The sequence below is a fragment of the Nocardioides sp. Root122 genome (genome assembly GCF_001425025.1).
Classification (GTDB): domain Bacteria; phylum Actinomycetota; class Actinomycetes; order Propionibacteriales; family Nocardioidaceae; genus Nocardioides.
The window spans coordinates 1-223780 of the sequence record NZ_LMDE01000009.1 but is presented as its reverse complement, the minus strand read 5'-3'; the positions used below and the strand labels follow the sequence as shown (position 1 = coordinate 223780).

Sequence of the window (223780 nt, the reverse complement as noted above, 5' to 3'; positions counted from 1 at the left end):
GGTCCCAGATCGGGGCCAGGCGGGGGTGGTTGTCGCGCCACTGCGAGACCGCCAGGGAGTCGACGTCCTCCTGCGGGATCACCGACCCGGGGATGGCGGCGAGGGCGAGCAGCAGCAGGAGCACGAGCGCCGTACGCATCGAGGTCAGCTGTCGCCACGACCAGCGCGCGAGCTCGCGGGCGTTGAGGTCCGGGGGCAGGGCGGTGGCCTGGCGGTCGTCGGACGGACGTCGGTCGAGCTGGGTCACGGCGTCTGCTCACTCACCGAGGACCACGTCCACCAGCGACAGGAGCGTCTGCGTGGTCGGGATCCGACCCTGGACGGAGGCGGCCACACGACCCTGCGAGTCGAGGACCACCGTGCTCGGGATGGAGCGCGGGTTGAGGGTGCCGGCGAAGGACAGCAGGGCGGACCCGTCGGGTGAGTAGATCGACGGGTAGGCCACGTCGAAGTTGCGGGTGAAAGCGAGCCCCTTCTCCGCGGAGGAGTCACGGATGTTGAGCCCGAGAAAGCTCACCTTGTCGCCGAGCTCGGCGGCGGCCTCGTTGAGGTCGGGCTGCTCGACCCGGCACGGGGGGCACTCCGACCACCAGACGTTGATCACGACCGGCTTGCCGCGGAGGTCGGCGAGGTCGACCGGCTTGCCGTCGAGGTCCTCGCCGGAGAGCTCGAGGGGCGCGTCGCGGTCGGCGGCAGCCACCTCGACGGGGACGCCCTCGCCGGAGATGTAGCCCTTGTCGCCGGTGCCGGACAGGCTCGAGCAGCCCGTCAGGGCGAGGCAGGCCAGGACGAGTGGGATGACGGCGGAGCGGAGGAGCTTCAGGGCCGGTCCTCCTGGCGGGCGCCGCCGGCCGAGAACGGGGCGGAGCGGTCGGCGACCGGGATCAGGTCGCCGGCGGGCTCGGAGTAGCGCACCTGGACCATCCGGTCGTCGTCGAAGACCACGCTGGTCAGCGAGCACAGCGTGCACTGACGGTTCTTGGGGTGGTGGAGGTAGCTGCGCTTCTCCAGGAACAGGCGGGTCGTCCAGATCGGCAGCTGGTGGGAGACCACGACGGCCTCGTGACCGCGTGCGGCGTCGCGGGCGTCGTGGACCGCTGCGACCATCCGCCCGGCGATCTCGTCGTAGGGCTCGCCCCAGGACGGCTTGAGCGGGTTGTACATGTGGCGCAGCAGGCTCGGCCGCTTGAGGAACGTCATGGCGCCGTCGCCGAAGTCCACGCCCTGGAACTTGTTGCTCGACTCGATCACGCGCGGGTCGATGACGGGCGTCAGGCCACGTACGGCGGCCAGCGGCGCGCCCGTCTCCTTCGCGCGCTCCAGCGGCGACGTACGGATGTGGGTGATGTCGCGTTCGCCGATCGTCTCCGCGATCCGCTGCGCCATCTGGTTGCCCAGGTCGGAGAGGTGGAAGCCGTCGAGGCGCCCGTAGAGCACGCCTCGGGGGTTGTGCACCTCACCGTGTCGGAGCAGGTGGACGATCGTCTGGACACCCATGCTCAGTGACCTCCTGCCGCGGCGGCCGCGCGTGCGGCTCCCGGTAGCGCGTCGAGGACGGTGGACACCGCCCGGTCGTCGTGGGCCGCGGACACGAACCACGCTTCGTACGCCGACGGGGGCAGGTAGACGCCCTGCGCCAGCATCGAGTGGAAGAAAGCCGCGTAGGCGGCCGTGTCCTGGGTGCTCGCCTCGGCGAAGTCGCGCACCGGGGCGTCGCGGAAGAACACCGAGAACATGGTGCCGGCGGTCTGGACGGCGTGCGGCACGCCGGCCGCGGCGAGGGCCTCGGCGGCTGCCGTGCGGATGGTCTGCGCGGTGGCGTCGAGGTGGGCGTAGACCTCCGGCGTGGCGAGACGGAGCGTGGCCAGGCCCGCCGTCGTCGCCACGGGGTTGCCGGAGAGCGTGCCGGCCTGGTAGACGCGGCCCTCGGGCGCGAGGTGCGCCATCAGGTCGGCGCGGCCGCCGAAGGCCGCAGCCGGGAAGCCGCCGCCCATCACCTTGCCGAAGGTCATCAGGTCGGGCGTCCAGCCCTCGACCAGGCCGTCTAGGCCCCAGCCGCCCTGCTCGGTCGCCCGGAAGCCGGTCATCACCTCGTCGCTGATGAACAGCGCGCCGTGGGCGCGGCAGGTCTCGGCGAGGAAGGCGTTGAAGCCCGGCTCCGGCGGGACGATGCCCATGTTGCCCGGCGTGGCCTCGGTGATCAGGCAGGCGATCTGCGGGCCGTGGGCCTCGAAGGCGGCCAGCACCGCGGCGCGGTCGTTGTAGGGCAGGACGAGCGTCTCCCCCGCCGAGCTGGCGGGCACGCCGCTCGTGCCGGGCACGGCCAGTGTGGCGACACCGGAGCCCGCCTCGGCGAGGAGCGCGTCGACGTGGCCGTGGTAGCAGCCGCTGAACTTCACGACGAGGTCGCGACCGGTCGCACCACGCGCCAGCCGGATCGCCGACATGGTGGCCTCGGTGCCGGAGGAGACGAAGCGGACGCGCTCCACGGGAGTGCGCCGGACGATCTCCTCGGCGAGCTCCACCTCGGGCTCGGTGGGCGTGCCGTAGGACGTGCCGCGCGACACGGCGTCGACCACTGCGGCCTGCACGTCGGGGTGGGCGTGACCCAGGAGCATCGGCCCCCACGAGCAGATCAGGTCGACGTAGTCGTTGCCGTCCACGTCGGTCAGCCACGCCCCGGAGGCGGAGGTGATGAAGCGGGGGGTGCCGCCGACCGCGTTGAACGCCCGGACCGGGGAGTTCACGCCGCCCGGGGTGACGGCGCGCGCACGCTCGAAGAGCGCCTCGCTGGCCGCAGTCGTGGAGGTGGTCGTCGCGGGGGTCACCGAGTCATTGTCACGTAGGGGTGCAAGGCAACCCCAACCGGCGGCCGATCGTGGTCCGGGATGTGCTCCGGACCACACGTGACCGGGGCGTAACTTGTGACCGGTGCCACTCGTTGGGTGTTTCGTCTGTGCCCGGAGGGGGCATCATGGCAGCAGATGACCAAGGGGAGATGCACGATGTCGAGTTCAGGCCGGCTTCACCGGGCGACCGCGATCATTCCGCTCGCCCTGCTCTCGGCTGCGTGGACCGCGAGCCTCGCCGGCGTGGGCGCCGGCACCGCGAGCGCCGACCCGGACGGCTCCGGCACGCTCCCCGACGGCACCGTCCTGCCGACCGCCGCGATCGAGGCCCCGGCCAGCGTCGGTGACGCCGTCACCCGCGCCGCCGCCCTGACGCCCGGCGCCGCGAGCAGCATCCCCCAGGCCGCGCTCGCCGCCTACCAGCGCGCGGAGGCGGTCATCAACCAGGCCGACAAGAGCTGCAACCTCCCGTGGGAGCTGGTCGCCGCCATCGGACGCGTCGAGTCCGACCACGGTCGCTACGGCGGCAACTCGCTCGACGGCAAGGGCGTCGCGCGCCCCGGCATCTACGGCGTCGCCCTGAACGGCAAGAACAACACCCAGGACATCAGCGACACCGACGCCGGGCAGTACGACAACGACACCCGCCACGACCGGGCGGTCGGCCCGATGCAGTTCATCCCCTCGACCTGGTCGGTCGTGGGCGTCGACGGCGACGGCGACGGCACCCGCAACCCGCAGGACATCGACGACGCGGCGCTCGCGACGGCGGTCTACCTCTGCTCGGGCGAGGACGACCTCTCCGCCGAGAAGGGCCAGCGCGCCTCGGTCTACCGCTACAACCACTCCAACGCCTACGTCGACCTGGTGCTGGAGATCATGCAGGCCTACATGGACGGCGACTACAGCGCCGTGCCGACCTCCACGACCACCTCCGGGGTGATCACGCCCCAGGTCACCGGCAACGGCACCGGCGGCAAGGGCCAGCACGGCACGAAGGGCGGCAAGGGCGGCAAGCACGAGCCCACCGCCACCTCGAAGCCGAGCCCGACGACCAAGCCCACGCCGACCCAGACCCCGACGCCGACCCAGACCCCGACGCCGACCCAGACCCCGACGCCCACGCAGTCGCCGACCCCGACGAAGGACCCGACGACGCTCCCGACCGTGCTGCCGACGACCACGAGCACCACGCTCCCGCCGCTGCCGGTCCCGACGACCGTTCCCCCGGTGCTCACGACGACCGAGGCGATCGCGCAGTGCGTCGCCCAGGGCGTGGTCGACAACCCGCTCACCGCGGTGAACGAGCTCACGGAGTGCGCCAACCGCCTCCTCAGCCCCTGACCCGACGCGTGCTCCGTCGCACCGCCCTCGCGGCTGGCCGGGACCAGGATTGAATTGACCTCAAGTCAAGCCCGGATCGCCCCCAGTACCCCAGCCCCCGCTCTCGGCGCCCGACGTCTTCAGGGGCGCCGAGCACGCGCGAGCGCAGCGAGCGCCATCAAGGACGGAGGAGGCGGGCGGCTTCGGAGGCCCAGTAGGTGAGGACCACGTCGGCGCCGGCGCGGCGGATCGAGGTGAGGGTCTCCAGGATGGCGGCCTCCCGGTCGATCCAGCCGTTGGCGGCGGCCGCCTCGACCATGGAGTACTCGCCGGAGATGTTGTAGGCGGCGACCGGGACGTCGACGGCGTCGCGCACGCGGCGTACGACGTCGAGGTAGGCGAGCGCGGGCTTCACCATCACGATGTCAGCGCCCTGCTCCACGTCGAGCAGCACCTCGCGCACGCCCTCGATCGCGTTGGCCGGGTCCTGCTGGTAGGTCCGGCGGTCGCCGACCAGCGAGGAGTCGACGGCCTCGCGGAAGGGGCCGAAGAAGGCGGAGGCGTACTTCGCCGAGTAGGCCATGATCGAGACGTGGCTGTGGCCGGCCGCGTCGAGCGCCTGGCGTACGACCGCGACCTGGCCGTCCATCATCCCGCTGGGCCCCACCATGTCCACGCCGGCAGCGGCCTGCGCGAGCGCCATGTCGGCGTAGGCGGCGAGCGTCTGGTCGTTGTCGACCTCGCCGTCAGGGGTCAGCAGGCCGCAGTGGCCGTGGTCGGTGAACTCGTCGAGGCAGAGGTCGGACATGACCGTCAGCTGGTCACCGACCTCGGCGACCGCGTCGGTGATCGCGAGGTTGAGCACGCCGGCCGGGTCGATGCCGCCCGAACCGGTGGCGTCCTTGTGCTCGGGGATGCCGAACAGCATGACGCCACCCAGGCCCAGCTCGGCTGCCTCGTTGACCGCGGCCTTGAGGGAGTCGCGCGAGTGCTGGACGACGCCCGGCATCGAGGAGATCGGTCGCGGCTCGTCGAGCCCCTCCCGCACGAAGACCGGCAGCACCAGCGAGCTCGGCACGACCGCGGTCTCGGCGACCATGCGCCGCAACGCGGGCGTACGGCGCAGCCGCCGGGGCCGCAGGACCGGGACCTGCACCTGCTTCTCGTCCGTCACGCATCCATCCTCTCCGGGCGCCGATGGGCGCCTGACGACTACTTGGCGCGGGCCTTCCGGCGACCGGACGCGGTGCGCTCGCTCGGCCGGGTGACCGGCTCGCCGGCCTCCAGCATCGAGAGGCGACGCGTGGCACCGAAGTCGGCGAGGGCGTCGACCAGGACCTCCACGTCGGGCGTGGGCGCGAGGACGTCGACCCGCAGGCCGTGCTCCTCGGCGGTCTTGGCCGTCTGCGGACCGATCACCGCGATGATCGTCGAGGGGTGCGGCTTGCCGGCGATGCCGACGAGGTTACGCACGGTCGACGACGAGGTGAAGACGACGGCGTCGAACTTGCCGGTCTTGATCGCGTCGCGCACCGGCGCCGGCGGCGGGGTGGCGCGCACGGTGCGGTAGGCGGTGACGTCGTCGCACTCCCAGCCCAGGTCGACCAGGCCGGCGACCAGGTTCTCGGTGGCGATGTCGGCCCGCGGCAGGAAGACCCGGTTGATCGGGTCGAGCACCTCGTCGTAGGGCGGCCACTCGGCGAGCAGGCCGGCCGCGGACTGCTCGCCCGAGGGGACGAGGTCGGCACGCAGGCCCCAGGCCGAGATCGCCTCGGCGGTCTTGTCGCCGACAGCGGCGATCTTGAGGCCCGAGAAGGCGCGGGCGTCGAGGCCGTACTCCTCGAACTTCTCGCGGACGGCCTTCACCGCGTTGACCGAGGTGAAGGCGATCCACTCGTAGCGGCCCTCGACCAGGCCGCGGACGGCCTTGTCCATCTGGAGCGGGTTGCGCGGCGGCTCGACCGAGATGGTCGGCACCTCCTCGGGCACCGCGCCGTACTCGCGCAGGCGACGCGAGAGCGAGCCGGCCTGCTCCTTGGTGCGGGGCACCAGGGCGCGCCAGCCGAAGAGCGGCTTGGTCTCGAACCACGACAGGGTCTGGCGCAGGTCGACGACGTCGCCGATGACCGTGATCGCCGGCGGGGCGATCCGGGCCGCGCGGACGTCGGCGGCGACGGTCGCGAGGGTCGAGATGAGCGTCTGCTGCTCGGTCGTGGTGCCGACGCGGGTCATCGCGACGGGCGTCTCGGGCGAGCGGCCGGCCTCGATGAGGGCGGCGGCCGTCTCACCGATGGTGCCGACGCCCGACAGCAGCACGAGCGTGCGGTCGTCGGCGTAGACGCTCCAGTCGATCTTGTCGCCGCACGTGACGACGGCCATCTCCTTGTGGCGCTTGGTGGTGAGCGGGATGCCGGCGTAGGCCGGGACCGCGCTGACCGAGGACACGCCGGGGACGACCTCGAAGCCGACGCCCGCCTTGACGCACGCCTGCGCCTCCTCGGGGCCGGAAGCGTAGAGGAACGGGTCGCCGGTCATCAGGCGGACCACGCGCTGCTTCTTGCCGTGGCGTACGACGACCTTGGCGCGGGCGGCGTGCGTCAGCGGCTGGCCGTCCTCGCCGAAGCCGCCGTCCACGATCTCCGGGCCGTCCCACTCGCCGTCCGGGCCCTCGGCCAGGCCGAGGACCGAGCGGACCAGGTCGACGTGCTCGGGGGCCTCGGTCACGATGACCTCGGCGCTCCGGAGGAGCTCCACGGCGCGCACCGTCAGCAGGCCCGGGTCACCGGGCCCACTGCCGACGAACGACACCCACCCCGGGGTCGCCCCCTTGTCCTGGCTGCTGGCCTGCGGGGTCTGTACTCGCGTCATGCGTGCTGATTCCTCACTGGTGGTCCCTGTTCACGTGCTGCCGTCATCAGGTCTGCTGCTCCCTCGTCGAGCATCTCGCTCGCAAGGCGTGTTCCGAGTCCGGCGGCGTCGTCGACCGAGCCGGTCGCGCTCATCCGCACGGACAGTCCGCCGTCGGTGGAGAGGGCCACGGCTCGCAGCCACAGCTCCTCACCGTCCTCGCCCTCGACGACCTCGGCCAGCGCACCCAGCGGGGCCGAGCAGCCGGCCTCGAGGGTGGCGAGCACGGCGCGCTCGGCCGTGACCGCGGCGCGGGTGGCGGCGTCGTCCAGCTGAGCCAGGGCGGCGACCAGCTCGGCGTCGCCGCTGCGGCACTCGACCGCCAGCGCACCCTGGCCCGGGGCCGGGAGCATCTGGAGCGGGTCGAGGACCTCGGTCGCCTCGCCGAGGCGACCCAGCCGGGACAGTCCGGCGCGGGCCAGCACGATCGCGTCGACCTCGCCCTCGCGGACCTTGCGGATCCGGGTGTCGACGTTGCCGCGGATGCCCTGGAGCTCCAGGCCGAGGCCGAGCGCGGCGAGCTGGCTGACGCGGCGCGGCGAGCCGGTGCCGAGCCTGCTGCCGACCGGCAGCTCGCCGAGGGTGAGCCCGTCACGGGCCACCACGACGTCGCGCGGGTCCTCGCGGAGGGGGATCGCGGCGAGCGCGATGCCCTCGGCGGGCGTGGTGGGCAGGTCCTTGAGCGAGTGCACCGCGACGTCGACGCGGCCCTCGAGCAGGGCGTCGCGCAGGGCGCTGACGAAGACGCCGGTGCCGCCGAGCGTGGCCAGCGGGGCCGAGCTGCGGTCGCCCTCGGTCGAGACCTCGACGAGCTCGACGTCGCGGCCGAGCCGCTCGCGGATCATGTCGGCGACGTGGCCGGACTGGGTGGTGGCCAGCGCGGAGGCGCGGGTGCCGAGGCGCAGGGGCTCGTTCATGACTGTCCCTCCGCCCGGGTCATGGCGTCGACGGCATCGGGGTCGAGGCGGAACAGCTCGGCCAGCGCGGCGGTGTAGGACACCGCCGGCTCGGCGTCGGCGAGCTCCTTGACCCGGACGGTCGGCTCGTGGAGCAGCTTGTCGGCGACCCGCCGCACGGTCTGGAGCACCTCGGCGCGGGTGGCCTCGTCGAGACCCGGCAGCCGGGTGGCCAGACGCTCCATCTCGGCGTCGACCACGGCGGTGGCCATCGAGCGCAGTGCGACCACGGTGGGCGTGACGCTCGCCTGGCGTCGTACGGCGAGGAAGGCGGCGATCTCCTGGCCCACGATGGTGCGTACGTCATCGACGCCGGCAGTCGCCTCGAGGCCGCGCAGCTCCTCCGCGAGACCGGCGAGGCTGATCAGCTCCACGCCGGGCAGCTGGCCGACGGCGGGCTCCACGTCGTGGGGCAGGGCGAGGTCGATGACGGTCAGCGGACGGTCGCTGCCGCCGCGCACGGTCACCACGTCGGCGAGCCGGACCAGCGGCTCGAGGGCGCCGGTGCACGAGACCACGATGTCGGCCTCGGCGAGCTCGGTGGGCAGCGCGTCGAGCGGCACGGAGGCGGCGCCGTACTCGGCGGCGAGGCGGTCGGCGTTGCCCGTGGTGCGGTTGAGCACCGCGATCCGGTCCGCACCCCCACGGGAGAGGTGGGCGACGGCGAGCGAGGCCATGGCGCCGGCTCCGATGACGACGGTGCGTGCGCCGGCGACCGGGACCACGCTCCGCTCGAGCGCGGCGCTGACCAGGGACGGCGCCGCGCGGTCGATGTCGGTCTCGGCGTGGGCCCGCTTGCCGACGCGCAGCGCCTGCTGGAAGAGGGTGTTGAGCGCCGGCCCGACGGTGCCGTGCTCCTGTCCGACGCGCAGCGCGTCACGGGTCTGGCCGAGGATCTGGCCCTCGCCGACGACCATCGAGTCGAGCCCGGCCGCGACCTGGAACAGGTGGGAGACCGCACCCTCGTCGTAGTGGACGTAGAGGTGTGGCAGCAGCGCCTCGGTGGACTTCTCGGCGCGGGCCACGAGCAGCCCGGAGAGGTCCTCGACGCTGCCGTGGAAGCGGTCGACCTCGGCGTAGACCTCGAGGCGGTTGCAGGTGACGATGGCGGTGGCCTCGCTGACGTGCTCGCCGGCCAGTACGTCGGTGATCAGCTTGACGGTGCCGTCGGCGTCGAGGGCGAGCTTCTCGAGGAGCTCCACCGGCGCCGACTTGTGGGAGATCCCGACGACGAGAACGCTCATGACACGACCTCCGATCCGGGGGCGACCGCCTTGCGCTGCTCGTGGTAGGCGAGGATCTGCAGCTCGATGGACAGGTCCACCTTGCGTACGTCGACGCCGTCCGGCACGGACAGAACGGTCGGGGCGAAGTTCAGGATGCTGGTGACACCGGAGGCGACCATGCGGTCGGCGACGTCCTGGGCGGCGACCGCCGGGGTGGCGATCACGCCGATGGAGACGTCGTGCTCGGCGACGATCGACTCGAGGTCGTCGAAGGAGCGGACCTCGAGACCGGCGACGACCTCGGTGTGGCGGCGCGGGTCGGCGTCGAGCAGGGCGACGACGCGGAAGCCGCGGCTGCGGAAGCCGGAGTAGTTCGCCAGCGCGTGGCCGAGGTTTCCGATGCCCACGATGACCACGGGCCAGTCCTGGGTGACGCCGATCTCGCGGGCGATCTGGTAGCGGAGGTACTCCACGTCGTAGCCGACGCCGCGGGTGCCGTAGCTGCCGAGGTGGGAGAGGTCCTTGCGGAGCTTGGCGCTGTTGACGCCCGCCGCGGCCGCGAGCTCCTCGCTCGAGCACGTGGTCGTGCCGTCGTCCGCGAGGCCGGTCAGGGCACGCAGGTACACGGGAAGCCGCGCGACAGTCGCCTCGGGAATGTCCCGGGCAGAGTCGGGTGTCCGTGCGGTCACAGCTTGCTTCTCTCCAGCCAGGTGACGGGGATCGCCTGACCCGGTCACTGTAGGAGTTTGTGAACGGGAGAACAAAACGTCGACGAGCGGGCTAGCACATGTGAGAAGTCACACCCGCGCCGGGGTCGTCGCCGACTTGCGCAGAGACCGTCCGAGGGCGTAACCGGTGCCCGCGCGGAGCCCTCATCGCAGCACCTCCCGCAGCATCCGGTCCGAGACGAGGAGGGCGTCGCGGTCGGTGGTGGACGAGCTCGCGAGCAGCTCCTCGGCACCGCTGCGCGCCACCAGCTCCTCGATGCGGCGGCGCACCGTGGCCGGGTCGCCTGCGACGGTCCGGTCGAGCGTCTCCTCGACCCGGCGGCGCACCTGGCTCGGCCACGACGCGTCGCGGATCGCGGCGATGCTCTCCAGCGGCGGGAACTCGCCCGTCCGGCGCGAGCGCGCCATCGCCCACGCCTCGGGCAGCGCGAGCTCGCGCGCGGTGCGGTCGTCGTCGGCGACGAGCACGTCGAGGGAGACCGTGACCCGTGGCTCGCTGCCGCGGTGCGGGCGGAACTCGCGGCGGTACGTCGCCAGCGCCGCCGGCAGGTCGGCGGCGTCGAGGACCGGGCCCCCGACCACGACGGGCAGCCCGAGGCGGGCGGCCACCTGGAGCCCGCGACCGGTGGCGAGGAGGTGCATCGGCACCGGGCGGCCGGTGGCCGGGCGGGCCGTCACCTCGGCGGTGCCCTCGAGGTGGCCGCGCAGCTCGAGCAGGTCGTCCTCGAAGGTGTCGCCGTCCTCGTGGTCGCGCCGCAGCGCGCGCCGCACCGGCGGGGTGAACCCGAGCGAGCGGCCCAGGCCGAGGTCGACCCGTCCCGGGTGCAGGGCGTCGAGGACGAGGAACTGCTCCGCCACCACCAGCGGCTGGTGCAGCGGGAGCATCACGCCGCCCGACCCGATCCGGATGGTGTCGGTACGGGCGCCGATGGCCGCGAGCAGCACGGCCGGGGAGCCGGAGGCGATCCCGGGGACGGCGTGGTGCTCGGCGACCCAGAACCGGTCGAAGCCGGCCTGCTCCGCGTGCACCGCCCGCGCCACCGTCGCCGCGAGCGCCTCGGCGTCGGGCACGCCGTCGCGGGTGCGGGACCGGTCGAGGAGGGAGACCTTCACCTGTCCCTCAACGCCGTGGCGGCCGTCGGGCTTCCCCGTGCCCGGGGCGGGGAGGCGTCAGGCCAGCGCGGCGCGCAGCCGCGCCTCGTCGACGCGCCAGAAGTCGTGCTGGCGGCCGTCGACGAAGGTCACTGGGACCTCCTCGCCGAAGCGGTCCTCCAGGTCGCCGTCGGACTCGATGTCGACCTCGTCGAAGGACTCCCCCAGGTCGGCGCACACCCGCGCGACCACCTCGCGGGCGTCGTCGCAGAGGTGGCACCCGGGTCGGGTGTAGAAGGTGACGCGGGCGCTCATCGGGTCACTCCCTCGGGTGTTCATTCCAGGATCCCGAGGGCGCGACGCCGCTCGATCCCGCGCAGCCGGCCCTTCTGCACCTTGCCGGTGACGGTGAGGGGCAGCTCGTCGACCACCTCGATACGGCTCGGCTGCTTGAAGCGTGCGAGCCGTACGAGGGTGTGGGCCCGCACCGCCTCCTCGAGGTGGGTGCGCGCGGCGCCGGCAGGGACGACGTAGGCCACGACGGCCTCGCCGGTGTCCGGGTCGGGCACGCCGATCACCGCGGCATCGGCGACCCCGTCGACCTCGCGGATCACGTCCTCGACCTCGGTCGGGTAGACGTTGAACCCGCTGACGATGACGAGCTCCTTGACCCGGTCGACGAGGAACAGGTCGCCCGAGGCGTCGAGCAGCCCGACGTCTCCCGTGGCGTACCAGCCCTCGGCGTCGGGACCGTCGGCCCCGTCGGGCCAGTAGCCGCTGAAGAGGTTGGCGCCGCGGATCTGGATCTCGCCGGGGTCCTCCCCCTCGACCTGGTGCCAGGTCTCGTCGACGAGCCGGATCTCGATGCCGGGCAGCGCGGCACCGACCGAGCCGGGGTGGTCGTCGCGGCTGCACAGCGTGCTGGTCACCACCGGTGAGGCCTCGGTGAGCCCGTAGCCCTGGTGCACCGGGATGCCCGTGATCGACGTGAACTGCTCGATGACCTCGGGCTCGAGGGGCGCCGAACCCGACAGCACCAGCCGGACGGGACCGAGCCGCTCGCGGAGGTGCTCGTCGGGGAGCCAGTGGGTGAAGACGGGCGGGGCGATCGGCACCACGCTGCACGCCTCGTCGTCGATCAGGTCGAGCACCGCCTGCGCCTCGAACTGCTCGACGAGCAGCAGCCGCGCTCGGTGGCGCAGCACACCGCCGAGCACCGCGTTCAGGCCGTAGACGTGGAAGAGGGGCAGCACCCCGAGCACCACGTCGTCGCCGTGCATCATCGGCGGCTCGACGGCGGCCACCTGCTCGATGTTGGCCAGCAGTGCGCGGTGGCTGAGCATCGCGCCCCGCGGGCGACCGGAGGTGCCGCTGGTGTAGAGGATGGCGGCCAGCTTCTCCGGGTCGGGCAGCGGAGGCACCGGGCGTACGACGTCGGCGCGCAGCGCCTCGAACGCGAGCTCGTCGGGGCCGGGCGCGGCGCCGGTCACCACGACGATCGGGACCGCGGGGGGCTCGGGCAGCTCAGCGAGCTCGGCCAGCGCGGCACGCACGACGGAGAGCGCGGTGTCGTCGACGACGACGAGCCGGGTGCCGGAGTCCGCGATCATCCGGGCGACCTCACCGGGCGTGGAGCGCGGGTTCACCGGGACGGCCACGACCTGCGCGCGGAGCACGCCGAGGTAGGCAGTCACGAACTCGATGCGGTTGCCCACCACGATCATCACGCGCTGTCCGGCGCGGATCCCCTGCGCGCCCAGGCCGGTCGCGATGCGGGCGACCTCGTCCTCGAGCGCGGCCCAGGTGAGGGTGCGGCCGCCGCTCTCGACGAGCGCCTGCCGCTCGGGCACGTCAGCGGCGGCCTCGGCCACGAAGGCGGAGATGTCGGTGCGCTGCATGCCGGGATCCTTCCACAGCCCATCCCACCGATCCCGCCGATAGGGTGAGCTGGTGACCCCGTCTGAGCGATCGCGCCGGCTCGACCTGAAGCTGCGCTCGGTGCTCGCGGGAGAGGCCGCGGCTGCCTCGGCCGAGGTCGAGAACGCCCTCTCCACACCCAGCGACCCGGCCGCGGCGGCGTTCTTCGACGTCGACAACACCGTGATGCAGGGCGCGAGCATCTTCCACCTCGCCAAGGGACTGCACCGGCGCCAGTTCTTCACCACGCGCGAGATCGCGTCGGCCGCCTGGAAGCAGGCCTACTTCCGCATCGTCGGCGTCGAGGACCCCGAGCACGTGGCCCAGGCCCGCAGCTCCGCGCTCTCGTTCATCGCCGGGCACACGACCACCGAGCTCGAGGAGCTCGGGGAGGAGATCTTCGACGAGGCGATGGCCCACCGGATCTGGCCTGGCACCCGGGCGCTCGCCCAGCTCCACCTCGACGAGGGCCAGCGCGTCTGGCTGGTGACCGCCGCGCCCATCGAGATCGCGAGCATCATCGCCCGCCGCCTCGGTCTCACCGGCGCCATGGGCACGGTCGCCGAGCACGTCGACGGCGTCTACACCGGGCAGCTGGTCGGCGACCTGCTGCACGGGCCGGCCAAGGCCGAGGCGATCCGCGCCCTCGCCGAGCGCGAGGGGCTCGACCTCGCCCGGTGCTCGGCGTACTCCGACTCCAGCAACGACCTGCCGATGCTCTCGATGGTCGGCGACCCGTGCGCGATCAACCCCGACGCCCGCCTGCGTGCCCACGCCCGGGCCAACGGCTGGCGGATCCACGACTACCGCACCGGGCGCAAGGCGGCCCGGGCCGGGCTGATGGCCGCCGCGGTCGCCGGCGCGGTCTCCGGGGCGGTCGCTGCCGGGGTCAGCGTGAAGGCACACCGCCCACCCTCCTGACCGACGCGGGCTGTAACTCGTAGTTACTCGCGGGTTCACAGAGTGCGGGATCGCGCCTATCGTGGAGACTGCAGGTATCTGGGAGGGGCCACCGCATGCCGCGACAGGAGCTCGGGCGCACGCTCGAGGAGGGACTCGAGGCGCTTCGGCGCGCGGTCCTCGATGCCCTGTCGCCCCAGGGTGTGCTGCTCATGGCGGAGGCCGTCACGGCCGGTGGCGGCGCACCCGGCACCTTCGGCTCCGGCCCGGTCGGCGACGAGGACCTCGCGGCCTCCTCCGAGGGCGACGAGGCCGAGCGCGAGCGGTTGATCGCGCTGGTCGAGCTGGCGCGCAGCGGCGACAAGGAGGCGTTCGGCCTCCTCTACGACCACTACCAGGCCTCGGTCTACCGCTTCCTCTACTACCGCACCCGGTCGCAGCCGCTGGCCGAGGACCTCACCTCGGAGACCTTCTTCCGCGCGCTGCGGAGCATGAACAACTTCCGGTGGCAGGGCAAGGACTTCGGTGCCTGGCTGATGACCATCGCGCGCAACCTCACCACCGACCACTTCAAGGCCGGACGCACGCGCCTCGAGATGTCCACCGAGGACATGACGCCGCACGACGACGCGACCGAGGGCCCCGAGAACGCCGTCATCGCCGGCCTCACCAACGAGGTGCTGCTCAAGGCGCTCACCGAGCTGCCGACCGAGCAGCGCGAGTGCCTCATCATGCGCTTCCTCCAAGGACTCTCAATCGCCGAGACGGCCCTGGCGCTCGACCGCAGCGACGGCGCCGTGAAGCAGCTCCAGCTGCGGGGCGTGCGCAACCTGGCCAAGCTGCTGCCGGAAGGGTTGAGGGAGTCATGACCCCACCCGTAACCCGCGCCCGCATCTGCTCGTTCGCCTGTGTGGGAGGACCCACCAGCTGTGAGACAGGACGAGCGCGATGACACCCGCCTTCTCGGCACGCCGGCGTGCCGACGAGTTCGAGGCACTCCTCTCCCGAGGCCCCGACGCACCGCTCGACGAGCGTGATGCGGCACGGTTCGCTGCCCTCCTCGAGGTCGTCGCCGACCTCCGCGCGCTGCCCGAGGTGGCGCCCCGCGCGGAGTTCGTGAGCTCGCTGCGCGAGAGCCTGATGGCCGAGGCCGACACCGTGCTGGTGCGCCAGCCGACGACGCCGTCCCGGCTCGCGATGCCGGCCGCCTCCCGCAGGCGCGACCGTCGGGTGGCGGTGCTCCTCGGCGGGGCGGCGATGATCGGCGCCACCGCCACGATGGCCGTCGCCGCGCAGACCGCGCTGCCGGGCGAGTCGCTCTACGGCGTCAAGCGCGGGATCGAGTCCGCCGAGGTCCGCCTCGCCGGCGACGACGCGGCGCGCGGCCGCACCCTGCTCGCCCAGGCCGACACGCGGCTGGCCGAGCTCGAGAGGATCGCGGCGGGCGAGGCCCCCGAGACGCTCGTGCCCGACACGCTCGACACCTTCACCCGCCAGTCCGGCGACGGCGTCCGCAGCCTCCTGTCGTCGTACGACGTCACGGGCTCCACCGCCGACGTCCAGGTCGCGCGCGACTTCGCCGCGACCAGCATCGACCGGCTCGAGTCCCTCCAGGGGCGGCTCCCCGAGAGTGCTCGCGACGAGCTCCTCGCGGCGGGCCGGACGCTCACCGACCTCGACATCGAGGCGAGCAACGCGTGCCCGACCTGTGACGGCGGGATCACCACGACGCCCGAGTTCCTGCTGACCAGCGCGCCGGAGGACCTGCTGGCCGGGCTCGACCCCGACGAGCTCACCCTCGAGACCGCGGCCGCGCCGGTGTCGGGCCAGGACCTCACCGGCATCACCGTGCCCGAGGTGCTGCAGACGCCGACGACCGTGCAGCCGACCGGAGCGGTCCCCACCAAGACCCCCGACGTCCTGCCCGACCCGACCGAGACGACCAAGCCCACCCTGCCGGGCAAGGTCAAGGACACGGTCGACACGACCGTCGACACCGTCACCGACACCACCACCGACGTGGTGACCCAGCTCGACGGCGTCACCGGCGGCGCGCTCGGCGGGCTCACAAGCACCGTCGACGACGCCACGGGCGGCCTCATCAGCGAGGTGACCGGGACCGTCGACGGGCTGACCGGCAACACGGTCACCGATGCGACCGGCGGGCTCCTGCCCTAGTTGACCGCTCGCTCAGCCGAAGACGCCGTCGCGATCGCGGAGCAGGGCGAACAACGTGTGCTGGATGGTCTCGCGCACCTGGTCGGTCACGTTGAACACCAGCATCGGGTCGTCGGCCTCGGCCGGGTCGTAGGAGTCGGTGCGGATCGGCTCGCCGAACTCCAGGATCCACTTGGACGGCAGCGGCACCATGCCGAGCGGTCCCAGCCACGGGAAGAACGGCGTGATCGGGATGTAGGGCACGCCCAGCAGCCGCGCGAGCGAGGGCATGTTGCCGACGAGCGGGTAGATCTCCTCCGCACCCACCACCGAGAGCGGGATGATCGGCACCCCGGTGCGCAGCGCTGCGGACACGAAGCCACCGCGACCGAACCGCTGGAGCTTGTAGCGCTCGCTGAAGGGCTTGCCGATCCCCTTGAAGCCCTCGGGCCAGACCCCGACGAGGTCGCCACCCGACAGCATCCGCTCCGCGTCCTCGATGCACGCGAGGGTCGCGCCGCCCTTGCGGGCCAGGGAGCTGACCACGGGGAGCTTGAAGACGAGGTCGGCACCGAGCGGGCGCAGGAACCGGTGGGCGTGGTCGTGCACGGTGAGCATGGTCATCAGGCCGTCGAGCGGCACGGTGCCCGAGTGGTTGGACACCACGAGGGCGCCGCCCTCCGCCGGGATGTTGTCGAGGCCGCGCACCTCGATCCGGAACCACTTCTCGGCGATCGGGCGCAGCGCGGCCATGAAGAAGCGCTCGGTCAGCTCGCGGTCGAAGCCGTAGTCGTCGACCTCGTAGTCGCCCTCGATCCGGCGGCGCACGAACGCCATCAGCTCGGCCAGGCGGCGCTCCCAGTCGTCACCGAACACCTCGCGGGCAGCGCCCTGGGCGGCGGAGAGCCAGTCGCCGACGGGGATGCCGGGGCCGCGGTCGGAGGTCCGGGTCGCCTCGCGCGGCGCCTCGGCCTCCTCGACCGGGAGCGCCGCCTGCTCGGGCGTGACCTCGGCGACGGGCGTCGCCCGGGGCGGGGCAGCCTTCGCGCCCGCCTTCTTCGCGGCGGGAGCCTTGGCGGGCTTCGCGGAGGAGCCGGCGGGAGACTTGCGGGCGGCCGGCGCCAGGTTGCGCGCGGCGGAGGAGGGGCGAGTCCTGCCGGTGCCGCGGCCGGGACGCCCACCGGTGCCGATCGGGATCACCACGGCGTCCTCGTGGGCGTTCTCCCGGGCGTCCTCAGGCACGACCCGCTCCTTCCAGCTCGCCGGGCACGAGCTCGCGGCAGAAGTCGGCGAAGGCCTCGGCCGTGGTGAACCTCGGCTCGAACTCGAGCTGGCTGCGCATCCGGGTCGTGTCCACGCCTCGACCGTAGGTGAGGAAGCCCAGCTGCTCGGGTGAGAAGTCCGAGACGCGGGCCTGCCGCATGGCGGCACCGAGGCGGCTCACCGCGAAGCGGGGCATGGCCACCGACGGCTTCCCGAGGCGGCGTACGGCCTGGCTCAGGGTCAGCACCCCGTCGCCGGCGACGTTGAAGGTGCCGGGCGTCCCGCTGGTCACGGCATGCCGCAGGACCCGCAGCAGGTCGTCCTCGTGGAGGAACTGCAGGCGCGGGTCGAAGCCCAGCACGCGCGGGACCACCGGCAGCCGGAAGTAGTTGGTCAGCGGGCTCGACACGAGCGGGCCGATGACGTTGGCCGCGCGGATCATGGTGACCCGGACGTCGGGGCGGCGGCGGGCGAAGCCGCGGACGTAGCCCTCGATCTCGTAGACGTCCTTGGCGTAGCCGGAGGAGGGCAGGCGCTTGGGCCCCATGTCCTCGCTGAACATCGCGGGGTCACGCGGGCTCGAGCCGTAGACGGTCGTGGTCGACTTCACGACCAGGCGCTCGACGGTCGACGACTTCTGGCACGCAGCGAGCAGCTGCATGGAGCCGATGACGTTGAGCTCCTTCATCGTCCCGCGACCGCCGGCCGAGCCGGGCGTGGCGATCACGCTCATGTGGACGACGGTGTCGACGTCCTCCTTGGCGAGGACCTTGGCGATGACGGGGTTGCGGATGTCAGCGCGGACGAACGAGACGTCCCCGATGTCCCCCCGTGGGGGGACGACATCCACCCCGATCACTCGCTCGATGGACGGGTCGCCGGCCGCGGCGCGCGCGAAGCGTCGCCCTATGTCCCGGGAGATCCCGGTGACCAGCACGACCCGACCCATGGGCGAGGGGTGTTACTTGCCGAGCTTGCGGCGCTGGACGCGCGTCTTCTTGAGCAGCTTGCGGTGCTTCTTCTTGGCCATGCGCTTGCGCCGCTTCTTGATGACAGAACCCACGGTGAGACCTTTCCTTTCGGCCGACGCTCGTCGGCCGGACCCCGCACACCCTACTTGGCAGTGGTGTGCAGCGCGGAATCGCGTCCGGGTGGGCCCCGGCGGGCTCAGCCTGCGTTGTAGAAGCTCTTGCGGAGGTACTCGTTCACGTCGTCCTCGGTGACGCGGAAGGAGCGGCCGACGCGGACGGCGGGCAGCTCACCACCGTGCACGAGCCGGTAGACCGTCATCTTGGAGACGCGCATCTTGGCCGCGACCTCGGCGATGGTGAGGAAATGGGCCTCGGACATGTCGCCAGGGGTGTTCTCAGCCATGGTGTGTGCACCGATCCTTCTCGCGGCGACGGCGCCGGCTTCCGCGCCGGCGTCACAGGCGTGCCGCTTCGACTGACATTAGGGCTCGCGTGACGCGTGGGGAAGAGGAATGCCAGAGAAACTTGTGGGACTCGCGGCGTGTCGGTTTGATTCTTTACCGTCCCGGCCCTTTGCCCGGGCGCACGACGAGCAGGGTCAGGGCAGCGGGTCGAGGCCGTGGAGCGGGAAGACCTCCATGCGCGTCGCGTGGATCGCGCGGTCCAGCCAGGTCTCCGGGTCGTAGCCGCCCGACCAGTCGCGGTAGGCCGGCGTGCGACCGTCGGTCATCCGGTGCGGGGCGGTGGCGCCGAGCACCTCCTCGACGTACGCCCGCCATCCCGGGGGCGTCGGAGTGGTCGGGTCGAGCGGTCGCCCGGAGGCGATCGCGAGCAGGTGCGTCCACGCCCGCGGCACCACGTCGACCACCGAGTAGCCGCCGCCGCCCGTGACCACCCAGCGTCCGTCGGCGACCTCGTGGGCGAGGTCGTGGAGCGCGAGGTAGGCGGCGCGCTGGCCGTCGACGCTGAGCATCATGTGGGCGAGCGGGTCGTTCATGTGGGAGTCGCAGCCGTGCTGGGTGACCAGCACCTGCGGACCGAACTCCCGCAGCAGCGGAGGTACGACGGCATGGAAGGCGCGCAGCCAGCCGGCGTCGGCGGTGCCGGGCGGGAGCGCCACGTTGACCGCGCTGCCCTCGGCCGCGGGGCCGCCGGTGTCGGTCGGGAACCCCGTGCCGGGGAAGAGCATCTGCCCCGTCTCGTGCAGGGAGATGGTCAGGACCCGCGGGTCGTCGTAGAAGATCTTCTCGACGCCGTCCCCGTGGTGGACGTCGATGTCGACGTAGGCCACGCGCTCCACCCCGTCGGCGAGCAGCTGCTTGATGCCGACGGCGACGTCGTTGTAGATGCAGAAGCCGCTGGCCCGGTCGGGCATCGCGTGGTGGAGGCCGCCGGCGATGTTCACCGAGTGCAGCGACTCCCCACTCCACACCTGGCGGAACGCCTCGAGGCTGGCGCCCACGACGTGAGCGCTGGCGAGGTGCATGTCCTGGAACACCGGGTCGTCCTCGGTGCCGAGCCCGCGCGAGGCGTCCTCGAACCCGGGGGTCGCGCCCGCTCGGGTGACGGCATCGATCAGCCCCTGGTCGTGGACGGTCGCGATCTGCTCGTCGGTCGCGACGGGGGCGTCGACGCGCTTGATGCCGTCGAGCACACCGAGCTCCTCCGCCAGCCGCATCGTCAGGTCGACCCGGATCGGCGACATCGGGTGCGTGGGGCCGAAGTTGTACTCCGTCAGCGTCTGGTCGAAGACGACCGACGTGGGACCCGCGCACTCCATGTGGCGGACGTTACTCCCGCCCGCAGCCCTGTCCGCCCAGCGGACCGTCTTGAACATGTTCAATTCCTGTGCCACTGTGCACCGGACACAGTCGAGAGGAGCCGCTCGTGGACGTCCCCCGCTGGCGACCGCAGGTCCTGTGGGTGCCGATGGGCGGCCTGCTGGGGGCTGCGGCAGGGGCGGCGACGGGCGCGGTGCTGCTGCTCGTGGTGGCGCTGGTCGCCGACGACGTCACGCTCGCCCGGGCTGACGGATCGGTCGCGGCGCTCGGCGCCGTCGTACCGATCGCGATGCTGGGCGGGTTCTTCGGCGCGATCGCTGGTCTGGCGGTGGGCCTGGTCGTGGGTCTCGAGATGACCTTCCTCGTGGGATCGCACCTGTCCCGCGAGGTCGCCAGGCACCGGGCGTACCGGCTCGGCTTGGTTCTCCCGCCGCTCACCATGGCCGCGCCCGTGGTGGTCACCGCCCTGGCGGAGGGGGCGGACCGTTCCCTGTCGGGCACGAACGTGCTGTGGTGGGTGGTCGCACTCGGCGGCGCCTCCCTGTTCGGCGGTCCGATGGCCCGGTGGCTCGCGGGCTTCCAGCCGTCTCGTCCGCCGGCCTCCCAGGGTGGTGTGCGTGCCTGACGAGCGAACGGCCGGACGGACGACCAAGGCCGAGCAGACCCGCGCCGGCATCGTCGACGCCGCGATGACGCTGTTCCGCGCCGGCGGGTACGACGCCACCACCATGCGGGCGATCGCCACCGAGGCAGGCGTGTCGCTGGGCAGCGCGTACTACTACTTCTCCGGCAAGGAGGAGCTCGTGCAGGCGTTCTACGACCAGATCCAGGTCGAGCATGCGGCCGCGGCGGAGCAGTCGCTCGAGCAGCCCTCGTTCGCCGACCGCCTCCGAGGGGTGATGGAGTCGTTCATCGAGGTGGCCGAGCCGTTCCACGACTTCGGCGTGCAGTTCTTCCGCAACGCAGCCGATCCCCGGTCGCCCCTGTCGCCGTTCTCCGCCGAGTCCGCGCCAGCACGCGAGGCCAGCACCTCGCTGTTCCGCCGTGCCGTCGAGGGCTCGGACCTCAAGGTCGCGCCGGCACTGCGGGACGAGCTCCCCGAGCTGCTCTGGTTGCTGCACATGGGCGTCGTGCTCTTCTGGGTGCACGACGACAGCCCCGGTCAGCGACGTACGCGCACCCTGGTCGCCGGCATCGTCCCGGTGGTCGACCGATCCGTCCGCCTGACCCGGCTGCCGCTCGTGCGTGGCGTGGTCGACGACGCGCTGGCAGTCGTGCGCCAGCTGCGCGGCACCTGAGGCGACGCACTGCCGGGGCCTACTCCCCCTCGGCGCGGGCCACCACGACCGTGTTGCCGAGGTAGCGCACGCCGTCCCAGTCGCTGCACGTCACCAGGACCAGCGTGGCGTCGCCCGTCTGGTCGAAGAGCCGGCTTGCGCTCGCCGCGAGTCGGGTCCTCGTCACCTCACGGACCTGCCACACCCTGAAGTCGAGCACGCGGCGACGGGTGAGGACCTCGACGGCGTCGCCGACCTCGAGCCGGGCCAGGTCGTCGAAGACCCCGGCCCCGTCGTGGACCGTGTGCCCGGTCAGCAGCGCTGCCCCTCGCCGGCTGCCCGGCCGCACTCCCCCGCTCCACCACCCGACCACTCGCGCGTCGGCCGGCGGCACCAGCGCGCCGTCCGCGGCGAGCGCGACGCCGACCACGGGCGCGCGCAGCCCCAGGGCAGGCACGCGCAGCGCCACGGGCGTACCGGGCGCCGCGTCGTGCCCGGTCCGGGAGGGATCGCGGGGCGGCGCAGGGGTGGCGGGCTGTCCGGTGACCACGCCCGCCGACGTGTCGGCAGCCGGTGGCGCGGGGACCTCGCCGGAGCGAGCCCCGAGCAGCATCGCCGTCACGACGACGAGTGCCACCGCGCCGCCGACCAGTGCGGTACGGCGGGCGAGTGGCACGAGGCGACGAGGTCGCACGGCACGCTCCTTCACCGAGGTCACGACGTCGGGGCGTGACCCGCCGAGCCGGGTGACGCCCCGGGCGTCTCAGCCGCGTCGGGACCTGGTCAGCACTCCGCCAGCCGCAGCCAGCATCACCAGGCCGACCGCAGCGAGGACCACGCCCCACTGCTGGGCCGGGGAGGCCCCGGTGCCGGTGTCCGCCGAGAGACCCGCGTCGACGACGGTCGGCACCTGCGCGGGAGGAGCCGGCGGCTGGGACGCCTCGACCCCGAGCACCTCGGTGTCATCGGCCTGCGCGCTCGGTTCCGGCGCGACCTCCTCGGACGGCTCCTGGCTCGGCTCCGGCGAGGCGGTCGCCGTGGTCGGGAGCACCTCGGGTGGCTCCGTGACGGGCGGCTSGGTCGTGGGCGGCGTCGTCGGCGGCTCCGTCGTCGGCGGCTCGGTCGTGGGCGGCGTCGTCGGCGGCTCRGTCGTGGGCGGCTCCGTCGGGCAGACCACGGCCGGGTGGTCGAAGGCGAACATGAACTCCTCGTGGGTCACCGCATCGTGGTGGACCACGACGGCCGGGACGTGCTCGAGGTAGAACCACGACGCCGAGTGATCCGAGTTGGCGGTGTAGTGAAGGCTCTCGTCCAACCACGTGGCCGGGTTGCCCCCACCGTTCTCGTGCGGTTCGCTGCGGGTGTTCGCCACCCAGTTCTCATGCGGCGGCACCACGGTCGGCGGATCGTCGTGGGCGCGCCGCCCGCCCCTCCACGAGTAGTGCTGGACGTAGGCCCCCTGCACCACCTCGTCGTACGCCTCCTGGTCCACCACGGTGCGCTGGTCGACCTGGCGCCAGCCGTCTCCGGGAGAGACGAGGATCCAGTCGGTCGTCTCGGTCCACGGGTCGGAGGGCACGCAGGGCGTGTCCCCGGTCGTGTTCACCGAGGTTGCGCTGCCGGCGGTGAGGAACAGCATGCCGCCACTGAGGACGGCGACGATTCCAGCGAGCGCGAGGACCAGTGCTGCCCTGGCCATTCCCGAGAGTGGTGAGCTTCTTCGAGGTGCCGCGGACATGACCACCACCCCACTTAGATCCGCGGGAATCAACCGGTTGGTCACTTCCATTGTCACTCGCAGTTACGCCGAACACCAGCGAACGTGACCGATCAGACGAGACCCGGTCGTCGGCCGGAAACCCCCGTGCAGAGCGGGTTTCGACGACGACGGCCGGGCGCCCCCGCGCCCGGCCGTCCTCGATCAGAGGGTCGTCCTCAGCTGAGCGTGCCGGTCCGGGCAAGCTGCGTCATCTGCTCGACGGAGAGGGTCGGCGAGGCGAGGCCGGTCAGCGTCCCGCTCCATCGCTCCGGCGACGCGACGAACATGCTGACGTCGCCGGTCGCCGGATCCTGGCCGACCCACACCTTCGCGGACGCGCCGCTCTCGAGCTCGACCGGCTGGGCCCAGCCGGGCAGCTGGCCGGGGTCGTAGACGCGGAGGAACTGGTCGTCGATGGACGCCTCGTCCGCGCCCCGCTCGTAGGTGAACGTCATCCCGGCGAGCGTGAACGTCTCGGTCACCGTGCCCTCGGCGGACGAGGTCGGGGACGGCGCGGCGGTGGTGGCGCCGGGTGCGGCGTCGGGCGCCGGCGACGACGGAGCGTCGCCGGTCGAGCCCATCACGAGCACCGCTGCAGCCACGGCGCCTGCGGCCGGCAGGGCCACCCAGCCCGGCGCCACCCACGCGGGACGGGTGCGCACCCGCGGGGCCGCGCCGTCGTACGTCGTGTCCCGGGTCGCGTGCTCGAAGGCTGCACCCAGCTGTCGGGTCAGGTCGTCATCGGTCAGCACTGGTCTTCTCCCTCTCACTGGTCAACGCGGCCCGGAGGCGGTCCAGGGCGCGTGCGGTCTGTGACTTGACGGTGCCCGTCGAGCAGCCGAGCGCGGCCGCCGTGTCGGCGACGCTGAGGTCGTCGAAGTAGCGCAGCACCAGCACGGCCCGCTGGCCGGCCGGCAGCTGCCGGGTGGCGGCCAGGAGGAGGTCGCGGTCGGCGAGCCCGTCGGTCACGGGCACGGCGACGTCGATCTCCAGCGGAGCCTCGGCGAACCGTCGGCGCAGCAGGCGCCACCGGTCCTTGGCGAGGTTGACCACCACACGGCGGGCGTACGCATCGGGGTCCCGTCGTGCGGTGGACCACCGTCGCGCCGTTCGCAGCAGGGCCGTCTGCACCATGTCCTCCGCGTGCCCGCGGTCCCCGCAGAGCAGCAGCGCGGTGCGGAGCAACCGGTCGGAGGACCTGCGGACGAACGCCTCGAAGGCGGCCTGGTCGTCCCGGTCGATCATCGGGTGTCGTCTCGTCACACCCACCACAACTCCACCCCCGTCGGGGAGGTTGTCAGGTGCCGTCAGGAACCTTCGGCCAGCTCGCGGGAGCGGTTGCGTGCGGCCTCCATGGCGGCGAGGAACGCCGCCCGGACCCGGTGGATCTCCAGCTCGCGCAGGGCCGAGGCGGTGGTGCCGCTCGGCGAGGTGACCTGCTCGCGCAGGACGACGGGGTGGGTGCCGGTCTCGCGCAGCATCGCCGCGGAGCCGACGAGCGTCTGCACCACGAGGTCGGTCGCGGTCGCGCGGGGCAGGCCGAGGTGCACGCCCGCCTCGATCATCGACTCCACGACGAAGAAGATGTAGGCCGGTCCGGACCCGGAGATCGCGGTGACCGCGTCCATCTGCTTCTCGGGGATCCGCAGCACCTTGCCGGTGGAGGCCATCAGCGACTCGACCTCGGCGAGGTGCGCGTCGTCGCAGTGGGAGCCGGGAGAGATCGCGGCCATGCCCTCGTCCACGAGGGCGGGGGTGTTGGGCATCACCCGGACGACGGCGACGCCCTCGGGCACGCGGGACTCGATGAAGGCCGTGGTGATGCCGGCGGCCAGGGAGACGACCAGCTGGCCGGCCCGCAGCTCCGGGGAGATCTCGGCGAGGACGTCATCCATGTCCTGCGGCTTGACCACGAGGGCGACGGTGTCGGCCTTCGCCGCGGCCTCGCGGTTGGAGACGACCGCGACGCCGTAGCGCTCCTCGAGCTCCCGGGCCCGGTCGGCTCGCTTCTCGCCGACCATCAGCTGGTCGACGCGGCGCCCGGCACGCACCAGCCCGGACAGGAGGGTCTCGCCCATCACGCCGGCGCCGATGATCGCAGTGCTCATGGAAGCAATCTACTGCCGCCGGTCGAGCCTATTTCTTGCTGACCAGCGATCGGAGGAAGAAGGCGAGGTTCTGGGGCTTCTCGGCCAGGCGGCGCATCAGGTAGCCGTACCACTCGGTGCCGTAGGGGATGTAGACGCGCACCGTCTCGCCGGCGGCCGCGAGACGCTTCTGCTCCTCGGGGCGGATGCCGTAGAGCATCTGGAACTCGTAGGTCCCCGGCTGGCGACCGAAGCGGCTCGCGAGCGAGGAGGCGATCTGGACCATCCGCGGGTCGTGGGTGGCGATCATCGGGTAGCCCTGGCCGCCGAGCAGCACCTTGAGGCAGCGGACATAGGACTTGTCGATCTCGACCTTCTCCTGGAAGGCGACGTCCGCGGGCTCCATGTAGGCGCCCTTGCACAGGCGCACGCGCGAGCCTTCGTAGGCCAGCGCGCGGCAGTCGGCCTCGGTGCGGTGCAGCATCGCCTGCAGGACGGCTCCGGTCTCGGGGAAGTCCTTGCGGAGCTCGCGCAGGATCGACAGCGTCGAGTCGGTGGTGGTGTGGTCCTCCATGTCGAGGGTGACCGTCGTGCCGGCGTTGCGGGCGGCGCGGCAGATGTCGCGGGCGTTCTCGAGCGCGACCTTGTGCCCGTTGTCGGGGAGGAACTGCCCGATCGCGCTGAGCTTGACCGAGACCTCGGCGTGCGGGGCCAGGCCCTTCGCGGTGAGGTCGGCCAGGACGTCCTTGTAGGCCGCCACGGTCGCCTCGGCCTGGGCGGCGTCGGTGGTGTCCTCGCCGAGGTAGTCGAGCGTGACCCGCAGGCCGTCCTGCACCAGCGTGGAGGTGGCGGAGACCGCGTCGGCCGTGCCCTCACCGGGGACGTAGCTGGTCACGATCCCGCTGGAGACGGGCATCGTCGAGACGAGCTTCTTGACCCCCTGACTGCGGGCGAGGAGCAGGATCGGCTGGCGGAGCAACGACATGGTGCGAAGGCTACGCCGATCCCGACTCGAACCTTCACACCTCCTCCACCCCTCCCGACCGCGTCAGGGCGTCCGGCGCCTGAGCGTCGCCGCCCCCAGCCCGAGCGACGCCAGCGCGAAGCAGGCGACGATCGCGACCGAGCGCCAGATCGCGCCGGTGTCCGCGGCGCCGACGAGCTCCTGCATCGCGTCGACGGCGTACGACATCGGCAGCACGTTGCTGACGGCCTCGAGCACCCCGGGCATCGCCTCGCGCGGCACGAACAGGCCGCACAGGAGGATCTGGGGCAGCACGAACGCCGGCATGAACTGCACCGCCTGGAACTCGGTGGTGGCGAAGGCGCTGACGAGGAGGCCGAGCGCGGTGCCGAGGACGGCGTCCGCCACGGCGACGACGCCGAGCAGCCACACCGACCCGTGCACCTCGAGCCCGAGGAGCCCGACGCTGACCGCCACCGCGAGGGCGGACTGCACGGCGGCCAGCAGGCCGAAGGCCAGGGCGTAGCCCAGGAGGAAGTCCAGCTTGCCCATCGGCATCGTGAGCAGGCGCTCGAGGGTGCCCGAGGAGCGCTCGCGCAGCGTGGTCACGCTGGTCACCAGGAACATGACGATGAAGGGGAACATCGCCAGCAGCCCGGGCCCGAAGCGGTCGAAGAGGTCGCCGGGCAGGTCCTCGAACATCCACCAGAGCAGGCTGATCAGGACGCAGGGCACGACCAGGAGCATCGCGAGGGTGCGGTGGTCACGGCGCACCTGCCTGAGCACCCGGCCCGCGACGGCGAGGGTGATCCGGCCGCTCATCTCGGGGTCCCTGCGGCGTGGTCCGGGGGAGCGCAGCGGAGAACGTCGTGGGGGGAGCTCATGCGGCCGGCTCCGTGTCCTCGACGAGGTGCAGGAACGCCGCCTCGATGTCGGTGGTCCCGGTGCGCTCGCGGATCTCGTCGGGCGATCCGTCGGCGATGATCCGGCCCTCCCGCATCAGCAGGAGGCGGTGGCAGCGCTCGGCCTCGTCCATGACGTGGCTCGAGACGAGGACCGCTGCCCCGGCGTCGGCGATCCGGTGGAACAGCTCCCACAGGTCGCGGCGCAGGACGGGGTCGAGGCCGACCGTCGGCTCGTCGAGCACGAGCAGGTCGGGCTTGCCGAGCAGCGCGACCGCCAGGCCGGCCCGGCTGCGCTGGCCGCCGGAGAGCCGCCCGACGACCTGGTCGCGGTGGTCGTCCAGCGCGACCGCGGCGACGGCCTCGTCGACGGAGGCGCGGTCGACCCCGAGCACGCGCGCGAAGAACGCCAAGTTCTCCGCGACGGTCAGGTCGTCGTAGACGCTCGCCGCCTGCGTGACGTAGCCGATCCGGTCGCGCAGGGACGCGCTGCCGGCCGGCTCGCCGAGCACCTCCACCGTGCCGGACCGCACCCGTTGCGCACCGACGAGGCTGCGCATGAGCGTGGTCTTGCCGCAGCCACTGGGGCCGAGCAGGCCGGTGACCCCGGCCGAGACGTCGAGGGAGATGCCCGGCAGCACCTCGCGCTCACCTCGTACGACAACGAGGTCGCGCACCGCGATGACCTTTTTCATCATGTGTTGAATTATGCGCGCGGGTGATCCCGTCGTCAACCCGCTCCCGGGCCTCAGTCGCCCAACGGCGCGAGCAGCGCCTCCTGGCCCTCGAAGGCGAACAGCAGCAGGTCGGCCATCCGGAAGCGGCCGTCCTTCTCACCGAGGTCCGGGCGGAAGCCGGGACTGCGCACGATCGAGTGCGTGCTCCCCTCCATCGCGCGGTGGAAGGTCTCGACGACCAGCCGGGCACCGACACCGGTGAGGGTGCCGCCGTTGAGCTCGGCCTCGCGCAGGACGTAGAACCACAGCGGCGTGTCCTTGAGGAACGCCTCGCGCTGGGCGTCGGTGAGCCCGTCGAGGGTGGCCGACGATGCCCCCGTCCCGTCGCGCAGCTGCGCCTTGGTCAGCGTGGCCACCGCGACGCCCTTCGAGCGGAGCAGCGCGGCCATCTGCTGCCCGCTCGCCAGCCGCAGCATCCGGGCCCGCACCAGGTTGCGGAAGGCGAGGTTGGCGCGGATCGTGCCGGCGTCGGCGTTCCTGCCCCCGAACGAGCCGATCGGCAGACGGGCGAGCGGGTCGACGAGCCGGGTGTCGATGCGCCGCGCGAGGTTGAACGCCCCCCTCGGCGGCTTGAGCTCGTCGTGGCCGATCTGGGAGAAGCGGTACATCCGCCGCCAGTCCGCGATCCAGTTCGACGGCAGCGTCGGGTTCCCGCCGAGGTCGCCGCTCGTGCGCGAGAAGGTGAAGAGGAAGTCCAGGGTGCCCGACCCGTCGGGGAAGCGGGCGTTCCAGTCGTAGCCCTCGCGGATCATCGAGTGCCCCAGCCGGAAGGCGGCGACGGAGAACTCGATCGGCATCGTCGGCATGCTCAGCGGGTCGGCGCCCGGCTCGACCACCGCGCGTCCGTTGGTGAACACATCGGTGACCACGTCGCCGTCGCAGATCTTCGGCAGGTAGTCGGTGCGCAGCATCCACTGGTAGTGCAGGACGACCTTGCGGCGTGCCTTCTCGAAGCGGTCCGCAGCCGGCGTCGACGGTCCGAGCCCCGCGACGACGCGGTTGTGGAAGCGGATCATCGCCGCGTGCGTCTGCGCGACGACGAGGTTCTCGTCGTTGCGGAAGTCCGGGATGTCGGCCTTGCGCGGCTCCGTGGCCGAGCCGGTGTCCACGCGCGGCAGGTCGAAGCCGGCGCGGGCCTTGTCGCCGCCGAACCGCGTGGTCCTGCCGACCCTGAGACGCGTGCGGTCCGACTCGTAGAAGCCCGCCGAGACCGGGTCGAGCGGGCCGGAGCCGTACATGCTGTCGAGGTCGAGCGTCGGCGAGCGACCCTGGAGCAGCGCCGCCGGCGAGATGCCGTCGCCGAGGGCGACCGTGGTGGCGTCGAAGGTCAGGTCGTGGTCGACGAACTGGCCGAGGTAGGTGAAGCCGGCCGGGATGGTGCCGTCGACCTCCGAGCCCCCGGTCATCGCCAGCGCTACCTTGCGCAGCGTCGCCTCGGGCAGGCGTACGCCGCGCGGTCCCACGCGCGAGAAGCGGAACGTGGGCGCGGCCTCGAGCGCGGGACCGCTGGCGGCCGTGGTGTTGGCGCGGGCGGTGACGGGCGGGACGGCTGCGGCGTCGTCGGGGCCGACCATCCCCTCGCCCTCGATGAAGAAGCTCTCGCGCCCGTGGCGGGGCGTACGGCCTTCTGCGGTGGGTGACATGCCGACCAGACTGCTGCGCTGGTGGTCCGCGGCGCATCCGTAGGACTGCGGATGCGGGCACCGGGCTAGACGGGTCGGGCCGGTCCGGCGCCCAGGTCGCCGGTCAGGTAGTGCTGGATCACCGGGCCCATGCGCACGACCAGGTCGTCGGCCGGCATGAGTGCCATCGGCGGCAGGGCCAGGACGTAGCGCGCGACGATCAGCCCGACCACCTGGCTGACCACCAGCGGGATCCGGACCTCCGGCTGGTCGGCGACGAGCTGGGCCAGGACCGGCCCGACGACGACCGGGATGAAGCCCTCCTTGAGCAGCTGGCCACCGTCGTCGTCGAGCACGGAGCGCACCACCGCGAGCAGCCGCACCTGGATGTCCGGGTCGTCCCACGCGGACAGGAACGTGCGCAACAACCGCTCCCCCGCACCGTCCGGGCCCTGCCGCACCACCGGTGCCAGCAGCTCCCGCGGGTCGACCGGCATCTCCAGTGCCGCCAGGAACAGGTTGTCCTTGGTGCCGAAGTAGTGGTGGACGAGCGCGGGGTCGACGCCGGCGGTCGACGCCACGGCACGGATCGTGGTGGCCCGGAAGCCCTTCTCGGCGAAGGACGCACGCGCGGCGTCGAGCACCTGGGCGCGCGTGTCCGGGGCTCCCGGGCGCCGGCCGCGGGACGTGCGCGTGCTCACCGACGGGTCATTTCGTGGTCACCCCGAGGTGGGACCGCGCGAACGCCAGCGACTCGACCAGGTCGGCCTCGCGCTCGGCGCGGGTGGCAGCGCGCCGGGTGTTGATCTCCAGCACCACGTGACCGGAGAAGCCGGTGCCCGCGAGGTGCTGCAGGAACTCCTCGGCGCGCATCACGCCGCGCCCCGGGACGAGGTGCTCGTCCTTGGCCGACCCGGTCCCATCGGTGAGGTGGATGTGCCGGAGGCTCTCCCCCATCCGCTCGGCCATCTCGATGACGTCGCTTCGCGCGATCGCCGCGTGGGACAGGTCGATCGTGGTGTTGGCGTAGTCGGAGTCGCTCGGGTCCCAGCCGGGGAGGTACATCTCCATGCCGCGCCGCGAGGAGGCGCGCCACGGATACATGTTCTCCACCGCGAAGGCGATGCCGGTGCGCGCCTCGAGGGAGGCGATCCCCTCCACGAAGCCGGCGGCGTAGTCCTTCTGCCACCGGAAGGGCGGGTGCACCACGACCACGTCGGCGCCGACGGCCTCGGCCATCTCGGCCGACCGCTCGAGCTTGCCCCACGGGTCCGTCCCCCACACCCGCTGCGTGAACAGCAGGCACGGAGCGTGGACCGCGCAGATGGGGACCTGGTGGTGGTCGCTGAGCTTCTTGACCGCGTCGACCTGCTGGCTGAGCGCGTCGATGCCCACCATCACCTCGACGGCGTCGTAGCCCAGCGAGGCCGCCCAGCCGAAGGCGTGCGCCGTCGACTCGGGGTACACCGAGGCGGTGGAGAGGCCGATCAGCGGGCCGTCGTGGGGGGCCATGGGATCAGTGCGCCCTCGTCACGACCGAGATCTGATCGAGCCGCTCGAGGATGACGCCCTCACGCAGCGCCCACGGGCACACCTCGAGCTCGGTGAGGTCGAAGATGTCCATGCACGCCTCGGCGACGAGGGCTCCGGGCACGATCTGGTGCGTCCGGCTCGCCGAGACCCCCGGCAGGTCGGCCAGCTCGTCGGGCGACATGTCCATCAGCTTCGGGATCCACCCCGAGAGCGTCTCCAGCTCGAGCACGCGCGGCACCAGCGGCCCGTCACCGCTGGGCGCGGCGCCGCAGATGCGCGCCAGCGAGCGGAACGTCTTCGACGTCGCGGCGGCCTTGTCCGGCACCCCGGGGCGCAGCAGGTGCCCGGCGTCGCGGGCGATCTCGGCGCGGACCTGCTTGCGCAGCTCGCGGACGTCGTCGTCGCTCGGACGTCCGCCCGCGAACCACGACCGCGCCATCCGCGCCGCACCCAGCGGCAGGGACCACGCCACGTCGGGGTTCTCGTCGGTGCCGCCGGCGATCTCGAGCGACCCGCCGCCGATGTCGAAGACCGCCAGCCGCCCGGCCGACCACCCGAACCAGCGGCGTACGGCGAGGAAGGTCAGGCGCGCCTCGTCCTCACCCGACAGCACCTCGAGCGTCACGCCGCTGTGCTTCTCCACGTGGGCCAGGACGTCGTCGGAGTTGACCGCGTCGCGCACCGCGGAGGTCGCGAAGCCGAGCATCTCCTCGCAGCCCTTGTCCTCGGCGGCCTCCATGGCGGATGCACAGAAGTCGGTGAGGGCCTTGATGCCCTTCTTGGTGACCGCGCCGTCGTCGTCGAGGTGCTCGGCCAGGCGCAGCGGCTGCTTGTGCGAGGAGGCCGGCAGCGGGGCCGCGCCGCCGTGCGCATCCACCACCAGCAGGTGGCCGGTGTTGGAGCCGATGTCGAGGACGCCCAGGCGCATGCCTGCCACGCTACTAGGCTCTGCCCGTGCCCGAAGTCGACCTCGTCTTTCCCCGCGCGTTCGTCGAGTTCGCCGACCCGGCCGACGAGACCCAGGTGTTCAAGTGCGACCTGACGTGGCTCACGTCGTCCTACACGTGCATCTTCGGGCAGGGCTGCCAGGGCATCTATGCCGACGCACCTGACGTCGGGTGCTGCACGCTGGGCGCCCACTTCGCCGACAAGGACGACGAGAAGCGGGTCGCCGGCTTCGTCGCCCAGCTCACCCCGGACGACTGGCAGTTCCACCCGCGGCGGGCGGTGCGCAGGGCCGACTGGATCGAGACCGACGACGAGGGCGAGCGCAAAACCCTCGCGATCGAGCACGACGGCCAGCAGGCGTGCGTCTTCCACAACCGCACCGACTTCGCGAGCGGCGCCGGCTGCGCGTTGCACGGCCTGGCGCTCCGGCAGGGCCGCAACCCGCTCGAGACCAAGCCCGACGTGTGCTGGCAGCTGCCGATCCGCCGCCAGTTCCGCACCGTCGAGGTGCAGGACGGGACGTCGTACACCGAGGTGTCGATCGGTGAGTACGACCGGCGCGGCTGGGGTCCCGGCGGGCACGACCTCGACTGGTACTGCTCCGGGAACACCGAGGCGCACGTCGCCGCGGAGCCCGTCTACGTCACCCACGAGGCCGAGCTCGTCGAGCTGATGGGGCCCCTGGGCTACGCCGAGCTGGTGCGCCACAGCGAGGCGCACGTGCGGTCCCGGTCGGCCCTCGCGCTGCACCCGGCCGACCCTCGCTGACCGCGCGGCACAGATTCTCGACGTCAAGAGAACCCGACCCCGGTGTGACCAATCACGGGTACCCGGCTCACAATCTGTGCATGCGCCTGGACCACGTCAGCTTCGCCGCCGGACCTGATGGACTTGCCAGCACAGCCCAGCGCCTCGGGGGGCTGCTCGGCACCGACTTCCTCGATGGTGGAGTCCACCCTCGATTCGGCACCCGCAACATGATCCTTCCGCTGGCCGACGGCACCTACATGGAGATCGTCGAGGTGCTCGACCACCCGGCCAGCGACAAGGCTCCCTTCGGCCAGGCCGTCCGCGCGCGTTCCGCGCTCGGCGGCGGCTGGCTCGGCTGGGTCGTCTCCGTCGACGACATCGCTCCGATCGAGAGCCGGCTGGGCCGTGAGGCCGTCAAGGGCAACCGCCACCGCCCCGACGGCACCGAGCTGGTCTGGCAGCAGATCGGCGTCAACGGCCTGCTCTCCGACCCGCAGCTGCCGTTCTTCATCCAGTGGCAGTCGCCCTCGGCGATGCACCCCAGCAACGGCGCGTCGGGCGACTTCTCCCTGCACTGCCTGGAGATCGCCGGCGACCCGCAGCGGGTCAGCGAGTGGCTCGGCGAGACGGTCGAGGCACCGCTCGAGGACGTCAAGGTCGAGTGGGTCGCCCCCAACGGCACCCCCGGCATCGTGGCCGTCCAGATCCAGACGCCCAACGGGCTCGTGCGTCTCTGAGGGTCCGGCCTTGAGGGTTCGCCCTTCCCCGAACATCTGGAACACCCCCGAGCTCTACGAGCTCGAGAACCGCGCCGCCGACCCGCACGGCCGGATCGTCACGGCGATGCGCGAGCTCGGCGACTGGTCGGGCCGCACCCTGCTCGACGTCGGTTGCGGCAGCGGGTTCCACCTCCCGGTGTGGGCCTCGACCGCGCAGCGGGTGGTCGGCGTCGAGCCGCACCCTCCGCTGGCGGCGCTCGCGCGACGGCGTACGCGGTCCCTGCCGCAGGTCACCGTGCTCGAGGGCACGGCCCAGTCGCTGCCGGTGCCGGACGCCTCGGTCGACGTGGTGCACGCCCGGTGGGCGTACTTCTTCGGGCCGGGGTCCGAGCCGGGGCTGCGCGAGCTCGACCGTGTCGTACGCCGTGGGGGCACGGCGTTCGTGATCGACAACGACCCGACGCGCTCGACGTTCGGACGCTGGTTCCGGCGTGGCTTCCCCGAGGTCGACCCGGTCGCGGTCGAGCGGTTCTGGTCGCGCCAGGGCTGGCGGCGCCGCCCGATCGACATGGGGTGGGCCTTCGCCTCGCGCGAGGACCTCGAGGCGGTGGTGCGCATCGAGCTCCCGCCCAAGGCGGCGGAGGAGGCGCTCGCGTCGCACACCGGCACCGAGGTCGACTACGCCGTCAACCTCTGGTGGCGCGACTACTAGCTCGACTCGCGGATCGCGAGGGTCGGCGTGAGGAGGACACCGCGCGTCTCGACCGGCTGGTGCGACAGCAGCGCGCGCAGGGTCTTGATGATCTCGACGGCCACGTCCTCCAGCGGCTGGCGCACGGACGTCAGCCCGACCGGGTAGACCTGTGCCACCTGGGAGTCGTCGAAGCCGACGACGGCGATGTCCTTGCCCGGCGCCAGCTGCCGGATCCACAGCGTGTGCAGCACCCCCATGGCCAGCGTGTCGGAGGCACAGACGAACGCCGTGGGCTCCGACTCGTCGAGGAGCACCGCAGCCGCCTCCGCACCGCTGTGCACGACGTCCTCCACCCGGGAGGCGAGCCCGGTCGTGGCGAGACCGTTGGCGTGCATGGTCTGCAGCCAGCCGGAGCGCCGGTCCTCGCCGATCGGGGAGTCCTTGCGCCAGCCGATCCAGGCGATCCGGGTGTGGCCGCGGTCGATCAGGTGCTGCGTGGCCAGGCGGGTGCCGGCGGCGCCGTCGACGTCGACCCACACGTGGCGGGCCTCGTCGTCGTCCCACGGCCGGCCGAACGCGACGAAGGGCGCCCGCTGCTGGCTCAGCCAGGCGGCCTGCGGGTTGCCGAGGTAGGTGTCGGTGACGACGAAGGCGTCCACGGCGGTGGAGCGGAGCAGGTTGTCGTAGCCGCCGACCGGGTCCTCGTCGTCGCCGGGGAAGAGCAGGACGTGGTAGCCGACCTCCTCGCTGGCCTCGACCAGCGAGTGCACGAAGCGGTCCATCGCCGCGTTGGCGGTGCCCTCCTGGGCCGGCGCGAAACGCAGCCCGATGAGGGAGGAGGTGCGGGTGCGCAGGTTGCGGGCGGCACGGTTGGGCGAGTAGCCGAGCTCGGCGATGGTCTGCCGGACCCGCTCGAGGGTGTCGGGCCGGAGCAGGTCGGGGTTGTTGACGGCGTTGGAGACCGTCTGGCGCGAGACGCCCGCGCGCTCGGCGACGTCGGCCAGCGTCGGCGGCGTCACCGGCAGCTGGCTGCCGAGCCTCTCGCTGCGGCCCATGCCGCACCCCCTTGATCGATCCAAGGCCGTCAGCATAAGCCGACCCCTGCGTGCCGGACGGACGAAGGGTGACCGGATCATGTGACGACCTCCGGCCGACGGCTCCTCCTCGATGGTCCCCGCGGCTGCGTCACCCAGCCACGTCGGTCGGTGCGCCGAAGCGTCCCGCCCGGATGGACCCGCGTCGTGGAGCCGTCCCGCCTCCCCTCGGCGTACCGTCCACAGGATCCGGGCATGATCCACAGCGCGAGCGCGGACCTGTGGACACATGGTCCAGACCGGACGGTTGGGCGCTGCTGGGAGGATCCGGGCATGAGGCACACCTCCCCCGCCGTACGCCTGGCCGGGGCGGTCGCCGTCCTCGGGACGGTCGGGTGCTCGGCGGAGCCGCTGGAGGCGGACCGCACGGCCCCCGCGAGCGCGTCCCCCAGCTCCAGCGCCTCTCCGCACCCCACGAAGGACTCCGTGCCCGAACCCTCCGGCGAACCGACCGCCGACCCGACCGCCGACCCGGCGCTCGACGCCGCGCTGATCGAGGCCGCGTGGGCCGGCGACGTCGACCGCGCCCGCCGGCTGGTCCGTCGCGGCGCCGACGTCAACGCCCAGGACGGCACCCGGCAGAGCGCCTTCCTCATCGCCACCAGCGAGGGCCCGGTCGAGCTGCTGGACCTCACCCTGCGCCACGGTGCGGACGTGGGCGCGCACGACGGCTTCGACGGCACCGGGCTGATCCGCGCGGCCGAGCGCGGCCTCGCCGACGTGGTCGGCCGGCTCGTGCAGACCCGCATCGAGCTCGACCACGTCAACGACCTCGGCTGGACCGCCCTGCACGAGGCGGTCGTGCTCGGAGACGGCGCCGGCACGGCGCGGGCCACGGTCCGGGTGCTGCTCGCGGCCGGGGTCGACACGACCATCCGTTCCGGTCGCGACGGGCTCACCGCGGAGCAGCACGCGCGGGAGATGGGGTACGCCGACCTCGCTCGGCTCCTGGCCGGGGCCGGCCGCCCGGTGGGCGACCCGGACGCGGCTCTCCAGCAGGCCGCCAGGCGCGGCGACGCCGACGCCGCGGCACTGGCGATCCGGGCCGGGGCGCGCCTCGAGGCACGCGACGCCCGCCGGCGTACGCCGCTGCTGCTGGCAGTGACCGAGGACCGCCTCGCGGTGGCGCAGCTGCTGGTCCGGCTCGGCGCGGACCCCGATGCGGTGGACGACCAGCAGGACACGCCGTGGTTGGTCACCGGCGTGACCGGATCGGTGCCGATGGCCCGGCTGCTGGTCACGGCGCGGCCCGACCTCACGCTGCGCAACCGGTTCGGGGGCATCTCGATCATCCCTGCCTCCGAGCGCGGCCACGTCGACTACGTCCGGTGGGTGGTCGCCCACACCGACATCGACGTCGACCACGTCAACGACCTGGGCTGGACCGCACTGCTGGAAGCGGTCGTCCTCGGTCGCGGGACCGAGCCCTGGCAGCGCATCGTGCGGATCCTGCTCGACGCGGGCGCCGACCCGGCCATCCCGGACGGCGACGGCGTGACCGCGCTCGAGCACGCCCGGTCCCGTGGTTTCGAGGAGATCGCGGCGCTGTTCTCCCGGTGACGCCTCCCGGGGGTTGTCGGTGCCCTCGCCTAGCGTGACGACCATGTCGACCAAGGCGAAGACCCGCTCCTCCTACCGCTGCTCGGAGTGCGGGTGGGAGACCGCCAAGTGGGTGGGTCGCTGCGGCGAGTGCCAGGCGTGGGGATCCGTCGCCGAGGCAGGCGCCCCGACGCTGCGGGCCGCCGCCGGCCCCGTCTCCACGCCGGCGGTGCCGATCGGGCAGGTCTCGATCACCGAGTCGGTGGCGCGGTCCAGCGGTGTCCCGGAGCTCGACCGCGTCCTCGGCGGTGGCCTGGTGCCCGGCGCGGCGATCCTGCTCGCCGGCGAGCCCGGCGTCGGCAAGAGCACGCTGCTGCTCGAGGTGGCCGCGCAGACCGCGCGCACCCGGCAGCGCACCCTCTACGTCACCGGCGAGGAGTCGGCGGCGCAGGTGAGGCTGCGTGCCGACCGCACCGGCGGTGTCCACGACGAGCTCTTCCTCGCCGCCGAGACCGACCTCGGTGCCGTGCTGACGCACATCGAGGAGGTGCGGCCCACGCTCCTGGTGGTCGACTCCGTGCAGACCATCGGTGCCTCGGGCATCGACGGCGTGCCCGGCGGGGTCACCCAGGTCAAGGAGGTCGCTGCCGCCCTGATCCGGGTCGCCAAGACCCGCAACATCACCACGGTGCTCGTCGGTCACGTGACCAAGGACGGCTCCATCGCCGGCCCCAGGGTGCTCGAGCACCTCGTCGACGTGGTCCTCCACTTCGAGGGCGACCGCAACTCCCGCTTCCGGATGCTCCGCGCGATGAAGAACCGCTACGGGCCCGTCGACGAGGTCGGCTGCTTCGATCTCTCCTCCGAGGGCATCCAGGCCGTCACCGACCCGACCGGGCTGTTCGTCGAGCACCACACGCAGGACGTCTCCGGCACCTGCGTCGCGGTGACCATGGAGGGGCGTCGCCCGCTCCTCGCCGAGGTGCAGGCGCTGCTGACGCCGTCGCCGCTCGAGCGCCCACGTCGTACGGTCTCCGGCGTCGAGTCCTCGCGCGTCGACATGGTCCTGGCGGTGCTCCAGCGCCACGCCCGCCTGCGCATCGCCGGCAGCGACACCTTCGTCGCGACGGTCGGCGGGGCCAAGCTCCACGACCCGGCCGCCGACCTGGCCATCGCCGTCGCCGTGGCGAGCTCCCACCTCGGCGTGCCGCCCCCGCGCGGCGCCGTCGCGATCGGCGAGATCGGGCTCGCCGGAGAGCTGCGCCGGGTGCGCGACCTGCCCCAGCGGATCGCCGAGGCCGCTCGCCTCGGCTTCAAGGTCGCGGTGGTCCCGCGCGGCCGCGCGCTCGCCAGCGAGCGCGGCATCCCGAGCCGCCGCACGGTCGACGGACTGCGGGTGATCGAGGTCGACGACGTGTTCGGCGCCCTGCTCACGCTCGAACTGACCCCGCCACTCTGACCGGGGCCCCTACACTTCACCCGGAGGGTGCACGGGGGTGCGCCGCTGTGAAGGTGGAGGACCGGTGGCAGAGCGCATCGACGACCAGCTGCGGCTGCGCGCGACCTTGGCGTCGATCGCACCCGGCACACCCCTGCGCGACGGCCTCGAGCGGATCCTCCGCGGCCGCACCGGCGCGCTGATCGTGCTGGGGCAGGACAAGGTCGTCGAGTCGATCGCGACCGGCGGGTTCACCCTCGACGTGCCCTTCACCGCCACCGGCCTGCGCGAGCTGGCCAAGATGGACGGCGCGATCATCCTCGACAAGGACATCACCCGCGTGCACCGCGCGGCCGTGCACCTGATGCCCGACCACACGATCCCCTCCGAGGAGACCGGCACCCGCCACCGCACCGCGGAGCGCGTCGCCAAGCAGACCGGCCACCCGGTCATCTCGGTCTCGCAGTCGATGCAGATCATCGCCGCCTACGTCGGCGACATCCGCCACGTGCTGGAGGACTCCGGCAAGATCCTCTCCCGCGCCAACCAGGCGCTCGCCACGCTCGAGCGCTACAAGCTCCGCCTCGACGAGGTCTCGGCCACGCTGTCCGCGCTGGAGATCGAGGACCTGGTCACGGTCCGCGACGTCGCGGTCGTCGCCCAGCGTCTCGAGATGGTGATCCGCATCGCTCGCGAGATCGAGGACTACGTCCTCGAGCTCGGCACCGACGGCCGGCTGCTGTCGCTCCAGCTCGAGGAGCTCGTCACCGGCGTCGACGCCGAGCGCGAGCTGGTCGTGCGCGACTACCTCCCCGGCGGCCGGCGCCGGCCGACCAACCCCCAGACCCAGCTCGCGGAGCTGGAGGCGCTCTCCCCCACCGAGCTCGTCGACCCCGCGTCCGTCGCCCGCGCCATCGGCCTGGGCGGGGCCGAGCACCTCGACGCGGCCGTCGCCCCGCGCGGCTACCGCCTCCTGGCCAAGGTGCCCCGCCTCCCCGCCTCGGTCGTCGACCGCCTCGTCGAGCACTTCGGCGGCCTCCAGCAGCTGCTCTCCGCCGGCATCGACGACCTGCAGGCCGTCGAGGGCGTCGGCGAGCTGCGCGCCCGCAGCGTGCGCGAGGGCCTCTCCCGCCTCGCCGAGTCCAGCATCACCGAGCGCTACATCTGAGACGAGCAGCGCAGACCGAGGGACGAGGTCCGCGCGTGGGCTCGGCCAGATCGAGCGAGCCCCACGACCGAGGAACGAGGTCGTGACGGGCGCGTCGAGATCTCACGTGGGAGGCAAAGCCCCTCGGAGACCACATCCCCGGCCCAGCGTCGTACCCCGCCCACAAGGGCCACAACCGCCACACGTGTCCGACTTCTCGCCCCCCGATTGCTCAGGCAAGGGCCACAACCGCCGCACGTGCGCGTACGCCCTCCACCAGGGGCCCCGATTGCTCAGGCAAGGGCCACAACCGCCGCACGTGCGCGTACGCCCTCCACCAGGGGCCAAGACCGCCACACGTGTCCGACTTCTCGCCCCGGGTCTCTCCGCCAGAGGCAAGGACCGCCGCACGTGCGCGGAGGCCGTCAGCCCGAGACCAGGACGGCGACTCCGGAGACGAGGTTGAGCAGCACGAACCCGCCAGCGACGACGAGGGCGACGACGACGGGGTAGCGCCCGCGCGGGTCGCCCAGCGCCATCGCCCGGCGTCCGAAGTGCCAGGAGAGGACCGCCGGCACCACGAAGACCACGAGCGCGGGCACGGTTGCGACCACCATCACCCACCACGGCGCCTGGTCCGCACCGCCCGGCGGGTAGCCGAGAGCGGCGGCGAGCCCCTCGCCGACCGCGAAGGCGAGGCCGAACGCGGGCAGGAAGGCCAGCAGCGACCACCACGCGCGCCGCACGTCGGCGGCTGCGCCACCGTGGCGTACGTCGGTGACAGTCATGTCGATCACCCCAGCGCCACGACGAGCACGACAAAGGCGAGCGCGCCGACCAGGGCGACGACCACCCCGATCTCGGCGCGGCCCTCGTGCGCCCCACCGCGCGACCAGTTCCAGCCGATCGGGACGCCGAGGAGCCCGACCGGGAGCCAGACCAGCCCGACGACACGAGCCCAGTCGGGCGGGTCGACGCCGCCCTGGACGCTCAGCGCGTAGGCGTACGCGACGGCGAGCGTGAACAGGGTGCCCAGCACCAGCGTGACGGTCCCGGCGACGGCGGCACCGGGAAGGACGCCCCGCCTCTCGAGGGTCCTCATGACACACCTCCTGTGACGCCTCCAGCATCCTGCGCACCAGCGGCACCCGACAGGGCCGAAGGACCCGAACGCGAGGCTCAGCCCTGGGAGTTGCCCGTGCCGTCCTCGCCGGGCGTGTGCGAGGTGTCGCCGCCGGCGCCCTTCTTGCCACCCTTGCCGGCCTTGCCGCCCTGCTCAGGCTCGGCGGTCTCGGTGACGACGGCCGGCGTCGGTGCCACCAGCTCGAACTGGACGTCGGTGCCGTCGCCGCCCAGGGCGGCCGCCTCGACGTGGTAGAAGCCCAGGCGCGCCCAGTCCGTACGACCCGAGCAGGTCTCGTCGGAGCGCTTGGCGTCCTTCCAGGTCACCACGACCGGGGTGTCGACGGCCTGGCGGACGACGACGTCCTGCACCGGGATCGCCGTCGGGCACTGCTGCGAGCTCCAGATGAAGTCGCTGCCGCTGGTGATCGTCACGGTCATGGTCTCCGGAGAGGCCTGCCACGTGCACGCCTCGGCGGCGATGGTGCGGAGGTTGATCGTGATCGGTACGTCGGCGCCGCCCGCCGCAGAGGTGATGGCCGGCGTCGCGACGATGTCGGAGTCGGCGCAGGGCCCCGTGGGCTCGGCCAGGACGGGCTCGGGGGGAACCGTCTCCTGGTTCTTCCTGCCCCTCTTGCCCTTGCCCTTCTTGCCGGTGGCGCCGGGATCGACCGTCGGTCCGGCGATCGGCGCCTGGGAGGTCGCGATCGTGGCGCCCGCCTGGGTGGCGGCGCCGTCGCTGGCGTCCTTGGCGTCGGACGAACCGCCCAGCACGCGCGCCAGCACGAGGACCAGCAACAGCGGGACACCGAGGACGATGATGCGCCGGGTCCAGTAGACCCGGGCCGGCAGCGGCCCCCGCGGTCGCACTGTCGTCGCCATGGGCTCAGGGTAGGGAGCGAGCGGCCCGTCTCGGCGGAGGCGCACCGGCTCACCTACGATCACCCGCGATGGACGCCCCCTCCCCCGACGCGCTGCACGTCGCCGTGCTCGACTGGTACGACGACCACGCGCGCGAGCTGCCCTGGCGTGGCGTCGACGCGACGCCGTGGTCGGTGATGGTCAGCGAGTTCATGCTCCAGCAGACGCCCGTCGCGCGGGTGCTGCCGATGCACGCGGCCTGGCTGGACCGCTGGCCGACGCCGGCCGACCTCGCCGCCGACCCCACGGGCGAGGCGGTCCGCATGTGGGGGCGGCTCGGCTACCCGCGGCGCGCCCTTCGGCTGCACGCCGCGGCGACGGCGATCGTCGAGCGCCACGACCGCGAGGTCCCGTCGTCGTACGACGACCTCCTGGCGCTGCCCGGCGTCGGCGACTACACGGCGGCGGCCATCGCCAGCTTCGCCTTCGGCCGCAGGCACGTCGTGCTCGACACCAACGTGCGGCGCGTCCTGGCCCGGGCGGTGGCGGGCGACGAGCTCCCCGCGGTGGGGGTGACCCGGGCCGAACGCGACCTGGCCACCAGCCTCCTGCCCGACGCCCCGACCACGGCGGCGACGTGGGCGGTGGCGACGATGGAGCTCGGGGCCCTGGTCTGCACGGCGCGCCAGCCGTCCTGCGACCGCTGCCCCATCGCCGAGCTCTGCCGGTGGCGCCGCGCCGGCTTCCCGGCGTACGACGGCCCGCCCCGCCGCGGACAGGCGTGGGCCGGCACCGACCGGCAGTGCCGCGGCCGCATCATGGCGCTCGCCCGGGACCACGACGTGGTGACCGGGGCGCAGGTCGAGGCGGCATGGCCCGGGCGCGAGCAGCTGGAGCGCTGCCTCGCGGGCCTGGTCGCCGACGGCCTCCTGACGCAGATCACCCCGGGGCGCTGGGCGCTCCCGGGGTGATCGGGTGACCGGCGGGCCGGTCGGGGACGGTCAGGCCGAGTCGCGCGGGACGTCGACCGGGCCCTCGGAGTCGTCCGGGCCCTCGAGGTTGCCCTCGTCGTCACGCTGCGGCTCGAGCGCGAGGTCGGCGGTCTCGAACGGCGGAAGGTCGGGGACCGCGGAGTTCTTCTGGCCCCTGAAGGTGAACTTCGCCTCCGGCCCCTCGCCCTCGATGTCCACCAGCACGATCTGGCCGGGGCCGACCTCACCGAAGAGCATCTTCTCGGCGAGCACGTCCTCGATCTCGCGCTGGATCGTGCGGCGCAGCGGTCGGGCACCGAGCACCGGGTCGAAGCCGCGCTCGGCCAGCAGCGCCTTGGCGGGCTGGGTGAGCTCGAGCGACATGTCGCGGTCCTTCATGCGCAGCTCGACGGCGGCGACCATGTTGTCGACCATCGCGACGATCTGCTCCTGCGACAGCGGCGGGAACACGACGATCTCGTCGACACGGTTGAGGAACTCGGGACGGAAGTGCTGCTTGAGCTCCTCCGACACCTTGCTCTTCATCCGCTCGTAGGAGCCCGCGGCATCGCCGGTCTGGCCGAAGCCGAGGTTGACGCTCTTGGAGATGTCGCGCGTGCCGAGGTTCGTGGTCATGATGATCACGGTGTTCTTGAAGTCGACCACCCGACCCTGCGAATCGGTCAGGCGACCCTCCTCGAGGATCTGCAGCAGGCTGTTGAAGATGTCGGGGTGGGCCTTCTCGACCTCGTCGAAGAGCACCACCGAGAACGGCTTGCGCCGCACCTTCTCGGTGAGCTGGCCACCCTCTTCGTAGCCGACGTATCCGGGCGGCGAGCCGAACAGGCGCGACACGGTGTGCTTCTCGGAGAACTCGCTCATGTCGAGCTGGATCAGCGCGTCCTCGTCACCGAAGAGGAACTCGGCGAGCGTCTTGGACAGCCACGTCTTGCCGACACCGGACGGGCCGGCGAAGATGAACGAGCCACCGGGGCGCTTCGGGTCCTTGAGGCCCGCACGCGTACGACGGATCGCCCGGCTGAGCGCCTTGACGGCCTCCTCCTGGCCGATGACCCGCTTGTGCAGCTCGTCCTCCATCTTGAGCAGACGGGTGGACTCCTCCTCGGACAGCTTCACGATCGGGATGCCGGTCGCGACGGCCAGCACCTCGGCGATGAGCTCCTCGTCGACCTCGGCGATCTCGTCGAGGTCGCCGGCGCGCCACTGCTTCTCGCGCTCGGCACGGCGGGCGGTGAGCTGCTTCTCCTCGTCGCGCAGGCGGGCCGCGGCCTCGAAGTCCTGCCCGTCGATCGCGGCCTCCTTGCGCTGCCGCACGTCGGCGATCTTGTCGTCGTACTCGCGCAGGTCCGGCGGCGCGGTCATCCGGCGGATGCGCAGTCGCGAACCGGCCTCGTCGATGAGGTCGATGGCCTTGTCCGGCAGGAACCGGTCGGAGATGTAGCGGTCGGCCAGCGTCGCCGCGGAGACCAGGGCCTCGTCGGTGATGGTGACGCGGTGGTGGGCCTCGTAGCGGTCGCGAAGGCCCTTCAGCATCTCGATGGTGTGCGCGATCGAGGGCTCCTGCACCTGGATCGGCTGGAAGCGGCGCTCGAGCGCGGCGTCCTTCTCGAGGTACTTGCGGTACTCGTCGAGCGTGGTGGCACCGATGGTCTGCAGCTCGCCGCGGGCCAGCATCGGCTTGAGGATGCTGGCGGCGTCGATCGCGCCCTCGGCCGCACCGGCGCCGACGAGCGTGTGGATCTCGTCGATGAACAGCACGATGTCGCCGCGGGTGCGGATCTCCTTGAGCACCTTCTTCAGGCGCTCCTCGAAGTCACCGCGGTAGCGCGAGCCGGCGACCAGGGCGCCGAGGTCGAGCGTGTAGATCTGCTTGTCCTTCAGCGTCTCGGGCACGTTGCCCTTGACGATGTCCTGCGCCAGGCCGGCCACGATGGTGGTCTTGCCGACGCCGGGCTCACCGATGAGGACCGGGTTGTTCTTCGTGCGGCGCGACAGGATCTGCATCACGCGCTCGATCTCCTGCTCGCGACCGATCACCGGGTCGAGCTTGCCCTCGCGGGCGGCCTGCGTGAGGTTCTGCCCGAACTGGTCGAGGACCAGCGAGCTCGACGGCGCCTCGCCACCGGACCCGGAGGTCTGGGCGCCGGCCGTGGCCGACTCCTTGCCCTGGAAGCCGCTGAGCAGCTGGATGACCTGCTGGCGGACCCGGTTGAGGTCGGCGCCGAGCTTCTGCAGGACCTGGGCCGCGACGCCCTCGCCCTCGCGGATCAGGCCGAGCAGGATGTGCTCGGTGCCGATGTAGGAGTGGCCGAGCTGGAGCGCCTCGCGCAGGGAGAGCTCGAGCACCTTCTTGGCGCGCGGCGTGAACGGGATGTGGCCGGACGGGGCCTGCTGGCCCTGGCCGATGATCTCCTCCACCTGGGCGCGCACGGCCTCCAGGGAGATGTCGAGGGACTCCAGCGCCTTGGCGGCGACGCCTTCACCCTCATGGATGAGGCCGAGCAGGATGTGCTCGGTCCCGATGTAGTTGTGGGAGAGCATGCGGGCCTCTTCCTGGGCCAGCACGACAACTCGCCGGGCTCGGTCGGTGAACCGCTCGAACATGTGCGCTCCTCTAGGTCTGCGTGGTCCGCGGGGCCGACGCGGGCGCCGGGGTGCGAACACTGGGCTCAACGCCCGACCTCAGCCTACGTGTTCCCGCCGCACACACGAGAGCGTCCGCTCACAGCGAACGACTCCGTGCCAGGACAGTGGTGCAGGGACCGTGCGTCAGGAGCGGCCGTTGCGGAGCACGACCGAGGTCTTGGAGTCCATCCGGTAGAAGAGGAACGGTCGTCCCAGGCCCACCCGGACCTCGTCGATGCGCGCCTTGCGGGTGAACGTGAACGATCGGGGCTCGGAGTCGTTGAAGTCGTAGACGCCCCACGCGAAGGGGCGTGGCTCCTCCTGGGCGACCGGCGTCACGACGCCGTCCCACCGCCGCGCAGGGAGGGTGAGGGGGCCCTGGCCCTTGCGGAGCACCACCCGGAGCGCGTCGATGTAGCCCGTCTCGTGGGCCAGCGTCGTACGCCGTCCCGGTCGGGCGTCGTGGACACGCAGCTTCATCAGCTGGAGCTGCGCCTCGTCGCGGCGCGCCTGCGGGTCGTTGCCTGCGAAGAGCACGCAGTCCTGGCTGTAGGACAGGGTGTAGCGGCCGTCCTTCGGCAGGGTCCAGAACCGCGACATGCGCTGGGTGACCTCGCCGGACGGGCCGGTGAGCGTCAGGTACTCGCATGCCGTCATCGGCGTCGGCCACAGGCGGGCCTGGAGGCCGACCTGGTCGCCCTTCTCGCCCCGGAAGACGAGGTCGATCGGCTCGTCCCAGCTCGCCTGGGTGACCGGCCCGTCGCCGTAGGCCACCTCGACGGTGCGGATGGGCAGGGCTGCGGCCTCCGCCGGCAGGGTGGCGAGGCCGGCACCGGCCAGGGCTGCGAGCGTGGTGAGTGCGCCGATGAGTCGGCGAGAGTGCTTCATGTCCGTTGTTCCCCCGTTGATGTGTGTGGTGTGGTCCGGCGCCCGAGGCGCCGGACCACGCGTGCGTCAGTGAGCGGCGTCGTAGGCCTGCTGCACGTCCGCGGAGATGCGGCCGCGCTCGGAGACCTCCATGCCCTGGGCCTTGGCCCACTCGCGGACGTCCTTGGTGTTGGAGCTGCTGTTCGAGGACGAGCCCGCCGAGGACTTGCGTCCCCGCCGCGTCCCGCCGGTCACCTTGCGGGCGTGGCCGACGTAGCCGCTCATCGCCTCGCGCAGCGCCGAGGCGTTGGCGTCGTTGAGGTCGATCTCGTAGGTCGTCCCGTCGAGACCGAAGGAGACGGTCTCCGTCGCCTCGGTTCCGTCGAGGTCGTCCACGAGAACGATGTTGACCTTCTGTGCCATTTCGTCACTCATTTCAATTCAGGGGTGATGAACACCGGTGATCATCGTGGAAGAAGTCCGTCGAGACAATTCCGGCCCGTTTGTGAAATGGCGTCAGGTATTTCATGACAACCGAATTGTGCGCACCACCTTCTTCGTATTACCTGAGGAGTCGCGCAGCGTCACGACGAGCTTTGCGACGGCCTTTGTCCGCGAATTCCCGGTCGCCCGCGCCACGGCCCGGCGGGCCCTCTGCGGGATCGCCAGCCGCAGCACCGCGGTGCGGCCGGCGTACGTCGTCACGCGCGCGGTCGAGAGCGCGACCGGCGTGCGGGCACCGGGCAGCCGGACGCGGCCGCGGGCGGTGGACCCGACCCACTCCCCCGCACCTGCACGCACCCGGACCGACCAGGTCCCGGGGCCGACGTGCTGCGCCCTCGGCGCGCGGACGCGTGGGCGAGCGACCGCCGTGTCGACCTGCGTCGCCCACAGCTCGCGCCCGGAGACGCCGTCGTCGAGACCCATGAACAGCATCCCGTCCGCGTCCGTGAGACCGGTCGGGACGGACCCGGCCCGGCCCCGGCGGGTGTCGTCGACCGGGTGGGTGCCGCGCGTCGTGCCGTCGGAGACCCACAGCTCGGGGCCACGACCCTCGTCGGCGACGAACCAGAGCCGTCCCCCACTCGCGGTGAGCTCGGCGGGGCGGCTCCGGAGGAGCCGCGTCGGCAGGTCGGTCAGCCGACGGGTTCCCGAGCGCGTGCCGTTGCTCCGCCACAGCTCGGGGCCGTGCTCCTCGTCGACGTGGGTGAAGAAGAGCGTCCGGTCGACCATGGTGAGGTCCTGCGCGTGGTCCGACGGGTAGTCGCCCGCCTCGGTGGGCAGGTCGGCCAGGCGCTGCGACCCGGCAGGCGTGCCGTCGGAGAGCCACAGCTCGTTGCGGCGGCTCGCGGCGTCGTAGCTCGAGAGGTAGATCCTGTCCCCGTCCGCCCGGAGCTCGTGGACGTAGGCGGACTCGTCGCCGAAGACGAGCTCGGCGCTCGTCCCACCGGTGGCGATGCGGAAGACGTCGCGGCCCTCGGAGCCGCCGCCCAGCACGAAGTAGACGTGGCCGCCGGCCGGGGTCAGCACGGCGGGATAGGTGTCGAAGAACGTGCGGAGCTTCGTGAGCGGCGCAGTCCCGGCCGCAGTGCCGTCCGAGCGCCACACCTCCGAGACGATGTCGGTGCCGTCGCTGCCGGTGAACCAGAGCGACGACCCGACCGCGGTGAGGTTGTCCAGCGGCTTCGCGTCGGCACCCGGCGGGCGGTTCGTCAGCCGGGCGGTCCCGGCCGCCGTGCCGTCGGAGCGCCACAGCTCCTGGCCGCTCGCGCCGTCGTCGCCGAGGAACCAGACGAGGTTGCCAGCCACCGTCAGCTGCGTGAGCGGGACGTCGGTCGTGCCGAGGTCCATGACCAGCTGGGTCCCCGCCTCGGTGCCGTCCGAGCGCCACAGCTGGTCCCCGGCGGTGAAGAACAGCGTGGAGCCGACCACCGCGAGCTCCGAGGCCGCGGTGACGGCCGCGGCGGCCGACACGATCGTCGTACCGGCAGCGGTGCCGCTCGAGCGCCAGACGCGAGGACCGTGCGCGCCGTCGTCGGCGACGAAGTAGACGCCGCCCGCGAAGGGCGTGATCCGGCTCGGGTCGCTTCCCGCCGGCCCCGGGCGGACGTCGGCGACCCGCGCGAGTGGTACGTCGTCGCCGGCGGCGGGTGCCGCGGTGCTCGGCGGAGCGGTCAGCGCCGCTACCAGCCCCGCGGCGAGGGAGGCCGCCACGAGCGGCCGCGTCGAGTGCTGGATGACCATGTGTCCCCCTCGGACGGCGGGCCCCCGCGGCCCGGCTCGACCCTGAGACTCACGCAGAGGGCGTTTGGTTGCGCTCGAACACGAGCCGCAGTCCCTGGAGGGTCAACCAGGGCGAGTGCACCGTGAAGCAGCCGCAGTCGTCGACGAGCAGCGGCGCCAGGTGGCCGGTGGCGATGACGGTGACGTCCTCGGCCGGCACGCCGAGCTCGGCGATCATCCGCGCGACCAGCCCCTCGACCTGTGCCGCGACGCCGAAGACCATGCCGCTCTGCAGCGCCTCGACGGTGTTCTTGGCGATCACCGAGCGCGGGCGGGCGAGCTCGACCTTGCGCAGCTGGGCGCCCCGGCGACCGAGTGCCTCGAGCGAGATCTCGATGCCGGGCGAGATGGCGCCGCCGACGTACTGGCCCTTGGCGTTGACCACGTCGAACGTCGTCGCGGTGCCGAAGTCGACCACGATCGCGGGCCCGCCGTGCAGCGTCGCGGCCGCGAGCGAGTTCACGATCCGGTCGGAGCCGACCTCGCGCGGGTTGTCCATCAGCACCGGGATGCCCGTCTTCACTCCGGGCTCGACCACGATCGCGGTGACGTCGCCGAAGTGGCTCTCGAGCATCTCGCGCCACTCGTGCAGCACGGCCGGCACCGTCGCGCACACGGCGACGCCGTCGACGTCGGCGACCAGCTCGCCGAGGAGCCCGCGGATCAGCACCGACCACTCGTCGGCGGTGCGGCGCTCGTCGGTGTTGACCCGCCAGTGCGCGGTGACCTCGGCCCCGTCGAGCAGCCCGATGAAGGTGTGGCTGTTGCCGATGTCGGCGGCGAGAAGAGTCATCTGAACACCTTCATCGGAGTCCGGGGTCCCCGCGGCGTTGTTCGGGGGAGCGAAGCGGAGGAGAAGAACGTCGTGGGGCGGTCAAGTCCATGCCGAGGTCGAAGACCGTGACGGAGTGGGTGAGCGCCCCGACCGAGACGAAGTCGACTCCCGTGGCGCCGATGCGCGCGGCGCGCTCGAGGGTGATCCCGCCGCTGGCCTCGAGCGGCACCCGGCCGGCCGTACGCCGCACCGCCTCCGCCATCAGCTCGTCGGTCATGTTGTCCAACAGCACCCGCTCCGGCGGCTCGGGCAGCGCGAGCAGCTCCTCGAGCTGGTCGAGCGTCGTCACCTCGACCTCGACGGGCAGCCCGGGGTGCCGGGCGCGGATGGCCTCGAGCGCCGGCAGCACGCCACCGGCGGCGACCACGTGGTTGTCCTTCACCATCGCCATGTCCTGGAGGCTGGTGCGGTGGTTCACCCCCCCGCCGCAGCGGACGGCGTACTTCTGGAGCTCGCGCAGCCCGGGCAGCGTCTTGCGGGTGTCGAGCACGCGAGTGGGCGAGCCCGCGAGCGCGTCGACCCAGCGGGAGGTGGCGGTCGCGATGCCGGAGAGGTGCGAGGCGAGGTTCAGGGCGGTGCGCTCGGCGACCAGCATCCGCTGGGTCAGCCCGGTGATCCGCATGACGACGTCGCCCCGCCCGACGCGGGTGCCGTCGGCGACCCGGTCGGTGACCGTAGCGTCGGCGCCGAGCATGAAGAAGGTGACGGCCGCGACGCCGAGCCCGGCGACCACCCCGGGCTCGCGGGCGGCGAACACGGCCTCGCCGTGCGCGTCCGGCGCGATCGTCGCGCTGCTGGTCGGGTCGTCCATCGCCACGTCGGGCAGGTCCTCGCGCACCGCTCGCGCGATCAGATCCCACACGTGGTCGAGGTCGAGGCCGGCGGCGACCAGCTCCTCGCGGAGCTCGAGGGGTACGTCCTCGAGGCTCGTCATGCCGTCACCGCCGGAGTCGTCGAGGGGTCGGTCGAGGGCGCCGGGGTCCACTCGACCCGGATCGTGCCGTCGTCGAGCCAGGAGTCGATGTGACCGGCCCTGGTGTCGTCGCGGTCGGGGAAGTCCTCGCGCCAGTGGGACCCGCGGGTCTCGGTGCGCAGGGCCGCGGCCGCGGCCAGCGCGGTGCTGATCGCCAGCAGGTTGGTGGTCTCCCATGCCGCCGGCTCGACCTCGGGGTCGCCGGGGTCGAGGGTGCCGAGGAGGTCGAGCGCCTCGGCCAGACCGGTGGCGTTCCGCAGCACGCCGACCCGGGAGGTCATCGCCTCCTGCACGGGGCGGCGGCGCTCGCCGTCGACGAGTCCCTCGGGACGCGAGTCGACCGTGGGCTCCGCCCACGCCCGGAGCTCGCCGGGCAGCACCTCGGCGATCCTGCGGGAGAACACCAGGCCCTCCAGCAGCGAGTTCGAGGCGAGGCGGTTGGCGCCGTGCACGCCGGAGCAGGCGACCTCGCCGGTGGCGTAGAGGCCCGGGACGCTCGTGCGTCCCCAGAGGTCGGTGGCCACCCCGCCCGAGGCGTAGTGCTGGGCCGGGGCGACGGGGATGAGCTCGGTGACCGGGTCGACGCCGTGCTCGCGGCAGACCCGCAGGATGGTCGGGAACCGCTTCTCCCAGAACGCCGGACCGAGGTGGCGGGCGTCGAGCCACATGTGCGGCTTGCCGGTCTCGATCATCCGACGGGTGATCGCCTTGGCGACCACGTCGCGCGGCGCCAGGTCGGCGAGCGGGTGCTCGCCCTGCATGAAGTGGCGGCCCTCGTCGTCGACGAGGAACGCCCCCTCGCCGCGGACCGCCTCGGAGATCAGCGGTTGCTGGCCCTGGGAGTCGGGCCCGAGCCACATCACGGTCGGGTGGAACTGGACGAACTCCATGTCGCGCAGGCGCGCACCCGCGCGGAGCGCCACCGCCATGCCGTCGCCGGTGGAGACGCTGGGGTTGGTCGACTGGCTGAAGACCTGGCCCAGCCCGCCGGACGCCAACACCACCGCACGGCAATGGACCGCGCCCACGCCGTCGTGCTGGCCCTCGCCGAGCACGTGGAGCGTCAGCCCGGCGACAGCACCGTCGGCGGCCAGCAGCAGGTCGACGGCGAGCGCGTGCTGGATCACCTCGATCTCCGGCGCCCGCTCGACGGCGGCGATCAGGGCACGCTGGATCTCGGCACCGGTCGCGTCGCCACCGGCGTGCGCGATCCGGTCGCGGTGGTGGCCACCCTCGCGGGTCAGCGACAGCTCGCCGTCCGGGTGGTGGTCGAACTGGGTGCCCAGCGCGATCAGCTCGCGGACCGCGTCGGGGCCCTCTGTCACCAGCGCGCGTACGGCGTCGACGTCGCAGGCGCCGGCGCCCGCGACGAGCGTGTCGTGCTCGTGCTGCTCGGGGGTGTCACCGGGTCCGAGGGCCGCGGCGATCCCGCCCTGCGCCCACTGGGTCGAGCCGGCGGCCAGCACGTCCTTGGTGACGACGGTCAGGTGGAGCGTCGGGTCGGCGGCGTGGATCCGCAGCGCCGCGGTGAGCCCGGCGATGCCGGAGCCCACCACGACGACGTCGGCCCGGGTGGTCCACCCGGGTGCCGGCGCTCGGAGTCGTCCCGGGACCGGCCGGTGAGCAGTCATCCGCGCAGGTTAGCGATCGACGAGGTCGCCGCGCGTCAGCGCCTTGTCGCCGAACGTCTCGGCGGGGTCGTAGCCGGTGGCCATGATCTTGTTGTCGGTGTCGACGAACACCACGTGCGGCTGGTGCTCCTTGGCCTCCGCGGTGTCCATCTGGCCGTAGCCGATCAGGATGACGGTGTCGCCGGGGTGGACCAGGCGGGCGGCCGCGCCGTTGATGCCGATCACGCCCGAGCCGCGCTCGCCGGCGATCGTGTAGGTCTCGAGGCGGGCGCCGTTGGTCACGTCGACGATGTGCACCAGCTCGCCGGCGAGCAGGTCGGCGGCGTCGAGGAGGTCCTCGTCGACGGTCACCGACCCGACGTAGTGCAGGTCGGCCTGGGTCACGGTCGCCCGGTGGATCTTGGACTTCATCATGGTGCGCAACATCAGCTGTTTCCTTCCGAGGTGGTCGAGGCCGCAGGTGCGGTCCCCGCCGTCATCAAGTCTGGGGTGATCCGGTCGAAGACGATCGGCATGTTGTCAATGAGCCGCGTGCTGCCGACGCGCGCGGCCACGAGGATCCGGCCCTCGCCCACCTCGGGGGCCTCGCCGAGGTCGGTCGAGGTGAGGGCGAGGTAGTCGAGCTCGACGCCCGGCTCGTCCTTGAGCACCGCCATCGCCGCCCAGCGGGCAGCAGGGACGCCGTACGCCGCCCGGTCCTGCGCGGCCCGCAGGGCGCGGCTCAGCGCCACTGCCGCCCGGCGCTGCGCGGTGTCGAGGTAGCGGTTGCGGCTGGACAGGGCGAGACCGTCGGCCTCACGCACGGTCTCCGCGCCGACCACCTCGATGCCCAGGCAGAGGTCGCGCACCATCCGCCGGATCAGGGTGAGCTGCTGGTAGTCCTTCTGCCCGAAGACGGCGACGTCCGGGCGGACCAGGCCGAAGAGCTTGGCGACGACGGTGAGGACGCCGTCGAAGTGCCCGGGCCGCGACTCGCCGTCGAGGATGGTGGCGAGCGCGCCGGGGGCGACCGTGACGCCCTCGTGGACGGACTCGTGGCTGAACCCGCCGGGGTACATCTCCTCCACGCTCGGCGCGAAGACCACGTCGACGCCCTCGGCGGCGCAGACCTCGAGGTCGGCGTCGAGGGTGCGCGGATAGCGGTCGAGGTCCTCTCCCGCGCCGAACTGCATCGGGTTGACGAAGATGCTGACCACGACCGGGCCGTCCGTGGCCGCTCGGGCCACGCGCATCAGGCTGGCGTGGCCGTCGTGGAGCGCGCCCATGGTGGGCACGAAGGCGATCGGGGCGCCGCCGCGCCGGGCGTCGGCGAGCAGGACGGCCAGTTCCTCGCGGGTGCTCGCGAGGACGGGGCTCGAGGTCATCGGGGCTGCCGGTGGAGGGGGACGGACGCCTCCGCGGCGTCGAGGACCTGCAGCATCTTGGTGGCCCGGATCGGCAGCACGCGACCGTCGGTGACCGCGCGGTCGAGCGTGGCGCGCGCCATGGCGACGTAGGACGGGAGGGTCTGCGGCGCGGTGGCGACCAGGTCGGTCACGTGGGCCCGCACGGTCTCGACGTCGCCGCGGACGATGGGGCCGGTCAGCGCCGCGTCGCCGTGCTCGAGGGCGTTGTCGAGCGCAGCCGTCAGCAGCGGGCGCAGGGTCGCCGCCGGGTCGTCCGCCCCGGCGGCGGACAGGATCTCCATCGCCTCGGTGATCAGGGTGACCAGGTGGTTGGCGCCGTGCGCAAGGCCGGCGTGGTACATCGTGCGGCGGTCCTCGGGGACCCACATCGGGCGGCCGCCGAGGTCGGCGACGAGGGCCTCGGTGAGCGCGCGGTCGCCGTCCTCCGCGGTGATGCCGAAGACGCACCCGGTCAGGCGCGGCAGGTCGACCTCGGTGCCGGTGAAGGTCATCGCGGGGTGCATCGCGATCGTGCGGGCACCGACAGCGCGGGCCGGCTCGAGGACGGCCAGCCCGTGGCGGCCGCTGGTGTGCACCACGACCTGGCCCTCGTGGATGGCACCACTGTTGCTGAGCACCGTGACGACGTTGGACAGCATGTCGTCGGGGACCGTCAGGAGGAGCAGCTCGCTGGCGCGCGCCACGTCGGTCGGCTTCGCGACCAGGACCCCCGGCAGGAGGGCCTCGATGCGACCGCGGGAGGCGTCGGACTCACCGGCGGTGGCGACGATCTCGTGGCCTGCCCGGCGGAGCGCGGCGGCGAGGACGGCGCCGACGCGGCCGGCTCCGATCACGCCCACGCGGAAGGTGGGGTCGTACGTCATGTGGTTGACCTCTTCGTTTCAGTCCCTCGCGGGTACCGATCTACTGCGATCAACATCGAGCCTACGCCTGCGGATTCCGCGGTGGGAACGGATGGGTCACGTGACGAGGACCACCGAATTCGCTACCCGTCGGTAACCGATCGGCGTTCGTGCGCTCAAGCGCGCAGGTGCAGCTTGGCGTGGTCGGGGTCGTCGACGACGAAGGGCCGCGGCGCGCGCGGCAGCCAGGTGTGCGTGACGTGGTCGACCACGTGGACGCCCTCGGGCGACTCGATCTCGACGACGCCCTCGGGCACCTCGCCGTCGTGCAGCGCGTTCCAGACGAGCCACTCGCGCCGCTTGCGCCGGTTGCGGATGGACGTCGCGAAGGACTCCGGGTTGGTCCAGTGGGCGAACTCGTCGCCGTCGAGCCACTTGAGCTCGACGCACAGCCCCTGGGGCAGCGCGAACATCTCGATCCGCTCGGGAGTCGTGCGGATCTCCCACTCCGGGGCCTTCGTGTAGACGTAGTCGGGGCTCATCGGGAAGCCCCACTCCTCGATGTTGCGCAGCCCGAGGTCGAGGTAGGCCTTGCGGTCCGACTCGATGTAGAGCCCGTGGCGCGGGAACCGGATCACGGCCTCGGCCATCCCGACCTGCCACGACAGGTCGGCCATCGACACCTCGCCCTCGGTGGTGAGGACCATGTCGCCGTCCCACTTCCAGGAGTAGCGGGTGCGGACGTGGGAGAAGCACCAGTTGTAGAAGTAGGCCAGGGAGTGCACGGACCGCTCGTTGACGGCCAGGTGCTCGGCACCGGCACGCGCCACCTCGAAGGGGTACTCCTTCAGCGTGAACCGGTCGGACAGGCCGTGCTCGGCAGCGACGCCCAGCGCCTCCTCGCCCGTGCCGTCGTCCGAGCCGTTGTCGACCAGCAGCACGTGGTCGCACGCCCGCAGCAGCGGCGGCAGCACGAAGCGCAGGCCGGGCGCCTCGTTCTTCACACGCAGCACGGCGGTGGCACCGCGGCGCAGCCCGCCGGGCTGGTTCCAGGGCCAGACGATGTCGAAGTCCTCGTGGCCCTCGAGGTTGGTCAGCCCGTGACCGGCGCCGATGGGGACTGTCACTGCTCGTCCCCTGCCCCCGGTCCACGACTGCGACCGAGCGCCTTGCGCACCCCGCGGCGCACGGACGGCGGGATCGCGGCGCGTACGTCGTGCGGCACCCGGTCGGCCAGCGAGCGCTGCTCGGTGGCGGCCTCGGCGCGGGCCCGGCGACGGGCCTGGTGGCGCGCGTGCTCCGCGGTGGAGCGACTGATCGCCTCGGCCTCCTCGTAGAGGTCGACGTACTCCTGGCGGAGCTGGTCGAATGTCGCGTGGGCCTGCGTGGTGTCGCCGCCCTCGTCGGCGAGGTTGTTGAGCTCCTCCCACGTCTGGGCGGTGAGGTCATGCAGGCGCCGGGGCAGCCCGAGGTCGTCGAGGGTCGCGGTGACGCGGCGCAGGTTCGGGTCGATGAAGCGGTGGACCTCGCGGATCTGGTCGCTGCGCGTGTGGATGATCGTCTGGAGGTCGAGCGCGTGGCCGAGCGCGGTCGTGGTCTTGACCCAGTCGGTCAGCAGGTCCTCGTAGCGGACGAACACGCGGCCGCCGTCGCCCTCCGCCGGGCGGGTGGCGCGCTCGGTGTGGAGCAGCATGTTGACCCAGCTGGCGGCCAGGTGCGAGGAGCCGAGCTTGTTGGCGTAGTACTTCTGCTTGGAGCCGACGACCTCGGCAGGCGGGCGCAGCATCGTCGCGAAGACGGGGGTGGCGCCGGTGCGGATCGCGGCGACGCGCCACAGGCCGATGAACCAGCTCAACCGCGGGTCCTTGATCACCAGCTCGGGGTGCTCGGCGAAGTGCGGCTCGAGCCACTCGCTGACCCGGATCCGGGCGGGCTCGCGGCTGCAGATGCGACCGGTGTCGAACCACGCGGTCGGCCGCGCGTCGCTGACCTGCACGAGGGCCTCGGCCAGCCACTCGTCGTGGACGTCGACGACCCACTGCGGCTCGCTGAAGCCGCGCGGGTTGGAGTCGTCCGGCGGCACCTCGGGGAGCGGGACGTGCATGCCGAGCCTGGAGACGATGCCGGCGAGCGTGCTGGTGCCGCTGCGCCCGGCGCCGGCGACGAAGAGGACCTTCCGCGGGACGCCGTCGGGGTTCATCTCGTCGATCGCTCTGGGCTGCTCGGTCACGGCGGGCAGCCTACCGGCGCTGGCGCACGTGCCCGAATGTCCTAGGGTCCGGCGACATGAGGCTCTTCTCGCGGGCTCCCCTCCTCGGCGTGGTGATCCCGGCGTGGGGCGTGGAGGACTACCTCGACGACTGCGTCCGATCGCTGCTCGCCCAGACGCACACCCGGTGGGAGGCGGTCATCGTCGACGACGGCTCGACCGACCGCACCGGCGCGATCGCCGACGAGTGGGCGCGGCGCGACACCCGGATCCAGGTGGTGCACTCGGTGAACGGCGGCCTGGGCGCCGCCCGCAACCTCGGCGTACGACACGTGCGCGGGGACTTCCTCGCCTTCGTCGACTCCGACGACGTCCTTCCCCCGACGGCGTACGCCGACCTGCTCGGGGCGCTGCGCGAGTCGGGCTCGGACTTCGCCACGGGCTCGATCGTGCGCTGGGAGGCGGGCGAGCTCGTCGAGCCGCCGTGGATGCGCCGGCTGCACCGGCCTCTTCGCGGCGCCCGGGTCGAGGACCGGCCCGAGGTCCTCGGCGACGTGTTCGCGTGGAACAAGGTGTGGCGGCGCTCCTTCTGGGACGCCGCGGGCCTGGCCTGGCCGGAGGGCATCCGCTACGAGGACCAGCCCACGACCACCCGCGCCTTCCTCGACGGCCGCTTCGACGTCCTCGACGAGGTGGTCTACCACTGGCGGATCCGCGAGGGCTCGATCACCCAGACCCGGGCGGCGTCCGTGCAGGACCTCGCCGACCGGTGGGAGACGAAGCGGATGTCACTGGCCTCGGTGCGCGCGCACGGCGATGCCGAAGTCGAGCGGGTCTTCGTCGACCGCGTGCTCGCAGGCGACCTGTGGCGCTACTTCCTGCTCGTCCCGGGGTGCACGCCGGAGTGGTGGCGGCTGCTGCGCTCGGGCGTCCTCGAGCTCTGGGGCACGCGCCTCGTGGACAGCGGGCTGCCACCGGTGCACCGGCTCGCCGGCTGGCTGGTGGCGGAGGACAGGCGGGCCGACGTCACCGCGCTGATGGAGTGGTGCGCCGGCCTCGACGGCCCGGCGCCCCGCGCCCAGGACATCGCGACCGGCACCTGGCGCCTGGCGATCCCCCCGTCGGTGCTCGACGAGACGACCGTCGCCCCAGAGGCGTTGATCCTCGGGGACCACGAGGTCTGACCGACCTCTCTCGGTGGTTGAGGTGCGAGCGCAGCGAGCCTCGAAACCACACCCGTCAACGAGTGGTTTCGAGGCTCGTCGCTGGCGCTCCTCGCACCTCAACCAGCGAGTGCTGAGGCCGTGGCTCAGCCCAGCAGGCCCTCGGACTCGAGGAACTCCTTGGCGACGTCCTCGGGCTTGGCCCGGTCGACGGCCATCTTGCCGTTCATCTCGGTGAGGTTCTCCGTGGTGAGGGCGGCCATGAGCGGGTTGAGGACGTCGGCGACGTCCTCGTGCTCGGCGAGGAAGTCGGCAGAGACCGCCGGGACGAGGTTCTGGGCGGGCTGGATGGCCTTGTCGTCCTCGAGCACCACGAGACCCTGGGACTCCAGGGTGCCGTCGGTGGTCGAGGTCTCGCCCAGCTGGGACTCACCGCTGATCACGGACTGGTAGGTCTGGTCGGAGGCGTAGCCCAGCTCGAGCACCTTGGTCACGTCGATGCCGTAGTCGTCGGAGAGACCGCCCTCGCAGTCGAGGCGACCCTCGCAGTCGGGCGCCGCGGCGAGCACGACGCTCGTGCCCTCGAGGTCGGAGAGCTTCGTGACGCCCTCGGAGTCGGAGTAGTCCTGGGTGACGAAGAAGGCGTTGGTGTCGGTGGCCGGCGAGATGTCGAGCAGCTCGATCCCGGCGTCCTCCAGCAGGCTGGCACCGTCGTCGGCGAGCTGCTGGCCGTCGCCGGCCTCGAAGGGCTCGGCCTTGTCGCCGTTGGCCTGGGTGTTGAGGAAGTTGACGATGCCGCCGACGTATTCGGGGACGATGTCGACGTCGCCGGGGAAGGTGGGCATGTAGGCGTCGCGCGAGTCGACCAGCTTGGTGTCCACCGTGTAGCCGGCGTCCTCCAGCAGCTGCTCGTACATCGAGGCGACGAGGGTGGCCTCGGGGAAGTTCTGGCCGGCGATGGTCACCGAGCCCTTGTCACCGCCACCGGAGGCGCTGGAGTCGTCGGAGGCGTTGTCGCTGGCGAGGTCGTCACCGGCGCAACCGGTGAGGGCGAGGGCGCTGGCGGCGAGAACCACCGCGAGCGAACGGACGATGTGCATGGTGTTCCTTCTGTGTCCCGCAGCGGCTGCTGCGCGTGTCCGGATGTGCGGCGTCAGCCGAGGGATTCGGCGGGCGGTTCCACCGTAGCGCCGGACACCGACAACGCATCAGTGTGACCACCCGCAGGTGTGCCCCGCCGCGTGGTGTCCACCGCGCGCTGCACCATCGCGGCGAACAGCTCGAGGACCAGCGCGACCGCTGCCACCACCAGTGCGCCCGCGATCCCCTTGCCGTAGTTGGACCTGAAGAACCCGTCGGTGATGATCTGGCCCAGCCCGGGGCCGGCGACCAGCGCCGCGATCGTCGCGGTCGCCCACACCTGCACCAGCGCGAGCCGCAGACCGGAGACGACGAGCGGCAGCCCGAGCGGCAGCTCGACCCGCCAGAACTGCTGGACACCCGTCATCCCCATGCCCCGGGCCGCCTCCCGCACCTCCGGCGCCACCTCGCGCATGGCGACGTAGGAGTTGGTGATGATCGGTGGCAGCGCGAAGAGGGTGAGCGCGATCAGCGTCGCGAGCCCGGCGCGGCCGTAGGGGCCCAGCTCGTCGGTGCCGGGCCACGGCGCGACGACGAGCAGCGCGAGGAGTGCGAAGGTCGGGATGGCGCGACCGACGTTGGAGATGTTGATGGCGAGGAAGCCGCCCCTGCCGAGGTGGCCGAGCCACAGCGCGACCGGGAGTCCGACGGCCATCGCCATCAGCAGGGCGGTCACGGTCAGCAGCAGCTGCTGGCCCAGCAGCGCGGCGATGCCGTCGCCGCCCGTCCAGTTCGAGGCCTCCGTGAGGTAGGCCCACATGTCCCCGAAGACCGTCATGCTCGTGCCCCCCTCGTCCAGGGGGTGAGGAAGCGTTGCAGCAGCACGAGCACGACGTCGAGGAGCACGGCGAGCACGACGCACAGCACCGAGGCGGTGAAGAGCTCGGCGCGGAAGTTGGTGAGCACGCCGTCCTTGATCAGGTTGCCGAGGCCGCCGTAGGCGACCAGCGAGCCGACCGTCGTCAGGGCGACGGTCGACACCGTCGCCACGCGCAGCCCTGCCATGATGACCGGCAGCGCCAGCGGGAGCTCGGCCTTGAGGAGCAGCTGGCCGCGGCCGTAGCCGAGGCCGGTGGCCGACTCGCGCACCTCCTCGGGCACCGAGCGCAGGCCCTCGAGGATGCTGCGCACGAGGATCGTCAGGGCGTAGAGCGCGAGCCCGATGATCACCGTCGTCGCGGTCAGGCCGGTGAAGGGCACCAGCAGCGGGAAGAGGGCGAGCGACGGCACGGTGTAGATGCCGGTGGTGATCGCCAGGATCGCCGACTCCAGCCTGGGCAGGCGTCGGGCGAGCAGGGCGAGGGGGAAGGCGATCAGCAGGCCGAGCACCACGGAGACCACGGTGATCTGGAGGTGCTCGAGCGTCGCGTCCACGATCTCCTGCTGGCGGTCGGAGACGTAGTCCATGCAGACCCAGTCGTTGACCAGGCGGCTGTAGCAGCTCGGGTCGTCCGCGGCTCCCAGTAAGGTCACCGCATGGACGCTACACGGAGCGGGGACTCGGGCGACGAGGCGATGATCCGGCTCGAGGGCGTGGGCAAGACCTACCCCGACGGCACCGTGGCCGTCCACGAGCTCGACCTCGACGTCGCCCGTGGCGAGATGGTCTGCCTGGTCGGGCCGTCGGGTTGTGGCAAGTCCACCACGCTCAAGATGATCAACCGGTTGATCGAGCCCACGACCGGGCGGATCTGGCTCGACGGGCAGGACGTCACCGACGCCGACCCGGTCGAGCTCCGGCGCGGCATCGGCTACGTCATCCAGCAGATCGGGCTCTTCCCGCACCAGCGCATCGAGCAGAACGTGATGACCGTCCCGCTGCTCTACGGCGAGTCGAAGGCCACCGCGCGCGAGCGCGCCCACGAGCTGCTCCACACCGTCGGCCTCGAGCCCGAGCAGTACGCCAGGAAGTACCCCCACGAGCTCTCCGGCGGGCAGCGCCAGCGCGTCGGGGTGGCCCGGGCGCTGGCGGCCAACCCGCCCGTCCTGCTGATGGACGAGCCCTTCGGCGCGGTCGACCCGATCGTGCGCGGTCGCCTCCAGGACGAGTTCCGCCGGCTCCAGGACGAGCTCGGCAAGACCGTGGTGCTGGTGACCCACGACATCGACGAGGCGATCCGGATGGGCGACCGCGTCGCGGTCTTCGCCGCCGGCGGCCGCCTCGCCCAGTACGCCACCCCCGGCGAGCTGCTCGCCCACCCGGCCGACGAGCAGGTCGCCGACTTCGTCGGGGCGGGCGGCCTGCGCACCCTGACCGTGACCCGGCTGCGCGAGGAGCACCTCGAGCCCCTCGACGGCGTCGCCACCGGCGACCTGGGCGCGGCGATCGACCTCGACTCCTCGCTGGAGGAGGCCCTCGCCGCCATGCTGCGCGACGACAAGCCGATGATCGGCGTGCGGCGCGGCGCGCAGTTCGTCGGCGTGCTCACGCCCGCCGGTGTGCACCGCGCGCTCCGTCAGTCGCTGCGCTGATGTAGTCCCCTACGTTCTGCACCTCCGTGGTGCTGCCTCGCGGGGTAGTCCCCTACGTTGTGGACGCCACGGACGCTCACGACGTGTGCAGAACGTAGGGGACTACCTCGCGCCGGCCGTTCGAAACGTAGGGGACTACCGGCTCAGTGGACGTCGACGTCCTTGTGCCAGGACTCGGTGACGTACTTGGTGCCCCAGCCCATCGAGACGTAGAGGCCGTCGGCACCCGTGGGTGAGTCGGCGTCGACCTCGAGGCCGACGCGGTCCCGACCGCGGGCGGCAGCGTCGGCGACGATCGTGCGGAGCAGCCCGGTGGCGACCCCGCGGCCGCGGGCCGACTCCAGGACGCCGAGGTAGGAGACGTACGACCCATCGGGGCCGTTGGGCGACTCGCTGACCGTGCCGACGAGGGCACCGGCGGGCTCTGGCTCCCCTTCTCCCTCACCGTCGACGATCTCGGCGATCCACCAGTGGTCCCACCGGTGGCCGGGGTCCTCGCGGAGCCGGTGGATGAACTCCTGGAAGGTCTCCTCGGTCGAGTTGAAGTGGTCGGTGAACGCGCCCTCGAGCACGTCGTGGACGGCCCGCAGGTCGGCCTCGTCGGGCATGCCGTCACCGGAGCGCTCGACCAGCCGGAACACCACACCCTTGCGCTCCCAGCGCTCCGGGTCAGGCACCAGCTCGGCCTCCTCGGCCTGCACCGAGCGACTCATCTGCCACCAGGTCCGGACCCGCTCGAAGCCCGCATCGGCGAGCCACCCGTGCTGGCGCTCGTCCTCGGCGAAGGAGCCGGTGTCGATCTGCTGCACGGCGAGACCGCGGGCGGCGCCCACGGCACGGGCCTGCGCCTCGGCCCACTCGAAGAGCACGCCGCTGCAGCGGTCGGCGAGCCGCTCGTCGATGGTGCGGTCGACGATGTGCACGAAGAGCATCCGGCCCTCGGCACGGTCGTGCACGCTCCCCCACGCCTGGATCCGGCCGTCGGGATCGCGGACGACGAGGTTCTCGCGCATCGCCAGCCCGCGCTCGGAGACCTCGACGAGCACCTCGTCCTCACCCGAGCCGGCCCAGCCACGACCGGCGCGCTCGTGCGCGCGCAGCAGCTCGGTGAGCCGCTCGACCGTCGCGGCATCGGCGCCGTCGGGGGTGCCCACCGCCCAGCCCTCGGGAAGTCCCGGGTCGTCGGGCAGCGCATCGGTGGGGTCGCTCTCGAACCTGTTGTCCTCGGGGATCACGGGCCCTCATTCTTCCCCACACGCGCGACACCCGCCCGGACGGCTGTCCGGACGGGTGACGTACGTCGCTCTCGAGCGGCGCGGGACGTGCTCAGGCGCTCCTGTGCGCGCTGCGGGCTGCGGCCACCCGCAGGGAGTCGAGCTCAGCGCGCAGCACGTCGATCTCGGCCTCGAGCTCGGCGACCTGGACGATCGCCTCGGCAGCGCGGCCCTCGGCGTCGTCACGGCCACGCTCGGCGGCATCGGCGCGGCGCGCCTCCTGACCGCGCTTGAGGGTCTGCTGGGCGGCGTTCTTCTGGGCGCTGGAGAGGGCGCGCTCGAGGACGTCGATGGCGTGCTCGCGCTCCTCGATCTTGCGGCGCATGTCGGCGGCGAAGGCCGCCGACTCGGCTGTGCGCTGCTCGGTGAGGACGCGGTACTCCTGCGCCTGGACCGCGCGGTCGCGAGCCGCCTCGCGGCGCGTCTGCATCAGCTCGGAGTGGGTGATCCGGGTGGCAGCGGCACCGGCGAGCACGGCGAGGACCGCAGCGACAGCGGTCAGGCCGGCCGACGAGGCGGCCAGGGCGCCGATCACGACCGCAGCGGCGGCGGCGAGGAGCGCGACGGCGACGACCAGGCGCGTGCTGCGCTGGCGCCGGCGGGCGGGCGTCCGGGACGCCTGTGACTGCTGGGGCTGCTGGGAAGGCATGGGGTCAGACTAGGGCCGGGGGTCGCCGCCGTCCGTGCGACACGCACGCTCCAGGGCGAGCGAGGCCAGCGTCACCACGGCCGCCCCGGCGGCGGCCACCAGCGAGCGGAGGATCCAGCGGTCGGCGTACGCGCTCGCGTCGCCCAGCCAGCTGATCGCGTAGCCGAGGTAGCCGGCGGCCACGAGAGCACCGCAGAGGGCGCAGGCACGCGCGAGCACGAGCCGGTTGACGGCCTGGTGCACCTCGAGCCGCTCGCCGCGCACCTGGACGGTCTGCCACGTCTGCCAGGCGAGGAACACCATGATCGCGGCCACCAGCACCATCGCCAGCGCCTGTGCCCAGGAGACCAGCGGCGGACTGCCGGTGAGCCGGGACATCAGGGGGTGGAGGCCCCATCCGCCGACCAGGCCGAGCACGACGCAGGTCGTCAGGGCGCCAGCCGAGGTGGGGCGCAGGGTCCCGCGCGGCTCGGGAGGCTCGTCCGGGTCGGTCCCGCTCACCGCGCGGTGGTCGCTCGGGTGGTCACTGGAGTGGTCATTCGGCCTCGAGGGCGAGGTCCTCGCGCTTGCGGACACCCGAGGCGTCGGTCTCCCCCAGCAGGTCGGCGATCGGGCCGCGCTCGGGGAAGACGGCGTCGGGCTCGAGGTCGTGCCAGGGCTTCAGCACGAACGCACGCTGGTGGGCGCGTGGGTGCGGCAGCCGGAGGAAGTCCTCGTTGGAACGGCGGTCACCGACCACGATCAGGTCGACGTCGAGGGTGCGGGGCGCGTTGCGGATGTCGCTGCGCTCGCGCTCGAACGCGTCCTCGATCGCCAGCGCGCGCTCCATCAGGCGTGCCGCCGGGAGCGTGGTGTCGGCGAGGACGACGGCGTTGAGGAACGGTCCGGCCTCCTCGGGCGAGTCGACCGGGTCGGTCTCGTAGACCGGGGAGACCCCGGTGACGAAGAAGTCGGGGGTGTCGCGCAGCGCGTCGACGGCACCCTGCAACGACGCGAGCCGCTCGCCGAGGTTCGAGCCCAGCGCGACCACCACCCGGCGGATCGGGTGCATCTCCCCGGTGAGGGAGTCGGTGTCCACGATGTTGGGGTTCGGGGTCTCAGTCATCAGCGTTGCCTCGCGTTCTGGTGATCGTCAGCGCGACGTCCGAGTACGTCGCGTCGATGGGCGCATCAGGTTTGTGCAGCGTGACCCGGGCCCATTCAACACGACGGTCCAACAGGCACACATCGGCGATGCGTTGAGCGACGGTTTCTATCAGGTCGACCGGATCGCGCTCGACGGCGGCCTTCACGTCGGTGGTCAGCGAGCCGTAGTTGACGGTGTCGGCGAGGTCGTCGGACGCGGCCGCGCCACGGGTGTCGATCCCCAGCACGAGGTCGACCACGAAGGTCTGGCCCTCGCGCTTCTCGAAGTCGAAGACGCCGTGGTGCGCCCAGCACTCGATGCCCGTCACGGCGAGCTCGTCGGTCACGGGTGGCGTGCTCATGACAGTCCCTTCATCGCAGCGGCGACGGCCAGCGCGTCACGGGTGGCGCGTACGTCGTGCACGCGCAGGACGTCGACGCCGCGGTCGGCCAGCAGCGCGACGAGGGCGGCGTGGGCGTGCTCGCGCTCGCCGACCGGCCGCGGGACCCCGTCGCGGCGCAGCAGCGTGCCGAGGAACGACTTCCGGCTCGCGCCCACCAGCAGCGGGCGGCCCAGGCCGGCGATGACGTCGAGCCGCCCGAGGAGCTCCCAGTTGTGCTGCGGCTCCTTGGCGAAGCCCAGCCCGGGGTCGAGGACGACCCGCTCCACCGGGACACCCGCGGCCACGGCGGCGTCGAGGCGCTCGCCCAGCTCGCGGCGCACGGTCTCGACCACGCCGTCCGGGGAGTAGTCGGTGAAGTCGCGCATCCGGTCGGCGTGCGCCCGCCAGTGCATCGCGACGTAGTCGGCGTCGGCGGCGGCGACCACGTCGAGGATCCGTGGGTCGGCCAGGCCGCCGGAGACGTCGTTGACGATCCGCGCGCCGGCGGTCAGCGCAGCCTCGGCCACCTCGGCGCGCATCGTGTCGACGGACACGAGGGCACCCCCGGCGGCGAGCTCGCGGATCACCGGGACGACCCGGCCGAGCTCCTCGGCGACCAGCGGACGGGTGGCGCCGGGGCGGGTGGACTCGCCGCCGATGTCGAGGATGTCGGCACCTTCGGCGAGCAGCCGGCGGCCGTGCTCGACCGCGGTCTCGGTGGTGTCGTAGCGGCCACCGTCGGAGAAGCTGTCAGGGGTGACGTTGACGATCCCCATCACCCGGGGCAGACGAGCGGAGGCCGCCCCGGTCACCTGGTGCCTGAGTGGATGAGCGCCATCGCCTCGGCGCGGGTGGCCTGGTTGGTGAGCATCGACCCCCGCACCGCCGAGGTGATGGTGCGCGCGCCCGCCTTGCGCACCCCGCGCATCGTCATGCAGAGGTGCTCGGCCTCGATCACCACGATCACGCCGCGGGCGCCGAGGATCTCCATGAGGGAGTCGGCGACCTGGGTGGTGAGCCGCTCCTGCACCTGGGGCCGCTTGGCGTAGACGTCGACCAGGCGGGCGAGCTTGGACAGCCCCGTGATCTTGCCGGTCTCGGCCGGGATGTAGCCGACGTGGGCCACGCCGGTGAACGGCACGAGGTGGTGCTCGCACATCGACCACAGCTCGATGTCGCGGACCAGGACGAGCTCGTCGTGGCCGAGGTCGAAGGTGGTGGTCAGCACGTCCTCGGCCCGCATGCGCAGGCCCTGGGTGAGCTCGGCGTAGGCCCGCGCGACCCGGGCCGGCGTCTCGCGCAGGCCCTCGCGGTCGGGGTCCTCCCCGATCGCGGCGAGGAGCTCGCGCACCGCGGCCGCGGCCCGCTCGTGGTCGAACTCGGGCACGTCCTCGGGCGCCACCTCCGGCACCGTGATCGGGTCGGTCACGGCGCGCCCGGGCTCGGCGGGGTCGGCGTGTCCGGGTGGGGCTGGGGACCGCCGTGCACGTCTCCCCCGGCTCCGGGCGGCGTCAGGATCGCACCGCCCTCGGTCTCCGCCTGCTGGGCGGCCGCATCGGCGTTCACCCGGTCGCGGATCTCCTGCGGGATGTCGACCGGCGGGATGGACGACGGCACCCGCTCGGGTGAGCCCGTCCACGCCGGTCGGGCGGGGTTCATCGTGAGTGCCTCGAAGATCGCGGCGATCTCCGCCTTGTCGAGCGTCTCCTTGTCGAGCAGCTCCAGCACGAGGGCGTCGAGGACGTGGCGGTTGGTCTCCAGGATCTCGAAGGCCTCCTGGTGAGCCTGGCCGAGCAGCGCCTTGATCTCCTCGTCGACCGCGGCCGCCGTCTCCTCGGAGTAGTTGCGCGTGTGGCCCATGTCGCGGCCCAGGAACGGCTCGGAGTTGCTGTCACCGAGCTTGACCGCGCCGAGGCGCTCGGTCATGCCGTACTGGGTCACCATGGCTCGGGCCAGGCCCGTCGCCTTCTCGATGTCGTTGCCGGCACCGGAGGTGACGTCGTGGAAGATCAGCGCCTCCGCCGCCATCCCGCCCAGCATGTAGGCCAGGTTGTCGAGCATCTCGCTCCGGGTCTGGGAGTACTTGTCGCGGTCGGGCAGCACCATCGTGTAGCCCAGTGCGCGGCCCCGCGGCAGGATCGTCACCTTGTGCACGGGGTCGGTGCCCGGAAGCGCCGCGGCGACGAGGGCATGGCCGCCCTCGTGGTAGGCGGTGATGAGCTTCTCGCGCTCGCTCATCAGGCGCGTACGACGCTGCGGACCGGCGATGACGCGGTCGATCGCCTCGTCGAGGGCGTCGTCGGTGATGAGCTTCTTGTTGTTGCGCGCGGTGAGCAGCGCGGCCTCGTTGAGCACGTTGGCCAGGTCGGCACCGGTGAAGCCGGGCGTGCGCCGGGCGATGCTCAGCAGGTCGATGTCCTGCGCGATCGGCTTGCCGCGCGAGTGCACCTTGAGGATCTGGTGACGACCGTTGAGGTCCGGGGCGTCGACGCCGATCTGGCGGTCGAAGCGGCCCGGTCGCAGCAGCGCCGGGTCGAGGACGTCGGGCCGGTTGGTCGCGGCGATGAGGATGACGCCGCCGCGGACGTCGAAGCCGTCCATCTCGACCAGCAGCTGGTTGAGGGTCTGCTCGCGCTCGTCGTGGCCGCCGCCCATGCCGGCGCCGCGGTGGCGGCCGACGGCGTCGATCTCGTCGATGAACACGATGGCCGGTGGGTTCTCCTTGGCCTGCTCGAAGAGGTCGCGCACACGGCTGGCGCCGACGCCGACGAACATCTCGACGAAGTCGGAGCCGGAGATGGAGTAGAACGGCACGCCGGCCTCGCCCGCGACGGCGCGCGCGAGCAGGGTCTTGCCGGTGCCGGGCGGGCCGTAGAGCAGGACGCCCTTGGGGATCTTGGCGCCGACGGCCTGGAACTTGGCCGGGTCGGTGAGGAACTCCTTGATCTCGCCGAGCTCCTCGATCGCCTCCTCGCAGCCGGCGACGTCGCTGAACGTCGTCTTCGGCATGTCCTTGGTGATCAGCTTGGCCTTGGACTTGGCGAACTGCATGACGCCGCGGCCCCCACCACCCTGGGCCTGGTTCATCAAGAAGATGAACAGCAAGATGATCAGCGCGAACGGCAGGAGGGTGGCGAGCAGCGAGCCCAGGAAGCTCGGCTGGGGGAAGTCGGAGTCGGACCACGTGGTCTTGCCTGCCGCGATCTGCTCGTCGACCGCCGCGAGCAGGGTCTCCTGCTGGCCGTCGATGTAGTGGGTGACGACCTTGTCACCGGCGTCGCGGGTGCCCTCGTCGAGGGTCGCGCGGATCTCGTGGTCGACCCCGTTGAACTCGATCTCGTCGACCTGGCCGGCCGCGATGTACTTGGAGAGGGTCGAGGTCCGGACCTCGTCGTAGCCGTCGTTGGGCACGAGGAACTGGATGGCCAGCATCACCGCGAGGGCGGACAGGGCGATCCAGAGCCAGGGACCCTTGAATATGCGCTTCACAGGCAACTTTCACCGGTTCGGAGGTGGGATCGCGACGGTACACGTCGCTCGGGCGCCCATTGTTTCAGGCGGGGTGAAGCGTGGCGAGGCGTCCGCCCGCTCAGGCCTCGCCCGATCAGGAGTAGACGTGGGGCGCGAGGGTGCCGATGTCGCGCAGGTTGCGGTACTTCTCGCGGTAGTCCAGGCCGTAGCCGACGACGAACTCGTTGGGGATGTCCCAACCGACGTACTTCGGCTCGACGGGCATCGAGAGCGCCTCGGGCTTGCGCAGCAACGTGGCGATCTCGACGCTCGCCGGGCTGCGGCTGGAGAGGTTGTTGACCAGCCAGCTCAGGGTCAGGCCGGTGTCGATGATCTCGTCGACGATGAGGACGTCGCGACCGCTGATGTCGGTGTCGAGGTCCTTGAGGATGCGGACCACGCCGCTGGACTTGGTGCCCGAGCCGTAGGAGCTGACGGCCATCCAGTCCATCTCCAGGTGGCGCGGCATCGACCGGGACAGGTCGGCCATCACCATGACCGCGCCGCGCAGGACGCCCACCACGAGGAGGTCACGCCCCTCGTAGTCGGCCGTGATCTCGGCCGCCATCTCGGCCAGCCGCTGCTGGATCTGCTCCTCCGTGAAGAGGACGTTGACGAGGTCGTGCTCCACGTGGGACGAGTCCATGGCTGCAGCCTAGGGCGCGGCGCCGGCGGTGGTCAGCCCGAGGTCGTCGCGGTGTGCCGCGACTCCTCGCGCCGGGCGAGCCTGCCGTGCACCGGCGAGCCGGGAGGCACGTCGTCGGGCGCCACCGGGAGGGGCAGGCGCACCACGAAGGCGCTGCCCGTGCCCACGGCGCTGGTCACCTCGAGCGTCCCGCCCATCAGCGCGGCCAGCTGCCGGCTGATCGCCAGCCCGAGGCCGGCGCCGCCGTAGCGCCGGGTGGTCGAGCCGTCGACCTGGGTGAACGACTCGAACACGGTCTCGAGGTCCTCCTCGGCGATGCCGATCCCCGTGTCGGTGACGGTGAGCTCGATCCCGTCCTCGGTGAGCACGCAGTCCTTCCGCGCCCGCCGTACGTCCAGCCGCACACCACCGTCGTGGGTGAACTTCACCGCGTTGTCCAGCAGGTTGCCCAGGACCTGGACCAGGCGGTCCGGGTCGCCCACGACACGACGCGGCACCTCGTCCGCGAGGACCGCCTCGAAGGCCACGCCGACGGCCGCGGCCCGTGGACGGCAGCGCTCGGCGACCTCCTCCACGACGGCGTCCAGGTCGAAGGGCACGCGGGCGACCTCGAGCTGTCCCGCCTCGATGCGCGAGAAGTCGAGGACGTCGTCGACCAGCGACCGCAGCGACTGGCCCGACCGGCGCATCCGGGTGACCATCTCCTGCTGGAGCTCGTCGAGCGGGGTGTCCGCGAGGATCTCGCCGGCGCCGAGCACCATCGTCAGCGGCGTACGGATCTCGTGGCTCATCGTGGCGAGGAACATCGACTTGGCCCGGGAAGCAGCCAGCGCATCGTCGCGTGCGGTCTCGAGCTCGCTGAGGGCCCGCTCCTCCGAGCGCATCAGCCGTGCCATCCGCACGAAGGCGAGCAGGGTGAGGGCGACTGCGCCCAGCATGAGCTGCAGAGGGCGGTCCGGTCCTCCTCGCAGGTCCGAGACGAGCTCCAGGGTGGGCGGCACGAGCAGCGGCACGATCGCGATGGCGAGCTGGAACGCCGGGCGACGCCGACCGGCCGGAGCCGGGACCGGTGCGCGAAGGCGCCACACGCTCCGCGCCATCAGCACGGGGGCGATCATCCACGCCGCGTCCATCAGGATGCCGTCGGCACCGGCGACCGGTTGCAGGTAGGCCATGTCCGCTGCCATCCACAGCACGCCGCCCACGGCGAACCCGGGCTCCAGGCACCTCCGCGCGGTCTTGTTGACCAGCACGCGGACCACCAGGGCGAGCAGCACGGCGTCCGCCACGGGGTAGGCCGCCCAGATGGTTCGCACGAGGACCGGGAGCGAGTCGTCCGTGACGATGGTCTCGATCGCGCGGCCCCACAGCACCAGCACGCTGACCACGACGATCGTGACCGCGTCGACGGTGAAGTCGACGTCGTGGAGACCCGGTCCGCTGCGGCGCAGCACGATGACCAAGGCAGCGCAGAGCAGCACGTAGGACGCGAACCACGGCAGGTCGGCGACGGACACGTCCGTGGACATCCCGGCGGCATCGAGGACCACCCAGATGGTGTCACCCAGCGCGGTGAGCGAGATGCCGGCAGCGATCAGGCGGCCGACGAGCTTCAGCCCATCGGGAGCGCGTGCCGCGCCCACCCACGCCGCGATGCCGGCGGCGACCATCGTGCCGGTGTAGAGCAGGTTGTCCAGGAGGAAGTCGTCGACGACGGCGTAGAGCACCACAGCCACGGTCACGAGCAATGCCGCAGCGAGGTCGACTGCTCGCCGCTGCGCCATGCGCGCGACTTTACTTTCGATCGCCGCCGTCGGCAGGCGTTTCGGTCAGGTCCCGCTGAGCAGGGTCGCGACGACCCCGCGGAGGTCCTTGAGCGTGAAGGGCTTGGACATGAAGTCGGTCGCGCCGGCGGCGAACGCGCTGTCTCTCGTCGCGGAGTCGGCGTAGGCGGTGAGGATCAGGATGGGGAGACCCTCGAGCTCGGGCACCTGCCGCAGTCGGGCGCAGAGCTCGCCACCGTCCATCTGCGGCATGCTCCAGTCGAGCACGGCGAGGTCGAACGAGGTGTCCGGCACCAGGTCGAGCGCCGCCAGGGGGCTGCCGACCGCCACCACGTCGAGCTCGGACCTGCGCAGGACGAGCTCGATGAGGTCACGCATGTCCTGGTCGTCGTCGACCACGAGCACCTTCGCCACGTGCACCCCCTGTTCCGAGGACGCGACCTTATCGCCCTGCGGGCGCCTCGATGGCCAGAATGCCGTTGCGGCGTGCGGCGCGACGTGGTCCGGGCAGGTCGATCCAGCGCTGGCCGCGCCAGTCGACCAGCAGCCGGTCGACCTCGAGCACGTGCGCACGGGTGAGCTCGGCGGCCGGCACTCCGGCTTCGAGGGCGGCCCGGTGGAGGGCGCGGTGGCGCAGGGAGGGCGGTTGGGCGCGCAGCACGTCGACGTCGAGGCCTCCGTGGCACCGGGCGTCGGCGAGCACCCGGTCGGCGAGCTCCTCGAGCAGCGCGGTGTCGTCGCGCAGCTGCTCAGCGGTGCGGGCCAGGGTGGCCGCGACCCCCGGCCCCAGCTCGTCCTCCAGCACTGGGAGCACGCGCTCGCGCACCCGGACCCTGGTGTAACCGGGGTCGTGGTTGTGCGGGTCGTCCCACGCCTCGAGGCCCTCGACCTGGCAGGCCGTCACGGTGTCGTCGCGGCGTACGCCGAGCAGCGGGCGCGCGAACACCCCGAAGGCGGGCCGCATCCCCTGCAGCGACCGGCCGCCCGAGCCGCGGGCCAGGCCGAGGAGGACGGTCTCGGCCTGGTCGTCGAGTGTGTGGCCGAGCAGCACCCTCGCGACGCCGAGGTGCGCGGCGACCTCCTCCAGGACGGCGTACCTCGCCTCCCTCGCGGCCGCTTCCGGACCGAGGCCCGAGGCCGCGTCGACGGCGACCCGCGCGGTGAGGGTCTCGTCGACGCCGAGCGCCGCGAGCTGCGCCACCACGCGGTCCGCCTGGCCGGCCGAACCGGGCTGCAGCCCGTGGTCGACGGTCACGCCGACGACGCGCATTCCGAGCTTGTGCCCCTCGAAGACCGACGCCGAGGCGAGGGCGAGCGAGTCGGCGCCTCCGCTGCACGCGACCGCCACCACGTCACCCGGGGCGAGCTCCGAGAGGAACCCACGGACGGGCAGCCGGACGGCGGCGACCGAGGGGTGGAGCGTCACAGCACCCGGGCGACCCAGGCGTCGGGGTCCTCGATCTCCGCCTTGGACGGCAGCGAGTCCGGCCCGGTCCAGACGGCGTTGAACTCGTCCATGCCGACCTTGTCGACCACGTGCCGGACGAAGACGGCTCCGTCGCGGTACTGCGCCATCTTGGCGTCGAGCCCGAGCAGGCGGCGCAGCAGCTTGTCCAGCGTGCCGACGCCCTGGCGGCGCTGGTTGAACTTCTTGCGGATCTGCGCCACGGACGGGATGACCGTGGGCCCCACGCCGTCCATGACGACGTCGGCGTGGCCCTCGAGGAGCGACATCACACCGGTCACCCGGTCGAGGATCTCCTTCTGCGCAGGCGAGGACACCAGGTCGAGCACGCTGCCGCCGCCGCTGCGGATCGACTCGGCGCCGCGGCGCAGCCCCTCCAGCAGCGCGGTGGGCTCGATCGTGTCGGCCAGCGAACCCATCTGCGCCAGCAGGTGCTCGCCGAGCCACGGGTTGGCCGTGAACTGCACGCGGTGCGTCTCCTCGTGCAGGCACACCCACAGCCGGAAGTCGTGCGGGTCGACGTCGATCTCGCGCTCGACGTGGACGATGTTGGGCGCCACCAGCAGCAACCGGCCGTGCGGTGCGTGGAAGGGGTCGAACTGGCCGAGGACCTTGGAGCCGAGGAACCCGAGCATCAGCCCGACCTCGGCGCCGGTGACCCGCGAGCCGACGGCTGCGGAGAGCCCGCTCGGCGGCCCCTTCTTCTCGGTGAGCTTGTCGACGATGGGCGTGAGCAGCTTGGCGAAGCCGTCGGCGTTGGCCTGGATCCACCCGGCCCGGTCAACGACCAGCACCGGCGCGGTGCCGGCGGTCGTGCGCAGCCCGGTGAACTCGCTCACCAGCGGCGTGGACCTCTCGGCCCCCTCGCGCAGCTCGACCACGGCCGCGGCCGCCTCCTCGGGCGTGACGTCCGGCCCCGGCCCGGACACCCGGGATCCCAGGGTGACGGCGAGGTCCCAGTCGACGAGGCTCATGGGCTCGACAGTAGCCGGGTTGTCCTCAGGCGGCGGGTTGCGAACAGGTGCAGGCCGCGAGGGCGGCCGCGGCGCGGTCGAGGGCGTCCTGGGCGTCGTACCGGTCGGCGTCCGCGACCTTGTCGGCGGCGAAGACGAACGCCAGGGGCGTGCCGTCGCGGCCGACGGCGATCCCGGCGAGGGCGTGCACGCCCGTGAGGGTGCCGGTCTTGGCGCGCACCAGGCCGCGCGCGACGGCAGGCCCTTCGTCGAAGCGGTAGGTCAGCGAGCCGGTGAACCCGGCGACGGGCATGCCGGTGACCAGGCTGCGCAGGTCGGTGTCAGGCCCGGAGGCGCCTTGGAGCAGCGCGAGCAGGGTGGCGGTGCTGACCCGGTTGCGCCGCGAGAGCCCCGAGCCGTCGTGGAGCCGGTCGCCGCCGGTGTCGATGCCGAGGTCCTGCAACGTGCTGGTCACGCCGGCCGCTCCGGCCTCGAAGGAGCCGGTGCCGGAGGTGGCCAGGCCGACGTGGTGGCCGACGACCTCGGCGCCCTCGTTGTCGCTGACGTCGAGGATGCGTTCGGCGACCTCGGACAGGGGCGCGCTCTCGACGGATGCGAGCTCCTCCGCCTCGGGGTTTACGACGACCCGCTCGGGCGCCCCGGCGACCTTCACGCCGGCGGCGGTGAGGGCGGTCGCGAAGGCCTGGGCGGCGGCGAGCGAGGGGTCGTCCGAGCGCTCCTGGCCGTCAGGCGCGATGCCGCTGTCGACCATCAGCGCGGTGATGGGGCTGACGATGTCGTCGGGGACGTAGTCGCGCCGCCAGGCCGGGTTGTCGGTCGGGCCGCTGAACAGGCTGTCGTCGAAGCGGACCCTGACCCGGCCCGTGCCCCCGAGCGCCTCGGCGACCTCGACGGCGAGGGTGGCGACGTCGGCACGGGCGGGGTAGGTCGACCCGCGCTCGGCGACCGTCAGCGGCTTGCTCGCCAGCAACGGGTCTCCCCCGCCGACCAGCACGACCTCACGGGGTCCCTCGCCGCGCACGACGCGGGTGGTGAAGGTGTGGTCCGGGCCGAGGGCGGCCAGGGCGGCGCCCAGGGTGAGCAGCTTGGTGGTGGAGGCGGGCAGGTAGGTGCCGTCGCCGGAGGTCCAGACCTCCGAGCCGGGGGTCAGCGTCGAGACGGCGCCGACGACGTGGCGTCCGAGGTCGGGGTCGGCGAGCTCCTTCGTGACGGCCTTCGCCACACGGTCGGGCGCGAGCACGCCTGCGGCACTGGCCGCCTGCACCTCCGGGGTGGGCGTGCTCCAGGCGGGGAGCTCGAGCCCGGCCGGGGGCAGCACCTGCTCGGGCTCGGTGACGGGGTCGGCGGCCAGCCCGGGGAGGTAGCGCGGACCCCACTCGAACCGGTAGGCGCCGACACAGGCGCCCAGGAGGGCGAGGACCAGCAGCACGGGCACCCACGCGCCCAGGAAGTGGCGTACCTCACGTCCTCGACGTTTCGACCCTCTCGCTTCGCGCATCGGGGCCATTGTGCGCGACACTGCCCCCAGGACTTCGCGCCGGGCTCTCGGTCGGGCACAGCGGAGCGTGACCTGGAGACGGCCCGCAGGCGTGCCGGAGAGTGGAGGAAGACGTGCTGACGTTCGACGTGCTGGTGGAGATCCCCAAGGGCGAGCGCAACAAGTACGAGGTCGACCACGAGACCGGGCGGATCCGCCTGGACCGGATGCTCTTCACCTCGACCGCGTACCCGGCCGACTACGGCTACATCGAGAACACCCTCGGCCAGGACGGCGACCCGCTCGACGCGCTGGTGATCCTGCAGCAGCCGACCTTCCCGGGCTGCCTCATCGAGTGCCGCGCGATCGGCATGTTCCGCATGACCGACGAGGCCGGCGGCGACGACAAGGTCCTGTGCGTCCCCTCGCACGACCCTCGCCTCGAGCACCTGCGCGACATCAACCACGTCTCCAAGTACGACCGCCTGGAGATCCAGCACTTCTTCGAGGTCTACAAGGACCTCGAGCCGGGCAAGTCCGTCGAAGGCGCCGACTGGGTCGGCCGCGCCGAGGCCGAGGCCGAGGTCCACGCGTCGTTCGAGCGCTTCAAGACCGAGGGCCACGGCGACGACGTCGAGAACCTCGCCGACGACAGCCTGGGCGAGGACGCCTGAGGCGATCGACCAACTGGTCGACCGCTGTGGACGCTGGACGCCCGGCATGACGTGACTCGAGCGGACGATGGTCCGCTCGAGTCAGTCATTTCCGGGGATCAGGCGGCGTGACCCTCGCTCGTCGCCGCGGAGGGCTCGAGGGCCTCGGCGAGGATGTCGGTCACCCGTCCGACGGGGCGCACGTCGAGCTCACTGAGCAGCTCGGCCGGTACGTCGTCGAGGTCGGGACGGTTGCGCTCCGGGACGAAGACCGTCGACAGGCCCGCGCGCTGGGCGGCCAGCAGCTTCTGCTTGAGTCCGCCGATCGGCAGCACCCGGCCCGCGAGCGACACCTCGCCGGTCATCCCGACGTCGGAGCGCACGGGGCGCCCGGTCAGCAGCGACACCAGGGCGGTCACCATGGTCACGCCTGCGGACGGGCCGTCCTTCGGGACCGCGCCGGCCGGGAAGTGCACGTGGATCGAGCGTTCGAACGCTGACGGCTCGATGCCGAGCTCGACCGCGTGCGCGCGCACCCACGACAGGGCGATGGAGGCGGACTCCTTCATCACGTCGCCGAGCTGGCCGGTGACCGTCAGCCCCGCGGTGCCCTCGGCCACCGACGTCTCGACGTAGAGCACGTCGCCGCCGAGGCCGGTCACGGCCAGGCCGGTGGCGACACCCGGCACGTCGGTGCGCTCGTGGCTGTCCGGGGTGAAGCGCGGCCGTCCGACCAGGTCGGCCAGCCCGTCCCGGTCGATGTCGACCCGCTCGACGTCGCCGGTCGCGAGCCGGGTGGCGGCCTTGCGGAACGCCTTGGCGAGCAACCGCTCGAGCTGGCGTACGCCCGCCTCGCGGGTGTAGTTGGCGGCGAGCTCGCCGAGGGCGTCGTCGGAGACGGTGACCTCCTCGGGCGTCAGCGCGGCCCGCTCCAGCTGGCGGGGCACGAGGAAGTCGCGGGCGATGGCGACCTTGTCGTCCTCGGTGTAGCCGTCGATCGTGACGAGCTCCATGCGGTCCAGCAGGGCCGAGGGGATCTGCTCGACGACGTTGGCGGTGGCGATGAACAGCACGTCGGACAGGTCGAGGTCGAGCTCGAGGTAGTGGTCGCGGAAGGTGTGGTTCTGCGCGGGGTCGAGCACCTCGAGCAGCGCCGCGGCCGGGTCGCCCCGGTAGTCCGCGCCGACCTTGTCGACCTCGTCGAGGAGGACGACGGGGTTCATCGAGCCGGCCTCCTTGATCGCCCGCACGATGCGGCCGGGGAGGGCACCGACGTACGTCCGCCGGTGGCCGCGGATCTCGGCCTCGTCGCGCACGCCGCCGAGCGCGACGCGGACGAACGTCCGGCCCATCGTCCGGGCCACGGACTCGCCGAGCGAGGTCTTGCCGACGCCGGGAGGGCCGGCGAGCAGGATCACCGCGCCCGAGCCGCGGCCGCCGACGACCTCCAGGCCGCGCTCGGCCCGGCGGGCCCGCACGGCGAGGTACTCGGTGATGCGGTCCTTGACCTCGTCGAGGCCGTGGTGGTCGGCGTCGAGCACCGCGCGGGCGGCGGCGACGTCGTGGGAGTCCTCGGTGCGCTCGTTCCACGGCAGCTCGAGGACGGTGTCGAGCCAGGTGCGGATCCACCCGGCCTCGGGGTTCTGGTCGCTGGAGCGCTCCAGCTTGTCGACCTCGCGCAGCGCGGCCTCGCGCACCGCCTCGGGCAGGTCGGCGGCCTCCACCCGGGCGCGGTAGTCGTCGGAGCCGTCGGGCTCGCCCTCCCCCAGCTCCTTGCGGATCGCCGCGAGCTGCTGGCGCAGCAGGAACTCCCGCTGGTTCTTCTCCAGCCCCTCGCGGACGTCCTGGCTGATCTTGTCGTTGACCTCGTCCTCGGCGTCGTAGTCGCGCGTCCAGTCCACGAGCAGCCGCAGCCGCTCGCCGAGGTCGGGGGTCTCGAGGACCTGGCGCTTCTGGTCCTCGGAGAGGTACGGCGCGTAGCCGGAGGCGTCGGCGAGGGCGTCGGGGTCGCCGAGGCGGCGCACGTTCTCGATGACCTGCCACGCCTCGCGGCGCTCGAGGATCGAGATCACGTGGGTGCGGTACTCCTCCGCGAGGGTGCGGACCTCGTCGGTCACGACCGCCTCGGGGACGGGCTCGGCCTCCACCCAGAGGGCGGCACCGGGGCCGGAGACACCGGCACCGATGGCGACGCGGCGCTCGGCGCGCAGCACGGCAGCGGGCCGGCCGCCTGCGAAGCGACCGACGCGGTCGACCACGGCGACGACGCCGTGGGTGGCGTAGCGGTCCTCGAGCCGCGGGGCGACGAGGACGCGGGTGGGCTGGTCGTCCTGCGCGCCGTCGTGCGCGAGGCGGGCGGCGTCGATCGCGGCGCGGGACTGGTCGTCGAGCTCGATGGGCACGACCATGCCGGGCAGCACGACCGTGTCGTGGAGGAACACCACGGGGAGCGAGGTGGGGAACGGGAAGTTCTGCGTCATGCCCTTGTCAACGCGCGAGAACCGGAGGCATGTTCCGGTTCGGGGTTCGCCCACCGCGAACGCTGGTCAGAGCCGCGTCAGGTCGACCTCGTCGCCCACCCGGCCGAGCTTGTCGGGGTTGCGGACGAGGAAGAGCCGCGTGACGACGCCGTCCTCGACGAGCATGGTGCCGACGCCGTCGCGCTGACCGGCGATCACGAACTGGATCGCCGGCGAGCCGTTGAGCCACACGGGCTCGAGCTCCAGCGCGTCGGGCGTGACCGCGGTGAGGAACCGGAAGACCTTGTCGCGGCCGTAGATCGGGTTGAGCGCGGCCTGGACCTTGCCGCCGCCGTCGGTCATCAGCACCACGTCCGGCGCCAGCACGTCCATCAGCGACTGGAGGTCGCCACCGGCGGTGGCGGCGCGGAACTTCTCGATCACCGCGTCCCGCTCCGCAGCACTCACGGACGACCGCGGACGCCGCTCAGCCACGTGCGCGCGGGCGCGACTGGCGATCTGTCGCACGGCCGGCTCGGACTTCTCGACCGCCTCCGCGATCTCGCCGTACGCCAGGTCGAACACCTCGCGCAGCACGAAGACCGCCCGCTCGGTCGGCGGCAGCGTCTCCAGCACCAGCAGCATCGCGGTCGAGACGCTGTCGGCCAGCTCGACGTCCTCGGCGACGTCCGGCGCGGTCAGCAGCGGCTCGGGGAGCCAGGTCCCGACGTAGTCCTCGCGGCGGCGCGCCAGGGTGCGCAGCCGGTTGAGCGAGAGGCGCGTCGTCATCCGCACGAGGTAGGCCCGCGGGTCGCGCACCTCCGCGACCAGCACCTCGGACCACCGCAACCAGACCTCCTGCAGCACGTCCTCGGCGTCGGCGGCCGAGCCGAGCATCTCGTAGGAGACGGTGAAGAGCAGGTTGCGGTGGGCCGCGAAGGAATCCGTGTGCGTCACGTGGTGATCGTCCCAGCCTGCGCGAGCGGGAGCTCACAGACGTCGCTGAAGCCCTGCGAGGCCAGGCCCATCGCGGAGTTGAAACGGGACCGCTCGTTCTCCACGGCGACCATCATGGTGAGCTCGACGACCGCGGCGTGGCCGAGCTGGCGGTCGAGGCTGGCCACCATCTCGTCGGTGACCGCCGGCGGGGTCGCGGTCATCGCCTCGGCGTAGGCCATGACCTCGCGCTCGACGTCGGTGAAGACGTCCGACTCTCGCCACCGCGGCACCTCGCGGACCTTCGACTCGTCGAGCCCCTTGGTGTGGGCCAGGAAGTAGCCGAAGTCCAGGCACCACGAGCAGCCGATCACGCCGGCGCTGGCCATCTCGGCGTACGCCTTGAGGTGCGGGTCGAGCGCCGTCCACTTCGCGACCTTCTGCTCGAAGCCGAAGACCGCCCTCATCACGGGCTTGTTGTGCCACAGGACATAGGCGTTGTCGGGGACCTTGCCCCACATGCGCTTCGCGACGCGGGTCATGAGCGCGCCGTAGGCGCCGTCGATGGTGGCCTGCGGGATCCGGAACTGGCTGGGCATCTGTCCTCCTGCTGTCGTGGTGGTGACATGGAGACACCGCCCGACGCAGGAGTGTGACAGCGACTGCAGGACATTCGTCCCGCCCGTGGGGGACCCGAGCGGCTCAGAGGGTCCGGAGGAACGTGTCGACCGCCCGCGCGACCTCGAGGTGGATCTCGGCGGTGCGCACGGCGTCGCCGGTGCCCATCGCGTGGTCGGCGTCCGCGACCTCGAGCACGTCGCAGCCGTTGTCGGCGAGCTCGGCGGCGACCGCTGCGTCCCACAGCTCGTCGGCCAGTCCGCCCACGAGCAGCTGCCGGCCGGCGTTGGCGGCGATCGCCTCCGCCACCTCGGGCTCGACGAGCAGGGGCGTGAACCAGATCGCGTCGAGCCCCCGCTCGGCGGCGTACGACGCCGCGAGGGTGCCGAGCGACTTGCCGACCAGCACCACGTGGTCGGCGTCCTCGGCGGCGAGCGCGGCCTCGACGTGGCGGCGTACCCAGGGACCGGGTTCCTCGTCACCGCGGCCGGTGGAGTCCCACCAGAGCTGCAGGACGGTGAAGCCGTGCTGCAGGAGCGCGAGCCGCGCGAAGTCGAGGAGCGGCGCGCTCGGCGAGTAGGCGCGCCCGGGCGCGATGACGGCGAGGCCGCGGCTGTCGCCGGCCGGCTCCCAGCGCGTCGGCAGTCCTCCGAAGGTCATGTCACTGCTCCTTGCGTGCGCGGAAGTAGCCGAGACCCCCGTCGAGGGTCAGGTCGACGTGGTCGCAGCCGGCGTCGAGGAGCCAGCGGCGCGCCTCGGCGGAGGTGCACATGGGGCCGAGGATCCCGGCGCGGGCGCCCGCCCAGCGCAGCGGCGCGTAGCGCGGTCCGGTGTCGGTGAAGAGCGAGCTGCCGGTGATCGCGCCCCCAGGGGTCAGGACGCGGACCATCTCCTCGATCGCGCGGTGCGGGTCGGGGAAGCAGTGCAGACCGGTGAAGGACACCACGAGGTCGAAGGTGCCGTCCGCGAAAGGAAGATCGGCGACGTCAGCCACCGTCGGTGTCACCTGGTCGGCCACGCCCAGACGTCGGGCAGTCGTCATCGCCCGCTCGAGCATCGTGGCCGAGATGTCGGCGGCGACGAGGTCGACGCCCTGGCCCGGCCGCAGGCCGCGCAGGGCGACGCCGGAACCGGTCGGCACGTCGAGGACGCGGGAGCCGGCCGACAGCGTGCCGAGCTCGGCGGCGGCCTCGTGCAGGAGGGAGAGCTCGCTCCCCGTGCCCGCGCGCCAGGCGGGGCCGCCGAGGTGCTCGTGCTCGACGAGCCACGGGTAGACGTAGGACCAGAGCGGGTCCTCGTGCCAGCCACCGAGCCCGGGGAGCCTCACCTCACGTGCCCCACGTGAGCAGCTCCGGGCTGCGCAGCATCTCCGGCGGTACGCCGAAGGCGTCGACCAGGTCGACCGCGAGCGGCCGGACCTTGCGGCACAGTGCGTTGACCTCGCGGCTGATCGCCTTGGAGCGGGCACTGGAGAGGCGACCGTGCTCCATGAACCAGGCCCGGTCGGCCTCGATCGTCGACAGCGCGTGCAGGTCGCAGAGCAGGTTCAGCGCGACCTTGAGGTCGCCGTCCGGGAGGGCGGCGGTCCTGGCGACGAACGCCTCCAGCACGAGCCGCTCCGTGTGCGCGCGGGCCGCGGCGATGACGTGGTCCTGGACGCGGGAGAACACGGCGCCGGGGTTGTCGCCCTGGTCGATGCCGCGCTTGAGGCGCCGCGCGACGCCGCCGATCATGTGCTCCTCGCGGAATCGCAGCATCGCGAGCTGGTAGTTGGGGTCGAGCAGCCCGGCCTCCTGGTCCCAACGGTCGCCGCCGGGCAGCAGGTCGCGCACCGACTGCACGAGCTTGTGCACCGACGTGCGCTCGACGACGGTCTCGACCGCGAGCCCGGCGACGAAGCGGGCCATGCCGAGCTGGTCCATGTCCTCGAACTCGCCGGCGTAGTCGGTGAGCAGGCCCTTGGCGACCAGCTGGAGCAGGACGTGGTTGTCGCCCTCGAAGGTGGTGAAGACGTCGGTGTCGGCCTTCAGCGCGGTGAACCGGTTCTCGCTGAGGTAGCCGGCACCGCCGCAGGCCTCCCGGCACTCCTGGATGGTGCGGGTCGCGTGCCAGGTGCCGAGCGCCTTGGTGCCGGCGGCGCGGGACTCCAGCATCCGGCGGGCGTGCTCGTCACCGCCCTCCTCGGTCGGGCCGGGGCCGGAGAAGACGTCGTGCAGCTGCCCGGCCACGACCTCCTGCGCGAAGTGGAGGGCGTACGTCCGGGCCAGGAGCGGCAGCAGGCGGCGCTGGTGCATGCCGTAGTCGAGGAGCACCTGCTCCTCGTCGGGCGAGGTCGCCTCGAACTGGCGGCGGCGCACGGAGTAGCGCAGCGCGATGGCGAGCGCGACCTTGGCGGCGTTGATGCCGGCGCCGCCGACGCAGACCCGGCCCTGGACGAGGGTGCCGAGCATGGTGAAGAAGCGCTTGTTGGGGTTGTCGATCGGCGAGAGGTAGCGGCCCTCGGGAGTGACCTCGGCGAACTGGTTGAGCAGCGCCGTGCGCGGCACCCGGACCCGGTCGAACCAGATGCGCCCGTTGTCCACGCCGTTGAGGCCCATCTTGGGGCCGCAGTCCTCGATGCGGACGCCGTCGAGCACCCGGCCGCCCTCGCGGATCGGGACGACGAAGGCGTGCACGCCGTGCCGCTCCCCCGCCACGTCGAGCTGGGCGAAGACGACGGCGAGCTCGGCGTGGGCGGCGGCGTTGCCGATGTAGTCCTTGCGGCTAGCGTCGTCGGGGGTGGTGATCACGAACTCCTGCGCCTCGACGTCGTACGTCGCGACGGTGCCGAGGGCCTGCACGTTGGAGCCGTGGCCGGTCTCGGTCATCGCGAAGCAGCCCATGGTGCGGCCGCTGACGAGGTCGGCGAGGTGGGCGTCGTGGTGGGTCTTCGTGCCGAGCTGGAGGATCGCGCCGCCGAAGAGGCCGAACTGCACGCCGACCTTGACCAGCACCGACAGGTCGCCGAGCGCGAGGGTCTCGAAGGCGGCGATCGAGGCACCGATGTCGCCACCGCCGCCGTACTCGGCCGGGAAGCCCATGCCGGTCTGGCCGGTCTCGGCCATCATCACGACGACCTCCTTGACCCGCTCGCGGAAGTCGGCGCGGCTCATCTCCTCCTCGTCGCGGAGGATCTGCGCGTGCTCGGCCAGGTTGGTGCGGACCAGGTCGCGGACCTCGCGGTAGCGGCCGTCGAGCAGGACGCGCAGCGCCTCGACGTCGACCTCCGGCTGGCGGTAGCCCGAGTCGTCGGCGTGGACGCCGGGGTCGTCCACCTTCTCGACCACGGGCGTCTCGGGCACAGGCGTGGGCATCTCGTCGGCGATCGGGGGGACCTGCTCGGTGGCCATGGCACCCAAAGTAGTCCGACGGGTAGGTTCACCGCGATGAACGTGCCAGATGCCACGCCCGTGGGGGTGATGCCCTACAACTACGCCATCGTCGGCGTGCAGAAGGGCGGTACGTCGACCCTCGCGGTGACGCTCAACCAGCACCGGCTGGTGTGCCAGCCGCCCGACAAGGAGCGCCACTACTTCGACGACGAGACCGTCGACTGGTCGGCGCCCGACTACGCCCGCGACTACACCGCCCCGCGGCGGGCACCCGTACACCGGCTCGTCGGCGACGCGTCACCGACCTACCTCTACTGGCCGCACGCGCTGGAGCGGATGCGCGCCTACAAGCCGGACATGCCGCTGGTCGCCGTCTTCCGCGACCCGCTGGAGCGACTGTTCTCCCACTGGGTGATGCTCCGCTCGCGCAACCTGGCGTGGCCAGACTGGCCCGACTTCCTCACCGAGTGGCCGCACACCTCGCTGCCCGACGAGGTGCCCGATCCCGCTGAGGTGCGCACGATGCGGTGGCGGCACATGACCGGGCTGGCGCGCGGGTTCTACGGCGAACAGCTGCAGCGCGGCTTCGAGCTGTTCCCCCGCCAGCAGTGGCTGCTGCTCGAGCTGCGCTCGATGCTGGCCGACTTCGACGCGACGATCGACCGGACGACCGACTTCCTCGGGCTGCCGCGGTTCGAGCAGGTGCCCCCGCTGCGCAACTGGCACGCCGGCGCGGACGCCGTACCCGGCACGGCGCCGACGGCCGACGACGTGTCCCGGCTCGCTGAGCTCTACGCCAAGGACCTCGCGGTCTTCGAGGAGCTGTCAGGCATCGACACCTCGGCCTGGCCCACACGCCTCGTCCTCGACGGCCAGATGGTCCCCGCCGAGCTCGCCGCCCGCTTCGCGCGCAAGGTGCGCTGACGGGTCTCGGCGTGGCCGCCCCTGGAGTCCCGGATCTCCCGCTCAGGGCCGGGCGAAGAAGTTCGGCGCCCGCCAGTAGTACATCGACTCCTGGCTGACGTTTCGTCCCGTGCGAGGCGCGTGGATGATCTGGCCGTCGCCGACGTAGATCGCGACGTGGTAGATCGAGCTCGGGCTGCTCGAGGACCCCCAGAAGACCAGGTCGCCGGGAGCCAGCTGGGCGGCGGAGATCCTCGTGGACTGGGAGTACTGCGCGACCGAGTAGTGCGGGAGCGACTTCCCGCCGCTGGCCCAGGCGGCCGCGGTGAGGCCCGAGCAGTCCCAGGCGTCCGGTCCGGCGGCGCCGTAGCGGTACGGCTCACCGATCTGCGCCCGGGCGTACGCGATCGCGGCCGCGGCATCACCGGTCGGCGGCGGCGGAGGGGGCGGGGGCGGGGGCGGTGGGGTCGGCGGGAGCGTCGGCGTAGGCGTCGTGGTCGGAGTCGGGGTGGGAGTCGGGGTGGGAGTCGGCGTGGGCGTGGCGCTCGGCGTCGGAGTGGGCGTCGGAGTGGGCGTCGGCGTCGGGGTCGGCTTGCTCGTCGGCGACGGCTTGCTCGTCGGCGAGGGGGTGGGCGTCGCCTCCTGCTCCTGCTGCTCCTGCTGGGCCTGTGCCTCCGCCTCGGCCTGTGCCTGGGCCTCGGCCTCCGCCTGGGCCTGCGCAGCGGCGGCAGCCGCTTCGGCGGCGGCCTCCTCGAGCGCCCGCTGCCGCTTCTCGGCAAGGCGCACGCTGATGCCCTGCAGCTCCGCGAGCTCGGCGATGAGCTCCGACTTCGTGGCAGCGATGGCCTGTGCCTGCGCACCGGCGTCGGCCTCCGCGGCAGCGGCAGCGTCGCGGGCCTGCTCCGCCGCGGCCTCGGCGGCAGAAGCACGCTCGGCGGCCTGCGTCGCCGTGGTGGCGGTGACGTCGGCGACCGCGGACGCGGCGATGAAGGCGTCGTACTGGTTGTCGAGCGCGTCGGAGGTGTTGCCCATGGTGACGGTGCGGTCGATCATCGACTCGATGCCGTCGGCCTCGACCACCGCAGCGAGGCCCTGGACCTGCGAGGCCTCCTCGTAGGACCGGACCACCGTGTCGGCGTACAGCTCGCGCTGGGCCTCGACGTCCTCGCGGGCAGCCGTCGCGGCCTCCTCGGCGTCCGTGGCTTCGAGTCGCGCCTGCTCGGCGCGCCACCGGGCGCCGTTGTAGGCCTCGGCGGCCTGCGCGGCGGTGTCGCCGGCGCTGTCGAGCGCGAGGTTCGCCCGGATCAGGTCGGCCTTCACGGCCGCCACGTCCCTGCTCTTGGCGACCGCCTGGCCCTCAGCGGCCGCGATGTCGGCCTCGGTCGGTACGCCGGCCCGGTCGGAGCCGTCGGCGAACGCGGCACCATGGCCGGCCCCCACCGCCAGTCCGGTGACGAGCACGGCGGCACTCACCCAACGCGACGTCGTACGACGCGGCGGTGCGGCCGGGTGCTGTGGAGCGAAGGGCACGGGGGTTCCCCTTGTGGTCTCGGGGCCCGTGCGACTTCCCCATCGCACGGGCAACTCGAGGCACGCTAGTGAACTTTCGTCACACAGGGAACGCTTTTCCCAAGTATTTCACCGTGGCCCGGCGTGTCGACTTGCAAACTACATCGATGTCATTCTCGCCCACCGGGCTGGCGTACGGCGGTCAGTCGGCGTCGACGGGAACCTGGGCGGTGGTGGACGTCGGGTGCGACGCCAACCCATGTCTGTCGAACTTCTGGCCACTGGCGAGCCCACCGAGCCAGAAGGAGAAGAGGGCGATGACGACGCCGGCGAGGTCGTCGGCGATGTAGTGCCAGCCGAAGTAGAGGGTGGCGACCACGGTGATCGCGAAGTTGCACCAGAAGACGATGTGCAGGATGCGGTTGCGCAGCGTGTACTGCACCATCAGCGCGACCAGCAGCGTGATGGCGACGTGCAGCGAGGCGAACCCGGCCACCGACTGGACCGCGCCCTCGGCGCCGTCGCGCAGCACGCCCTTGCGGCCGTAGAACAGGCCCTCCATGAGGGCGCTGGAGCCGGTGTCGGGGAGGTCGGCGTAGAGGTAGCTGTACTGGAAGCCCGGCCCGAGGGTGGGCAGCGCGTAGTAGGACGCGGTGCCGAGCGCCCACGCGATGCACTGGGAGGTGGCGAACCAGTAGCCGAAGGTGACGTTGCGCGACCACACCAGCCACGCGGCGAGCGCCAGCGGCACGAGCGGCAGGAACCACAGGTAGATCGTGGAGAGGAAGTGTGCGGAGATCCCGGTGCCGAGGATCGTGTGGAGGATCGTCGCAGGCTCGTGGCCGAACATCAGCGCCCGGTCGATGAGGTGCAGCTCACGGTCGTACTTGTCCTCGCCCATGATGAAGGGCAGGAACGACTTGAGGTTCCGGTAGCAGACGTAGGTGATGTAGAAGGAGACCAGCCCGAGCACCACCAGGACAATCCGCTCGCGGTCCCAGTGGGCGCGCACCCGCTGACGCACCATCTCGGGCATCAGCGCGGGCTTGAAGCGCGAGGCCCAGAGCGTGCGGGGGAGCACGTCGAGCAGGAACGCGCCGAGGACGATCAGCGGCAGCCGCAGCCACGACGGACCGAGGAAGCCATCAGGGTCGACCAGCGATCGGTCGAGCGCGAAGGCGGCCGCCAGGGCCAGGGCGCCCATGGTCGCGGCGACTCCCACGAGCAGGGCATAGGCCGGTCTGTACACGCGGGCCAGTCTAGGGACGGGTCAAGGGGCGGCCACGATCGGCAGGACCGCGACGCGGGTCACGTCGACGCGCACCGCGACCTCGTCACCGGGCGAGACGCGGCTCCCGAGCGGAGCCACCGCGTCCAGCCGGCCGAGCCCGTCGGCGTCCACGACGAGGCGCACCTGCTCGGGCGTGACCCGCGCCGACTCCACGCGGGCACCGAGCGGCCCGGACCCGTCCACGACCAGTGCGGAGCGGCGTACGGCGACCGCGGGGGCGGGCGGCAACCCGCCGGCCCCCAGCAGCACGCGGGCCGCGTCGCCGCGCACCACGCTCGCGTAGCCGAGGAACAAGGCGGTCGCCTCGTCCACCGGCTCGCGCCAGACCTCGTCGATCGCGCCGTCCTGCACGACCCGGCCGGCGCGCATCACCGCCAGCCGGTCGGCGAGCGCGAAGGCCTCCTCGTGGTCGTGCGTCACCAGCAGCGCCGTCGTCCCGGCCGCGTGCAGGATCGACCGCAGGTCGGTGGCCAGCCGCTCCCGCAGGGTCGCGTCGAGCGCCGAGAGGGGCTCGTCGAGCAGGATCAGCCGCGGCTCCACGGCCAGCGCGCGCGCCAGGGCGACGCGCTGCCGCTCGCCTCCCGACAGCGTGCCGGGCAGCCGGTCGTCGTAGCCCGACAGGCCCACGAGGTCGAGCAGCTCCCGCACCCGGGAGGTCACCTGCGCGGACGGCGTGCGCCGCAGCCGAAGGGCGTAGGCCACGTTGCGCGCGACGGTGAGGTGGGCGAAGAGCTGACCGTCCTGGAACATCAGAGCGAAGCCGCGCTTGTGGGTGGGTACGCCGGCCAGGTCGGCACCGTCCCACGCGATCGTCCCGGCCGACAGGGGCTCGAGCCCGGCCACCGCGCGCAGCAGCGTCGACTTGCCGCAGCCCGAGGGGCCGAGCACGGCGAGAACCTGCCCGGTGGCGAGGTCGAGCGACACGTCGTCGACGGCGAGCGTGTCGCCGTAGCGGACCGTCACGTCGGAGATCGCGAGCACCATCAGAACGCTCCCACACCCGGCACCCGGAGCCGCTCCACGGCGAGCATGACGACGGCCGTGGCGACGGCGAGGACGACCGAGGCGGCCAGCGCCATGCCGTAGTTCATCTCGCCCGGGTGCCCGATCAGCCGGAAGATCACCACCGGCAGCGTCGGGCTGTCGTCGCGCGCCAGGAACGACGTGGCGCCGAACTCCCCCAGCGACGCGGCGAAGGCGAACCCGCTCGCCGCGAGCACCGGCTTCCAGACGACCGGGAGGTCGACGGTCAGCAGGGTGCGCAGCGGCGAGGCGCCGAGCGAGGCGGCCGCCTGCCGCTGCCGGTCGTCGATGCCGCCGAGCACCGGCGTCAGCGTGCGCACGACCAGCGGCAGCGCGACGAGCGCCTGCGCCATCGGGACGAGCAGCGGCGAGTCCCGCAGGTCGAGGGGCGGCCGGTCGAGGGTGATCAGGAAGCCGAAGCCGAGCGTCACCGCGCTCACCCCGAGCGGCAGCATGAAGAAGCCGTCGAGCGTCGAGCGGACGCGCCGCTCGGCCACGGAGTGCGAGCGCCGGGTGACGATCGTCGCCACCGCGACGCCGAGCAGGAGCGCCATCCAGGTCGCGTCGACGGCGGTCCGCAGGCTGGTGGCCAGCGCGCTCGTCACCGGCACCAGCAGCGCCTGGTCGTCGCCGGCCGTGGTGAGGGCGCGGTAGTTGGCCAGCCCCCAGCCGTCGCCCACGCTCAGCGAGCCCGCGACCAGGGTCAGGATCGGCAGCAGCATCGCGGCCAGCACCAGCAGCGTCGCGAGGACGACCGGCAGGTCGCCACGGCGCACGGCACGGGGCGGGGCCACGGCGCGCTGCGTCGTCGGGTCGGGGACCGCCCGCAGCCGGGCGGCGAGGGCGAGCAGGCCGACCACCACGACGATCTGCAGGACCGACAGCGCGGCCGCCGCCTGCAGGTCGAAGATCGTCGTGGTCAGCAGGTAGATCTCCGTCTCGACCGTCGCGTGGCGGACCCCGCCGAGGGTCAGCACGATGCCGAAGGCCGTCGCACAGAAGAGGAACACGACGCTCGCGGCGCCGACGATCGCGGGTCGCAGCGCGGGCAGGGTCACCGTGCGCAGCACCTGCCACGGCGACGCGCCGAGGGCGGCGGCCGCCTGCCCGGGCCGCGGGTCCAGCGCCTCCCAGGCGACGCCGACGGTGCGGACCACGACGGCGACGTTGAAGAAGACGAGCCCGCACACGATCGCGGCGGGCGTGCCGTCGAGGCCGAGGAAGCCGAGCGGCCCGCCCTCCCCGAGCAGCTGGCGGAAGGCCACGCCCACCACGACCGTCGGCAGCACGAACGGCACCAGCATCGCCGCCCGCACGGCTGCCCGGCCCGGGAGCGCCAGGCGGTGCAGGGCGTACGCCGCCGGCAGGCCCAGCAGGACGGCGGTCAGCGTCGCGACCCCCGAGGACCACACCGTGAACCACGCGACCCGGTGCACGCGCGGGCGGGCCAGCACGTCGAGCACCTCGCCCGGCGCGAACCGACCGTCGACAACGAACCCCTCCGACACCATGCCGGTCACCGGCAGGACGAAGAGCACGCCGAGCACCAGCACCGGCCCGGCGGCCAGGAGCAGGAGGCCGGCGATCCGCCTCACCGCGAGACGACGTCCGTCCACTCGGTGAGCCACTGCTCGCGGTTGGCGGAGATCTCGGCCGGGTCGACCGTGTAGGGGTCGCTCGGCTGCTCGGCGAACTTCGCCCAGTCGTCGGGGATCGTCGCGCCCGGCATGACCGGGAAGACGTACATCGACTCCGGCAGCGCGCTCTGCACCTCGTCGGTGAGCAGCCAGTCGACCAGTGCCTCGGCGCCCTCCGGGTTGTCGGCGCCCGCGAGCACACCGGCGTACTCCACCTGGCGGAAGCAGGTGTCGAGCAGCGCCGCGGTGGTGGTCCTCCCACCGGAGACCGTGAACGCCGGCGAGGAGTCGTAGGACACCACGATGGGGCGCGTGCCGGTGTCCGAGCCGGCGGTGAAGTCGCCGTAGTAGGCGTCCTCCCACCCGTCGACGACCTTGGCGCCGTTGCCCAGCAGGTCGGTCCAGTAGTCCTCCCAGTCGTCGCCGTAGGCCGCGACGGTGGCGAGGAAGAACGCCATGCCCGGGCTGCTCGTCGAGGCGCCGGGGGTGACGAAGAGGTCGGCGTAGGCCGGGTCGGTGAGGTCGTCGAGCGTCTTCGGCGGCTCGAGCCCCTCGCGGTCGAACCAGGCCGTGTCGACGTTGACGCACACGCTGGCCGAGTCGACCGGGACGAGCCGGTCACCGCCGTCGGTCAGGGCGTACTCCGCGGGCGGCGCCGTCGAGGGCGTGACCTCGGCGAAGGCGCCCTCGCCGAGCGGGCGCGAGGCGAAGGTGTTGTCGATCCCGAAGGCGGCGTCGGCGATCGGGTTGTCGGCGGTGAGGCTGAGCTTGGTCGCGAGCGTGCCGGCGTCGCCCGCGGCCCGGACCTCGAGCGTGTAGCCGGTCTCTGCCTCGAAGGCCTTCACCAGCCGCTTGGGGAGGTGGAACGACTCGTGGGTGGCGAGCACGACGGTGCCGCCCGCCTCGCCCGAGGACCCGCTGGACCCGTTCGAGCCGTCGGGCTCGGAGGCGGAGTCGCCCGAGCCGCCGCCCGCGAGGCTGCAGCCCGCGAGCGTCACGGCGGCCGCCGCGGTGATGAGTGCAGCGCGAACACGTCGGTGCATGTGTGACTCCCTATCGCCGGTGCTAACCGGATCAGGTTCGGAGGGTCTGCGGCTGGTCCGCACTCTCAGCACGTCGTGAACGTGCTCCCCTGTCTTCGTCCACCAGCGTACCCAGCCGGACCCGCCCTTCCCGACCACGGCCCTACGCTGCGTGCATGCCGAGCCGCCGCCACGACCTGCTGGCCACCCTCGTCCCCCGGATCCGCAGGTCGCGCGACCTCGAGAGCGAGCCCGCCGAGCGGGCGCGCGTCGAGGCGTGGCACCGCACCCTGGACCGCTCGCTCCCGACCCGCGCGACGCCCGGCTTCGCCCGCAGGTGGGACGCCTCGGTCACCGACATCGGCTTCCCGTGCCACGTCCTCACCCCGCACGGTCGTCGCCCCGAGCGCACGCTCTACTACGTCCACGGCGGCGGCTACATGGCGCCGATCGACGCCTTCCACGTCAGGTACGCCACCCGGCTGGCCGACGCGATCGGCGCACGAGTGGTGATGCCCGACTACCCGCTCGCCCCCGAGCACACCTGGCACGACTCGCACGACGCGCTCGTCGCCGACGCCGCTCGATGGGCCGACCGGGAGGGCGGGATCGTGCTGGCGGGCGACTCGGCCGGCGGCGGACTCGCACTGGCGATGGCGCAGTCGGTGCGGGACCGGGGGCTGCCCCCGGCCACCCACCTGGTCATGCACGCACCGTGGGTGGACCTCACCACCTCGACCCCCGAGACGCGCGAGGTCGACGCGATCGACCCCTGGTTGTTCTTCCGCAAGCTCGAGGTCTACGCCGACTGGTGGGCGGGCGCCTCGCAGGACCTGGGCCGGCCCGAGGTGTCCCCGGCCCTCGGCGAGCTGGCCGGCCTGCCGCGGGCGCTGATGCTCTACGGCACACGCGACCTGCTCCACCCCGGCTGCCGGCTGCTGGTCCGCCGGGCGGCCGAGGCCGGCTGGGACCTGGCCTCGCGCGAGGAGCCGGACCTGATCCACGTCTACGGGCTGCTGCCGTTCGTGCCCGAGGCCCGCCGCGCGTTCGCCCAGGTCGTGGAGTTCGTGCGATGAGCCTCCGCATGCTGTGCGTCGGCTTCGACGAGCTGCCACCGCGACTCGCGTACGACACGTGGCGGCTGAGGCAGCAGGTGTTCGTCGTCGAACAGGACTGCCCCTACCCCGACCTCGACGGTCGGGACACGGAGGACGCGACGCGGCACGTGCTGCTGCTCGAGGACGAGCAGCTCGTCGGGTGCCTGCGCGTCCTCGACGACGGCGAACGGGCACGCATCGGCCGCGTCGTCGTGGCGCCGTCAGCACGCGGGCGCGGCCTCGCCGGGAGGCTCATGGAGCGGGCGCTGGAGGAGTGCGGCCACCGCGAGGTCCACCTCGACGCCCAGACCGGGCTCACCGAGTTCTACCGCGGCCACGGCTTCGAGGTCACCGGCCCGGAGTTCGACGAGGACGGCATCATGCACGTGCCGATGGCGAGGAGCGGGGTCAGCGGCGGGAGTCGGCCACGACCGTGAGCACCGGCCCGAGCAGCTCCTCGGTCACCAGCCGGGAGTCGTGGGCCACGCCACCGATGACGGTCGGCGCCATCCACCAGCCGGGCCGGTCGAGCGCCTCGCCGCCGCGGGCGATGTCGGCCCCCTCGGACCGGGCCAGCGCGACGTAGCGCAGCACCCGGTCGCGAGCGACCGCGGAGCGCAGCGGCCCGCACACGGTGGCCGGGTCGTGCGGGTCGCCGACGACGACGGCGTCCATGGCCTCGATGGCCGCCGTCCGCGCGTCCATGTAGCGGAACGCCGGCACGACCACGCTGGTCGGGATGCGGCAGGCCTGGCCCGCGTTGGTGGCGACCGCGACGGCCGTGCGCGCCACGACCGTCTCGAGGTCGGCGTCGTCCCTGGCCCGGACGCTCACCGGACGGCCGGTGTCGACCCGTACGCGCTTGCGGGCCCGGGTGGCCGCGTCCCGGACGCGCTCGGCGACCACCTCGGAGCCGGTGAAGGCCACCTCGTCGACCCGACGGTCGAGGGTCAGCGAGATCGCCACGTCGACGTCGCGCGTGGCGACCACGTTGAGCACCCCGCGGGGCAGGAAGTCGAGTGCGATGCGCCCGACCTCGATCGCTGCCCGGGCCGCCTCCGGGGCGGGCTTGAGCACGACGGCGCCGCCGGCGACGACCGCCCGGCGCACCTCGTCCAGCGCCACCGCGATCGGCGACGTCGCGGGGGTGATGACGGTCGTGACCTTGGGTGCGGCCCGTCCCGGACCGGAGCGCAGCGCGGCCACGGGCTCGTCGACGTGGCCGGAGCGCAGGGCGACCGGGATGCCGGTCTCCGTGGCGAGGAGCTCGACGAGCCGGTCGGACTCGGCGACCAGCGCCTCCTGGAAGCCGAGCAGCGCCTTGAGCCGCATCGGGCCATCGGTGCTCCAGCCCGTCGCGTGGACGGCCCGCCACGCGGCCTCGACCGCGTCCTGCGCGTCCTCGAGCCCGGCGTCGGGGAGCTCCCAGAGCGGCTCGCCGGTGGCAGGGCTGCGGACCGGGATGGTCCAGCCCTCGCGCGTCGCCCGCTCCTTGCCGTCGATCGGCAGGCCCACGGGACCGACGTGTGCGCTCATGGGGCAACTCCACCACGACGTCCCGGCCGTCCACCAACCCCCTTAGGGTCACTGCATGGCGAGCGACGACCTGGGCGCCCACGTCCCCCTGGACCGACCGGCCCGACGCGTCGTGTCACTGGTGCCGTCGCTGACCGAGGCGCTCGCGACGAGCACACCCGAGCTCCTCGTCGGCGCGACCGACTGGTGCACCCACCCCGCCGACCTCGACGTCGCCCGCGTCCGCGGCACCAAGAACCCCGACCTGGCGGCGATCCGCGCGCTCGCTCCCGACCTGGTCGTGGCCAACATGGAGGAGAACCGGGAGCTCGACGTACGGCGCCTCCGCGACGCCGGCGTCGCCGTGTGGGTCACCCGCATCGAGACCGTCGAGCGGGCCCTCGCGTCGATGTCGCGGCTCTTCGCCGAGGCGCTCGACCTGCCGGACCCGCCGTGGCTGGTGGCGGCGCGCACGCTGTGGGCGGACCCCGTCCCGCTCCGGCTCGCCGTCGCCGTCCCGATCTGGCGCGACCCGTGGATGGTCGTCGGTGGGCAGACCTACACCGACGACCTCCTCACCCGGGCCGGCCTGAGGAACGTGCTGGCCCATGGTCCGGCACAGCGCGACGGGCGCTATCCCACGCTCACCCCGGCCGAGGTCGACGACGCCGGCGCGGACGTCGTGCTCCTGCCGGACGAGCCGTACGTCTTCACCGCCGACGACGGGCCGGAGGCCTTCGCGACGCCGACGCGGCTGGTGTCGGGGCGGCTGCTGACCTGGTACGGCCCGGCGATGGTCGAGGCGCACGCAATGCTGGCTAACCTCCAGCCATGACGCGCGACCCCATCGGGGAGGCCCACCGGCAGTGGGTGGCCCACGGCTGGCCCGAGGCCGCCGACGGGATGGCCATGGTGACCTCGCTGGTGCGCGCCCAGCAGCTGCTGATGGAGCGCATCGACGCGGTGCTGCGCCCGCGCGGGCTGACCTTCGCCCGCTACGAGGTGCTGCGGCTGCTGTCGTTCACCCGCGAGGCGGCGATGCCGATGTCGCGCCTCGGCTCGCTGCTGCAGGTCCACCCCACCAGCGTCACGAGCGCTGTCGACCGGCTCGTCGGTCAGGGGTACGTCGAGCGCGTGCGCAGCGACTCGGACAAGCGGGTGGTGCGCGCTGTGCTCACCGAGGCCGGCCGCGAGGCCGTGGAGGAGGCGACCGCCGCCCTCAACGACGCGGTCTTCGAGGCGCCCGGGCTGCCGGGAGCCGAGGTGCTGGGGCTCACAGAGCGGCTGACCGCCCTTCGGGCCGGTCTCGGCGACGCCTGACGACAGGCACTCCGCAGGCGGCACGGCTTGTGACTCGCGGGTAATTACTAGGATGTCCTAGTATCTCCTCATGGCCGACCTCCACACCCCGCAGAACCCGATCCGCCTCGTCACCGCCTCGAGCCTCTTCGACGGCCACGACGCCTCGATCAACATCATGCGGCGGATCTTCATGAGCCAGGGGTGCGAGGTGATCCACCTCGGCCACAACCGGTCCGTGCAGGAGGTCGTCGACGCCGCGCTGGAGGAGGACGTCCAGGGCGTCGCCGTGTCGTCCTACCAGGGCGGGCACGTGGAGTACTTCGAGTACCTCGTCGAGTCGCTGCGCGCGGCCGGTGCCGGGCACGTCCGGGTGGTCGGGGGCGGCGGCGGCGTCATCGTGCCGTCCGAGATCGCGCGCCTGCGCGAGTCCGGCGTCACGATCTTCTCCCCGGAGGACGGCCAGAAGATGGGCCTCGTCGGGATGATCAACTCGGTGGTCGAGGCCTGCGACATCGACCTCTGGTCCGACCGGTCCGTCACCGTCGAGCAGGTGCTCAGCGGCGACCGCTTCGCCGTGGCCCGGGCGATCACCGGCGCCGAGGAGGGCCGCCTCGACGAGTCGATGCTCGCCGAGATCCGTACGGCGGCCGCGCGCCGCGTCGTGCCCGTGCTCGGCATCACCGGCACCGGCGGCTCGGGCAAGTCCTCGCTCACCGACGAGATCGTGCGCCGCTTCCGCACCGACCAGCAGGACAAGCTCCGCATCGCCGTGGTCGCGGTCGACCCGACCCGCCGCAAGGGCGGCGGCGCGCTGCTCGGCGACCGGATCCGTGCCAACTCCCTCGACGGCGACCGCGTCTTCTTCCGCTCGCTGGCCACCCGCGGTGCCCACGAGGTGCCCGGGCACCTCGCCGACGTGATCGACGTCGTCAAGGCCGCCGGCCACGACCTCGTCATCGTCGAGACCCCCGGCATCGGCCAGGGCGACGCGGGCATCGTGCCGCTGGTCGACCACTCGCTCTACGTGATGACGCCGGAGTTCGGCGCCGCCTCCCAGCTGGAGAAGATCGACATGCTCGACTTCGCCGACTCGGTCGCGATCAACAAGTTCGAGCGGCGCGGCGCCAAGGACGCGCTGCGCGACGTGGGCCGCCAGCTGGTCCGCAACCGCGAGGCGTTCGGCAAGCAGCCCGACGACATGCCGGTCTTCGGCACCAGCGCCGCGACCTTCAACGACGACGGCGTCACCGCGCTCTACCAGCACCTGCGCGACGCGCTCGCCGCCGCCGGCCTCGAGGTGCACGACGGCACGCTGGCCCACGTCGACGTACGCCACTCCTCCGGCATCCGGCAGGTCGTCCCCGCCGACCGGGTCCGCTACCTCAGCGAGATCACCGAGACGGTCCGCGGCTACCACGCGCGGACCGAGACGCTCGTGGAGGCCGCGCGCCGGCTCCAGCGCATCGAGGCCGTCGCCGCGGAGCTGGACGGCAGCACGGACGTGGCCGGCCTGCTCGAGGTGGCCCGCAAGGACGTCCCCCACGAGGTCACCGACCAGATCACGCGGTGGCCGGCCGTCGTCGAGTCCTACTCCGGCGACGAGCAGGTCGTGGTCGTGCGCGACCGTGAGATCACCACGAAGCTCACGAAGGAGTCGCTCAGCGGCAACAAGATCCCGCGCGTCTCGCTCCCCCGCTTCGCCGACCACGGCGAGCTGGTGCGCTTCTGGCGCAGCGAGAACCTGCCCGGCTACTTCCCCTTCACCGCGGGCGTCTTCCCGTTCAAGCGCGACAACGAGGACCCCGCCCGCATGTTCGCCGGCGAGGGCGACCCGGCACGCACCAACCGCCGGTTCAAGATCCTCTCGGAGGGCAACGAGGCGACCCGTCTCTCGACGGCCTTCGACTCCGTCACCCTCTACGGCCGCGACCCCGACCCGCGCCCCGACGTCTACGGCAAGGTCGGCACCTCCGGCGTGAGCGTCGCGACGCTCGACGACATGAAGGCGCTCTACGACGGCTTCGACCTCGTCGCGCCGACCACGTCGGTCAGCATGACGATCAACGGCCCCGCACCGACCGTGCTCGCGTTCTTCCTCAACACCGCGATCGACCAGCAGGTCGACGCCTTCCGGGAGAAGGAGGGCCGCGAGCCGAGCGACGAGGAGCGCGCCACCCTGGCGGCGTACGCCCTCGCGAACGTCCGCGGCACGGTGCAGGCCGACATCCTCAAGGAGGACCAGGGGCAGAACACCTGCCTGTTCTCCACCGAGTTCTCGCTGCGGATGATGGCCGACATCCAGGAGTGGTTCATCGAGCACCAGGTGCGCAACTTCTACTCCGTGTCGATCTCCGGCTACCACATCGCCGAGGCCGGGGCGAACCCCATCAGCCAGCTCGCCTTCACCCTCGCCAACGGCTTCACCTACGTCGAGGCCTACCTCGCGCGCGGGATGGACATCGACGACTTCGCGCCCAACCTGTCGTTCTTCTTCTCCAACGGCATGGACCCGGAGTACTCCGTGCTCGGCCGCGTCGCCCGCCGCATCTGGGCGATCACGATGAAGGAGAAGTACGGCGCCTCGGAGCGCTCGCAGAAGCTGAAGTACCACGTCCAGACGAGCGGCCGGTCGCTGCACGCGCAGGAGATGGACTTCAACGACATCCGGACCACGCTGCAGGCGCTCATCGCGATCTATGACAACGCCAACAGCCTGCACACCAATGCCTACGACGAGGCGGTGACGACCCCGACCGAGGACTCCGTGCGCCGCGCGCTGGCGATCCAGCTGATCATCAACCGCGAGTGGGGCCTGGCGATGAACGAGAACCCCCTCCAGGGCTCGTTCGTCATCGACGACCTCACCGACCTGGTGGAGGCCGCCGTCCTGCAGGAGTTCGACCGGATCAACGAGCGCGGCGGCGTGCTGGGCGCGATGGAGACCGGCTACCAGCGCGGTCGGATCCAGGACGAGTCGATGCTCTACGAGCACCGCAAGCACGACGGCTCGCTGCCGATCATCGGCGTGAACACCTTCGTCAAGGAGTCCGCCGCCGACGCCCAGCCCAAGGAGATCGAGCTCGCCCGCGCGACCGATGCGGAGAAGGAGTCGCAGCTCTCCCGCGTGCGCGCCTTCCAGGCCGAGCACGGCGCCGAGGCGCAGCAGGCCCTCGCCCGCCTGAAGGACGCCGCGACGTCGGGCGAGAACGTCTTCGCCGTCCTGATGGACGCGGCCCGCGTCTGCTCGCTCCAGCAGGTCACCGAGGCGTTCTTCGAGGTGGGCGGGCAGTACCGCCGGAACGTCTGAGCCTCGAGACCGCAGCCCCGCCGCGCCAGCGCGCCGCTAGCCCGAGCGCGCGCCCGTCAACGACTGGTCGGCGTGCGGCACGACGCCACCGGGGTCGCCCTCGGCGGCCGGGAGGTCGAAGCGGAAGACCGATCCCGGAGCGGGCTCGGCGGCCAGGCACTCGATCGTGCCGCCGTGGCGGTGGACGATGGTCTGGCAGATGGACAGGCCCATGCCGGTGCCGCGGAACCCGGACCGGACCGTGTCGCTGCGGTGGAACCGCTGGAAGATCAGGGTGCGCTCGTGCTCGCCGACGCCGACGCCGTTGTCCTGGATCTCGACGACGACCCGCGACCCCTGTCGGTGGGCCGACACCGAGATGCGCGCCGGCACCCCGGGGCGGGCGTACTTGACGGCGTTGTCGACGAGGTTGGCGAAGAGCTGGCGCACCGCCAGCCGGTCGGCGTGCACGGAGGGGAGCGTGCCGGGGGCCTCGAGGACGTCCTCGGGGCCGAGGAGGTTGCCGGCGAGCGTCAGCACGCCGTCGCGGCCGGTGAGCGGGATGTCCTCGGGTGCCAGGTCGCCGGCCTCGGCGAGGGCGTGGGCGAGCAGGTCGTCGATCAGCTGGGCCATCTGGCCCGATGCCCGCTCGGCGCGCTGGAGCGCGACCAGGGTGTCGCTGTCGGCGTCGAGGTCCTCGGACGCCAGCCCGATCCAGGAGCGGATGGCCGTCAGGGGGCCGCGGAGGTCGTGGGCGGCCGTCGAGGCGAAGCCCACCAGAGGACGCAGGCCCCGGCGGTGCTCGGTCACCTCGCGGAGCACGAGCAGCACGGCGGAGCGGTCCTCGTCGCCGCGCCGGGCGGGGAGGACGACGCGGGAGACCGCGAGGACCATCTCCTCACCGGAGTCGAGGGGCACCTCGACGTCGCCGACGCCGAGCTCGGCACGGACCGCGCCCGTGCTCTGGAGTGCGGGGTCGACCACCAGGTCCACGAGTGCCGCCAGCGCCACCTCGTCCGGGGCGCCTGGCCGCACCCGGTGGGCGAGTCGCCTGCTCGCGCCGTTGCTGCGCTCGATGCCTCCGTCGTGGTCGATGACGATGAGACCCTCGTCCATGCTCTCGGTCATCTCGGTGAGCAGCGCTGCCTGCTCGGCCGCCCGCTCCTGGGCGCGCGCCGTGCGGGCGACCAGGTTGTCGATCCGGTCGCTCAGCGTGCCGACGGCGAGACCGGTCAGCAGGACGACGACGAGGAAGACCTGGGAGAGCAGGGTCTCCTCCACGGGGTCGCCGAGGCTGGCGTAGGGGCCCACGCCGAAGAGGGTGAGCACGAGGCCGCCCATGCCCAGCGAGAGCGCGTGCAGCGCGGCGAGGTAGGTCGGGAAGCGGGCCGCCGACCACACGCAGAGCGAGACGACGACGAACACCAGCGGCAGGGGCTGGAAGAAGATGGCGACGAGGACGACCAGCGAGACGACCCACAGCATCGCCAGCTCGAGTCGCGTGCCGCCGCGCGCACGGGGCGGCAGGTGCTGGGTGTACCACTCCCACGCGAGGTGGCCGACGCACCCGACCACGAGGATGCCGGTGAAGTGACGGGCGAACCACGCCTCCGGCACCCACGCGTCCCAGCTCCCGTCGCCGGCGACGAGCACACCGGCGGCGCCGATGAGCGCGCCGGCGGTGCTGCCGATGGCGGCCGCCGCGCACGTGCGCGCGAGCGTCTTCGGCGAGCGGAAGCTCTCGGTGCCACCCGCGCCCAGGAGGGTCGGGCACCAGCGCCGCATCAGGGCCACCGTGAGCCAGGTCTGGACGGCGACCGAGATCGCTCCCAGGGCGATCACCGTGGCAGGGGCCGAGGTGATCGTGGAGACGCTGCCGTGGATCAGGGTCAGCGGCACGAGCACGCGCGCCTGGTGGCGTGGCGACTCCGCCAGCAGCCACAGCATGGCCACACCCGCTCCGGGCCACACGAGGCTCACCGTCTGGCCGTCCACGACCGTCAGCCGGGCCGCGAACGCGAGCAGCGTGTAGGCCACCGCGAACCCGAGCGCCCACGGGAGCGCGAGTGGACGCGGCGTCACCGACGCGTCCCCAAGGTCACCACGCGCCGCCAGGCGGTGGGCTCGGGGACACGGGACTGGCACACGACGTCGACTTTAGTGCCTTCTCCGTGCACGCAGGACCAACAAGCGGAGATAGGGGAAGGCCCGGCGGGACCCCCTCCCGCGTGACGGGTCAGAGGTTGATGGTGATGTCGGCGCCCTTGCGGAGGTCCTCGACGAGGGACTGGGCGACCTTGCCGACCTGCTCGGCCGTGGCCTGCTCCGCGATCTGGTCGCGGACCTGCGCGAACGGCGGGATCGCCTGCCCCTTCTGCCCGGACTGCGCCTGCTGCTTCTTCGCCTGGGCGTAGAGGGTGCGCAGCTCCTTCTCGGTCGGCTCGATCGGCCCGTCCTCGTCATCGACGAGCTGCTCGACCATGACCTGGGTCTCGACCTGCGCGCGCGCCTGCTCCTCGCTGAGGCCCTGCTCCTCCACGGCCTTCAGCAGCTCCTCGGCGGAGCCCATCTGGTTCTGCTCCGCGAGGGTCTGCAGCTCGGCGTCGACGTCCTCGTCGCTGACCGAGATGCCGCGGGAGTCTGCCTCCTGCGCGAGCAGCTCGGTGTCCACCAGGTCGTCGACGGTCTGCTTCTTCAGTGCCTCCTCGTCGGGAGCCTCGCCACCCATCTGGGCCTGCGCGGCAGCCCGCTGGAAGCTGGCCTGGTAGACGGGGACGAACTCGTCCTTGGTGACCTCCTCGCCGTTGACCTCGGCGACGACGTCGGGGATGCCCTCGAGGTCGGGCTCGGCAGCGTCGGTGGACGCGCCGGCGGAGGCGTCAGCCGAGGGGTCTGCGGAGGCCGAGGAGGCACCGGAGCCGTCGGAGGCCTGGGCGTCATCGTCGCCGCCCGCGCTGCAGGCGGTGAGGGCGAGGAGGGCGGCGGCGGCGGCGAGGGCGCCGACGGTGGTCCGGACGGGCCGGTGGGTACGCATGGTGTGAGTCATCGCCGTCGACCGTACGCACCGAACCTGAGGGCGGTCCTCAGGTTCAGAGCCACTCACAGGTGGTCCGGCACGACCAGCGCGTCGGGGTCCTGACGGACCGGCAGCTGCGCCAGCGCCGTACGCACGAGGGTCACGCGGGCGGCCACCGCGACCTTCTGGCGCAGCCGACCGACACCGCTCTCGCCCAGCGTCTGCTCGACGGCGGTGGCGACCTGCTCGTCGGTGAAGGTCGGGCGGGTGCCTGCGGGCACCTCGATGTCGGGCAGCGCGAGCATGACGGGCAGCACCTGGCTGCCGACCGCCTCGAGGAGGTGGTAGCGATCGATCTTGCTCATCGCGTCCCACGCCTCGTCGGCCGTGACGCGGCGGCGTGGCTTCCCGCCGGCCACGACCTTCGCGGCGGCCGTGACGGCGACGGTCAGCTCGTGCTCGGTGAAGCGCATGCGACCAGCATGCCCGATGGGCGTCCGCTGCCTTCAGACCGCGGGGTGCCGCTCACCGAGCTGCTCGCGGAGGTCGCCGAGGATGCGCGTGATCACGCGGGACACCTGGGCCTGCGTGAGGCCGATGTCCTCGGCGATCTCCTGCTGCGTGCACTCGTCGAAGAACCGCAGCCGCACGATGCGGCGATCGCGGTCGGACAGCTTCCGCACCACGGGATCCAGCACGACCCGGGCCTCCGCCGACTCGATGGCGCGGTCGTCGGCGCCGAGGAGGTCTCCCAGCGTGGACGAGCCGTCACCGACGGTCCCGTCGAGCGAGGTCGGGGTGAAGCAGCCGTCGGCGGAGAGGGCCTCGATCACGCCGTCGAGCTCCTCGCCGAGGTGCGCGGCGACCTCGGTGGGTCGCGGGGAGCGGCCCAGCTCGGCCTCGAGGTCGCGCTGCGCGCTCGCGATGCGCGCCTGGAGGTCCTGGACCCGCCGGGGCGGGCGGACCATCCATCCGGCGTCGCGGAAGTGCCGACGCAGCTCGCCGCGGATCGTGGGGACGGCGTACGACAGGAAGTCGTGGCCGGCGTGGGGGTCGAAGCGCTGGGCGGCCTTGGTGAGGCCCAGCAGCGCGACCTGCTCGAGATCGTCGAGGTCGATGCCTCGGTTGCGGTAGCGCGCAGCCATCGACCGGGCGATCGGGACGTTGTCCTCGATGAGGCGGTGGATCGGCGCGTGCCGCTCGGCCTCGGCGGACGACTCGGTGGTGGAACGAGGGTGCTGAACGCGGAGGGTCATGGTGTCGACCACGGCTTGCTCCCTTCACAAACGGGGACGGCTTGCCGTGGTCTCCAGCAAGGCGATACCTCGACTGTGCCATGGTCTGGACCAGTTGGCCAGCCGGAAAGCGAACGGCCGGGTGAACGGACGGGGCCGGAGTGACGGGTGACGTCAGGAGTGGGAGCGGCTCAGCGTGTCGCGGGGGTTCTCGTGGAACGCCTGGCGGTAGCCCGCGGCGAACCGGCCGGGGTTGAAGAAGCCGTAGCGGACGGCGACCTCACCGACGTTCAGCGCGGAGCCGTCCCGCAGGGCCTGCCGCACCAGGTCCAGCCGGACCCGGCGGAGGCAGGCCATCGGGGTGCACCCGAGGTGCCGGCGGAAGGCGTACTGCAGCGCGCGCGGCGTCACTCCGCACGCCTGTGCCAGTCGGGCGACGGTGACGTCCTCGTCCGCGTGCTCCTCGATGAACCGCAGGGCGCGGCGGACGGTGGACGGGGTGGCGTCGCTGGCGTCCACCCCGCGGGGCACGGCCGACGGATCGACGACGTTGTTCGCAAAGGTGTGGAGCAACGTGTGGCCCAGCAGCCGCGACGCGTGCGACCGGGCGAGCGGCGCCTCCGCACCGGGGAAGCCCGTGCTGAGCAGGTCGACGGTGGCGCGCCACCTCGCCCCGGCAGCGGGCGAGTGGGGCACGTAGCTGGTGAAGGTGAGGTGCTCCCCGGGGTGGTCGGGCACCACGTCCTCGACGGCGCTGGTGAGCGCCTCGGCCGTGAAGACGGTGTCGCGGACCTCGAGGGCGTCGCTGCTGCCGGTGAACGGCATCTCCCAGCCCGACAGCACGACCGAGTCGCCGTCGCGGAGCCGGTCGGTGACGTGGTCGCGGGTGTACTCCGAGCTGCCGTGCAGCAGGTCGACCACGACCAGCGCCGGGACCGGGTCGGAATCGATCGTGAAGCGGGCGTCGATCGTCAGGTGGTCGAACGCGATGGCTCCGTGGTCCGCCCGGTGGTGCCGGACCGTGCCGAGGCGGCCGCCGAGGCGGAAGCTGGTGCCGTAGGCCGTGTCGAGCCACTCGCGTGCGGCGTCGCCGTCGCCCTCGAAGTCATAGACCTCGGGTGCCCTGCGGGGCAGGGGTGACGTGGGCACGGTGCGCCTCCGGCAAGGAGAACGGGCGACCACTGGGCTCGAGTCGCTCCGACGATATCCCAGATGGACTGGGAAGGCCGTTGTCAGTGACCGCTTGTAGACTCATCGGGCTCGATCACCGAGCTCCGCCCTGTGTCCGCGGACCTACGTCATGCGAGAGGTGACGATGTCTGGGACACCCCTATCCCCGGGCGGGCCATCGGGGCCCGCCGACCTGCCCGACCCGACGCTGCGCGCGGAGGTCGCGCAGCTGCAGGAGGCGGTGCAGTCGCAGCGCGCGATCGGCATGGCCATCGGGCTGCTGTCAGCCCGCTACGAGTGCAGCACCGAGCAGGCGTGGCGCAGCCTGCTGCGGATCTCGCAGGACAGCAACACGAAGGTCCGCACGGTCGCGCGCGTCCTGGTCGCGACCCACGACGGGTCCGCCGACGGGGCCGACCAGGCGCTCCTCGACGCCTTCGTCGCCCACCTCCCCGCGTCGCGCTGGCCTCGGAGGCGGCTCACGGGGGAGGATCTGGCACCGTGAACATCGATGACGCGGCCCTCGCAGAGAGCATCCGCCGCCTCACCCAGTCCCGCGTCGACGACGGGAGCGTGCAGACGGCGCTGGAGCAGGTCGTCGCGGCGTGCGTCGACCTCTTCGGCGTCGGCGGCGCCGGCCTGCTGATCGCCGACGAGCAGGACGTGCTCGCCTACGTCGCGGCCAGCGACGGTCCCGGGCGCATCCTGGAGACCACGGAGGCCGAGGCCGGCGAGGGTCCCTGCACGGAGGCCTTCGTCAAGGACCGGGTCGTCATCAGCCGCGACATCACCGCCGAGCCGGAGCGCTGGCCGGTCCTGGCCACGCGGCTGGCCGACCAGCCCGTGCGGGCGGTCCTCGGCGTCCCGGTGCGCATGGGCGGCGTGCCGGTCGGCACGCTCGACGTCTACCAGGAGCACGCCCACGACTGGGACGCGAGCGAGGTCGCCGCCCTCGTCAGGTACGCCGAGGTCATCGCCACCACCCTGTCCACGGCCCTGCAGGCCCACACGGCCGGCGAGCTCGCCCGCCAGCTCCAGTACGCCCTCGACTACCGCGTCCTCATCGAGCGCGGCGTGGGCTACCTGATGGCCAAGGAGTCGATCGACGCCGTGATGGCGTTCAACCGGCTCCGCGGCGCCGCCCGCAACCGTCGTACCAAGATCGGGCGCGTCGCGGAGCAGGTCCTGGAGACCGGCCGCCTGCCGGAGTGAGGCTCAGCCCTCCGCGTCCTCACGGAGGTCGTTCGGGATGGCCCGGGTCGCCACGATCTGGGCCGCGATGTCGCGCAGCTTGACGTTGGTCGTCGACGAGAGCCGGCGCAGCAGCTCGAAGCTCTGGTGCTGGTCGATGCCGTAGCGCTCCATGGCGATCCCCTGCGCCATCCCGATCACGTGCCGCGAGCTGACCGCGGTCTGGAGGGTGGTGGCGCGTCGCGCGGACGAGAGCGCCGTCGTGGCGTGGACGGCGTACACCAGCGCGAGGTCGACCACGTCGCGGTCGGCGAAGCTGCTCGGCTCACCGCTGTAGAGGTTGAGCGCGCCGAGCGGTTCGTCCCGGTCCGTCACGGCGACCGACAGCAGCGACCGCACTCCGAGGACGGCCGCCTTCGGGCCCCACCCGGGCCAGCGCGGGTCTCGCTCGACCGCCCCGCTGCGCAGCCAGCCACCCGTGTCGGCGATCTCGAGGCACGGCCCCTCGCCCAGCTCGTACTGGAGCGCGTCCACCTCGGCCGCCACCGGAGCGCTGCTGGCGAGGGTCTTGTGGGCACCGCGGGTCGTGCGGATGGTGAGGCTGACGTGGTCCGCCTCCGGCACCAGCTCCCGCATCCGGGTGACGATGGCCTGGGAGGTCAGCGCCTCGTCGGGCTCGAGCTGGAGCTCGGCGGCGAGCGCCGCGAACACCGCCGAGGAGTCGTGGGTCGACAAAGAGGTTCCTTGCAGAAGCGCACCGACGACCCGTGTTCTGGAGTCGTGGCAAAAGTTAGCGAACCCGGGCGCTCCCGTTCAACGCGACACAGCGTGCATGCTGGACCACGCAGGGGGTACGACGGCACCGTGACCACGAGCCCCGGAGGGACTGACGCATGAGCACCCGCAGCCGACTGATCAAGGCGACCCCGGAGCGGGTCTGGTCCGTGCTGGCCGATGGCTGGCTCTACCCCCTGTTCGTCGTGGGCGCCTCGCGGATGCGCGACGTCGACGAGGGCTGGCCCGCAGTGGGCACCCGGCTGCACCACAGCGTCGGCTCGTGGCCGCTCCTCATCGACGACACCACCGAGGTCCTCGAGGTCGATCCCGGCAACCGCCTCCTGCTGCGCGCCCGCGCCTGGCCTGCCGGCGAGGCGCACGTCGAGATCGTCCTGGAGCAGACGGGGTCGGAGACGCTCGTCACCATCCACGAGGACGCCACGGCCGGCCCCGGTGTCCTGGTGCCCAAGCCGCTGCGCGACGTCCAGCTCGACCTCCGCAACGACGAGACCCTGCAGCGCCTCGCCTACGTCGTGGAGGGTCGGACGACGTGACCTCGGCGCCTGGCCGCCGCTACGACGCGGTCGTCGTCGGGGCGGGGCCCAACGGGCTGGTCGCGGCCAACGTGCTCCTCGACGCCGGGTGGAGCGTCCTCGTGCTCGAGGCGCAGCCCACCGTCGGCGGTGCGGTCCGCAGCGACCGCGAGCTGCACCCCGACTTCGTGCACGACACGTTCAGCGCCTTCTACCCCCTCGCCCTCGCCTCCCGCGCCATCACCTCGCTCCGGCTCGAGGACCACGGCCTGGCGTGGGAGCACGCTCCCGCCGTGCTCGGCAACCCGTTCGGCGACGGCCAGTGGGCGGTGCTGCACCGCGACCGCGAGCGGACCGCGGCCGGCATGGACGCGCTGCACCCCGGCGACGGCGAGGCGTGGCTCGAGCTGTGCCGCACGTGGGACCGCATCGGCGGCGCGCTCGTCGACGGCCTCACCTCGCCGTTCCCCCCGGTGCGCGCGGGAGCCCGCCTGCTGCCGGCGCTCGCCCGCGCCGGCGGCCTGGACACCGTCCGACGGCTCGCGACGCCCGTCGCCTCCCTCGGGCGCGAGATGTTCGGCGGACCGGCCGGCGGCCTGCTGCTCGCGGGCAACGCCGGTCACGCCGACTTCCCGCTGTCCTCCCCCGGGTCCGGCGTGTTCGGCGTCCTCATGTCCATGCTCGCTCAGACGGTCGGGTTCCCGGTGCCGCGCGGCGGCGCGCAGGCCCTGACCGACGCGCTCGTGACCCGCCTGACCAGCATCGGCGGCCGCGTGGAGACCGGGCGCGAGGTCACCCGGGTCGTCGTGCGCGACGGCCGGGCGGTGGGGGTGCAGACCCGTGACGGCGAGGCGTACGACGCCCGCGCGGTGGTGGCGGACGTCGTCGCGCCGAAGCTCTTCGGCGGCCTGGTCCCGAGGGAGGACCTGCCTGCCCGGGTCGTCCGCGGCATGCGCCACTTCGAGCTCGACCCGGGCACGGTGAAGGTCGACTGGGCCCTCACCGGGGCGATCCCGTGGACCGGCCGGCCCGACGACTCGCCCGGCACGGTGCACGTCGCGGACTCCGTGGAGGAGATGACCGAGACCCTGGCGAAGGTGTCGTCCGGCGTCGTGCCCGACCGGCCCTTCCTGCTCACCGGCCAGATGACCACCAGCGACCCGTCGCGCTCGCCCGCCGGGACCGAGTCGTTCTGGGCCTACACGCACGTGCCCCAGCCCGCCATGACCCGTCGCGACGCCGGCGAGGGGGTCACCGGCCGCTGGGACCACGACGACCTCGAGCGCTTCGCCGACCGGATGCAGGCGCGGATCGAGGCGCGCGCACCCGGCTTCGGGGACCTCGTGGCCGCGCGCCGGGTGATGGGCCCGCACGAGCTCGAGGCCCGCAACGCCAACCTCGTCGGCGGCGCGATCAACGGCGGGACCTCCCAGCTGCACCAGGAGCTGGTCTTCCGACCCGTCCCGGCGATGCGCGGGCGGGCCGCGACCGGCGTGCCCGGCCTCTTCCTCGCCTCCGCCTCCGCGCACCCGGGAGGCGGCGTGCACGGCGCGGCCGGCGCCAACGCCGCCCGGGCCGCGCTGTGGGAGCACCGCACCCGCCGGCTGCGAGGTGGTCGGTCATGACCGAGCACCTCGCCTTCGGGCCGCTGACCATCGCCTTCGACGAGCGGGTGCTGCGACCCCGGGAGTGGACCGCCGCCCAGTCCGCCTGGGCCGCGGACCTGATGACCAGCGCGCCTGACGGTCCCGTGCTCGAGCTCTGCTCGGGCGCCGGCCACATCGGCCTGCTCGCCGTGCTCCTCTCCTCGCGCCCGCTCGTGTGCGTGGACGCCAGCAGCGTCGCGTGCGACTACGCCCGCGCCAACGCGGCCGCGGCCGGCATCGCCGCCCGCGTGGAGGTCCGGGAGGGCCGGCTCGAGGAGGCGGTGCGCGACGACGAGCGGTTCCCCGTGGTCATCGCCGACCCGCCGTGGGTGCCGCGCGACGAGACCGTCCAGTTCCCCGAGGACCCGCTGACCGCCATCGACGGTGGCGACGACGGTCTTGACGTCGCCAGGGCGGTGCTGGCCGTCATCGACCGGCACCTCGCACCCGGCGGATCGGCCGTGCTGCAGCTCGGCACGACCGCCCAGGTCGACGTGCTGAAGGCGGAGCCGTGCCTGGCCACCGGTCGCCTCACCGTGGTGGAGGTGCGCGAGGAGGAGCGCGGCGTCCTGGCCCGGCTGGACCGGGCGTGACGTCCTAGCGGGGGATCACCTTGTGCGTGCCGTCGCACCAGGGCAGCCGGCTCGACTTGTCGCAGCGGCACAGCGCCACGACCGGGCGGTCGACCGCGTGCACGGTCCCCGACTCGTCGCGGATCGACTCCGCACCCCGCACCAGCATCGGGCCGTGCGGCTGGATGACGATGTCGGGGTGGGCGAACTCGCGCTCGGCCCCGGGGCGGGGCTCGCCGCTCACGAGCCCACGTCCCACTGCTCGAGCAGGGCGGTGGCGAAGCGGGCCTCGAGGTCGAGGCAGGTCCACGCTCCGAAGAGGATCTCGGCCGCCTGGTCGGGCTCGTCCTCGGCCAGCGTGCCGCAGATGTCCTGCGACGCGAGGTGCTCGTGGATGGCGTCGGCCTCGACGTGCTCGTCGTAGTAGGCAGCCATGGGGCCGTCGAGCCCCAGCCGGTCGAGGCCCTGCACCATCTTCCGCGAGGGCAGCGAGCTGGTCATCTCGAAGGCGGCGAGGTGCCCCATGGCCGCGCCCCGCAGCCGGCGGTGCAGGCCGAACAGGGACACGGCGTTGTTGAGCTCGAGGGTCTCGGGCAGCGCGTCGTCGACGTAGGCGCCGTACTCCGAGCGCAGGCCCACGGCCACGAGGCCCTGGGCGAAGAGGTGGTGGTGCAGCCGGTTGGGGTCGCCGTCGCCGTACTCGTCGTACTGCAGCTCCATCAGCGCGGCCTTGGCCCGGACCGGCAGGCGCGGAACCACCCACGCGACCGGGTCGGACTCCTTGAGGTGGTAGATCGAGCGCTGGCGGAGGAGCTCGAGGACCTCGTCGAGGGTGGCCCGGCGGCGCACGTGGTCGGCCAGGGACGGGCCGTCGTCCTCGGACACGACGGTCTCGAGCGCAGCAGGTACGTCGGCCGGGGCGGCGTCGGCGCCCGGCCAGCGCACGCGAAGCCGCGCCTCGAGGTCGGACTCGAGGCGGTGGCGCACCAGCAGCACCTCGGGGTCCCACTCACCCTCGTCGGTCGCGTCCTCGAAGCCGCGGTAGGACAGCTCGTGCAGGGTCCACAACGCGATGGCCTCGTCGTCCCAGGAGTCGGCGTTCGGCGCGGGGCGGAGCGCGACCTCCGGGGCCGAGGCCCCGAGCCGGGCGACGGTCCACTCGCTCAGGGCGCCGCGTGGCTTCGGCATCCTCACGGGGTGAACACCACCTTGACCATGCCGTCCTCCTTGTCGCGGAACCTCCGGTAGGCCTCGGGGGCGTCGTCCAGCGGCAGGTGGTGGGTGGCGAAGGACTCCACGCCGAGCACGTCCTCGTCCTGGTCGAGCAGCGCCAGGATGTCGTCGCTCCAGCGGTGGACGTTGGCCTGGCCCATCCGGATCTGCACCTGCTTGTCGAAGAGCTGGAACATCGGCAGCGGGTCGGTCGGGGCGCCGTAGACGCCCGAGATGCTGATGGTGCCGCCACGACGCACGCCGTCGATGGCGCTCATCAGCGCAGCGAGCCTGTCGGAGCCGACGTTGAGCATCATCTTCTCCTGCACCTTCTTGGGCAGGAGGGCGAGCGCCTTCTGGGTGACCTCGGCCACCGGCGAGCCGTGAGCCTCCATGCCGACCGCGTCGATCACGGCGTCCGCACCGCGACCGTCGGTCAGCTCGCGCACGCGGTCGCCGATGCCGTCGACCTGGGTGTGGTCGATCGTCTCGGCGCCGCGTCCGTGCACGCGGGCCAACCGCTCGCGCACCGAGTCGACGGTGATCACGCGCAGGCCCCGGTGCAGGGCGATGCGGGTCGCCATGTCGCCGATCGGCCCGGCGCCGATCACCAGGAGCGTGCCCCCGTCCTCGACGTCGGCGTACTCCACGGCCTGCCACGCGGTCGGCAGCACGTCGGAGAGGAACAGGAAGCGGTCGTCGGGCGAGCCGTGCGGCACCTTGATCGGCAGCGTGTCACCGAACGGGACGCGGAGCATCTCGGCCTGCCCGCCCGGCACCTGGCCGTAGAGCTTGCTGTAGCCGAAGAGGCTGGCGCCGGTGCCGGTGTCACGGTTCTGCGTGGTCTCGCACTGGCTGAACAGGCCCCGGTCGCACATCCAGCAGGAGCCACAGCTGATGTTGAACGGCACGACGACGCGGTCGCCGGCCTGCAAGGTCTGCACGGCCGGACCGACCTCGCGCACGATGCCCATCGGTTCGTGGCCGACGATGTCGCCCGACGTCATGAAGGGCGTCAAGGGGTCGTAGAGGTGCAGGTCCGACCCGCACAGCCCGGTCGAGGTGACCTCGATGAGGACGTCGGTGGGCTGCTCGATGACGGGGTCGGGGACCTCCACCACCTGCATGTCCTGCCGGCCCTGCCATGTCACTGCCTTCACTCCGTGGCCTCCCGGTCGTGCTGGTCGTGCTGCTGCGCGTTCATGCACTGAAGTGCCCCACTGCCGGCCGAGCATGCGTGGGACCGGCCCGACGCATGCGGCGGCGGGGATCGGGGGACGTGGCAGCCATGGCCGCACAGCCGTCGACGCAGATGGACGACCCGCAGACCGACGAGGCGCTGGCCGACCTCGTGGCGGCGCTGGCCCAGGAGGGCGGGCGACGGATCGCCGTTGCGGAGTCGCTGACCGCAGGACGGGTCTCGTCCATGCTCGGCCGGGGCCAGCAGGCCTCGGAGTGGTTCCGCGGGGCGGTCGTCGCCTACGACGAGGACGTGAAGTTCCGCGTCCTCGGCGTGACCCCGGGGCCCGTGGTCACCGACCTGTGCGCCCGCGAGATGGCCGAGGGCGTACGACGACTCCTCCGCGCCGACGTCGCTCTGGGGATCACCGGCGTCGGCGGCCCCGGACCGGACGAGGGCTGCCCGGCCGGCACCGTGCACCTCGCCGTCGCGACCGCGGACACCACCCGCTCCCTGCACGCGTGCCTGCCCGGCGACCCGTCCGAGGTCGTCGCCTCGGCGACCGGCCTGTGCCTGACCGAGATCGTGCGGGAGCTGTCGGCCCGCGACGCCGGGTGAGTCGGCGATGAGCACCCGGCGCCTATGGCGACGGTCTGGCTCCTGCAGAAGGGCTCGCCGGAGTCCAAGGAGCTCGACAAGGCGGGCAAGGAGTCCGACGAGGACCAGCTGGTGGGACGCCACGCCCGGGAGGGCTCGCCGGCCTGGGCCGCGGCGGGCGGCTGGCGGACCCGCGTCTTCTCCGGGTCGATGGCGATCGTGATGGGCGCGATCTTCCTCGCCTCCTGGACGGTGCAGTCCGTCGCGGGCTGGGCGGCGTACAACGAGGAGCGGCTCCAGCAGCTGCAGGACCCGATCTCGTGGGGGTCCTACCTCACCGCCGCGGACTTCTGGGCCCGCACCCTCCAGAACTGGCAGAGCGAGTTCCTGGCCGTCGGTGCGATGGCGGTGCTGTCCATCTACCTCCGCCAGCGGGGTTCGTCGCAGAGCAAGCCGGTGGGCGCGTCCCACGGCTCGACGGGGGTCGAGGGGTAGCGCCTTGCCTTGAGAGCCCCCCGGTGGGACCGTGGACGACAACGGGGAATCCACCCCATGCGGTACGCACTGCCAGATGCCCCAGCGCCGGCCCTTCGTGTCCGAGAGAGGCCCAGGCGATGAGCCGCGAGATCTTCGAGCGCCAGCTGGCCGATGCCGTGCGCGAGCTGGACGCACAGGAGGACCCTCCCCACACCCTCGAGACGATCGTCGCGATCACGCCCGAGTTCTTCGAAGGCTGCGACTACGTCGGCGTCTCCCTCGTCGAGCACGGCCGCGTCCACACCCCGGCGGCCACGAACGAGAAGCTGCGCGAGCTCGACGAGTCGCAGTACGACCTCGGCCAGGGCCCGTGCCGCGACGCGATCCGCAACCACCCGACCGTCCTCGTCCACGACCTCGCCACAGACTCCCGGTGGCCCGAGTGGGGACGTGCGATGGTCGCCGAGCTGGGCATCCGGTCCAGCCTGAGCTTTCGCCTCTTCACCCGCCGCCACGACTCGTGGGGCGCCCTCAACGTCTACGCGACCAAGGCCAACGCCTTCAGCGAGGAGGACGTCCTCCACGGCCAGACCATCGCCGCGATGTGTGCGGTGGTCCTGGCCCGGTCGATCCAGGACGAGCAGCTCGCGACCGCGCTCGAGTCGCGGACCGTGATCGGCCAGGCGCTGGGGATCGTGATGGAGCGCTACGGCCTCGACGAGGGCACCGCCTTCAACGTGCTGCGGCGCATCGCCTCGCAGGACAACCTCAAGCTGCGCAACGTCGCGGCCCAGATCGTGTCCGACCGCGCACTGCCCTCGTAGCCCGCCCGTTCGAGCGTGGTGGCGGTGCCGCGCCGGCTGTGAGGGTGAGGGGATGGACGACCAGCCCACTCCCCAGCACACCCGTCCCGACGGCGTCAGCGACGAGACCGTCGAGGCCGTCGGCAAGCTCTCCGCCGCGCTCGACCACATCGAGGACGCCCGCGGCCACCTCTACGCCTTCCACCGCCTGATGGGCAGCGCGGAGAGCACCCTGGAGGAGGCGACGGAGCTGGTGCGCGACGCCGGGCACACCGACCTCGCCGACGCGCTCGACCGCGACGCCCTCGGCGCCAACCCGCTGCCGGGCATGTGGTCCTTCCAGATGGTCGACGAGTTCGACGACGGGTTCTACGCCCGGGCCAAGGGGCTGCACCAGCGCGCCATCGACGAGCTGATGGGCGGCCGGCGCCACGTCTTCGAGGCGGAGATGAAGGAGCTTCGACGCACCCGCGACGGGCGTGAGGGCCACGAGGCCACACCCGCCGCCGTGGAGGGCGACCCGGAGTACGACGACGGGGCCGAGGGCTAGGTCCGGCTCCGCAGCTCGGGCAGCACGTCGGAGCCGTAGGCGGCGAGCATGTCGGCGTAGTCCGGCCCCATGTTGGCGACGTACACGTCGCTGAACCCCGCATCGACGAACGGCGCGTAGGCCTCGACGTGCTCGGCGACGTCCGGCCCGAAGGCGCCGTTCTCGGCGAACGCCTCCCGCGTCACGAGGTCGGAGGCCTGTTCGAAGTGCTGCGGGCTCGGCAGCACCTGGCTCAGCTCGCCGGGCACGCCGGCGTTGGGCCACAGCGCGTACGCGGCGTCGATGGCCTCGTCGCGCGAGGGACCCCAGGCGACCTTGAAGCCCGCCTGCGTCGGTGCGTCCTTGCCCTTCGCCTCCCGGAACGTGGCCACGGCGTCGGCGTCCGGCTGGGTGGTGATGAAGCCGTCGGCGATCCGGCAGGCGACGTCGAGCGCCTTGGGGCCGAAGGCGCTCATGAAGATCGGCGGCGGGGTGTCGGGGAGCGTGTAGATCCGGGCGGTGTCGACGCGGTAGTGGCGGCCCTCGTGCGAGACGACGTCGCCCTCCCAGAGCCGGCGGATCACCTCCACGGCCTCCTCCAGCATCTCCAGGCGTCGTTCGGCGTGCGGCCAGACGTCGCCGAGCACGTGCTCGTTGAGCGCCTCGCCGGTGCCGACGCCGAGCGTGAAGCGTCCCTCGCCGAGCAGCACCGCGGAGGTGGCCGCGGCCTGGGCCACGATGGCCGGGTGGGTGCGCACCGTCGGGCAGGTCACCGCGGTCGTCACGGGCAGGTCGCACACCTGCGCGATGGCGCCGATCATCGACCAGACGAACGGCGACTGTCCCTGGGCGTCGGTCCACGGGTGGAAGTGGTCACTGATCCACAGCGCGTCGAAGCCCGCCTCCTCCGCCCGTCGGGCCTGGTCGATCAGCTGGTCGGGGGCGTACTCCTCGCACGAGAGGAAGTAGCCGAAGCGGGTCACGACGCGATCTCCATGCCGCGCCACGTACCCCACGCGCGGGCCGCCATGCGCCGGCGTCAGGCGAGCAGCGTCCGGACGACCGAGGCGACCTGTGTCGCGCTCACGCCGGCGCGTTCGGCAGCCAGGACGAGCAGGTCGTGGGCATCGCGGGTGGTGAGTCCGAGCCGGGCCGCGGCCACGCCGATCGCGACGTCGAGCACACGCTGCTCGCGCAGCCGCTCGGGCGCCTCCTCGGCCCGGCGCAGCGTCTCGAAGCCGAGGTCCGCGTTGGTCACCGCGCCGGCCTGCCATCCCCCGAGCGCGTCCACGAGGCCGTCGATGCGGTCGTGGAAGGCGTGCGGGGTGGAGGCGTAGAGGTCGATGGTGAGCACGGCCCGGCCCTGCTCGACGACGGGGAGGGAGACGGTGCTGAGGATCCCGGCGAAGGCCCGCTCGCGGGCCATCTCCGCCCACCCGCCCTCGTCGAGGGCGTGCGGGTCGCCGGCCGCGGCCCCGGTGGCGTCGGCGTCCGCGGCTGCGGGCGTCGTGGTCGCGGCGTGGTCGACGAGGGTGAAGGTCAGGTCCTCCTCGAGCAGCGTCACGCTGAGCGCCACGCACTCGGGCACGGCGCGCATCGCCCACCCCTCGATGACCCTCAGCAGCACCTCGACGTCGTCGACCGTCGTCGTGACGTACTCGTCCAGCGCCTCCCTGCTCTGTGGCAGAAGCTCCATGACGTCCGTTCGGTCGGTGCGGGGCAAGTGACGATGGTGCGCCTCCCGGGCCGTGCCCACCACACCCGGCGGGGCGAGGGGGTCATGTGCCCCTCGCGAGCGCCACGGCCGCCGGGGACGTCCTCGCACGGCGTACGGGAGGGCGTTCCCCGGCTGCCCCGGCTGCGATGACCGTGTACCCCGGCGGGGTGTGGGGCATGCGCTCGCTCATGGACCCTGCCTGGGTTGGGTACGAGGACGCCCACCCCGAGGAGGACCCGATGAGCTCGTCCGGCGAGAACACCCCCGGCACCCAGGCCGACCCCCAGACCCACCTCGACACCGATCCGGTCAACGCGCCCGACCCCGAGACCGACCTGGCCGGCAACCCCGTCGAGGAGAACGACGAGCAGGGCGACAGGTGACCTCGCTCTGGCTCGACGGCGTGGCACCCGTCGCCGACGACCCGCTCCCCGACCGCACACCGGACGTCCTCGTGGTGGGCGCCGGACTGACCGGGTTGACCACGGCCCTGCTGCTCGCGCGGGCCGGCCGGGACGTGGCCGTCGTCGAGGCCCGCACCGTGGGCGCGGTGACGACGGGCAACACCACCGGCAAGGTCTCGCTGCTGCAGGGGACGCACCTCTCACGCATCCTGCGCCACCAGTCCGCCGAGGTCGGCGCGGCCTACGTGGAGGCCAACCGCGAGGGCATGGAGTGGTTGCTCGGCTTCTGCGACGAGCACGAGGTGGCCTACCAGCGCCGGCGCGCGGTGACGTACGCCGCGCAGGACTCCGAGCGGTCGAAGGTCAAGCAGGAGCACCGTGCCGCCGCGTCCCTCGGGCTCGAGGTGCGGTGGCTGGACCGGCTCGACGTGCCGTTCCCCCACGTCGGCGCGACGGTGCTGGAGGACCAGGCCCAGCTCGACTCGATGGAGGTGCTCGGCGCGCTCGTCGGCGAGGTCCGCCGGCACGGCGGCACGATCACCCAGGGCCTCCGGGTGCGCTCGGTGTCGAAGTCCGGTGAGCCGGTGGTGCGCCTCGAGGACGGACGCGAGCTGCGGGCGCGCCACGTCGTCCTGGCGACCGGCGCCTCGATCCTCGACCGCGGGCTCCACTTCGCCAGGGTCGAGCCCCAGCGCTCCTACGCCCTGGCCTACCAGTGGGACGGCTCGTTCGACGGCATGTACCTGTCCGCAGGCTCGGACTCGCGCTCCGTGCGCGACGCCCCCGGCGGCCACCTCGTCATCGGCGGCAGCGGGCACGTGGTCGGTCGCACCCGCTCGGAGGCCGCCCACGTCGAGGAGCTGCGGGACTGGACCGCGAGGTGGTTCCCCGAGGCCACCGAGGAGACCCACCAGTGGTCCGCGCAGGACTACAGCAGCATCGACGGCGTGCCGTTCGTCGGCCGCCTGCCCGGAGGCGACGGGCACGTCCACGTCGCCACCGGCTACGAGAAGTGGGGCATGGCCAACGCCGTCGCCGCCGCGCGCACCATCTCCGCCGACATCCTCGGCGACGTCCCGCCGTGGGCGACCGTGCTCGCGGGCCGGAGCACGCGGCCCGCCGTGGCCGCCGAGGCGGCACGGGTCAACCTGGGCGTCGGTGTCGCAGCCGCCACCCGCGCGGCGAAGGCAGCCCTCGAGCGGCTGCCGGGCACGAGCGACGCGCCCACGGCGTACGACTGCGGGGTGATCGGCGTGTGCACCCACCTGGGTGGCCTGCTGAAGTGGAACGACGCCGAGGAGACGTGGGACTGCCCCTTGCACGGCTCCCGGTTCGCACCCGACGGCGAGGTGCTCGAGGGTCCCGCGACCCGGCCGCTCCGCAGGCGGGGACGGACCCGGCCCTAGGCCACCGTCAGCGGTTGGCGCACACCAGGTCGGCCTTGAGCTCGTCCTCGGAGGACAGCTCGACGCCCGGGCCGCACACCAGGTCGAGGGGGTCGGCGGCCTGCTCGACAGAGGCGACGCCCTTGTCGAAGGCGGGCACCACGTCGGCGCAGGCGTGCTCGAGACCGATCCGGGTCAGTGCCGACGTGGCGGTGTCACCGCTCAGGGCGAGGTGCACGGTCCACGCCCCGGCGTCGGTGCGCTGGCAGTCGACCGCGGCCCGGGCCCGGATCGCGTCGAAGTCGAACGTGTCCGCGCCGAGCTCGTCCTCGACGGCGGCACGCCACGCAGCGGTCGCCTCGTCCTCCTGCTGGGCGACGTTCTCGGCCGCGTCGCCGCTCCCGGGCTCCGCGTCGGCGCCTCCGGAGCAGGCGGACAGGCCGGGGACGAGCAGGGCGAGGAGGACGACGAGAGCACGCATGCGTGCAGGCTAGGAGGACGACGCGGGCCCCGTCCGCCGTTTGTTACCGGGCGGTACGTGAGCATCCTCACCCCTTGGTGGAGCCGAGGGTCAGGCCGGCCACGAACTGCTTCTGGAGGGCGAAGAAGACCACCAGCACGGGAAGGGCGACGATGATCGAGCCTGCCGCGACGAGGTTGGTGTCGGTGAAGAACTGCCCGCGCAGGTTGTTGAGCGCGGAGGTCACCGGCAGCTTGTCGCCCTGCTGGATGAGCACGGTCGCCCAGAAGAACTCGTTGTAGATCCAGGTGACCTCGAGCGTGGCCAGCGCCGCGAGCGCAGGCCGGACGAGCGGCATGGTCAGCTGCCAGTACTGGCGCCACACGCTTGCCCCGTCGAGCTGTGCAGACTCGTAGATCTCGTAGGGAAGCGTCTTCATGTAGTTGCTCAGCACGAACGTGCAGAAGCCCATCTGGAACGCCGTGTTGACCAGGATCAGCGCCCAGAAGCTGTTGAGCATCGAGCCCGAGTCGCTCATGAAGTAGGGCAGCGGGATCTCGCGGAACATCCGGAAGACCGGGATGAGGAGCGCCTGCGGCGGCAGCAGGTTGGCCGCCAGGAAGACCCCGAGGAGGGTGAGGTTGAAGCGGTAGCTGAACCGTGCCAGCACGAAGGCGACCATCGAGGACAGCCACAGCGTGAGCAGCACCGCCGGGACGGTCACGAGGAAGGAGTTCTTCATGTGGAGCCCGAAGTTGGCGCGGGTCCACGCCTCCTCGTAGTTGCTGAAGGTCCAGCCGCCGAACGAGAGGTAGCCGTTGGCCTGGGTGTAGTCGTACTCGCGGAAGGAGTTGACCAGCGCCCAGAGCAGGGGGAACAACCAGACCAGCGCGAGCACCGCCATGATCACCGTGGCGACGGTGCCGCGCCGGCGACCGAGGGCCACACCGCCGCCGTCCGACCGGGGTGCCGACGCGACGGCGCTGCTCGGAGCCGCCGCGACAGGGGTCTCGTAGGTCATCCTCGACGCTCCTCACGGAACACGGTCCGCAGGTAGATGGTGATGAAGATCGACGAGATCAGCATCATGATGACCGCGAGCGCGGAGCCGAAGCCGTAGCGCGTCGCCTCGCCGATGACGTTCTGCGCGACGAGGGCGCCGATCACCTCGAGGCCGTTGCGGCCCTTGTTGATGACCCAGACCAGGTCGAAGGCCCGCAGCGACTCGATCACCACGATGACCACGACGACCATGTTGATCGGTCGCATCACCGGGAAGATCACGTTGAAGAACGTCCTCACCTCACCGGCGCCGTCGACGGCGGCCGCCTCCCGCAGGGAGGCGTCGACGCCCTTCAGGCCGGCCAGGTAGATGAGCATGATGTAGCCGGTGTGGCGCCACGCGGTGGCGAGGAGCACCGCCCAGAGGTTGATCTCCGGGTCGCCGTACCAGTCCACCTGGGTGCCGAACACGTCGTTGATCAGGCCCTGGTCGCGGGAGTAGAAGAGCTGCCAGATGAACCCGATGAGGGCCAGGGACAGCACGACGGGCATGTAGAAGGCGGTCTGGTAGAACCGGCTGCCGCGCATCTCCCGGTCGAGCACCACCGCGAGCAGGATCCCGAGCACCGTCGGGAACAGGAACAGGAACCCCAGCCAGATCAGGTTGTGCTGGATCGCGGGCCAGAACGGCGGGTAGATCGTGGCGATGTCCCGGTAGTTCTGGAAGCCGACCCACTCGATCGTGTCGAGGTCTCCGAAGCCGTTCCACTTGCCGAAGGACAACGCGACCGACCCCAGCGCCGGGACCCAGACCAGGAGCAGCACGAACAGCAGCGGCACCGTCACCATGAGGATCACGGTGATGCGGTCGCGGGCGGGCAGCCGCTTCTCCCTGCCCTGCTTGGGCGCCGCAGCAGCGGCCTGCTGCGGCGCCTCGTCGATGTGTGCCATGACTCAGCCGAAGATCGAGGCGGCCTGCTCCTGGATGCTGGACGTGACCCCGTCGATGTCGTCGGGGTTCTTCAGGAACTCCTGGATGGACGGGATCATCACCGTGCTGGCGAAGTCGGCGTTGGTGTCGCGGTCCATGAACTGCGCGATGTTGGCGGCCGCACCGACGACCTCGGCGGACTTCTTCTGCAGGTCGCTGTAGGTCGAGGTGCTGGCGCCCTCGTTGGCGGCGATGAACGGCGCGTCGGCGGCGTTGTTGCCGGCGTCGGCCGCAGCGGCGCTCCCGAGCCACTTCGCCATCGCCTTGCCGCCCTCCTGGTTCTTGCCCGCCGCCGCGACGCAGAAGCCGTCGATCGGGGCGTCGAGCGCGTCGGAGCCGATGGAGGAGTCGAGCTCGGGGAAGGTGAAGAAGTCGAGGTCCTCACCGTTCTCGCCGAGGGCGTCGACGACGAAGGTGCCGAGGAGGTACATGCCGCAGTCGCCCTTGCCCATCGACGTCGCGGCCTCCTGCCACGTGCGGCCGAGCGGGTCGGCCTGGTGGTAGGGCAGCAGCTTGCGCCAGGTGTCGAAGACCAGCTTGACCTCGTCGCCGTCCCACGCCTCGTCGCCGGCCATCAGGCTCATGTGGAAGTCGAAGCCGTTGAGGCGCATGTTGAGGATGTCGAAGGTGCCCATGGCGGGCCACCCGTCCTTGTCGCCGAAGGCGAACGGGGTGATGCCCTTGCCCTGCATGTCGTCCATCAGCGCCATGAAGTCGTCGTTGGTGGTCGGCGCCTCCCAGCCGTTCTTCTCGAAGACCGACTTCCGGTAGAAGACCGCCCACGGGTAGTAGCTGATCGGCACGAAGTACTGCTTGCCGTCGGCGGCGGTGGACGCCTGCTTGAACGAGTCGTTGAGGCCGTCGATGGGCCAGATGTCGCTCAGGTCGGTGATCAGGCCGTTCTCGGCGAACTGCGACATCCGGAAGCCGGCGAACCAGGTGAACACGTCATCGGGGGTGCCCTGGAGGTAGGTGTTGATGCTCTCCTGGAAGGTGTTGTGGTCGACCGCGTTGAGCTCGACCGTGGTGCCCGACTCCTTCTGGTAGGCCTTGGCGATCGCCGCGAGACGGTCGTGCGCAGCGCCGACGCCCTCGGCCTCGTTGATGCCGAACTTCACCGTGCCCGAGCCGGACCCCGAGCCCCCTCCGGAGTCCCCACCGCAGGCAGCGAGCAGGCTGGCCCCGCCCACGGCGAGGCCGGACAGCGCGGCACCGCGCAGGATCGTGCGGCGCGTGGCGGCCCGGGTCGCGAGGGCGGACCGGGGCACGGAGGTGCCGCCGAGGGCACCGGAGGGGCGGGGTCGGGACACGGGAGCCTCCAAGACACAGAATCAAACAGGGAACGACAGCATGTGACGGCCGACACAGCCCCGTCAACCCTCACGATGTCGATTTCTGAGTGAGAACTCCACAAAAATCAAACAAAGTCACCGTCGATCCGTTGACTTGTCGTGCGATGCTCGTCACAGTTCTGGCATGCCGACTCCCCTGCCCGTGCTCGCCTTCGGGGGCGACTACAACCCCGAGCAGTGGCCGCGCGAGGCCCATGTCGAGGACCGCGCCCTCATGCGGGAGGCGGGGGTGGACCTGGTCACGCTCGGCGTCTTCTCCTGGGCCTGGCTCCAGCCGTCCCCCGACACGTGGGACTTCGCCTGGCTCGACGAGCAGATGGACGAGCTGCACGCCGCGGGCATCCGGGTCGACCTGGCGACGGCCACGGCGTCGCCACCGCCCTGGCTGACGCACCAGCACCCGGAGATGCTGCCGGTCACCCACGACGGCCGAACGCTGTCGCCCGGCGGTCGGCAGGCCTTCTGCCCCAGCTCGCCGGTCTACCGGGAGCACGCCCTCGCCCTGTGCCGCGCCCTCGGCGAGCGCTATGCCGACCACCCCGCGCTGGCGATGTGGCACGTCTCCAACGAGCTCGGCTGCCACAACGCCCGTTGCTACTGCGACGTCAGCGCCGACGCCTTCCGCACCTGGCTGCGCCACCGCTACGCCGACGTGGCGCACCTCAACGACGCCTGGGGCACGGCGTTCTGGTCGCAGCGCTACACCGACTTCGAGCAGGTGCTCCCACCGCGGGCCGCCCCGGCGCACGCCAACCCCACCCAGCAGCTCGACTTCCTCCGCTTCTCCTCCGACCAGCTCCTCGACAACTTCGTCGTCGAGCGCGACGTGCTGCACGAGGTGTCGCCGGGCGTGCCGGTGACCACGAACTTCATGGTCATGCGCCAGACCTTCGAGATGGACTACCTCCGGTGGGGCCGCGAGCTCGACATCGTCTCCAACGACCACTACCTCATCGCCGCGGAGGACGGCGGCCACCGTGAGCTCGCGTTCAGCGCCGACCTCACCCGCGGCACCGCGGGCGGCCGTCCCTGGCTCCTGATGGAGCACTCGACCAGCGCCGTCAACTGGCAGCCGCGCAACCGTGCCAAGGTCCCCGGCGAGATGATCCGCAACAGCCTCGCGCACGTCGCACGAGGCGCGGACGCGGTGCTGTTCTTCCAGTGGCGCGCCTCCCGCGCCGGGGCGGAGAAGTTCCACTCCGGACTGCTCCCCCACGCCGGCACCGACACCCGCCAGTGGCGCGAGGTGGTCGAGCTCTCGCAGCTGCTCGACCGGGTCGAGGAGGTCGCCGGCAGCGTGCCGCGCAACCAGGCCGCGATCCTCTTCGACTACGAGGCGTGGTGGGGATGCGAGCTGGACTCCCACCCCAGCGTCGACGTCCACTACCGCGACCGGGCCGAGGACCTCCACCGGGCGCTGACGGCGCTGGGCGTCGGGGTGGACGTGGTCCACCCGAGCGCCGACCTGTCGGCGTACGACCTGGTGCTGGTGCCGACGCTCTACCTCGTCACCGACGAGGCCGCCGCGGCCGTGGCCGCCGCCGCAGAACGCGGCGCCACCGTCGTCGTGACCTACTTCAGCGGCATCGTCGACGAGCACGACCACATCCGGCTCGGCGGCTACCCCGGTGCGTTCCGCGAGCTGCTGGGCGTGCGCACCACGGAGCTGCTGCCCCTCCTGTCCGGCGAGGTGGTGCGGGTCGACGGCCTGGGCGAGGGCGGCCTCGAGGCCGACACCTGGGCCGAGGACCTCGAGCTGAGCGGCGCCAGCGCCGTCGCGACCCACGCCGACGGGCCCGCGCGCGGCCTGCCTGCCGTCACCCGGCGCGACGTCGGCTCCGGCGCCGCCTGGTACGTCGCCACCCGGCTCTCCCCGCAGGGCACCGACCGCCTCGTCGAGCGGCTCGTCGCCGAGGCCGGCGTCGAACGTTTGCCGGGCGCGGGTCCGGACGTCGAGGTCACCCGCCGGGTGGGCGCGGACGCCTCGTGGCTCTTCGTCATCAACCACGGCGAGCAGGACGCACCGGTCGCGGTGAGCGGACACGACCTGGCCGCGGACCGGGCCGTCAGCGGCGACCTGGTGGTGCCGGCCGGCGGCGTCGCCGTGGTGCGGGAGGAGAGGGGCTGATGCTGGCGGCACAGCGACGGAGCCTCATCCTGGCCGAGCTGAGCCGCGGCGGCACCGTGCGCGTCACCGACCTCGTCGACCTGCTTGGCGTCTCCGACATGACCGTGCGCCGCGACCTGGTGGCGCTCCACCGCGAGGGCCTGCTCGAGAAGGTCCACGGCGGCGCGCTCGCGGTCGCCGAGCCCTCGTCGTCGGAGCCGGGCTTCGCCGCCAAGTCGGTGCAGCGCCCCCGGGAGAAGGAGGCCATCGCCGCCCGTGCGGCCGGCTTCGTGCACGCCGGGATGGCCATCGCGGTCTCGGCCGGCACCACCACCCACGCCCTCACCGAGCACCTCACCCGGATCCCCAACCTCACGGTCGTCACCAACTCGGTCTGGGTCGCCGACGTGCTGCACCGCAACGGCGACAGCACGACCGCGGTGCTCCTCACCGGCGGCCTCCGCACCCCGTCGGACGCGCTCGTCGGCCCCGTCGCCGTGTCGTCGCTGCGCAGCCTGCACGTCGACGCCTTCTTCATGGGGGTGCACGGCATGGACGTCCGGGCGGGCTTCAGCACGCCCAACCTCCTCGAGTCGGAGACCAACCGGGCGATGATCGAGCGATCGCGCCGCCTCATCGTCTGCGCCGACTCGAGCAAGTGGGGCGTCGTCGGACTCAGCAGCATGGCCTCCCTGTCCGAGGCGTCGGTGCTCATCACCGACTCCGGCCTGTCGGCGCAGGCCAGCGGCATCCTGTCCGACCACGTCGACGAGCTGGTCCTGGTCAACACCTCCGGCGACGCGACCAACGGGGCAGCGCATGACGGCTGAGCTCCTCGCCCCCGTCCACCTCAGCCGGCACGGGGTCAGCGTCGTGGTCGCACCCGACGACGAGGGCGTGCCCGTCCTCGTCCACTGGGGTGCCGCGCTCGGTGACCCGGACGCCGCGGTGCTGGCCGGGCTCGTCGCCGCGCGCCGGCCCGGGGTGCCGCACTCCGCCTACGACCACCCCCGCACCACGGGGCTGGTCCCGGAGGTCACCCGCGGCTACACCGGGACGCCGGCCCTGGAGGGCCACCGGGTGGGAGGGGAGGCGGCGGCGCTCCCGCGCCTGGCGCGGTGGTCGTGCCGCCCGTGCGACGACGGGACCGACACCGGCGTATCCCTGACCGGCGTCGACGACGAGGCCGGGTGGTCGGTCGAGGTGCGCCTGCTGCTCAGCGACGCCGGCCTGGTGCGCGTGCGGACCTCGGTCACCAACACGCGGGACGGGGTCCTGCACCTCACCGGCGTCCGCTCCGCCCTCCCGGTGGGCGCGCACGCCACCGAGCTGCTCGACCTGACCGGCCGCTGGTCCAAGGAACGCGCGCCGCAGCGGCACCCGTGGGTGCAGGGCACCCACCGCCGTGACGGTCGGCACGGCCGCACCGGCCACGACGCGACCCTCCTGATGGTCGCCGGCACGCCGGGCTTCGGCTTCGGCCACGGCGAGGTCTGGGGCGTGCACACGGCGTGGAGCGGCGACCACACGACGTACGCCGAGCGCACACCGGAAGGCGAGTGCCTCCTCGGCGGTGGCGAGCTGCTGGCCCCGGGCGAGGTCGCCCTCGACCCGGGAGAGGCGTACGTCGGCCCGTGGCTGCTCGGCTCGTGGTCCGACCAAGGGCTCGACCCGATGAGCCACCGGCTGCACGCCCACGTCCGGGCGCGCTCACCACGCTCGCGCGACGAGCGGCCGGTCGTGGCCAACACGTGGGAGGCGGTCTACTTCGACCACCGCCTCGACCGGCTCACCGACCTCGCGGACGTCGCCGCCTCCGCCGGCATCGAGCGGTTCGTCCTCGACGACGGCTGGTTCCTCGGCCGCCGGGCCGCCACCGCCGGCCTGGGCGACTGGACCGTCGACCCCCAGGTGTGGCCCCAGGGCCTTCATCCCCTCGTCGACCACGTCCGCGGGCTCGGCATGCAGTTCGGCCTGTGGGTGGAGCCCGAGATGGTCAACCCCGACTCCGAGGTGGTCCGCCGCCACCCCGAGCGGGTGCTGCGCGGGCACAGCGACCCGCCGGCGTCCTGGCGTGACCAGCAGGTGCTCGACCTCCAGGACGACGCGGCCTACGCCGACGTCCGCGACGCGCTGCTCGCCCTCCTCGACGAGTACGACATCGCCTACCTCAAGTGGGACCACAACCGGGACCTCACCGACGCCACCCACGCCGGCCGACCCGCCGTCCACGGCCAGACGCTGGCCCTGCACCGGTTGCTCGACGAGCTGCACGCGGCCCACCCCGAGGTGGAGATCGAGTCGTGCTCGTCCGGCGGCGCGCGGGTCGACGCCGCGATCCTCGAGCACACCGACCGGATCTGGGCCAGCGACACGATCGACGCGCTGGAGCGCCAGACCATCCAGCGGTGGACCTCGCTGCTCGTGCCACCGGAGCTCATCGGTTCCCACGTGGGCGGCCCCGTCGCGCACACCACCGGCCGGGCCCACCGCCTCGGCTACCGGGCGGCCACGGCCCTGCTCTACTCGTTCGGCGTCGAGTGGGACGTGACCGGTCTCGACGCGCCCACCCTGGACGCCCTCGGGCGGTGGATCGCGCTGCACAAGCAGGTGCGTCCGCTCATCGGCACCGGGACACTGGTGCACCCCGACCACGCGGACCCGGCCGTGGTGGTCACCGGCGTGGTGGCCGCCGACCGTTCGGAGGCGTGGTACGTCATGGCCACCGTCGCCTCACCCGCGACCCAGCACCCGGCGCCCCTGCGGCTGACCGGCCTGGACCCCGACCGGTCCTACCGGCTCGCCGACGTGACGGCCACCCACGACCAGCACGACGCGGACCTCAGGCCGTGGTGGGTGGCCTCGGGCGACCACGTCCTGCCCGGCCGGGTGCTGGCCACGTCCGGGGTGGCGCTGCCGGTGATGGCGCCGGAGACCGCACGGGTGCTCCGGCTGACCGCCGTCGACTGACGGGCAGTCCGCTCAGGGGCGGAACATGATCTTGCCGGTGCGGCCCGGCGACTGCGACGCCGTGACCGCGTCGGTCGGCTGGTCGAGCCCGAAGGTGCCGCCCGACGTGAGCGCCAGGCTGCCGTCGAGGACCAGTCCGATGAGCTCGCCGAACATCCGCGCGCGGTCCTCGGCGGAGGTGGTGCGGCTGACCTTGGCGCCCCAGAAGCCCTTCACGGTCAGCTGCTTGAAGATGACCGGGCCGCTGCTGATGACCAGCGGCTGGTTGCTGGCCGCACCGAAGGTGACCAGCAGCCCGTCCTCGCCGAGGAGCTCGGCGAGGCCGTTGGCGACGTCGCCACCGACCGAGTCGACCGCTGCCCGGGCGCCGTCGTCGCCGATCAGGGCACGCGCCTGTGCCACCCAGTCGGCGGACTCGGTGGCGATGGCGTTGTCGATGCCCAGCTCGGCGAGCTCGGCGACGGCGGCCTCACGGCGCACGAGGTTGACGACGTTGAGGCCGCGCGACTTCGCCAGCACGGCGACGATCTTGCCGACGGCGCCGTTGGCGGCGGTCTGCACGATCCAGTCGCCGGCGCTCACGCCGAGGAACTCGACGAGGCTGATGGCGCTGAAGGGCATGGAGATGAGCTGGGCGGCAGCCTCGTCGGTCATCGCGTCGGGGACCGCGATGGCGGCACCGGCGGGGGCGACGAAGTACTCCGCCCACGTGCCGGGCGAGCCGGCCACGGCGACGCGGCGTCCGACGAGGGCCTCGTCGGCACCCTCGCCCACCGCCTCGACCACCCCGACGGCCTCGGTGCCACCCACGGCGGGCAGCGTCGGCTTCACGCCGTAGTTGCCGGCCACGGTCACCAGGTCGTGGTTGTGGATCGGGGAGAGCAGGGTGCGCACCAGCACCTGTCCGGGGCCGGCGACCGGCGTCTCCACCTCCCGCTCGGTGAGGACCTGGTCGGGTGCTCCGAAGGTGTCGTGACCGACGCTGCGCATGTGTCTCTCCTGCCGTGGGGGATTCTGTGGCCCGGGGGCTCTGGGAGAACCGGCGGGCGGCGACCGGGATTCCAGCACGCCGGGGAGACCTATGTCTCCCGGCGACCGCTGGTGAGCCGCGCCGCGAGTGCACCGCCGAGGGCGCCGAACAGGTGGCCCTGCCAGGAGACACCGGGCTGGCCGGGCAGCACGCCGAGCAGCGCACCGCTGTAGAGGAGGAACACCGCGACGCCGATGAGGATCTCGGCCGTGCGTCCGGTGAGGAAGCCGCGGACGACCAGGTAGACGATCCAGCCGAAGACCAGCACGGACGCGCCCGCGTGGTTGGTCTGGCTGCCGGCGAACACCCACACGCCCAGACCGCCGACGACCCAGATGATCGCGGTGGCGAGCAGCCCGCGGGCGATGCCCGTGACGAGGGCGAGGAAGCCGAGGACCGCGACGGGGATCGTGTTGCTGACGAGGTGGTCGAAGCCGAAGTGCAGCAGCGGCGCCACCAGCACGCCGACGAGCCCCTCCTCGGTGCGGGGCTGGACGCCGTACGCGTCGAGCGGGTGGCCGGTCGCGCTGTCGACGACCTCGAGCACCCACAGCAGCGCGACGAACGCACCGGTCACCAGGGCGGCGTCGCGCCAGGAGTCCGTGCGCACCATGCCCCCATGGTGACAGCGGGGGTGTCAGGCAGTCGGCCGCACGGCCTCCATGGGGGCGTCGACCAGGCGCAGCCCGCCCTGGTCGGCCTCGCTGGAGAGCAGCAGCCCGTGGCGCACCGCCCACAGGACCGCCTGCGACCGGGAGGTCACGCCGATCTTGGAGTAGGCGCTGCGGATGTAGGACTTCACCGAGTTGATGCTCAGGAGGGTCTCGTCGACGATGTCCTGGTTGGAGCGACCGGCGGCGATGAAGGCCAGGACCTCGGTCTCACGCTGGGTCAGCGGCCACCGCTCCTCGCCCGCCTTCTGCGCGGCCTTGCGGCCGGTCCAGGCGTCGATGACCACGCGGCCGTCGGCGATCTGCAGCAGGTCGCGGACCATGCGATGGGCCGGCAGCCACTTGCTGACGAAGCCGGCCGCGCCACGCGACATGGCGGTGGACACGGCGCTCGGCGAGCAGTCGTAGCTGTAGGCCACCATGCGCCCGGGCACGCGGAGGGGCTGTCCGGGCGCCCGGTGGGGCGCGACGGGCTCGAAGAGGGTGAGGTCGCACGGCGGAGCCGGCTGGTCGGCGCGCAGGCCGACGAGGGTGACCGCGGCCGCGTGCGGGGCGAGCATGCTCCGCAGGCCGTGGAGCACCAGCTCGCTCTCCTCCCGGACACCCACGAGCAGGGAACGGGTGGGGAGGACGGTGGGGGATGGTCGATGCATGCGGTCTGGGTACCCCGTCAAGGGTGGAGCATGCACCCGTGTTGCCCGACCTGTTGTCGACGCCCGCCTCAGAGGTCCGGGAGGGCGAGCAGGACCAGGGCCGCCTGCACGTCCTCGATCCCTGCCTGCCGGGCGCACGAGTGCAGCACCGAGCGGGCGGACTCGATGTCGAGCCCCTGCCGCGCGGCGAGCAGACCGACCGCCACCTCGACCGTACGACGTTCCTTCAGCCGTTGCGGCGCCTCCTCCGCGAGGCGACGGGTGTCGAAGGCGAGGTCGGCGTTGGTCACCGCCCCGTCCCGCCAGGCGCCCAGCGAGGATGCGAGGTCCTCGAGGCGGTCGTCGAAGGCGTGCGGCGTGCAGGCGTAGAGGTCGATGCCGAGCACGACGCGGTCGCGGTGCACCACCGGCAGCGAGACGGTGCTCGCGATCCCGGCGGCCGCCTGCTGGCGGGCGAGCGCGGCCCAGCCCTCCTCGTCGAGGGCGTGCCACCCGCCGCCCGCCGGAGGCGCGGGGCCCGCGGGGTCCGCCGCCTCGCCGACGTCCGGCGGCTGCCGGACGAAGGTGAAGGTCAGGTCCTCCTCGAGCAGCGTCACGCTCATGGCGACGCACTCGGGGACGGTCCGCACGGCCCAGCTCTCGATCTCGCTCAGCTGGTCCTCGAGGTCGTCGCCCGAGGGCGTGAGGTACTCGTCCAGCGCCTCGCGGCTCTGGGGCAACAGCTCCATCCCGGTCCCACCCATCGAAGCTCGGTAACTGCCTCCTTCGATGGTGCGGGCGCCCGACGGACCCACACCACACCCGCCCGGGCGAACCCGGGCGCGATCAGGAGTTGCGGAGGGTCCGGGCCAGGTCGCGGGGGTTCTCGAAGACCATGACCGCTCCGGCCTCGCGCAGGTCGCGCTCGGGGATGCCCCCGGTCAGCAGCGCGATGCACGGCACGCGTGCCGCGGTCGCGGCCTCGATGTCCCACACGGTGTCGCCGACGACCACGGCCTTGCCCGCCTCGACCTCCTCGAGCGCGACCTGGATCAGGTCGGGGTGCGGCTTGGATCGCGACACGTCGTCGCCGGTGATCGCGGCGGTGAGCATGCCCGAGGCCCCCTCGACCAGCTCGAGGAACCGGTCGGTGATCTGCTGCTCGGAGGAGGACGCGAGCACGACGCGGACCCCGCGGTCACGGAGCAGCTCGATCAGCTCGCTGGCCCCCTCGGTGGCCGAGACGATGCCGGCGCGCTCGGTGAGGTGCACCTGGTGGCGGCGGCGTACCTCGTCGCCGACGTTGCGCTCGACCGCCTCGCCCGCGACGCGCTCGACCAGCTGGTCACCACCCATCCCGATCAGGGCGTGGATGCGGTGCGAGGGGATGTCGAGGCCGACGTCGCGGAACGCCTCGCGCCACGCCACGACGTGGACGTAGTTGGAGTCCACGAGCGTGCCGTCGAGGTCGACGACGACCGTGTCGATGCCAGTGAGGACTTCAGTCACGCTCCGATGCTGCCCCGCGCCGGCAGGGTCCGGCTTCACCCCATGGGACGGAGATCGGTCTCGCGGCCCTGGTGCACGTCGAGCCGCAGCACCCGGCTGGCGAGGTCGACGCAGGGGCCGAGGGCGACGATCACCGCGAGGGTGCCGACCCCGACCGTGGCACCGAGCAGCCAGCCGAGCAGTGCCCCGCCGCCCTGGACCGCGCTGTAGCTCCAGCGGAACGGCAGCGGCGGGTCGTAGGCCAGTGCGGCCGCCTCGGCCGGTCCGGCGCCCGTGTGGCTGCCGAGGTAGGTGGCGATGCCGACGGCGAGGACCGGGAAGGCGAGCACGAGCAGCGCGATGCGCGCCGGCCAGTCCTCGGGGACGTGCCAGGCCCCGAGGAGGACGTCGACGGTGACGCCGACGACCACCACCTGCACGACGGTGCCGATGCCCGGGAAGACCTTGCGCGCCGCGGCCAGGGCGAGGAAGGCGATGCTGACCAGGGTGTTGGCGAGCAGGAAGCTCATCCCCGAGGCCAGCGCGATGCCGTTGACCATCGTCGAGTAGCCGTCGGAGCCGAGGTCGGCGGTGAGCAGCATCGCCACGCCGACCCCCAGCACGACGCACCCGACGAACAGCTGGAGCAAGCGGCGGGCGGAGGGCACGGCGCAAGGATGTCAGTAGTGCGCGGTCATCACGTGCTTGATGCGGGTGTAGTCGTCGAAGCCGTAGCCCGACAGGTCCTTGCCGTAGCCCGAGTGGCCGAAGCCGCCGTGCGGCATCTCGGACACGAACGGGATGTGGGTGTTGACCCACACGCACCCGAAGTCGAGCTCGCGGGTCAGCCGGTCGGCGGTGCCGTGGTCGCGGGTCCACACGCTGGCGGCCAGTCCGTAGGGGACGCCGTTGGCCATCCGCACGGCCTCGGCCTCGTCGTCGTACGGCTGCACGGTGAGGACGGGGCCGAAGACCTCCTCCTGCACGATGCGGTCGCCCTGGCGCACGCCGGTCACGACGGTGGGCGCGAAGAAGAAGCCCGCGTCGCCGTGCCGCGCGCCCCCGGTGCGTACGTCGGCGTGGTCGGGGAGGCCGGTCAGGAAGGCCTCGACCTTGGCGAGGTGCGAGGCGTTGTTGAGCGGGCCGTAGTCGGCCTCGTCGTCGGACGGCGGACCGGGCCGGGTGCCCGTGGCCTCCGTGACGAGCAGCTCGACGAGCTCGTCGTGGACGCTGCGGTGCACGATGACGCGGGTCGCGGCGGTGCAGTCCTGGCCGGCGTTGAAGTAGGCGGCGGCAGCGACCATCTCCGCGGCGCGCGGGAGATCGGCGTCGGGCGTCACCACCACGGGGGCCTTGCCCCCGAGCTCGAGGTGCGCGCGCTTGAGGTTCTTCGCGGCGGAGGTCGCCACCTCGATGCCGGCACGGACGGATCCGGTGATCGCGACGAGGCCGGGCGTCGGGTGCTCGACGAGGTGGCGGCCGGTGGTGGCGTCGCCGTTGACCACGTTGAGCACGCCGGGCGGCAGGATCCCGCCCGCGATCTCGGCGAGGAGGACCGTCGAGCGCGGAGTCGTGTCGCTGGGCTTGAGCACGACCGTGTTGCCCGCCGCCAGCGCGGGAGCGACCTTCCAGATCGCCATCGCGAAGGGGTAGTTCCACGGCGTCACCTGGCCAACGACGCCGATCGGCTCGCGGCGGATGCTGGAGGTGTGGCCCTCGAGGTACTCCCCCGCCGACTTGCCCTCGAGCAGCCGGGCGGCGCCGGCGAAGAAGCGCAGCTGGTCGACGCCCTGGTCGACCTCCTCGCTCGCGATGTAGCGGAGCGGCTGACCGGTGTCGCGCGCCTGCACCTCGCTGATCTCGTCGCGCCGCTCGGCGATCGCGCTCGCGAGGTCGAGGAGGTGGCCCTGGCGGCGCCCGGGGGTCAGCCGCTTCCACGACTCGCCGGCCCTCGACGCCGCGGCGTACGCCCGGTCGACCTCCTCGGCCGTCGAGACCGGCGAGCGGCCGTCGAGCTCGCCGGTGGTCGGGTCGACGAGGTCGATGAAGTCCGTGGCGGCGGACTCGACGAGCTCGCCGTCGATGAAGTTGCGGATCGTGTCGGTCATCGTTGCTCCTCAGGCGACGTAGATCTTGCGCAGGGTCTCGTGGACGACCCAGGTGGTGTGCTCGCCGGCCCGCAGGCGTACGACGGTGCCGGGACCGAGGTCGACGCGCTCGCCGTCCTCGAAGCTGACGGTGGCCGACCCGGACAGGACGACGAAGACCTCGTCGACCTCCACGTCAGTGGCGGTGCCGGGGCTCATCTCCCACACCCCGACCTCCACGCCGGCGACCGCAGCGAGCGCCCTGGAGCCGGCCTCGGGCGCGCCGTCGACGACGGTGGCGGGGTCGAGCGGGGTGGTCGGCACGGCGGCGGCGACGTCGAGGACGCGGAACATGGCGCCATCGTCGCGCGCCGAGGCAGGCGCGGGCGGCCGACGATCTGTCGGACCTTCGGTGTGCCGGTGGACGATCCGGCGGATCGGGACCGGACTCGTCATGCTCGTGCTGACTCGCTGAGGAGCTCGTCGGCCACCAGCGCGACGTGGAGCGAGACCCGCACGTCGGGGTCGTCGAGGTCGGCGTCGAGGACCGCCTCGATCCGCGCCAGCCGGTCGTAGAACGCGGCGCGGGACAGGTGGAGGCTGGCCGCGGCCTCGGTCTTGCTCGACGGGTGCAGCAGCAGCGCCCGCAGCGCGGCGAGCAGCTCGGTGCGCGAGCCGTGGGCACGGTCGTGCTGCTTGAGCGGCGCCAGCTCGCGCTCGACGAAGAGCCGGACCCGCTCGTCCTCGCCCAGCAGCGCGAGCAGCCCCCGCAGGTGCAGGTCGGCGAGCCGGTGCACCTCGGGGTCGTGCTCGCGCCGGGTCTGCGGCGCCGCGTCGGCGACCTGCCCGGCCTCGGTCAGCGACCGGGCGATCCCGGTGCGCTCCTCGACCACCCGCCCCGCAGCCAGCACGACGTCGTGGTGCGGGAGCACACGGCCCGCCATCCGGTCGACCAGGTCGTCGGCGTCGGCCGAGGCGGGCGCCGAGACGAGCACCCTGAGGTCGCGCTCGACCTCGCAGACGAGGGCCGGCAGGCGCAGTCCGTGGGCGGCCCGGACCACGGCCGCGGCGAGCTCGTCGAGGTCTGACGCGGACGTCGTACCGACGCGGGGCCGGACCACGAGCCCGACGAAGCGGCGCCGGCGCACCGGGAAGCCGGCCACCTCGCACCGCCGCAGCACCTCCTCGGAGTCGGGCTGCTCGACCAGCCCGGTGAGCAGCTCGAGGTGGGTGCGGCGCATGAGGGTGCCCCGGTCGCGGTCGTGCAGCCGGTGCAGCGCGAGCGCGGCGGCGGCGCGCTCGGCGACCGCGACCAGCCGCTGCGACGGGGCGGTGGCGGAGCCGATCACCAGGCGGCCCCACGCCTGGTCGGTCGTGCCGAGACGGGTGACGAGCCAGCCGTTGGCGGCGTCCCACCCGGTGCGCCCCGCGACCTCGACGCGGCGCGACCGTGCCGGCCAGCCGTCGAGGAACCCGCTCGTGTCGTCGGGGCCGGCGAAGTAGTCGAGCGGGCGGTGCTGGGCGTTCTCCACCACGACCGGCCCGCCGGCGAGCCGCTGCACGGCCTGCAGGATCTCCACCGGCCCGGCCTGGGTGAAGCTCAGCTCGGTGAAGGTCTCGTGCACCCGCTGGGCCTCGCGCAGCTCGCTGAGCTGGTGGTCGACCACCCGCTCGCCGATCTCCTGGGCGAGGGCGGCGAACCGGGTCTCCCGGGCCAGCACCACCAACGGCAGGCCGTGCCGCTCGCAGGCCGCGACGAGGGCGTCGGGGAGGGACGAGCGCCAGCGGCGGCCGAGCTCGACCACCACGCCGGCGCTGCCCACGTCGACCAGCGCGTCGACGAAGGCGGAGAGCCCGGCCTCGTCGTCGTCGGCCGGCAGCCCGGTGCCCATCGTCAGGACGAGGTCACCGGCGCGGAGCAGCTCGCGCACGTCCGGTCGCTCGGTCGCGTGGACCCACCGGATCGGCCGGTCCGTCGCGGACGCGCCCGCCACCACGGTGGGTGAGGCGCGACGGAAGGTGGGCAGCGCGAGGGCCTCCTGGAGCGTCACGCCCGGCGTCGTCTCGGCCACCGGTGCAGCCTACCCAGCGGCAGGGTGACGAAGTGTCCGAGCAAGGCCGCGAAAGCCTACGATCCGACACCCGCCGCGACGGCGTACGACGAGCAGGATGACCCCATGCCCCTCCCTGACGACACTGTTGACATCGTGCACTGGGTCGACGGCGCCGGCCTGACCGGCTCCCCGACCGGCTGGGCCGAGGTGACCAACCCGGCGACCGGGCAGGTGACCGGACGTGTCGCCCTCGCCAGCGAGGCCGACGCCACCCACGTCATCGCCTCCGCCTCCCGCGCCGCCGGCGCGTGGGGCACGACGTCGCTGGCCCGGCGCACGCAGGTGCTGTTCTCCTTCCGCGAGCTGCTCTTCAGCCGCAAGGACGAGCTCGCCGCGATCATCACCGCCGAGCACGGCAAGGTGCACTCCGACGCGATGGGCGAGATCTCCCGAGGCCTCGAGGTCGTGGAGTTCGCGTGCGGCATCTCCCACCTGCTCAAGGGCGGTCACAGCGAGGAGGCCTCGACCGGGGTCGACGTGCACTCCAAGCGGGTGCCGCTCGGCGTGGTCGGGATCATCAGCCCCTTCAACTTCCCCGCGATGGTGCCGATGTGGTTCTTCCCCATCGCGATCGCCGCCGGCAACGCCGTCGTCCTCAAGCCCAGCGAGAAGGACCCGAGCGCCGCCAACTGGCTCGCCGCGCTGTGGCAGGAGGCGGGGCTGCCCGATGGTGTCTTCAACGTCCTCCACGGTGACAAGACCGCCGTCGACGCGCTCCTCACCAGCCCCGAGGTCCAGGCGATCAGCTTCGTCGGCTCGACCCCGATCGCGGAGTACGTCTACGAGACCGCGAGCCGGCACGGCAAGCGGGTCCAGGCCCTCGGCGGCGCGAAGAACCACATGGTGGTGCTGCCCGACGCCGACCTCGACCTCGCCGCCGACTCCGCGGTCAACGCGGGCTACGGCAGCGCCGGCGAGCGGTGCATGGCGATCAGCGTGCTCGTGGCCGTCGACCCGATCGGCGACGAGCTCGTCGCCCGCATCGCCGATCGCACCCGCACCCTCCTGGTCGGCGACGGCGGCCGCGAGGCCACCGGCGGGGAGAAGGAGGCCGACATGGGCCCGCTCGTCACGAAGGCCCACCGCGACCGGGTCAGCTCCTTCATCGACTCCGGCGAGGCGGCCGGAGCGAAGGTCGTGGTCGACGGCCGCGACGTCACCGCCCGCGGTGGCGAGGAGGGCTTCTGGCTCGGGCCGACGCTCTTCGACGACGTCACTCCCGACATGGACATCTACACCGAGGAGATCTTCGGGCCGGTCCTCTCGGTGGTCCGCGTGAAGACCTACGAGGAGGCCGTGGCGCTGGTCAACGCCAACCAGTACGGCAACGGCACAGCGGTCTTCACCAACGACGGCGGTGCGGCCCGCCGCTTCGAGGCCGACGTGACGGTCGGCATGATCGGCGTCAACGTGCCGGTCCCGGTGCCGGTGGCCTACTACTCCTTCGGCGGCTGGAAGCGCTCGCTGTTCGGCGACACCCACGCCCACGGCACCGAGGGCGTCCACTTCTTCACCCGCGGCAAGGTCGTCACCACCCGGTGGATCGACCCGGCCAACCGCCCCGAGGGCGGCCTCGAGCTGGGGTTCCCGCGCAATGACTGAGACCACGATCGCCAGCGACCTCGCCGGCACCCACGACGCCGCGCGGGCCTACGAGCTCGACCGCGCCCACGTCTTCCACTCCTGGTCCGCCCAGGCGGAGATCACTCCGATGGTGATCACCCGCGCCGAGGGCAGCCACGTCTGGGACGGTGACGGCAGGCGCTACCTCGACTTCAGCTCCCAGCTGGTCTTCACCAACCTCGGCCACCAGCACCCGCGCATCGTGGCAGCGATCCAGGAGCAGGCCGGGCACCTCGCCACCGTCGCTCCCGCCTTCGCCAACGGCACCCGGTCGGAGGCCGCCCGCCTGATCGCCTCGCACACCCCCGGCGACCTCGACCACGTCTTCTTCACCAACGGCGGCGCCGACGCCAACGAGCACGCCGTACGCATGGCGCGGCTGCACACCGGCCGGCACAAGGTGCTCACCACCTACCGCAGCTACCACGGCGGCACGCACCTCGCGGTGAACATGACCGGCGACCCGCGCCGCTGGGCGAGCGACCACGGCTCGACCGGCACCGTGCACTTCTTCGGCCCCTTCCTCTACCGCAGCGCCTTCCACGCGACCACCGAGGCGGAGGAGTGCCAGCGCGCGCTCGAGCACCTCGAGCAGGTCGTCGCGCTCGAGGGACCGGCGACGATCGCGGCGATCGTGCTCGAGGCGATCCCCGGCACCGCCGGGATCATGGTGCCGCCCCCGGGCTACCTCGCCGGCGTCCGGGAGATCTGCGACCGGCACGGCATCGTGCTCGTGGCCGACGAGGTGATGTCGGGCTTCGGCCGGTCGGGTCGCTGGTTCGCCGTCGAGCACGGGGGCGTGGCGCCCGACCTGCTCACGTTCGCCAAGGGGGTCAACTCCGGCTACGTCCCGCTGGGCGGCGTCGCGATCAGCGACGCGATCCACGCGACCTTCGCGCACCGCACCTACCCCGGCGGTCTCACCTACTCCGGCCACCCGCTCGCCTGCGCTGCCGCGGTCGCCACCATTCGCACGATGGAGGACGAGGACGTCGTCGGGCGCGCCGACCGGCTCGGCGCCGAGGTGATCGGCCCCGGCCTGCGGGCCCTCGCGGAGAAGCACGCGTGGATCGGCGAGGTCCGCGGCACCGGCGCCTTCTGGGCCGTCGAGCTGGTCAGCGACCGGACCACGCGCGAGCCGCTGGCGCCCTACGGCGGGTCCAGCCCCGAGATGGCCGCGGTGGTGAAGGGCTGCCAGGAGCGCGGCCTGCTGCCCTTCGCCAACTACAACCGGATCCACGTGGTGCCGCCGCTCACGATCACCGACGAGGAGGCGCGCGAGGGGCTGGCCGTCCTCGACGAGGCGCTCACCGCCGCCGCCGGTTGACACACTGTCCGGCGTGCCCTCCCACCTGACGGCCTACGAGCGGAACGCTCCCGACCCCCGCGTCGTGGAGCGCGCCCTCGCGGGCAGCCGGCAGGCGGTCTTCTGGCTGGAGGACGCCGGCGCCGAGGCCCGCCACCCCGAGCTGACCGCACCGACGACGGCCGACCTCACGGTCGTCGGCGGCGGCTACCTCGGCCTGTGGGCGGCCGTGCACGCCAAGCGCCGCGACCCGGCGCGCCGGGTCGTCCTGCTCGAGGCACGCACCGTCGGGTGGGCGGCATCGGGCCGCAACGGCGGCTTCTGCGAGGCCTCGATCACCCACGGCGAGGACAACGGGCGCAGCCGGTGGCCCGACGAGCACGACGTCCTCGACCGCCTCGGACGCGCCAACCTCGACGCCTTCGAGGCCGACGTCCGCGACCTCGGCCTGGCGTGCGAGTGGGAGCGGACCGGGGCGCTCTCGGTCGCGGTCGAGGAGCACCAGGTCGACGAGCTGGGCGAGGGACCGCACGTCCTCGACGGACCGGCGGTCCGCGCCGAGATCGACAGCCCCCTCTTCCTCGCGGGTCTGCTCGAGCCCGACCAGAACGCCCTCGTGCACCCGGCGCGACTCGCCCTGGAGCTCGCCCGGGTCGCGGCCGACCTCGGCGTGGAGGTCCACGAGCACTCGGCGGTCACCGAGCTGCGTACGTCGGTGGGCCGGGTCGAGGTGCACACGGACCGCGCCGTGGTGACCTCCGACCACGTGGTGCTGGCGACCAACGTGTTCCCCTCGCTGCTGCGCCGCAACCGGCTGATGACGGTCCCGGTCTACGACTACGTCCTGATGACCGAGCCGCTGACGGCCGAGCAGCTGGCGTCGGTCGGCTGGGCGGGCCGGCAGGGCCTCGGCGACCTGGCCAACCAGTTCCACTACTCCCGGCTGACCAGCGACAACCGCATCCTCTGGGGCGGCTACGACGCGATCTACCCGAGGGGCGGAAAGGTGCGGGCCCGGCACGAGGACCGCCCGGAGAGCCACGCACGGCTGGCGTCGCACTTCCTGGCCACCTTCCCGCAGCTCGAGGACGTCAGGTTCAGCCACCGCTGGGCGGGCGCGATCGACACCTGCACGCAGTTCACCGCGTTCTACGGGCTCACCCACGGCGGCCGGGTCGCGCACGCCGCCGGCTTCACCGGCCTCGGGGTCGGCGCGACGCGCTTCGCCGCCGAGGTGCTGCTCGACCTGCTGGCCGGCGAGCAGACGGAGCGCACCGAGCTGCGGATGGTGCGCGAGCGACCCCTTCCGTTCCCGCCCGAGCCGTTGGCGTCGCTCGGCATCAACCTCACCCGCTGGTCGCTCGACCGGGCCGACCACCGCCAGGGCCGGCGCAACCTGTTCCTCCGCGCCCTCGACCGGGCCGGGCTCGGCTTCGACTCCTGAGTCCCCTCACGGCACCAGGTAGTCGCTGTCACGGGCGTCGGTGATCGCCATGTGGCCGGGCGCGTGGCCGATCGCGAACGCCGGCCGCGACCTCATCACGGCCGCCTGGGGGGTGACGCCGCACGCCCAGAAGACCGGGACCTCGCCGGCACGGACCTCCACGGGCTCCCCGAAGTCGGGCCGGTCGAGGTCGGCGATGCCGAGGGCCCGCGGGTCGCCGACGTGGACCGGCGCGCCGTGCACGGCGGGATAGCGCGACGTGACACGGACCGCGGTCGCGACCTGGCTCGCGGGGACCGGACGCATCGAGACGACCAGCGGACCGGAGAGCGCTCCGGCCGGACGGCACTCGACCGACGTGCGGTACATCGGCACGTTGCTGCCCGCCTCGACGTGCCGCACGGGCACCCCTGCCTCGAGGAGCGCGGCCTCGAAGGTGAAGCTGCACCCGACCAGGAAGGCGACGAGGTCGTCGCGCCAGAGGTCGGTGACGTCGTCGACCTCCGCGACGAGCTCGCCGTGCTCGTAGACGGTGTAGGCCGGCAGGTCGGTGCGCAGGTCGCCGGAGAACAGGGGGCTGCTCGTGGCGCCCGGCTCGGTCACGTCGAGCACCGGACAGGGCCTCGGGTTGCGCTGCGCGAAGAGCAGCACGTCGTACGCCACCTCGCGCGGCACCGCGATCAGGTTGGCCTGCGTCCAGCCGGCCGACCACCCGGCGGTCGGCACCCGGAGCCCGGCACGGAACCGGGCTCGGGCCTCGTGTGGGGACAGGTGGGAGGGGTCGTCGATCGTCATGGGGCTCACCTCGCGTCGCTGCGGAATCGGATCTGTTGTCCCGGGCGAGCCTGCGCGGCGAGCCCGACGTCGGCGCGGACCACGACGGCGACGACGGGATAGCCGCCTGTCACCGGGTGGTCGGCCAGGAACAGCGTGGGCTGCCCCGACGGCGGCACCTGCAGGGCACCGGGCACCATGCCCTCGCTCGGCAGCTCCTCGTCGCGGGACCGCTCCAGCGTCGCCCCGCTCAGTCGCATGCCGACCCGGTTGCTCTCGGCGGTGACCTCGTAGGGGGTCGCCAGCAGGGCGTCGTAGGACTCGTCGGTGAACCAGTCGGCGCGCGGCCCCCGCGCCACGCGCAACCACAGGTCGCCGTGGTCGGGGACCCGCACGGGCACGACGTCGACCCCGGGCAGGGGTCGGGTGGCGCGCCCGACCCGCAGCCGCCGGCCGGGCTCGAGCACGGCAGGACCGACGCCGGACAGCGTGTCGGTCGAGCGCGAGCCGAGCACCGCCGGCACGTCGAGGCCGCCGCGCACGGCGAGGTAGCTGCGCAGGCCGGACGTGGGCGCGCCCAGCCGGAGAGTCGCACCGTCGGGCACCCAGACCACCGCGAGGGGGGCCACCTGCCGGCCGTCGACGCTCATCGGGCACGGTGCGCCCGCGAGCGCGACGGTGAGGCCGCCGTGGGCCACCACCTCCAGTCCCCCGAAGGTGACCTCGACGCATGCCGTGCCGGGCTCGTTGCCCACGAGCCGGTTGGCGAGCTCCATCGAGGTCGTGTCGGCCGCACCCGAACGGCCGACGCCCAAGGCGGCGAGACCCGGCCGCCCGAGGTCCTGGATGGTGGCGAGCGGGCCGGTGGCGACGACCTCGAGGGCGCGCGCGGTCACGAGGCCTCCACGAAGCGGACCCGGGTGCCGGGCAGGAGCAGTGCCGGCGGGTCGCGGTCGAGGTCCCACATCCGCAGCGGCGTGTGACCCAGCAGCTGCCAGCCGCCCGGGGACTCACGCGGATAGACGCCGGCGAACTCCCCGGCCAGGCCGACGGCTCCCGCCGGGACCTTGGTGCGGGGGGTGGCACGCCGCGGCACGTGGAGGCGCTCGTCGCTGCCGACGAGGTAGCCGAAGCCCGGCGCGAAGCCACCGAAGGCCACCGTCCACTCCTGGCCGGTGTGGGCCTCGACGACGCCACGGGCGCCGAGGCCCGTCAGCTCGCCGACCTCCGCGAGGTCGTGGCCGTCGTAGACGACCGGGATCTCGACCTCGCCCACGTCGGGCCGCGCCCCGCGCCGCGGCCGGGACTCGCGCACCGCACGCTCGACCTCGGCGAGGTCGGCGCCGGCGGGGTCCAGCCGCAGCAGCAGGGTGCGGGCGGCCGGGACGAGGTCGACCACGCCCGGGGGCGGGTCGTCGACCAGCTCGGCGTAGAGCGCGAGCACCTCGTCGAGGTCGGCCAGCTCGACGAGCAGGCCGGAGTCGGCGCACGGGAGCAGACGCATCAGACCGAGCCGCCGACGAAGGGGGCGACCCGCACCCCGGCCTGCTCCACCGACGCGCGGACGCGGGCGGCCATCGCCACCGCACCCGGGCTGTCGCCGTGCACGCACAGCGAGGCGGGCCGCACCGCGACCGGCGAACCGTCGATCGCCTCGACCTCTCCGTGGGTGGCCATCCGCACGCAGCGCGCGGCCACCTCCTCGGCGTCGTGCAGCACCGCACCCTCCTCCCGTCGCGAGACCAGGGTGCCCTCGGCGGTGTAGGCGCGGTCGGCGAACGCCTCGGCGACCGTCGTCAGACCGGCGTCGGCCGCGAGGGCGAGGAAGACCGAGCCGGGGAGCCCCAGGACGGGGAGCGTCGCGTCGTAGCGGAGCACGGCGTCGACGACAGCGGTGGCCTGCGCCTCGTGGTGGACGATCGCGTTGTAGAGCGCGCCGTGCGGCTTGACGTAGCGCACCCGGGTGCCGGCGACGCGGGCGAAGGCCTCCAGTGCACCGATCTGGTAGAGCACGTCGTTGGTGAGCTCGTCGGGGGCGACGTCGATGAAGCGACGCCCGAAGCCGGCGAGGTCGCGGTAGCCGACCTGCGCCCCGATGGCCACGTCGCGCTCGGCCGCCTGGCCGCAGGCGCGACGGAGCACGGTGGGGTCACCGGCGTGGAAGCCGCAGGCGACGTTGGCGCTCGTCACCACCTCGAGCAGCCCGTCGTCGTCGCCGAGGGTCCACTGGCCGAAGGCCTCGCCGAGGTCGGCGTTGAGGTCGATGCTGGTGGGGCCGGTCGTCATGTCAGGCACTCCCGTCAGCCCCAGAGGTCGGCGATGCCGCCCAGCGAGTTCCAGCCCAGGTAGACGGTCAGCACCCACACGGCGGCACCGATCGCGAGCAGCCACCGCGGGTAGCGGTAGCCGCCGAGGAGGTCGTGCGTGCGCCGGGCGGCGACCCAGAGGATGACGGCGAGACCGACGGGCAGGATCAGCCCGTTGAGGGCGCCGGCGAGGACCAGGAGCGTGACGGGTGCCTTGCCCAGCACCAGGAAGAGGGCGGCGCACAGGGCGACGAAGCCGACCACCGCGTAGTTGCGGCGGCGCTCGTTGCCCTTGAGCAGTCCGCTGAGGAAGGACACCGAGGTGTAGGACGCGCCGATGACCGAGGTGATGCTCGCCGCCCAGAGGATGACGCCGAAGACCCGGACGCCGGCGTCGCCGAGAGCGTGCTGGAAGGCCGAGGCGGGCGGGTTGTCGGCCGCCAGCGCGGCGCCGCCGGCGACGACGCCGAGGACCGCGAGGAAGAGCAGCACGCGCATCACGCCTGTGACCAGGATGCCGGTGACGCTGCCGCGGCTGATCTGCGAGACCTGATCGGGACCGGTGATGCCGGAGTCGACGAGCCGGTGGGCTCCCGCGTAGGTGATGTAGCCGCCGACCGTCCCGCCGATGAGGGTGGTGATGATGAGGAAGTCGACCTCGTCGGGCAGCACGCTCTGCTTCAGGGCCTGGCCGACGGGCGGGTCGGAGACGAACGCCGTGTAGAGCACCATCGCGATCATCACGATGCCGAGCACCACCACGATCCGGTCCATCGCCATGCCTGCGCGACGGCTGAGGAAGACCGCGATCGCGATGGCCGCGGAGATGGTGCCGCCGAGCTTGACGTCCATGCCGAACATCGCGTTCATGCCCAGCGCCGTGCCGCCGATGTTGCCGATGTTGAACACCAGGCCGCCGAGGACCACGAGGGCGGCCAGCACGTAGCCGGCACCCGGGGCCACCTTGTTGGCCAGGTCCTGTGCGTGCATGCCGGCGATGCCGATGACGCGCCACACGTTGAGCTGAACGGCGACGTCCACCACGATCGAGACCAGGATCGCGAAGGCGAAGGCGGCCCCGAGCTGGTCGGTGAAGACGGTCGTCTGGGTGATGAAGCCGGGACCGATCGCGCTGGTCGCCATGAGGAACATCGCCCCGACGAGGGCACCTCGACCGGCGCGGGCGGCCGTACCTGCCGCGTGGTGGTCCGCCTGCTGGTTCGCCTGCTGGTTCGCCTGCTGATCCGCCTGCTGATCCATGGGTCTTCCTGTCCTGGTGAGTGGGTCATGGTGAGCCCCGTCACACCAGAGTGCGGGATTGTTCAACAATCTGTCAATCCCCTCGTGCCCCTAGACTGGGGCCGTGGCATCGAGCGCGTGGGTCGAGGAGCTCTCCGGGGAGCGGGCGGCCCTGACCCGTGCCAGCACGGCCGGCCGGGTCGCGGAGATCCTGCGCTCGCGCATCACCGAGGGTCGGCTGCCACCGGGCACCCGGCTCTCCGAGGAGGACATCGGCGTCGCGCTCGGCGTCTCCCGCAACACCCTGCGCGAGGCCTTCCGCCTGCTGGCCCACGAACGGCTGCTGGTCCACGAGTTCAACCGCGGCGTCTTCGTCCGCCGCCTCACGGTCGACGACGTCCACGACCTCTACCGCTTCCGGCGACTGGTCGAGGGCGGGGTGCTGCGCACCACCTCGGCCGACGCCCCGCTCGACGACGTACGCCGTGCGGTGGAGGAGGGCGAGTCCGCGGCCGCCGGCGGGCGGTGGGTCGACGTCGGCACGGCCAACATGCGCTTCCACCAGGCGGTCGCGGCCCTCGCGGGGAGCCCCCGGGTGGAGGAGTCGATGCGGCACGTGCTCGCCGAGCTGCGCCTGGTCTTCCACGTGATGGCGGCGCCGCGGACCTTCCACGAGCCCTATCTCGCCGAGAACCGCCGCATCCTCGACCTCCTGGAGTCCGGCGACGTCGCGGGCGCGGCCGAGACGCTGGAGCGCTACCTCACCGCGGCCGAGGCCCAGCTCACCGAGGCCTACGCCGCGACCGGCTGCTGAGGCACCCCTGCGGGCGGTCTGCGCCGTCGCCGCACCTGCCTACTGTCGAGGCATGACGACAGTGAGCCGTACGTTCGACGTCCGCCCCGCGCCCGACCTGGTGCTCGCCTACCTCAAGGACTTCAGCAACGCCGAGGACTGGGACCCCGGCACCGAGTCCTGCGTGCGCACCGACACCGGCCCGGTCCAGGTCGGGTCGACCTGGCACAACACGTCGAAGATCGCCGGCATCACCACCGAGCTGGACTACACGCTCGAGACGCTGACCCACGACACGATCGTCCTGGTCGGGCGCAACGACACCGCCACCTCGACCGACACGATCACCGTGGTGCCCAACCCCGAGGGTCCCGGGAGCCGGATCACCTACGAGGCGGTCATCGAGCTCTCCGGCGCGGCCAGGATCGCCGACCCGATCATGAAGATCGTCTTCGAGAAGATCGGCAGCGACACCGAGGACGACATGACCACGGTGCTCAACCGCCTGCAGGGCTGAGGGCGCACGGGGTCACCCCGCCAGCGCCCGCACCGCCCGCTCGATCACGGGTCGCAGCTCGAGCTCGGGCTCGACCGTGAGCCGGTGCATCAGCAGCCCGTCACCCAGCGCCATGAGCGCCGTGGTGGCGGAACCCGGCTCGGGGATGCCGACCTCGGTCACGATGCGCTCGAGCCACTGCGCGATCCTTCGCCGGTGCCGCCGGAGCGGGTCCCCGAGCCCCGGATCGTCCGCGAGCTCGAGGAAGAGGGCGTAGCGCGCCCGGGTACGGGCGGCGTACGGCCCGGACTGGAGCTCGGTCATCGCCGAGAGTCCCGAGACCAGGTCTTCGACCCCGGCGACCACAGGCAGCGACGCGGGGTCGAAGTCCGCGACGTCCCGCTCGGCGATCCACTCGACGATGCCACCGAGCAGGGCGCGGCGGGTGCGGAACCAGTTCGAGGTCGACCCCGGCGGCAGCCCCGCCCGGTCGTCGACTCGCGCATGGCTCAAAGCCCGGACGCCCTCGACGCCCAGCAGCTCCACCGCCGCCTCGAGGGCTCGGTCGCGGGTGGCCGCAGGCATCGACACCTCCCTCGTGGCGGTCTACTATGAACATAGTATCGACCCACACGCGGGAGGTCGCGATGGACACGCCCACTTCGGCCTGGTCGCCGCCGTTGCCCGAGGCGCCGGGCTTCCAGCACCAGGTCGTCGAGACCGCCGGCCTCAGGACCCACCTCGCCAGCGTGGGCGCGGGCGATCCCGTCCTGCTGCTGCACGGCTTCCCCGAGCACTGGTGGCAGTGGCACGAGGTGGCACCGCTCATCGCCGCGGGCGGCCACCGCGTGCTCTGCCCGGACCTGCGCGGCGCCGGCTGGACCGCTGCGGCCGACCCAGGCGTCGAGCGGGAGTCGCGACTCCGGGACCTGCTCGCGCTGCTCGACGCGCTCGACGTCGAGCGCGTCCACCTCGTGTCCCACGACATGGGCGTCATCACCGCCCTGCAGCTGACCTACGACCACCCCGAGCGGGTCCGCACCGCCGTGCAGCTGTCGGTGTGGCCGGCCTTCATCCGCTTCAGCCCTCGGCTCGCACCGGCCTTCCAGCACCTGCCGCCCTTCATCTGGCACCGACCCGGCGCATCGCTCCGCCCGACCTTCTCCGAGCGTTACGCCGCGCACCCGATGTCGGAGGAGACCGTCGACGCGCACCTCGCCCAGTTCGCCCGGCCCGAGGTCGACGCAGCGGTGCGACCACTCGTCCGCCGCATGGTCCTGCCCGAGGCGATGCGGATGGCCCGCGGCGTCTACCGCCGCAAGCGGCTCACGGTGCCGACGCTGGTCGCCTTCGGGCGGCGCGACCACCCCACCACCCCCGACCTCCTCGAGCACCTGTGTCGCGACCGGGAGCAGCACGCCGACCGGCTCGAGCTGGCCTTCGTCGACGACGCCGCCCACTTCATCACCGACGACGCTCCGGCCGAGGTGGCCGGGCTCGCTCTGGACTGGTTCACCCGGGCCGCCTGACGCGGCCGTGCGGCTGCCCGCGCGCGGGGCTGCGAGCATGGCGCGATGAGCAGGCCGACACCCCACGTCCGGATCGACCGGGCCGTCCTCGAGCGCAACATCGACACGATGCAGCGGGCCGCGGGTGCCGCGGGACTCGCGCTGCGCCCGCACGCCAAGACCCACAAGTCGCTCGAGGTCGCCCGTCTCCAGCTCGCTGCCGGTGCGGTGGGGCTCACCGTCGCCACCGTCTCGGAGGCGGAGGTGTTCGCCGCGGTGTGCGACGACCTCGTCATCGCCTACCCGCTCTGGATGGACGACGAGCGGGCCGGCCGGCTGCGCGGGGTGCTCGAGCGCGCGGCCGTGGCGGTCGGTGTCGACTCCGTCGAGTCCGTACGCCGCCTCGCGCCGCTCGCCGACGCGGGGCTGCGGGTCCGCGTCGAGGTCGACAGCGGCCACCACCGCAGCGGCGTGCCGGCCGGCGACGTGGTGGCCGTCGCGTCCGCCGCCACGGAGGTCGGCCTGCTGGTCGACGGCGTGTTCACCTTCCCGGGCCACTCCTACTCACCGGACGCCCGCGCCTCCGCGGCCGCCGACGAGCAGCGCGAGCTCGCTGCGGCCCGGGACGTCCTCGTCGCGGCCGGCATCCCGTGCCCGACGGTCAGCGGCGGCTCCACGCCGTCCGTCGCCTACGCCCGCGGCGAGGTGCTCACGGAGGTCCGCCCCGGCGTGTACGTCTTCGGCGACGCGCAGCAGTGGGAGCTCGGGACGATCGCTCCCGAGCAGGTGGCCCTGACGGTCGTGGCGACCGTCGTCGGTCACTACCCCGACCGGGTGGTCCTGGACGCGGGCAGCAAGGTCCTCGGGGCCGACCGGTCGTCGTGGGCCACCGGCCACGGCCGGTTCCTCGACCACCCCGACGCCGTGATCACCGCCCTGTCCGAGCACCACGCCACCGTCACCGGATTCGACGCACCCCGCGGCACCCGCGTGCGGGTCGTGCCGAACCACGTCTGCACTGCGGTCAACCTCGCCGACGACTACGCCGTCGACGACGCCACGTGGCGGGTCGACGCCCGCAACGCCAACACCTGAGCCCCGTCAGCCCTCGGGCAGCTCTCGGGTGAGCACGATCTGCTGGGCGACCTGCACGAGCTTGGTGTTGGTGTGGGACGACACGCGCTTGAGGTAGGCCAGGGCCTGGTCGGCGTCGACGCCGAGGCGCTCCATCACCATGCCCTCCGCCTGCCCGATGACCGTCCGGCTCTGCAGGGCGACGCCCATGCCCTCGATCTCGCGACCGGCGGCCATCGCCACCGCGAGGTGCCCCGCGAGGGCCTGCGCGGTCGCGAGGTCGTCGGCGTCGAAGGCGCCGCGGCCCGCGCCGTAGAGGCTCAGGGTGCCGTAGACCCCCCGCCCGGTGAAGACCAGGATCGAGATGACCGACCCGATCCGGAAGTCGCCGTGCACGCGGGCCCCCCAGCCCGACCAGCGCTCGTCCCTGGCGAGGTCGGTGATCACCACGACCTCCTCCTCGCGGTCCGCGGACTTGCACGGGCCCTCACCGAGCTCGTTCTGCAACGAGTTGATGACCGGCGTGACCTCGTCGGAGAACGCCAGCGTGTGGCACTCCCCACCGCGGTTGATGGTGATGCCGGCGTGCAGGCACCCCGGGATCAGCTCGACGGCCGCCTCCACGGCCAGCGTCAGCCGGTCCCCTTCACCGTCGGCCGCCCCGAAGGCGCGGGCAAGGTCGGCGAACTCCGACATGTTGGCGTTCTGCGTGGACAACGACGCTCCCTCTGCTCGCCCGCCTCGCCGGCAGGCCCCTCCATAGGAGCATCATTCTCACCAGTGGTCCGCCCGGAGCCAAGGACGGGTGGGCCGGCACCCGCGGGAGACGGCATGGACGAGACGACCAGGGACCAGCGCTACACCGCGAAGGGGCGCCTGCGCACGTCGGTCTACGAGGCGGAGATGAAGCGGCTGCAGGAGCAGCTCGTGCTGCTGCAGTACTGGATCCAGAGCCAGGGCCTGCGTGTCGTCGTGCTCTTCGAGGGCCGCGGCTCCGCCGGCAAGGGCGGGGTGATCAAGCGGATCACCGAGCGCACCAGCCCTCGCACCGTGCGGATCGCGGCGCTGCCCAAGCCGACCGACCGCGAGCGCACGCAGTGGTACTTCCAGCGCTACGTCGAGCACCTGCCCGCCGCCGGCGAGATGGTCCTGTTCGACCGGTCCTGGTACAACCGCTCGAACGTCGAGTGGGTGATGGGCTTCTGCACCGAGGACGAGCACCAGGAGTTCCTGCGCAGCTGTCCCGAGCTCGAGCGGATGCTCGTGCGCTCGGGGATCGTGGTGCTGAAGTACTGGTTCTCGGTCAGCGCCGAGGAGCAGCAGCGACGCTTCGAGGCCCGCAACAACGAGCCGCTCAAGCGCTGGAAGCTCTCCGACATGGACCTCGCCGAGCGCGAGCTCTACGTCCGCTACTCGATGGCGAAGGACACCACCTTCCAGTACACCGACATCAAGCAGGCGCCCTGGTACGTCGTGCCGTCCGACGACAAGCTCGCCTCCCGGCTCAACTGCATCAGCCACCTGCTCGCGCAGTTCGACTACGAGGACGTCGCGCCCCCGCGCGTCGAGCTGCCGGAGGTGCGCGACATCCCCTACGTCAGGCCGCCGCTGCACGAGCAGACGTTCGTGCCCCAGCTGTTCTGAGGGCGTCCCTCACCCCACGTCGAGGAGCACCTTGCCGACGGCGCCGTCCTCGACCGCGGCGTGCGCGTCGGCCGTCTGCTCGAGCGGGTAGTGGTGGAGCGGCAGGCCGTGGTCGTCGCCGACCCCGAACGCGCCGTCCACGAGCGCGGCCGTGATGTCCTCCGCCGCGGCCCGCAGCGCTGCCGGGCCCACGGTGTAGAGCAGCACCCACTGGAAGCGGGCGTTGGTCGAGAAGGTCTCCCGGACGCTGAGGGTGACCTCGTCGCCGCCGTTGTTGGCGTAGATCGCGATCGTGCCGCGCGGCTTGATGACCTGGAGGTCGGTGCGCAGGTTCTGTGCCGGTGCCACCTCGACCACGAGGTCCACCCCGTCCGGGGCGATCTCGCGGACCGCGGCGACGGTGTCCGCCTCGCGGTAGTTCACGGTGTGCTGGGCTCCGGCGGCCTGCGCCAGCGCTGCCTTCTCGTCGCTGCTGACCGTGCTGATCACGGTCGCACCCGCCCACCGGGCCAGCTGGACGGCGGCGTTGCCGACCGCGCCGGCGCCGCCGGCCACGAGCACCGTCATGCCGTCCATCGCGCCCGGCGAGAGCCGGTCCGGTCCGTCCTCGGACGTGGTCAGCGCGCGGTGCGCGGTGACGGCCGGGACGCCGAGCGACGCCCCCACGTCGTACGACGCCGCGTCGGGAAGCGGGACCACGTGTGCCACTGGCAGGACGACCTGCTCCTGCGCCGTGCCACCGGGCCGGGTGTGCTGGGCGAGGATCGTCCAGACGCGGTCGCCGACGGCGAGGTCGGTGACGCCGGACCCCACTGCGTCGATCACGCCGGCGCCGTCCTGGCCGGGCACGATCTCGGGGAAGGCGAGCTCGCCCATGCCGCCGGCCCGGAACTTCCAGTCCGTCGGGTTCACGCCGGCGCGGACGACCCGCACCCGGACCTCACCGGGTCCCGGCTCCGCCGCCTCGCGCTCGACCACCTCCAGCACGGAGGAGTCGCCGCTCTCGGTGTAGACCACAGCACGCATGGGGTTGCCCTTCGTCGGAGGTGTGTCTGCCCCCAACACCTACCAGCGCCGATCCATGCCCGCAGGGGCCGAGCCCGTACGATCTGGAGCAGCACAGGGTTTCACGCGTCTTGGAGGTGGGTTCGGCGCGTCGTTCCGACGCACCCTGAAGGACCCACCTGTGAGCCCCCTCGCCTCCTACCGCCGACTCCTGCAGCTGGCCGGCCCGACCTACGTCGCCGTGGCGTTCATCGGCCGGCTGCCGCTCGCCATGAGCCAGCTCGGCACCCTCCTCCTCGTCGCCACGGCCAGCGGCAGCTACGGCCTCGGCGGCCTGAGCGCCGGTGCGCTCGCGGTCGCGAACGCCGTCGGCGCGCCGGTCGCAGGCAGCCTCGCGGACCGCATCGGGCAGCGGCACGTCGTGCTGGCCCAGTCGCTGCTCGGCGCGGCCGGCCTCGTCGCGCTCGTCGCGGTCGTGCGCAGTGACGCCACCGACGCGCTCGTCGTGCTGACCGCCGCCGCCACCGGACTGGCCCTCCCCCAGGTCGGCCCGCTGGCGCGCGTGCGCTGGCGCCCCCTCACCCGCTCCACCGGCGCCCACCAGCGTCGACTGGTCGACGCGGCCTTCTCCTACGAGGGAGCGGCCGACGAGGCGTCCTTCGCCATCGGCCCCGCGCTGGTCGGTCTCTCCGTCGCCGCGGTCTCGCCGTCGGGCGCGCTGCTGCTGGCCGCCGTGCTGCTCGCCGTCTTCGGGTCGCTCTTCGCCCTCGACCCGTCCGCGCGCCTCGCCCACGACGGCACCCGCGCCGTGGCGACCGGGCGGCTCCTCGTCCCCGCCTTCGTCGTCCTGGCCGTCGCGCAGGTCACCATCGGCTCCCTGTTCGGCGCCACGCAGACCGGGGCCACGGTCCTCGCCACCGATCTCGGCAGCCCGGGGCTGGCTGGCTTCGTCCACGCCACGCTCGGCGTGGGCAGCGCGCTCGCCGGGCTGGCGACGGCGTACGTCCCCGAGCGCATCGGCCACGAACGACGTGCCCTGGTCGCGGCGTGGGCGCTGCTCGCGTTCTCCGTCCCGCTGCTCCTCGTGGACAGCCTGCTCGGGACGACCGCGACGGTGCTGGTGCTCGGCTTCGCCGTCGCGCCCTACATGATCGCGGTCTTCTCGCTCGCCGAGCGCGTGGTGCCGCCTGCCCGCGTCGGTGCGGCGATGACGATGCTGGCCAGCGCGACCGGCCTGGGGTACGCACTGGGCTCGAGCCTCGCGGGCCGGCTGGCCGACGCGTCCGGCGCGACCGCGGCCTTCGGCGTCACGGTCGGCGCCACCGTGGTGGCGGCGGCGCTGATGACCTCGCAGCAGGCACGGCTGCGAGCCGCGAGCACGGGACCGACGCCGACGCCGGCGCCGGCCCCGGTCACGGTCAGCGCCGGGACTTCGCCTTGCGGATCTGCTTCTTGAGCTTCTTGACCTTCGACTCGGCCTTGCCCAGGGCGTCGCGTGCCTTGGTCAGGACCAGCTCCGCCGCGTCGATCGCCGCCTGCGCGGACTGGTAGGCCGGGGTCGCGGCCGCCAGGGCGGCGCTCGCCTGGGTCACCGCGTCCGCCAGTGGCTTCTCCGCCGCGACCAGGGCCGGCAGGTTCGCCTTGGCCGCCTCGAGGTCCGTGCGGAGCTGGTCGGCCTCCTTGTGGAGCGGGTCGATGTGCTGTGCGTAGTAGGCGTCCATGGCGGCGCTCGCAGAGGCGACGGCGGCGTCCTGGTCGGCCAGCGGCTGCGCGTAGCCGTCGATCTGGCGACCCAGGTCAGCGGCGACGTCAGCCCAGTGCTGGATGGCCGTCTGGATCTCGGTCAGCTGGGCGTCGAGCTGGTTGAGGTGGTTCAGGACGTCGGCCACCCGGCTCTCCGCGGCGCGGAGCTCGGCCACGGCCCGCTCCAGCAGGGCCTCCGCGTCATCGAGGCCGGCAACCGGGCGCCACGTCCCGTTGCGCAGCCCCTCCCAGTGCCCGTTGCGCTTGCGGGTGTCGTCCCACTGGGCCTGACGACGGGCGAAGTCGAGGCGGCAGTCCTCGACGTAGGCCAGTGCCCTCTGCTCGTCGGCCCGGGCGGCGTTGAGCGCGTCCTTGGCCTGAGCGATCTCGGCCTGCACGTTGCTGGCAGCCACTGCTGCCTCGTTCTGGTTCGCCAAGGCGGTCTCCCGCTGGGTGCGCAGGGCCTGCACGGCGTTCTGCAGCTCGGTCCGCCTGGCGACGGCGGCGTCGTAGGCAGCCCGCAGGGGCTGGTAGCCGGCCTCGGCTGTCGTCATCCGCTGGCGCAGGTCGGCCCAGAGTGCGTCCTCGTTGGCGACGAGGCCCTGGGTGCGGTCGAGGGCCGCCTTGGCGGCGGCGTGCTTGGCGCGAGCCTCGTCGAGCGCCACGGACGCACCCTGGTAGGTGAAGATCGCGGCGGTGCCGGCGTCGCGGAGGGCCTGGAGCCTGGTCGTGGCCGTGCCGACCGCGGTGGCCTTCTTCCGCTTGGCCTTCACGGCCTTGCGCAGCCGGGCCTTCAGCTCCTTGAGCGTGGCGGCCTGCCGGGCGTCGATCCCGTGGCTCTCGGTGCGGGCGGAGACACCGCTCGCCTCCCTGCTCGTGTCGGCGGCCAGGGCTGCGGGTGCAGCCATGGACACGGACAGAGACACGGACAGGGCGGCGGCGGTGAGCCACGAGGCGGTGCGGGTGCCGGTCTTCATCTCGGACGTCTCCTGACGGGTGGTGCTCGGTCAGGGCGGTCCTGACGTTCGCGCCGTTCCTTCCCGCTCCGGGTCGACCCAAACCGGAGATCCTCAACCGGCTGCGCAGGCCATGGCGCTCGACGGTGACCACGCTCACGGGGTCCGATCGACATCCGACGCCGCCAGCGCTCATGGGACTCCCCTGCACGGGGAACCCTCTGGGGGCGCCACAGTCGGTCCCGGGACCGCCTGGGTGAAGTCCGGACGGGTCTAGAAACGGCCCGTCCGGGCGCCAGGCGGCTCGTCCCGCCCCTGGTTGAAGCGCCACTCGAGCGTGGCCGAGTAGGTCTCGCCGGGCTCGAGCACGGCCGAGGGCCACTCCGGCCGGTTCGGTGAGTCGGGGAACAGCTGCGGTTCGAGGGCGATGCCGTCGCCCTGACGGTAGAGGGCGCCGGTCGTCGAGCGCCGCGTGCCGTCGAGGAAGTTGCCGGTGTAGACCTGCAGGCCCGGCTGGTCGGTCCAGAGCTCGACGCTCGTCCGCGTCGCCGGCGAGCCGAGGACGGCCGCGCGACGCAGTCCGGTGCCGCGCACGACGTAGTTGTGGTCGATGCCCTGGGCGTCGACGACCTGCGGGTGGTCGGTGCGGAGCACCGGCCCGAGCACGGTCGGGGCACGCAGGTCGAAGGGCGTGCCGGCGACCGGCGCGTGGTCGCCGAGCGGGATCCCGGTGGCGTCGACCGGGGTGTAGTCGTCGGCCTCCACCACCAGCTCGTGGTCGTCGATCGTCCCGGCGCCCTCGCCGTCGAGGTTGAGGTAGGCGTGGTTGGTCAGGTTCACGACCGTGGTGGCGTCGGTGGTCGCCGCCATCTCGACCCGCACGGTGTCGCCGTCGACGCGGTAGCGGACCGTGGTCGTCACGGTCCCCGGGAAGCCCTGGTCGCCGTCCGGGCTGACCAGCGTCAGCACGACCTCGTCGGTGGTGTGCGAGACGACGTCCCAGACGCGGGCGTCGAACCCGTCGGGACCGCCGTGCAGGCTGTTGCCACGGTCGTGCGTGCGCACCTCGACCTCCCGGCCGTCGAGGGGGAACCGGCCGCCCGCGATGCGGTTGGCGTAGCGCCCGATGGTCCCCCCGAGGTAGTCGCTGCTGGCGAGCCGCTCGGCGACGTCGGGCTGGCCCAGCACCACGTTGCGCCGCTCGCCGTCGCCCCCGGTGACGACCATCCGGTGCACCGTCGCGCCGAGGCTGAGCACCTCGACGACCGGGCCCGGCTCGGCGCCGATGGTGAGCAGGTGGACGTCACGCCCGTCGGGCATCTGGCCGAACACGGGGTCGCTGGTCACGGAGCCATCCTCGCGGGCTCCAGCACCTGGCGTACGCCGGACCCGCCGCGCTGCTCCTGCCACGCCTCCTCGACCTGGCTGAGCGGCCGCGCCGCGTGCGCCACCCCGATCCGGCCGTCCGCGGCGAGCTGCGCCACGGCCGTCAGCGCCTCCGCCCGCTGGCCGGGGTCGAGCGCGTTGTTGGTGTAGCCGAGCAGCGAGACCGAGCCGCCGCGCAGAGCTGCGGACGAGACCGTCGCGCCGTCGGAGACGGACCCGCCGAGGTTGACCAGCCGGCCGCCGGGGGCCATCACCCGCAGCGCCGCCTCCGCGACCCAGCCGAACACCGGGTCGACGACCACGTCCGCGCGGCCCGGGAGCACCTCGAGCAGCGCCTCGGCGAGCTCCTGCGGCGCCGCCTGACCGATCTCCACGACGGCGTCGGGACCCTGCGCGGCCGCCCGCGCTGCCGAGTCGCCGGCACGGCACACGGCCACGACCCGTCCGGCGCCCTGGGCACGCGCTGCACCGATGGCCGCCTGGCCGACGGCGCCACCGGCGCCCAGCACCACGACGGTCTCGCCCGGCCGGAGCCCCGCGCGCCAGGCGAGCGCCTGCCACGCCGCGACCCCGGACAGCCCGAGAGCGGCGAGGGTGACGTCGTCGACGCGCCGATCCGCCGGGAGGGGCACAACTCCCGCTGCGGGCACCACGCACAGCTCGGCCAGCGCCCCGTCGCCGTCGGCCATCCCGGCCGAGGTCGACACGAACACCCGCGTCCCGGGCGCGAGATCGCCACCGGACACCACCTCGCCCACCCCCTGCACGCCCGGCACGTAGGGCAGCGTGCGCGCACCGAAGTAGGACGTGCCGCTGGCGCACAGCAGGTCCAGCGGGACGACCGGGGCCGCCGTGACGCGGACCAGCACCTCGCCGTCCCCCGGGACCGGGTCGGGGTGCTCGGCGTACGCCGGCGCGGCACCGTGGGGGCGCAGGACCGCGGCGCGCATCAGGTCGCGATGTCGGGATAGGGCAGCGACAGGTGCTTCAGCGCCTCGCCGTAGGCGAGCTGGTACTCGAGCGGTCCGTGGTCGCGCTCGAACATCGCGATGAACAGCGTGAGCGTGAGGAACGGGTGGGCGCCGAGCTCGAAGAGCCTCACGTGGTCGTGGGTCGCCAGCGCCTCGCGCTCGTCGTCCTCGAACGCCAGCCAGGTGGAGCGCTCGTCGGAGATGCAGTTGAGGATCCGGTTGGCCTCCTCGGCCTCCCACCACTCGACCGTGCCGCGCGGGTCCCCGCGGTAGCGCTCGACGAGCGCCGGGTCGCGGTCGACGGTGAAGAGGAACTTGTCCATGAGGTACTTGCTCACCGTGCTGCTCCGTCCTGTGCTCCGACCTGGGGCGCGCCGTTGGGATACCAGGTGAAGTAGGCCTCCATGGTGTGGAAGAGGTCGAGCGAGTCGACGTGGTGCGCCTTCGCGCCCTCCCCCGCGACCCCCATCATCAGCATGAAGTCCATGAACCCGTGCGTGGCGTTGCCGGGCAGGTGGAGGCTGTCGAGCGTCACCTCGCGGCAGCAGCCGTCGATGTCGCCGTTGGCGATCCACTCCACGGCCCGCCGGTCGAACTCGGGGTCGGGGCCGTGCTCGCCGAACTGGCGGGGACCGCCGAGCTCGAGCGAGAGGTGACCGGTGCCGATGATCGCCACGCGCTGGTCGGAGGGCCACGACTCCACGAGCTCGCGGATGGCCTTGCCGAGCGCCACGAACCGGCCGGGCTGGGGCAGCGGTGGGGCAAAGATGTTGGTGTAGATGGGCACGATCGGCAGGTCCGCCTCCGGACGCAGCGTGATGATCGGGCAGGTGATGCTGTGGTCGATCCGCAGCTCGTTGCTGAAGGCGAGGTCGAAGCCGAGGTCGAGGCCGCCGCGGAGCACGTGGGCGGAGAGGTCCTCCTGGCCGGCCAGCGTCATCCGCGGCAGGCCGAACTCGCGCTCCTCGTTGTACCAGTTGGCGTCGTAGAAGGGAGCCTTGCCGACGAGGAACTGGGGCATGTTGTCGAGCCAGAGCTGGTGGAAGTGGTCGCTGCCGACCATCACCAGGACGTCGGGGCGGGCGCGGGTCAGCGTCTCGCGGAAGGCCTCGATCTTCCGGACCCACTCGTCCGCGAACGGCGGCCGGTCGTCCCCGACAGCGGTGCTCGCGCGGTAGTAGAACGGGTGGTGGGTCGAGGCGATGACGGCGACGATCTCGGCCATGCGTGGCGGCTCCTCAGCTCTCGGGGTCGACGTAGACGGCGTTGCGGTCGACGCTCAGGTAGGCGTCCATGCCGATCGGGCGCCGGCGCTCCTCGGCGAGCTGCCCGAGCAGCCCGGCGGCGCGGGCCAGCAGCGCGAAGCCGCGCAGCATCTCGACCGGGAGGCCGAGGTCGGCCAGTGCCGCACCGCAGACGCCGGCGCCGTTGAGCGGCAGGGTGCGCCCCAGCACCTCGGGGTGGACCCGGCCGATGGCCGCGAAGAGCCGCAGGTGGGGACCGAGCAGTCCCTCCTCCTCGGCGATGCGCATCAGCACGGGCGTGCGCGGGTCGCGCTCCTTGTGCACCGGGTGCCCCAGGCCGGGCACGTAGCGGCCGGCCTCCTTGGTGCGTCGTACGGCGTCGAGCGCGAGGGCGTCGAAGCCCTCGTCGTCGGCGGGCAGGTCGTCGGTGGCGACGACGACGTCGTGGAGGTAGCCGCCGCAGTCCTCGGTCACGCCGAGGAAGCGCGACCCACCGCCGAGGAGCCCGGCGGCGAGCGCCCCCTGCAGCGAGTCGGGCGCCGAGAGGTACGTCAGCCGCGCCGCGATCGCCGTCGGGGTGAACCCGTGGTCGGCGAGCGCGACCAGCACGGCCTCGAAGAGCCGTGTCTCCGACGGGGTGGGCCGACGCATCGCGACCAGCCAGAAGGCCAGCTCGCCGAAGCCGACCTCGCCCATCAGGTCGGCGGTGAGGTCCTGGCCGAGCAGCCTGATCTCGTCGGCGGTGGAGGTGCCCAGAGACGTGGGGTACTGGGAGGTCGGGCGTTCGGGGGTGGTCATGGCATCTCCTCGTCGAGCCAGGCACGGATCTCGGCACCGTGCTCGTCCAGCGCCGGCGGCGGCCGGTCGTAGCGCGCCTCGGCGTCGGAGAAGCGGATGGGGTGGCGCACGCCGGGCAGCGCGGCGTCGCCGGTGCCGACGGTGACGACGGGGTCGAGGCCGATCTGCTCGGCGAAGGCGACTCCCCCGTCGACGGTGTTGATCGGGCCGCACGGCACGCCCGCGCCGATGATGTCCTCGAACCACTCCTGGGCGGTGCGGGACGCGAGCCGCTCGACGAGCAGCGGGCGGAGCTCGTCGCGGTTGGCGGTGCGGTCCTCGTTGCGCGCGAACCGCGGGTCGTCGGCGAGCTCGGGGACGCCGAGGACCTCGACGAGCTTGCGGAACTGGCCGTTGTTGCCGGCGGTGACGATGAGGTCGCGGTCGGAGCACGGCAGCGGCTCGTAGGGGAACAGGCTGGGGTGGGAGTTGCCCATCCGGAACGGCACGGTGCCGCCGGCGACGTACGCACTGGACTGGTTGACCATCCCGGACAGCGCCGAGGAGAGCAGGTTGACCTCGACGTGCTGCCCGCGGCCGGTGCGGTGGCGGTCCTGGACCGCGGCGAGGACGCCGATGGTGGCGTGGAGGCCCGCCATCACGTCGAAGACGGAGATGCCGGCGCGGAAGGGCTCGCCCTCGGGGTCGCCGGTGAGGCTCATCAGCCCGCTGATGGCCTGGACGATCAGGTCGTAGCCGGGGAGCTTCGCTCCCTGCTCACCGCTGCCGAAGCCGCTGATCGAGGCGTAGACGACACCGGGGTTGGCCTCGGACACGCTCGCGTAGTCGAGGCCGAAGCGAGCCAGTGCACCCGGGCGGAAGTTCTCCAGCACGATGTCGGCGCGCGCGACCAGCTTGCGCGCGACCTCGAGGTCGTCGGCGTCCTTGAAGTCGAGGGCGATCGAGCGCTTGTTGCGGTTGACCCCGAGGAAGTACGTCGACACGCCGTCGCGCACCGGCGGCTGCCAGGTGCGGGTGTCGTCGCCCTGCGGGCCCTCGACCTTGACCACCTCGGCCCCGAGGTCGCCCATCAGCATGGTGGCGTAGGGGCCGGCCAGGATCCGGGAGAGGTCGGCGACGAGCAGGCCGGCCAGCGGCCCCTGCTTCGGATGGTCGGTCACGAGTTCCTCCACATCAGCGGACAGGTGTCCGCGTGTCGTCGCCACAGTGTTCGTCCGCTCGAACGTGGCTGTCAAGACCGCTCTTGACACGGCGGACCGACGAGTCGCACAGTGACCTGCATCACGACGACCGTCATGCGGACACATGTCCGAGACAAGGAGCGGACCGATGCCCACCACGGCCGACCGTCGCCCGGTGCTCTTCACCGGCGGCACCGTGCTCACCATGGACGACCAGCACACCGTGCTGACCGACGCCGACGTGCTGGTCGTCGACGACCGCATCGCGGAGGTCGGCACCGGCCTGTCCGCGCCCGACGGCGCCGAGGTCGTCGACGCGTCCGGCGGCATCGTGATGCCGGGGATGATCGACACCCACCGCCACATGTGGCAGACGGCCATGCGCGCCTACGGCGCCGACTGGACCCTCACCCAGTACTTCGTCTGGTACTACCTCGAGCACGGCGCGAAGTTCCGCCCCGAGGACATCCGGGCGGGCAACCTGCTCTCGGCCTGGGACGCCCTCGAGGCCGGCGTCACCACCACCGTCGACTGGTCGCACGGCCTCCAGACCGTCGACCACGCCGAGGCGGCCGTCGACGCGCTGCGGTCGGTGCCCGGACGGTTCGTCCTCGCCTACGGCAACATCCAGGCCGCCCCGTGGGAGTGGACCGCGGACCCGGCCGTCCGCCAGTTCTTCGAGCGCAACCGGGGCACCGACGGCGACATGCTCGGCTTCCAGCTCGCCTTCGACGTCACCGGCGACCCGGCCTTCCCCGAGAAGGCGGCCTTCGAGCTCGCCCAGGACCTCGGCCTCCCGGTCACCACGCACGCCGGCGTCTGGGGCGCGACCAACGACGACGGCATCCGGCTGATGCACGAGCACGGCTTCATGCAGCCCGACACCGTCTACGTCCACGCCGCGACGCTGACCACCGACAGCTACCACCGCATCGCCGCCACCGGCGGATCCGTGTCGGTCTCCACCGAGTCCGAGCAGAGCGCCGGGCAGGGCTACCCGCCCACCTGGCAGGTCCGCCGCCACGGCATCGATGTCTCGCTGTCCATGGACACGTCGGTGTGGTGGAGCAGCGACCTGTTCAGCGCGATGCGCACGACGCTCGGCGCGGACCGCTCGCGCGAGCACCTGGAGGCGCACGCCGCCGGCGACACCGTCACCCACTCCGCGCTGCGCGCCGAGCAGGTCGTCGAGTGGGCCACCCGCGGCGGTGCCCGTGCGCTCGGACGCGACGACCTCGGTCACCTGACCGCCGGCGCCAAGGCGGACGTCGTACTCATCAAGAACGACGACTCCCCCGTGTCGTTCCCGCTGCTGAACCCCTACGGCCACGTGGCCTTCCAGGCCCAGCGCGGCGACGTGCACACCGTCGTCGTGGACGGGCGCGTGGTGAAGCGCGACCACCGCCTCGTCGACGCCGACCTCGCGTCCGTGCGCACCGACGTGGCGAACACGGTCGACCACCTGCGCTCCGCGATGGGCGAGGACGTCTGGCAGCAGGGCATGAACCCGGACCTGCCCGGCGAGGACCACAAGGTGCTCGACAACCCGTACCAGTACACCGACTACCGCTCGCACACCACGCACGGCGCTCGCGGTACGGTCTTCGGCGAGCCGAACTCGGGGAGGTAGCCCATGGCCGGTCGTGGCAGCGGGCCCGACTTCGTGGAGTCGCTGGCTCGCGGGCTCGACGTCCTGGCCGGCTTCGGTCCGCACCGACCGACCATGACGCTCTCGGAGGTGGCCACCTCCGCAGGCCTGGCCCGCCCCACGGCTCGTCGGCTGCTGCTGACCCTCGAGGAGCTCGGCTACGTGCGCCTGCGCGACGGCGCGTTCTCACTGACCCCGCGGGTGATCGGCCTCGGGATGGCCTACGTCGGCTCGCTGGGGCTGTGGGACGTCGCGCGCCCCCACATGGAGGACCTCGTCGGCCGGATCAACGAGTCGGTGTCGCTGGCCCAGCTCGACGGGTCCGACATCGTCTACACGGCGCGGGTGTCGGTGCCGAAGATCATCGCGCTCCGCGTCGAGATCGGCACGCTCTTCCCGGCTGCCCAGACCTCCAAGGGCAAGGTGCTCCTCGCCGCCCTCCCGGCCCGCCAGGTCGCACCGGTCCTGGAGACCCCCAGCCGGTCGGGCCTGCCGCCGCAGGCCGGGCGCTCGCTCGACGAGCTGATGGACGAGCTCAGCCAGGTCCGCGCCCGCGGCTGGGCCCTCGCCGACGAGGAGCTCGCCCCGGGCGTGCGCTCGATCGCCGTCCCCGTCCGCGACGGCGACGGGGAGGTGCGCGCGGCGATGAGCGTCACGGTCCACGCCGCCGAGACCTCGCGCGAGACGCTCGTGGACGAGCACCTGCCCCAGCTCGTGCGCGCCGCCAGCGAGATCAGTGCCGACTGGGCGCTCTGGCAGTCCCGGCCCCACGTCGAGGTGGCAGCGGCCCTGAGCTGAGGGGTTGCGTGGCGTAGCGTCGCGGGGATGGACGTGGACCCCTACCGACTCCAGCGCTTCGTCGACGCCCAGGAGGGGGTCCACGACCGGGCACTGGCCGAGCTCCGCGCCGGCCGCAAGACGAGCCACTGGATGTGGTTCGTCTTCCCGCAGGTGGGCGGCCTGGGTTCCTCGGCCATGGCACAGCGCTACGCGATCGGTTCGCTCGAGGAGGCCCGCGCCTACCTGGACCACCCCGTGCTCGGACCCCGGCTGGTCGAGTGCGTCGAGGCCACCCTGTCCCACTCCGATCTCACGGCGCTGGAGATCCTCGGCTCGCCCGACGACGTGAAGCTCCGCTCGTCGATGACGTTGTTCGCCCGTGCCGCCGGCCCGGACGCCCCGTTCCAGCGCGTGCTGGACGCGTTCTTCGCCGGCGAGGATGACCCGAGAACCGTCGACCTGCTGGACGCCTGAGGAGGCCACATGCCCAGACCGCAAGACGTGCCGAGCGCCTCGCCCGACCGGGACAGCCTCCTCTCGCCGGGGACGAACTGGGCCGGCAACCACACCTACACGGCGGCGCGCCACGTCCGGGCGCGCTCGCTCGAGGAGGCCCAGGAGGTCATCCGCTCGTCCCGCAACGTGCGGCTGCTCGGCACCCGTCACTCGTTCAACGCCCTGTGCGACACCGAGGGGACGCTGCTGGACCTCACGGGCCTGGCCGCCGAGCCGGTGATCGACCCGGGGCGCGCAACGGTCCGGGTCGCCGGCGGCACGCCGTACGCCGCCGTCGCGGCCCACGTGCAGGCGCACGGGCTCGCGCTGGCCAACATGGGCTCACTGCCCCACATCTCGGTGGCCGGCGCGACGGCCACTGGCACGCACGGCTCGGGAGCTGCCAACCGCATCCTGGGTGCGGGCGTCAGCCGTCTCGAGCTCATCGGTCCGGACGGCGAGCTGCGCACGATCTCGCGCGGCGATCCGGACTTCGACGGCTCCGTCGTCGCCCTCGGCGCCCTCGGTGCCGTCGTGTCGCTCGACCTCGACGTCGAGCCGACGTACGACGTTCGACAGGACCTGTACGCCCATCTGCGGTGGAGCGAGGTCGTCGAGCAGATCAACGAGGTCCTGGGGTCGGCCTACAGCGTCAGCGTCTTCGGCCGGTGGAACGACGCGGACCCCACCGAGGTGCTGGTCAAGACCCGCGTCGCCGACGAGAGCGGTCCCGCCGGCTGGCTCGGCGCGACCGATGCAGTCCCGGCCACCACGGCGTCGCTCACGCTCGGGGAGGGCGACCACCTCACGGTGCGCGGCACGCCCGGGCCGTGGTCGGATCGGCTGCCCCACTTCCGCGCGGACCGGCAGCCCAGCTTCGGTGCGGAGATCCAGTCGGAATGGTTCGTCCCCGCCTCCTCCGCACCGGACGCCCTGCGTGCCGTCACCGACCTGGCGGCCGGAACCGGCGGGGAGATGGCTGCGCTCCTCATCGTGAGCGAGATCCGCGCCATCCGCGCGGACGATCTCTGGCTGTCGCCGGCCCAGGGCCGGGAGACCGTCGCGCTCCACTTCACCTGGTCGCGCGACCCCGAGGCGGTGCTCGCCATGGTCCGTCGCGTCGAGGGCGCCCTCGAGCCGTTCGCCGCCCGGCCCCACTGGGGAAAGGTGTACGACCGCGTCGAGCCGGCCCACCACCCACGCCTCGCCGACTTCCGCTCGCTGGCGGAGCGGGTGGACCCGTCCGGCACCTTCCGCAACCCGATGATCGATCGCGTGCTCGGGATGAGCTGACGGGAGCCGGGCCTCGAGAGCTGCGGTCGGTGTCCGTCGTGGCAGTGACCGTCCCGCTGCACATGACAGTCCCCAACTCGTTGCGCCTCTTGTGCTGTCGAACACTTGTTCGATAGAATCAGGCATGCCGATCGCCTACTCGTTCCCCCAGCCGCCTCGTGCGGCTGATGAGGCGTCGGCGACGCAGGTGCTGACCATGGCCACGACCGCCCTCCGCGCCCGCCGGCTGGCGGAGGTCGAGGAGCTCCGCCTCGCGATCCAGTGGGCCGTCCTCAGCGGCCACCCCCGCGACGACCGCGACCCGATGGTCACGCCCGGCGGCGACGGCACGCCCGAGGTCCGCGAGCACGCGATCCCCGAGCTGGCCATGGCCCGCGAGACACACCCCGCCACCACGCGGGCGCTCATCGCGGACGGGCTGGACCTGGTCCACCGGCTGCCCCTGACCTGGGGGGTCGTCGCGGCCGGTGACTGCGAGCCCTGGGTGGCCCGCAAGGTCGCGGTCCTCTCCCGTTCACTGCTCAGCGAGCAGGTGGTCAAGGTCGACCGGGCGGTCGCCAAGGCCATCGCCGGGCACGCGCCCTCCACGGTCCTCGAGATCGCACGAGCGAAAGTGATCGAGGCCGACCCCGAGACCCACCGCGCCGAACAGGAGCGCTCCCGCCACCAGCGCTACGTCTCGCTGTCCCGCTCCGACGAGTTCGGCTACCGCTGCCTCATCGCCCGCGTCACCGCCGGCGACGCCGCCTGGCTCGACGCCATGATCGACCGCATCGCCGACATCCTCGCGATCACCATGGGCCACGACCACAACCGCGACGAGCTCCGCTCCATCGCCCTGGGCTGGCTCGCCCGCCCCGCCGACCTCCTCAAGCTGCTCCTCGAGCACACCGAGCAGACGGAGGACGCCGGGCCCACGGAGGACACCGAGGACACCAAGCCCACGAAGGACACGGTGGACACGGACGCGGGCGAGCACACCGACAGCGAGCGGCCCGCCTGGGCGCCCGACCACCTCGCCGACACCCTCGACAAGCTCGCCGCGATGTCGGCTCGGCGCCTGGCCCGGCTCCGCGGCCGCGGACGGTTGTTCGTCCACCTCACCGACGAGGCACTCCGCACCCGCACCGGCGTCGCCCGCATCGAGGGCGTCGGCCCCATCGACGTACGACAGCTCCACGAGGTCCTCGGCCACGCCGACGTCACCGTCACCCCCGTCCTCGACCTGCGCATGCGCCGCCGCGTCGACGCCTACGAGCACCCCGAAGTGGTCAAGGACCACGTCTGGACCCAGACCGGTGGCGACTGCTTCCCCTACACCCCACGCACCGCCACCCGCGACGGCGTCGACTACGACCACGCCGTCCCCTACGACGACACCGGCCCACCCGGCCAGACCGGCCCCCACAACTCCGGCCCCCTACGCCGACGCCACCACCGCACCAAGACACACGGCGGCCTCACCACCCGCGTCGTCGGCCCCGGCCGACACCTCTGGCAAACACCCCACAACCAGGCATTCCTCATCGACCACACCGGCACCACACGCCTCACCCAGCAGCAGGGCGAGGCGATGGCAGACGCCATCGACGACGGCGTCGAGCTCTACTACTCGGATGCGGTCGCGTACGAGCTCCCCTGAGATGTCGGGCGAGGCGCACCCAAGGGGTCCCGCACCCGCCCGACTATGCCCAGATTGACGCGGCAACTTGGCCCCGACTACCTCAGCCGGTGACGTGTGGGCGCGCCTCGAACGTTCCCATGCCTCGCATGTCGGCACAACGGTTGGCGGTTAGCATCAAGTCCAGGCCGCGTCGCAACCGGGGGACGCTCGCGCGAAGTGATGGTGCGCGTTAGCGGATACGAAGGTCACCAAGTGCTCAGGCGACGTGGCCACGGCATCTTCCTGCAGCCATCTGCATGAAGTAACGGCGGGGCCTCCGCCTTGTCGGGCCGTGGTCGGCAACGTCGTCGACTCACATGCCGCGTCAATCCTTCTGCGGCTCCCTCGCGACGGCGTTCAGGAGCTGGTTCGCGTATCTGTCCGCGGCTTTTCTGGTCTTGTCCGTGCTGGGGACGAGCGACCAGTAGAGGAGGAACCCGATGTCGATGACGACCCCCGACGCCACCGAAGCCAGGTAGATGTGCCAGTCCGTCTTCAGCGAGGCGAGGAGCAGCAGGATGCAGGCCACGGCAATACCCCGTGCGGGCCACCTGAAACCGTAGGTATTTCGCTCGAACCCGTAGGCGATGTTCTCCGCCTGTACTGCCAGCTTGCCGTCTGGGCCGCCGAAGCCGAGTGGTCGGCACTGGCCGATCGCTGCGCGAATGGTGTCGTCGGCGCGGGCTTCATCGGCTAGTTCCTCGGTCTCTGCAAGGAGGGCGATCCCGGTGTAGCGAGTGACCGCTTCGCGCCAGATGTCGCGTTGGGACGCGTTGATGGCGGTGCCGCGCGTGCGCAACATTTGGGTGGTGATGGCTCCGCCCCACGTAGGCCATAGCCTGTCCTCGACCCTGCGCCCGAAGCGGGCGATGATCAGGCTCAGCGCGTACCCGCCGCCCGCGGCGCTCAGGAAGCCGGTCACGACGGCGATGACCAGATTCTCCTTGAGGCCGAGGGCGACGATCGCGACGCTGACGGGTGCGATCCCGAGCAGGCCGGGCAGTAGCCGCGCTCTGCGTTCGTAGACGCTCAACATGGTCGCCTCTTCCCTTGATGGCGCTAGGCCGCGGTGTGGCCGAGGGGCGGCACGGAGTGCAGCCGTTCGCCGTTGCGATCGTTGATCCAGATCTCGCCGTCTGCCCAGATCTGCACGGTGATGGTCCCGTGGTAGCGGGTGGAGAGGACCTTGGCGCCGTGCCGGCGGTACTCGTCGGATGCGTCGGTGGACGGCTTCTTGCCGATCGAGCAGATGACGAAGTCGGGGTCCATCGCGTCGACGGCGCTCTCGCTGTACCCGGACTCGCGGCCGTGGTGGGCGGCCTTGAGGATGTCGCAAGCCAGGTCGTCACCGCCGAGGTGGGCCTCGATGCTGTCCCACGCTGGCTTCTCCGCGTCGCCGGGCAAGATGACGCGCCGGCCGCCGTAGTCGAGCCTGAGCACGTAGGAGGAGTTGTTCCAGCTCTCGATGCGGTCGCAGTAGTCAATGAGGTCCTGGGTCGGCCCCAAGATGGTCAGCCCGTCCTCGCTCCAGAAGCTGCCTGTTTCATCGCGGAGCCGCTTGATCACGGTGTGTGTGGTGCCGTCACCATGGTTTCCCTCGCGGAGCTCCAGATAGGCGAGCCAGTCGTTCCAGTTGAAGCGGTTCTTGTCGAAGTCGAGCTTGGAGTTCTTCTTCGCGTGGTCGTAGTCCCAGAAGTTGCCGAGCGTGACCTTCTCGCCCCAGAAAAGCGACGCGAGGCCGCTCAGGTGATCCATGTCGGGGTGGGTCTGGATGTAGCGGAAGAGCATCCTGCCGGCGAAGCGGTCGCGCCAGTAGTCGCGCGGGTCGACCAAGAGGCCCCTGTAGTACTCCTCCCAGCTTCCCTGACGGAAGTGCGACAGGCTGAGGCCCTTGGCCTCAGCCAGGGCGACCTCGTCGTCCTCCGGGAGGTTCTTCGAGTTGTTGATGTCGATCATCGTCAACCGACCCGACGGGTGCTCGATGATGGTGCAGTCGCCGTGACCGACGTTCAGAAAGTGGAGCTTGGTGCTGTCCATGGTGTCCTCAGTTTCGTTTCATCTGGCTTGGATGGGTGACACGCCAGCTGAGGACCCGCAGTCCCGATTCGCCGATTTGGTGCAGCGGCGGACGGGTGTGACTACAGTGCTGTTTCACCACAAAGCAACACCGTTAGCCCCGGTCGGATCTTCTTCTGGCCGGGGCTTTCGCGTGCTTGACGAATGGCCCGCGAGGCGACAGTGGGTCGTGACCTCGACCGGACTCCGATCGAAGCGCGGGCCGTCCTGCCCCTATGCCTGGTGCTGGACGCAAGTGGCTTCCTGCGACCGGATGCCCCACAATATCACAAGTGGGTATTGCCCACAAAGCAAGTGTGGGTACACTTGCGCTAGTAGACCTAGAAGGGGAGTCACTCATGGAGACTCGCGCGTCTTTCGAGACACTCGGCGAAGTCGTTGCGGACGAGCGCAGCCGGATCGCGTTTGGTAAAGCTGGAGTCCGCAAGGACGATCGCTACGCGATCGCAGTGAACGACGACGGAGAGATCCTGCTGACACCTTTGGCAAGCATCCCGAAGCGCGAACTGATCGTGTGGGAGAACGCAGACCTACGCGCCAGCTTGGCGCGAGGCCTGACGGACAGCGCCAAGGGCGACGTGCACGACTTGGGATCGTTCGACCAGTACGTGGAGATCGACTGACACACGATGCCCAAACTTGTCTTCACGAATGAGGCGAAGTCGGTCCTCCAGGACCTCGCCTCGCAGCCGCAGTTCGAGAAGAAGCTGCGCAAGGTCCGCAAGGCGCTGGCGTTCCTTGAGAATGATCCGCGCCACCCTGGCCTGAACAGCCATAAGTACACCTCACTACGCGGCGAGGCTGGACAGGATGTGTGGGACTCGTACGTCGAGAATCAGACTCCAGGGGCGTGGAGGATCTTTTGGCACTACGGTCCCAACGACCACCAGATCACCGTCATCACGATCGGGCCGCATCCGTAGGAATCGGTGATTCTTACTGACGGGCAAGGTAACGTCCGGCTCCGCAAAGGAGTCGTGTACCTATGGCACAGCTAGACCCGGACGAGGCGCAGCGCAGGCTGGTCCTTGAGGCGCTGGTCGCCTACAGCGATGCATGCACCTTGCCGCTGCTCACTCCCAACTGTCCGTTCTATCTGGTTGACGACCAAGGTCATCCGACCTGCGGCACCGAGTGCGTTGCTGCTGTGCAGGCTGGTGGGGGAACTGGGCGCTCAATCCGGGACGTCGCTGTGGGCGGCCTTGTATTGACGGGCCGCACCGTCCCGCAGGACGCAGCAGGATCTGCCGATCCGTTCGACGCGATGCGCGACTACATCGACCAGCGGAGCCTGCGGCCGGTCGACCAGTCGACGGGGACGCTCCTGCTGCGCCTGGGGGCCGCGATGAACCGCGGTCCAATGCCGTCGGCGAATCAGAGTCGCATGATCGTCCACGAGGCCTGGGCAGAGCTTGACCGGCGTCGAGTGCCGGTCGAGTCGGTAGTGAGGGCAGCGATCCTCCCGCAGATGGCCGCTCAAATCGGCATGCAAGCAATGACCCCTCTCCTCCGTCAGAGCGGTATGTGGGCCGAACTGGTGAGCGACGACGAGCTAGACCGGCTCGATCAGCGTTCAGCTGAGTGGTTCGCCGTGCTGGATCGGGCATATGAGGAGGACCGTGCCGGCCTAGACGATGACAGCCAGATCTTGCAATGGGTCAACATCGAAGCTCATCGCCGAAAGCTCGACGAGGTCTTCCGCCTGCACGAGGCAACCGAGCAGGTCGTGCCGGTCGATGTCGAAGTTCCTGAAACGCTCCCGGCGAAGCTCGCCGCTGACCTCCGCGTCGTGTATGCAACCTCGACTCGTTTCACGACCCGCGTCGAGCAATGGCTGAACCGCATCCTCACCGATGATTTGAACGCAGTGATTGACTGGACCGCGCCCCCACCTGCGCTGTTCTCTGCGCTCCCGGCGCTTCGTCGCATGGACGAGACGGGTCTGTGGATCTGGGACAGGTTCACCAAGACGTCGCTGGAGGACTGGGCGACCTCGAGCCTGCTCCGCGAGTGGGCCGGCAACAGCGACGTCCACCTCGACCGGCGAGTATGGCTCGAAAGGGTCTGTGATTCCGAGGTGCTCGCTGAGATGGCCCTGAGTCGGCTGACGAAGAAGCCCCGCCGCGCCGCGCCGCCGCCCAAGTTGACGGCAGACGTCTTCGTTGACGCCGCACAGACTCTCCTGAAAAGCGATCGTCCAGAGGAAGCCGCACAGATCTTCCAAGGACTGGTCGACCTCAACCCGACTGACGGCGATGCTCTCAACAACCTCGGCTTCTGCTTGCTGCCCACCGACCCGCCGGCAGCCCTTGAGGTACTCCAGCGGTCCTCGCTGTTCCCCATGGCGTTTCGTGCGGTCAACGCCGCAAATCGCGTTCTAGCCCTGCTGCTCGTGGGACGGGAGTCCGATGCCCTCACCTTGGCCCGGGAGTCACTCCGTGTCGTCCGGCCCAGCGAGAACGACCATTGCGTCACCTGGCGAGTGGAGTCGACGGGTGAGACACCACAGCTGTCCCTGCAGTCGTCGAGCCCGCACGCGTATCTGATGAACCTGACTGAGTTCCTCGAGAGTCGGCTATGAACTGAACCGTCTGTAGTGCCCGCGAACCGCGATGTCGGCCGCCGACACATCCAGCGCCGGCATACGAGTCGGTCTGCCAGCGCCTCTAGATGCTCGGCCTGCCCTTGGGCATGGTCGTGGGACATTCCGCCTCGCATGGGGGCGCTTGGCTTCGCCCACCACCAAGCGAGACGCCTGCATCCGACCGCGACCCAAGGGGCGGCGAAGGGCACGTGGGCGCGCGCGGCGTTACGACACAGCCTGAGGTGTCGCACCAACGGCGGGCTCCACTGTGACCCAACGGGTCGCCCCGTTCAGGAACGCGCGCCGCCGGAGACCAAGCCGCCCGAGACCACGCTGCCCGAGCCCGTGCCGTCGCAGACGTGGTGCTGGTTGCGCCCACCGCGCTTGGCGACGTACATCGCCTCATCCGCGCAGACGATGACGTCACGGATGGTGCGCGCGGGGCCCGCCGCTCCGCCGATGCTGACGGTCGGAAGCTGTTGCGGGGCGTCGCGCACCGCAGCGAGGATGCGCGCCGCGGCGAGGTCCGTGTCGTCGGCCCCGGCGCCGGGCAGCAGCACCGCGAACTCGTCACCGCCGACGCGGGCGACGACGTCGTCCTCGCGCGAGTTCGCGGCGATCGCCTGGGCCACGCCCTGCAGCATGGCGTCGCCCACGGCGTGACCCTGGGTGTCGTTGACCTCCTTGAACTCGTCGAGGTCGATGAAGAGCACCCCGACCTCTCGATCGTCGTCCTCGGCGTGCTCGAGGTCTTGGAGGTGCCGGTCGAAGGCACGGCGGTTGGCGACGCCGGTGAGGGCGTCGGTGTCCGCCTCGCGGGTCACCTGCTCGTGCTCGGCCTGCAGCTGCGCGAAGGCGCGCATCGTCTGGGCCGCGGCCAGGGTGCGCTGACGCTGGCGCCACGAGTCGGCGGCAAGCGCGTTGCCGTACTCCAGCGCCGCCGCCGCCGGCTTCGACGCGCGCGCCAGGAGCAGGCTGTAGGTGTGGGCGAGCGAGAGGTAGGCCGGTGAGGCGCGCTCCGCGGTCGGGGCCAGGGCCAGCGCCTGCTCGATGACGGTCAGGGACTCCTCGTGCCTCCCCTCACGCATCAGGGCGACAGCCAGGAACGGGACGGCCAGCGCGTGGTCGTGCGCGTTGCCCAGCTCGCGGACTGCCGGGAGCAGCCGCTGGATGTCCTCGACCGCGCCACCGGGCTCGGGACCGTCGGAGCGCGCGGCGGCCTCGAAGAGCAGGCAGGGCTCCATCCACGCGGTGACCGCCGGGAGCAGGACCGCACCCGCGAGCCTCTCCGCGGCAGCAGCGGCATGCGCGTGGGCGCGCGCGCTGTGCTCCTCGGCCTCCGCGTCGAGACCGACGCGGTAGAGCTCGAGGCACCACCGCAGGTGGAGGTTGGCCAGGTTGATCAACCACATGCTCGGATTGGCGTCCTCTTGGCGGGAGTGCGCCAGGCTGATCTCGTAGGCCGCCTCCTGGTGCGGCAGCGCGAGCTCGTAGAGCCGCAGGGGCAGGTAGCTGTTGGCGATCGCCACGTGGGCGGTGCTGGCGACGTAGCCCTCGGCCCCGCTGAGCTCGAGGGCGGCCTCGGCCGCTGCCAGGTCGACGAGCACGGCCTCGACGTCGTAGCGGGCGGGGTCGTCGTCGCCCAGCAGGAGCTTGGCCTCGGCCCGGAGCGCCAGCGCGCACGCACGCCACCCCTGCGCGTCGTCGCGCTCCGCCGCGGCCAGCATGTCCTCGGTCGCCGTCAGTCCCGCGGCGGCGTCGTCGTCGATCAGTGCCACCACACGCGGGAAGTGCATGGCCGCGGGGCCGCCCTCGACGGTCCCGTCACCGAGCTCCCCCAGCCGCGTCTCCGCAGTCGCCAGCACCTCGGACGCATGACCCAGCTGGGCCCGCTGGACGAGGTGCTTGACCTCCTCCAGGAGCGGGCAGTCGTTGGTGTCCATGATTGATTCTCACTCGCACAACAGCCGACCGGACGACTTTCGCGTAGTCCGTTCGGGTCATTCCTCAGAGCAGCCCCAGACCCGCCGCATGGCGCCGTACGGCGTCGGAGTCCGCGGCGAGGACGAAGGGGACTGTGGAGTCCCAGGCGTCGGAGACCTTCTCCACGCGCCCGTCGCCCGGGTCGAGCCGGACCTCCCGGATGTAGACGGCGAGGATGCGGTCCGGGTACTCCCGGACGATGTCGGCGTAGACCTGCGGGTCGCGCTCACCGGAGTCACCGAGCAGGACGAAGCGCAGGTCGGGGTGGAGGTCGAGCACCTCCCGGATGCGGTCGTGCTTCTGCTCGCGCCCGGCGGAGGTGCCGAGCAGGTCGCGGAGCAGCACGGGTCCGAGCGGGAAGCCGCGGTGGCGCAGGAAGGCGAGCAGGAACGAGTGCAGGTTCCACGGGCTCGACGAGATGTAGAAGACCGGGTTCACGCCCGCGGCCAGGTCGCGGTAGAGCTCGACCGCGCCCGGGAACGGCGTACGGGTGAGGGACGAGCCGGCGAAGGTCTGCACGACCATGCGCAGCACCCGCTGCACGCCGGTCTCGAGGATCGTGTCGTCGACGTCGGAGACCACCCCGAACCGCGCCGCCGCATCCGGCACCCGCACCTCGACCCGTCCCTTTGCAGAGGTCACGCCGCGGTAGTCGCCCTCCAGCGACACCACCCCCTGCGTCCACGGACTCGTCAGCCCGGTCGCCGGCATCCGGACGAGGAAGTAGCCCTCGGCGTCGGTGACGGTCTCGACCGACGCACCGCCGACCGTCACCCGCAGCGGGACGCCAGGCAGCTCGTCGGTGATGAAGTGCCGGAACGTGCGCCGTACCGCCGCGCGGACGCCCTCGTCCTCGACGGCCTCCGTCGCGAGCGGGTTGTCCAGCACCCGGCCGCGTACGACGACGCCTGCAGGGCCGCCGTGGCCGATGTAGGGCTCGATCCGGAAGTGCTTCGGGGTCCGTGACTCCGCGCGCCGCAGCCGGCGCCGGTCCCACGCCGACTCCAGGGCCACGACCCAGCGTTGGAGCTCCACCACGTCACCAGCGCCCGTGGACCTGCTCCCGGATCCGCCGGTCGTAGAGGTCGCGCACCCCGTCGAGGAACGACGCCGGCAGCTCGCCGACCGAGCCCGCCGCCGCGTTGGACGACGCCTGCGAGACGTTGCGCGCGCCCGGGATGACCGTCGTGACCCCCGGCTGCTGCACCACCCACGCGAGCGCGGCCTGCGCGGGCGTCACGTCGGAGAGGCCCGACGAGGCGACGAGCGCGGAGAACTCCTGCGCAGCCTGGACGCCAGTCGCGTAGTCGACGCCGGAGAAGGTCTCGCCGACGTCGAAGGCGCTGCCGTCGCGGTTGTAGGTGCGGTGGTCGTCCTGCGCGAAGGTGGTGTCGAGGTCGTACTTCCCGGACAGCAGGCCCGAGGCGAGCGGCACGCGCGCGATGATCCCCACACCGGCCGCCGCGGCGGCCGGGAGCACCTCGTCGAGCGGCTTCATCCGGAAGGCGTTGAGGATGATCTGCACACTCGCGACGTTCGGTCGGGCGATGGCGCTGAGGGCCTGGTCGGCGGTCTCGACGCTGACGCCGTAGGCGGCGATGACGTCCTCGGAGACCAGCCGGTCGAGCACGTCGTAGGTCGCGTCGTCGTCGATGACCTCGCTCGGCGGGCAGTGGAGCTGGACGAGGTCGATGGTGTCCACGCCGAGGTTGCGCCGCGAGCGGTCGAGCCACGAGCGGAAGTTGGCCTCGACGTAGTTGGCCGGCACCTGCTCCATCCGGCGGCCCATCTTGGTCGCGACCGTGAAGCCGGCGTCCGGGTGGTCGGCGACGAACGCGCCGACCAGCTGCTCGCTGCGACCGTCGCCGTAGACGTCGGCGGTGTCGTAGAACGTCACGCCGGCCTCGGCCGACGCCTCCAGGACCGCGCGCGCGTCGGACTCGCTGACGTCACCCCAGTCGGCGCCGAGCTGCCAGGTGCCCAGTCCGACGACCGAGGCGGAGAACGGGGTGCGGGGGAAGGGTCGGGTCTCCATGCGGCGAGCCTAGACGCCCGCCGCAGCGGCCCGATCGGGGTTGCCGTAGTAGGCGCCCGGACCGTGCTTCCGGGTGAAGTGGCGCTCGAACAGGTGGTCCGGCGAGGCGGCCGTCGGGTTGAGCGCCAGCGTGTGCAGCGCCATCTGCGCGACCGCCTCGAGGACCACCGAGTGCTCGACGGCCTTCGTCGCGCTCGCGCCCCACGTGAAGGGGCCGTGCCCCGCCACCAGGGCACCGGGGACGTCGAGGGCGTCGCCGCGCATGCTCTCGACCAGCACCCGTCCGGTGTTGAGCTCGTAGTCGCGCGCGCACTCCTCGGCCGTCAGCGTGCGGGTCACCGGCACCGGACCGTTGAACGTGTCGGCGTGCGTGGTGCCCAGCACCGGGACCGCCCGGCCGGCCTGCGCGAACGACACGGCGTACGTCGAGTGGGTGTGCGCGACGCCGCCGAGGTCGGGGTGCGAGAGGTAGAGCAGCCGGTGGGTCTCGCTGTCGGTGGACGGCTTGAGGTCGCCGGCGAGCACCCGTCCGGTCTCCACCTCGACCGGCACGAGGTGCGCGAGGGAGAGCTCGTCGTAGGGCACCCCGGACGGCTTGATGACGTAGATCCCGCGCTCGCGGTCCAGCCCGCTGACGTTGCCCCAGGTGAGGGTGGCGAGGCCCTCGCGCGGGATGACGAGGTTGGCCTCGAGCACCTCGCGCAGGAGGTCCTCGGAGACGAGGCCCGCCAGCTCGATCGCCATCACAGCCCCTCGGCGAGCCGGTGGTAGGCGGCGTTCCACCGCAGCTCGCGCTTGAAGGCCCGGGGCGTGGTGTCGTCGTCGATGACGACCAGCTCGACCCCCGACATCTCCGCGAAGTCCTCGAAGACCTCGACGCCGACGGCCTTCGAGAGCACCGTGTGGTGCGGGGCTCCTGCCATCAGCCACGCCTCGGCCGACGTCGACAGCGAGGGCCGTGGCTCCCACACCGCGCACGCGACCGGCAGGTGCGGCAGGTCGGCGTCGGGCTCGACCACGTCGATGTCGTTGACCGTCAGGCGAAAGCGGTCGCCCAGGTCGGACAGGCCGGCGACCACCGCGCGCCCGGGGTCGGCGGTGAAGCGCAGCCGGACGGGGTCCTCGCGGCCGCCGATGGACAGCGGGTGCACCTCGAGCGAGGGCTTGCTCGTCGTGATGGTCGGGCAGACCTCGAGCATGTGCGCGCCGAGGATCTTCTCCTGCCCGGGGACCAGGTGGTAGGTGTAGTCCTCCATGAACGACGTGCCGCCGGGCAGCCCCGCGGCCATCGTCTTGGTCGCCCGCAGGAGCACCGAGGTCTTCCAGTCGCCCTCGCCGCCGAAGCCGTAGCCGTCGGCCATCAGCCGCTGCACGGCCAGGCCGGGGAGCTGGCGCAGCCCGCCCAGGTCCTCGAAGTTCGTGGTGAACGCGCCGAAGCCGCCGGCGGTGAGGAACTCGCGCAGGCCGAGCTCGATCCGGGCGCCGTAGCGGAGCGAGTCGGCCCGCTCGGCGCCGGGCAGCAGCTCGGGCGCGACGGCGTAGGTGTCGACGTACTCCTGCACGAGCTTGTCGACGTCGGCGTCGGCCACCTCGTCCACCAGGTCCACGAGGTCGTTGACGCCGTAGGTGTTGACCGAGACGCCGAAGCGCAGCTGGGCCTCGACCTTGTCGCCCTCGGTGACCGCGACGTCGCGCATGTTGTCGCCGAAACGGGCCAGCTTGAGGTGCGCGAGCTCGTGGCGGCCGAGCGCAGCACGGGCCCATAGAGCGACGCGCTCCGCGACGACCGGCGAGTTCACGTGCCCGGCGACGGTCTTGCGGGCCACGCCGAGGCGCGACTGGATGTAGCCGAACTCCCGGTCGCCGTGCGCGGCCTGGTTGAGGTTCATGAAGTCCATGTCGATCGTCGACCACGGCAGCTCCATGCCGGCCTGGGTGTGCAGGTGCAGCAGCGGCTTGCGCAGGGCGTCGAGGCCGGCGATCCACATCTTCGCCGGGGAGAAGGTGTGCATCCACGCGATCACGCCGACGCAGCCGGGGTCGGAGTTCGCGTCGAGCATCTGGCGGTGGATCGAGGCCGCGTCGAGCAGCACCGGCTTCCAGACCACCTTCACCGGGATGTCCCCGACGACGCCGAGCCGCTCGGCGATGGCCTGCGACTGCGCCGCCACCTGGTCCAGGGTCTCCGGACCGTAGAGGGACTGGCTGCCCGTGAGGAACCAGACCTCGGGGGTGGGCGCGGACGTCATGCTCATGAGGGACTTCCTTCTGTCGTGGCGCGGTCGGACCGGCGGGCGACGGCGTCGCGCCGGATCGCCTTGAGCCGCCGCATGGTCGTGGTGGCACGGCCGAAGTGGTCGTGCAGGGCCAGGTACTGCTGGAACAGCAGGTCGTACGACGCCGCGCGGTCCTCGTCGGGCACGTAGACGTCGCGCCGCACCTTGCCCATCTGCTTGGCCGCGGCGGGCACGTCGTCGTAGGCCCCGGCGGCGACGGCGGCGTGGATCGCCGAGCCGAGCGCGGGGCCCTGCTCGGAGTCGATGATCGACAGCGGCAGCCGGGTGACGTCGGCGTAGACCTGCATCAGCAAGGCGTTCTTGGTCAGGCCGCCGGCGACGATGAGCTCCTCGACGGGGACGCCGCTGTCGCGGAACGTCTCGACGATGACGCGGGTGCCGAAGGCGGTGGCCTCGAGCAGCGCGCGGTAGACGTCCTCGGCGCGGGTGGCCAGGGTCTGCCCGACGACGAGGCCGGAGAGCTCGTGGTCGACGAGGACCGAGCGGTTGCCGGAGTGCCAGTCCAGGGCGACCAGGCCGTGCTCGCCCACCTCCTGCTGCGCGGCCAGGCGGGTGAGGTGCTCGTGCACCGACTCGCCCGCGTCCGCGGCCGCCTCGGCCACGTAGGCCGGGACGCCGTGCTCGACGAACCAGCCGAAGATGTCGCCGACCCCGCTCTGCCCGGCCTCGTAGCCCCACAGCCCGTCGACGATGCCGCCGTCGACGACGCCGCACATGCCCGGCACCTCGCGCAGCACCTCGGCGTTCATCACGTGGCAGGTGGAGGTGCCCATGATCGCGACCATCTGGCCCGACCCGACCGCCTGCGCGGCGGGGGCGGTGACGTGGGCATCGACGTTGCCGACGGCGACCGCGATGCCCTCGGGCAGCCCGGTCCAGGCCGCGGCCTGCGCCGTCAGCGTGCCGGCCCGCGCGCCGAGCGCACCGATGCGGTGCTCGAGCTTGTCGGTGACGAAGTCGCCGAAGCCGGGCGACAGCGCCGTGAGGAACTCCGGCGAGGGGTACGCCCCGTCCTGGTACTGCCCCTTGTAGCCGGCCGTGCAGGCGTTGCGGACGTAGGTCCCGCACAGCTGCCACACGATCCAGTCGGCGGCCTCGACCCAGTGCTCCATCCGGTCGTAGAGGGCGGCGTCCTCCTCGAAGAGCTGCAGCCCCTTGGCGAACTCCCACTCCGAGGAGATCAGCCCGCCGTAGCGCGGCAGCCAGGCCTCGCCGCGCGTGCGGGCGAGCTCGTTGATCCGGTCGGCCTGCGCCTGGGCGGCGTGGTGCTTCCAGAGCTTCACGTAGGCGTGCGGGCGGTCGGCCAGGCCCTCGACCTCGTTGAGGGGCGTGCCGTCGGCGAGCGTCGGCACCATCGTGCAGGCGGTGAAGTCGGTGGCGATCCCGATCACCCGCGACGGGTCGATCCCGGCGGCCTCCACCGCGGCCGGCACGGCCATCCGCAGCACCTCGCGGTAGTCCTCGGGCACCTGCAGCGCCCACTCCGGCGGGAGGGGCCGCTCGACCCCAGCGAGGTCGGCCGGCAGGGTGCGCTCGAGCACGGCGTGCGGGTAGGGGTGGACGGCGGTGCCGAGCTCGGCGCCGTCGGAGACGCGGACGACGACGGCGCGGCCCGAGAGGGTGCCGTAGTCGACGCCGACGACGTAGTGGTCGGATGTCATCAGGAGGTCCTCTCGGTGCTGGCACGGACCACCAGCTCGGGCTTGATCAGCCGGTCGGGGGCGGGCGTGCCGGCGAGCGCGGCGCGCAGGATCTCGATGGCGCGGCGGCCGACGGCCTCGAAGTCCTGCCGCACGGTGGTGAGCGGCGGGATGAGGTACGCCGCCTCGGGGATGTCGTCGAAGCCGACGACGCTGACGCCGCGCGGCCCCGACGGCACGGTCCGGCCGGCCTCGCTGAGCGCACGCAGCAGGCCCAGGGCCATCTGGTCGTTGGCGCAGAACACCGCGGTGACGTCCTCGCGGCCGGCGATCTCCCGGCCGGCCTCGAAGCCGCTCGCGGCCGACCAGTCGCCGAGGACGTGCTGCGAGGGCCGTAGCCCGGCGGCGTACATCGCGTTCTGCCAGCCCTGCAGGCGCGCCCTGGCCTCGGTCCACTCCTGCGGCCCGGCGAGGTGGACGATGTCGGTGTGCCCGAGCTCGACGAGGTGGCGCGTGCCGGCCTCGGCACCGGCCACCTGGTCGACCCCGACGGTCCACTGGGCCTTGGCGGGATCGCCCTCGACGACGATCACCGGCACGCCCCACTGCTCCTGCGCGCGGGCGACCTCCACCGCGGCGTCGGTGGCGTGGATGAGCACGATGCCCTCGACGCCCTGGTTGCGCAGGTGGTCGATCGCGTCGACGAGCTCGTCGCGGGTCATGCTCTGGAGGTTGACCGAGCTGACGAAGTAGCCCGCGTCGCGACCGGCGGCCTGGATGGTGCGGTGCACGGTGGACGGTCCCCAGTAGCCGCTCTTGGAGCCGATCACGCCGATGGTCGCGGACTTGCGGGTGACCAGCGCGCGGGCGGCGGTGTTGGGGCGGTAGCCGAGCTGGCGGATCGCGTCCTCGACCCGCTCGCGGGTCGCGGGTCGCAGGTTGTCCTGCCCGTTGATGACGCGGGAGACGGTCTGGTGGGAGACGCCCGCGAGCCGGGCCACGTCCGCCATGACCGGCGTGCGCCGGACCTCGCTCATGGACGGCGCCTGGTGGCGAAGCGCTGCACGACCACGAAGGCCAGCAGCAGCACACCGGTGATGATGCGGATCCAGTACGAGCTCAGGGTGCCGTCGAAGGAGATGAGGGTCTTGATGATGCCGAGCACCAGCACGCCGAGGAGCGAGCCGACGACGTAGCCCCGCCCACCGGTGAGGAGCGTGCCGCCGATGACGACGGCGGCGATGGCGTCGAGCTCCATGCCGATCGCGTGCAGGCTGTTGCCGGAGAGGATGTAGAGCGAGAACAGCAGCCCTGCCAGCGCCGCGCAGAAGCCGCTGATGACGTAGACGCCGACCTTGGTGAACGCCACCCGCAGGCCCATCAGCATCGCCGAGGCCTCGTTGCCACCGATGGCGTAGACGGTGCGGCCGAACCGCGTGCGGGCCAGCACGTAGGCGGCGATCGCGACCGTGGCCAGCGCGATGATCGCGGTCCAGCGGACGTAGTAGTCGCCGAGGTGGACGGTCCTGAACGCCAGGTCGGTGACGGTCGGGTCCTTGATCGAGATCGACTCCACGCTGATCAGGTAGGTGAGCCCGCGCGCCAGGAACAGTCCCGCCAGCGTCGCGATGAACGGCTGGATGTCGAAGTAGTGGATGAGCAGGCCCATCAGCAGCCCGAGGAGCGTGCCGGTGGCGAGCACCGCGACGATCGACAGGTAGGGCGACCAGCCCATGTCGAGGGTCTTGGCGGCGATCATCGTCGACAGCGCCACCACCGAGCCGACCGAGAGGTCGATGCCGCCGGTGAGGATGACGAAGGTCATGCCCACGCCGAGCACGATGAGGAACGCGTTGTCGATCAGCAGGCTCAGGAGGACCTGGGGGTCGGTCAGGCCGTCGTAGCGGATGCCGCCGACGCCGAACAGGCCGACGAAGAGCGCGGCCGTCGCGAGGATCGGCAGGTAGCGGTTGGGCGGGCGGTAGGTCCGGACCCGGTCCCAGGCCGAGGCGGTGGGGACGGTGACGGCACTCATGCGGGCGCTCCGTTCGCGAGGGTCGGGGTTCCCGATCGGCGTACGCGCAGGAGGGCGCGCGCCTTCGGCGACTGGAGGAGGCACACGGCGATGACCACCACCGCCTTGAAGAGGTAGTTGACCTCCGAGGGGATCCCGATGTTGGGGATGGTGCGGGCCAGGGTGGCGATGAAGAGCGCGCCGACGAAGGTGCCGGCCAGCGAGAAGCGGCCGCCCATCAGCGACGTGCCGCCGATGACCACCGCGAGGATGGCGTCGAGCTCGATCCACAGCCCGAGGCTGTTGGCGTTGACCGAGTTGGTGTTGGCGGCGATGACCAGGCCGGCGAGGCCGGCGCACAGGCCGGAGAAGGCGTAGACGGTCCAGATGATCGTGCGCGCCCGGACGCCGGCGAGCCGGCTGGCCTCCGGGTTGATGCCGACGGCCTCGATCAGCATGCCCAGCGCCGTGCGCCGGGTGAGCAGCGCGGTGAACAGCACCATCCCGACCGCGACGAGGAAGGCGAGCGGCAGCGTCAGCACGAAGCCCGACGCGAGGTCGCTGAACCACGGGTTGTTGACGGTCGTGATCTGCCCGTCGGTGATCGCCATCGAGATGCCGCGCCCGGCGACCATGAGGATCAGCGTCGCGATGATCGGCTGGATCCCGAGCACCGAGACGAGCAGGCCGTTCCAGGCGCCGAGCACGATGCAGACCACGACGGCGTACGTCATCGCCATCACGGCGGTGCGCAGCGCGGCCTCGTCGCCGGCGCCGATGATCCGCGTGCACGCGACGGCTGCGGCGATCGCCGCGATCGCGCCGACGGAGAGGTCGATGCCGCGGGTGGCGATGACCAGGGTCATGCCGAGCGCGACCAGCATCACCGGCGCGCTGTTGCGGACGATGTCGATGAGGTTGCCGTAGAGGTGGCCGTCCTGCATCCGGACGTCGAGGAAGGAGGGCTTGGCGACGACGTTGACCAGGAGGAGGACGAACAGCGCCAGGACGGGCCACAGCAGCTGGTGGCGCAGGACCCGCTGGACGAGGCTTGTCGGCTCAGGCATGGGTGTCCTCCTCCGAGCGGGTCTCGCCCGCGATGATCTCGAGGACGTCGCGCACGCTGACGTCGTCGTTGGTGCGCTCGTCGATCTTGCGGCGGTCGCGCATCACCACCAGGCGGTCGCTGAGGCGCAGCACCTCCTCCAGCTCGGCGGAGATGAAGACCACCGAGAGTCCCTGGGCCGCCAGCTCGGCGACCTTGGCCTGGATCTGCGCCTTGGCGCCGATGTCGATGCCACGGGTGGGCTCGTCGAGGATGAGGATCTCCGGCTCGGTGATCAGCCACCGGGCGAGCAGCACCTTCTGCTGGTTGCCGCCGGACAGGTTGCGCATCAGGGCGGTGGGGTCGGCGGGCCGGATGTCGAGCGCCTCGATGTAGTCCTTGACGAGGCGGGCGCGGGTGCCCTGCGGGATCGGCCGGAGCCAGCCGCGCGAGGCCTGCAGCGCGAGCAGCATGTTGTCGGCGACGGTCAGGTCGCCCACCACGCCCTCGGCCTTGCGGTCCTCGCTGGAGAAGGCGATCCGGCGGTCGATCGCGTGCCGGGGGCTGCGCAGCCGGCGCGTGTGCGAGCGGACCGCGAGCTCACCGGTGTCGGCGGTGTCGGCGCCGAACAGCAGGCGGGCGAGCTCGGTGCGTCCGGAGCCGAGGAGGCCGGCGATGCCGACCACCTCACCCTCGTAGAGCGCGAGGTCGGTGGCCTCGAGGGTGTTCTTGCGGCCGAGCCCGACGGCCGTGAGCAGCGGGGTGCCGGACCCGGCGCCGGTGGTCGGCGCGGCCCGGTCCAGGCGGTCGAGCACCTCGAGCTCGCGGCCGATCATCAGCCGGACCAGCTCGAGCTGCGTGGTGTCGGCGACCATGCGCTCCTCCACGAGCCGGCCGTTGCGCAGGATCGTCATGCGGTCGGCGATCTCGTAGACCTGGTCGAGGAAGTGGGAGACGAAGACGATGGCCACGCCCTCCTCACGGAGCCGGCGCATCACCGTGAAGAGCTTCTCCACCTCGTCGGCGTCGAGGCTCGACGTGGGCTCGTCGAGGATCAGGACCTTCGCCTCGACGTCGACCGCGCGGGCGATCGCGACGAGCTGCTGGACGGCGATGGGGTGCTCGTCGAGCACCGTGCGCGGGTCGACGTCGATGCCGAGGTGGAGCAGGGTGCGCCGGGCCCGCCGGTTCATCTCGCGGACGTCGATCGAGCCGAAGCGCCGCGGCTCGCGACCGAGCAGCATGTTCTCCGCGACGGTCAGGTTCGGCACCAGGTTGACCTCCTGGTAGACCGTGCTGATCCCGGCGGCCTGCGCGGCGGCCGGCGAGGAGAACTCGTGCCGCTCCCCGTCGATCGTCACCACGCCCGCGTCGATGGCGTACACGCCGGTGAGCGCCTTGATGAGGGTGGACTTGCCGGCCCCGTTCTCGCCCATCAGGGCGTGCACCTCCCCGGGGAACAACCGCACCGAGACCTCGTCGAGGGCGCGGACGGCGCCGAAGGTGATGGAGATGTCGCGCATCTCGATCACTGGCTGCGGCTCGGCCGCAGGCACGGACGTGGTGCCCGCCGGCGTCCTCATCTGGGTCATCTCGTTCCTCTCGCTCCAGAGGTCGGGCGCGGCGCGGCCCGCGGGTGGCGCGGGCCGCGCTGCTGATCGGGACTGGCTGTCAGTACTGCCGGTCGGGCAGTGCCGCCTTGGCCTCGTCCTGGGTGAAGGTGGACTCGTCGGTGAGCACCCGCTCGGGGACCTCCTCGCCGTCGAGGACCTTCTGGGCCAGGTCCATCAGCTGGGGACCGAGCAGCGGGTTGCACTCGACGATGAAGTTGATCTTGCCGTCGGCGAGGGCCTGCATGCCGTCCTTGACCGCGTCGATGGTGATGATCTTGATGTCCTTGCCCGGCTCGAGGCCCGCGGCCTCGATCGCCTCGATGGCGCCGAGGCCCATGTCGTCGTTGTGGGCGAAGACGACGTCGATGCTGTCGTCGGACTGGAGGAAGGACTCCATGACCTGCTTGCCGCCGTCGCGGGTGAAGTCACCGGTCTGCGACGCGGTGACCTCGATCGAGTCGTCGGCCTTGATCTTCTCGGCGAAGCCCTCGGCCCGGTCGATGGCGGGAGCCGCACCGGTCGTGCCCTCGAGCTGGACGACGTTGATCTTCCCGTCGCCGTTGACGTCGGAGTCCTTGGCGTTCTCGACGAGCCAGTCGCCGGCCCGCTCGCCCTCGACGACGAAGTCGGAGCCGAGGAAGGTCTTGTAGAGGGACGGGTCGGCGTCGACGGCACGGTCGGTGAGGATGACCGGGATGTCGGCGGCCTTGGCCTCCTGCAGCACGGCGTCGAACCCGGTCTCGACCACCGGGCTGAAGGCGATGACGTCGACCTTCTGCTGGATGTAGGAGCGGATCGCGGCGATCTGGTTCTCCTGCTTGCCCTGCGCGTCGGTGAACTTGAGGTCGATGCCCTCGTCCTTGGCGGTGTCCTGGATGGACTTGGTGTTGGCGGTGCGCCAACCGCTCTCGGCACCCACCTGGGCGAAGCCCATGGTGATCTTGCCGTCGTCGCTGGCCGAGTCAGAGGCCGCGTCGCTGCTGCCGCAGCTGGTGAGAGCGAAGGTGCTCAACGTGATCGCCGTTGCGGCGACCAAGGTCTTCTTCACCACTGTCTTTCCTCCACATCAAAGGGGCGGTCCCGCCCGTGTGACCGGTGTCACGTGCCACGAGTGTGAGCGCTAACATTCCGCACGTCAAGAGGCAGTGCCAGACCAGTGGTCCGCTAGATGTGAACGCTCACCCGCGCGGTGCCGCGGTGGACCGGCGCACCGTGAGGGTCGGCCGGATCGGGTCGAGGACGGTCTCGTCCTCCCCTCTCACCGCGCCGAGCGCCACGCTGAGCGCGCGCCGGCCGAGCTCGGCGAAGTCCTGCGAGACGGTGGTGAGCGAGGGCCAGAAGTACGCCGCCTCCGGGACGTCGTCGAAGCCGACCACGCTGACGTCGTCGGGGACCCGGCGGCCGCGCTCGTGCAGGGCGTTGAGCAGGCCGAGGGCCATCGAGTCGTTGCCCGCGAAGACCGCCGTCACCTGCGGGTCACCGGCGACGAGCAGGCCGGCTCGGTGCCCGCTCGCGGGCGACCAGTCCCCGGCCAGCTCGGGTCCGGGCAGCAGGCCCCGCTCCTCGTGCGCCCGGCGCCAGCCGGCCCGCCGCTGCTCGGCCTCCACCCAGTCGGCCGGACCGGCGAGGTGGGCGACGTGGCGGTGCCCCAGGTCGAGCAGGTGCCCCACGGCCAGGGCCGCGCCGGCCTCCTGGTCGATGCTCGCCGAGAGGGGCGTGCCGGCGGCGACGCCCTGGACGGTGACGATGGGGACGGAGAGGTGCAGCGCGCGGGTGAGCTCGGCGGCCTCCCGGTGCGCGACCGCGACGACGATGGCCTCCACAGCCTGGTCGGAGAGGCGGTCGACGGCGTTGTCGAGCAGCTCGGCGGAGAACTCCGAGAGGCCCACGAGCGAGACGTCGTACCCCGCCTCGTAGCCGGCCTCCTGCACACCGAGGGCGATCATGCTCGGTCCGTGCAGGGCGAGGTGCGCGGTGACCATGCCGATCCGGCGCGAGCGGTTGGTGGCGAGGATCCGGGCGGCGAAGTTGCGGCGGTAGCCGAGCTCCTCGATCGCCGCCAGCACCCGCAGCCGCGTCTCCTCCTTGACGAGGGACGCGTCATTCAGGACCCGCGAGACGGTCTGGTGCGAGACACCGGCCCGCTGGGCCACCTGCGCCATGCTCGGGGAGCGCGATGCGCGTCGACTGCCGGCGTCCGCCATGCGCGCATCCTAGGCGTGGGCGAGTGCTGCCGCCTCCGACGCGAGGGCCCGGACCCGGTCCCAGTCCTTGGCGTCCAGCGCGTCCGCCGGGGTCAGCCAGCTGCCGCCGACGCAGCCCACGTTGGGCAGGGCGAGGTAGGACGCCGCGGTGGCCGAGGTGATGCCGCCGGTCGGGCAGAAGCGGGCGGCCGGCACCGGGGAGGCGATGGACTTCAGGAACGCCGCACCGCCGGAGGCCTCGGCGGGGAAGAACTTCATCTCCGTCACCCCCGCCTCGAGGACCGCCATCACCTCCGACACCGTCGCGGTGCCGGGCAGGAACGGGACGCCCGAGTCGCCCAGGCCGCGCAGCAGGTCGGGGGTCGCACCTGGTGAGACCAGGAACTGGGCACCGGCCGCGACGGCCTGCTCGGCGTGGCGGGGGGTCAGCACGGTGCCGGCTCCGACGGTGATCTCGGGGACCTCTGCGGCGATCGCCGCGATGGCGTCGAGCGCGACCGGCGTGCGCAACGTGAGCTCGATGACCGGCAGGCCGCCGGCGACGAGCGCCTGCGCGACCGGGACGGCGTGCGCGACGTCGTCGAGGACGACGACCGGGACGACCGGCGCCAGCGACAGCAACGAACGCGGCGCGGTGTCAGACGTGGTGTCAGACGTGCTGGGCAAGGGGGGCCTCCTCCGAGGGGGCGGGCAGGGGACGGATGACGCTGGCGCCGGTCTCGGCGGTGCCGACGATGGCGCGGAAGCCCGAGAAGAGCTCGCGCCCGGTGCCGGCCCACTCCACGTCGTGCGGGGCGCGGCCGGTCGTCTCGCGCCGGTCGAGGTCGGCGTCCGACAGGGCGACCTCGAGCAGGCCGGCGTCGGCGTCGACGGTGAGCAGGTCACCGTCGCGCACGCGGGCGATCGGGCCACCGAGCGCCGCCTCCGGGGTCACGTGGATGGCGGCCGTGACCTTGCCCGAGGCACCGGACATGCGACCGTCCGTGACGATCGCGACGCGCTGGCCGCGGTCCTGCAGCACACCGAGGGCGGGCATGAGCTTGTGCAGCTCGGGCATGCCGTTGGCGGCCGGGCCCTGGTAGCGCACCACCGCGACGAGGTCGCGGCCGTCGAGCCGGCCCTCGGCGAAGGCGGCGAGGAACTCGGCCTGGTCGTCGAAGACCATCGCGGGCGCGGTGACGACGCGGTGCTCGGGACGGACCGCGGAGGTCTTGACGACCGCGCGGCCGAGACGACCCGAGAGCATCCGCAGACCGCCGTCGGGGGCGAACGGGTCCTCGGCGCCGCGCAGGACGGCGGTGTCGAGGGAGGCCTTGGGGCCCTCCTCCCAGGTCACGCCTGCCGTGTCGCCCGCGCCGTCGAGGCGCGCCTCGCTCGTGTGGCGCCACAGGCCGCGGCCGGAGACGGTGAGCACGTCGTCGTGGAGGTAGCCGTGCTTGAGCAGGGTGTGCACGAGGAACGGCGTACCGCCGGCCGCGACGAAGTGGTTGATGTCGGCGGAGCCGTTGGGGTAGATCCGGGTGAGCAGCGGCACCGCCGCCGACAGGTCCGAGAGGTCGTCCCAGGTCAGCGTGATGCCCGCGGCAGCGGCGATCGCCACGAGGTGCATGGTGTGGTTGGTGGAGCCGCCGGTGGCCAGCAGCGCGACGCAGGCGTTGACGATCGCCTTCTCGTCCACCACGTGGCCGACCGGCGTCGGCTCCCCACCTGAGGCGGTGATGGCGACGGCCCGCTCGGCGGCGGCGCGCGTGAGGGCTTCTCGAAGAGGGCTGGCGGGGTTCGCGAACGTCGCGTCCGGCAGGTGGAGGCCCATCACCTCCATCAGCATCTGGTTGCTGTTGGCCGTGCCGTAGAACGTGCACGTGCCCGCCGAGTGGTACGACGCCGCCTCGGCCTCCAGCAGCTCCTCGCGGCCGACCTTGCCCTCGGCGTAGAGCTGGCGCACGCGCGCCTTCTCGCCGTTGGGCAGGCCGGCGGGCATCGGGCCGGCCGGCACGAAGACCGTCGGCAGGTGGCCGAAGGACAGTGCGCCGATCAGCAGGCCCGGCACGATCTTGTCGCAGACGCCGAGCATCATCGCCGCGTCGAACATGTCGTGCGACAGCGCGACCGCCGTCGACATCGCGATGAGGTCGCGGCTGAAGAGGGACAGCTCCATCCCCGCCCGGCCCTGCGTGATGCCGTCGCACATCGCGGGCACGCCGCCGGCGAACTGGGCCAGTCCACCGGCGCGGATGATCGCCTTCTTCAGCACCTCCGGCACGTCGCGGAAGGGCTGGTGGGCCGAGAGCATGTCGTTGTAGGACGACACGATCGCGACGTTCGGCTTGCGGCCGGACTTCAGGCCCTCCTTGACCGGCCCGTCCGCGGCGGCGAAGCCGTGGGCGAGGTTGGCGCAGGCAAGCCGGCCACGGGCCGGTCCGGTGCTGGTCGCGGCCGCGACGCGGGCGAGGTACGCCGCTCGTGTCCCGGCGCTGCGCCGGGTGATGCGGTCGGTGACCTCCGCGACGACGGGGTTCGTCCTGCTGCTCGGGGTGCTCACGCGGTCTCCTGCCAGGATCGGCCGTCACGCTCGATGAGCGTCGTGGCGGCTGCGGGTCCGTCGGTGCCGGCGGGGTAGCGCCGGGGTCGGTGGGTCGGGCGCGACCAGTGGTCGAGGATCGGCGCCACCCAGGTCCAGGCGGCCTCCACCTCGTCGCGCCGCATGAAGAGGGTCGTGTTGCCGCGCACGACGTCCATGAGCAGCCGCTCGTAGGCATCGGGCGACCGGGCGCCGAAGGCGGCGGCATAGCTGAGGTCGAGGGAGACCGGGTGGAACCGGATGCCGCCCGGGCCGGGCTCCTTGGCCGTCATGTGCAGCTTCATGCCCTCGTCGGGCTGCACCCGGATGTGGAGGCGGTTCGGCTCGGTGGGGCCCTCGCTGTGGGGGAACATCGCGTGCGGTGGCTCCTTGAAGACCACGACGATCTCCGAGACCCGCTCGGGCATCCGCTTGCCGGTGCGCAGGTAGAACGGCACCCCCGCCCACCGCCAGTTCTGCACCTCGGTGCGGAGCGCGACGAAGGTCTCGGTGGCGGACGGCTCGCCGATCTCGTCGGCGTACGCCCGGGCGGGGCTGCCGTCGCACAGGCCGACGCCGTACTGGCCGGCGACGACGTCGCGGTCGACGAGCTCGGGCGTCATCGGGCGCAACGCCTGGAGGACCTTGAGCTTCTCGTCGCGGACCGTCTCGCGGTCGACGTAGGTCGGGGGCTCCATCGCCACGAGGCACAGCAGCTGCAGCAGGTGGTTCTGCACCATGTCGCGCAGCGCGCCGGAGCGGTCGTAGTAGGCACCGCGCTCCCCGACGCCGATCGTCTCGGCGGCGGTGATCTGGACGTGGTCGACCCAGCGGCTGTTCCACAGCGGCTCGAGGAAGGTGTTGGCGAAGCGCGTGACCAGCAGGTTCTGCACGCTCTCCTTGCCGAGGTAGTGGTCGATGCGGAAGATGCTCGACTCGCCGAAGACCCGGCCCACCGCCTCGTTGATCGCGCGCGCACTCGCCAGGTCGGTGCCGACGGGCTTCTCGAGCACGACACGCGAGCGCTCGGTCACCAGGCCGACCTCGTCGAGGTGCTCGCAGATCACGCCGAAGAGGCCCGGTGCGACGGCGAGGTAGAACACGCGGATCACGTCGTCACCCGCCGCGCCCTCCTTGAGCCGGGCGTGCAGCAGGTGCCAGTCGGCGATGTCCTCGATGTCGAGCACGACGTGGTGGAGCCGGCCGAGCAGCCGCTCGACCACGGCGTCGTCGAGGTCCTGCGCACGGACGTGGTGGACGAGCGCGTCACGCACCATGGCCCGGTAGGCCGCGTCGTCGGCCTCCGCCCGGGACACCCCGATCACGCGGAAGCCCTCCGGGAGCTGGCCGTCGCGGTCGCGGAGGTAGAGCGCGGGCAGCAGCTTGCGCAGCGCGAGGTCACCGGTGGCCCCGAAGACCGTGAAGTCGCAGGGCTCGACGACCGAAGGACTGACCATGGGGCAGGACGCTACGGACCTATACGTCCGTGCGCAACGCAACTTCGGTTTTCCATGGACTTATCTCGTCTGATGACACACTCTGGGCACCATGTCGACCGCCCCCGCCCCCCTTCCGGCCCCGGCCACCGGCGCGGGCGACGTGCTCGCCCTGATCCGGTCGGGCCGCGCCACGACGCGGGGCGAGATCGGCCGGCTCACCGGCCTGTCCCGCACCGCCGTCACCGCACGCCTCACCACCCTCGAGCGCGCCGGCCTCGTCGTGGAGGGCGAGCAGGAGTCCGCCACCGGCGGTCGCCCGGCCAGCACCCTCGTGCTCAACGCCGAGGCGGGCCTGGTGCTGGCCGTGGCCCTCGGCCGCAGCCGGTCGCAGGTGGCCGTGCACGACCTCGAGGGCACCGAGCTGGCCTCGGTCAGCCACGAGCAGGAGGTGGGCGCCGGCCCCGACGTGGTGATGCCCGTCGTGGTGCGACACCTCTCCGAGATGCTTGCCGCCCTCGGCCGCAGCGCCGACGACGTGCGCGGCGTGGGCATGTCGCTCGCGGGCGTGGTCGACGGGGACCGGGTGATGAGTGTCGACTCCCCCGCGCTCGCCGGATGGGACGGCGTGCCGCTCGCCCCCTACCTGCGCCAGGTGACCTCCGCACCCGTGCTCGTCGACACCGACTGCAACGTCATGGCGCTCTCGCAGCTGCGGGTCCCCCCGACGACGCTGACCGAGCGCGACGACGCCCTCGTGCTCAAGGCCTCCACCGGCATCGGGCTCGGCCTGGTCGCCGCCGGCCACATCGTGCGCGGGCACCGCGGCGCCGCCGGACAGCTGGGTCACGTCAAGGTCGCGGCCGCCGCCGAGCAGTCGTGCCGCTGTGGCGACGTGGGCTGCCTGGAGACTGTGGCCGGCGGCTGGGCGCTGGTGGAGTCGTTCGACGGCGACCACGTCCACCACGTCCGCGACCTCGTCGCGCAGGCCGTCCAGGGCAACGGTCGCGCCCGCGCCGTCGTACGCGAGTCGGGGCGCCACATCGGCGAGGCGCTCGCCGCGATCGTCATCGTCACCAACCCCCGCGCCGTCGCGGTCGGCGGCGACATGGCGGGGGCCTTCGACGTGTTCTCCGCGGGGCTCCGCGAGGGACTCTTCGCCAGCACCACGGCGCTCGCGGGCCGCGACCTCCAGGTCGTCCCGGTCGCCCACGGCGACCGCGCCGGCCTCGTGGGCTGCGCCCAGCTCGCGCTCGACGAGGTGCTCTCGCCCGCCGCCGTCGAGGCCGCGCTGCGGGCGTGAGTCCGCGGATCGATCCTTGACGTCGTCGTGCCCGGCTGCAATATATTGCATACCGCCATGCCTGTCCCCCTGACCTCACCCCCCACCGACCGCCGGCTGCTGCGCGACGACGTCTACGGCCGACTGCGCGACGCGATCATCGACGGCACCTTCGAGCCCGGCGAGCAGCTGAGGGACGCCGAGCTCGCGACCTGGCTGGGCGTCAGTCGTACGCCGGTCCGCGAGGCGCTCCTGCGGCTGGGGCAGACCGGGCTGGTCGTGGCACGTCCGGGCCGCTCCACGACCGTCAGCACCATCAGCGAGCGTGCGGTCCGCGAGGCGCGCGACGTGGTCGCGGCGATGCACGAGCTCGCGGTCCGCGAGGCAGTGCCGAGCCTCACCGCGGACGACGTGGAGCGGATGCGCGAGGCCAACGACCGCTTCGAGCAGGCCGTCACCGCCGGGGACGTCGAGGCCGCGCTCGCAGCCGACGACGAGCTCCACGGCGTCCCCGTCACGGTCTGCGGCAACCGGTCCCTCGCGACCGTCCTCGAGCAGTTCACCCCGGTCCTGCGTCGCGCCGAGCGCCTGCGCTTCGCCTCCCTCGACGGCCGCGACTCGGTCGCCCGGCACGCCGAGCTGATCCGCCTCTGCGCCGCCGGCGACGTCGACGGCGCCTCCGCCGTCGCGTTCGGCACCTTCCACGAGCTGACCCCCTCACCCCCGCCCCCGTCACCACTGGAGAACCCGTGATCCTCGAGCAGTTCGAGCGCTACCCGTTGACCTTCGGTCCCTCGCCCGTCCACGAGCTCAAGCGGCTCACCCAGCACCTGGCAGGGCGCGGTGGCGGTGCGACGGTCTGGGCGAAGCGCGAGGACGTCAACAGCGGCCTGGCCTTCGGCGGCAACAAGGTCCGCAAGCTGGAGTACATCGTCCCCGACGTGCTCGTCTCCGGCGCCGACACGCTCGTCTCGATCGGCGGCTACCAGTCCAACCACACCCGCCAGGTCGCCGCGGTCGCCGCGCACCTCGGCCTGAAGTGCCGGCTGGTGCAGGAGAAGTGGGTGCCGTGGGACGACCCGACCAACACCCAGGTCGGCAACATCCTGCTCAGCCGGATGATGGGCGCCGACTCACGCCTCGACCCGCACGGCTTCGACATCGGCATCCGCGACTCGTGGAAGGACGCGATCAGCGAGGTCGAGGCGGTGGGCGGGACGCCGTACGCCATCCCGGCGGGCGCCAGCGAGCACCGCCTCGGCGGCCTGGGCTTCGCCAGCTGGGCCTTCGAGGTGGCCGAGCAGGAGAAGGCGCTGGGCGTCACCTTCGACACGATCGTCGTGTGCACCGTGACCGGGTCCACGCACGCCGGCATGATCGCCGGGTTCGCGGCGCTCGAGGACCTCACCGGCGTACGCCGCCGGGTGCTGGGCATCGACGCCAGCGCCACGCTCGAGAAGACCCGCGACCAGGTCGCACGGATCGCCCGGCACACCGCCGAGCTGATCGAGCTCGGCCGCGACCTGCGCGACGACGAGATCACCGTGCTCGAGGGCTGGGCCGGGGAGCTCTACGGCCTCCCGGTCGACTCCACGATGGAGGCGATGGCACTGGGCGCGCAGCTCGAGGCGATGATCACCGACCCCGTCTACGAGGGGAAGTCGCTCGCCGGGCTCATCGACCTGGTCGTCGAGGGGGAGATCCCGCGCGACTCGCACGTGCTCTACGCCCACCTCGGCGGCCAGCCGGCGATCAACGCCTACCACTCGCTCTGGCCCGAGGCCTAGCCGATCGGCGCTATCCGCCGTAGGGAAGAGCGGGCCGAGCCGACCGGCCGAGGTCGACCCAGAAAGACCTGCCGTCGAGGTCGCCCGGGTGCGCCAGGCCGTGCCGTGCCGTGGTCACCAGGGCCGGTCCGCCGGTTGGATCGAACGCGATGCTGGTCGGCTGGCTCGCCGGGAGCGGCACGACGGAGGCGAGCGATCCGTCGAGGTCGTAGCAGTGCAGTCGCGACCCGCCCCACAGCGCGCTCCACAGCAGACCCTCGTCGTCCAGGGCCATGCCGTCCGGACTGGCGTCCGGCACGTGCGCGAACGTCTCCAGGACGCCCAGCTCGCCGGTGGCGACGTCGATCGTGCCGCGGAGGACGAGGCCTCGTGCGCTGTCGGCGAGGTAGAGGACCCCGCGGCGGTGGTCGATCACCGGGCCGTTGGGGATCGTGATCCCGTCGAGGACGCGCGCCAGGCTGTGGTCCGGCTCGAGCCGCCACAGCGATCCGCTGCCGGGAGTGGCGTCGTACGCCATCAGGCCGAACCAGAGCCGGCCGGCCTCGTCCGTGCAGGCGTCGTTGACGCGCATCGACCGCGGGTCCAGCCCGGTGTCGATGACGACCGTGGGCGCATCCGCGCCGTCGTCCAGCAAGTGCACGGACGTGCCGGCAACCAGCGCCAGACCGCCGCCCGTGCGCGGCGCCGCGGCGCCGAGCGGCACGTCGAGGGCGAGCACCTCCGCGATCCCCTGCGGACCGACCGAGAGCAGCCGTCCGGCAAGCAGGTCGACCTGCACCGGACCCGACGCCCACCACCGCGCGCCCTCGCCGAGCTCGACCACGGGCATGTCGACCGGCTGCACCGTCATGTCCGCCAGTGTTCCGCATGCCTGTCTGCCCGCTCAGCGAGCCCCGTCCATGCGCTGGGTGCCGATGACCGACAACAACTTCAGGGACGCCTCGTCCGGCGAGCCGCGCTCGGCGGTGTAGAGGACGAGCTGCTGGCCCCGCTCGGTGATGTCGAAGGTGTCACAGGCGACCGTCACGGGACCCACCACGCGATGGTCGAAGGTCTTCACGAGGGCCGGCAGCGCCGTGACGTCGTGCAGCTCCCAGAGGCGGGCGAACTCCTCGCTGCCCTGCTGCAGGTCGGCGACGAGCCCGACCAGCTCCGGGTCCTGCGGGTAGCGGCCCAGCGCGACGCGCAGCCGTGCCGCGGCGTAGCGCCCGAACTCCTCGAGGTCGGACACACCGTAGAGCCGTTGGCCGTGCTCGTGCGGCCCCAGGAACAGGCGACGGGCCAGGTTGCGGTCCTCGCGCGAGCGTGCCGAGAAGTCCTCCATCAGCGCTGCCGCGAGCGGGTTCCAGGCGATCACCTCGAAGGTCGCCGAGGTGACCAGCGCGGCGGCGTGGGGCACGCGGTCGATCAGCTCCAGGACGCTCGCGCGCACCTGGCGCGACGGGCCCGGCCGCTCCGCCACCGGTGAGCCGGCAAGCCGGTGGAGGTGGTCGCGCTCGGCGTCGTCGAGCCGGAGGGCGCGCGTGAGTCCGGCCAGGACCTCCCGGGACGGCCACGGCGCGCGCCCCTGTTCGAGGCGGGTGTAGTACTCGGTCGAGATGAACGCCAGCTGGGCGACCTCCTCCCGGCGCAGTCCCGGTGTACGCCGCCGAGTGCCCGCCGGCAGGCCCACGTCCGCGGGGGTGACGCGCTCCCTCCTGCTCCGCAGGAAGCCCGCCAGCTCGTCCTTGTCCACGGCTCCAGTGTGCGAGGTGCTCGAGGTCCGCGACAGGTACAGGTTGTGTCTGGTTGCGTCGCCCGGCGGGCGGCACGGTCGACGCCATGACTGCGACAGACGACCCACGCCTCACCGAGACGCTCCAGAAGATGGCCGACAGCTTCGTCGACTGGCCCCGCGCCCCGATCCACCGCCGGCCCTCGGAGGCCGGGCTGGACTACGAGGACGTGACATTCCCGTCCGAGGACGGCGTACCGCTCGAGGGGTGGTTCATCCCCGCCCCGGGCTCGGACCGCCTGGTCATCGCCAACCACCCCCGCTGGTTCACCCGCGCCGGACTGCCGTCCCACCTCGAGCCGTGGCGCTCCATCGCCGCCGCCACGGGGAACGACTTCGAGATCAACTTCGTGCCCGACTACCGGCTGCTCCACGACGCGGGCTACCACGTCCTCGCCTACGACCTGCGGAACTTCGGCCAGAGCGGCACGGGCAACGGAGGCGTCTTCACCGTCGGGAACTTCGAGTCGCGCGACGTGATCGGGTCGTTGCGGTACGCGCGGAGCAGGCCCGACCTCGCCGGAGCGCGCATCGGGCTGTTCAGCCGGTGCGTGGGCGCGAACGCCACCATGAAGGCCATGACCCGTGCGCCCGCGGAGTTCGAGGACGTCCGTTGCATGGTCAGCCCCCAGCCGTTGTCCGCCGGGGTGTCCATGGCACGCGCCCTCGAGCGGTTCGGGATCCCCGTCGAGCGGATGCAGGACCTCGACGACCTCGTCTTCCGCAGGACGAGCTTCCACATCGAGGAGATGTCGCCCGTCGCGTGGGCGAGCAGCGTGCGGGTGCCGACGCTGCTCTACCAGGTGCGCGACGACGTCTACACGCACCCGAGCGATGTCCAGGCGATCCACGACAACCTCGCCACCGCCGAGAAGGACCTGTTCTGGATCGAGGGGACGACGCGTCGCTGGGACGGGTACGCGCACTTCCAGCGCGAGCCCGACCGGATCCTGGAGTGGTTCGACCGCTACCTCTGACGGGCGCGCCCGGACGTGAAGACTCCCCCAGGGTCTCGGGTCCCCGGGGGAGTCGGAGCCGCCTGTCAGAATCGAACTGACGACCTAATCATTACGAGTGATTCGCTCTACCGACTGAGCTAAGGCGGCTTGGTTCGTCGAGCGTGCTCGATGGACCGTGGGCGAGTATACGGAGCCCCTGCGTCCGGCAGAAATCACGGGGTGGGACGCACCGGCTAGGTTCGGGAGCGACCGCACCACCTCACCCCAGGAGGCACGATGCCCACTCGCTCCGCACGCACCGCTTGGAACGGCGGACTCCAGGACGGATCCGGTCAGGTCGAGCTCTCCAGCTCCGGCGTCGGCACCTACGAGGTCAGCTTCCCCAAGCGCGCCGCGGAGGACGCCGGCGGCACGACGAGCCCCGAGGAGCTCGTCGCTGCGGCCCACTCCTCCTGCTACGCCATGCAGCTCTCCGCGCTCATCGCCGAGGCCGGCGGCACGCCGCAGGCGCTCGAGGTGAAGGCCGACGTCACCCTCGGGGAGGACAAGGAGGCCGGGGGCTTCAAGCTCACCGGCATCACGCTCACCGTCCGCGGCGAGGTCGACGGTCTCGACGAGGCCGGCTTCCTGGATGCGGCCGAGAAGGCCAAGGCGGGCTGCCCGATCAGCAAGGCGCTCTCCTCCGTGCCGATCACGCTCGACGCGGCCCTCGAGGGCTGAACCCGGCTGCCTCACGGCGCAGCTCGGCCAGGCGCTCGCGCAGGTCCGGGTCACGCATCACCTCCGTGACCGTGGGGCAGTCCTGCGGCCCGGTCGCCCCCGGCACGCACAGGGTGCACCAGTCACCCGGGCGCAGGGGGCACCGGGCGGCCGCGGTCGTCATGGCTCCACGCTAGGCGGGAGCCGTCGTGGACAGCAGGGCCGAAGGACCCCTCAGCAGGTCGTGCCGTCGTCGGGCACGGTGCCCTCGACGAGGTAGTCCTCGACGATCGTGTCGATGCACTCGTTGCCCGAGTTGTAGGCCGTGTGCCCGTCGCCGTCGCGCTCGACGAGCACGCCCGAGTCGAGCTGCGCGGCCAGCGCCTCGGCCCACTTCATCGGCGTCGCCGGGTCGCGGCTGGTGCCGAGGACGAGGATCGGGGCAGCGCCCTCACCGCGGATGTCGAGCGGCTCCTCCGACGAGGTCACCTCGATCCCGCGGCACCCGGTGAGGCCCCAGGCGAACACCTTGCCGAAGGTCGGCGAGGCCTCCTCGAAGGCCGCGAACTCGGACGGCACCGTGTCGAAGTCGACGGAGCTCGGGTCGTCGAGGCAGCTGATCGCGTAGATGGCCTCCATCGAGTTGTCGTCGTAGGACCCGTCGGAGCCGCGCGAGGAGTAGAGGTCGGAGAGCTCCAGCAGCGCGGAGCCCTTGCCGTCGAGCGCCGAGGACAGCGCGGCGCTCAGGAGGAACCAGTAGTCGCGGTTGTAGAGCGGCGCCACGATCCCGTAGAACGCGTTGCCGACCTCGAGCTCGCGGTCGCCGGCGGGCAGCGGCTCGTCCTCGACCTGCTCGAGCAGCTCGCTGATCTTCGCCAGGCCCTCCTCGACCGAGTCGCCGAGGAAGCAGTTGTCGGTCGAGTCCAGGCAGTTCTGCACGTAGGCGCGCAGCGCCGTCTCGAAGCCCGCGGCCTGGTCGAGCGACATCGCCCGGAGGTCGAGCGAGACGTCGACGGCTCCGTCGAGCACGAAGCGCCCGACCCGCTCGGGGAAGAGCTCGGCGTAGGTGGCGCCGAGCTTGGTGCCGTAGGAGGCGCCGAGGTAGGTCAGCTTCTCCTCGCCCAGCGCGGAGCGCAGCACGTCCATGTCGCGGGCAGCCTCGATGGTGGTGACGTGCCCGAGCAGCGGCCCGGAGCTCTCCTGGCAGGACGCGCCGAGCCCCATCACCGTCTCCTCGTAGTCCTCGACCTCCTCAGGGGTGTCGGGGGTGGGGTCGGCGGCGATGTAGGCGTCCATCTCCTCGTCGCTGAGGCAGTCGATCGGTGCCGACCGGCCGGTGCCGCGCGGGTCGAAGCCGACCACGTCGAACGCCTGGAGGAGGGGCTTGCGGAAGACGAGCCCGCCGGCAGCGGCATACGACGTCCCGGGCGCGCCGGGGCCGCCCGGGTTGACCACCATCGAGCCGACGCGGGCGCCCGAGGCCGGGACGCGCAGCAGCGCGAGGTCGATGGTCTCGCCGCTGGGGTCGGCGTAGTCGATGGGCACGGTGAGCGTGCCGCAGTCCTGGTCGTCGTTGCTCGCGCACGGCTGCCAGTCGATGCGCTGGGAGTAGACGTCGGTGAGCGCCGGCTCGGGCGCCCGGGTGACCGAGGCCGGCGGCGGGGTCGTGGGCGAGGGGGTGGGCTGCACCCGGGGTGCGTCGTCGGAACCCTCCCCGAGCGCCACCCCGACCGCGACGAACGCCGTGAGCACCAGGGCGAGCACCGCCACCAGCGCGAGGATCCGCTTCACGCGCGTCCCCCGGGCAGCCGCAGCGCGACGGTCATCGACTCGAGGGCCAGCTGTGGCGGCACGTTGAACTCCAGCATCTGCTCGCGGGCGGTGAAGATCGCGTCGATCATCCGGAGCAGCTGCTCGGGCGACGCGGCTCGGGCGACGACCTCGACGTCGCCGCGCAGCTCCTCGTTGACGAGCTCGCCGGGCGCACCGACGGCCACGGCGATCGCGTCGCGGTAGACCGAGACGAGGTCCATCAGGCAGCGGTCGATCACGTCGAGCACGCGGCGGCGGGCCTTCTGCTTCTGCAGCTTCTCCAGGGCGGACAGGGCCGACCGGTAGGCCCGGGTGGCGGTGTCCTTGCGCTCGCTGCCGAACATGGACTGCAGCCCGTCGAGCTCGCGCCGCTCGGCCTCGGCGGTGATCGCCGCCGTCTCCTCCTTGGCGATCTCCGCCAGGTTGGTGGCCGCGGTCATCACCGCGCCGAGCGAGGTGAGGCGCGACGGGAGCGAGACGACCTCGCGGCGGCGCCGGCGGGCGTCCTCGTCGACGCACAGCGCCCGCGCGCGGCCGATGTGGCCCTGGCTCGCGCGGGCGGCGAACGACGCCATGGCCGCGTCCACGCCCTGTCGGACGAGGAACTCGCTGACCTCCGGCGCGGTCGGCGTGGCCAGCGTGACGTGCCGCGACCGGGACGCGATCGTCGGCAGCACGTCGGCCCGGGTCGGTGCGCACAGCAGCCACAGGGTCTTGGGCGTCGGTTCCTCGATGGCCTTGAGCAACGCGTTGCCCGTGCGCGGGTTCTCGGGCGTGCCGAGGCGGTCGGCGTCCTCGACGAGGATGATCTGCCAGCGCCCGAGCGCCGGGAACTTCGCCGATGCCTGCACGAGGTCGCGCATGTCGTCGACGTAGAGCACCGTCGTCTCGGAGCGTACGACGGTCACGTCGGGGTGCGAGCCCTTCATCACCAGCCGGCAGGGCTCGCAGGTGCCGCACCCGGTGCCGGTCTCGCACTGCAGCGCGGCGGCGAACGCGCGGGCAACGTTGGAGCGGCCCGAGCCCGGCGGGCCCGTGAACAGCCAGGCGTGGGTCATGCCGTGGCCCGCGGCCGCGTCACGCAGCGTGCCGATCAGGGACTGCTGGCCGACGAGGTCGTCCCAGACCGTCCCGGTGGTCGTCGTCATCGGGCCTCCAGGAGCGGCTCGAGGCGCTCGCGGATCGTCGACGCGATCTCCTCGATCGGCGCACGCGCGTCGAGCACGACGTAGTGGTCGGGGTCGGCGGCCGCGAGGTCGAGGAACCCCTGCCGCACCCGCTGGTGGAACTCCAGCGACTGTCCCTCGATGCGGTCGCGCTCCTCGAAGCGGCCGAGCCCGGCCTCGGGCGCCAGGTCGAGCACGACGGTCAGGTGGGGGCGCAGGTCTCCGGTGGCCCATCGGGCGACGGCCTCGACCTCCGGGACCGCCAGGGTCCGCCCGGCGCCCTGGTAGGCCAGGGTCGAGTCGACGTAGCGGTCGGTGATGACGACCTCGCCCCGGGCGAGGGCGGGCAGCACGACGTGGTCGACGTGCTCGGCCTTGTCGGCGGCGTAGAGCAGCGCCTCCGTGCGGTCGGAGAGCTCACCGGTCGCCGGGTCGAGCACGATCCGGCGCAGCTCCTTGCCGACCGCTGTGTCGCCGGGCTCGAAGGTGAGCAGCACCGTCTCGCCGCGCTCGACGAGCCAGTCGCGGAGCAGGCGGGACTGGGTGGACTTGCCCGCCCCCTCGCCGCCCTCGAAGCAGACGAAGAGCCCGCGCTCCGAAAAGACTCCTGCACTCACGCGGACACCCTACGGGCGGGGTGGGACAGGCTTCGGGGTCAGCCTCGACGGACCTTGATGGTCCGCCGGACCAGCACCTTCCTGGATCCGGGGGCGGTGAGCTCGACGCGCACCTTGTGGACCTTCCCGGGGCGGAGGAGCCGCAGGCCCTTCTTCGACAGCTTCAGCTTCAGGCGCGCCTTGCCGGCAGCGACCGTGTAGGCCTTCTGCTTCGCCAGCGCCTTGCTCCCCTTCGCCGTCTCGAGGCCGATGCGCCCGCTGCAGCCCGGCACGTCGCGGCCGCACAGCACGGGCACCGTGATCCTGCCGCGCTTCACCTTGGTGATGCCCTTGACCTTGGGCAGTGCACCCACCGACCGGGCTCCCGGCGCCGGCGTCGGCGTCGGGGTGGGGGTGGTCGTCGGCGGCGAGGCCATCGTGACACCGTCGCCCAGGTCGATGTTGGTGGTCTGCAGCTGGTCGGTGGTGACGCGGACGATGGAGTTGTTCTTGGCGTCGGTGAACCAGATCGCGCCGTCGGGGCCGAAGGCCAGCGAGGTCGGCTCGTAGTTGCCGATCGAGCTGATCGCGCCCACGCCGTTGGCGGAGATGTGGCCGATGCCCGGCGACAGGCCGACGTTGGTGAACCACATCTGGTTGTCGGGACCGCGCACCAGGTCCTGCGGGGCGGTCCGCGAACCGGTGCTCCAGATCTGGGTGGCGCCGGTGGCCGCGTCGAGGTACCCGATCGAGCCGTTCCGGGGAGAGGTCAGCCAGCTGCCGCTGGTGCTGCGGGTGAACCAGATCGAGCCGACGGGGCCCCCGGTGAGTGCGTTCGGGTAGGTCGCGTCGCTCGGCAGGGGGTAGGTGGTGCCGCTGTTGGCATCGGGGCCGAGACGCACGATCGTGTCCTGCGCATCCGCCTCGCCCCCCTGGCACCACATCGTGCCGTCGTTGGCCTCGCCGAGGACGTCGTTGCACTCGGGCGCATTGTCCGTCCAGCTGAAGGGCTGGCCGGGGACGATCCGGATGACCCCGGACTCGTCGAAGTTCATGGTGATCCACGCGACTCCGTCGGGGCCGACCCGGACCGCCCCGCCGTAGGGGAACTCGCCGAGTTCGAAGCGCTCGCCCGTGCCCGCCGCCGGATCAACCCGCGCTGCGCTCCAGCCTGAGTCGTAGACGACCCACACCTTGCCGTCGGGGGCCACGTCCACGTCGACGACCCGACTGTCCTCCGTGGTCTGCTCCCCGAGAACGAACTCGCTGATCTGGCCACCGGGTGTGATGCGGCCGATCTTGTTGACGTTCTCCTCGACGAACCACATGTTGCCGTCGGGGGCGGTGACGATGCGTCCGAGGCCCGCGTTGCTCGTCGGGACCGGGAACACGCTCACCGTCGCGTGGGCCGGCGCGCTTGCCTGGACCACGAGGAGCGGGCTCGCGACGAGCGCGAGCGCGGTCAGCAGGGCGGTGCGGGATGTGGCGGCCATGTGGATCACTTCCGTCCGCGGCGGCGCGATCCCCCCATGGTCCGCGTCACACCGTCGCGTCGAACGTATCCATCGGGGCGCGGTCCGAAACAGCGACGGAGGGATGAAAGTTGGCCGCACGCCACGGCGTCACGCCCCCTATGATCCTGCGGAACGAGGGGGAAGACCGTGACCATGGAGGCCGAGGTGGCGGCGGCGAGTACGGCGAAGCCGACGCCGCCGGTGGGTCGTTGGGACCGCATCGCTGCGTGGTCGCTCCTCGCCATCCTCGTGGTCATGCTCGGTGCCGCCGTCGTGCTCGGTGAGCGGGCGGTCACGGTGTCGGACCTCCGCGCGGCCATCGCCGCGGGCGACGTCACCGAGGTGCGCATGTCGGAGCAGCTGCCCGAGGGTTCCAGGGGCAACGCCTCCGTCACGATCCGCTGGCGCGATCACGGCATCGCGTACGTCACCGACGTCACCCAGGCGTCCAGCGAGCGGCAGGCGCGCAAGGTGCGGCGACCGGCCGACGAGGTCGTGGTCGGCGACGTGTCCGACTGGCTGCGCACCAACGGCCGCCAGGTCACGGTCACCGGCCCGACGAACCAGCACTACTCGGGCATCCGCACGACGATCGTCGGCTTCGACGCTCCCGGCTGGCTCACCTTCGTCGGTCTCGGCGTCGTGTGCGCCACGTTGCTCCTGATCGGCGCGATCGAGCCGTGGCGCGCCACCCGTTGGGGCTGGGCCTGGCTCGTCCTTCTGACGCCGGTCGGCGTACCCCTGTTCCTACTGTTCGGGGGTCTCACCGGGCTGCTGCGCCCGCGACCAGGCGCCTACCGCCTCACCGGCGGCTGGGCGTTCCTCCTGGCTAGCGCCATCGGCGCCGGCCTGCGCTGAGCGGGCGATCGTGATCGTCCGAACCGAGCACCGGGGGCGCCACGCACCGCTAGCGTTCGGGCCATGGACCTCTCCAGACTCTCCACTCCCCAGCGCGTCTCCGGCATCGCCATCCTCGTAGTCGCGCTTGCGGCATTCCTCCCGTGGGTGTCGGTCTTCGGCTTCAGCGTCTCGGGCATTCGGGGAGACGGCGTGCTCACCCTGATCCTCGCGATCCTCGGTGCGGTCGCGCTGGCCATCCGCGTCGGCCTCCTCGGGCGGGTCAAGGTGCCGGAGAAGGCCAGCCTGATCGCCTCGGTGGTGTTCGCCGGCCTGGTCGCCCTCATCGGCCTGCTCGACATGAACGGCGCCGCCGCCATCGGCCTCTACCTGACGCTCTTCGGTGGCATCGCCTGGGTCGTCGGTGCTGCTCTCGAGCTGAAGGACGCCCGCCAGGAGACCGTGACTCCCTCGGAGTCCTGACCGCGCGACGGACCGAACGGACTGTCCGCGCCCAACGCTGAGCGTGATCCTGCCGGCGACAGACTCGTTCAGTCCGTTCGCCGGCAGGCCAGTGCTCAGGACTTCTTGGCAGCCTTCTTCGCGGTCGTCTTCTTGGCGGTCGTCTTCTTGGCTGCCGTCTTCTTGGCCGTGGTCTTCTTGGCGGCGGTCTTCTTCGCGGGGGCCTTCTTCGCGCCCTTCTTCGCCGCCTTCTTGGCCGGGCCCTTCTCGCGACGCTCGGCGAGCAGCTCGGCCGCGCGCTCGAGGGTGACCGACTCGACGGTGTCGTCCTTGCGGAGGGTGGCGTTGTACTCGCCGTCGGTGACGTACTCGCCGAAGCGGCCCGCCTTCACGACGACCGGCTGCCCGGAGACCGGGTCGTTGCCGAGCTCCTTGAGCGGCGGGGTGGCCGCACCGCGGCCGCGCTGCTTGGGCTGGGCGTAGATCGCCTTGGCCTGGTCGAGGGTGATGTCGAAGATCTGGTCCTCGGAGGTGAGGCTGCGCGAGTCGGTGCCCTTCTTGAGGTAGGGCCCGTAGCGACCGTTCTGCGCGGTGATCTCGGTGCCGTCCTCGTCGACGCCGACCACCCGCGGCAGGTCGAGCAACCGGACGGCCTGCTCCAGCGTGACGGTGTCGAGGGTCATCGAGGAGAAGAGCGAGCCGGTGCGCGGCTTGGCCGACTTGGGGGCGTCCTCGGGCAGCAGCTCGGTGACGTAGGGGCCGAAGCGGCCGTTCTTGGCCACGATCTGGAGCCCGGTGTCGGGGTGGGTGCCCACCACCTGCTCCTCGCCGGCGGGGTTGGCCAGCAGCTCCTTGGCCTTGGCGACGGTCAGCTCGTCGGGCGGCAGGTCGTCGGGGACGTTGGCGCGGACGGGTGCAGGGTCCCCGCTGTCGGGCCCCGGCCCCTCGACGTACGGGCCGTAGCGGCCGACGCGGAGGTTGATGCCGTCCTCGGGGGTGCCGATGGCGAAGGTCGCCATCTCCTTGGCGTCGATCTCGCCGAGGTCGCTCACGAGCGTCTTGAGGCCGACCACGTCGCCGGCGCCGTAGTAGAACTCGCCGAGCTCGGTGGCGCGGTCGCGCTGGCCGTTGGCGATCTCGTCGAGCACGTCCTCCATCGAGGCGGTGAACTCGTAGGACACCTGGCGCGGGAAGTGCTCCTCGAGCAGGCGGGTGACCGAGAAGGCCAGCCAGGCCGGCACCAGCGCGGTGCCCTTCTTGTAGACGTAGCCGCGGTTAAGGATCGTGCCGATGATCGAGGCGTAGGTCGACGGGCGGCCGATCTCGCGGTCCTCGAGCTCCTTGATCAAGGTGGCCTCGGTGTAGCGGGCCGGCGCCTTGGTCTCGTGGCCCTCCGGGGTCAGCGTGGCGGCCGAGACGCCCGCACCCTCGGTGAGGTTGGGCAGGCGCGTCTCGACGTCGTCCTTGCGCTTCGACGCGTCGTCGATGTCCTCGACGTAGGCCTTGAGGAAGCCGTGGAAGGTGATCGTGCGGCCGCTGGAGCTGAAGACCACGTCGCGACCGTCGGCGGCGGCGCCACCGATGCGGATGGTCACCGAGCTGCCGACCGCGTCCTTCATCTGGGAGGCGACCGTGCGCATCCAGATCAGCTCGTAGAGGCGGAACTGCTCGCCCGACAGCCCGGTCTGGGCCGGGGTGCGGAACGACTCACCGGCCGGCCGGATCGCCTCGTGGGCCTCCTGCGCGTTCTTGACCTTGGAGGCGTAGGTGCGCGGGGAGTCCGGGAGGTACTCGGCGCCGTAGAGCTCACGCACCTGGTCGCGGGCGGCGCCGACCGCCGCGCCCGACAGCGTCGTGGAGTCCGTACGCATGTAGGTGATGAAGCCGTTCTCGTAGAGGCGCTGGGCCACCGACATGGTGACGCTGGCGCTCATCCCGAGCTTGCGGGAGGCCTCCTGCTGGAGGGTGGTGGTGCGGAACGGTGGGTAGGGCGAGCGGCGGTAGGGCTTGGACTCCACCGAGCGCACGGCGTACGACGTCTCGCCCAGGCCGGCGGCCAGCGACTCGGCGTCGGCGCGGCTGAGGTGGACGCGGGCTGACGTGGAGCTGCCCTTGCCCTTCAGCACGCCGGTGTTGTCGAAGTCGGAGCCGCGGGCGACGCGGACGTCGTCGACGCTGTAGAGCTTGGCCGGGAACATCCGCGGGTCGTGGCCGGTGCCCGCGTCGAAGGTGGCGTCGAGGTCCCAGTAGGAGGCGACCTTGAACCTCATCCGCTCGCGCTCGCGGTCGACAACCAGGCGGGTCGCCACCGACTGCACGCGGCCGGCGGACAGGCCGGACATGACCTTCTTCCACAGCACCGGGGAGACCTCGTAGCCGTAGAGGCGGTCGAGGATGCGGCGCGCCTCCTGGGCCTCGACGAGGTCGTCGTTGATCTCGCGGGGGTTCTCGACCGCGGCGAGGATCGCGGGCTTGGTGATCTCGTGGAAGACCATCCGGTGGACCGGCAGGCCCTTCGGCGGCTTCAGCTCGTCGAGGAGGTGCCAGGCGATGGCCTCGCCCTCGCGGTCCTCATCGGTGGCGAGGTAGAGGGCGTCGGCCTCCTTCACCAGCTTCTTCAGCTTGGCGATGTGGCTCTTCTTGTCGCGGGGCACGACGTAGTAGGGCTCGAAGCCGTTGTCGACGTCGACCGCGAGGCGACCCCAGGGCTTGTCCTTGATCTTCGCCGGGGTGTCCGCCGCGTTGTTCGGCAGGTCGCGGATGTGTCCGATCGAGGACTCGACGACGTAGTCCTGGCCCAGGTAGCCGCCGATGGTGCGTGCCTTGGCCGGGGACTCGACGATGACGAGCTTTGCCACTCTTCTCTGCTCCCTCTTGTTGCTGCCGAGATGTGCTCAGCGCCGCAACGGTAGCGCCACATCGGCAGATGGCCACCCCTGGAGGCGACGCGCCCGGTCCGGGGCGTGGGACGAGGGAGCCGGTTTCAGGCCTCCGCGGGCTTCAGCGGATCGTGCCCGAACGACATCAGCATGCGGCGCACGTCGTCGTCGTAGGCCTCCGGCTCGGGCTCGTCGCCGCGCACGGTGCGCACCTGCTCCACGACGTGACGCATCGTGTCGATGTCGTCGGGGGTGAGGTCGGTGCGCCGCTTGCCGAGGATCTGGACGACCTGCTCGCCGACCTCGAGCTCGGGGCTGTCGGGCGCGACCGCCGTGCCGCCATCGGACGCCTCGACCACCATCCAGTCGGCGAGCTCCCGCGAGGTCATGTTGACCACGGCGTGGAACTCCTCCCACAGCTCGTCGCTGACGTGTGACTCGGCCATCAGATGTCTCCTCCGTCGGTGTCGTGGTGGGGCATGGGCCCGTAGTACCCCATCGGCTGCGACGCACACATGGCTGGCGTCAGCCGGCCTCAGGTGGTCAGGAAGCCCTGGGCGACCAGCTCGCGCACCACCGGCAGGTAGGTCTCGCGCAGATCGGCCTCGTCGCGCTGCAGCAGGGAGCCGAGGGCGCCCAGGAGCTGCCCGACCGTCAGGTCGCCGTCGCAGGCCCCTAGGAACGCCGCCTCGACCGTGTCGGCGGTGCGAGCGCGCCGGAAGCCGCGCTGCTGGCGCAGCACGATGGCCTCCGGGTCCTCCGCGCCGGGTCGACCGACCGTCTCCTGCTGCACGTCCTCGCGGGCGCGGAGGGTGGTGGTCAGCAGGTCGTCGTCGGTCAGGCCGCGCAGGTCGGTGACCGCGTCGCCCCAGGCCCGGATGGCCGGGCCGATCGGCTGCTCGACGTCGTAGGGCCACTCGACCAGCTCGTGCGCGCCTCCCCCGGAGCCGGCACCCCCGCCGAGGCGCACGTTGATCCAGCCGAAGCCCACGCCCTCGATCCCGGTCTCCTCCAGCCAGGACAGCCACGTGCCGTAGCGCGCCGCGTAGTCGGGACCGCCGTGGTGGCCGCTGTCCTTGAGCCACAGCTCGACGTAGGACGCGGGGTCGAGCGTCTCGCGCTGCACGACCAGCGCGTCGCAGTCGTCGCGCAGCCACGACCCGAGCCGCTCGTCCCACGGCTGCCCGTCGACGATCGCCCAGTTGGCCAGCACCTGCAGCCAGCCACCCTCGGTGAGGTGGTCGGGCCCGGTGCGCACGATGTGCTCGACCACCCGGTCGCCCGGCAGCCCCGAGTCGCGGTAGACGAGGCGCTCGCCGGTCGCCGGGGAGATCACGAAGGGCGGGTTGGTGGCGATCAGGTCGAACCGCTCCCCCGCCACCGGCTCGAAGAAGGAGCCGTCGCGCACGTCGACCTCGACCTCGTTGAGGGCGGCGTTGAGCCGCGTCATCCAGAGCGCGCGGGCGTTGACGTCGGTGGCGACGACCCGGTCGGCGTGGCCGGCCAGGTGGAGCGCCTGCACGCCGCAGCCGGTGCCGAGGTCGAGCGCGCTGCCGATCGGCCCGCGCATGGTGAGCTGGGCCAGGCTGGTCGAGGCGCTGGAGATGCCGAGGACGTGGTCGGGGCCGACGGCGACGGGAGCTCCGTCGAGGCCCGGGGTGAGGTCGGAGACGACCCACAGGTCGCGGTCGCCCTCCTCCCCGGTGGTGGCGTACGGGCGGCAGTCCGTGCGCGCCGCGACCTCGCTGACGCTCTGTTCGAGCAGGCCGGCGTTGCAGAGCCGGTCGACCAGCCCGGGCAGCGCCCGGTCCGCCTCGTCGCGACCCACGGTCGTCTGGAGCAGGAAGAGCCGGACCAGGGTGTCGAGCGGCCCGCCTGACGTCGTACGCCGCAGGGCGGGCAGGGTCTCGTTGCGACCGAGCGCGCGGTGGGCGTCCTCACCGATCGCCTCCGCGACGCGGTCGTAGGTGAAGTCGGCAGCGAGCAGGGCCTCGCGCAGGGGGCCTGCGACGTCGGTGTCCGATGGCATGGCGGGCATGGCACCAGCCTCGCAGACGCCCCTGCGGGGGGTCAGGGCGTCTCGCAGGCCTCGAGGCGCCGCTGGAGGCTCTTCGCGACCTGCTGGACCCGGTCGCCGTACTCGCCACCGAGCGCCCCGTCGCGGATGCCGCGCAGCGCTGCGGCCTGGTCCTCGCCCGACAGGTCGCGGGCCTCGCGCAGGTCGCCCTCGAGGTCGTCGGGGAGCAGCCGTCGGAGGGCACGGACCCGGTCGTCGCGCCCCCGGGCGAGGTGCTGGACGCGGACGCCGTAGTCGCCCTCCAGCGCGTCATCGCGGATCGTGCGCAGCGCGTCGACGCGCTCGCCCTCCGGCAGCTCCCGCACCGCGGTGAGGTCGTCGCGGAGCTCCGCAGGCAGTGCGGACAACGCGCACGGCACGTCCGCAGCCGACGTGTCGGCGCTGTCGGCGTCGTCGGCACCGTTGGTCGCTCCCGCGATCAGCGAGGTGGTGGCGACGAGGCCGGCGGTGAAGAGCCCGGCCGTCTGGATGAGTGGCATGTCGATCTCCTTGTGGTGGTGACTGTCAGGTCACGACGACAGTGCTCACCCCGGGTGGCGCCCGTGTCAGGGCTGTGTTCGGGTTGCGTAAGGGCGTCCGCACCGACCTGTCCGGGCCTGCGTCGGCGACTAGCGTTCGTGCCGTGGACCAGCCGCGCGGACTCGTGCTCGTCGTCGAGGACGAGCCGGCGATCAGTGACCTCGTCCGGCGCTACCTGACCGCCGCCGGCTTCGGGGTGCACCTGGAGACCGACGTCGTCGGCGCGCTCGCGGCCGTGCGCCGCCTCCACCCCGCGGTCGTGCTCCTCGACGTGGGCCTGCCGGACGGCGAGGGCACCGACGTGTGCCGCGCGATGCGTGACGCCGGCGACTGGACGCCCGTGCTCTTCGTGACGGCGCGCGACGACGAGGTCGAGCGCGTGCTCGGGCTCGAGCTCGGCGCCGACGACTACGTCACCAAGCCCTTCTCCCCGCGCGAGCTGGTGGCGCGGGTGAAGACGGTGGTCCGCCGCAGCAGCGCCCCTGCGGGCCCGAGGGCGGTGCGCGACGGCGCCGTCACCCTCGACCCCGGCTCGCGGACCCTGACCGTCGACGGCGAGAGCTGCCACCTCACGGCCACGGAGTTCAACCTGCTGGAGGTGCTGATGGGCTCGCCCGGCAAGGTCTTCGACCGCGCCGAGCTGCTGTCGCGGGCCTGGGGACAGGCCGACTACGGCACCAGCCGCACCGTCGACGTCCACGTCGCCCAGCTGCGGTCCAAGCTGGGCGAGCACTGCCCGGTCGAGACCGTGCGCGGCGTCGGCTACCGCGCCCGGAGCCGGACGTGAGGTCCGGCGGCCTGACCGTCCGCCTGGCGCTCGCCATGGCGGCCGTGGCCGCGGTGTCGGCGCTGCTCGCCGGCCTGCTCGTGGCACCGCTGCTCGCCGGCGCCCGCGAGGACGCGGTGCGCACGCCCCTCTCCCGCCAGGTCGACCTGCTCTCCGGCATCCCCCAGCTGACGGCGGCCGCCGACCGGCTCGAGCGTCTCGACCGGATCACCGCGGTCTCCGGGCTGAGCATCGGCATCGTCACCGACGACCGGGCGTCCGGTGCGGCTGCGGCCCTCACCGACGCCGAGCTGGCCGACCTGCGAGCCGGTCGGTCCGTCTCCACGAGTGGCGAGCTCGACGGCGTACCCGTGCTGGTCGAGGCGCGGCCTTCGCTCGGGGGCGGCGCCGTCGTCCTGGCCTCCGACGTGTCCAGCGCCGACGAGGCGCTCGGTGCCGTACGCCGCCGGGTGGTGCTCGCGCTCGGCCTCGGCACGCTGGTCGCGCTCGCGCTGGCCGCGTGGCTGGCCCGCCGGCTGGGTGCACCCCTGACACAGACCGCAGCCGCCGCCCGAAGACTCGCGTCCGGAGAGCGCGGGGTCGAGCTCCCGACCTCCGGGCCGTCCGAGGTGGCCGACGTCGCCGTCGCCCTCGGTCAGCTCGACGGGGCACTGCGCACCAGCGAGGAGCGACAGCGCCGCTTCCTCCTGTCGGTCTCGCACGAGCTGCGCACGCCGCTCACGGCCGTGCGGGGCTACGCCGAGGGGCTCGCCGACGGCACCGTGCCGCCGGAGGACGCCCGTGAGGTCGGCGCCACGCTCGTCGGGGAGGCCGAGCGCCTCGAGGGCTACGTCGCCGACCTCCTCGCGCTCGCCCGCCTGCAGGCCGACGACTTCGCGATCTCCCCGTCCGCGGTGGATGCGGGCGACCTCGTGACCTCGACCGCGGAGGCGTGGTCGGCGCGGGCCCGCGCGGCTGGCGTCTCGGTGGTGGCCGAGGCCGCGCCCGTCGTCGTACGAGCCGATCCGTCGCGACTGCGCCAGGTGCTCGACGGGCTGCTGGACAACGCGCTCCGGGTGACGCCCCGCGGCGGGACGATCGTGCTGGCGGCCCGGTCCGGGGGCGTGGTCGAGGTGCGCGACTCGGGCCCCGGCCTGGCGCCGGACGACCTCGCCGTCGCCTTCGAGCCCGGAGTGCTGCACGAGCGCTACCGCGGCCGGCGGGCCACCGGCGGGCACGGCCTCGGCCTCGCCATCGGCGCCGGGCTCGTCCGCCGGATGGGCGGCACGATCACGGCCGGCGTCGCTCCCGAGGGCGGCGCGGCCTTCACCATCCGGTTGCCGGAGGCGCCGCCGCCGGTGTGAGGTGGGGGCGTGCTGGAGCCACCGCCCGACGTGTCCGACGACGACGTCCTCGAGGTCGTCCGCCGCTGCTGGGAGCCGCGCGCCGACGCCGTCCAGCACCTCGCCGTCGGGTGGGGCGCCCACCACTGGCGGGTCGACGTGCAAGGGCAGCCGACCCACTTCGCGACGCTCGACCCCGACCTGCCACGACACACCGCCGAGAGCCTCGAGGGTGCGTACGCCGCCGCGGCCGCGCTCGGCCTCGACTTCGTGTGGCCCTCCCTCCCCTCGACGTCCGGGCGCTTCACGGTGCCGTGCGGGCCGCGGACCGCGAGCGTGACGCGGTGGCTGGAGGGCACTCGTCCGGCGGAGTCGGTCGCCGAGCTCCCTGACATGCTCGCCGTCCTGCACGCCGCGACACCGCCCCCGGGAGCGCCGGTGTGGTCGAGCGAGATCGATCCACGCCTGGGCGACCACCTCCGCGACCTCCTCGTGGAGGACTGGTCGGCGCCGCTCGGCCCGGCTGCCCGCGAGCTGGTGGTGACGCACCTGACCCAGGTGGGCGCCTGGTCACGAGAGCACACGCGGCTTCTCGCGCGCGTCGACCCGGCGGCGTACGTCGTCACCCACGGGGAGCCGCACGTCCGCAACCAGTGGGTGGCCGCCGGCCGCACCTGGCTGATCGACTGGGAGTCCTTGAAGCTGGCCCCGCGCGAGCGCGACCTCGCCACGCTGGTCCACGAGGGGCGCGACGTCGACCACGACCCGGAGCTGGTGCGCCTCTTCGACCTGGAGTGGCGGCTGTCGGAGATCTGGTCCTTCGCCCAGTGGCTGCAGGGGCCGCACACCGGCGACACCGACGACCACACCGCCCTCGGCGGGCTCACCGAGGAGCTGACCCGCCCTCACTTCGGCGAGCGCTGAGACGGCAGCGGCCCGCCGCTCCCGGAGGAGAGGCGGGCTGTTGGCCGGGTTGGGTCAGGCCGTGTGCGGGGCGAACGACGACGAGCCGGTGTTGTCACCGTCGTCGGCGATCGCGACCTCACGCCGCTTGGAGATGACCACCGCGACGGTGATGATCGCGACGGCGACGAGGGCGATGACGATGCGGAGCACGTCGTTCTCGTCCTTGCCGACGCTCATCGAGACCACGGCACTGGCGATCAGCAGCGAGACCAGGTTCATCACCTTGATCAGCGGGTTGATGGCCGGGCCGGCGGTGTCCTTGAACGGGTCACCGACGGTGTCACCGATGATGGTGGCCTCGTGGGCGGAGGAGCCCTTGCCGCCGTGGTGGCCGTCCTCGACGAGCTTCTTGGCGTTGTCCCAGGCGCCGCCCGCGTTGGCCAGGAAGACGGCCATCAGGGTGCCGGCACCGATCGCACCGGCGAGGAAGCCGGCGAGGGCGGTGACGCCGAGACCGAAGCCGACGGCGACGGGCGCCATCACGGCCAGGATGCCGGGCGTGATCAGCTCGCGGAGCGAGTCGCGGGTGACGATGTCGACGACCTTGCCGTACTCCGGACGGCCGGTGCCCTCCATGATCCCGGGGATCTCGCGGAACTGGCGGCGGACCTCCATCACGACCGCGCCGGCAGCGCGGGCGACCGCGTTGATGGCCAGGCCGGAGAACAGGAACACCACGGCCGCGCCGAGCAGCACGCCGACCAGCACCGCCGGGTTGAAGACCTCGAAGCTCAGCAGACCAGCCTCCTCCGCGGTCGGGCGGGCCTCGATCAGCGCCTCGGCCACCGAGGTGGCGTAGGAGCCGAAGAGCGCCGTCGCGGCGAGCACGGCGGTCGCGATCGCGATGCCCTTGGTGATGGCCTTGGTGGTGTTGCCGACCGCGTCGAGCTCGGTCAGGATCTGTGCGCCCTCGGGGCTCACGTCACCCGACATCTCGGCGATGCCCTGCGCGTTGTCGGAGACCGGGCCGAAGGTGTCCATCGCGACGATGACGCCGACGGTGGTCAGCAGGCCGCAGCCGGCGAGCGCGACCGCGAACAGCGAGACCGTCAGGGTCGCGCCACCCAGCAGGTAGGCACCGAAGACCGCGGCGCCGATGACCAGGGTCGTGTAGACAGCGGACTCGAAGCCGACGCTGAGGCCGGCCAGGATCACCGTCGCGGGGCCGGTGAGCGAGGTCTTGCCGACGTCCTTGACGGGGCGGAACTCGGTGCCGGTGTAGTAGCCGGTGAGGGCGAGGATGCCGGCGGCCATCACGATGCCGATGACGACGGCGGCGCTGGCGATGAAGCGCGGGTCGCCGCTCGCGACGGCGGCGTCGCCACCGGTCACGTTGACGAAGTCGCTGAACGAGCTCGGCAGGTAGATGTAGGACAGGATCACCGAGGCGACCGCGCCGATGGCGGCGGAGATGTAGAACGCCCGGTTGATGGTGGTGAGTCCGCTCTCGCCGGCCTTCGGCTTGGTGATGAAGACACCGAGCACGGCGGTCAGCGCGCCGATCGCGGGGATCAGCAGCGGGAAGACCAGGCCCTTGTCGCCGAAGGCCGCGGCGCCGAGGATCAGCGCGGCGACCAGCGTGACGGCGTAGGACTCGAAGAGGTCGGCGGCCATGCCGGCGCAGTCACCCACGTTGTCGCCGACGTTGTCGGCGATGGTCGCGGCGTTGCGCGGGTCGTCCTCGGGGATGCCCTGCTCGACCTTGCCGACCAGGTCTGCGCCGACGTCGGCGGCCTTGGTGAAGATGCCACCGCCGACACGCATGAACATGGCGAGCAGCGCGGCACCGAAGCCGAAGCCCTCCAGCACGTGGGGCGCCTCGTCCTTGAACAGCAGCACCACGACGCTGGCACCGAGCAGGCCGAGGCCCACGGTGGCCATGCCGACGAAGGCGCCGGTGCGGAAGCCGATGGTCATGGCCGGGTCGCGGCCCTCGGTCTCGGCGGCGGCCGCGACGCGCAGGTTCGCGCGGACGGCCAGGCTCATACCGAGGTAGCCGATGGCTGCGGAGAAGGCGGCACCGACGAGGAAGAAGATCGAGCGACCGATCCTGACCGCCATGTCGTCTGCCGGCAGTGCGAACAGGACCACGAACGCCACGGCGGCGAAGATCCCGAGAGTGCGGAACTGCCGCGTCAGGTAGGCGTTGGCGCCCTCCTGGACGGCCTGGGCGATGGTCCTCATGTTGTCGGTGCCCTCGCCGGCGGCCAGCACCTGGGACCGGAACATCGCGGCCATCCCGAGCGCGCCGAGCGCGATCAGGGCGACGACGACGACCAGGACCAGGTTCCCACCTTCGAGCTCCGGCTTCACGACTGCGGGCAAGATCCCCGTCATTAGCGCGTCCTCCTGATGATTGAGTCAGAACGCGCCGGAGTCTACGCAGACGTGATCCGGATCACGGTCAAGGGTGACCCACGCCACACGCGGCGTTCGCGCTGGAACGTGAAAAACCCCTCCGGGACGGTCCGGAGGGGTGGGAGGCGAGGGCGTCAGGCGCCGGGTGCGAGTCCCACGGAGTCGTGGATGACGAACACCTTGGCGAGGCCGGTGATCCGGAAGATCTTGAGCAGCCGCTCCTGGGTGCAGACCAGGTCGAGCGAGCCGTCGTGGGCGCGGACCTTCTTGAGCCCGCCGACCAGCACGCCGAGGCCGGTGGAGTCGAGGAACTCGACGGCCTCGAGGTCGATGATGATGTCGTAGGTGCCGGCGCCGACCAGCTCGGTGATGCAGTCGCGCAGCTTGGGTGCGGTGTAGACGTCGATCTCGCCGCCGACGGCCACGACGGCGCGTCCATCCACCTCGCGTGTGGCAAGGGTGAGATCCACGACTGCTCCCCGGTCCCCGAAATCAGTTCGGACAGTACGTCAGCAGGACGCACGGCGCGCTCCTACTTCATTCGGGTGGTATCAAACCACGAGTCCCACGAGTTCCGCAGGACTCCCCAACATCTCCGGCGGTCGGTGCCGTTTGCCAGACTCGAGAGGTGAGTCCCTCCCGCCCCGGCGTGCTGCCCCAGGTCGACGCCCTGGTCGACCGGCTGGCGGCCGTCCCGGGCCGTGAGGACAGGCTCCGGCACCTCGAGGTGCTGCCCGCCCGCGAGCCGGTCTTCGAGGACTGGCCGGCGTGGGTGCCCGACGACGTCCGGGGCGCCTTCGCCGCCCACGGCGTGATTAGGCCGTGGCGCCACCAGGCCGTCGCGGCCGACGCCGCCCATGCGGGCGACCACGTGATCGTGGCGACCGGCACCGCCTCGGGGAAGTCGCTGGCCTACCAGGTGCCCGCGCTGTCCGCGATCCGTGCGGCACGGGGGCCACGGGGCGAGCGGGGGGCCTCGGTGCTCTACCTCGCGCCCACCAAGGCGCTCGCCCACGACCAGCTGGCCGGGCTGTCGTCGCTCGGCCTCGACGTACGCCTCTCGGCGCACGACGGCGACAGCTCGCGCGAGGAGCGCGACTGGACGCGCGACTTCGGGGAGTACGTCCTCACCAACCCCGACATGCTCCACCGCTCAATGCTGCCCTCGCACCATCGCTGGTCGCGCTTCCTCGGGTCCTTGCAGTACGTCGTCATCGACGAGTGCCACCACTACCGCGGGGTCTTCGGGGCGCACGTCGCGCACGTGCTGCGGCGGCTGCGTCGGGTGTGCGCGATCTATGGCGCCCACCCGACCTTCGTGCTGGCTTCGGCCACCGTCGCACAGCCCGAGGTGACGGCGTCGGGGCTGACGGGTCTCGACGTCGTCGCGCTCAGCCGCGACGACTCGCCGCGCGGGCGGGTGTCACTGCTGCTGTGGGAGCCACCCTTCACCTCCCACGCGGGCGAGAACGGCGCGCCGGTCCGGCGCGCCGCCTCGTCGGAGGTGGCCGACCTCCTCGCCGACCTCGTCGCCGAGGACGTCCGCACGCTGGCGTTCATCCGCTCGCGGCGCGGTGCCGAGCAGGTCGCGCTCACCGCGCAGGAGCTGCTGGCCGAGGTGGACCGGTCGCTGCCCGACAAGGTCGCGGCCTACCGCGGCGGCTACCTCCCCGAGGAGCGCAGGGCCCTCGAGGCGGCGCTGCGACGGGGCGACCTGGTCGGCCTCGCCGCGACCAACGCGCTGGAGCTGGGCATCGACATCAGCGGGCTCGACGCCGTGCTGATCGCGGGCTTCCCCGGCACCCGCGCGGCGTTCTGGCAGCAGGTGGGGCGCGCGGGTCGCGGGGCCGAGGACGCGCTCGGGATCCTGGTCGCCAAGGACGACCCCCTCGACACCTACCTCGTCACCCACCCCGAGATGCTCATCGGCGCACCCGTCGAGGCGTCGGTCTTCGACCCCTCCAACCCGCACGTGATGGGACCGCACCTGGCCGCTGCCGCGCAGGAGTCACCGCTGACGGAGGGCGACCTGCCCCTCTTCGGCGAGACGGCCCGCGAGGTCGTGGACCAGCTCGTCGGGCTCGGCCTGCTGCGGCGGCGGCCGCGGGGATGGTTCTGGACCGACCGGGGCCGCGCCGCCGACCTCGCCGACATCCGCTCGGCCGGCGGGTCGCCCGTGCAGCTGGTCGAGGCGGGCACCGGACGCGTCGTCGGCACCGTCGACGCCGGAGGTGCCCACAACCAGGCCCACCCCGGTGCGGTCTACGTCCACCAGGGCGAGACCTGGCTGGTCGAGGAGCTCGACCTCGAGCACTCCGTCGCGACCATGCGCCGCGACGACCCTGCCTACAGCACCACCGCCCGCGAGGTGACCGACATCAGCATCGTCGCGACGCACGAACGGCAGTCGTGGTCCGGCTGCGAGCTCGCGCTCGGCGAGGTCGACGTATCCCACCAGGTGGTCTCCTTCCTCAAGCGACGCCAGCCGGGCGGGGAGGTGCTCGCCGAGGAGCCGCTCGACCTCCCGCAGCGGACGCTGCGCACGAGTGCCGTGTGGTGGACCGTCCCCGACGACGTGGTCGCCGAGGCCGGGCTCGCCGCGCTCGACGTCCCCGGCGCGGCCCACGCGGCCGAGCACTGCTCGATCGGCCTGCTCCCGCTCTTCGCGACCTGCGACCGCTGGGACATCGGTGGGGTCTCGACGGCCCGGCACGCCGACACCGGCCTGCTCACCGTCTTCGTGTACGACGGCCACCCGGGCGGCGCCGGCTTCTCGGAGCGGGGCTTCCGGACCGCCGTCGACTGGCTGACCGCGACCAGGGAGGCGATCGCCGGCTGCGAGTGCGTCAGCGGCTGCCCGTCGTGCATCCAGTCGCCCAAGTGCGGCAACCAGAACAACCCGCTCGACAAGGCGGGCGCGATCCTGCTGCTCGACGCGCTCCTCGCCGGAGCACCGCGCACTCCGTGAGGGGCTAGATTCGAGGCATGGTCATCCTCGGACTCGCACTCATCATCCTCGGCGGCATCGCGGTCCTGTCGGCCGTCTTCGTCAGCGAGCCGGGCAACGGCGGCGAGCTGCTCGGCTTCTCCGTCTCCACGCTCGAGGCCTTCCTGATCGGTGTCGCCGCCGGCGCGGCCATCCTCTGGGGCTTCTCGATCCTCAAGTGGGGCACGCGGCGCAGCCTCGCCCACCGCCGGGAGCGCAAGGAGCTCACCGAGCTCAACCAGAAGCTCGAGCGGGTCGAGGCCGAGCGCCGCAACGAGGGTGACGGCGACCCCCGCACCTGATCACCCTGGACCGGCGCGAGCCTCGGCCGTGACGCGGACCGTCCGCCAGGGGACGACCGGGCCGGGGACAGCCACCACGACGGCCACCTCCTGACCCGCGACCCGACAGCCCACGAGGGAGGCGTCGTTGGCCGACGCCGTCCGCGCAGCCTCGGCGCACGCGCCGCCCGAGGTCGCGGCCGCCGCGAGCGCGGCGAGGTCGGCGGCCGCCTGGGCACGGCGCTGCGCCGTCACCAGGCCGCCGACCGCGGCCAGGCCGCCCGTCACGACGAGCAGCACGCCGGCCATCGCGACGACCAGCACCGTGGCGCCGCCCTGCTCCGACCTGCACCTCACGGGTCCTCCGCCAGCGCGACCGCGTCGTCGGAGACGGTGACGCCCGGCAACGAGGACAGCAACCCGCCGGGGCCGCGCACCCGCACGCTGGTGGTGACCACGACCTGTCCGTCGCCGACGACCACTCGGACACGGGCGCCTTCGGGCGCGATGCGCAGCGCCACCGCCTGCGCGGCGGCCACGTCGTCACCCCGAGCCACGGCTCGGGCCGCCTCACGGGACGCGTCGACCACGCGCACCTGGGCCGCGCCGACGGCCAGCATCCACACGAGCCCGGCCGTCAGCGCCACCAGGAGCGGGATGCCGAGGGCCAGCTCCGCGGTCGCCGCGCCGCGCTCCGGGTGCCGACGGGTCCGCATCAGCCGATGCCGAGCAGGCTCATCACGTGGTCGAAGAGCCGGCCCAGCAGCCGGTCGCCGAAGCTGCCGGTGAGCAGCTTGTAGAGCAGGCCGGCGAACCCGGCCCCGGCCGCGGTGCCGACGGCGTACTCCGCGGTGGTGATGCCCCGGTCGTCTCGTGGCGTGGTCGTCATCGGTCCTCCTGAGGTGGTGCGGGGCTCCCGATGAGCCCCGGTGCGTCGACCTTCGGCGTTGTGCCGCGGGTGCGCACCCGCCGCTCCCGGACGTTGTGGACGACCCCGGTGCGCCGGCTCCTGTGGACGCCTGGCGGCCCGCGGTCACGGCGCCACCGAGCCGAGGAGCGAGGCGACGGTCGGCACCACACCGAGCAGGAGGAAGGCGGGCAGCAGGCAGACGCCGAGTGGCACCGCGGCGGCGACTCCCACCTTCCTCGCGGCGTCCTCGGCGCGCGCGAGTCCCTCGCGCTCGAGCTCGTCCGCCAGCCGCTCGACGAGGTCGACCACCGACGCCCCCGAGGCCTGGGACCGGACCATGGCGCGCACCAGCGGCGCCAGCTGCTCGTCGTCGCCGACCGACTCCCACGCCTCGGCTGCGGTGGCTCCCCACCGGGCGTGCTCGACGACCGGGGCCAGCCGGTCAGCGGCCGGCCCGGGCAGGGCCGCGCACACCTGCGCCAGGCCGGCGACAGGAGCGGCACCGGAGCGGAGCGTCGAGGCGAAGAGGTCGATGAGGTGCGGGAGCGTCCGCAGCACCTCCTCGCGGTCACGACGGACACCGGGTGGCTCGACCCGTGACAGCGCCCACCACGCGCCGGCCGCCCCCGCCAGCCCGGCGACCGGCCCGGCGGCGCCACCGACGACGAGCCACGCGGACGTGCCGGCACCGACCACCCCCACCAGCCTGAGCAGTCCGGCGGACGAGCGGGACGGGGCCTGCTCCGTCGCCGGCCGGTGGGCCGGGGTCGTCCACAGCACGACCGCCAGGGAGGCGCAGACCGCGGCCAGCCAGGTCATGGTGCGGCCGCCCGGTCCGCCAGCCGCTCGATCCACCGCAGGCCCAGGGCGAGCAGGCCCAGGCCGGCCAGCAGGCATGCTCCGCCGACCGAGGTGCCGAGCAGGAAGCCCCACGGGTCGGACCCGGCCCCGGAGCCCATGAGCAGCACGGCCAGCGGCAGGCAGGCCACCAGCCGCGCCGTGGCGCGGGCCGAGGCGAGCTCCGAGTCGACCAGCCGACGGGTGCGACGACGGGCGCGCAGGCCGGCGGCGGTGCGCTCGAGGGCGGCGGCCAGACCGTGGCCCGAGTGGTGGGCCACCTGCCACGCGCCGGCCACCCACCGCAGGTCGGCCGCCCCGGGTCGTCGGGTCGCCACCTCTCGGAGCGCGTGAGGCACGTCGGCACCGAGGTGGTGGGCCTCGACGGCCGGCTGCAACGGCGGCCAGCGCTCCCCGGCCACCGCCAGCGCAGCGCCCGGCGGCTGGCCGGAGGCGAGCTCTGCCGCGAGCAGGTCGCACACCTCGAGCACCGCCGCCTGGTCCGCGGCACGCTCGCGCCTCCGGCTCCGCAGGGACCAGGCCCGCCCGGGGCCCCGCGCGCGACCCGACTGCTGGCTGCGGGCCCCCGCCGGGAGCAGGAGCACCACGACCGCGCCCAGTGCCAGTGCGGTGACCCACGCGCTCACCACGACACCGACTCCAGCCTCCGGGCGAGCGCCGTCGCTGCCGGCCCCCGGACGACGCGGTCGGACTCGAACGTCGCCGCCGTGGCCAGGGCGACCAGGCCCGCGGTGTCGCGCTGGGGCACCGCGAGCTCGAGGACCCGGCGCCGCCCGTCGCGTCCTCGTCCGAGGTGGATCACCACGTCGAGGGCGGAGGCGAGCTGGCTGTGCGCCGCCGCGCGCGGGAGCCCGGCCGCCAGCGAGAGCGCCTCGACCCGGGCCGGGACGTCGGCAGCCGAGTTGGCGTGGAGCGTGCCACAGCCGCCTCCGTGACCGGTGTTGAGCGCAGCCAGCAGGTCCACGACCTCCGCGCCGCGGACCTCGTGCGGAATCCGACGGGAGTGTCCGGCAGGACACGCGGGAAGTCCGGGGAAGACACTCACCTGAGAGCCTCCGTACGGTCCGATCCGGACACTGTCCGTTCCGGCCGGGACACTCAGCTGTTCCGGTGCGGACACTCGCGGCTGGCTCGGTCAGAGGGAGCACCGCACTTCTGGCAGCAGACTGGGCTTGGCGCAGAAGGCGCAGACCGTCGCGCGGCTGATGCAGGTGTGCGTCAGTTCCGGGTCTTGCGCTGCTCGGCTTCGTGCACCTTGCGGCCCTGGAAGGTGAGCTTGTACGTGGTGTGCGGGTTGAAGGGGTTCTCGACCGTCGAGGCGATGAGGCCAGCCTCTTCGGCGGCGCGTATCCACTTGGCGCGCGAGGTGGGAGAACTGAGGTTCATGGCCTCCGCGATGCCCTTGGGCGACAGTTCGCCGCCCGGTGCGGCCGCGATGGCGGCCAGAACTTCCGGCACGCGGTGACTGCGTGGACGACCGGGTCCCTTCTTCGCCTTCTGGTCCGGGACGGGCTGGGGCGGTGCGGCCTGGTCTGGCGTGGGCAGTTCTGGTGGGGCGTGCGGGTCAGTCGAGTGGCCGTTCGTGGTGCCTGAGGTCGTCGGCTGAGCCGGGGCCCAGGCGGCGGCGAGGCGTGTGCGGGTGCGTCGAAGGGTGCCGGCGTCTTCGAGCATACGGAGTTCCGCGGCGGCATCTTCGGGGTTGCAGGGGGCTAGTGCACGGGCGGCGAGCCGGGCGTCGAACGTGATGCTGGCGAGTCCAGAGATGGCAAGTTCGCGTAGCTCGTCGAGGCGGAGGAGTACCGCGAGGAGGCGGGCGTGGCGGGGGTTGGCGGGGAGACCGGCGCTGTCGAGGGTGTTGGTGGCGCGGGTGGTGTCGATCGAGCCGCGGAGCAGGATGGCTTGGAAGGAAACGGGTTTGTCGATGAAGAGCACCGGCATGGTGCCGGTCTCGTGGCACAGGCGGTCTGCGGAGGCGATGCCGGAGGTTTGGTGTTCGCTGACGCGCGCGCCTGACGGTGTCCTGACTTGTTCGCTTTGGCGGACGAGGGAGAGGTTGCGCACGCCGGCCATGGGGGCGAGCCCGAGCGTGGCGGTGTCGGCTGAGACGTGCAGGTTTCCGGGGCTGGTGATGACGACGGCTTCGTCGGTGACCTCAACCAAGATGCTGGTCTCGCGTTGACTTTCGGTGAGGCTGCGGTGAACGAGGGCGTTCGAGATGACTTCTCGTAGGGCTTCGCGGGGGGTGTCGAGTTCGTCGTAGAGCTGTCCGCGTCGTTCGACCTGGACGGTGTCGAGGTCGCTTTCGAGTGCGGCGAGGGTGTCGTCGAGGAGTTCGCCGATGGTGCCTTCGAGGTGCTTGCCGGCGTATCGGGTGCCCGGCGGGTCGGTGCGTCTGGGAAGGCGTCGGTAAGTGATGCGGGCTGCGGCGCACCGAAGTTGCGGGAGGGTGCCGAGGGTTAGGAGTCCGGCGTAGGTCGGGTGGCCGGCTTCGGTCGTGGCTCCGAACTGACGCAGGAGAAGGTCGTCGGGCATGTCGTCGTACTTGGCGGGGTTGGTGGTGCGGACCTGGGCAGCGAACGCGGCTACTAGGTGCGGGTCGATTTCGCTGCCTTCGGGTGCTGGGGCGGCGGAGTGGTCGTAGTTGGTTCGGTTGGCGAGCATCTGGGCGACTTCGGCGCCGGTGAGTTTCTGGTCGCCGTCGCCGACGCGGATGTACGACGACGTTTCGACGGCATCCTTGGCGAGGTGGCAGGGCCGCTGGCCGCGCGGCACGGGCGGGACGACGGCGGCGACGACGATGCCGTCCGGGTGCTGGATGAGGTCGATGGTGGCGCGCAGTGGCGGGTCCATCAGCACGCACTTGGATTGCAGGTCTGACTGGATCTGCTGAGCGTTGTCGACGCCGGTCACGTCGAAGGCACCTGAAGCCTCGTCGACGCCGAGGAGGAGCAGGCCGCCGCCGTCGGTGTTCGCGAATGCGCTCAGCGTCTCGTGTGTGGTGTCGGGGAGCGCTTGGCCGGCGCGTTTCGCCTCGATGGCTTGGTGGTCGGTGCGCACGTGTCGAAGTTCGGTCAGCAGCTCTTCGAGCGCGCTCAGGTCCATGTCTTCCCCGTCTGGCACCGGTCGCCCGGAACCTTGCACCTTTTTCCTAACTACCTTCCAGCGAATGGTGCGACCTTACATGAAACCCGCAATAATGTGAAAGGTGTACGCATGAAAAGCGGAAGGTAGGAAGGTGAAGTGAGGCCAGCGCGGCTGCGGATACGCTCACCGTCAGCAATCCGCCCGCGCCCGAGACCATTTGGTGTAAGCATCGTCTGGGGTAAGGCGTAAGGTTCCCGGTCTGGTTCGCGCTGCCCGTCTCGGGGTCAGCGGCGGCGTTCTATGCCGGGTAGCTGGTCGAAGAGCCCGTACATGGGTTCGTGTTTCAGGCAACCGGCAAGTCGACGGCTGGTGCGCAGCCGGGCGATCGCGAGCCGCATTTCGGGCGCGACCGCGACCAGGTCTCCGCCAATTCGAACAGACGAGCCATCCGTCTCGACGTCAGCGAGGGTCGCGGCGGGGGCAGTGGGGTGGGTGAGGCGCAGTGCGTCGGCACCTGGCGTGAGGAGGTCGCGACCGGCGGCGGTGAGGGCCCACCGGTCAGCGACGGTGGCAGCGGGGTGTTCGGCGTACTCGGCGAGCCGGCGGCGTGCGATGCCGGGTGCGAGGTGGCCAGCGGTCAGGGCACAGCGGAGCCAGGCGAGTAGGCAGTCGATACGCCCCGAGCCGAGGTCGTTCGCGTGATGGGCGCATCCGACGGGCAGCGGCTGGCCTAGCTGCAGAGGCTCGAGCCACCAGGCGGCGTCCGGCGCCTGGCACCCGGGGTGGTCGACCGGGCGCATGCGCCATTGCTGCTCGACGGTGTCGGGTCGTCGTGGCGTGCAGGTGTCGTTGACCCATTCGAGGAACGCTGCCGCCTTGCGCTGGTTGCGGCTGTTGATGTCGCCGTCGGCGGTGTCGACGAGGATCCACAGCTGGGTGCGGCCGATGATGGCGGTCTCGTGCAGTTCGGTGAGGACGTCGGTGGGGAGCAGGACGGCGTCGTCGACGATGACGTGGCGGATGGGGCCGTGAACGATGTGGGTGAGCGGCCGGAGCAGGTGTGCTTCGCCGTGGGCGCGGGGTTGGGTGAGGCCGACGACGCCGATGGCGTCGAGGAGGTCTTGTCCGAGGTTGGCGAGGGCGTCGCGGTGCTGGTTGACGTTGGGGTGGACCCAGGCGGTGTCGTCGTGGCGGCTGGCGTGCGCGCGCAGGGTGCGCATGAGGTTGCGCATGCGGTTCGGGTGGGTGAGCACGGCGATGGGTCCGGGCGCCGGGGTGTGCCACGGCGCGGCGGAAGCTGCGCGGTGGGTGGTCGTGTGGGTCACCGGCCGCCTCGCGGTGTCGGCTGGCTGGCCGGTCGCCCGTCAGCCGTGCGTTCGGCGCCAGGGGTGCGGAGGGCGGGCCGGGTGCCGGTGATGGACAGGATGGCGGTCGCGGCGGTGTCGTAGTCGAGCGCGCCGGTGTGTCCGTTGTCGGTGGCTAGGCACAGCAGGAACTTGGACCAGGCGCGCCAGGACCCGTGGGCGTAGGCCTGGTCGATTTGGTGGAGCAGGTGGGTGTCGGTGGCCGCGGCGATGGGGTGGTGCTGTTGGAGGAGTTCGACCATGCGGGTGGGGGTGTGGGCGTGGAGCGGGATGCGGGCGTCGATGCGCTCGCGCACGGACGGCTCGGCGTGGAGGCGCTCGAACAGGTCGGAGCCGGCCAGGACGATGGCGAAGCGGGGGAACTCGAGCTCCCACAGCCACCGCAGTTGGAGCAGGGAGCCGGTGGAGAGGTGCTGGGCTTCGTCGACGATGAGGAGTGTGGGGACGGCGGTGCAGTACTCGCGGGCCTCGTTCTGCATCTGGCGGGCGGTGCCGGTGGCTTCGGTGCCGGTGATGGCGGTGGTGATGTAGTACCACTGCGCGGCTTCGGTCTTGGCGCGGCCGGGGATGGTGACGAACGCGGTGTTGACGTCGGCGACGGCGGCGAGCGCTTCGAGGACGGTGGTCTTCCCGGCGCCCCAGGGGCCGGAGAGGGCGATGGCGCCGCCGCGGCGGAGCCAGGCGGGCATGCCGGCGGCGAGCTGACGCATCTGCGGGGTGACGACGAGGCGTCCGCCGTCGGCGAGGCGACGGTTGCGGAACCCGGCGCGGAGGTGTTCGTCGGCCCGGTCGATGTTCCAGGCGTGCGGGTGTCCCTCAGCGAGCATCGTCATCACCTCCTACTTCTTCTTCTTCTCGTTCTTCCTGGTCCTCTACTCGCTGGTCCACCTGCTGCTCGTGCTGCTGCTCGTGCTGCTGCTCGTGGTGGTCGTGCGCGCGGTCGCGCTGTGCTGCGGCGTTGCGGAACATCGCGGTGACGGCGTCGACGTCGACGTCGTCGACGGGGCCGGCCTCGTTGACGGGTGCGGGCCGGCGACCCCGGCGCGTGGGACGGATGACTTCGACGTGGTCGCGGTCGTCGTCGTCGACGACCTCCGACACCTCCTTGTCGAGGTCCTCGCCGTCGCAAACCGAGGATGTCGTGGCGTCGGCGACCTGGTCGGCGACCTGGTCGGCGACCCTGGCGCGCGCGGCGGCGGCGGCGTCGCGAGCAACGTCGGCGCGCGGTTCGGCGATGTGGTGCTCAACGAACTGCTTGCGAGCGGCACGGTCGGCGTGCAGGTCGTGAACGTGCTCGAGGTCGGCTTCGTCGCGGTCGAGGAGGATGCCGATGAACCGGTCGTGGCGGTCGAAGGCGTAGAGCACGTCGGGGTCGAGGAGCTGTTTGAGGGTGATGCGTTCCTTGGGCTCGGCGGCGGCGGCGAGTTCGGGGCTGAGCCAGTAGTGGTCGTCGTAGTAGATGCCGCGGGTGGCGTCGTAGGAGCGTTCGGCGACGACGACGGCCATGGCGGCTTCGTCGGCCGGGGTGAGGGTGATGCCGTCGTAGTAGTTCCCGTCGTCGACGGCGTCGGCGTAGACCTCGAGCCGGGTGCTGCCCTTGTGCTCGCCCTTGGTGTAGACGGAGTTCATGATGCCGGTCCAGGCCTCGGCCATCTCTTCGACGACCGTCTCCCACGGCAGGACGCCGTGGTCGAGGCGCTTGTCGGCGCGGTCGGCCCATCCGCGGCGTGAGCCGGGACCGTCGATGAAGTGGCGCAGCAGGAACTGGTGCATGACCTCGTGGTCGCCGTTGGACTGCGGCCGGTAGGACTCGATGGGGTTGCACAGGATGCCGAGGCGGCGGGCGGCTGCGGCGCCTTCGTCACCGAAGAACGGGCCGCCCTGGTCGGTGACGAGCATGCGTCCGAGGCCGGAGACGCGCAGCTCGCGCTCGGGGTCGCGCGGGTGCGGGGTGGTGAACCCGATGGCGGCGGCGGTGAGGACGACGGCGGTGTCGCCGGCGTTCGCGGCGCGGGGCAGGAGCATGTACGCGAGCGGGGTGCCGGAGAGTCGTTCGCGGACGACGAGGACCTTCGGGTGGACCTCGACGCCGTGGTAGTCGGCGACGATTTTGAGGTCGTACTCGTCGATGGACCAGGTCTCGTTGACCTGCTCGCGGCCGGTGAGCGCGTAGGTGGCCTCTCGTGCGCGCTGAGCCTTGTCGCCGTACTTCGCGCCGGCGCGCACCGGGGCGGAGACGTTGGCCCAGGCGGCGTAGAGGGTGGAGCGGCTGAGGTGGGCGATGCGGTTGCCCGGAACCTTCGCGAGGGCGGCGAAGCCGTCCTTGATGCAGCGGTGCTGGCCGATGAACGCGATTTCGGCGGGGGTGAACTGGAACTTGGCGGGCTCGGCGTGCCGGTACAGGTACCGCGGCAGGTCGGCCGGCTTGGTGCCGGAGCTCACTGCGAGCGCCGACAGCTGGTCGGACGGGTCGAGGTCGTGCTCGTCGGTGAGAGCGGTGGGGGTGTAGTCGTGCTGCTTGAGCTGGTAGGCCATCTCGGCGCGCCACCAGCGGCACACCTGGCGGTAGGAGACGTCGGCGTTGGCTGCGGCGGCGCGCTTGTCGTCGGCGGTGACGTCGCCGCGGATGAGGGCGATGTCGCGCAGTTGGCGGATGACGGTCTGCACCATCAGCGACGAGGCCCGGTTGCCGTGGTTGCCCATGCGGTGGCCATCGGAGCGCGTGGCGATGGTGCGTTCGCCGGCGGGTCGGTTGCGGGCTGCTTCGAGGTCGACGACGCCAGCCAGGTTGGTGGCGTTCGTGTTGCGGCTCATGCCTGTACTCCCGTCCCGGTCGAGGTGCTGGTGTTGGGCAGCGCGCGGCGTGCGGCGCAGTGCTCGCAGCCGCCGACGCGGTGGTGTGCACCGAGGACGGGGGCCCCGTTGCCGGTGGTGTAGTCGGGCAGGAAGTGGATGCCGACGTTGGGTGCGCGGTGGGTGTGGACGCGGACGCCGAGGTTGGCCTGCTGGGCGGGGTGGACCGAGTGGGTCTCATGAGCCGGGTGGCTGCCGGTCGTGGAGGTGAGGAGCTCGTGGATGCTGGTGAGGTCTTCGGCGACCTTGCGGCGCATCCACGTGTCTCGCTCGATGGCGCCGCGCTGGTGAGTGTGGTGGAACCGGTCGAGGAGGAGACCGTCCCGGGGGCCGGCAGGGTGGGTCCAGGCCAGCCGCGGACGACCGAGCAGGCGGGCGACCGTCTCGGGGGCGGTCGGGGCCTCACCGTCGAGCACGTCGAGCTCAGCCATGTTCGTGCCGTGTTCGTCGTGCCAGCGGGTGAGGTGGCTGCGCGAGGCCAGGACGAGGGTGGCGGGCTGGCAGTGGTTGATGAAGTGGCGCGCGGCCGCTTCGGCGAACTGGACGCCGCGCTTTTCGAGGCGGCGCACGTCGTAGGTGGCGATGATGGGGTCGATGACGCGGGCGATGGCGTCGGCCTGGTCGAGGAGCGAGTCGGGCATGCCGGCCGCGAGGAGGTCGTGGGCGAGGTGCTCGCCGGCGAGGATGGCGGCCATCTGCGCCTTCGTCGGGGCGAACGAGAGGGTGCGCTGGCTGGCGGCGCTGGTGCGGTTGCGGGTGATGAGCACCGAACCAGGTAGCGACCGCGGCGCGCTGGTGCGGGGCGCGCGTGACTGGCGCTGGGCGGGGACGATGAGGGGCGCGACCGCGCGTGGGCTGTGCGTCATCGGACGTCCCGGCCTCGCGGCAACGCTTCCGCGGTGCGCGGCGACGAACGGCGCGGCGTCGGGGTGCTGGCTTGTGTGCATGTCCCGACGGGTGCCGCCGCCCCCAGGGTGGGCAGACGCCGCCGTCGACAGTGCCACGGTTGCCGCACACTTTGTGCGGATAGTCGCACAAACAGGTGTGCGTATCCCGGTTGATGAGGCGGTGCGCTGTCAGAGTCGCCGCCGTGGAGCCCACCAGTCAGACGTCGCCGCCCGAGGGTCGTACGCCGTTCGACGGGCTGGCTCCGAAGAGCTTCTTCGACAAGTGGCCCACCGGGAAGCTGACCCCACCGGAGGCATTCGACGCCTACCCGTTCGCCGATGCCGGACAACGCCAGGCTTGGCTGCGCGCGGTGGAGCTGCTGCGCGACCTGGTGTTGGACTACCGGCACTTCGTCGGCGTGCACACGCGGGCCAAGGTTGTGGCCGAGACCGGGTTGAGCACGAACACGCTGAGCAACTTCAACGGTGGGGTGCGCTTCCCGAAGGCCGGCACCTACCTCGCGCTTCGCGCTGCGCTGCCTGAGAACGAGAAGGCGCTGCGCGAGGCGCAGCGGTTGCAGGCCCTCGTGGACGCGCAGTTCGCGGACCGGGAGACGCAGCGGCTCATCACCGTCGAGGTGCAGCGCCGCGTCGAGGAGCAGCTGCGAGGCCGGCGCCCTGGTCGCTGACCGCGGCGCCAGCCCATGTGGGCCCGCCGCAGGGGGTTCAGTGCACTGCACCGGCATCACGTCCAACATCGAGTAGCGGCGACCCCGGCTCGAATGTAGATCGAACACGTGTCCTGCATCTCTGCTTGAGTGCAGTTGAGGCTCATGAGCCCCCGATGAGGTCTTTAAGCGGGTGGGGGTCTGTGTCGACGGCCTGCTGGAGCAGTCGGTANCCTGCATCTCTGCTTGAGTGCAGTTGAGGCTCATGAGCCCCCGATGAGGTCTTTAAGCGGGTGGGGGTCTGTGTCGACGGCCTGCTGGAGCAGTCGGTAGAAGAGCATCCCGCGAGCTCGGGAGTTGCGCCGGTTGAACCGGAAGGTGAACTCGTCGAGGTAGTAAGGCAGGTGTGCCTGGCTGAGGCGGTAGTGCAGGGTGCCGGCGGTCCAGCGCTTGAGCAGCGAGGACACCAGGTGCGGGCCTGGCATGACGGCATCGCGGTCCTCGACGGCGTGTGAGTTCTTGGTGCTGGGCGTTGCTTCGTGGGGGTAGCCCAGCGCGGGCAGGCGGGTGAACATGCGGGCACCGTCGGTGTGGATCGTGGTGCCGGGCGCGACGACCTCGGTGGCGAAGTCGATCATGTCCAGCCCGCCGACCCTGTCAGCGACTTCGAGCCGGACCCGACCGAGCCGACCGGCGGTGGTGCGTTCCACAGCGATGGTGATCGGGATCTTGGCGCTGGCACCACCGGCCTGACCTGCGCTTTTGCCACCAAGGAAGCTCTGGTCCAGCTCCACGAGGGGCGCTCCCTCCGGGCCGCCGATCTGGTCGCGGTCGGGGCGCACCATCGCGCGGCGCAACTTGTGCAGCCAGGCCCATGCGGTCTCATACGAGCCGAACCCGAGGACGTCTTGCAGTCCTTGGGCCGAGACGCCGTTCTTCTGGGAGGTGACTAGCCACACCGCGGCGAACCAAGTCGAGAGCGGGGTGTGGGAGCGGTGAAAGATCGTTCCGGCGGTCACCGAGGTCTTCAGCCCGCACTCGGCACACATCCGCAGGTCCTTCGCCGTGCGCCAGCAGGTCCCGCAGCCGCAGGCCGGGCACGCGAACCCCGTCGGCCAGCGCAAAGCGGCTAGATAGTCGCGGCACGCCTGATCGTCGGGAAACCACTCCCGCATCTCCTGGAAGGTCCGCGGGTAGTCAGTCCCCCCGATCGGGTGCTCGAGACTCACCCCAACGAGGCTACTGCACTCAAGCAGAGATGCAGGACACRTGWTCGAG

221 protein-coding genes, 1 tRNA gene and 1 riboswitch (1 of these 223 cut by a window edge) are annotated in these 223780 nt (G+C 72.2%); of the genes, 66 read left to right on the top strand and 156 right to left on the bottom strand.

Features of this window, described 5'->3' with window-relative positions:
- The 4 genes from resB to hemL form a co-directional block, all read right to left on the bottom strand.
- Positions 1–247, bottom strand: the beginning of a protein-coding gene (gene resB / locus ASC64_RS08355; protein ID WP_056907071.1) for a cytochrome c biogenesis protein ResB. It extends 1373 nt beyond the left edge of the window; the window shows 247 of its 1620 coding nt (coding positions 1–247); it begins with the start codon at positions 245–247; its stop codon lies off the left edge, out of view.
- A gap of 9 nt (positions 248–256) precedes the next feature.
- Positions 257–700: a TlpA family protein disulfide reductase gene (locus ASC64_RS08350; RefSeq protein ID WP_235563597.1), complete on the bottom strand. Its 444-nt coding sequence runs from the start codon at positions 698–700 to the stop codon at positions 257–259.
- Between the two features lie 119 nt (positions 701–819).
- Positions 820–1497: a histidine phosphatase family protein gene (locus ASC64_RS08345; protein ID WP_056907070.1), complete on the bottom strand. Its 678-nt coding sequence runs from the start codon at positions 1495–1497 to the stop codon at positions 820–822.
- 2 nt (positions 1498–1499) lie between these two features.
- A complete protein-coding gene (hemL, locus tag ASC64_RS08340) occupies positions 1500–2828 on the bottom strand; it encodes a glutamate-1-semialdehyde 2,1-aminomutase (protein ID WP_056907069.1) in 1329 nt (442 codons plus the stop codon).
- A 177-nt stretch (positions 2829–3005) separates the two neighbouring features.
- Here hemL and ASC64_RS23085 point away from each other — a divergent pair, with 177 nt between their 5' ends.
- The gene (locus ASC64_RS23085; RefSeq protein WP_156385093.1) at positions 3006–4193 is read left to right on the top strand and encodes a lytic murein transglycosylase; all 1188 of its coding nucleotides are present in this window, start codon (positions 3006–3008) and stop codon (positions 4191–4193) included.
- Between the two features lie 157 nt (positions 4194–4350).
- Here ASC64_RS23085 and hemB read toward each other — a convergent pair whose 3' ends face one another.
- From hemB to ASC64_RS08295, 8 genes are all read right to left on the bottom strand, one after another.
- Positions 4351–5346 carry a porphobilinogen synthase gene (gene hemB, locus ASC64_RS08330; RefSeq protein WP_268788231.1) on the bottom strand — a complete coding sequence of 332 codons (996 nt, stop codon included), beginning with the start codon at positions 5344–5346 and terminating at the stop codon, positions 4351–4353.
- Between the two features lie 38 nt (positions 5347–5384).
- Positions 5385–7040, bottom strand: coding sequence for a uroporphyrinogen-III synthase (locus ASC64_RS08325; protein ID WP_056907067.1), 1656 nt, complete (start codon positions 7038–7040; stop codon positions 5385–5387).
- Positions 7037–7996 carry a hydroxymethylbilane synthase gene (gene hemC / locus ASC64_RS08320; RefSeq protein ID WP_056907066.1) on the bottom strand — a complete coding sequence of 320 codons (960 nt, stop codon included), beginning with the start codon at positions 7994–7996 and terminating at the stop codon, positions 7037–7039. The genes ASC64_RS08325 and hemC overlap by 4 nt, the downstream gene beginning before the upstream one ends.
- Positions 7993–9279: a glutamyl-tRNA reductase gene (locus tag ASC64_RS08315; RefSeq protein ID WP_056907065.1), complete on the bottom strand. Its 1287-nt coding sequence runs from the start codon at positions 9277–9279 to the stop codon at positions 7993–7995. The genes hemC and ASC64_RS08315 overlap by 4 nt, the downstream gene beginning before the upstream one ends.
- On the bottom strand, positions 9276–9950 hold the full coding sequence (locus ASC64_RS08310) for a redox-sensing transcriptional repressor Rex (RefSeq protein ID WP_056907064.1): 675 nt from the start codon (positions 9948–9950) through the stop codon (positions 9276–9278). Before ASC64_RS08310 ends, ASC64_RS08315 begins: the two co-directional genes overlap by 4 nt.
- A gap of 183 nt (positions 9951–10133) precedes the next feature.
- The gene (locus ASC64_RS08305; protein WP_056907063.1) at positions 10134–11102 is read right to left on the bottom strand and encodes an MsnO8 family LLM class oxidoreductase; all 969 of its coding nucleotides are present in this window, start codon (positions 11100–11102) and stop codon (positions 10134–10136) included.
- Positions 11103–11159: 57 nt separating this feature from the next.
- A complete protein-coding gene (locus ASC64_RS08300; protein ID WP_056907062.1) occupies positions 11160–11396 on the bottom strand; it encodes a glutaredoxin family protein in 237 nt (78 codons plus the stop codon).
- 20 nt (positions 11397–11416) lie between these two features.
- On the bottom strand, positions 11417–12979 hold the full coding sequence (locus tag ASC64_RS08295) for a class I adenylate-forming enzyme family protein (protein WP_056907061.1): 1563 nt from the start codon (positions 12977–12979) through the stop codon (positions 11417–11419).
- 52 nt (positions 12980–13031) lie between these two features.
- Between ASC64_RS08295 and ASC64_RS08290 the strand changes: the two genes are divergently transcribed.
- The 3 genes from ASC64_RS08290 (at position 13032) to ASC64_RS08280 (ending at position 16076) form a co-directional block, all read left to right on the top strand.
- Positions 13032–13919: an HAD family hydrolase gene (locus ASC64_RS08290; RefSeq protein ID WP_082550298.1), complete on the top strand. Its 888-nt coding sequence runs from the start codon at positions 13032–13034 to the stop codon at positions 13917–13919.
- 95 nt (positions 13920–14014) lie between these two features.
- Positions 14015–14767 (top strand): sigma-70 family RNA polymerase sigma factor, encoded by a 753-nt coding sequence (locus ASC64_RS08285; RefSeq protein WP_056907060.1) that lies wholly within the window; start codon positions 14015–14017, stop codon positions 14765–14767.
- 79 nt (positions 14768–14846) lie between these two features.
- Positions 14847–16076: a DUF5667 domain-containing protein gene (locus ASC64_RS08280; RefSeq protein WP_056907059.1), complete on the top strand. Its 1230-nt coding sequence runs from the start codon at positions 14847–14849 to the stop codon at positions 16074–16076.
- 12 nt (positions 16077–16088) lie between these two features.
- Here ASC64_RS08280 and ASC64_RS08275 read toward each other — a convergent pair whose 3' ends face one another.
- From ASC64_RS08275 to ASC64_RS08260, 5 genes are all read right to left on the bottom strand, one after another.
- Entirely contained in the window at positions 16089–17297 is a 1209-nt protein-coding gene (locus ASC64_RS08275; protein WP_235563595.1) for a lysophospholipid acyltransferase family protein, read from the bottom strand.
- Positions 17290–18267, bottom strand: a complete 978-nt coding sequence (locus ASC64_RS08270) for an NAD-dependent epimerase/dehydratase family protein (protein ID WP_082550297.1) — start codon at positions 18265–18267, stop codon at positions 17290–17292. The genes ASC64_RS08275 and ASC64_RS08270 overlap by 8 nt, the downstream gene beginning before the upstream one ends.
- A 12-nt stretch (positions 18268–18279) precedes the next feature.
- Positions 18280–18381 carry a 30S ribosomal protein bS22 gene (locus tag ASC64_RS21615; protein WP_008356322.1) on the bottom strand — a complete coding sequence of 34 codons (102 nt, stop codon included), beginning with the start codon at positions 18379–18381 and terminating at the stop codon, positions 18280–18282.
- A 104-nt stretch (positions 18382–18485) separates the two neighbouring features.
- Positions 18486–18692, bottom strand: coding sequence for a helix-turn-helix domain-containing protein (locus tag ASC64_RS08265; protein WP_156385092.1), 207 nt, complete (start codon positions 18690–18692; stop codon positions 18486–18488).
- 195 nt (positions 18693–18887) lie between these two features.
- Positions 18888–20069, bottom strand: coding sequence for an acetoin utilization protein AcuC (locus ASC64_RS08260; protein WP_056907057.1), 1182 nt, complete (start codon positions 20067–20069; stop codon positions 18888–18890).
- 107 nt (positions 20070–20176) lie between these two features.
- Between ASC64_RS08260 and ASC64_RS08255 the strand changes: the two genes are divergently transcribed.
- Together ASC64_RS08255 and ASC64_RS08250 are read left to right on the top strand one after the other, a co-directional pair.
- Complete coding sequence (locus ASC64_RS08255) at positions 20177–20695, top strand: hypothetical protein (protein WP_056907056.1); 519 nt, start codon at positions 20177–20179, stop codon at positions 20693–20695.
- Positions 20688–21368: a TetR family transcriptional regulator gene (locus ASC64_RS08250; protein WP_235563594.1), complete on the top strand. Its 681-nt coding sequence runs from the start codon at positions 20688–20690 to the stop codon at positions 21366–21368. The genes ASC64_RS08255 and ASC64_RS08250 overlap by 8 nt, the downstream gene beginning before the upstream one ends.
- A 19-nt stretch (positions 21369–21387) precedes the next feature.
- Here the strand turns inward: ASC64_RS08250 and ASC64_RS08245 are convergent, their stop codons facing one another.
- The 12 genes from ASC64_RS08245 to ASC64_RS08190 all read right to left on the bottom strand — a co-directional run bounded on the left by ASC64_RS08245 (position 21388) and on the right by ASC64_RS08190 (position 31879).
- On the bottom strand, positions 21388–22041 hold the full coding sequence (locus ASC64_RS08245) for a class F sortase (RefSeq protein WP_235563591.1): 654 nt from the start codon (positions 22039–22041) through the stop codon (positions 21388–21390).
- A 69-nt stretch (positions 22042–22110) separates the two neighbouring features.
- Positions 22111–23046 carry a hypothetical protein gene (locus ASC64_RS08240; protein ID WP_056907054.1) on the bottom strand — a complete coding sequence of 312 codons (936 nt, stop codon included), beginning with the start codon at positions 23044–23046 and terminating at the stop codon, positions 22111–22113.
- 236 nt (positions 23047–23282) lie between these two features.
- Complete coding sequence (locus ASC64_RS08235) at positions 23283–23858, bottom strand: hypothetical protein (protein WP_056907053.1); 576 nt, start codon at positions 23856–23858, stop codon at positions 23283–23285.
- A complete protein-coding gene (locus ASC64_RS08230) occupies positions 23845–24351 on the bottom strand; it encodes a SigE family RNA polymerase sigma factor (RefSeq protein ID WP_056907052.1) in 507 nt (168 codons plus the stop codon). The genes ASC64_RS08235 and ASC64_RS08230 overlap by 14 nt, the downstream gene beginning before the upstream one ends.
- 62 nt (positions 24352–24413) lie before the next feature.
- Positions 24414–25214 carry a pyrroline-5-carboxylate reductase gene (gene proC / locus ASC64_RS08225; RefSeq protein ID WP_056907051.1) on the bottom strand — a complete coding sequence of 267 codons (801 nt, stop codon included), beginning with the start codon at positions 25212–25214 and terminating at the stop codon, positions 24414–24416.
- 28 nt (positions 25215–25242) lie between these two features.
- A complete protein-coding gene (locus tag ASC64_RS08220; RefSeq protein ID WP_235563590.1) occupies positions 25243–26178 on the bottom strand; it encodes a proline dehydrogenase family protein in 936 nt (311 codons plus the stop codon).
- Positions 26179–26241: 63 nt separating this feature from the next.
- Positions 26242–26979, bottom strand: a complete 738-nt coding sequence (locus ASC64_RS08215) for an ABC transporter permease (RefSeq protein WP_056907050.1) — start codon at positions 26977–26979, stop codon at positions 26242–26244.
- Between the two features lie 58 nt (positions 26980–27037).
- Positions 27038–27757: an ABC transporter ATP-binding protein gene (locus ASC64_RS08210; protein ID WP_056907049.1), complete on the bottom strand. Its 720-nt coding sequence runs from the start codon at positions 27755–27757 to the stop codon at positions 27038–27040.
- Positions 27758–27807: 50 nt separating this feature from the next.
- On the bottom strand, positions 27808–29439 hold the full coding sequence (locus ASC64_RS08205; RefSeq protein ID WP_156385091.1) for a peroxidase family protein: 1632 nt from the start codon (positions 29437–29439) through the stop codon (positions 27808–27810).
- A gap of 65 nt (positions 29440–29504) precedes the next feature.
- On the bottom strand, positions 29505–30119 hold the full coding sequence (locus tag ASC64_RS08200; RefSeq protein WP_056907048.1) for a TetR/AcrR family transcriptional regulator: 615 nt from the start codon (positions 30117–30119) through the stop codon (positions 29505–29507).
- 7 nt (positions 30120–30126) lie between these two features.
- On the bottom strand, positions 30127–30930 hold the full coding sequence (locus ASC64_RS08195; protein ID WP_056907047.1) for a sugar phosphate isomerase/epimerase family protein: 804 nt from the start codon (positions 30928–30930) through the stop codon (positions 30127–30129).
- Positions 30931–30934: 4 nt separating this feature from the next.
- Entirely contained in the window at positions 30935–31879 is a 945-nt protein-coding gene (locus ASC64_RS08190; RefSeq protein WP_056907046.1) for a Ppx/GppA phosphatase family protein, read from the bottom strand.
- 26 nt (positions 31880–31905) lie between these two features.
- Between ASC64_RS08190 and ASC64_RS08185 the strand changes: the two genes are divergently transcribed.
- From ASC64_RS08185 to ASC64_RS08175, 3 genes are all read left to right on the top strand, one after another.
- Positions 31906–32667, top strand: coding sequence for a hypothetical protein (locus ASC64_RS08185; RefSeq protein ID WP_056907045.1), 762 nt, complete (start codon positions 31906–31908; stop codon positions 32665–32667).
- Between the two features lie 80 nt (positions 32668–32747).
- A complete protein-coding gene (locus tag ASC64_RS08180) occupies positions 32748–33386 on the top strand; it encodes a VOC family protein (RefSeq protein WP_056907044.1) in 639 nt (212 codons plus the stop codon).
- A 10-nt stretch (positions 33387–33396) separates the two neighbouring features.
- Complete coding sequence (locus tag ASC64_RS08175; protein WP_056907043.1) at positions 33397–34080, top strand: class I SAM-dependent methyltransferase; 684 nt, start codon at positions 33397–33399, stop codon at positions 34078–34080.
- Here the strand turns inward: ASC64_RS08175 and ASC64_RS08170 are convergent.
- Entirely contained in the window at positions 34077–35117 is a 1041-nt protein-coding gene (locus ASC64_RS08170; protein ID WP_056907042.1) for a LacI family DNA-binding transcriptional regulator, read from the bottom strand. The genes ASC64_RS08175 and ASC64_RS08170 overlap by 4 nt on opposite strands.
- A gap of 312 nt (positions 35118–35429) precedes the next feature.
- On the opposite strand from ASC64_RS08170, the gene ASC64_RS21610 reads away from it, so the two are divergent.
- The 3 genes from ASC64_RS21610 to disA all read left to right on the top strand — a co-directional run bounded on the left by ASC64_RS21610 (position 35430) and on the right by disA (position 39301).
- Positions 35430–36716, top strand: coding sequence for an ankyrin repeat domain-containing protein (locus ASC64_RS21610; RefSeq protein WP_156385090.1), 1287 nt, complete (start codon positions 35430–35432; stop codon positions 36714–36716).
- A gap of 43 nt (positions 36717–36759) precedes the next feature.
- Positions 36760–38154, top strand: coding sequence for a DNA repair protein RadA (gene radA, locus ASC64_RS08160; RefSeq protein ID WP_056907041.1), 1395 nt, complete (start codon positions 36760–36762; stop codon positions 38152–38154).
- Positions 38155–38218: 64 nt separating this feature from the next.
- Positions 38219–39301: a DNA integrity scanning diadenylate cyclase DisA gene (gene disA, locus ASC64_RS08155; RefSeq protein ID WP_235563588.1), complete on the top strand. Its 1083-nt coding sequence runs from the start codon at positions 38219–38221 to the stop codon at positions 39299–39301.
- Positions 39302–39705: 404 nt separating this feature from the next.
- On the opposite strand, the gene ASC64_RS08150 is transcribed toward disA, so the two are convergent.
- The 3 genes from ASC64_RS08150 to ASC64_RS21970 all read right to left on the bottom strand — a co-directional run bounded on the left by ASC64_RS08150 (position 39706) and on the right by ASC64_RS21970 (position 41284).
- Positions 39706–40068, bottom strand: coding sequence for a hypothetical protein (locus ASC64_RS08150; RefSeq protein WP_156385089.1), 363 nt, complete (start codon positions 40066–40068; stop codon positions 39706–39708).
- A gap of 5 nt (positions 40069–40073) precedes the next feature.
- Complete coding sequence (locus ASC64_RS08145; protein WP_056907039.1) at positions 40074–40382, bottom strand: hypothetical protein; 309 nt, start codon at positions 40380–40382, stop codon at positions 40074–40076.
- Between the two features lie 77 nt (positions 40383–40459).
- Entirely contained in the window at positions 40460–41284 is an 825-nt protein-coding gene (locus ASC64_RS21970; protein ID WP_156385088.1) for a hypothetical protein, read from the bottom strand.
- A 68-nt stretch (positions 41285–41352) separates the two neighbouring features.
- Here ASC64_RS21970 and ASC64_RS08135 point away from each other — a divergent pair, with 68 nt between their 5' ends.
- Complete coding sequence (locus ASC64_RS08135; RefSeq protein WP_056907037.1) at positions 41353–42234, top strand: A/G-specific adenine glycosylase; 882 nt, start codon at positions 41353–41355, stop codon at positions 42232–42234.
- A gap of 30 nt (positions 42235–42264) precedes the next feature.
- Here ASC64_RS08135 and ASC64_RS08130 read toward each other — a convergent pair whose 3' ends face one another.
- The 12 genes from ASC64_RS08130 to ASC64_RS08075 all read right to left on the bottom strand — a co-directional run bounded on the left by ASC64_RS08130 (position 42265) and on the right by ASC64_RS08075 (position 55947).
- Entirely contained in the window at positions 42265–44859 is a 2595-nt protein-coding gene (locus tag ASC64_RS08130) for an ATP-dependent Clp protease ATP-binding subunit (protein WP_056907036.1), read from the bottom strand.
- Between the two features lie 165 nt (positions 44860–45024).
- The gene (locus tag ASC64_RS08125) at positions 45025–45768 is read right to left on the bottom strand and encodes a hypothetical protein (RefSeq protein WP_056907035.1); all 744 of its coding nucleotides are present in this window, start codon (positions 45766–45768) and stop codon (positions 45025–45027) included.
- 66 nt (positions 45769–45834) lie between these two features.
- The gene (locus ASC64_RS08120) at positions 45835–46170 is read right to left on the bottom strand and encodes a histone-like nucleoid-structuring protein Lsr2 (RefSeq protein ID WP_056907034.1); all 336 of its coding nucleotides are present in this window, start codon (positions 46168–46170) and stop codon (positions 45835–45837) included.
- A gap of 102 nt (positions 46171–46272) precedes the next feature.
- A complete protein-coding gene (locus ASC64_RS08115; protein WP_056907033.1) occupies positions 46273–47991 on the bottom strand; it encodes a hypothetical protein in 1719 nt (572 codons plus the stop codon).
- 49 nt (positions 47992–48040) lie between these two features.
- Positions 48041–48823 carry a type III pantothenate kinase gene (locus ASC64_RS08110; RefSeq protein WP_056907032.1) on the bottom strand — a complete coding sequence of 261 codons (783 nt, stop codon included), beginning with the start codon at positions 48821–48823 and terminating at the stop codon, positions 48041–48043.
- Positions 48824–48833: 10 nt separating this feature from the next.
- Complete coding sequence (nadC, locus tag ASC64_RS08105; RefSeq protein WP_056907228.1) at positions 48834–49799, bottom strand: carboxylating nicotinate-nucleotide diphosphorylase; 966 nt, start codon at positions 49797–49799, stop codon at positions 48834–48836.
- Positions 49796–51469, bottom strand: a complete 1674-nt coding sequence (locus tag ASC64_RS08100) for an L-aspartate oxidase (protein WP_056907031.1) — start codon at positions 51467–51469, stop codon at positions 49796–49798. Before ASC64_RS08100 ends, nadC begins: the two co-directional genes overlap by 4 nt.
- Positions 51470–51478: 9 nt before the next feature.
- Positions 51479–51895: an aspartate 1-decarboxylase gene (panD, locus tag ASC64_RS08095; protein ID WP_056907030.1), complete on the bottom strand. Its 417-nt coding sequence runs from the start codon at positions 51893–51895 to the stop codon at positions 51479–51481.
- Entirely contained in the window at positions 51895–52833 is a 939-nt protein-coding gene (panC, locus tag ASC64_RS08090; protein ID WP_082550296.1) for a pantoate--beta-alanine ligase, read from the bottom strand. The genes panD and panC overlap by 1 nt, the downstream gene beginning before the upstream one ends.
- Positions 52830–53738 (bottom strand): Rossmann-like and DUF2520 domain-containing protein, encoded by a 909-nt coding sequence (locus ASC64_RS08085; protein WP_056907029.1) that lies wholly within the window; start codon positions 53736–53738, stop codon positions 52830–52832. The genes panC and ASC64_RS08085 overlap by 4 nt, the downstream gene beginning before the upstream one ends.
- A 155-nt stretch (positions 53739–53893) precedes the next feature.
- Positions 53894–54844 carry a glycosyltransferase gene (locus ASC64_RS08080; RefSeq protein ID WP_056907028.1) on the bottom strand — a complete coding sequence of 317 codons (951 nt, stop codon included), beginning with the start codon at positions 54842–54844 and terminating at the stop codon, positions 53894–53896.
- Entirely contained in the window at positions 54841–55947 is a 1107-nt protein-coding gene (locus ASC64_RS08075; RefSeq protein WP_056907027.1) for a sulfotransferase family protein, read from the bottom strand. The genes ASC64_RS08080 and ASC64_RS08075 overlap by 4 nt, the downstream gene beginning before the upstream one ends.
- A 56-nt stretch (positions 55948–56003) precedes the next feature.
- Between ASC64_RS08075 and ASC64_RS08070 the strand changes: the two genes are divergently transcribed.
- A complete protein-coding gene (locus ASC64_RS08070) occupies positions 56004–57110 on the top strand; it encodes a glycosyltransferase family 2 protein (RefSeq protein WP_056907026.1) in 1107 nt (368 codons plus the stop codon).
- 125 nt (positions 57111–57235) lie between these two features.
- Here the strand turns inward: ASC64_RS08070 and ASC64_RS08065 are convergent, their stop codons facing one another.
- The 3 genes from ASC64_RS08065 to ASC64_RS08055 are packed head-to-tail and all read right to left on the bottom strand — an operon-like array spanning position 57236 to position 59702.
- Positions 57236–58189 carry an ABC transporter substrate-binding protein gene (locus tag ASC64_RS08065; protein WP_056907025.1) on the bottom strand — a complete coding sequence of 318 codons (954 nt, stop codon included), beginning with the start codon at positions 58187–58189 and terminating at the stop codon, positions 57236–57238.
- 53 nt (positions 58190–58242) lie between these two features.
- The gene (locus tag ASC64_RS08060; protein ID WP_056907024.1) at positions 58243–59007 is read right to left on the bottom strand and encodes an ABC transporter permease; all 765 of its coding nucleotides are present in this window, start codon (positions 59005–59007) and stop codon (positions 58243–58245) included.
- Positions 59004–59702: an ABC transporter permease gene (locus tag ASC64_RS08055; RefSeq protein WP_200937524.1), complete on the bottom strand. Its 699-nt coding sequence runs from the start codon at positions 59700–59702 to the stop codon at positions 59004–59006. The genes ASC64_RS08060 and ASC64_RS08055 overlap by 4 nt, the downstream gene beginning before the upstream one ends.
- Before the next feature lie 3 nt (positions 59703–59705).
- Between ASC64_RS08055 and ASC64_RS08050 the strand changes: the two genes are divergently transcribed.
- Positions 59706–60701 (top strand): ABC transporter ATP-binding protein, encoded by a 996-nt coding sequence (locus tag ASC64_RS08050; protein ID WP_056907022.1) that lies wholly within the window; start codon positions 59706–59708, stop codon positions 60699–60701.
- Positions 60702–60844: 143 nt separating this feature from the next.
- On the opposite strand, the gene ASC64_RS08045 is transcribed toward ASC64_RS08050, so the two are convergent.
- The 14 genes from ASC64_RS08045 to dacB all read right to left on the bottom strand — a co-directional run bounded on the left by ASC64_RS08045 (position 60845) and on the right by dacB (position 74009).
- Positions 60845–61936 (bottom strand): GNAT family N-acetyltransferase, encoded by a 1092-nt coding sequence (locus ASC64_RS08045; protein WP_156385087.1) that lies wholly within the window; start codon positions 61934–61936, stop codon positions 60845–60847.
- 91 nt (positions 61937–62027) lie between these two features.
- Positions 62028–62624 carry a hypothetical protein gene (locus ASC64_RS08040; RefSeq protein WP_056907021.1) on the bottom strand — a complete coding sequence of 199 codons (597 nt, stop codon included), beginning with the start codon at positions 62622–62624 and terminating at the stop codon, positions 62028–62030.
- A 9-nt stretch (positions 62625–62633) separates the two neighbouring features.
- Positions 62634–63125: a DUF3180 domain-containing protein gene (locus ASC64_RS08035; protein ID WP_056907020.1), complete on the bottom strand. Its 492-nt coding sequence runs from the start codon at positions 63123–63125 to the stop codon at positions 62634–62636.
- Positions 63126–63159: 34 nt separating this feature from the next.
- Positions 63160–63729: a 2-amino-4-hydroxy-6-hydroxymethyldihydropteridine diphosphokinase gene (gene folK, locus ASC64_RS08030; protein WP_056907019.1), complete on the bottom strand. Its 570-nt coding sequence runs from the start codon at positions 63727–63729 to the stop codon at positions 63160–63162.
- The gene (gene folB / locus ASC64_RS08025; protein WP_056907018.1) at positions 63722–64111 is read right to left on the bottom strand and encodes a dihydroneopterin aldolase; all 390 of its coding nucleotides are present in this window, start codon (positions 64109–64111) and stop codon (positions 63722–63724) included. Before folB ends, folK begins: the two co-directional genes overlap by 8 nt.
- The gene (folP, locus tag ASC64_RS08020; protein WP_056907017.1) at positions 64108–64908 is read right to left on the bottom strand and encodes a dihydropteroate synthase; all 801 of its coding nucleotides are present in this window, start codon (positions 64906–64908) and stop codon (positions 64108–64110) included. The genes folB and folP overlap by 4 nt, the downstream gene beginning before the upstream one ends.
- 32 nt (positions 64909–64940) lie before the next feature.
- Positions 64941–65519, bottom strand: a complete 579-nt coding sequence (gene folE / locus ASC64_RS08015) for a GTP cyclohydrolase I FolE (protein ID WP_248809643.1) — start codon at positions 65517–65519, stop codon at positions 64941–64943.
- A 38-nt stretch (positions 65520–65557) separates the two neighbouring features.
- Entirely contained in the window at positions 65558–67564 is a 2007-nt protein-coding gene (gene ftsH / locus ASC64_RS08010) for an ATP-dependent zinc metalloprotease FtsH (protein WP_200937614.1), read from the bottom strand.
- A gap of 172 nt (positions 67565–67736) precedes the next feature.
- Positions 67737–68288 carry a hypoxanthine phosphoribosyltransferase gene (hpt, locus tag ASC64_RS08005; RefSeq protein WP_056907014.1) on the bottom strand — a complete coding sequence of 184 codons (552 nt, stop codon included), beginning with the start codon at positions 68286–68288 and terminating at the stop codon, positions 67737–67739.
- 32 nt (positions 68289–68320) lie between these two features.
- Complete coding sequence (locus tag ASC64_RS08000) at positions 68321–70072, bottom strand: sensor histidine kinase (protein WP_082550294.1); 1752 nt, start codon at positions 70070–70072, stop codon at positions 68321–68323.
- A 45-nt stretch (positions 70073–70117) separates the two neighbouring features.
- Positions 70118–70486 carry a response regulator gene (locus ASC64_RS07995; protein WP_156385086.1) on the bottom strand — a complete coding sequence of 123 codons (369 nt, stop codon included), beginning with the start codon at positions 70484–70486 and terminating at the stop codon, positions 70118–70120.
- Positions 70487–70514: 28 nt separating this feature from the next.
- Positions 70515–71498, bottom strand: coding sequence for a tRNA lysidine(34) synthetase TilS (gene tilS / locus ASC64_RS07990; RefSeq protein ID WP_056907012.1), 984 nt, complete (start codon positions 71496–71498; stop codon positions 70515–70517).
- Positions 71495–72511 carry a zinc-dependent metalloprotease gene (locus tag ASC64_RS07985; protein ID WP_056907011.1) on the bottom strand — a complete coding sequence of 339 codons (1017 nt, stop codon included), beginning with the start codon at positions 72509–72511 and terminating at the stop codon, positions 71495–71497. Before ASC64_RS07985 ends, tilS begins: the two co-directional genes overlap by 4 nt.
- A gap of 25 nt (positions 72512–72536) precedes the next feature.
- Positions 72537–74009: a D-alanyl-D-alanine carboxypeptidase/D-alanyl-D-alanine endopeptidase gene (gene dacB, locus ASC64_RS07980; RefSeq protein ID WP_156385085.1), complete on the bottom strand. Its 1473-nt coding sequence runs from the start codon at positions 74007–74009 to the stop codon at positions 72537–72539.
- Between the two features lie 101 nt (positions 74010–74110).
- Between dacB and ASC64_RS07975 the strand changes: the two genes are divergently transcribed.
- Positions 74111–74662, top strand: a complete 552-nt coding sequence (locus tag ASC64_RS07975; protein WP_439956800.1) for an inorganic diphosphatase — start codon at positions 74111–74113, stop codon at positions 74660–74662.
- Positions 74663–74760: 98 nt separating this feature from the next.
- Here the strand turns inward: ASC64_RS07975 and lon are convergent, their stop codons facing one another.
- The 6 genes from lon to ASC64_RS07945 all read right to left on the bottom strand — a co-directional run bounded on the left by lon (position 74761) and on the right by ASC64_RS07945 (position 82043).
- Complete coding sequence (gene lon / locus ASC64_RS07970; RefSeq protein ID WP_056907009.1) at positions 74761–77121, bottom strand: endopeptidase La; 2361 nt, start codon at positions 77119–77121, stop codon at positions 74761–74763.
- Positions 77122–77187: 66 nt separating this feature from the next.
- A complete protein-coding gene (locus tag ASC64_RS07965; protein ID WP_056907224.1) occupies positions 77188–77997 on the bottom strand; it encodes an RNA polymerase sigma-70 factor in 810 nt (269 codons plus the stop codon).
- Positions 77998–78053: 56 nt separating this feature from the next.
- Complete coding sequence (locus ASC64_RS07960; protein WP_056907008.1) at positions 78054–78635, bottom strand: carboxymuconolactone decarboxylase family protein; 582 nt, start codon at positions 78633–78635, stop codon at positions 78054–78056.
- Between the two features lie 103 nt (positions 78636–78738).
- On the bottom strand, positions 78739–79314 hold the full coding sequence (locus ASC64_RS07955) for an alpha/beta hydrolase (RefSeq protein WP_056907007.1): 576 nt from the start codon (positions 79312–79314) through the stop codon (positions 78739–78741).
- Position 79315: 1 nt separating this feature from the next.
- Positions 79316–79981 (bottom strand): class I SAM-dependent methyltransferase, encoded by a 666-nt coding sequence (locus ASC64_RS07950; protein ID WP_056907006.1) that lies wholly within the window; start codon positions 79979–79981, stop codon positions 79316–79318.
- 1 nt (position 79982) lies between these two features.
- A complete protein-coding gene (locus tag ASC64_RS07945; protein ID WP_235563586.1) occupies positions 79983–82043 on the bottom strand; it encodes an acyl-CoA dehydrogenase family protein in 2061 nt (686 codons plus the stop codon).
- 36 nt (positions 82044–82079) lie between these two features.
- On the opposite strand from ASC64_RS07945, the gene ASC64_RS07940 reads away from it, so the two are divergent.
- Positions 82080–82949, top strand: a complete 870-nt coding sequence (locus tag ASC64_RS07940; protein WP_082550290.1) for a sulfotransferase domain-containing protein — start codon at positions 82080–82082, stop codon at positions 82947–82949.
- Between the two features lie 42 nt (positions 82950–82991).
- On the opposite strand, the gene ASC64_RS07935 is transcribed toward ASC64_RS07940, so the two are convergent.
- The 5 genes from ASC64_RS07935 to ASC64_RS07915 form a co-directional block, all read right to left on the bottom strand.
- Positions 82992–84458 carry a C40 family peptidase gene (locus tag ASC64_RS07935; RefSeq protein WP_156385084.1) on the bottom strand — a complete coding sequence of 489 codons (1467 nt, stop codon included), beginning with the start codon at positions 84456–84458 and terminating at the stop codon, positions 82992–82994.
- A gap of 181 nt (positions 84459–84639) precedes the next feature.
- A complete protein-coding gene (locus ASC64_RS07930; protein ID WP_235563584.1) occupies positions 84640–85686 on the bottom strand; it encodes a phosphatase PAP2 family protein in 1047 nt (348 codons plus the stop codon).
- 21 nt (positions 85687–85707) lie between these two features.
- Entirely contained in the window at positions 85708–86712 is a 1005-nt protein-coding gene (locus ASC64_RS07925; RefSeq protein WP_056907002.1) for an ABC transporter ATP-binding protein, read from the bottom strand.
- Positions 86712–88367 carry an ABC transporter permease gene (locus ASC64_RS07920; RefSeq protein WP_056907001.1) on the bottom strand — a complete coding sequence of 552 codons (1656 nt, stop codon included), beginning with the start codon at positions 88365–88367 and terminating at the stop codon, positions 86712–86714. The genes ASC64_RS07925 and ASC64_RS07920 overlap by 1 nt, the downstream gene beginning before the upstream one ends.
- Entirely contained in the window at positions 88343–89431 is a 1089-nt protein-coding gene (locus ASC64_RS07915) for a thiamine ABC transporter substrate-binding protein (RefSeq protein WP_056907000.1), read from the bottom strand. Before ASC64_RS07915 ends, ASC64_RS07920 begins: the two co-directional genes overlap by 25 nt.
- Positions 89422–89532: riboswitch (TPP riboswitch) on the bottom strand. (Overlaps the previous gene by 10 nt.)
- 54 nt (positions 89533–89586) lie before the next feature.
- On the opposite strand from ASC64_RS07915, the gene ASC64_RS07910 reads away from it, so the two are divergent.
- Positions 89587–90486 carry an alpha/beta hydrolase gene (locus ASC64_RS07910; protein ID WP_056906999.1) on the top strand — a complete coding sequence of 300 codons (900 nt, stop codon included), beginning with the start codon at positions 89587–89589 and terminating at the stop codon, positions 90484–90486.
- Positions 90483–90944 carry a GNAT family N-acetyltransferase gene (locus tag ASC64_RS07905; protein ID WP_056906998.1) on the top strand — a complete coding sequence of 154 codons (462 nt, stop codon included), beginning with the start codon at positions 90483–90485 and terminating at the stop codon, positions 90942–90944. Before ASC64_RS07910 ends, ASC64_RS07905 begins: the two co-directional genes overlap by 4 nt.
- Here the strand turns inward: ASC64_RS07905 and ASC64_RS07900 are convergent.
- Complete coding sequence (locus tag ASC64_RS07900; RefSeq protein WP_056906997.1) at positions 90916–92043, bottom strand: aldehyde dehydrogenase family protein; 1128 nt, start codon at positions 92041–92043, stop codon at positions 90916–90918. The genes ASC64_RS07905 and ASC64_RS07900 overlap by 29 nt on opposite strands.
- 55 nt (positions 92044–92098) lie before the next feature.
- On the opposite strand from ASC64_RS07900, the gene ASC64_RS07895 reads away from it, so the two are divergent.
- The 3 genes from ASC64_RS07895 (at position 92099) to icmF (ending at position 96631) form a co-directional block, all read left to right on the top strand.
- Complete coding sequence (locus ASC64_RS07895) at positions 92099–92857, top strand: helical backbone metal receptor (protein ID WP_056906996.1); 759 nt, start codon at positions 92099–92101, stop codon at positions 92855–92857.
- Entirely contained in the window at positions 92854–93342 is a 489-nt protein-coding gene (locus ASC64_RS07890; RefSeq protein WP_056906995.1) for a MarR family winged helix-turn-helix transcriptional regulator, read from the top strand. The genes ASC64_RS07895 and ASC64_RS07890 overlap by 4 nt, the downstream gene beginning before the upstream one ends.
- A 70-nt stretch (positions 93343–93412) precedes the next feature.
- Positions 93413–96631 carry a fused isobutyryl-CoA mutase/GTPase IcmF gene (gene icmF / locus ASC64_RS07885; protein ID WP_056906994.1) on the top strand — a complete coding sequence of 1073 codons (3219 nt, stop codon included), beginning with the start codon at positions 93413–93415 and terminating at the stop codon, positions 96629–96631.
- Between the two features lie 36 nt (positions 96632–96667).
- On the opposite strand, the gene ASC64_RS07880 is transcribed toward icmF, so the two are convergent.
- The 5 genes from ASC64_RS07880 to ASC64_RS07860 form a co-directional block, all read right to left on the bottom strand.
- Positions 96668–98692 carry an ATP-binding protein gene (locus tag ASC64_RS07880; protein WP_056906993.1) on the bottom strand — a complete coding sequence of 675 codons (2025 nt, stop codon included), beginning with the start codon at positions 98690–98692 and terminating at the stop codon, positions 96668–96670.
- Between the two features lie 154 nt (positions 98693–98846).
- On the bottom strand, positions 98847–99656 hold the full coding sequence (locus ASC64_RS07875; RefSeq protein ID WP_056906992.1) for a SurA N-terminal domain-containing protein: 810 nt from the start codon (positions 99654–99656) through the stop codon (positions 98847–98849).
- 53 nt (positions 99657–99709) lie between these two features.
- Complete coding sequence (locus ASC64_RS07870) at positions 99710–100099, bottom strand: hypothetical protein (protein WP_056906991.1); 390 nt, start codon at positions 100097–100099, stop codon at positions 99710–99712.
- 33 nt (positions 100100–100132) lie between these two features.
- Positions 100133–100882 (bottom strand): sigma-70 family RNA polymerase sigma factor, encoded by a 750-nt coding sequence (locus tag ASC64_RS07865; RefSeq protein ID WP_082550326.1) that lies wholly within the window; start codon positions 100880–100882, stop codon positions 100133–100135.
- A gap of 153 nt (positions 100883–101035) precedes the next feature.
- Complete coding sequence (locus ASC64_RS07860; protein ID WP_056906989.1) at positions 101036–102010, bottom strand: helix-turn-helix transcriptional regulator; 975 nt, start codon at positions 102008–102010, stop codon at positions 101036–101038.
- A gap of 166 nt (positions 102011–102176) precedes the next feature.
- On the opposite strand from ASC64_RS07860, the gene ASC64_RS07855 reads away from it, so the two are divergent.
- Both ASC64_RS07855 and ASC64_RS07850 read left to right on the top strand, forming a co-directional pair.
- Entirely contained in the window at positions 102177–102536 is a 360-nt protein-coding gene (locus tag ASC64_RS07855) for an ANTAR domain-containing protein (protein WP_162245778.1), read from the top strand.
- Positions 102533–103243, top strand: a complete 711-nt coding sequence (locus tag ASC64_RS07850) for a GAF and ANTAR domain-containing protein (RefSeq protein WP_056906987.1) — start codon at positions 102533–102535, stop codon at positions 103241–103243. Before ASC64_RS07855 ends, ASC64_RS07850 begins: the two co-directional genes overlap by 4 nt.
- A 3-nt stretch (positions 103244–103246) precedes the next feature.
- Here ASC64_RS07850 and ASC64_RS07845 read toward each other — a convergent pair whose 3' ends face one another.
- Positions 103247–103957, bottom strand: a complete 711-nt coding sequence (locus ASC64_RS07845) for a GAF and ANTAR domain-containing protein (RefSeq protein ID WP_056906986.1) — start codon at positions 103955–103957, stop codon at positions 103247–103249.
- A 158-nt stretch (positions 103958–104115) separates the two neighbouring features.
- Between ASC64_RS07845 and ASC64_RS07840 the strand changes: the two genes are divergently transcribed.
- From ASC64_RS07840 to ASC64_RS07830, 3 genes are read left to right on the top strand one after another with little or no spacing between them, the layout of a single operon-like run.
- Positions 104116–104553 carry an SRPBCC family protein gene (locus ASC64_RS07840; protein WP_056906985.1) on the top strand — a complete coding sequence of 146 codons (438 nt, stop codon included), beginning with the start codon at positions 104116–104118 and terminating at the stop codon, positions 104551–104553.
- Positions 104550–106157: a phytoene desaturase family protein gene (locus ASC64_RS07835; RefSeq protein WP_056906984.1), complete on the top strand. Its 1608-nt coding sequence runs from the start codon at positions 104550–104552 to the stop codon at positions 106155–106157. The genes ASC64_RS07840 and ASC64_RS07835 overlap by 4 nt, the downstream gene beginning before the upstream one ends.
- Positions 106154–106771, top strand: coding sequence for a methyltransferase domain-containing protein (locus ASC64_RS07830; RefSeq protein ID WP_056906983.1), 618 nt, complete (start codon positions 106154–106156; stop codon positions 106769–106771). Before ASC64_RS07835 ends, ASC64_RS07830 begins: the two co-directional genes overlap by 4 nt.
- A 4-nt stretch (positions 106772–106775) precedes the next feature.
- Here ASC64_RS07830 and ASC64_RS07825 read toward each other — a convergent pair whose 3' ends face one another.
- From ASC64_RS07825 to ASC64_RS07815, 3 genes are read right to left on the bottom strand one after another with little or no spacing between them, the layout of a single operon-like run.
- On the bottom strand, positions 106776–106994 hold the full coding sequence (locus tag ASC64_RS07825) for a CDGSH iron-sulfur domain-containing protein (protein ID WP_056906982.1): 219 nt from the start codon (positions 106992–106994) through the stop codon (positions 106776–106778).
- The gene (locus ASC64_RS07820) at positions 106991–107938 is read right to left on the bottom strand and encodes an iron-containing redox enzyme family protein (protein ID WP_056906981.1); all 948 of its coding nucleotides are present in this window, start codon (positions 107936–107938) and stop codon (positions 106991–106993) included. The genes ASC64_RS07825 and ASC64_RS07820 overlap by 4 nt, the downstream gene beginning before the upstream one ends.
- A 2-nt stretch (positions 107939–107940) precedes the next feature.
- Positions 107941–109122 carry a zinc-dependent alcohol dehydrogenase gene (locus tag ASC64_RS07815; protein WP_056906980.1) on the bottom strand — a complete coding sequence of 394 codons (1182 nt, stop codon included), beginning with the start codon at positions 109120–109122 and terminating at the stop codon, positions 107941–107943.
- 128 nt (positions 109123–109250) lie between these two features.
- Here ASC64_RS07815 and ASC64_RS07810 point away from each other — a divergent pair, with 128 nt between their 5' ends.
- The 4 genes from ASC64_RS07810 (at position 109251) to ASC64_RS07795 (ending at position 111569) form a co-directional block, all read left to right on the top strand.
- The gene (locus ASC64_RS07810) at positions 109251–109760 is read left to right on the top strand and encodes a CinA family protein (RefSeq protein WP_200937522.1); all 510 of its coding nucleotides are present in this window, start codon (positions 109251–109253) and stop codon (positions 109758–109760) included.
- Positions 109761–109784: 24 nt separating this feature from the next.
- Positions 109785–110234 carry a DUF6766 family protein gene (locus tag ASC64_RS07805; protein ID WP_235563582.1) on the top strand — a complete coding sequence of 150 codons (450 nt, stop codon included), beginning with the start codon at positions 109785–109787 and terminating at the stop codon, positions 110232–110234.
- Positions 110235–110353: 119 nt separating this feature from the next.
- The gene (locus ASC64_RS07800; RefSeq protein WP_056906979.1) at positions 110354–111040 is read left to right on the top strand and encodes a GAF and ANTAR domain-containing protein; all 687 of its coding nucleotides are present in this window, start codon (positions 110354–110356) and stop codon (positions 111038–111040) included.
- A gap of 52 nt (positions 111041–111092) precedes the next feature.
- Positions 111093–111569, top strand: coding sequence for a hypothetical protein (locus ASC64_RS07795; protein ID WP_056906978.1), 477 nt, complete (start codon positions 111093–111095; stop codon positions 111567–111569).
- On the opposite strand, the gene ASC64_RS07790 is transcribed toward ASC64_RS07795, so the two are convergent.
- Both ASC64_RS07790 and ASC64_RS22710 read right to left on the bottom strand, forming a co-directional pair.
- Positions 111566–112531 (bottom strand): TIGR03557 family F420-dependent LLM class oxidoreductase, encoded by a 966-nt coding sequence (locus ASC64_RS07790; protein WP_056906977.1) that lies wholly within the window; start codon positions 112529–112531, stop codon positions 111566–111568. The genes ASC64_RS07795 and ASC64_RS07790 overlap by 4 nt on opposite strands.
- A 56-nt stretch (positions 112532–112587) precedes the next feature.
- Entirely contained in the window at positions 112588–113244 is a 657-nt protein-coding gene (locus tag ASC64_RS22710; protein WP_056906976.1) for an ANTAR domain-containing protein, read from the bottom strand.
- An 86-nt stretch (positions 113245–113330) separates the two neighbouring features.
- On the opposite strand from ASC64_RS22710, the gene ASC64_RS07780 reads away from it, so the two are divergent.
- Both ASC64_RS07780 and ASC64_RS07775 read left to right on the top strand, forming a co-directional pair.
- Positions 113331–113648 carry a hypothetical protein gene (locus tag ASC64_RS07780; protein ID WP_235563580.1) on the top strand — a complete coding sequence of 106 codons (318 nt, stop codon included), beginning with the start codon at positions 113331–113333 and terminating at the stop codon, positions 113646–113648.
- Positions 113645–115075, top strand: a complete 1431-nt coding sequence (locus ASC64_RS07775) for an FAD-dependent oxidoreductase (protein ID WP_056906974.1) — start codon at positions 113645–113647, stop codon at positions 115073–115075. The genes ASC64_RS07780 and ASC64_RS07775 overlap by 4 nt, the downstream gene beginning before the upstream one ends.
- Positions 115076–115082: 7 nt before the next feature.
- On the opposite strand, the gene ASC64_RS07770 is transcribed toward ASC64_RS07775, so the two are convergent.
- The 4 genes from ASC64_RS07770 to ASC64_RS07755 all read right to left on the bottom strand — a co-directional run bounded on the left by ASC64_RS07770 (position 115083) and on the right by ASC64_RS07755 (position 118817).
- Positions 115083–115535 carry a hypothetical protein gene (locus tag ASC64_RS07770; protein ID WP_056906973.1) on the bottom strand — a complete coding sequence of 151 codons (453 nt, stop codon included), beginning with the start codon at positions 115533–115535 and terminating at the stop codon, positions 115083–115085.
- Between the two features lie 67 nt (positions 115536–115602).
- Complete coding sequence (locus ASC64_RS07765) at positions 115603–116535, bottom strand: carbohydrate ABC transporter permease (protein ID WP_082550285.1); 933 nt, start codon at positions 116533–116535, stop codon at positions 115603–115605.
- The gene (locus ASC64_RS07760; RefSeq protein WP_056906972.1) at positions 116532–117467 is read right to left on the bottom strand and encodes a carbohydrate ABC transporter permease; all 936 of its coding nucleotides are present in this window, start codon (positions 117465–117467) and stop codon (positions 116532–116534) included. The genes ASC64_RS07765 and ASC64_RS07760 overlap by 4 nt, the downstream gene beginning before the upstream one ends.
- Positions 117468–117470: 3 nt before the next feature.
- The gene (locus tag ASC64_RS07755) at positions 117471–118817 is read right to left on the bottom strand and encodes an ABC transporter substrate-binding protein (protein WP_200937521.1); all 1347 of its coding nucleotides are present in this window, start codon (positions 118815–118817) and stop codon (positions 117471–117473) included.
- Between the two features lie 166 nt (positions 118818–118983).
- On the opposite strand from ASC64_RS07755, the gene ASC64_RS07750 reads away from it, so the two are divergent.
- The 3 genes from ASC64_RS07750 to ASC64_RS07740 are packed head-to-tail and all read left to right on the top strand — an operon-like array spanning position 118984 to position 123936.
- Positions 118984–120987, top strand: coding sequence for a beta-galactosidase (locus tag ASC64_RS07750; protein ID WP_056906971.1), 2004 nt, complete (start codon positions 118984–118986; stop codon positions 120985–120987).
- Entirely contained in the window at positions 120987–121796 is an 810-nt protein-coding gene (locus tag ASC64_RS07745) for a DeoR/GlpR family DNA-binding transcription regulator (protein WP_200937519.1), read from the top strand. Before ASC64_RS07750 ends, ASC64_RS07745 begins: the two co-directional genes overlap by 1 nt.
- On the top strand, positions 121786–123936 hold the full coding sequence (locus tag ASC64_RS07740) for an alpha-galactosidase (protein WP_056906970.1): 2151 nt from the start codon (positions 121786–121788) through the stop codon (positions 123934–123936). The genes ASC64_RS07745 and ASC64_RS07740 overlap by 11 nt, the downstream gene beginning before the upstream one ends.
- A 12-nt stretch (positions 123937–123948) precedes the next feature.
- On the opposite strand, the gene ASC64_RS07735 is transcribed toward ASC64_RS07740, so the two are convergent.
- From ASC64_RS07735 to ASC64_RS07695, 9 genes are all read right to left on the bottom strand, one after another.
- Positions 123949–124926, bottom strand: coding sequence for a zinc-binding dehydrogenase (locus ASC64_RS07735; protein ID WP_056906969.1), 978 nt, complete (start codon positions 124924–124926; stop codon positions 123949–123951).
- Positions 124927–125015: 89 nt separating this feature from the next.
- Entirely contained in the window at positions 125016–125579 is a 564-nt protein-coding gene (locus ASC64_RS07730) for a rhomboid family intramembrane serine protease (protein WP_056906968.1), read from the bottom strand.
- 24 nt (positions 125580–125603) lie between these two features.
- Positions 125604–126290, bottom strand: coding sequence for a response regulator transcription factor (locus ASC64_RS07725; protein ID WP_082550284.1), 687 nt, complete (start codon positions 126288–126290; stop codon positions 125604–125606).
- 68 nt (positions 126291–126358) lie between these two features.
- Positions 126359–127018, bottom strand: coding sequence for an ANTAR domain-containing protein (locus ASC64_RS07720; protein WP_056906966.1), 660 nt, complete (start codon positions 127016–127018; stop codon positions 126359–126361).
- 97 nt (positions 127019–127115) lie between these two features.
- On the bottom strand, positions 127116–127778 hold the full coding sequence (locus ASC64_RS22325; protein WP_056906965.1) for an HAD family hydrolase: 663 nt from the start codon (positions 127776–127778) through the stop codon (positions 127116–127118).
- 35 nt (positions 127779–127813) lie between these two features.
- Positions 127814–128425, bottom strand: coding sequence for a hypothetical protein (locus ASC64_RS22320; protein WP_056906964.1), 612 nt, complete (start codon positions 128423–128425; stop codon positions 127814–127816).
- A gap of 12 nt (positions 128426–128437) precedes the next feature.
- The gene (locus ASC64_RS07705; protein ID WP_056906963.1) at positions 128438–129865 is read right to left on the bottom strand and encodes a gamma-aminobutyraldehyde dehydrogenase; all 1428 of its coding nucleotides are present in this window, start codon (positions 129863–129865) and stop codon (positions 128438–128440) included.
- 9 nt (positions 129866–129874) lie between these two features.
- Positions 129875–130198, bottom strand: a complete 324-nt coding sequence (locus tag ASC64_RS07700) for a cupin domain-containing protein (RefSeq protein ID WP_056906962.1) — start codon at positions 130196–130198, stop codon at positions 129875–129877.
- Positions 130199–130296: 98 nt separating this feature from the next.
- Positions 130297–131916 carry a PucR family transcriptional regulator gene (locus ASC64_RS07695; protein ID WP_082550283.1) on the bottom strand — a complete coding sequence of 540 codons (1620 nt, stop codon included), beginning with the start codon at positions 131914–131916 and terminating at the stop codon, positions 130297–130299.
- A gap of 105 nt (positions 131917–132021) precedes the next feature.
- On the opposite strand from ASC64_RS07695, the gene ASC64_RS07690 reads away from it, so the two are divergent.
- From ASC64_RS07690 to ASC64_RS07680, 3 genes are read left to right on the top strand one after another with little or no spacing between them, the layout of a single operon-like run.
- On the top strand, positions 132022–133560 hold the full coding sequence (locus ASC64_RS07690; protein WP_056906960.1) for a CoA-acylating methylmalonate-semialdehyde dehydrogenase: 1539 nt from the start codon (positions 132022–132024) through the stop codon (positions 133558–133560).
- Entirely contained in the window at positions 133553–134908 is a 1356-nt protein-coding gene (locus ASC64_RS07685) for an aspartate aminotransferase family protein (RefSeq protein ID WP_056906959.1), read from the top strand. The genes ASC64_RS07690 and ASC64_RS07685 overlap by 8 nt, the downstream gene beginning before the upstream one ends.
- Before the next feature lie 13 nt (positions 134909–134921).
- Positions 134922–136331, top strand: a complete 1410-nt coding sequence (locus tag ASC64_RS07680; RefSeq protein WP_056906958.1) for an NAD(P)/FAD-dependent oxidoreductase — start codon at positions 134922–134924, stop codon at positions 136329–136331.
- 6 nt (positions 136332–136337) lie between these two features.
- Here ASC64_RS07680 and ASC64_RS07675 read toward each other — a convergent pair whose 3' ends face one another.
- The 5 genes from ASC64_RS07675 to ASC64_RS07655 are packed head-to-tail and all read right to left on the bottom strand — an operon-like array spanning position 136338 to position 140671.
- Entirely contained in the window at positions 136338–137126 is a 789-nt protein-coding gene (locus ASC64_RS07675) for a putative hydro-lyase (RefSeq protein ID WP_056906957.1), read from the bottom strand.
- A 5-nt stretch (positions 137127–137131) separates the two neighbouring features.
- Positions 137132–138001, bottom strand: coding sequence for a biotin-dependent carboxyltransferase family protein (locus ASC64_RS07670; protein WP_056906956.1), 870 nt, complete (start codon positions 137999–138001; stop codon positions 137132–137134).
- The gene (gene pxpB, locus ASC64_RS07665; RefSeq protein WP_056906955.1) at positions 137998–138609 is read right to left on the bottom strand and encodes a 5-oxoprolinase subunit PxpB; all 612 of its coding nucleotides are present in this window, start codon (positions 138607–138609) and stop codon (positions 137998–138000) included. Before pxpB ends, ASC64_RS07670 begins: the two co-directional genes overlap by 4 nt.
- Complete coding sequence (locus ASC64_RS07660; protein ID WP_056906954.1) at positions 138609–139391, bottom strand: LamB/YcsF family protein; 783 nt, start codon at positions 139389–139391, stop codon at positions 138609–138611. Before ASC64_RS07660 ends, pxpB begins: the two co-directional genes overlap by 1 nt.
- A gap of 14 nt (positions 139392–139405) precedes the next feature.
- Positions 139406–140671 carry an NRAMP family divalent metal transporter gene (locus tag ASC64_RS07655; RefSeq protein WP_082550282.1) on the bottom strand — a complete coding sequence of 422 codons (1266 nt, stop codon included), beginning with the start codon at positions 140669–140671 and terminating at the stop codon, positions 139406–139408.
- 103 nt (positions 140672–140774) lie between these two features.
- On the opposite strand from ASC64_RS07655, the gene ASC64_RS07650 reads away from it, so the two are divergent.
- Entirely contained in the window at positions 140775–141464 is a 690-nt protein-coding gene (locus ASC64_RS07650; protein WP_056906953.1) for a GntR family transcriptional regulator, read from the top strand.
- A gap of 52 nt (positions 141465–141516) precedes the next feature.
- Positions 141517–141960 carry an SRPBCC family protein gene (locus tag ASC64_RS07645; protein WP_056906952.1) on the top strand — a complete coding sequence of 148 codons (444 nt, stop codon included), beginning with the start codon at positions 141517–141519 and terminating at the stop codon, positions 141958–141960.
- Positions 141961–141972: 12 nt separating this feature from the next.
- Here ASC64_RS07645 and ASC64_RS07640 read toward each other — a convergent pair whose 3' ends face one another.
- Positions 141973–142524: a TetR/AcrR family transcriptional regulator gene (locus ASC64_RS07640; RefSeq protein ID WP_056907217.1), complete on the bottom strand. Its 552-nt coding sequence runs from the start codon at positions 142522–142524 to the stop codon at positions 141973–141975.
- Positions 142525–142586: 62 nt separating this feature from the next.
- On the opposite strand from ASC64_RS07640, the gene ASC64_RS07635 reads away from it, so the two are divergent.
- The gene (locus ASC64_RS07635; RefSeq protein ID WP_056906951.1) at positions 142587–143468 is read left to right on the top strand and encodes an alpha/beta fold hydrolase; all 882 of its coding nucleotides are present in this window, start codon (positions 142587–142589) and stop codon (positions 143466–143468) included.
- A gap of 45 nt (positions 143469–143513) precedes the next feature.
- Positions 143514–144542, top strand: a complete 1029-nt coding sequence (locus tag ASC64_RS07630) for an alanine racemase (RefSeq protein WP_056906950.1) — start codon at positions 143514–143516, stop codon at positions 144540–144542.
- Between the two features lie 6 nt (positions 144543–144548).
- On the opposite strand, the gene ASC64_RS07625 is transcribed toward ASC64_RS07630, so the two are convergent.
- Positions 144549–145238, bottom strand: a complete 690-nt coding sequence (locus ASC64_RS07625; protein WP_156385083.1) for a GAF and ANTAR domain-containing protein — start codon at positions 145236–145238, stop codon at positions 144549–144551.
- A 114-nt stretch (positions 145239–145352) separates the two neighbouring features.
- Between ASC64_RS07625 and ppk2 the strand changes: the two genes are divergently transcribed.
- Positions 145353–146165 (top strand): polyphosphate kinase 2, encoded by an 813-nt coding sequence (ppk2, locus tag ASC64_RS07620; protein ID WP_056906948.1) that lies wholly within the window; start codon positions 145353–145355, stop codon positions 146163–146165.
- Positions 146166–146174: 9 nt separating this feature from the next.
- Here ppk2 and ASC64_RS07615 read toward each other — a convergent pair whose 3' ends face one another.
- Complete coding sequence (locus ASC64_RS07615) at positions 146175–147191, bottom strand: NADPH:quinone reductase (protein ID WP_056906947.1); 1017 nt, start codon at positions 147189–147191, stop codon at positions 146175–146177.
- Between the two features lie 160 nt (positions 147192–147351).
- Here ASC64_RS07615 and ASC64_RS07610 point away from each other — a divergent pair, with 160 nt between their 5' ends.
- Positions 147352–148626, top strand: a complete 1275-nt coding sequence (locus ASC64_RS07610; protein ID WP_082550281.1) for an MFS transporter — start codon at positions 147352–147354, stop codon at positions 148624–148626.
- Here the strand turns inward: ASC64_RS07610 and ASC64_RS22980 are convergent.
- The 7 genes from ASC64_RS22980 to ASC64_RS07575 form a co-directional block, all read right to left on the bottom strand.
- Positions 148589–149890, bottom strand: a complete 1302-nt coding sequence (locus tag ASC64_RS22980) for a hypothetical protein (protein WP_056906946.1) — start codon at positions 149888–149890, stop codon at positions 148589–148591. The two genes, ASC64_RS07610 and ASC64_RS22980, sit on opposite strands and share 38 nt — an antisense overlap.
- A gap of 252 nt (positions 149891–150142) precedes the next feature.
- Positions 150143–151216: an aldose epimerase family protein gene (locus ASC64_RS07600; RefSeq protein WP_200937517.1), complete on the bottom strand. Its 1074-nt coding sequence runs from the start codon at positions 151214–151216 to the stop codon at positions 150143–150145.
- A complete protein-coding gene (locus ASC64_RS07595; RefSeq protein ID WP_056906945.1) occupies positions 151213–152205 on the bottom strand; it encodes a quinone oxidoreductase family protein in 993 nt (330 codons plus the stop codon). The genes ASC64_RS07600 and ASC64_RS07595 overlap by 4 nt, the downstream gene beginning before the upstream one ends.
- Positions 152205–152564 (bottom strand): hypothetical protein, encoded by a 360-nt coding sequence (locus ASC64_RS07590; protein ID WP_056906944.1) that lies wholly within the window; start codon positions 152562–152564, stop codon positions 152205–152207. Before ASC64_RS07590 ends, ASC64_RS07595 begins: the two co-directional genes overlap by 1 nt.
- Positions 152561–153451 carry an extradiol ring-cleavage dioxygenase gene (locus ASC64_RS07585; RefSeq protein ID WP_056906943.1) on the bottom strand — a complete coding sequence of 297 codons (891 nt, stop codon included), beginning with the start codon at positions 153449–153451 and terminating at the stop codon, positions 152561–152563. The genes ASC64_RS07590 and ASC64_RS07585 overlap by 4 nt, the downstream gene beginning before the upstream one ends.
- A 13-nt stretch (positions 153452–153464) precedes the next feature.
- On the bottom strand, positions 153465–154268 hold the full coding sequence (locus ASC64_RS07580) for a citryl-CoA lyase (protein WP_056906942.1): 804 nt from the start codon (positions 154266–154268) through the stop codon (positions 153465–153467).
- Positions 154265–155428, bottom strand: coding sequence for a CaiB/BaiF CoA transferase family protein (locus tag ASC64_RS07575; RefSeq protein ID WP_056907215.1), 1164 nt, complete (start codon positions 155426–155428; stop codon positions 154265–154267). The genes ASC64_RS07580 and ASC64_RS07575 overlap by 4 nt, the downstream gene beginning before the upstream one ends.
- Before the next feature lie 169 nt (positions 155429–155597).
- On the opposite strand from ASC64_RS07575, the gene ASC64_RS07570 reads away from it, so the two are divergent.
- The 5 genes from ASC64_RS07570 (at position 155598) to ASC64_RS07550 (ending at position 161307) form a co-directional block, all read left to right on the top strand.
- Positions 155598–157079 carry an amidohydrolase family protein gene (locus ASC64_RS07570; protein ID WP_156385082.1) on the top strand — a complete coding sequence of 494 codons (1482 nt, stop codon included), beginning with the start codon at positions 155598–155600 and terminating at the stop codon, positions 157077–157079.
- Positions 157080–157082: 3 nt separating this feature from the next.
- Positions 157083–157895 carry an IclR family transcriptional regulator domain-containing protein gene (locus ASC64_RS07565; protein ID WP_056906940.1) on the top strand — a complete coding sequence of 271 codons (813 nt, stop codon included), beginning with the start codon at positions 157083–157085 and terminating at the stop codon, positions 157893–157895.
- A 27-nt stretch (positions 157896–157922) separates the two neighbouring features.
- A complete protein-coding gene (locus ASC64_RS07560) occupies positions 157923–158351 on the top strand; it encodes a DUF1810 domain-containing protein (protein WP_056906939.1) in 429 nt (142 codons plus the stop codon).
- 9 nt (positions 158352–158360) lie between these two features.
- Positions 158361–159665, top strand: coding sequence for a D-arabinono-1,4-lactone oxidase (locus ASC64_RS07555; protein ID WP_082550280.1), 1305 nt, complete (start codon positions 158361–158363; stop codon positions 159663–159665).
- A gap of 124 nt (positions 159666–159789) precedes the next feature.
- Complete coding sequence (locus ASC64_RS07550; protein WP_056906937.1) at positions 159790–161307, top strand: hypothetical protein; 1518 nt, start codon at positions 159790–159792, stop codon at positions 161305–161307.
- 346 nt (positions 161308–161653) lie between these two features.
- Here ASC64_RS07550 and ASC64_RS07545 read toward each other — a convergent pair whose 3' ends face one another.
- Positions 161654–162364 carry a hypothetical protein gene (locus tag ASC64_RS07545; RefSeq protein ID WP_056906936.1) on the bottom strand — a complete coding sequence of 237 codons (711 nt, stop codon included), beginning with the start codon at positions 162362–162364 and terminating at the stop codon, positions 161654–161656.
- Positions 162365–162387: 23 nt separating this feature from the next.
- Positions 162388–163365 carry a ComEC/Rec2 family competence protein gene (locus ASC64_RS07540; protein WP_056906935.1) on the bottom strand — a complete coding sequence of 326 codons (978 nt, stop codon included), beginning with the start codon at positions 163363–163365 and terminating at the stop codon, positions 162388–162390.
- Positions 163366–163742: 377 nt separating this feature from the next.
- On the opposite strand from ASC64_RS07540, the gene ASC64_RS07535 reads away from it, so the two are divergent.
- The 3 genes from ASC64_RS07535 (at position 163743) to ASC64_RS07525 (ending at position 165985) form a co-directional block, all read left to right on the top strand.
- A complete protein-coding gene (locus tag ASC64_RS07535; protein ID WP_056906934.1) occupies positions 163743–164027 on the top strand; it encodes a hypothetical protein in 285 nt (94 codons plus the stop codon).
- A gap of 6 nt (positions 164028–164033) precedes the next feature.
- Positions 164034–164327: a type II toxin-antitoxin system RelE family toxin gene (locus tag ASC64_RS07530; protein WP_056906933.1), complete on the top strand. Its 294-nt coding sequence runs from the start codon at positions 164034–164036 to the stop codon at positions 164325–164327.
- Positions 164328–164389: 62 nt separating this feature from the next.
- Positions 164390–165985: a tetratricopeptide repeat protein gene (locus tag ASC64_RS07525; RefSeq protein WP_056906932.1), complete on the top strand. Its 1596-nt coding sequence runs from the start codon at positions 164390–164392 to the stop codon at positions 165983–165985.
- A 293-nt stretch (positions 165986–166278) separates the two neighbouring features.
- Here the strand turns inward: ASC64_RS07525 and ASC64_RS07520 are convergent, their stop codons facing one another.
- The 15 genes from ASC64_RS07520 to zwf form a co-directional block, all read right to left on the bottom strand.
- Entirely contained in the window at positions 166279–167931 is a 1653-nt protein-coding gene (locus ASC64_RS07520) for a GGDEF domain-containing protein (RefSeq protein ID WP_056906931.1), read from the bottom strand.
- A 64-nt stretch (positions 167932–167995) separates the two neighbouring features.
- Positions 167996–169009: an App1 family protein gene (locus tag ASC64_RS07515; RefSeq protein ID WP_056906930.1), complete on the bottom strand. Its 1014-nt coding sequence runs from the start codon at positions 169007–169009 to the stop codon at positions 167996–167998.
- A gap of 1 nt (position 169010) precedes the next feature.
- Positions 169011–170006 carry an aldo/keto reductase gene (locus ASC64_RS07510; protein ID WP_056906929.1) on the bottom strand — a complete coding sequence of 332 codons (996 nt, stop codon included), beginning with the start codon at positions 170004–170006 and terminating at the stop codon, positions 169011–169013.
- Positions 170007–170015: 9 nt separating this feature from the next.
- Positions 170016–170750: an L-ribulose-5-phosphate 4-epimerase AraD gene (gene araD, locus ASC64_RS07505; RefSeq protein WP_056906928.1), complete on the bottom strand. Its 735-nt coding sequence runs from the start codon at positions 170748–170750 to the stop codon at positions 170016–170018.
- Positions 170750–172261, bottom strand: coding sequence for an L-arabinose isomerase (araA, locus tag ASC64_RS07500; protein ID WP_439956802.1), 1512 nt, complete (start codon positions 172259–172261; stop codon positions 170750–170752). Before araA ends, araD begins: the two co-directional genes overlap by 1 nt.
- Positions 172258–173964 carry a ribulokinase gene (gene araB / locus ASC64_RS07495; RefSeq protein WP_056906926.1) on the bottom strand — a complete coding sequence of 569 codons (1707 nt, stop codon included), beginning with the start codon at positions 173962–173964 and terminating at the stop codon, positions 172258–172260. Before araB ends, araA begins: the two co-directional genes overlap by 4 nt.
- Positions 173964–174980, bottom strand: coding sequence for a LacI family DNA-binding transcriptional regulator (locus ASC64_RS07490; protein WP_056906925.1), 1017 nt, complete (start codon positions 174978–174980; stop codon positions 173964–173966). Before ASC64_RS07490 ends, araB begins: the two co-directional genes overlap by 1 nt.
- Positions 174977–175978, bottom strand: a complete 1002-nt coding sequence (gene yjfF / locus ASC64_RS07485; protein WP_056906924.1) for a galactofuranose ABC transporter, permease protein YjfF — start codon at positions 175976–175978, stop codon at positions 174977–174979. Before yjfF ends, ASC64_RS07490 begins: the two co-directional genes overlap by 4 nt.
- Positions 175975–177024 carry an ABC transporter permease gene (locus ASC64_RS07480; RefSeq protein WP_056906923.1) on the bottom strand — a complete coding sequence of 350 codons (1050 nt, stop codon included), beginning with the start codon at positions 177022–177024 and terminating at the stop codon, positions 175975–175977. Before ASC64_RS07480 ends, yjfF begins: the two co-directional genes overlap by 4 nt.
- Positions 177017–178594 (bottom strand): sugar ABC transporter ATP-binding protein, encoded by a 1578-nt coding sequence (locus tag ASC64_RS07475; RefSeq protein WP_056906922.1) that lies wholly within the window; start codon positions 178592–178594, stop codon positions 177017–177019. The genes ASC64_RS07480 and ASC64_RS07475 overlap by 8 nt, the downstream gene beginning before the upstream one ends.
- A 79-nt stretch (positions 178595–178673) precedes the next feature.
- Complete coding sequence (locus ASC64_RS07470; RefSeq protein WP_200937514.1) at positions 178674–179663, bottom strand: ABC transporter substrate-binding protein; 990 nt, start codon at positions 179661–179663, stop codon at positions 178674–178676.
- Positions 179664–179793: 130 nt separating this feature from the next.
- Positions 179794–180819, bottom strand: coding sequence for a LacI family DNA-binding transcriptional regulator (locus tag ASC64_RS07465; protein WP_056906920.1), 1026 nt, complete (start codon positions 180817–180819; stop codon positions 179794–179796).
- 9 nt (positions 180820–180828) lie between these two features.
- Positions 180829–181485: a bifunctional 4-hydroxy-2-oxoglutarate aldolase/2-dehydro-3-deoxy-phosphogluconate aldolase gene (gene eda, locus ASC64_RS07460; RefSeq protein ID WP_056906919.1), complete on the bottom strand. Its 657-nt coding sequence runs from the start codon at positions 181483–181485 to the stop codon at positions 180829–180831.
- Positions 181469–183361 (bottom strand): phosphogluconate dehydratase, encoded by a 1893-nt coding sequence (gene edd / locus ASC64_RS07455; protein ID WP_056906918.1) that lies wholly within the window; start codon positions 183359–183361, stop codon positions 181469–181471. The genes eda and edd overlap by 17 nt, the downstream gene beginning before the upstream one ends.
- A complete protein-coding gene (gene zwf / locus ASC64_RS07450) occupies positions 183358–184836 on the bottom strand; it encodes a glucose-6-phosphate dehydrogenase (RefSeq protein ID WP_056906917.1) in 1479 nt (492 codons plus the stop codon). Before zwf ends, edd begins: the two co-directional genes overlap by 4 nt.
- Positions 184837–184927: 91 nt before the next feature.
- Between zwf and ASC64_RS07445 the strand changes: the two genes are divergently transcribed.
- Genes ASC64_RS07445 through ASC64_RS07435 form a run of 3 tightly spaced genes read left to right on the top strand, consistent with a single transcriptional unit; the run spans position 184928 to position 187884 of the window.
- Positions 184928–186118 (top strand): ROK family transcriptional regulator, encoded by a 1191-nt coding sequence (locus tag ASC64_RS07445; protein ID WP_056906916.1) that lies wholly within the window; start codon positions 184928–184930, stop codon positions 186116–186118.
- A 57-nt stretch (positions 186119–186175) separates the two neighbouring features.
- A complete protein-coding gene (locus ASC64_RS07440; protein WP_056906915.1) occupies positions 186176–186850 on the top strand; it encodes a GntR family transcriptional regulator in 675 nt (224 codons plus the stop codon).
- Complete coding sequence (locus ASC64_RS07435; RefSeq protein WP_056906914.1) at positions 186847–187884, top strand: 1-aminocyclopropane-1-carboxylate deaminase; 1038 nt, start codon at positions 186847–186849, stop codon at positions 187882–187884. The genes ASC64_RS07440 and ASC64_RS07435 overlap by 4 nt, the downstream gene beginning before the upstream one ends.
- 10 nt (positions 187885–187894) lie before the next feature.
- Here the strand turns inward: ASC64_RS07435 and ASC64_RS07430 are convergent, their stop codons facing one another.
- Together ASC64_RS07430 and ASC64_RS07425 are read right to left on the bottom strand one after the other, a co-directional pair.
- Positions 187895–188734 (bottom strand): SMP-30/gluconolactonase/LRE family protein, encoded by an 840-nt coding sequence (locus tag ASC64_RS07430; RefSeq protein WP_056906913.1) that lies wholly within the window; start codon positions 188732–188734, stop codon positions 187895–187897.
- Between the two features lie 33 nt (positions 188735–188767).
- Positions 188768–189619, bottom strand: coding sequence for a helix-turn-helix transcriptional regulator (locus ASC64_RS07425; RefSeq protein ID WP_056906912.1), 852 nt, complete (start codon positions 189617–189619; stop codon positions 188768–188770).
- 86 nt (positions 189620–189705) lie between these two features.
- Here ASC64_RS07425 and ASC64_RS07420 point away from each other — a divergent pair, with 86 nt between their 5' ends.
- On the top strand, positions 189706–190635 hold the full coding sequence (locus ASC64_RS07420; protein WP_056907214.1) for an alpha/beta hydrolase family protein: 930 nt from the start codon (positions 189706–189708) through the stop codon (positions 190633–190635).
- 56 nt (positions 190636–190691) lie between these two features.
- Here the strand turns inward: ASC64_RS07420 and ASC64_RS07415 are convergent.
- A tRNA-Thr gene (locus ASC64_RS07415) sits at positions 190692–190764 on the bottom strand.
- A 129-nt stretch (positions 190765–190893) separates the two neighbouring features.
- On the opposite strand from ASC64_RS07415, the gene ASC64_RS07410 reads away from it, so the two are divergent.
- Complete coding sequence (locus tag ASC64_RS07410) at positions 190894–191337, top strand: OsmC family peroxiredoxin (RefSeq protein WP_056906911.1); 444 nt, start codon at positions 190894–190896, stop codon at positions 191335–191337.
- Here ASC64_RS07410 and ASC64_RS21595 read toward each other — a convergent pair.
- Genes ASC64_RS21595 through ASC64_RS07390 form a run of 5 tightly spaced genes read right to left on the bottom strand, consistent with a single transcriptional unit; the run spans position 191309 to position 196383 of the window.
- Positions 191309–191500 carry a DUF6767 domain-containing protein gene (locus ASC64_RS21595; RefSeq protein ID WP_082550279.1) on the bottom strand — a complete coding sequence of 64 codons (192 nt, stop codon included), beginning with the start codon at positions 191498–191500 and terminating at the stop codon, positions 191309–191311. The genes ASC64_RS07410 and ASC64_RS21595 overlap by 29 nt on opposite strands.
- A gap of 50 nt (positions 191501–191550) precedes the next feature.
- Entirely contained in the window at positions 191551–193107 is a 1557-nt protein-coding gene (locus ASC64_RS07405; RefSeq protein WP_056906910.1) for an alpha/beta hydrolase, read from the bottom strand.
- Positions 193104–194276 (bottom strand): DNA polymerase III subunit delta', encoded by a 1173-nt coding sequence (locus ASC64_RS07400; RefSeq protein WP_056906909.1) that lies wholly within the window; start codon positions 194274–194276, stop codon positions 193104–193106. Before ASC64_RS07400 ends, ASC64_RS07405 begins: the two co-directional genes overlap by 4 nt.
- Positions 194273–194911 carry a dTMP kinase gene (gene tmk, locus ASC64_RS07395; RefSeq protein WP_056906908.1) on the bottom strand — a complete coding sequence of 213 codons (639 nt, stop codon included), beginning with the start codon at positions 194909–194911 and terminating at the stop codon, positions 194273–194275. Before tmk ends, ASC64_RS07400 begins: the two co-directional genes overlap by 4 nt.
- A gap of 38 nt (positions 194912–194949) precedes the next feature.
- Complete coding sequence (locus ASC64_RS07390) at positions 194950–196383, bottom strand: Vgb family protein (RefSeq protein ID WP_156385081.1); 1434 nt, start codon at positions 196381–196383, stop codon at positions 194950–194952.
- Between the two features lie 168 nt (positions 196384–196551).
- Here ASC64_RS07390 and ASC64_RS07385 point away from each other — a divergent pair, with 168 nt between their 5' ends.
- Together ASC64_RS07385 and ASC64_RS07380 are read left to right on the top strand one after the other, a co-directional pair.
- Positions 196552–197262, top strand: a complete 711-nt coding sequence (locus ASC64_RS07385) for a hypothetical protein (protein WP_156385080.1) — start codon at positions 196552–196554, stop codon at positions 197260–197262.
- A gap of 63 nt (positions 197263–197325) precedes the next feature.
- A complete protein-coding gene (locus ASC64_RS07380) occupies positions 197326–197724 on the top strand; it encodes a hypothetical protein (RefSeq protein WP_056906905.1) in 399 nt (132 codons plus the stop codon).
- A gap of 95 nt (positions 197725–197819) precedes the next feature.
- Here the strand turns inward: ASC64_RS07380 and topA are convergent, their stop codons facing one another.
- From topA to ASC64_RS07360, 4 genes are all read right to left on the bottom strand, one after another.
- Entirely contained in the window at positions 197820–200561 is a 2742-nt protein-coding gene (topA, locus tag ASC64_RS07375; protein ID WP_056906904.1) for a type I DNA topoisomerase, read from the bottom strand.
- A 125-nt stretch (positions 200562–200686) separates the two neighbouring features.
- Entirely contained in the window at positions 200687–201028 is a 342-nt protein-coding gene (locus tag ASC64_RS07370; protein ID WP_056906903.1) for a DUF3140 domain-containing protein, read from the bottom strand.
- Between the two features lie 89 nt (positions 201029–201117).
- On the bottom strand, positions 201118–202620 hold the full coding sequence (locus tag ASC64_RS07365) for a class I SAM-dependent methyltransferase (RefSeq protein ID WP_306666141.1): 1503 nt from the start codon (positions 202618–202620) through the stop codon (positions 201118–201120).
- 32 nt (positions 202621–202652) lie between these two features.
- Entirely contained in the window at positions 202653–203138 is a 486-nt protein-coding gene (locus tag ASC64_RS07360) for a hypothetical protein (protein ID WP_056906902.1), read from the bottom strand.
- A 143-nt stretch (positions 203139–203281) separates the two neighbouring features.
- On the opposite strand from ASC64_RS07360, the gene ASC64_RS07355 reads away from it, so the two are divergent.
- From ASC64_RS07355 to ASC64_RS07345, 3 genes are read left to right on the top strand one after another with little or no spacing between them, the layout of a single operon-like run.
- Positions 203282–203965, top strand: coding sequence for a response regulator transcription factor (locus tag ASC64_RS07355; RefSeq protein WP_056906901.1), 684 nt, complete (start codon positions 203282–203284; stop codon positions 203963–203965).
- Entirely contained in the window at positions 203962–205308 is a 1347-nt protein-coding gene (locus ASC64_RS07350; protein WP_056906900.1) for a sensor histidine kinase, read from the top strand. The genes ASC64_RS07355 and ASC64_RS07350 overlap by 4 nt, the downstream gene beginning before the upstream one ends.
- A 9-nt stretch (positions 205309–205317) precedes the next feature.
- Positions 205318–206211 (top strand): hypothetical protein, encoded by an 894-nt coding sequence (locus ASC64_RS07345; protein ID WP_056906899.1) that lies wholly within the window; start codon positions 205318–205320, stop codon positions 206209–206211.
- Positions 206212–206265: 54 nt separating this feature from the next.
- Here ASC64_RS07345 and ASC64_RS07340 read toward each other — a convergent pair whose 3' ends face one another.
- Positions 206266–208590, bottom strand: coding sequence for a sodium-translocating pyrophosphatase (locus ASC64_RS07340; protein WP_056906898.1), 2325 nt, complete (start codon positions 208588–208590; stop codon positions 206266–206268).
- A 155-nt stretch (positions 208591–208745) separates the two neighbouring features.
- A complete protein-coding gene (locus tag ASC64_RS07335) occupies positions 208746–209081 on the bottom strand; it encodes an anti-sigma factor antagonist (RefSeq protein WP_056906897.1) in 336 nt (111 codons plus the stop codon).
- 158 nt (positions 209082–209239) lie between these two features.
- On the opposite strand from ASC64_RS07335, the gene ASC64_RS07330 reads away from it, so the two are divergent.
- Positions 209240–211579 (top strand): DEAD/DEAH box helicase, encoded by a 2340-nt coding sequence (locus tag ASC64_RS07330; protein WP_082550278.1) that lies wholly within the window; start codon positions 209240–209242, stop codon positions 211577–211579.
- Between the two features lie 17 nt (positions 211580–211596).
- A complete protein-coding gene (locus tag ASC64_RS07325; protein ID WP_056906896.1) occupies positions 211597–211899 on the top strand; it encodes a hypothetical protein in 303 nt (100 codons plus the stop codon).
- Here the strand turns inward: ASC64_RS07325 and ASC64_RS07320 are convergent, their stop codons facing one another.
- From ASC64_RS07320 to ASC64_RS07275, 11 genes are all read right to left on the bottom strand, one after another.
- Complete coding sequence (locus tag ASC64_RS07320; protein ID WP_200937512.1) at positions 211900–212235, bottom strand: Rv3654c family TadE-like protein; 336 nt, start codon at positions 212233–212235, stop codon at positions 211900–211902.
- Positions 212232–212594 carry a TadE family protein gene (locus ASC64_RS07315; protein ID WP_056906895.1) on the bottom strand — a complete coding sequence of 121 codons (363 nt, stop codon included), beginning with the start codon at positions 212592–212594 and terminating at the stop codon, positions 212232–212234. The genes ASC64_RS07320 and ASC64_RS07315 overlap by 4 nt, the downstream gene beginning before the upstream one ends.
- Positions 212594–212767 carry a DUF4244 domain-containing protein gene (locus tag ASC64_RS21590; protein ID WP_082550277.1) on the bottom strand — a complete coding sequence of 58 codons (174 nt, stop codon included), beginning with the start codon at positions 212765–212767 and terminating at the stop codon, positions 212594–212596. The genes ASC64_RS07315 and ASC64_RS21590 overlap by 1 nt, the downstream gene beginning before the upstream one ends.
- Before the next feature lie 144 nt (positions 212768–212911).
- Positions 212912–213607, bottom strand: coding sequence for a type II secretion system F family protein (locus tag ASC64_RS07310; RefSeq protein WP_056906894.1), 696 nt, complete (start codon positions 213605–213607; stop codon positions 212912–212914).
- Positions 213604–214272, bottom strand: coding sequence for a type II secretion system F family protein (locus ASC64_RS07305; protein ID WP_162245777.1), 669 nt, complete (start codon positions 214270–214272; stop codon positions 213604–213606). The genes ASC64_RS07310 and ASC64_RS07305 overlap by 4 nt, the downstream gene beginning before the upstream one ends.
- The gene (locus ASC64_RS07300) at positions 214269–214691 is read right to left on the bottom strand and encodes an ATPase, T2SS/T4P/T4SS family (protein WP_439956805.1); all 423 of its coding nucleotides are present in this window, start codon (positions 214689–214691) and stop codon (positions 214269–214271) included. Before ASC64_RS07300 ends, ASC64_RS07305 begins: the two co-directional genes overlap by 4 nt.
- A gap of 173 nt (positions 214692–214864) precedes the next feature.
- Positions 214865–216748: an RNA-binding domain-containing protein gene (locus ASC64_RS07295; protein ID WP_156385079.1), complete on the bottom strand. Its 1884-nt coding sequence runs from the start codon at positions 216746–216748 to the stop codon at positions 214865–214867.
- Positions 216749–217014: 266 nt separating this feature from the next.
- Positions 217015–217950 (bottom strand): hypothetical protein, encoded by a 936-nt coding sequence (locus tag ASC64_RS07290; RefSeq protein WP_156385078.1) that lies wholly within the window; start codon positions 217948–217950, stop codon positions 217015–217017.
- Positions 217951–218051: 101 nt separating this feature from the next.
- Entirely contained in the window at positions 218052–218927 is an 876-nt protein-coding gene (locus ASC64_RS07285) for an ATP-binding protein (RefSeq protein ID WP_056906889.1), read from the bottom strand.
- Complete coding sequence (locus tag ASC64_RS07280) at positions 218911–220908, bottom strand: hypothetical protein (RefSeq protein ID WP_056906888.1); 1998 nt, start codon at positions 220906–220908, stop codon at positions 218911–218913. The genes ASC64_RS07285 and ASC64_RS07280 overlap by 17 nt, the downstream gene beginning before the upstream one ends.
- Positions 220905–221813, bottom strand: coding sequence for a hypothetical protein (locus tag ASC64_RS07275; protein ID WP_156385077.1), 909 nt, complete (start codon positions 221811–221813; stop codon positions 220905–220907). The genes ASC64_RS07280 and ASC64_RS07275 overlap by 4 nt, the downstream gene beginning before the upstream one ends.
- Positions 221814–222037: 224 nt before the next feature.
- Here ASC64_RS07275 and ASC64_RS07270 point away from each other — a divergent pair, with 224 nt between their 5' ends.
- Positions 222038–222523, top strand: coding sequence for a hypothetical protein (locus ASC64_RS07270; RefSeq protein WP_056906886.1), 486 nt, complete (start codon positions 222038–222040; stop codon positions 222521–222523).
- Positions 222524–222765: 242 nt separating this feature from the next.
- On the opposite strand, the gene ASC64_RS07265 is transcribed toward ASC64_RS07270, so the two are convergent.
- Positions 222766–223713, bottom strand: a complete 948-nt coding sequence (locus ASC64_RS07265; protein WP_235563611.1) for an IS1595 family transposase — start codon at positions 223711–223713, stop codon at positions 222766–222768.
- Between the last annotated feature and the right edge of the window lie 67 nt (positions 223714–223780).

What these genes read in the sequence shown, in the direction of transcription:
- ASC64_RS08345 (WP_056907070.1), bottom strand. Translation starts at nt 1,497, where the DNA reads ATGGGTGTCCAGACGATCGTCCACCTGCTCCGACACGGTGAGGTGCAC.
- ASC64_RS23085 (WP_156385093.1), top strand. Translation starts at nt 3,006, where the DNA reads ATGTCGAGTTCAGGCCGGCTTCACCGGGCGACCGCGATCATTCCGCTC.
- ASC64_RS08325 (WP_056907067.1), bottom strand. Translation starts at nt 7,040, where the DNA reads ATGACGCGAGTACAGACCCCGCAGGCCAGCAGCCAGGACAAGGGGGCG.
- hemC (WP_056907066.1), bottom strand. Translation starts at nt 7,996, where the DNA reads ATGAACGAGCCCCTGCGCCTCGGCACCCGCGCCTCCGCGCTGGCCACC.
- ASC64_RS08315 (WP_056907065.1), bottom strand. Translation starts at nt 9,279, where the DNA reads ATGAGCGTTCTCGTCGTCGGGATCTCCCACAAGTCGGCGCCGGTGGAG.
- ASC64_RS08300 (WP_056907062.1), bottom strand. Translation starts at nt 11,396, where the DNA reads ATGAGCGCCCGCGTCACCTTCTACACCCGACCCGGGTGCCACCTCTGC.
- ASC64_RS08295 (WP_056907061.1), bottom strand. Translation starts at nt 12,979, where the DNA reads ATGCAGCGCACCGACATCTCCGCCTTCGTGGCCGAGGCCGCCGCTGAC.
- ASC64_RS08285 (WP_056907060.1), top strand. Translation starts at nt 14,015, where the DNA reads ATGCCGCGACAGGAGCTCGGGCGCACGCTCGAGGAGGGACTCGAGGCG.
- ASC64_RS08280 (WP_056907059.1), top strand. Translation starts at nt 14,847, where the DNA reads ATGACACCCGCCTTCTCGGCACGCCGGCGTGCCGACGAGTTCGAGGCA.
- ASC64_RS08270 (WP_082550297.1), bottom strand. Translation starts at nt 18,267, where the DNA reads ATGGGTCGGGTCGTGCTGGTCACCGGGATCTCCCGGGACATAGGGCGA.
- ASC64_RS08265 (WP_156385092.1), bottom strand. Translation starts at nt 18,692, where the DNA reads ATGGCTGAGAACACCCCTGGCGACATGTCCGAGGCCCATTTCCTCACC.
- ASC64_RS08260 (WP_056907057.1), bottom strand. Translation starts at nt 20,069, where the DNA reads ATGGAGTGCGCGGGTCCCACGTCGGTCGTCTTCGACCAGACGCTGACG.
- ASC64_RS08230 (WP_056907052.1), bottom strand. Translation starts at nt 24,351, where the DNA reads ATGATCGACCGGGACGACCAGGCCGCCTTCGAGGCGTTCGTCCGCAGG.
- proC (WP_056907051.1), bottom strand. Translation starts at nt 25,214, where the DNA reads ATGAGCACTGCGATCATCGGCGCCGGCGTGATGGGCGAGACCCTCCTG.
- ASC64_RS08220 (WP_235563590.1), bottom strand. Translation starts at nt 26,178, where the DNA reads ATGTCGTTGCTCCGCCAGCCGATCCTGCTCCTCGCCCGCAGTCAGGGG.
- ASC64_RS08215 (WP_056907050.1), bottom strand. Translation starts at nt 26,979, where the DNA reads ATGAGCGGCCGGATCACCCTCGCCGTCGCGGGCCGGGTGCTCAGGCAG.
- ASC64_RS08210 (WP_056907049.1), bottom strand. Translation starts at nt 27,757, where the DNA reads ATGATGAAAAAGGTCATCGCGGTGCGCGACCTCGTTGTCGTACGAGGT.
- ASC64_RS08205 (WP_156385091.1), bottom strand. Translation starts at nt 29,439, where the DNA reads ATGTCACCCACCGCAGAAGGCCGTACGCCCCGCCACGGGCGCGAGAGC.
- ASC64_RS08195 (WP_056907047.1), bottom strand. Translation starts at nt 30,930, where the DNA reads ATGGCCCCCCACGACGGCCCGCTGATCGGCCTCTCCACCGCCTCGGTG.
- ASC64_RS08190 (WP_056907046.1), bottom strand. Translation starts at nt 31,879, where the DNA reads ATGCGCCTGGGCGTCCTCGACATCGGCTCCAACACCGGCCACCTGCTG.
- ASC64_RS08180 (WP_056907044.1), top strand. Translation starts at nt 32,748, where the DNA reads ATGCGCCTGGACCACGTCAGCTTCGCCGCCGGACCTGATGGACTTGCC.
- ASC64_RS08170 (WP_056907042.1), bottom strand. Translation starts at nt 35,117, where the DNA reads ATGGGCCGCAGCGAGAGGCTCGGCAGCCAGCTGCCGGTGACGCCGCCG.
- ASC64_RS21610 (WP_156385090.1), top strand. Translation starts at nt 35,430, where the DNA reads ATGAGGCACACCTCCCCCGCCGTACGCCTGGCCGGGGCGGTCGCCGTC.
- radA (WP_056907041.1), top strand. Translation starts at nt 36,760, where the DNA reads ATGTCGACCAAGGCGAAGACCCGCTCCTCCTACCGCTGCTCGGAGTGC.
- ASC64_RS08150 (WP_156385089.1), bottom strand. Translation starts at nt 40,068, where the DNA reads ATGACTGTCACCGACGTACGCCACGGTGGCGCAGCCGCCGACGTGCGG.
- ASC64_RS08145 (WP_056907039.1), bottom strand. Translation starts at nt 40,382, where the DNA reads ATGAGGACCCTCGAGAGGCGGGGCGTCCTTCCCGGTGCCGCCGTCGCC.
- ASC64_RS21970 (WP_156385088.1), bottom strand. Translation starts at nt 41,284, where the DNA reads ATGGCGACGACAGTGCGACCGCGGGGGCCGCTGCCGGCCCGGGTCTAC.
- ASC64_RS08135 (WP_056907037.1), top strand. Translation starts at nt 41,353, where the DNA reads ATGGACGCCCCCTCCCCCGACGCGCTGCACGTCGCCGTGCTCGACTGG.
- ASC64_RS08130 (WP_056907036.1), bottom strand. Translation starts at nt 44,859, where the DNA reads ATGTTCGAGCGGTTCACCGACCGAGCCCGGCGAGTTGTCGTGCTGGCC.
- ASC64_RS08125 (WP_056907035.1), bottom strand. Translation starts at nt 45,768, where the DNA reads ATGAAGCACTCTCGCCGACTCATCGGCGCACTCACCACGCTCGCAGCC.
- ASC64_RS08120 (WP_056907034.1), bottom strand. Translation starts at nt 46,170, where the DNA reads ATGGCACAGAAGGTCAACATCGTTCTCGTGGACGACCTCGACGGAACC.
- ASC64_RS08115 (WP_056907033.1), bottom strand. Translation starts at nt 47,991, where the DNA reads ATGGTCATCCAGCACTCGACGCGGCCGCTCGTGGCGGCCTCCCTCGCC.
- ASC64_RS08110 (WP_056907032.1), bottom strand. Translation starts at nt 48,823, where the DNA reads ATGACTCTTCTCGCCGCCGACATCGGCAACAGCCACACCTTCATCGGG.
- nadC (WP_056907228.1), bottom strand. Translation starts at nt 49,799, where the DNA reads ATGACGAGCCTCGAGGACGTACCCCTCGAGCTCCGCGAGGAGCTGGTC.
- ASC64_RS08100 (WP_056907031.1), bottom strand. Translation starts at nt 51,469, where the DNA reads ATGACTGCTCACCGGCCGGTCCCGGGACGACTCCGAGCGCCGGCACCC.
- panD (WP_056907030.1), bottom strand. Translation starts at nt 51,895, where the DNA reads ATGTTGCGCACCATGATGAAGTCCAAGATCCACCGGGCGACCGTGACC.
- panC (WP_082550296.1), bottom strand. Translation starts at nt 52,833, where the DNA reads ATGACCTCGAGCCCCGTCCTCGCGAGCACCCGCGAGGAACTGGCCGTC.
- ASC64_RS08085 (WP_056907029.1), bottom strand. Translation starts at nt 53,738, where the DNA reads ATGACGTACGACCCCACCTTCCGCGTGGGCGTGATCGGAGCCGGCCGC.
- ASC64_RS08070 (WP_056907026.1), top strand. Translation starts at nt 56,004, where the DNA reads ATGAGGCTCTTCTCGCGGGCTCCCCTCCTCGGCGTGGTGATCCCGGCG.
- ASC64_RS08065 (WP_056907025.1), bottom strand. Translation starts at nt 58,189, where the DNA reads ATGCACATCGTCCGTTCGCTCGCGGTGGTTCTCGCCGCCAGCGCCCTC.
- ASC64_RS08060 (WP_056907024.1), bottom strand. Translation starts at nt 59,007, where the DNA reads ATGACGGTCTTCGGGGACATGTGGGCCTACCTCACGGAGGCCTCGAAC.
- ASC64_RS08050 (WP_056907022.1), top strand. Translation starts at nt 59,706, where the DNA reads ATGGACGCTACACGGAGCGGGGACTCGGGCGACGAGGCGATGATCCGG.
- ASC64_RS08040 (WP_056907021.1), bottom strand. Translation starts at nt 62,624, where the DNA reads ATGCCTTCCCAGCAGCCCCAGCAGTCACAGGCGTCCCGGACGCCCGCC.
- folK (WP_056907019.1), bottom strand. Translation starts at nt 63,729, where the DNA reads ATGACTGAGACCCCGAACCCCAACATCGTGGACACCGACTCCCTCACC.
- folB (WP_056907018.1), bottom strand. Translation starts at nt 64,111, where the DNA reads ATGAGCACGCCACCCGTGACCGACGAGCTCGCCGTGACGGGCATCGAG.
- folP (WP_056907017.1), bottom strand. Translation starts at nt 64,908, where the DNA reads ATGGGGATCGTCAACGTCACCCCTGACAGCTTCTCCGACGGTGGCCGC.
- ftsH (WP_200937614.1), bottom strand. Translation starts at nt 67,564, where the DNA reads ATGCTGGCCATCCAGTTCCTCGTGCCCAACGACGGCTACGACGAGGTC.
- hpt (WP_056907014.1), bottom strand. Translation starts at nt 68,288, where the DNA reads ATGGACTCGTCCCACGTGGAGCACGACCTCGTCAACGTCCTCTTCACG.
- ASC64_RS08000 (WP_082550294.1), bottom strand. Translation starts at nt 70,072, where the DNA reads ATGGCGCAGCGGCGAGCAGTCGACCTCGCTGCGGCATTGCTCGTGACC.
- ASC64_RS07985 (WP_056907011.1), bottom strand. Translation starts at nt 72,511, where the DNA reads ATGAGCCTCGTCGACTGGGACCTCGCCGTCACCCTGGGATCCCGGGTG.
- dacB (WP_156385085.1), bottom strand. Translation starts at nt 74,009, where the DNA reads ATGCGCGAAGCGAGAGGGTCGAAACGTCGAGGACGTGAGGTACGCCAC.
- lon (WP_056907009.1), bottom strand. Translation starts at nt 77,121, where the DNA reads ATGACGCAGAACTTCCCGTTCCCCACCTCGCTCCCCGTGGTGTTCCTC.
- ASC64_RS07965 (WP_056907224.1), bottom strand. Translation starts at nt 77,997, where the DNA reads ATGCTCGGCTCGGCCGCCGACGCCGAGGACGTGCTGCAGGAGGTCTGG.
- ASC64_RS07960 (WP_056907008.1), bottom strand. Translation starts at nt 78,635, where the DNA reads ATGCCCAGCCAGTTCCGGATCCCGCAGGCCACCATCGACGGCGCCTAC.
- ASC64_RS07955 (WP_056907007.1), bottom strand. Translation starts at nt 79,314, where the DNA reads ATGACCTTCGGAGGACTGCCGACGCGCTGGGAGCCGGCCGGCGACAGC.
- ASC64_RS07945 (WP_235563586.1), bottom strand. Translation starts at nt 82,043, where the DNA reads ATGGCCACCGAGCAGGTCCCCCCGATCGCCGACGAGATGCCCACGCCT.
- ASC64_RS07940 (WP_082550290.1), top strand. Translation starts at nt 82,080, where the DNA reads ATGAACGTGCCAGATGCCACGCCCGTGGGGGTGATGCCCTACAACTAC.
- ASC64_RS07925 (WP_056907002.1), bottom strand. Translation starts at nt 86,712, where the DNA reads ATGGTGCTCGCGATCTCCGACGTGACGGTCCGCTACGGCGACACGCTC.
- ASC64_RS07915 (WP_056907000.1), bottom strand. Translation starts at nt 89,431, where the DNA reads ATGCACCGACGTGTTCGCGCTGCACTCATCACCGCGGCGGCCGCCGTG.
- ASC64_RS07910 (WP_056906999.1), top strand. Translation starts at nt 89,587, where the DNA reads ATGCCGAGCCGCCGCCACGACCTGCTGGCCACCCTCGTCCCCCGGATC.
- ASC64_RS07905 (WP_056906998.1), top strand. Translation starts at nt 90,483, where the DNA reads ATGAGCCTCCGCATGCTGTGCGTCGGCTTCGACGAGCTGCCACCGCGA.
- ASC64_RS07900 (WP_056906997.1), bottom strand. Translation starts at nt 92,043, where the DNA reads ATGAGCGCACACGTCGGTCCCGTGGGCCTGCCGATCGACGGCAAGGAG.
- ASC64_RS07895 (WP_056906996.1), top strand. Translation starts at nt 92,099, where the DNA reads ATGGCGAGCGACGACCTGGGCGCCCACGTCCCCCTGGACCGACCGGCC.
- ASC64_RS07890 (WP_056906995.1), top strand. Translation starts at nt 92,854, where the DNA reads ATGACGCGCGACCCCATCGGGGAGGCCCACCGGCAGTGGGTGGCCCAC.
- icmF (WP_056906994.1), top strand. Translation starts at nt 93,413, where the DNA reads ATGGCCGACCTCCACACCCCGCAGAACCCGATCCGCCTCGTCACCGCC.
- ASC64_RS07875 (WP_056906992.1), bottom strand. Translation starts at nt 99,656, where the DNA reads ATGACTCACACCATGCGTACCCACCGGCCCGTCCGGACCACCGTCGGC.
- ASC64_RS07870 (WP_056906991.1), bottom strand. Translation starts at nt 100,099, where the DNA reads ATGCGCTTCACCGAGCACGAGCTGACCGTCGCCGTCACGGCCGCCGCG.
- ASC64_RS07865 (WP_082550326.1), bottom strand. Translation starts at nt 100,882, where the DNA reads ATGACCCTCCGCGTTCAGCACCCTCGTTCCACCACCGAGTCGTCCGCC.
- ASC64_RS07855 (WP_162245778.1), top strand. Translation starts at nt 102,177, where the DNA reads ATGTCTGGGACACCCCTATCCCCGGGCGGGCCATCGGGGCCCGCCGAC.
- ASC64_RS07840 (WP_056906985.1), top strand. Translation starts at nt 104,116, where the DNA reads ATGAGCACCCGCAGCCGACTGATCAAGGCGACCCCGGAGCGGGTCTGG.
- ASC64_RS07830 (WP_056906983.1), top strand. Translation starts at nt 106,154, where the DNA reads ATGACCGAGCACCTCGCCTTCGGGCCGCTGACCATCGCCTTCGACGAG.
- ASC64_RS07820 (WP_056906981.1), bottom strand. Translation starts at nt 107,938, where the DNA reads ATGCCGAAGCCACGCGGCGCCCTGAGCGAGTGGACCGTCGCCCGGCTC.
- ASC64_RS07810 (WP_200937522.1), top strand. Translation starts at nt 109,251, where the DNA reads ATGGCCGCACAGCCGTCGACGCAGATGGACGACCCGCAGACCGACGAG.
- ASC64_RS07805 (WP_235563582.1), top strand. Translation starts at nt 109,785, where the DNA reads ATGGCGACGGTCTGGCTCCTGCAGAAGGGCTCGCCGGAGTCCAAGGAG.
- ASC64_RS07800 (WP_056906979.1), top strand. Translation starts at nt 110,354, where the DNA reads ATGAGCCGCGAGATCTTCGAGCGCCAGCTGGCCGATGCCGTGCGCGAG.
- ASC64_RS07795 (WP_056906978.1), top strand. Translation starts at nt 111,093, where the DNA reads ATGGACGACCAGCCCACTCCCCAGCACACCCGTCCCGACGGCGTCAGC.
- ASC64_RS22710 (WP_056906976.1), bottom strand. Translation starts at nt 113,244, where the DNA reads ATGGAGCTTCTGCCACAGAGCAGGGAGGCGCTGGACGAGTACGTCACG.
- ASC64_RS07770 (WP_056906973.1), bottom strand. Translation starts at nt 115,535, where the DNA reads ATGCGTGCTCTCGTCGTCCTCCTCGCCCTGCTCGTCCCCGGCCTGTCC.
- ASC64_RS07765 (WP_082550285.1), bottom strand. Translation starts at nt 116,535, where the DNA reads ATGACCTACGAGACCCCTGTCGCGGCGGCTCCGAGCAGCGCCGTCGCG.
- ASC64_RS07760 (WP_056906972.1), bottom strand. Translation starts at nt 117,467, where the DNA reads ATGGCACACATCGACGAGGCGCCGCAGCAGGCCGCTGCTGCGGCGCCC.
- ASC64_RS07750 (WP_056906971.1), top strand. Translation starts at nt 118,984, where the DNA reads ATGCCGACTCCCCTGCCCGTGCTCGCCTTCGGGGGCGACTACAACCCC.
- ASC64_RS07745 (WP_200937519.1), top strand. Translation starts at nt 120,987, where the DNA reads ATGCTGGCGGCACAGCGACGGAGCCTCATCCTGGCCGAGCTGAGCCGC.
- ASC64_RS07740 (WP_056906970.1), top strand. Translation starts at nt 121,786, where the DNA reads ATGACGGCTGAGCTCCTCGCCCCCGTCCACCTCAGCCGGCACGGGGTC.
- ASC64_RS07735 (WP_056906969.1), bottom strand. Translation starts at nt 124,926, where the DNA reads ATGCGCAGCGTCGGTCACGACACCTTCGGAGCACCCGACCAGGTCCTC.
- ASC64_RS07730 (WP_056906968.1), bottom strand. Translation starts at nt 125,579, where the DNA reads ATGGTGCGCACGGACTCCTGGCGCGACGCCGCCCTGGTGACCGGTGCG.
- ASC64_RS07725 (WP_082550284.1), bottom strand. Translation starts at nt 126,290, where the DNA reads ATGCATCGACCATCCCCCACCGTCCTCCCCACCCGTTCCCTGCTCGTG.
- ASC64_RS07720 (WP_056906966.1), bottom strand. Translation starts at nt 127,018, where the DNA reads ATGGAGCTGTTGCCCCAGAGCCGCGAGGCGCTGGACGAGTACCTCACG.
- ASC64_RS07705 (WP_056906963.1), bottom strand. Translation starts at nt 129,865, where the DNA reads ATGACCGACACGATCCGCAACTTCATCGACGGCGAGCTCGTCGAGTCC.
- ASC64_RS07700 (WP_056906962.1), bottom strand. Translation starts at nt 130,198, where the DNA reads ATGTTCCGCGTCCTCGACGTCGCCGCCGCCGTGCCGACCACCCCGCTC.
- ASC64_RS07690 (WP_056906960.1), top strand. Translation starts at nt 132,022, where the DNA reads ATGCCCCTCCCTGACGACACTGTTGACATCGTGCACTGGGTCGACGGC.
- ASC64_RS07685 (WP_056906959.1), top strand. Translation starts at nt 133,553, where the DNA reads ATGACTGAGACCACGATCGCCAGCGACCTCGCCGGCACCCACGACGCC.
- ASC64_RS07675 (WP_056906957.1), bottom strand. Translation starts at nt 137,126, where the DNA reads ATGACGATCGACGACCCCTCCCACCTGTCCCCACACGAGGCCCGAGCC.
- pxpB (WP_056906955.1), bottom strand. Translation starts at nt 138,609, where the DNA reads ATGCGTCTGCTCCCGTGCGCCGACTCCGGCCTGCTCGTCGAGCTGGCC.
- ASC64_RS07660 (WP_056906954.1), bottom strand. Translation starts at nt 139,391, where the DNA reads ATGACGACCGGCCCCACCAGCATCGACCTCAACGCCGACCTCGGCGAG.
- ASC64_RS07655 (WP_082550282.1), bottom strand. Translation starts at nt 140,671, where the DNA reads ATGGATCAGCAGGCGGATCAGCAGGCGAACCAGCAGGCGAACCAGCAG.
- ASC64_RS07645 (WP_056906952.1), top strand. Translation starts at nt 141,517, where the DNA reads ATGACGACAGTGAGCCGTACGTTCGACGTCCGCCCCGCGCCCGACCTG.
- ASC64_RS07640 (WP_056907217.1), bottom strand. Translation starts at nt 142,524, where the DNA reads ATGCCTGCGGCCACCCGCGACCGAGCCCTCGAGGCGGCGGTGGAGCTG.
- ASC64_RS07635 (WP_056906951.1), top strand. Translation starts at nt 142,587, where the DNA reads ATGGACACGCCCACTTCGGCCTGGTCGCCGCCGTTGCCCGAGGCGCCG.
- ASC64_RS07630 (WP_056906950.1), top strand. Translation starts at nt 143,514, where the DNA reads ATGAGCAGGCCGACACCCCACGTCCGGATCGACCGGGCCGTCCTCGAG.
- ppk2 (WP_056906948.1), top strand. Translation starts at nt 145,353, where the DNA reads ATGGACGAGACGACCAGGGACCAGCGCTACACCGCGAAGGGGCGCCTG.
- ASC64_RS07615 (WP_056906947.1), bottom strand. Translation starts at nt 147,191, where the DNA reads ATGCGTGCTGTGGTCTACACCGAGAGCGGCGACTCCTCCGTGCTGGAG.
- ASC64_RS22980 (WP_056906946.1), bottom strand. Translation starts at nt 149,890, where the DNA reads ATGAAGACCGGCACCCGCACCGCCTCGTGGCTCACCGCCGCCGCCCTG.
- ASC64_RS07595 (WP_056906945.1), bottom strand. Translation starts at nt 152,205, where the DNA reads ATGCGCGCCGCGGTCCTGCGCCCCCACGGTGCCGCGCCGGCGTACGCC.
- ASC64_RS07585 (WP_056906943.1), bottom strand. Translation starts at nt 153,451, where the DNA reads ATGGCCGAGATCGTCGCCGTCATCGCCTCGACCCACCACCCGTTCTAC.
- ASC64_RS07580 (WP_056906942.1), bottom strand. Translation starts at nt 154,268, where the DNA reads ATGACCACCCCCGAACGCCCGACCTCCCAGTACCCCACGTCTCTGGGC.
- ASC64_RS07570 (WP_156385082.1), top strand. Translation starts at nt 155,598, where the DNA reads ATGCCCACCACGGCCGACCGTCGCCCGGTGCTCTTCACCGGCGGCACC.
- ASC64_RS07565 (WP_056906940.1), top strand. Translation starts at nt 157,083, where the DNA reads ATGGCCGGTCGTGGCAGCGGGCCCGACTTCGTGGAGTCGCTGGCTCGC.
- ASC64_RS07560 (WP_056906939.1), top strand. Translation starts at nt 157,923, where the DNA reads ATGGACGTGGACCCCTACCGACTCCAGCGCTTCGTCGACGCCCAGGAG.
- ASC64_RS07555 (WP_082550280.1), top strand. Translation starts at nt 158,361, where the DNA reads ATGCCCAGACCGCAAGACGTGCCGAGCGCCTCGCCCGACCGGGACAGC.
- ASC64_RS07550 (WP_056906937.1), top strand. Translation starts at nt 159,790, where the DNA reads ATGCCGATCGCCTACTCGTTCCCCCAGCCGCCTCGTGCGGCTGATGAG.
- ASC64_RS07545 (WP_056906936.1), bottom strand. Translation starts at nt 162,364, where the DNA reads ATGTTGAGCGTCTACGAACGCAGAGCGCGGCTACTGCCCGGCCTGCTC.
- ASC64_RS07540 (WP_056906935.1), bottom strand. Translation starts at nt 163,365, where the DNA reads ATGGACAGCACCAAGCTCCACTTTCTGAACGTCGGTCACGGCGACTGC.
- ASC64_RS07535 (WP_056906934.1), top strand. Translation starts at nt 163,743, where the DNA reads ATGGAGACTCGCGCGTCTTTCGAGACACTCGGCGAAGTCGTTGCGGAC.
- ASC64_RS07530 (WP_056906933.1), top strand. Translation starts at nt 164,034, where the DNA reads ATGCCCAAACTTGTCTTCACGAATGAGGCGAAGTCGGTCCTCCAGGAC.
- ASC64_RS07525 (WP_056906932.1), top strand. Translation starts at nt 164,390, where the DNA reads ATGGCACAGCTAGACCCGGACGAGGCGCAGCGCAGGCTGGTCCTTGAG.
- ASC64_RS07520 (WP_056906931.1), bottom strand. Translation starts at nt 167,931, where the DNA reads ATGGACACCAACGACTGCCCGCTCCTGGAGGAGGTCAAGCACCTCGTC.
- ASC64_RS07510 (WP_056906929.1), bottom strand. Translation starts at nt 170,006, where the DNA reads ATGGAGACCCGACCCTTCCCCCGCACCCCGTTCTCCGCCTCGGTCGTC.
- araD (WP_056906928.1), bottom strand. Translation starts at nt 170,750, where the DNA reads ATGGCGATCGAGCTGGCGGGCCTCGTCTCCGAGGACCTCCTGCGCGAG.
- araA (WP_439956802.1), bottom strand. Translation starts at nt 172,261, where the DNA reads ATGAGCATGACGTCCGCGCCCACCCCCGAGGTCTGGTTCCTCACGGGC.
- araB (WP_056906926.1), bottom strand. Translation starts at nt 173,964, where the DNA reads ATGACATCCGACCACTACGTCGTCGGCGTCGACTACGGCACCCTCTCG.
- ASC64_RS07490 (WP_056906925.1), bottom strand. Translation starts at nt 174,980, where the DNA reads ATGAGCGAGGTCCGGCGCACGCCGGTCATGGCGGACGTGGCCCGGCTC.
- yjfF (WP_056906924.1), bottom strand. Translation starts at nt 175,978, where the DNA reads ATGAGTGCCGTCACCGTCCCCACCGCCTCGGCCTGGGACCGGGTCCGG.
- ASC64_RS07480 (WP_056906923.1), bottom strand. Translation starts at nt 177,024, where the DNA reads ATGCCTGAGCCGACAAGCCTCGTCCAGCGGGTCCTGCGCCACCAGCTG.
- ASC64_RS07475 (WP_056906922.1), bottom strand. Translation starts at nt 178,594, where the DNA reads ATGACCCAGATGAGGACGCCGGCGGGCACCACGTCCGTGCCTGCGGCC.
- ASC64_RS07465 (WP_056906920.1), bottom strand. Translation starts at nt 180,819, where the DNA reads ATGGCGGACGCCGGCAGTCGACGCGCATCGCGCTCCCCGAGCATGGCG.
- zwf (WP_056906917.1), bottom strand. Translation starts at nt 184,836, where the DNA reads ATGGTCAGTCCTTCGGTCGTCGAGCCCTGCGACTTCACGGTCTTCGGG.
- ASC64_RS07445 (WP_056906916.1), top strand. Translation starts at nt 184,928, where the DNA reads ATGTCGACCGCCCCCGCCCCCCTTCCGGCCCCGGCCACCGGCGCGGGC.
- ASC64_RS07440 (WP_056906915.1), top strand. Translation starts at nt 186,176, where the DNA reads ATGCCTGTCCCCCTGACCTCACCCCCCACCGACCGCCGGCTGCTGCGC.
- ASC64_RS07430 (WP_056906913.1), bottom strand. Translation starts at nt 188,734, where the DNA reads ATGACGGTGCAGCCGGTCGACATGCCCGTGGTCGAGCTCGGCGAGGGC.
- ASC64_RS07420 (WP_056907214.1), top strand. Translation starts at nt 189,706, where the DNA reads ATGACTGCGACAGACGACCCACGCCTCACCGAGACGCTCCAGAAGATG.
- ASC64_RS07410 (WP_056906911.1), top strand. Translation starts at nt 190,894, where the DNA reads ATGCCCACTCGCTCCGCACGCACCGCTTGGAACGGCGGACTCCAGGAC.
- ASC64_RS21595 (WP_082550279.1), bottom strand. Translation starts at nt 191,500, where the DNA reads ATGACGACCGCGGCCGCCCGGTGCCCCCTGCGCCCGGGTGACTGGTGC.
- ASC64_RS07400 (WP_056906909.1), bottom strand. Translation starts at nt 194,276, where the DNA reads ATGACGACGACCACCGGGACGGTCTGGGACGACCTCGTCGGCCAGCAG.
- ASC64_RS07390 (WP_156385081.1), bottom strand. Translation starts at nt 196,383, where the DNA reads ATGGCCGCCACATCCCGCACCGCCCTGCTGACCGCGCTCGCGCTCGTC.
- ASC64_RS07380 (WP_056906905.1), top strand. Translation starts at nt 197,326, where the DNA reads ATGGACCTCTCCAGACTCTCCACTCCCCAGCGCGTCTCCGGCATCGCC.
- ASC64_RS07370 (WP_056906903.1), bottom strand. Translation starts at nt 201,028, where the DNA reads ATGGCCGAGTCACACGTCAGCGACGAGCTGTGGGAGGAGTTCCACGCC.
- ASC64_RS07365 (WP_306666141.1), bottom strand. Translation starts at nt 202,620, where the DNA reads ATGCCCGCCATGCCATCGGACACCGACGTCGCAGGCCCCCTGCGCGAG.
- ASC64_RS07360 (WP_056906902.1), bottom strand. Translation starts at nt 203,138, where the DNA reads ATGCCACTCATCCAGACGGCCGGGCTCTTCACCGCCGGCCTCGTCGCC.
- ASC64_RS07340 (WP_056906898.1), bottom strand. Translation starts at nt 208,590, where the DNA reads ATGACGGGGATCTTGCCCGCAGTCGTGAAGCCGGAGCTCGAAGGTGGG.
- ASC64_RS07325 (WP_056906896.1), top strand. Translation starts at nt 211,597, where the DNA reads ATGGTCATCCTCGGACTCGCACTCATCATCCTCGGCGGCATCGCGGTC.
- ASC64_RS07315 (WP_056906895.1), bottom strand. Translation starts at nt 212,594, where the DNA reads ATGCGGACCCGTCGGCACCCGGAGCGCGGCGCGGCGACCGCGGAGCTG.
- ASC64_RS21590 (WP_082550277.1), bottom strand. Translation starts at nt 212,767, where the DNA reads ATGACGACCACGCCACGAGACGACCGGGGCATCACCACCGCGGAGTAC.
- ASC64_RS07310 (WP_056906894.1), bottom strand. Translation starts at nt 213,607, where the DNA reads ATGACCTGGCTGGCCGCGGTCTGCGCCTCCCTGGCGGTCGTGCTGTGG.
- ASC64_RS07295 (WP_156385079.1), bottom strand. Translation starts at nt 216,748, where the DNA reads ATGGACCTGAGCGCGCTCGAAGAGCTGCTGACCGAACTTCGACACGTG.
- ASC64_RS07290 (WP_156385078.1), bottom strand. Translation starts at nt 217,950, where the DNA reads ATGCGCACCCTGCGCGCGCACGCCAGCCGCCACGACGACACCGCCTGG.
- ASC64_RS07285 (WP_056906889.1), bottom strand. Translation starts at nt 218,927, where the DNA reads ATGACGATGCTCGCTGAGGGACACCCGCACGCCTGGAACATCGACCGG.
- ASC64_RS07280 (WP_056906888.1), bottom strand. Translation starts at nt 220,908, where the DNA reads ATGAGCCGCAACACGAACGCCACCAACCTGGCTGGCGTCGTCGACCTC.
- ASC64_RS07275 (WP_156385077.1), bottom strand. Translation starts at nt 221,813, where the DNA reads ATGACGCACAGCCCACGCGCGGTCGCGCCCCTCATCGTCCCCGCCCAG.